The sequence below is a fragment of the Mycobacterium leprae TN genome, assembly GCF_000195855.1.
Classification (GTDB): Bacteria; Actinomycetota; Actinomycetes; order Mycobacteriales; family Mycobacteriaceae; genus Mycobacterium; species Mycobacterium leprae.
Genome location: NC_002677.1, coordinates 1 through 230686, shown reverse-complemented (window position 1 = coordinate 230686; position 230686 = coordinate 1). Strand labels below are relative to the sequence as shown.

The window sequence follows — 230686 nt, the reverse complement described above, 5'->3', positions numbered from 1 at the left end:
CCTTTGAACATCGCCACGTGATCGAACATCTCCGGCACGTAAGGCACCGGAGGAGGTTGAGTTGCCGAACACCAGAGCGATTGTGGTGACTCCTGACGTCTAAAGGCAGGTCAGGCCACGGAACACCTACCCACCGAGGATGCTTCCTTCTGGCGCCCAAATTCAAATTCGGGCACAACATAGATTAGCTTAACAACTGCAAGGCTTGGTTGGCAACCCTGTACCCTGCCTCTACAATCCGTATTCTGCGCGCAACACACCTGCAGGATCAGGGTCGTCTCATCCGCCAGCTAACTCTCCACGAGATTATGTGAAATATCCATTTGCCATGTCGATGCGGCCGGCTATCTCGGCGAGAGTGTTCTTCACCGTTTGTTCGGGACACCAACGGTAGGTCTAACGTCTCCCGGTAGCTGCACCACTGTACGGTCTAATGTCCAGGGATGGCCGCTAACTCGAGTATGCTTACTTGGCACAAGGGGGATAAATTCGAAGACGAATTCCTGTGCGATCTGCTCAACGCCGGTGTTCTCGGCACCTAGTCAGATTATCCGCGCGGCACCCACGTGTTGACGTAGCACAGCTTGGCGGTATCTGAGTACCGTAAGTCCATCTTGCTGCTGACCTCAATGCAGGGCGTTCCCTTCTCTACATACAAGTAGCAAACCCACTCGCCGGCAGGATCTTCTAGTGCGCACTGTAGTGACGACGTAGTAGGCCCGTACCCTAGCGGTGATGTCAGTTTTGGCGCCGTTGACTGAAAGTAGTAATCGCCGATTAGGACCGCGGTGCTGCGTCGGTGTTCGACGTCCGAACTGCAGCTGGGCTAGGTAATGGCTAGCCTGCAGATTAGTTCGCCGGCTCACGTCGGCCGCACGAATGGGTCGATCAGACGTGTATCGCCAGATGCATTCATGTGCGGCACTACGATGCCGCACATGAACCATGAAGCGCGACCGCCGCCTGGTGCGCCTTCACTGTGAAATGTAACTTATGTATGCGATTTGCTGTGGGCAAACCTACGCCGAACAGCCCGGCTGCCCCCCCCCCCCCCCCCCCCCCGCGTGGGGGTGCAAGCCACGTGGCAGATCGCCAGCGCGAGAGCGTGATGCAAGGGTTTGGTTTATGCTTTGCGCATAGAAACCTTTTAACCCGGCCAGTTCGGTAGCTGTCACCGTACTTGGCTAATGCCCAAATGCGATTATTTGTAAGACATCCAATCGTAACTGTGTGCACACCAGGTGGTTGAGAGCAAGCTCCGTTCGCTTCATCTTCAGCCAGCTATTCTCCATAAACATGGAAAACGAAGTATCCACCCAAAAGCAACTGTATCCGGCGCACGCGTAGTAGGTCTCGGACACTTCCACGTCGGCGACTGCTATCCGAATCGTTTACCCGGCGGTAGCTGTTCTCGCCGCTCGCAGCACCGCATTGGTCAACGTGTGGGGATGTGCCACGAATCGATGTCACCAAACTGTCACGGGCTAGTCATGCTGGTGATCTAGCAGGCAGCCCTGGTGTGCCGGTGGTCACGTTAGCCGCGACGAACGGAGAGTTGTGGCATAATATCATTTAACATCGTCTCACCTAGCTAGTGTATAGTCTTGGGGGGGGAAAGCCTCCACTGGCCGTCGAAGCCGCGATCCAGGAACCCCGGATTGACCAGTGCGCATTCCAATTACTTGAGTATCGATCGCATCCTCGGTCGCCGAGCTGACGTGCAGCACGTCTCGATCCACTTTGTCCATGACGGCGCCCGGATAGCTCAGCAACAGCTGTATCCAACTCGGCTATATCGGCTAGCACCTGGGTGCCTTCACCCATGCCGAACGGATTGTTACCAGACAACTCCTGCTACCCGGGTCCAGTCTTCGCCAGGACAGGCGTCCCGCAGATGCGCGTCCAGTCGGTTGAGCTCCTGTATTAGCCGTGGTGATCCAAGTGCGTTCTGCACCAAAGTATCTAATTCGTCACGTTACTCTTCGCTCAGGTTATTGCGGAATCGCTACACGACTGCGACCCGCTTTACCGCGAGTAAAACAACTCTAGACCATTGCGCGTGTGCTCCGGAAAGAACTCGCGTGCTTGTTCATTAACTCTTGAAAATTTTTTCTGGGTGTTTTCACCGCGGGCATGTTTGTCCAGCAGGTTGTTGAGATTGTCAAACATCTCGTTGAAGCGCTTACGGTATTAATCCGTGGCGCCCTGCAATTCCTGCTTCATGGCCTGCTTCATGCCGACTAAGTGTTGGCCGATAATCTAGCGGGCTAGAAGATTCTTTATTTGTTAGTATTTTTCTCGGTCATTACCGCTGTGTCCGGTGCGGTCCAGCAAGCTTTCGCATAACGTTGGCAGGCGATACGAAACCCCTATCATCATAACTCGGCTACAGGCGAAGTTCGCATAGCACATGACCAGTTCATGAGTAAAGCTACTAAAATGGATGATACGAGATTTTTCCCAAGCGTTCTGCAGTCTCCAACACAGTAACAGAATTCTGTCCACGACTTTAAATCAAGAAAAGCGCTATGTTAATAGAGGCGGTGGCCACCGTAGATAACTAAAACACGGTCACCCATAGAAATCCTAAACGCAATTGACAGTGCATTTAGATAGTTTTTGCACGAGGACCTCCTCAAATAAGGCTTCCTGACAGAAAGGACGACAGTGTTGTGTGTTGTTATTTCGGCACCGAAGGAATTTCGGCCTTCAGCTACGGCTGGCTACCCACTGACACCATATCCAAGCCACTGCGGCAACAAGAAACCCCAGCCGGACTGCGATCAACCGTGCCCACCACAGAGCCACACCGAGCTGCCCATTAGCGCCCACCTTGCCGGACAACACCCCAGCGGCCACCCCGACCGCCCCGATGAGCGGGGTGCACTACGTGCCTGGATCGTCGTCGACCCCGCCGAGTCCCGCCGCGCGGTAGTTGGCTAGCGCTATTGGAGCACCGTCAGTAACATATATGCTATACAGTGTACCCTCCGCACCGGGCCTGTTGGTGCTTGTCGCCGCCCAGACGTGCGTAGTTTATGCGCGACCGCGCAATACGGTGGAATAGTCCGACCCAGTGTTCATGCCCAGCAAGCTCGGAGCGGTCGACGACCGGCGACAAACACGGAATTCTCCGGTCCGCCGCCTTGGCAAAGTCGGCTAGCCGTGCAGCCTCGTTGACCGCGTCACCGATCACAGTGTATGTATTCGTACCAGTTTTCGGCACCGATGTTGCCAGCAAAGACTAGACTCGCTGAAACAGCGATACCAAAGTCGGAAGTATGTAGAGACGGTACACTAATAAGCATGCGGCGCACGTGCGGTAGCCAACACCTCCGATCCCGGCGCACTCGTTCGCGCTAAAGCCCCAAAGTATGGTCAGTGCATTAACACGACGAACGTGGTTGTTAGGCCAACTAAGTTGATAGTGCGCATAAATTGCGACCAGCATTCCGATTGGACCATGCTCGATTTTCGTCATCGCTGCAACAACCTCGCTGACCAGATCGGAAATGGATCGAGCAGTCGGGCACCATCATTAGGCAACCCGCATACCGCCGTGCCCAACGTCATGGCCGATACCGGGACCGCCCTGCTCCGGCTTTTGCATGATCTATTCCTGCGAATGCATCATGACCAGAGTGGCAATCACTCCGATCAGAAGCATGTTCCACTATAATCAGATGTTTACAAACGCTCGGTGCCATGGAACGGACCCCAGAACCTGGGGTGGCTACGACCAGGATTTGGACACAGGAAGCGATGTAAACGGAGGAATGGATGTACCAGTAGAGGGCCTGTGGTCAGGGTAGTGGATCTACCGCGTGGTGGCAAATAACACAATGGACCCCAGAAATTCCGCATTGCCAGCACCTGATTACAGTTGTTCGGCATCGCCGAGATTCAGCTAAACTGTCCCTAGTCGCCGCAAAAAGTGCTGACTAGCATCCGGTCATTTTTCATAATGTCCTGCTGCTTTACATCGGGTTTGTGCCGAACGACGAACTACCGCAGGATTGGAAAGCGTAGCGGTTGCCAACACATTACAGCACTAGCAGTGCTTTTAGGTTACTATGTATGAAGTCCGCTTGTGTTACGCCCGATGTGTGGCCGGGCAGCCGGAACAAGATCGTGACTGCATCGAAGAACCCTGAACCAGGAGTTTAGTATTGAGCACTACCGCGTACTGCACCGATGTCCTATAGGCAGTTTTATGTTGATCGGCTCCGGTATCACCGTCACATTGGGAAGTCGTCACGTGTCCGACAGCTACAGCCAGCGGCACATGTTGTCGCTCACGACCGGCGCCCGTTCCATCAAGTGGTACATAAGCAGCAGATTTTAGTGGCATCCGGAAATATATAACCGTGTGAGTGTTTCGTGCATATGTCACAGCACATGGCCGAGTCAAGCGCTATTGCGTACCCCCCACCCCGATACGGGTGCTGCGCCAGCCCCGGGCTTGACTCAAATTTAACGCATGAAGTCTAGTGCACGAAGTGGCGAACTCCGGTGAGATACAAAGTGACCCCGGCTTTGGTCGCGGCTGCGGTAACCTCCGCGTCACGCACGGAGCCCCCGGGGTGCACTATCGCCGTGACTCCGGCCGCGGCCAGCGTCTGAAGTCCGTCAGCAAAGGGAAAGAACGCATCGGAAGCTACCACTGCGCCACGGACCCGGTCGCCGCCACGCTCAACGGCAAGTCGAGCGGCGTCGACTCGGTTAACCTGACCCATGCCAACACCTATGGTGGCGCCGTCGGCGGCGATCACAATCGCGTTCGACTTCACCGCGCGGCAGGCACGCCACGCAAAAACCAAGTCCGTCAACGTCGCCGGGCCGGCCGGTGATCCGGTTGCCAAGGTCCAGTTCGCTGGGTTGTCACCGGCCGTGTCAAGCTGATCGGGTTGCTGGATCAACAGTCCCCCGCTGACCGGCCGTAGCTCGCTACCACCGCGTAGCGGTGCGGAGGCCACCAAGACTCGGACGTTTTTTTTGCAGGACAGCACGTCGACGGCGCCTGGTGCGTAGGAGGGTGCAACGATAACCTCGGTGAAGATGGTGCTCACGTACTCTGCCATCTCAAGGCTGACCTCAGTATTGGCGGCAATAACTCCGCCGTAGGCACTCAACGGGTCGCATTCGTGAGCCTTGCGATGTGCGTCGGCGACCGAAAGCGACGATATTGCAATCCCGCACGGGTTGGCATGTTTGATGATTGCCACGCACGACTGCTCGTGGTCGAAGGCAGCACGCCAGGCTGCGTCTGCGTCAGTGAAGTTGTTGTAGGACATGTTTTTCCCATGCAGCTGCTCGGCCTGGGCCAAGCCAGGACAGGCACTGGGGTCGCTGTACAAGGCCGCCTGCTGGTGCGGGTTCTCCCCGTAGCGCAGAATTGCTGAGCGACGCCAGCTCCGGCCAAACCACTGCGGAAACGCCGTTGGTGGCTGTTCGGGCGCCAGCGTCGACTGCATCCAACTAGCGACGGCGATTTCGTATTCCGCTATGTGCTGAAATGCCATCGAAGCCAGCATTTTACGCTCGGCAAGGGTGAACCCACCGCCCTGCACCGCGGCAAGCACGCCAACGTACCCAAGCGGGTCGGTGACCACCGCCACACTGGGATGGTTCTTTGCGGCCGCTCGCACCATCGAAGATCCGCCAATATCGATCTGTTCGACACATTCGTCGACAGTCGCACCGGACTTGACCGTCTGGCTGAACGGATACAAGTTGACGACAACTAGTTCGAATGCCTCAATTCCGAGTTGTTCAAGCGCCGCGGCGTGTTCAGGTTTACGCAAGTCGGCCAACAGTCCGGCATGAACCCGAGGGTGCAATGTCTTGACTCGGCCGTCAAGTACCTCGGGGAACCCGGTCAGTTCCTCCACAGGTGTCACCGCAATCCCTTGATCGGCAATGGCTTTCGCGGTCGATCCGGTCGAGACGATATCGACACCCGCCGCATTCAGACCCTGGGCAAGGTCAATCAGACCGGTCTTGTCGTATACACTGATCAACGCGCGGCGAATCGGTTTTCTTGCCATGTCTCGCTCGCCGTCACTGCTCATTCTATGGTTGCCTTTCGTCCGATCGTCGCTTTTCTGCCGACCAAGGTCACGCCACCTGTCGCGATCACGGCCACCACGTCAACCAACAGCCGTCGTTCGATGACCTTGATGCGTTCATGCAAAGCCGCGGTGTCGTCACCGTCGAGCACCGGAACGGATTGCTGCGCTAATATCGGCCCAGTGTCAGTGCCGGCATCCACTAGGTGCACCGTAGCGCCTGTGACCTTCACACCGTAGGCCAACGCGTCAGCTACGCCATGCGTACCCGGAAATGCCGGGAGTAGCGCCGGATGGGTATTGACGATGCGACCAAAGAATCGTGCAAGAAACTGCGGCCCAAGGATTCTCATAAATCCTGCCAAGACGACCAGATCGGGCTTGTACGATGCGACGGCTTCGGTGATCTTGGCGTCCCAGGCATCCCGTCCGGGGGGGTCAGCGAGTCGGACGGTAAAGGTCGGCACTGATGCTGCCTTGGCGATCTTTGTCGCCCCGCAGTCACGGTCGACACCGACGGCCACCACCCGGGCCGGGTAATTGCCAACAGAGGCGTCGATCAGTGAACCCAGTAACGAACCAGTGCCCGAGGCCAACACCACCACCCGCGATGGTGCACTGGGGGACACACAGAGCGGTTCCTGCACACTGCGAGCGTAGTCTTGGCGACGATGCGCTAATCCGCTGCCTCGCCGGGCTCAGCCTTGGGTATTTCGTCCTCTCCGGAGAGATCGAAAGGAACGTTGAGATCAACGCCGAAGTACGCTTCGTGGTCTTTCGACGATGCGTCGGCGTGCTCTTCGGAAGACAGGGCCGGTGGTGGTTTGAGGTGTCTGGGAAAACGCTTGATCCCGCAGGCCACCACCACCGTGACCCAACCGACGACCGCGAACCAGAAAAAAACCCCGACCACCAGGGCACCCTGATCCACGTCGATATCGCCGAAATTGCCCAGCCGGCCGCTCCCGGCATACCCAAGCAATGCCATCATCAGTGCCCCGGTCGCCGCCGCAACCAGCAGCTTAGCCAGCGCGGCAAGAAGAGGCAGCGGATGTCTAGTGCATTGTTGCCCGACCGCAACTCCAGATGCCGCGCCAACGATCAGCAGGGCAACCCAAACTGGCGCGAGCGGCGGTGTGGGAGCCGCAGCTAATACTGGCAATGCCGGGATATCGCCGCCAAAAACAGTGAACGAACTAAACGTCGCAAAACCAAGATGGGCACTGGAACCGACCGCGACAGCCGAAGTGCCCACGATCACGTTGGGCGCATACAGCACCGACAGTACTGTCAAGCTGAATTGGCCAAATATCGAATCGGTGATGCCGTAAAATTCTTGCATTGTCGCCCAGTGCACAACCAGCGACCCCGCCGTTACCAGGCCGGAAAGCCCAAGCAACGCCAGCACTCCGGCTGTCGCGGCGTGCACCGAATCACCCACCCAATCCGGCAACCGCGATGCCGTCAGCACCCGTCGACCCACCCGGGAATTCACCCCGATCGCCGCACCGATGGCATGCACCACCAGCACACCAGTGAACGCACGTAAGGCCTTGGGCGTCTGTAGTTCGGTCAGCACCGACGATGCGTCGTGAATAACCGCGAGCGAGATCGCTGCTATCAGCAAGGGGCCACCCAAAGCGGACGCGACGACCCAGCGGATAACGAGCCACGACGAGTACGCAGAAGTGGCCTGCGAAGTGCTATGTGCGGTAGCCCACACCATCAACAAGACCGGTAACAGCGGCATTATGCTCAGTTCGCGGCCGCCGATCGCGATCGGCACCTGATGTACGCCGAGCCACATACTGGCGATGGCTCCCAACGCGCCGGTCATATCGCTGTTGGCGATCAGCAGCTGGAGCAGGGTGATCGCAGCGATTATGGCCAGTGCCACCACCGCCGGACCGAATGCGACCTTTACCAGGTCACGCGCCTGGCGAACACCCGCGGCCCGATTGTCCCCCACCCGTGTGGTTCCTGGCGCATTTGCCCAGCTAGGCACGAAAGCGTCCGTTTAAACCGGCGCTGACCCCGATGATGACGACGTCGACTCACGACCCTGGCCGAAGCCCTGCTTACTGTCGGTGGGATTGGAGTAACTAACCGGAGCCGAACCAGCCTGCGACCCGGCGGCCGCGCCGACCGATGGTGGCGGGCTAAAGCTTGGGAAGCCGGTGGGTGGGGTGGATGGTCCTTGTTGCGCCGAGTGCTGCGCACTGAATCCGCCAGTAGCCGGCATCCCTGCCTGGATCTGAGTCGGGCTTGAAGTATAAGCGCCGTACTGCGCCCCGTACCCGGCGGGTGACTGCTGCGGGCTGTGCGCGTTCAGTCCGACCTGAAGCTGTCTATTCGGCTGCCCGTAATACGATTGAGCCCCGTACTGTCCGTACTGCAGGTAAGGATCGTAACTCAGCCGCGGTGCCGGCGCAGTGATAATGCCAGCTTCCAGTAGAAGCGCGGCGACGGCGGCAATCGCTTGGAGCACGCTGCAAACCAGAATGAACCACATAGCCCAACCGATCGAGAAGCCGGCGGGCATATTGATCATCTCCGAGATTGCCAACAACGCACCCAGAACCGCGATCGCCCCGACTACCCCGGCGCTGCTCTTCGCCTTGGGTAGCAGATCCAACCCGGCAAGCAGGGCGGCCAGCAGCGCAACGACGACCGCAGTGCCGGCATCACCGGCAAATCCACCGGAGCCTGGACCAATGTCGGAGCTCGATGTAAACGTCGGGCCAAAATTTCCGAGATACACTGCCAAACCGAGTACCACCACCGCGATCGTCAAATAGTGGTAAAGCTGGCTCTCACCGACATCGCTTTTGACAAAAGAAGGTGTCGCGCCGGGGTAGGATCCGGCGGGCTGCACGAGTGGATATCCGGGACTACCGGGCAAGTAGGTCATGACTCCTCCTGTTATTTCCAGTGCCGTCACGGCGCCACTGCTGCAGTGCAACGCTGTGCTCCCATGCGCACCGTTGGATAAACGCCCAAATTGGCAGCGCTTACGTTGCGGCGCATTCGATCATCAACGCTAGCGCACGTTAGGGCGACCGCGCCGGCACGACCTGCGTGTCAGCTCGCCTACCACCGATGGACGCCGAAATCGTCGGCACGACCGCTTGGCCGTCGCAGGTGGAACACGCTCTAAATTCTTGGTATGGGCTACGGGATTGCGCTTTTAACCAACGACCGCGGCATCACCCCCGCGGCAGCAGTCAAGCTTGCGGAGAGCCACGGCTTCCGCAAGTTCTATGTGCCCGAACACACCCATATGCCATTGCCACTCAGACCCCACTACCTGGTTACGGATGAGTATCACTGTCCAGTGACGACAGCTATATGCGATGCGTACCTATGACTCATGGGTAAGTTTGGGCGCGACATGCGCGGTTATATCGGCAGGCTACGACTGTTCATGGTGGTGGCGCTGCCCGTCTAACATGACCCAATCACACTTGCGAAAAGTATTGTCAACCTGGATAATTTGTCCGGCGAGTGAGTGAACTTCGGCGTCGGGTTCGGTTGGAAGACCAACGAGCTCACCGATCACGATGTGCCATCCGGGCGGCGCCGCACCATGGTGTACGAATGCCTCGAAGCAATGCAGGCATTATGGACACAAGAATGAAGCCGTTATATGACGGCGAGTTCGTCAGGTTCGGGTCTAGCTGGGTCTGTATCAAGCCGGTGCAGCCTCTAAATTCCTGTGTTAGTGGGCGGAGCGAACACCGAGAAGAATTTCACGTGGATCTCCTGCGACACTGACAGCTGGATCATGACTCCGCGTGACTACGACATCGACGAGCCGGTGCAGCCACTGGAAGACACCTGGGCGGCCGCTTGCTGCGCTCGGCTCTCTACTAGATTGTAGCCCCTTGGACATCAAGCCGATGCCCAAGATGATAGCGCGGTAGGCCGAGCTCGGGGTGACCGAGGTAATGTTCGGCCTACCGGATCGCTCCGAGGATGAGGTCCCCGGTTACATCAAGGGACTATTCGAAAAACTGACCGCTGCAGTGTAGCGGCGGAAGAGGTCTGCGCCAGCCCATTACAGGGTGCACAGAATCTCGCGGACCAACACAGCCGTCTCCGACGGAGTCTTACCGACTTTGACTCCCGCTGCCTCTAAGGCGTCCTTCTTGACAGCCGCAGTGCCCGACGAGCCGGACACGATGGCACCAGCATGGCCCATCGTCTTACCTTCCGGCGCAGTGAATCCCGCGACGTATCCTACAACGGGCTTGGACACGTTAGCTTTGATGTAGTCTGCCGCACGCTCTTCGGCATCCCCCCCGATCTCGCCGATCATGACGATGATTTTGGTGTCGGGATCCTGTTCGAAGGCTTCGATGGCGTCGATGTGCGTGGTACCAATCACCGGGTCACCACCGATACCGATTGCGGTCGAGAAGCCGAAATCGCTGAGCTCGAACATCATCTGGTAGGTCAAGGTGCCCGACTTAGACACCAAACCAATCGGACCTGCTCCGGTGATGGTAGCTGGAGTAATGCCAACCAACGACTGGCCGGGAGTAATGATACCGGGGCAGTTCGGGCCGATTATGCGAGTCTTAGTACCTTTGTTGAGATTGTAGGCCCATGCATATACACTGTCTTGCACCGGAATTCCCTCAGTGATGATGACCAGCAGCGGAATTTCTGCTTCGACGGCCTCGATAATGGCTTCTTTGGCAAACCGCGGCGGCACAAATATGATCGAGACGTCGGCGCCGGTGTTTTCGATGGCTTCGGCCACGGTGCCAAACACTGGCAGTGTGATGATCCGGCCGTGTTTGTCCTCATGCGTTACATTGGTGCCTGCCTTGCGGGCATTGACGCCGCCCACGATTTGGGTTCCCGCCTTGAGCATGCGGGCGGTGTGAACGGCAGCCTCGCTGCCAGTGATACCCTGGACGATGACTGTGTTGTCTTTAGTGAGGAAAATCGCCATATCTTTCAGTCAAGTCCTTTCAAGTGCGGGCCAACTCGGCGGCCTTGTTAGCGGCCTCGTCCATCGTCGGGACCAGCATCACTAGCGGATGGTTGGCCTCGGCCAGGATGCGTCGGCCTTCACCGACGTTATTGCCGTCCAGGCGCACCACTAAAGGCTTGTTGGCCTCATCACCCAAGATTTCCAATGCCTTGACAATTCCGGTAGCGACGGTGTCACATGTGGTAATCCCACCGAATATGTTGACGAACACGCTCTTGACCTGAACGTCGCCCAGAACTACGTCCAGACTGGCAGCCATCACCTCAGCGGAAGCGCCGCCACCGATATCGAGGAAGTTGGCCGGCTTAACCCCCCCGTGCTGTTCCCCTGCATAGGCGACGACGTCGAAGGTCGACATGGTCAGACCCGCGCCGTTACCGATGATCCCCACCTCACCGTCGAGCTTGATGTAGTTGAGGTTGTGCTGCTTGGCCTTCCACTCCAGCGGATCAGTGGCCGCGCGATCTTCGAACTCGGCATGGCCGGGCTGGCGGAAGCGGGCGTTGGCATCAAGAGTGACCTTGCCGTCCAGCGCCAAAATCTTGCCCGAGCTTCCGTACCCGCGGGAGGGAGTGCGCACCAACGGGTTGACCTCCACCAGGGTGGCGTCCTCGGCTACAAAGAGTTCCCACAACTTGGCGATGGTGGCCGCGGCGGCGTCGAGCACCTCAGCCGGCAGATGGCCCTGCTGCGCAATAGAGCGTGCGCAGGCTAAATCTACACCCTTTACCGCGTCCACCGAGACCTTGGCCAGTCGCTCAGGCTTGGTGGCGGCCACCTCTTCGATTTCCATGCCGCCTTCCACCGAGCACATCGCAAGGTATGTTCGGTTGGCACGGTCGAGCAGGAAGGAGAGATAGTATTCCTCGGCGATGTCGCTAGCTTCGACCACCAGCAATTTCTTGACAATATGGCCTTTTATGTCCAGGCCAAGAATGTTCTTGGCCTGTTGGTAGGCTTCTTCTGGGGTGGCAGCATATTTGACGCCACCCGCTTTGCCTCGCCCGCCTGTTTTTACCTGAGCTTTCACCATTACGGGACGACCAATCTCCATGGCGATGGTCTTAGCGCCTTCCGCGCTGTCGGTCACCCGTCCTTGTATGCCAGGGACGCCGTGCTTGGCGAACAATTCCTTAGCTTGATACTCGAAAAGATCCATGGGCTCGCTGTCTTCGCATTGGCCAATAGTGTAGGCGGTTCCAATTTGGCAACTCGCACGATGAAACTGTAGTCACATACCCAAACGGTGGCTGTCACCGCATACCACCGATGTGATATCGGTCACTAATTTGTTTAGCTGTTCGGTACAGTGATACAAATCACAATTTTGGGTGAAATTTGTTCCCGATTTGCCAGCGGTATCCGTTAGCGGATACCGTCTCAGGGTCCAGATAACGTTATGGTCACGATCCGAGGACATTCAGGTTGCCCCAGCACGATCTCGTTCGCTTCTGCATGGCTGCCGAAGCTGTGCGCTCATTCCGCAACCGCTGGTTGAATCATCAACGCAACGACGTCACCGAAATCATTCCCGTCGACGGCTTTGACGACTTCGATGACCTTTATGACCTAGATTTCGCCGAAATTGACGAACTCCAGTTCAGCGACGACGACTACAACTTCTGCAACGAAACGCAAGTGTTGCTGGCTTCAGAGATCGACGATTTACAGGACATCGACAGCTTGGCTTCGGAACCGCTAGCAGCGTCTGCCAACGTTGCCCCGAACTTCACCAGCGCGCCGCGCCGACCCTGCCAGCATCGAAAGCAACCAACCAGCGCGACCAGAGGCCGTTTGCTGATCTCGGCAATGGCCGCCGGAGCAATGGCCACAGCAGCACATACCGTCATTAGTCATGACGATATCCCCAAGACCGAGACAGTGCTGACCGCCAACGCATCGGCGCTGAGCGGCGCAACGGTCAGCGACGCAACCCAGGGTGTTCAGGTCATCACAGTCCATCCCGCGGCTAGTACTGCGGTGCACAACGAGGAGCACGCCAAAGGCACAGCTTTCGCTCACGAGCGTGCTCAACGTGAGGCGCGGCTGTCGCAGCCGCTCTATGTGATGCCAACGAAAGGTATATTCACTTCAAATTTTGGATACCGCTGGGGTGTGCTGCACGCCGGTATCGACCTGGCCAACGCGATCGGAACCCCGATCCTTGCGGTGTCCGACGGTGTAGTCATCGACGTTGGACCGACAGCCGGCTACGGCATGTGGGTCAAGCTGCGCCACGCCGACGGCACAGTCACACTCTATGGTCACGTCAACACCACGCTGGTCAACGTCGGTCAGTACGTGGTGGCGGGTGACCAGATAGCTACCATGGGTACCCGAGGCAACTCCACCGGCCCGCACTTGCATTTCGAAGTGCTGCTCAGCGGCAGTGAACGAATTGACCCCGTGCCGTGGCTAGCCAAGCGGGGAATCTACGTCGGCAATTACACCGGTTAACCTTGTAACCGCATAGGACGATCCACCTTCCTCCCCACAACTACCCGGCCCTACAGTGTCGATCAACGGATTCACGGACCAGGATCATCCGACACGCCTCGGCAGGATCAATTCCCGCAAGTTCGAATTCAGATGCGGATTCTCAGGCCACTAACATGTCCCCCCACTTACCTTGGGTGTCCACCACTCGAGCGAACTTGCTCGAAGGTCCGGAGAAGCACCGACCGGACAGCCAAGCGGCTGTACGGCGACCGCCGACGGTGCGGCCAGCATCGTCAGCCAGCGATCATCGGCTGTTTTACAGTACAGTACGGCAGGGTTTTCCCTGGTGTTTGTCATATCCACCGCGGCCGGCATAATCATGCTGCTCTATTGGGCTCTATCCCCAGCGATAGTCGCCTTGCTGCCCTCCGGGGGAGTAATATTCATCCCAGGCGCTCGGGTGGTGTGGATTGTGCACGCCCTTCCGCTGCTGCCGCCCGGCAGCGTAATGAGGGCGTTACACTCGCGCTAACCAAACGTTGACTTATGGGGTTATGACCCGTGCCGGCTCAAAGCTTGGTGACAGGGGCGTGGTTGTGCATCAGCTTTATTCGCCCCGAACTGCCGAAGTCGATCAGTGATATCGCTGATTCACCGACCCCGGAAACTTCCTCAACCCGACCCAGGCCGTACTTGTCGTGCGTCACTCGATCACCGGGCGCCAGCACCAGCAGCGCACGCTTGCTCGCCCCGGACCGGATCGACGACGGACGCACCCTACCGAACCGGCTTGCGCCACTCGCTGGCGTACTGTATGAATCGGTGAGAATACTACGCCGCCAGTCGATGAGTTCCGGAGGAATTTCCCGCAGGAACCGTGACTCAGGGTTGAGAATGGGCTGTCCCCAAGAAGACCGAGTGATGGCCCTGCTCAAGTAGAGACGTTGACGTGCCCGGGTTATGCCGACATAGGCCAGCCGACGCTCCTCCGAAAGCTCGGTCGGATCACCCAGAGTTCGCATGTGCGGCAACATGCCGTCCTCCCATCCAGTGACGAACACCACGGGAAATTCCAATCCTTTCGCGGCATGCAACGTCATTAGTGTGACGACACCGGAATTGTTCTCGGGGATCTGGTCGGTGTCGGACATCAGTGACACCTTTTCCAGAAACGCCGCCAACGCACCGGTATCCGGCACGTCTTCATCCTCGGGAGTATGCAAGGACTTCGCAAGCGCGGCAGCGTTAGCCTGTTCAGTGCTAAATTCGTGTGCGAAGCTTACTAGTTCATTGAGGTTGTCCAGACGGGCTAACTCCTGCGGGTCCGTGGAGGACTCCAACTCCCTGAGGTATCCGCTGCGTTCCAACACAGATTCGACCAGTTCACCCAGGTCGTCATCGACACGACACCGCAGGTCGTCAAGCAGTGCAACAAACCCCGCGATCGCTTTCACCGAGCGGGTATTTAGCATGGGCACTTTGCCTTCCGCCACAGCCTGTAGTGCATCGGCGAAGCTAGTTCCGGTATTTTCTGCGTACACCGACACACAAGCCTCGGCACGATCGCCGATGCCTCGACGCGGTGTGTTGAGGATGCGCCGCATACTGACGGCATCGCCGGGGTTATCTAGTACTCGCAGGTAAGCGATAAGGTCGCGAATCTCCTTGCTTTCATAAAAACAAAAACCCCCAACAACTTTGTACGGAATCCCGGTGGGGATAAACACTTCCTCCAATGATCGCGATAAGTTGTTAGCTCGATACAAGACAGCCACATCATCGTAGGTAATCTCGCCACCCCCGACCAGAGCATCGATTTCATCGGCGATGAACTTGGCCTCGTCGTGCTCGTTGTCGGAGACGTATCCAACGATCAACTCGCCTTTGCCAGCGTCTGTCCACAAGCGCTTGTCGCGGCGTCCGAAGTTACGAGCGATCACGGAGTTAGCCGCCGACAGAATGTTTTGCGTTGAGCGGTAATTCTGTTCCAGCAGAATCGTTGTGGTGTCCGGGTAGTCACGCTCGAAGTCCTCGATATTGCTAATGGTGGATCCGCGGAACGCATAGATCGACTGGTCGGCATCGCCTACAACGCACAACTCCCCCGGAGGCATGTCGTCAGGTGAATTCCTGGCCCCGTGTCCGACCAATTCCCGCACCAGCACGTACTGTGCGTGGTTAGTGTCTTGGTATTCGTCGACTAGGACGTGCCGGAACCGCCGCCGGTAGTGTTCGGCGATCTGCGGGAAAGCTTGTAGGATCCCAACAGTTTCTCCGATCAGGTCATCGAAGTCCAGCGCGTTAGCTGTCCGCAGTCGCCGCTGGTATTCGCCGTAGACTGTGGCAACGGTGCGAGCCAGGTCATCAGTGTCTGAAGACAGGTTGGCTACCGCACTTTCGGCGTCGATCAATTCGTTCTTCAAGTTGGAGATGGCGTTGGCCATCAGCCGTGGCGAATACCGCTTGATGTCGAGTCCCATGTCTTGTCCGATCATCTGCAGCAGGCTACGCGAATCATCGACGTCATAGATCGAAAAGTTGGAGTTGAGCCCGCCGATCAGCGAAGCCTGGTTACGTAGAATGCGCACGCAGGTCGAATGAAACGTCGACACCCACATAGACGGCCCAGTGTGGTCTCCAACCAGTCGGGCCACGCGCTCGCGCATCTCCGCAGCGGCTTTGTTGGTGAAGGTGATGGCCAGAATCTGACTGACCCCGACACTTCGGGCTGCAATCAGGTAAGCGATCCGTCGAGCCAATACTGTAGTTTTGCCCGAGCCCGCGCCGGCCACAATCAGCAGCGGCGAACCCTCATGTACCACCGCCTGGCGCTGCTGCGGGTTAAGGCCGTCAAGCAGCCGATCTACTTCAGAGTCGGGCTTGGCATCTGTCGTGTGCACACTCATGTACTTTCAAATCTACCGCCGTACGCCTATGGCGGCTGGCCAGGCTACACAGCGAGCATGATCTGACCCGCCGGGGCTCGTGCTAACCGAGCGTGAAGCTGGCCGAGCGCTCAGAGAAGGCACCGGGGCAATCCGCTAGGCACCCGGCCATGGCGTTGTTGCCCTGGTCAGTCGAACGGTTTGCCTGAGCCATATGCTGTTGCTGTACTCCAGTCATGTGCTTCCGCACAATCCCGATGTTGTTATCCAAGTTGAATTTATGGAGCCGCACCTAAACTCATTGGCTAGTCATCTCAGGCAGCTGCCACTCGAAGCGTCGACACAAATCCTGTCAAAAGCCCACCTCAGACCATTTTGGCGGCCCAAGTGAGAACACAGTTTGAGATTTAAGGTCATCTGGCGGTGTGTGTCCAGGGCTGTCCATCAACTGCATTCCGGAGGCTGTCGTATCGCAGCATGCTCGTTGAGCATCGAAATCCAAGCTACTGAAGACCCGTATGCCTTGCGATCAGTCGCCGAACGCTACCGACGTCATGCTAAACTTCTTCACATTCACACCAAAAATTTGAGTCGCGATTTTGCACCAGCCCGGCCGTGAGTGGCACACTTATTTTTGTGTTCAACAAGCAGCGCCCCATGCAGCTCTCAACCCACGAGGTGTACCGCCGATTTTTCTACGGGTACGGGCTAACGGTGCCCGTGGTGTAGCTGCTTTCGCAGAGCCCCGGGGTTCGCTTCCGGCTTCGGGGTTCAACTCTCTTTGTGAGGTCTGATACCGAATGAGACCAGAACCCCCACATCACGAGAACGCGGAGTTAACAGAGATGAACACTGAGGTGGTCGAAGCGCCGCTCCTGACCGACATCGAGGAGTTGCGCGAAGAGATCGACCGGTTAGACGCTCAGATTCTCGCTACGGTAAAGCGGCGTGCCGAAGTATCCCAGGCGATCGGGAAGGTAAGAATGGCGTCTGGCGGCACTCGCCTGGTACATAGCCGCGAGATGAAGGTCATCGAACGCTATAGTGAGCTCGGTCCTGATGGTAAGGATCTGGCAATACTGTTGTTACGATTAGGCAGAGGCCGGCTTGGCCACTAATGCCAGCAAGACCCGTATAGGTGCACCAGCAGCTCGGGTAAAGCATATTGCAGCGTCCAGCGGTCACATCGTGGGCAATATCTCGTATTGATCCACAACAATCCAGCAGTCAATGTCATGCAGCTGGTCGCTAATGACATAGGTGTTGAGTGTATATGCCGGAAACAAGCCAGCTTTAGAGCAGAGACTTGGCTGTTCAACGTATCGGACAACGGCACCCACACCTGGGCATACTGGGGTCGACAATTACAGGCCATGCAGTCAGATTTGCAGCGTGTAAAGCGTGTAATGGGCGCCGGTTAAACGCGCTAAACTTGGTCTAACTGCACCGTAGCGTCAAAGCGAACTAGGGTCAAAACCATGACCTCCATGCAAGCAATCCCCGACATCACTGCCACCCCGGCGTGGGACGCTCTGCGCAGGCATCACGATGAGATCGGGGCAACCCATTTACGCCAGTTCTTCGCCGATAATCCCAATCGCGGCCGCGAGCTCGTGATCACAGTCGGAGATCTTTACATCGACTACAGCAAACATCGCATCACCCACGATACGGTGCAGCTGCTGGTAGATCTGGCCCGAGCTGCCAACCTTGAACAACGCCGCGACCAGATGCTCGCCGGCGTACACGTCAACACCTCGGAGAATCGGTCGGTGCTACACACCGCGCTGCGGCTACCCCGAGACACCGAACTGATCGTCGACGGCCAAAACGTGGTCCAGGACGTACACGCGGTACTGGACGTCATGGGTGACTTCACCGACCGGCTACGCAGCGGCGAATGGACCGGAGCCACCGGGAAACGTATCAACACTGTCGTCAACATCGGCATTGGTGGTTCAGACCTGGGTCCAGTTATGGTTTACCAGGCACTGCGCCACTATGCCGACGCGGGGATCTCGGCGCGTTTCGTGTCCAACATCGATCCCGCCGATCTGACTGCTAAATTGTCAGATTTAGAGCCTGGCACAACGCTTTTCATCGTAGCATCGAAGACGTTCTCTACGCTGGAAACATTGACCAACGCCACCGCTGCGCGGCGCTGGCTGACCGACGCACTTGGCGAAGCCGCCGTTTCCAAGCATTTCGTCGCTGTCTCTACCAACAAACGCCTGGTTAAGGACTTCGGTATCAACACGGCTAATATGTTCGGCTTCTGGGAATGGGTTGGTGGCCGTTATTCGGTCGATTCGGCGATCGGGCTGTCGCTGATGGCGGTCGTCGGGCGAGAGTCTTTCGCTGATTTCCTGTCCGGCTTCCACATCGTTGACCAACATTTCCAGAACGCGCCATTGGAGTCCAACGCTCCTGTGCTGCTCGGCCTGATCGGACTGTGGTACTCTGATTTCTTGGGTGCACAATCACGAGCCGTGCTGCCGTATTCCAACGACTTGGCGCGTTTCGCGGCCTATCTGCAACAGCTAACTATGGAATCCAACGGTAAGTCGACGCGCGCTGACGGCACGCCAGTCACTACCAATACCGGTGAAATCTATTGGGGCGAAACGGGAACCAATGGTCAACACGCTTTTTACCAGTTGCTGCATCAGGGCACCCGGCTGGTTCCGGCCGATTTCATCGGATTCAGCCAACCTATCGACGATTTGCCAACTGTCGATGGCATCGGCAGCATGCACGATCTGTTAATGAGCAATTTCTTCGCTCAGACCCAAGTGCTGGCATTCGGCAAAACTGCGGAAGAAATCGCAGCAGAAGGTACACCCGCCGAAGTTGTTCCACACAAGGTAATGCCTGGAAATCGTCCGACAACATCGATCCTGGCCAACCGACTCACCCCGTCGGTGTTGGGCCAACTGATAGCACTCTACGAGCATCAGGTGTTCACCGAGGGCGTGATTTGGGGCATCGACTCGTTCGACCAGTGGGGTGTGGAGCTGGGCAAGAAACAAGCCGAAGCACTGCTTCCGGTAATTACTGGCAACGCCTCGCCCGCGCAACAGTTGGACAGCTCCACTGATACGCTGGTTCGTCGCTACCGGACAGAACGAGGGCGTACGAGCTGACGTGCTTACGCAGCGAGTGTCCGCAAAATGCTCCCCCAATGCAGCGTGTCGTTGTACAGACCCCTTACGATCTCAGCCAGGAGAAGCGCTGCAGCGATACCAGCGTCGCTCACGGCCACCATAGCACCCTCACCCGACCGGGATCGCGTTCTGTCGCGTCGACAAGCATCTTAACGCCAGTTGCATTGTCTACCACATAAACATTGTGCTAGCTGATTTGGCCGCCATCTCTGTTTATATGTAGCCCTTCTCCACCACCGAGATCTTAATCGAGCCACTTAAGTTATTTGGAGTTATTTGGCGCACAAAAATCCTCCCAGTGAGTGCATTCTGACTTTGCTTGTGGCGGAATATTTTTAAGGTCATCTACCCTTTTTGTCACTGAGTACCGAAAACACGGGCACCAGATGGCTCCCCGAGCCGCTTTTTGTGAACATATCCAGTGTAGTGTCAATCTACACTAGGGAGGTCACCAAGTTGGTGTCAACAGTCGCCTTTATTGGCCTACAGCTTGCCGGAGCCGAGCCGGGCTCCCTTACGAATAGCTGACCAGCGACAACAATGCGGGACATTCCTGCCAGGATCATCACTGAGTTCGCAGAACACCTTACGACATCTGCGTATGGTGGTGAACGTCCAACGCAGCGACCGCAATCTTGAGGGCAATGATAGCACATCTTTGCATCTTCGTCCAACTTATCGACGCGACGGGCACACAGCGACAGGTAACGACTCGTGGAAGCGAGAGAATGTGCCATCCCAGCGCCCAGGACGGAACTGGCACCATTGATGAGGATTTTCTGGAGAGCAACCCAGGGTGGCACATCAACTACATAAGCAGCAGCGACATGTGCCGGTTGGCCAACACCTTGCCACCGGTCTGGCACGTTGGACAGTACTGAAAAGACTTGTCCGAGAACGACACTTCACGCACGGTATCTTCCCACTCCGGGCACGACACCCCGGTACGTGCATGCACCTGTAGCACGGATCGCTTCTCCTTTTTAAGCATGGCTCCTTTTTAAGCATGGCAGCCCCCTGGCTGATGGACCGTCGGACAGCATCGACACCATCGCGTCATGCCGGTACTAAGCTGTTCGTACAAATAACTTCCCGGTTACGGCGAACGGCGAGATCTTGGCAACCTGCAGAATCTCGTCGCTGTAAGCGTTGCCGATACCGGCGATCACCTTTTGATCGGTAATGTGACGGTCTTAATCCGATCGGTATTGCCGACCAGAAGCCCCGCCAGGCGCTCGACAGTGACACCCAGAGCATATGGTCCGAGGACAGCAAGCCCGGGGACCTATTGCGGGGTGGCAACCAACCAGGCAGGTCAGCTAGTTGCTTCTGGGGCCCGGCCTGAGTTAGGTTGAAGCCGGGTACTCTACTGGAAGCTATCTGGATCGATATGCAGCGTGGTCAGACCTTGGTCCGACCCCAGCAGTGTCGCTGGTTAGCTTGTCAGACCACCGTAACCAGCCCACGCGCGGCATGATTGAGTGATCAACACCACTGTGTTCGCCTGCAGTCTAGATACTTTCCCACCGGTCGGCCCCGACTACTGTCTGGCCGCGCAAACGCGTAGATGGGCTTAAGCACGGACAGCGCAGCAACATCGAGGCGGCCGACCGACAAACCGACCGCTTCACGCCGCAAATAGTCGACTAAAGCTTCGATTTCGGGAAGTTCAGGCACACATTCAGTGTGCAGTATCGTGGCGGCAAGTTATTAACGCCTCTATGCTGGCTCGAAAGCTCCCGGTCGGCCAACAAGCGTTCTCGCTCTGCCTACGGTGCCACCGTTGCCAAACAACAATCCGCCATATCCGCCGTTTTGCCCGGCAAAAAGGTGGCCATTAACCTCATTACCGATCAGCGGGCGTCCTAAACAATGCCTGGGTCGGAACCTTGATTACATTGAGTGCTTCTTGCTCTCCCGTTTGTAAAGGCAAAGTGTTGGTAGCCTTTGTGGCGGCATACTGGCCCGCTCCACCACTCATCAATTGCACAAACTGGTCATGGAACAACACCACTTGAGTTCTGAGTGCCTGATACGCCTGGGTGTGTATGACGATCAACGCCGCCACCGCAGCCAACACTGCATCGCCACCTGCCGCAAGTGCACCTGTCGTCGGGGCCAGCACCGCCGTGTTGGCCAAGCTTATCGCCGAACAGATATTCGCCAAATCAGTTGCCACCGAGGCTACGTACTTCGGCGCCACGATCAGAAAGGATATCCATACTTCCCCTGACTGACCGACCTTCGCACTGTCGCACAACGGTGATCGCTCGGCAGGAAAAAGCGTATCGTTAACCACGTCGCGCTGGCGGATCTTGAGTAAATCCTTTAATATCGGGCTACTAAGTTTCGCACCTAGTCACCGAGCTCTGGGCAAATAGACATCCATGATCCAGCCTGTGCTGCGGCCCGCATCACGGCGATGCGCGTCTCGACATCGCCAATCGCGCCCACCAGGGCAACTCGTCGGTGGTCCTTAACTTGGGCAGCACCAAATCTGGCTTCATACTCCCCTATGAGACGCTGGTCGGCACCGGCTTGACTGAGACGTATCCGGCAGGCCTGGGGGACAACATGGAGACCTATCTTGGGGTTGCCGTTTATGGGTTCCCCCAAACTATTTCTTCATAACCGGCCCTGCCATTCGCTTCGCAGTAGAGACTGTGCAGTGTTACCGCAGAGGAAAGGCACCCTCACGAAAGTCGGATGGACTGGAATTCGAACAGCAACCGATGGGCGGAGTACGACAGGATGCATCGGCAACCCTGAATTCCAGGCGTCCAATTCCTTTTCGGCCAAGTTAGTAACGGGGGCGCTCCAGCCGCTGATTAGAAGCCCGCACTCACACAGCAGTGGATTGCTGACTGGCGCGCCGGCTGCGGTGAGCGTGAGTAGTTAAGTTACCGAGCTTGTTGGCCATTGCCGCTCGCACGGAGGCTTGACCCTCGGGGTAGTTGGACATCCGAAACTCCCCTACGCAACTGCATTATGGAGGCCACTCTAAACCAGCTTTCAGTCATCGTCGTCGACGTCACCGGACTCCAAATAGTAGCGGAATCGGGAACAGTGCGATGAAGGCCATAAATCGGCTCGCGCATAGCGCTGTCCAGCGCGCCGATGCCCAGCTTACCGCAAATTTGACCAGTCTTCGCGAGTCACGCCACCTGATTCCACGAATGGATTACTACCTGGTCGTAAACCACGCTCATCCCAGTTGCGTCGGTGGTTGTCAACGTGTTTGTGGAAAACCTGATGGGACATACTAGAAGCGCCCCCTGGTGCAGATCAAAAGTGATGGCACGACAGTCGCTATTGCGGTGTCCGACGGTAGTAGCGTGCCCGCTCGGCGGCTGGCGCCATCCCTGACTGGCATTGATGGGTCTGGTTTGGGATGGGGGCTGCGTTATCATGAGTCTGAGGTAGAAGCCCCACATCATCGGGCAAGACAGTCTGGACGGTGGTTAGTTCCCGCAAACCAACTTTAGAATTTCACCTGATTTGCCCTGTTGCAGAGTAGTCTTAACGTGGATACAAGTAGAATACGCGTGGGGGTAACCACTTTAATTGATGGAGTGACTGACCGAGCCGATGTTCTGCATCCCTCTGGCCGGAGGGGGCCGGCTTGAAGTACCTGGGCCATAGTCGATAACCTCACTTAACTGGTTGAGTCCGACTCCACAGTGACCGTATAACTCTGTCACCAGCCACGAATTCCTGGATAACAGGGAAATCATCGAGCCTTTGTCTTGCCAGCAACATTGGGTACAGTATCGCGTCACACGATAAGGTTCACTTTAGTTCGGCTTCAAGCTGCCCGTTCGGCCGTCCGCCCTGGTGGCTAAACAGATGTCGACGGCCCGGAGTCGGATTAGTTTTTATTTTTTGCCAGCCAGGATAATTCACCGCAGATTACATGGACACGACATTTGCGTCGGAGCCAGCACCCAAGAATTTCGGTGGGATAGCTTGATATTCGGCGTAACAGCGACCCGTGGGGGAAAGATAACCAAAGGATTGGCGACTAAGTTCGAAGACGGGTTGTTCTAGTGGTGGGTGGTTTTGAGGCGTTTAGGTGTGGTTGGTTGAGGTAAGTGGGCGGTGTATGTGGTTGCTGTCTTGGAGTTGCGCGATGGCGACCGGGGTCGGCTGGGGTGGTTGACGAGGGTGTTGTGGGTGCTGGTGGGGCAGGTGACACGGGCGTGGATTGTGTGGTTGGTGTCCGATGGAGTGGCTAGATACTGATATCGCGGTTCGGGTACGCCGGGGACGGGACGTGCTTCGGTGATCGATGAGGTCATGGTGCTCGTAGAGACGTTGGTCGGCGATGTTATGCGAATCGGCCGTTCAGCGTCGGAGCGGCCCGTCACCGGAGCAGTTGATGGCTGTGGGGGATTTCGTTTTCCTTGGCCGCGCGGATCTGGCATAAGTGGGGGCATCCAGTCGCATCGCGTGAAGACCTTCAAGTTCGTTACCGACCCCGACGTGGGAGACCAAACGGCGTGATGTGGTCGGGCTCGACCTGGATCCACGTGCGTCACGAAGTGCTGATGATTGGCATGGCAGTGAAGGTGAGAGATCTTCGCCGCCGGGCCTGTCGCAGCAGGAACGGTGAAGCGGGGGCACCTTGGCCTTGGGTGGCGTCGGGAAGGGGAGGAATCGTCCTAGGTCCTGCTTGGGTGTTGTGTGGCCAACACGATTTATCGGGTTGGGGTCATCGTCGGTCGATCGTGGCCGCAGGTTTGATGACCTGTTCAATCTCGTGTGTGACCCGGCGAACATTGTTGGTGGCGTTTGACTGGGTCACGGGCAACTATGGGGCGAATACTGCTGGTGTGGACGCCCGGACCGGAGCCCATGTTGAGGAAATCGTCGAGGTAGCGGGTTGTTGGACAATCTGCGGATCGAGTCGTTCAGGCTGCGTTGAAGCTGGTGTTGGAGCCTGTCGTCGAGGCCGCTTTCGAGCCGATCTCCCCTGGATTCCGCCCCCAAGCGGCGATCTCAGGGACACGATCGCCGAAATTCACCAATACAGCACTACAAGCTATCGGTGGGTGCTGTATGCAGACATTGAGGTGCGCTGTGACTCTATCTCACATTCTGCTCTGTTGGAGCGGATGCTATTGCCAGTCAAGGATAAACGCGTACTTGGTCCTGGTGAAGGCGTTTTCTAAGGCCGGTGTGCTCACCGAGTCTGGTGAGCACCAGAACACTCACACCGGAACGTCTCAGGGCAATATCTTGTCGCCGGTGCTGACCAACATCGCCTTGCCTGGGCTCGATGAGTATCGGATGCAGCCATGGAAACCGTGCGGCTCGATGTCCACTGCTTACCTGCCTAGTCGGCGCCGCGTCACAGGCCTGCTGAGTACAACGCAGTCGTCCCGCGTAGCGGACGACTGCGTTGTACTCAGCACATGGCGACCAGACACGCCAGAGGCCTGCAAAACGAAATAAACTCGATGCTTACGCCTCTAGGTCTGCAGCTGTCGACTGCAAAGACAAAGACCGCGCACTTCGGTAACTGGTATGGACTTTCGCGGCTTCCACACCGGGTGGACACCCAAGAAGGCAACGACCACGTGGGCATGTCTAGGACTTGTATCGCCGACCGGGCACGACGGTCGGTCAAAGCCAAGATCCGTGCCCTGGCAAACAGGAAATCACAGCGCAATCCGGGGGCCGTGCTGGCACAGATCAACCATCGGTGGTTTCGAGCACTGTATCGCCGGAGATGGAAAGACATTCGCCGGCAGTTCACCACCTCCGAAAAACGGTGAAAACCGATTGACGCAGAAGAGACCACCCTATTGAACCCGACCTCGATACCGGTCACCCGGTACCGCTACCAAATCACCACAATACCCAACCCTTGGACCAGTATTCCCACCGCCTAACGGTAGTGACCATGAAAAGCCCGGTGCGCAAAGACGCGCACACCAGGATCGGCGACCAGTCTGGGAAACGGACCGAAAGTAATACACCCACACCGCGCCCCAGGCCTACTCAACCCGCGGCCGCGATTATGCTCTAGCGTCGACAATGAAGCCCCAGACCCAAGCAGCTGGATCACACCCAAACCGATTCTGCCACTACCTTCAAACTCGCCACCAAAACACACCCACACATACAGGCATGCCCCAATCTGCGACAACTACGCCAACCCACAAACCCCCAGCAGCCGATCCTGGCTACAGGATAACCAGCAAGCCACACTGCACTTCACACCGACAAGCTGCTCATAGCTGACACATAACCAAAATCTTCTTCACCACCATCACCCGCCACAACACGTTCACCGATATCAACAACCTCGAAACCGCGATCCCCACCTACAACGAACACACCACACCGTTCACCTGAACCCAGACCGCAGACACCCCCTCAACAAAATCAAACGTTAAAACAATCACCAACACACAACACTAGTTTCGTGAGCGATGAAACGCTGTTCAGCACAGGTACCTTCGCAATGATTAACTCCGAAGAGCGAAATACCCTGTGCTTACCAGCGTTATCGCTAGCGGGTCGTCGGTGACAACGACCCCGTGTACCCGGTCGCCAACAGATACGGTACGAACAACTCGACAAACAGATTCATCGTCTCAGGCTGGTGAACGAGATCGTGGTCGAAATCGCGGCGCAGCAGCTCCGGCAACACCGCCTGGATCAGGACCGGAACCCCAGTCAGCAGCATCATCCCGTACATGCCGATCTGCAGGAGAACAAGATACGTCGATGTCGGTTCAGGTGGGATCGCGGCAATCAATATGCGAAACTCGGATCCGCCGCGCCACAAATTTGCCGTTGGAAATGAGGCTGTATCGGCTTTCGGTGCTGATCCGAATGCGGTAGGCGACCTTAGCACTGAGGCGATCGAATCGTTGCTCGGTAACCACGACGTAACACTGCTGGAATATCCAGGGATAATCACGTGTATGCCAAAGATGGCGAAATGTCGATTATAAAGTGATTGCAGCGGTCTCGGTGAACCGCCTAGCGCACCACAATCGACAGCGTTCATCACCGGTCACGAGCTTAGATACTCAACAGATACGCGACTTTTCGCTGCGACAAGAGAAACGAGCTGCTGGTTTGCCTTTCACCGAACCGTCGAACGCCGTCAAGGAACCAGACAGATCAAACGTCAGCCGCTGCAATTCTGTCAACATCACCGCTGTGAGTGATGGTTGCCTGGCCCGACAACCGATTGATTACGACCCGGTACTCCAGCTCCAATTCATGACGCGACACTAGTATCCAGTTTTGCCATTTTCGGCGGGTATGGGTCGATAATCACGGAGACAGATTTCTTCGGAACCGGTCTTGATCGACTTGGCGGAAGCTGTCACGCGAGGACGTCCGGCACGCCGTTGGCGGGCACGTTTTTGCCGCTGAATTTCTTACGATGGAGGTTCCACGCCTGGTTTTTTTGCAAAAAAAGATGTGGCCGCATCACACAGCCGCGGTTGACGGTGGAGCCCTTGCCGAGCGTGATCAAGTCCGCCTCAGACGCCAATAAGTTCCCACACCACGCACCGCTCCTGACGTTGGTACCTAGCGCACGTAACCACCACGTAAACAGTAGAGTGATTACCGGCGCGCCGGTGGCCGCGCACGAACCATGGCGCGGAGACGATTTCGACGAACGTCTCGGCGAATTCGTTATGGCATACGAACGACGACCCCAGCGGAAATGCACTGGCTCTGAGCCGGGAGGCCAAAAGCCAATTTAGCAGCAACGGTGACAACGCCGGCGACTACTAGTAGCATCAGCCGGGCGCAGCCAACAGGATGCCTAACGCTCTTGCCGGCTCCTGCAGTGCGCCCAAGCACCGGCTAGCCTGATCGCGACCGTTATGAATACCGGCCAGCAGGAGACACGTTTCCACTACGACGCGCATCACCTTCAACCCCGTCAGCGGGTCATAGATGGTTTTATTATTGTTTCTCGATCAATTGCGGCGGAGCACCGACACAGCCCAAGGCGGAGGACCGCCCAACCACGACGAACCATGCTTGGCTTTAGGAAGCGTCACGGATAGCACCGCAACCAAATCCGTCCTCGGGGACGCAGCGGTCCGGCTGGGTAATAGCCTCGGCCACCGAGAAACGCCCGCCGACCGACCTTGGCCTTCGTATATCTCAGCCACCGGCAAGCTCATAGGACGCCACCAGGGAAAGGCATGACCAAGAACACACCCATACTCGGTCACAATTAACTTGGAGGTCAGCAAAACCGTGAAGATCTCGGTGCTGTGGCCAACCTGAGCATAGAGGCACCGCAATCACAACATCGTCAGCATACAACGGGGAAAAGATAATAATTGCGCGCGGCGTCCACAAGTCGCTCAGTCACCCACAGTCACCACCCGACGCGGCCGCACACCTGGTGATAGCCCTCACGCAAACCGGGTTCGGGTTACGTCCCGACACGCCGGTAACAGCCTCCAATGCACGGACTAATACACCAACCATGGAGCATGGTCCATACCGCTGCGCACTAACGATCGTTACGCGGGTACCAAGCAGGGGCTTGTTGCGCCAGGACAACCACACCTCCTCTCACAATGCGTCTCAAAGTCATTGACAGCCCGGCCAGCACCCGGACTAATCGGATTGTCTTGCAAGAACATCTGCACCTCAGCGTCGGCAACCGCGGCGGCACTGGGATGCGTGGCGGCTACTCCCTCTTCAACGTGCCTGTCGATCCGTACATGAAGATGATCCACACACCGAGGCACGTACCAGAGGCTCCGCGGCCAACCAGTCACGGAACAAGCCGGGGCTTCGTTTACACGCCCATGGACAGGTCAGCGAGTTGATTGGTCTGGTCGTGGTCAGCGGACAACTTGCCCAGTTCTATCGACAGCATCCGGATAGCACGCGACGAAGTCGGTGAGGATAGCGAATGAGCGTGCACGGGCTCGGCGCATCAGGCGACAACAAATACTGCGCTGTACTCGCGCGGAGACAGGAACCTGAAGAGAGCAGCCACCACACGAAATACTCAAACCGCGCGATGGCCGCAGCAACCCACGCAGGCAGCAGACGCATTGGCAAAACTGCTGCCCTCCGTCAGATTAATACCCCCGGACTTGACGCGGCTTCTGCGTCTGCTGCGGAAACTACCACCAGCTCCCGCGGGGTGATGTGTTCCTCGACGCACCAATTCGGCAGCGCAGTGCTTGCAGCAACTGACCCTGGCAACATCGAGATCACATGACTGTAAACCTCTTGGAAAAGGCTTCTCTCCTACGAATTTAGATGAATTCCACGTTCACATTTCATGCGGGTCCTGGACGATAGTAACGTCGGTCAGTATCGAGAGATCGAGCTGATCAACATAGCTGCACGCAGTCATAGTGAGCAGCCCAATGACCCCACCGAATAAGTTTCGCCACCGAACCGGCCACACCGTAGTAAAGGGACAGCAACGGTCGTAATGACCAGGTTGAACATCTTGTTCAAGACTTTGCGGATCGATGCCAACCAAAGAAAAGTTTCCGCGGACACGGGCGAGATATAGACCAACCAGCAGTTGGACTAGCCTTGGTCCTCTGAGCCCCGATGAAGCTGCTTGGCCGCCGTGACGGCCATAACCAGGAAACACCGTATCCGCTTCCTGCGGGTCTTCGATGTACACGAGCAACGCTACGGACAAAATACGAACTAACTCCCAGAAATCCGCTCCTGTGACGAATCGAGGTTAATCCGGGGCAATCGCAAGCAGCGGGAATTTGCCTTGCCGTCGTAGCGCAAGAGCAATACACGCAAGCACACTGGTCGACATAGACAAGATACCGTAATTTATGGTCACTCCGAGATGCTTGCTGGTCTGTTTAACATCGGCCAATGCCAGCCTGGTGGTGGCGAATCGGCGAACCGAGCTAGATACAAAGTTGGTTCATTCAGGTCAGTGACGGAGCCAGAGGCTGACCCGGCACCTCTAAAAGCTTACGTGCGCCGCAACGCACTCGGGCTAAACTTTTCGTGGTGTCGCTGATAGCCGCGGGAACTACTCGGCCTGGCAGATGTGGTCTGCTAAAGCCAAACGCATCAACTGTCGTTGAGCGGGGTGGCGGACCGAGCTACGCAGGAAGGCCGATGGATCATGCCGCAGGTCAATACTAAGGATGGTCGAGTTTAGCAGACCGGATCCCACCAAACGGTGCAAGGTAGATCTTGGAGACCACTGCGAGACAGGGACGGTCACTTCACCGAAGATCGTGTGGATGTGGACCATTAACCGTCTCGCTGTGGACCAGCGAGAGAATCCCTGCCATTGAGCAGCTTATACGTTCCACTTTGGTCATAGATTTTGGCACGACCAAATTGCAAAAAACTGCCATGTGATGTGGGTAGCAAACAGTTGAGGGAACGGAGTTAGTGGGCAGCACCGGCCCTGCTTAATCCGTTGCAGGAACTGCATGCAACGAAAGACATCTGGTAGATTACAGCAAACAAATCACCCCAGCACAGTGGTTCGCTCTCTCCCTGGATTCAAACTGACCCGTTATCGATCCGCAAAACACCTTGCAGTGTTGGACAATCCGCCCATCAGGGTGTCTCCGGTGACACCATAGCGGCCGGTGCTGCCACCCCCTCCTCCTCAGCCAGCGTGTCCGCTAAGTACTGAGCCAAGGCGCGTGCAGTGTTGTTTGTAGCGATGACTTTGGGGGTCAGCCGTATTCCGGTCTCAGATTCAATGTGGGTACGCATCTCGAGCATGCCCAGCGAGTCCAGGCCATATTCAATGAAGGAGCGGTCCGCGTCGATCGTGCGACGCAGAATCACACTAGCCTGCTCGACTAGCAGACGCCGCAACCGTCCGGACCATTCATCTTGCGGTAGCGCAAGCAGCTCCATGCGGAATTTACTTGGACCCCTTGACCCCTGCCCAGCGGATGAGAACATTTCAGCCCACGGGCTGCGTCGGACAAGGTCCGGCAACCATGGCGCCCCCAGGATAGGAATATAACCGCTGTAGGGCCGATCATAGCGCACCAGCATCTCAAAGGCATACGCACCTTCATCGGGGGTGATCATGATTTCCCCCCCTTCGGCCAAGAACGTAGCGCGGCCAACCTCTCCCCACGCACCCCACGCAATCGCACTGACCGGCAGGCCCTGGGCGCGGCGCCAATGGGCGAAGAGATCGACCCAGCTGTTGGCCGCCGCGTAGGCACCCTGACCTGGCGAGCCCAGAAGAGCTGCTCCCGAGGAGAATAAGCAGAACCAGTCCAACGGCTGCCCGATCGTCGCGCAGTGTAAATTCCACGATCCGTAAACTTTGGGCGACCAGTCGCGGTCGATAAGCTCGTCAGTGATGTTGGTCAGCGTGGCGTCCTCGACCACCGCCGCCGAATGCAGGACCCCACGCAGTGGAAGCCCGGTAGCGGTCGCCGCGTTCACCAACCGGTCCGCGGTATAGGGTTCAGCGATGTTACCACACTCCACCACGATGTCGGCGCCGGCGGCACAGAGACGCTCAATGGTCTGCCGGGCTTTGGGGTTGGGCTGCGAACGCGCGGTCAGCACGATCCGGCCGCAGCCGGCCTCGGCCAGCTTGGAGGCGAAGAATAAGCCGAGACCACCCAAACCACCGGTGATAATGTAAGAGCCATCGCGGCGGTAGACAGGCGCCTGTTCCGGTGGCACCGCCACACTTCTACTACCGGTTCGCGGTATGTCGAGCACAAGTTTGCCGGTGTGCTCAGCGTTGCTCATTGCCCGGATGGCATTGGCCGCATCGGTCAGCGGATAATGAGTGCACTCCGGTGCGGTCAGGACACCGTCAGCGGTGAGATTGAATACCGTGGCGAGTAACTCGCGGACCCGGTCGGGCTGGGTGACGGACATCAGCGCGAGGTCCAAGTAGTAAAATGTCAGACCGCGACGAAACGGGAAGAGACCCAGCCGGGTGTTGCCGTAAACATCGGCCTTACCGATTTCGACGAACCGGCCGCCGAAGGTCAATAGCTCCAACCCGGCGCGTTGTGCGGCACCGGTCAATGAGTTCAGCACGATATCCACGCCGTACCCATCGGTGTCGCGCCGGATTTGCTCGGCAAATTCGACACTGCGCGAGTCGTAGACATGCTCGATGCCCAGGTCGTGCAGCATCGCTCGCTTGGTCGGGTTGCCGGCGGTCGCGAAAATTTCCGCACCCTTTGCACGGGCAATAGAAATGGCCGCTTGCCCCACACCGCCGGTCGCGGAGTGAATCAACACCTTGTCACCGACCTTAATCCCGGCCAGGTCATTCAACCCATACCAAGCGGTAGCATGCGCGGTGGCAGCCGTGATCGCCTGCTCATCAGTCAAGCCAGACGGAAGCGTGACGGCAAGGTTGGCGTCACACGTTAGGAACGTCCGCCAACAGCCGCCTTCAGAAAAACCGCCAACACGGTCACCAATCTGATGGCCGGTCACGCCCTCCCCGACCGCAGTCACCACACCCACGAAGTCCATACCCAACTGCGGGTCGCGGTCGTCGATGATAGGGAATCGGCCGAACGCGATGAGAACGTCAGCGAAGTTGATGCTGGACATACTGACCGCGACCTCGAGCTGTCCGGGGCCAGGCGGAACTCGGTCACTGGCAACAAGTTCCAGAGATTGCAAGTCACCCGGCTTGCGAACGTGCACCCGCAACCCGTCGTGCTCGGGGTTCAACACCACTGTTCGCCGATCTTCATGGCTCAACGGACTGGGGTTCAGCCGCGCCACGTACCAGTCGCCATTCCGCCAGGCAGTCTCATCCTCTTCCGACCCACTCAGCAGTTGCTGGGCCACCCGTTCAACGTCGGTGTGCTCATCCACGTCGACCAGAGTGGTGCGCAGCATCGGATGTTCACTGCTGATCACCCGCAGCAGACCACGCAGACCGGCCTGCTCCAAGTTGGCCGCATCCCCCGACTGAACTATCTGAGCTTGCCTGGTCACAACAAACAAACGCGGCAGTTCACCCTCTAATTCAGCCAACTCCCGGATGATTCGAACCAGATGACGTACTTGTTCGCGGGCAGCCAACAGACTTTGCTCATCAGGGGCACCGGCACGCGGCCCACAGAGAATCACCACACCATCGCGGCCACGCAGCTGGCGGCCAAGCCTTTCGCGGCTAACCACGGGATCATCCTGTATCAACCAAGACAGGTTGGTGCATTCGGTGCCTTGGGTACCGTAGGATTTCAGCGCATCCGTCAACGTAGAAGCCCACATGTCGGGGATTGCAGAGGCGTTGAAAGTGTCGATCAACAGCCAAGATCCCGGCTCGACATGGACTGACTCAGGCAGCGTCCGCTGCTGCCATCCGATGGTCAACAGCCGCTCGCTGAGCTGGCGGTCGAGCTCCCCGCGTTCGGTGGTCCCAGTTCCCATGTGTAGCCCACGCACAGCCAGCAAAACCGCCCCGTGCTCGTCCAGCACATCGAGGTCGGCCTCACCGCCTCTGGGTTCGATCTTGGTCAACCGCGTGTAACAATAACGGGCATTGCGGGTAGGCCTGTAGACACGCAGGCTGCGCACACCCAACGGCAACAACAGGCCGGCCCTGCTGCCGACCTTAGTGGCGTCGACGCCGGCGCCGACGGATTGGAAACAAGCGTCTAGCAACGCCGGGTGGATTTGATAGGAGCTCTGCTGGAAGCGAATCGAAGCAGGCAACGCGACTTCTGCCAGCACGGTGCCGGATTCCGCCTCGGCAGTGTGCGCAGTGGCCAAGCCGGCGAATGCAGCACCTAGTTGAACACCACGCTCGGCGAACGATTCCCGCAGGTCGGTCCCATTCACACTATTCGGATGCGCCTCCAACAGGGCAGCGATGTCATATGCCGGTGGTGGACAGTCATCCTCGGCAGCGTGCAGCGTTGCGGTGGCGTTACGCATCTTTTCACCGTCCTGGTTTGCCTGCACCACGAAGTTGATAACACCAGGCGCATCCACCGACGCAATAGCGTCAATCGGGGTCTCGGCGGCAAGCAACAGCATCTGCTCAAAAGCGATAGCACGGACTTCGGCCGCTTCGCCGAAGACCTCCACGGCCGCAGCTAACGCCATTTCACAATAGGCAGCGCCGGGGAGAGCGGCGACGTTATGCACCTGATGGTCGGCAAGCCAGGACAGCGCCGCAGTACCGACGTCGCCCTGCCAAATGTGGCGCTCAGGTTCCTCAAGCAGCCGCACATGCGAACCCAGCAACGGATGCACGGTAACTGTACAGGCACCTTGCGCCCGCTGTTCTTGCCCGTCGGTGTCGATGAACAAACGAGGGTGAGTCCACACCGGCAAAGGCGCATCCAGCAACCGGCCCGCAGGATACAATGCCGCAAAGTCCAACGCGGCGCCCGCGCTGTGCAGATCGGCCAGCAAGCCGCGCAGCCCGTACGGCATCGACTGCTCGCGCCGCATACCGGCCAGGGCGGCAACCGACATATCAAGGTTTCGGGCAGTCTGCTCTACGGCGTGGGTCAGCAGCGGGTGTGGTGACAGCTCAGCAAAGACCCGGTAGCCGTCCTCCATCGCGGCCTGCACCGCGGCGGCGAACTGCACAGTGTTTCGCAGGTTGTCCACCCAGTAAGCGCCGTTGCACACCGGCAGCTCACGCGGGTCGAACAGAGTCGCTGAGTAGTAGGGAACCTTCGGTGTCATCGGGGCTATGTCGGCCAGTGCCGCAGCTAAATCGTCGAGTATCGGATCGACTTGAGACGAGTGCGACGCTACATCGACAGCCACTTCACGCGCCATCACGTCACGCTGCTCCCACTGCGCAATCAGGTCACGCACAGTTTCAGTGGCACCGCCGATCACCGTGGACTGCGGTGAAGCCACCACCGAGATCACGACATCGTCGATGCCGCGGGCCATGAGCTCTGAATTAACTTGCTTAGCAGGCAATTCCACTGACCCCATAGCTCCGCTACCGGCAACGCGATTCATCAGCTTCGAGCGGCGACAGATAACGCGCGCCGCGTCTTCAAGCGACAGCGCCCCGGCAACCACGGCTGCGGCCGACTCCCCCATCGAGTGTCCGATGACCGCACCCGGGCGTACACCATAGGTTTGCTCCATGGTGGTAGCCAATGCGACCTGCACGGCGAACACCGACGGCTGAACCTTGTCGATCCCGGTCACCGTCTCCGGCGCCGTAATCGCCTCGGTCACCGAGAAGCTCGACTCTGCGGCGATCACCGGCTCCAGCTTGGTAATGGTGGCCGCGAATACTGGCTCGTTCGCCAGCAATTGCACTCCCATCGACGCCCACTGCGACCCTTGCCCGGAGAAAACCCAAACCGGTCCCCGATCACCATGTCCCACCACGGCGTCATATAGGGCGTCACCGTCGGCAATCTCGCACAAACCTTCGACAAGCTCGGGCAGGTCCGCAGCAACCACCGCCGTGCGCACTGGCCGGTGCGCACGGCCCCGCGCCAGCGTGTACGCCAAATCCGACAGCACCACGGAGTCCTGGTGTTCTTCCACCCACGTGGCAAGCTGTCGCGCGGTTTCCCGCAGTGCGGCGATGGACGTGGACGACAGCATGAACAGCTGCCGCCCCACCGTAGCATCTCCCGTCCCCGGCGAAGTCTCAGGTACATCGGGCGCGCAAGCTTCCGATGGGGCCTCTTCTACGATAACGTGCACGTTGGTTCCCGACATCCCAAATGAGGACACTGCGACTCGCTTCGGGGTGTTATATCCGCCGACTGGCCATGGAGTAACCTCCTGTGGCACAAAGAGTCCCGTCTCGATCTCGGTAAGATCATCGGACAGTCGATCGAAATGCAACAGCGGAGGCACCAGCCCGTTCCTAAGCGATAGGATAGCCTTGATCAGCCCGACAGTCCCAGCCGATGCTGTGCTGTGCCCCATATTGCTCTTGGCCGAGCCAAGCGCACAGGGAGTGCCCGCACCATAAACCCGCGCCAGGCTGCGGTACTCAATCGGGTCACCGATTGGTGTGCCGGTGCCGTGCGCCTCCACCACACCGATAGTTTCGGGCTCTACACCCGCCACCGCCAATGCCGCCTGGTACACAGCGACCTGAGCATCCTCGGATGGCATCATGAGTGTCTCCGTGCCACCGTCCTGGTTGGTAGCCGTGCCAAGAATCATGGCGAAGATCCGGTTACCATCGCGCAAAGCATCCGGCAGTCGCTTAAGCAACACCATCGCGCAGCCTTCGGAACGCACAAATCCGTCCGCGTCGGCGGCGAATGATTTACACCGACCAGTCGACGAAAGCATGCCTTGAGCGGATGCCGCTACACTTGCGTGCGGTTCCAGCAGCACTGCGCAGCCACCCGCTAAAGCGAGGTCGCTCTCGCCGTCATGCAGGCTGCGGCAGGCCAAGTGAACCGCCATTAGACCCGAAGAACACGCGGTGTCAAACGTCATAGCCGGACCGTGCAGGCCCAGTGTGTGAGAGATCCTCCCAGACGCCACACTGTTGTTAAGGCCGGTTACCACGTACGGGCTAGCCAAACCGCCCGCCGCGGTGGTAAGTACGAGGTAATCCTCGTGGGTCAACCCAGTGAAAACGGCTGTCGAAGAGCCGGCCAACGACGCCGGATCCAGACCGCCCTGCTCGATCGCTTCCCACGAGGTTTCCAACAACAATCGCTGCTGAGGATCGATCGAAGTTGCCTCCCGCTCGCTGATGCCAAAGAACTCGGCATCAAAGCCAGCGACGTCGTCGAGGAACCCACCCCACCTCGACACCGAACGCCCAGGAACCCCGGGCTCAGGATCATAAAAATCATCAACGTCCCAGCGGTCAGGTGGAACCTCGGTGACCAGGTTGTCACCACGCAACAACGACTCCCATAGCTTGTCTGGCGAATTGATACCCCCGGGAAGCCGACATCCCATCCCGATAACCGCAATAGGAGTGACACTTGTTTCCATCGCCTATTAACCTCGTCTCAGCTCAACCGGGGTGACCCGGCGACATCACCGAATTTTTCACGCGGGCAACGCCAGCGACGCCACAGCGCAGAGCTTCACACACCGCGCTGACCCGGATCTCGCCACAGTTGGCAGGTGTAGAACCGCAGCTTAGACGCCTCATGGGGGGAGACTGTGGAACAGTAGCACGATTTCTTACATCTGGCCGAGGTCGCATGCCGAGCCGGGCTAACGACGTCAGTTACCGCCGCTCAGGCCAAGGCCGTCATGACACCGCCACCCAAAAGGTAATCCGTTCGTACCGACGCCGTCCGACCGATGGGGCGCCACCGTAGAATTTGTTTGGTGGGACTGTAATCACTACATGATCTGGCCAAAATGTGATTTCGCCGACACTGTTGAGCCGGCACGTGAAGTTATTCGGCAACTTGCGCCGACGTCAGAATCTAGTCCAGTAACGTTATCGCCATGAGTGTGCGTTCCATCCCCGCCGTGCTGCGCACGTGCGCACGTCTACAACCGAACGACCCGGTCTTCACGTTTATGGATTACGAACAGGACTGGGACGGTGTCAAGATAACCTTGACGTGGTCGCAGCTGTACCGACGAACGCTGAACGTGGCACAAGAATTGAACCGTTGTGGTTCAACGGGTGATCGGGTCGCCATCTCCGCTCCACAAGGACTCGACTACGTTGTCGCTTTTCTCGGCGCATTGCAAGCCGGGCGTATCGCTGTTCCCCTGTCGGTGCCACAGGGCGGCGTCACGGATGAACGTTTCGAGTCAGTGCTCAACGATTCATCGCCTGTGGCCATCCTCACAACATCGCCCGCCGTGGACGATGTTGTGCATCACGTTACGCAGCGTCCTGATGAATCTACGCCATCAATCATTGAAGTTGATTTGCTAGATCTTGACTCGCCGAACGGGTCCGGCGACGGTAACGGCGACCACCTATCCACCGCCTATTTGCAATACACTTCAGGGTCGACTCGCACTCCCGCGGGAGTGATGATATCGCATCACAACCTTCGGGCCAATTTCGAACAGCTGATGTCGACCTACTTGGCGGACACTGACGGGGTCTTCCCGGTGGGTGGGATGAGCGTATCGTGGCTACCGTTCTACCACGACATGGGTCTGATACTGGGAGTTTGCGTACCGATTTTAGGGGGATGTCCGGCAGTACTCACCAGTCCAGTGTCGTTCCTACAGCGCCCAGCCCGGTGGATGCACATGTTAGCCAGTGAGTTTCCAGTCTTTTCGGCGGCACCGAACTTCGCCTTTGAACTGGCGACAAAGAAGATATCGGACGACGATATGATCGGGGTCGACCTAGGTAATATACACATTATCCTGAATGGTAGCGAACGAGTACAACCCGCGACGATTAAGCGCTTCAACAACCGTTTTGCTCGTTTCAATTTGAAGGAAAAAGCGGTTCGGCCTTCATACGGGCTCGCAGAAGCAACAGTGTACGTAGCAACCAGCAGATCGGGCCAGCCCGCGGAACTCGTTGACTTCGATGCTGAGAGTTTGTCCACCGGCCAGGCCAAGACTTGCACAAGTGGCAACGGTACATCGTTGATCAGCTACGTTTTGCCGCCGTCACCGATCGTACGGATTGTCGACTCGGACACCTGCATACAATGTCAAGATGGAACCGTCGGTGAGATTTGGGTACACGGTGACAACGTCGCTGACGGCTATTGGCAAAAACCTGACGAGAGTGAGCGCACGTTCGGCGGAAAGATTGCCGCCCCTTCGAGAGGAACACCCGAAGGTCCTTGGTTGAGAACGGGAGACTCGGGCTTCGTAATCGACGGCAAGATGTTCATCATTGGCCGTATAAAGGATCTGCTAATCGTGTACGGCCGCAACCATTCCCCGGACGATATTGAGGGGACGATCCAGGAAATCACCCGAGGCCGCTGCGCGGCAATATCGGTTCCTGACCGCAACACCGAAAAACTAGTTGCCATAATCGAGCTCAAGAAGCTGGGTGACGCAGACCAGTATGCGATGGACCGACTAGGCGCTATCAAACGTGAAGTCATCTCGGCTTTATCAAATTCACACGGACTAAGCGTCTCAGATGTAGTCCTGGTAGCGCCTGGCTCGATCCCGATTACCACAAGCGGCAAAGTCAGACGATCGACATGTGTCGAACGGTATCGACAGGATCAGTTCGACCGCCTAGATGCTTAGCCAAAGACCCTACTGTGTAGAATTTAGTACATCCATCTGAGATTCACGAGCGTGTCAACCGACGACAGTCATAGGTCGCTCCGGCTAGCCAACCTCCTTGTCATCACCGCCTGGATCACAGCGGTAGTGATAGCCAACTTAATTTTCACGTTGACACAGGCGAAACTTCGTGATAAGAACTCGGTGCTCTTGCCGCAAGACACCATGACAGTCACCACAACCAACCAGATTGCGCAGGCTTTCCCAGGCACCGGCACGAACGCCATTGCCTACCTGGTGGTGGAAGGCAACAGGACACTTGAACCGGAAGACCAGCCTTACTACGACTCTGCCGTCAACGCCCTGCGCGCCGATACTCACGACGTGGGATCTGTCCTCGACTGGTGGTCGGATCCCCTCACCGCCCCGCTGGGGACCAGTCCCGACAGCCGCTCCGCAATAGCCTTGATCTGGTTGCAGGGCGAGGCGGGGACGACCCGAGCTCGGGCATCCCTCGGCGCTATCCGATCAGTGGTGCGCCAGTTACCGCCGAGTGAAGAGCTCCGCGCCCGTATCGTGGTCCCAGCGACCACTAACAACATGCCTATGGAGATGACTGCCTGGCAGGGCATGGCAATCGTGACCGCAGCGGCGGTGATCGCCATCTTATTCCTGCTGCGAGCGCGGCAAGCCATACGGATCGTGGTGATCATGCTGCTGACAGCCGACTTTTCGCTCGCGGCGGCTTGGCCGCTCGCCGCGGTGGTACAGAGACAAACTGGGGGGACCGTTTCGGTATTCTCTTGGAACTTGGCTGCAGTCCTGACGATCGGGACCATCACCGCTTCCACCCTGCTAGCGTCCAGGTCCTACACAGGTGATTCTGCCGCGCCCACTTGCCGCGCCCACTTGCCCGCATTGGCACTGCTCGGGGCGTGTGTCGCATTGCTCACCGGTACATTACTGCTTGCCCGAACACCGGCACTACACAGCGTCGGCACCGTAGCACTGGGTGTCGTTGTGGCACTTGCAGCTTCGTTGACACTGCTGCCTACGCTGATCAAGCTCGCAGGACCAAGTGGGCAAATATCACCACAGGTGAACGGCAATACCTGGACACGTCGGTTGTTAGTACCCAACTTCTCTAGTCCGGCACGCCTCACCGCCGTGGTGCTGGCCACCTGCGCACTACCAGTCATCGGGATGCGGTTGGGTCTGGCCGAGGACCATACCGCGCAAAGTGGCACACAGATCCTCCCGGGCAATCTGCTACCCGACATTCTGCTCATCAAATCCGCCCGGGACCTCAGGGATCCCGCGGCGCTTATCGCCATCGACCAAGTCAGTCACCGTCTGATGGAGATTCCCGGCGTACGCAAGGTGGAGTCGGCGGCATGGCCGGCTGGTGTACCGTGGAACGACGCCTCGCTCAGCTCCGCGGCGGGAAGGCTCGCCGATCAGATGAGTCAGCAGGCCGGGTCGTTCGTGCCGGCAGTGACTGCGATCAAACAAATGAAGACCATGATCGATCAGATGAGCAGCACCGTGGACGAACTGGAAAGCACCGTCAATGTGGCTCTGGCCGGGGCCCACCAAGTGCAACAGTACCTCAACCCGGTGCTCTCCGCCGCACGGAACATTAAAAGCAAAACCGCTGAATTTTCGGGATACCTGGACACAGTCCGCGGCTGGGTCGTAAGCGTTACAAACTGTCCCAACGACGTATTGTGTTCGGCCATGCGCAAGGTCATTGAACCATATGACAAAGTGGCCGCCAGCATGGACCAACTGTCCAATGGTGTCGACCGTATCTCGGCGATATCGGACCAAACAATAAGCTCCTTCAACGAAGCACCGCACATGGTGGCGCAGATGCGGTCGGCGCTGAAGCAAGCACGCTCCTTCATACCCAGGCTGGAATCCACCATCCAGGAACTCATGCCGCAAATAGCGCAAGCATCGGCGATGCTGAAAAATCTCAGTAGAGACTTTGCTGATACCGGTGAAGGCGGCTTCCATCTACCCATGAAGGAGCTGATGAGTTCATCCTACCAGCACGTACGAGAATCGATGTTCTCGTCAGACGGAACAGCGACCCGCCTGGTCGTCTACACTAATGAGCATAACCCGGGTCTTGATACCGCGGCGCGTGCGCAGCAGCTCGAAATCGCCGCAGGCAAGGCGATGAAATACGGAAGCCTCGTTGACAGCCGGATCACGCTAGGTGGGGCCGCACAAGTAGCCGTAGCCGCTCGTGCTGCCCTTACCCACGACGCTGTGCTGTTGGCAGGTATGCTATTTGCAGTAGTGGCCCTGGCCAGCATGTGGGTCAGCGCTGGCAGTGGAGTTGCGGTTGGCTTAGGCGTGCTAGCCGCCTACCTCGGCGGGTTGGGAATCTCGGTTGCGCTGTGGCAACACATCCTGGGTCACGAACTGCAGGCCTCGGTCCCACTGGTATCCTTCGCCATCCTAGCTCCGTGTGGGGTACTGTATCTGGTTACCAGTCTCGAGGCCGCTCGAGTCTCCGCCGAGGCGAAGACTGCGGCGACCGTGTCCGTGCGGCGCGCGGTTGTACCGCTGACTGTGCTCGGCGCTATATTCGGCGCCGGACTGGTGGTGGCGGAAGCTTCCTTCAGTGCGCTCAGCCAAGTCGGTACGGTTCTGGTGATCGCGCTGGGCGCGCTCACCAAGGTGGAACAAGTTTTGATTTCCTACCATGCCGAAGCGGCCATGCCAGCCTGGTCAAAACTGCCGAGCCGATTAAGCGGTGGCCCTAACTAACTAGTTAGTGTTCACCGGCTCGTTCCATTTGGACTGCGTGAGCTGAATAGACCCGGAGCCGAGGTCGATGCTTGCCCGGACGAGATGATGCGAGCCGTCCTGAGCAATCCACACGGTCGCCAGCTTCGAACCCTTAGCCTTAGGATCAAGCATCTTGACCGAACTCGTAGGGACGGTTCCAGTGATTTTGTTGGTCGGGATTCTGTCAACCACCTCGGTGCCTTGCGCCTGTAAGTTGATAACACCCGACAACACCTGCGTAATACCGGTGTTGGGGTCAAGCACATGTGAGGTTGACAGGTCGGAGATGGAGCCGAGATTACTCCAGTCGTCGAACAGTTTCACCGAGATGTTGTCACCCAACACTCGAAACGGGACCCCGGGCTGGTCGTTATAGGTGCAGGTGCCCTTTACCGCAAGTGGATTGGCCTGGACGTCGACGTCGGCATTGCTGATACCGAGCAAGGCGTCGACTTTCCCGGTTGTTTGGACCACTACGTGCACGCTGGACAACGCCTTTGTCGTCTCCAGCGACTGCTTAATCTCAGCGGTGAGCGCGGGGTCAGAGGACGCCGGGCTAGACGAACTACTCTGTTCCTGGGCATCAGGTTTCGTTGAAGAGCATCCGGATAGCCCCAGCGCCAGACAGGCACTCAACGTCACTAGCATAACGGACGACGTCACCCACTTCCGATCATTCATTTGCTAACTACCTCGATCTGTCTAGTGGGCTCGCAACCCGAAGAATGATACTGACACTTGAGTGTGTTAAGCGTGTACGGACACTTCCTCAACCTTCGGTTCGACAGCCTGTGACGTTTCATCACCGGATTCCGCTGGGCGGCTTTTCAGCATTTGCTGAGCGACGTACTCGGCGACCGCGGTGGGAGTGGGGTGATCGAAGATCACGGTTGGCGGCAAAGTCAACCCGGTCGCTGACTTTAGCCTGTTGCGCAATTCGACGGCTGTCAGCGAGTCGAAACCGAGGTCCTGAAACTTGGTGTTGGGGTCGATGTCCTCAGGAGAGGGCCGGCCCAGTACCGCCGCTGCCTGCAAGCACACGACCCCTACCAGCAGCTCGAGTTGCCTGTTCGCAGCCAGTCCTTGTAGGCGCTGGACCAGAGCCAACTTCGACTGGGTGGCATCCCCGGGGTCCTCAATTTGGCGTCGCCGCGAACGTCGCACCAGCCTACTGAATAATGGCGGCAACGCGCCAGCCTGGGCCTGGGCATCAAGTGCGGCCCGGTCCAGAAGGGCAGTCACCATAAAGGGGTGATCGATCACCAACGCAGCGTCAAACAATTCCAGCGCCTGGGCAGGGTTCATCGGAGCCAGCCCGCTACGACTTATACGGGCTAGGTCACGGCTGCTCAAATGAGCGTTCATGCCGCCGGGCTGCTCCCATAACCCCCACGCCAGCGATGTCCCGGCCAACCCGGCGGCCTGCCGATAAGCGGCCAACCCATCGAGGAACGCGTTTGCCGCGGAGTAGTTGCCCTGCCCCGGCGAGCCGACCGTGGCCGCGATCGAGGAGCACAAAACAAACATCAACAAGTCCAGATCGCGGGTGGCCTCGTGTAGGTTCCACGCCGCGTCCACCTTGGCTCGCAACACCGTATCGACCCGATCCGGTGTCAATGAAGTGATCGCCCCGTCATCGAGCACACCGGCGGCATGAATCACGCCGCGCACCGGCGGAAACTCCCGCGACAGCTGAGCGAACAATCCTCGTACAGCATCATTATCGGCCACGTCACAAGCTACCACCTGTATCTTGGCGCCGGCCCCAACCAATTCAGCGGCCAACTCAACCGCTCCCTCAGCACGATCACCCCGCCTACTAGCCAACACCAGATGGCGCACACCGTAGGCGCTGACCATGTGGCGTGCCAATACCCCACCGATCGCCCCGGAAGCGCCAGTGATTAGAACGGTGCCTTCGGCCAATCCATCAGCCAGCGCCGAAGGCATGGTCAAGACAACCTTGCCGATGTGGCGGGCCTGACTCATGAACCGGAAGGCTGCCGGCGCGCAGCGTACATCCCAGCTAGTGACCGGCAACCGATGCAGCACCTGGGTATCGAAGAGCTCACGCACCTCGCATAGCATCTCCTGCATGCGCACCGGGCCGGCCTCCGACAGATCGAACGCCCGATACTGCACACCAGGATAGTTGGCAGCGATCTCCTGCGCATCGCGGATATCGGTCTTGCCCATCTCGAGAAAACGCCCACCACGGACTAACAAGCGCAACGAAGCATCCACGAAATCACCGGCCAGTGAATCGAGCACTACATCAACCCCGCGACCATCAGTCACTGCAAGGAACTTCTCCTCGAACTCCAACGTCCGGGAATCACCGATGTGGTCGTCGTCAAACCCCATGTCGCGTAGCGTGTCCCACTTACCGCGGCTGGCGGTGACGAAAATTTCCACACCCCAGTGGCGAGCAAACTGCACTGCTGCCATGCCCACACCACCGGTTCCGGCATGTATAAGCACCGATTCCCCGGCCCGGATGCCGGCCAAATCCGCCAACCCGAACAAGGCCGTCAAAAACACCACCGGCACGGCGGCGGCCTCAGCCAACGACCAGCCCTGCGGCATCTGGGTAATCAGTTGTTGGTGCACAACTGCCAGCGGACCCGCCCCACCGAGGAAACCCATCACCGCGTCACCGACGGCCACACCGGTAACCTCGGGACCGATTTCGATCACCACCCCGGCGCCTTCTGCACCCAGTGGCGGGGCTTGGCCGGGATACATTCCCAGTGCGGCCACCACGTCGCGGAAGTTGACCCCGACCGCAGCCACCGCCACCCGCATATGCCCCGCCTGCAGCGGTGCTTGCACTTCTGGGCAGGGCTGGATCACCAGATCCTCCAAAGTCCCACCGCCATCGGCAGCCAAACGCCACATTGACTCCCCGACCGGCAGAGCCAGCAGTTGCGGGGCCGGGGACAAACGAGCCGCATGCACGGTGTTGCAGCGCACCAACAGTTGGGATTCGCCAAGGTCTGCCAACACCGCCACGTCCACTGCCGAGTCGGTGTCGATCAACACAATCTTGCCGGAATGTTCGCTCTGCGCCGACCGCACCATGCCCCATACCGCAGCGGCGGCCAGGTCACTGATACCCTCACCGACCAACCCGACAGCACCACGGGTCAACACCACCAGCGTACCGGCTCTATCCTGGCCAAACCAAAACTGCAGCACCTGAAGGGCGGCGTGGGTGGCCGAATATACCGCGGCTACCGAGTCCACAGGTGCTTGGGCACCAGCAGACGCAGACCCGAATTCCCACACCACGACGCCCGTATCATTGCCTCTGCCGGCGCAATAGTCTGCCCAAGACACTACGGAAGGCAGGCCACCGCCGTGACCGTCGCTGCTAAGCGGTATTGGCGACCACACTAGGTCCATCGGCCCCTGTTCGAGCGCACCACCAGCCGCGGTCACGGCGGTGCGCAGCTGTTCAGCAGTCATCGCACGAGTGACCAGCGAACGCACGGTCAAAACCGGCAACCCCGCGGAGTCTGCGATATCCACTGCGATCGCATCCGCCCCTGCCGAGGTGAAGCGAGCACGCACCCGCCCAGCACCACCGGCATGCAGCGACACACCGCGCCAACAAAATGGCAGTCGCATCTCGGTGGTCGCCTGAGTGTTCTCGATAGCCAACCCCAAAGCATGCAGCACTGCGTCTAGTAACGCCGGGTGCATCCCCATCCCGTCGACAACCACACCAGTGGGAGCGACTACCTCGGCGAACAGCTCCGAACCGCGCCGCCAGATTGCCACCAAACCCTGAAACGCCGGGCCGTAGGCGTAACCGCGCTCGGCTAACTGAGGATAGGCGTCCGAGATATCCACGCTCTCGGCACCTTCCGGCGGCCACAATGACAAATCCACCGTGGCCTCCGCGGCATCCACCTCCAACAAGCCCTCGGCGTTTAGCAACCAACCCCCGTGGGATTGATCACCCCGGGAATACACCGACACTGCCCGACGACTCGACTCATCAGCGGCTGCCACGACCACCTGCACCTGCACCCCCGACCCTGGGTGCAGCACCAGCGGTGCCGCCAGCACCAACTCCTCGACACCCGCACAACCGACCTCATCACCGGCGCGGATCACCAACTCGACAAAACCCGCCCCAGGAAACAGCACGACCCCGCCAATCACGTGATCAGCCAACCACGGCTGATTCGCCAGCGATAACCTGCCGGTCAACACCACCCCGCCAGAATCGGGTCGCTCGACCACCGCACCCAACAGCGCATGTTCGGTCGAGCCCAGGCCTAAACCAGACACAGAGGCGGTACCATCAGTTCCCGGAGTTTCCCAAAATCGACGGCGCTGGAACGCATAGGTGGGCAACGTCACCCGCCGCCTACTTGAACCGGCAAACACCGCAGGCCACTCCACTGGCATACCGGTAGCGAATAACTGACCGGCAGCACCGAGCACCGAGGCCAGCTCAGGCCGGTCTTTACCCATCATCGACACCACCACAGCCTCAGCCGGAGCCAAGGACTGCTCAATAGCGCCCATCAAACCACTACTGGGGCCAGACTCAATGAAGTGGGTCGCACCCAAAGTCTGCAAATGACGAGCACTGTCGACAAAACGCACCGCCCGGCTAACGTGCTCCCCCCAGTACTGCGGAGAACCGAAATCAGGGCCAGCCAACTCGCCCGTCACATTTGACACCAGACCAATCTGCGGCTTGCGCACCTCAACCTGAGCCGCAACGCGCACAAACTCCTCGAGCATCGGCTCCATTAACGGCGAATGAAACGCATGCGAGACCGCCAGCTGATGCACCCGCCGGCCCTGCGCAGCGAACTTATCCGCAATGGCGCTCACCGCGGCCTGCGGACCGGAGATCACCACTGATTCAGGCGCGTTGATCGCAGCGATCCCAACACCCTCACCTAACAGCGACACCACCTCGTCTTCCGAAGCAGCAACCGCCCACATCGTGCCGCCTGCCGGCATCGACTGCATCAACCGGCCTCGCGCCACCACCAGCATTGCCGCGTCGGCAGGAGCCAATACTCCAGCCACGTAAGCCGCCGCCAACTCCCCAATGGAGTGCCCCATCACAAAATCCGGTTGCAGGCCCCAGTGCTGCAACACCGCGAACAACGCCACCTCCACCGCGAACAACGCCGGCTGAGCAAACTCAGTGCTGTCGAGCAAACCCGCGTCGGCTCCCCACACAACGTCGCGCAACGGCAATCGCATGTGGCGATCCAACTCACCGGTCACCGCATCGAACTCCTCAGCAAACACTGGCAACTGGCTGCACAACTCGCGGCCCATACCGATACGCTGCGCACCCTGTCCGGGAAACACGACCACCGTCTTGCCCAGCGGCGCTGCTTGACCGATCGCCACGCCAGCGCCCGACTCGCCAACTGCGAGCCCAGCTAGCCCCGCAATTAGTTGCTCACGGCTTTCGCCGACGACCACTGCTCTATGCTCAAACACCGAACGCGCCGCCAGCGCGCACCCCACATCAACTGGATCCACCTCCGGGTCAGCCTGCACATAGAACGCCAACCGACTCGCTTGCGCCATCAACGCCGCTGTCGATCTACCCGAAACCACCCAGGGCACTACCGACAACCGCTGCTGGTCAGCGGTGCTATAACTCGCCTCAACCGGGGTTGGAGCCTCTTCCAAGATCACATGCGCGTTGGTGCCACTGATCCCAAACGACGACACCCCCGCCCGGCGCGGGCGCCCTTCAACCGACCAATCCCGGGCCTCGGTCAACACCGACACCGCGCCGGTGGTCCAATCCACCCGCGGGGAAGGCTCATCCACATGCAGCGTCGCCGGCATCACGTGGTGACGCATAGCTTGCACCATCTTGATCACCCCGGCCACCCCTGCGGCGGCCTGAGTGTGGCCCATATTCGACTTAATTGAGCCCACCCACAACGGCTGGTCTGCCGGACGTCCCTGCCCATACGTGGCCAGCAATGCCTGCGCTTCGATAGGATCACCCAACGTAGTGGCGGTCCCATGTGCCTCAACCACATCCACGTCTGCCGAGGACAGCCCTGCATTAGTTAACGCTGCCTGGATCACCCGCTGCTGGGCAAGCCCGTTGGGTGCAGTCAACCCATTAGATGCGCCATCCTGATTGACCGCACTACCACGCACCACCGCCAACACCGTATGGCCCAATCTTTGTGCGTCCGAGAGCCGCTCGAGCACGACCACTCCGGCACCCTCGCCCCAGCCAGTCCCGTCGGCCGCTCTCGCAAACGCTTTACAACGCCCATCAGCAGCCAACCCCCGCTGCCGACTGAAGCCCACAAAAATCGACGGCAACCCCATCACCGTCACCCCACCGGCCAAAGCCAAATCGCACTCACCTGAGCGCAACGACGACATCGCCCAATGGATCGCTACCAACGACGACGAACACGCCGTGTCCACCGATACCGCCGGGCCCTCCAGCCCCAACACATACGACACGCGCCCCGAGGCCACACTAACCGCGGTGCCGGTCAATCCATAGCCCTGCAGGCCCCCAGTGTCCCTGCTGCCATAACTCGGCGCGAAAATCCCTGTAAACACCCCAGTCGCGGACCCGCGCAACGACAATGGGTCAATCCCCGCGTATTCTAACGCCTCCCATGAAACCTCCAGCATCAATCGCTGCTGAGGGTCCATCGCCAGCACCTCGCTAGGGGCGATGCCAAAGAACCCGGCGTCAAAGCCGGCCGCGTCGTCTAAAAACGCACCCCACCGCGTGTAGGTCTTGCCTTCCGCATCGGGATCAGGATCAAACAGCCCATCGACGTCCCAACCCCGGTCCGTCGGAAACTCCGACACGACATCGCGGCACTCCGAAACAACATCCCACAGCCTGTCTGGACTATCCACGCCGCCTGGGAACCGACACCCGATCCCGACCACCGCGACCGGCTCTGTTGCGCGTTGTTCGTATTCCCGTAACCGAGCACGTGTCTCATCAAGTTCGACAACAACTTTTTTGAGATAACTTATAAGCTTTTCGCTCTTCTGGTCAGCCCCTTCAACGCTCGCAGTCATGGTCAGTTGCCACTCCTCATCATTATTCGCACAACTCGGAATCGATTAGCTGGAAGATTTCGTCAGGAGTCGAGGCAGCCTGGATCCGCTTGCTCAAGCCAGCTTCTCCGTCGACGATGATCCCCAGAAGTGCACGCAAACGATCAGCCACGCGCTGTTTCTCGCTAGCTCCAATCGCCACCACCATCTCTTCGACTTTCTTCAACTCCTCGTCGATTGGCGAGAGGCCCTTCGCGCCGGAATTCGCTGAAAGAGGCGTTTCCGGCCGACTACGCACACCGGACAATTCAGCCTCTAAATACCGGGAGAGGCCCGATATCGAGCCGTAATCCCACCCGACCGTTTCGGGCAGCCGCAGGCCGGTAACTACCGCCAATCGATTACACAGCGTGACTGTCATTTGTGAATCGAAACCCAGATCCGAGAAAGCGAGATCCCGATTGATCAATCCAGGATCCGACTCGCCCAACATCTTAACGGCCTCCGCACAGACGGCCTCCACGACCAGCCGCTCACGTTCTTGCTGCAAAGCAGACAACCGCTGTTTGAGCGTTGCCCCGGCGGCATGTCCCACAGCAGCCTGCGCATGCGCGTTCGATGCCGGCCGACCGTCAAGCTGTGCCTTCGTGGCGGACTGAGACTCGGTCAACGAAAGTTCCCAAATCGGTTTCGTTGGACTCTGGGCACGAAGCACGTTACGTAACAATTTCCCGTTCGTAGATCGCGGGAGCCGCTCGATAATAGCAAATCTATGCGGCACCTTGAAAGCAGTCAGTTGGGTAAGCAATCGCCGGTGGACGTCTCGCATAACCGATTCATCAATGAACGCACCGACCGCCGGAACCAAAAACGCCTGCAGCGTAGACGCGCCGGTGAACTCCCTTACTCCAACAACCGCGGCCTCCGCCACGGCGTCGGCCTCAATAATGAGCCGCTCAACCTCCCGAGGATTAATGTTGACGCCTCCAACGATTTCCGTGTCATCCGCACGGCAACCGTACGTAACCCACCCGTCACCGTCGATACGTACCCTATCCCGCGTGTTCAGCCAATCCCCATTCTCCAGCAGCGAATCGGGACGATTCCAATAGGACTGTGCGATCGATGGTCCGCGGACCCACAGGTTCCCCTCAATCCCAGAACCAGCGGTTGCTCCATCCGGCGCTACAACACGAATCTCGTAGGGAGGAAGAACCTTTCCTAGAGTCCCCACACGCCAGTCGTCAACACTATTCGATACGAATGTCTGGCCAACTTCCGAAGATCCAATTCCGTCCAGAATAGGAATACCGCCAAAGAATTCCACAAGCCGCTCGGCGAGAGCCGGCTCAAGAGCCTCTCCTGCGGTTACCACACAGCGCAACGAACGGAAAGAGTCCGGAGAACATGCACCGACAACTCTTGCAAAGAAACTTGGTACACCGTAAAGCACCGATGGCTCGAATCGAGTACTTAACATGGCAGCAGATTCCGCACTGACCGGCACTGAACTGATAACCGCGGACCCGCCTGTCGCGAGCGGAAACCAGACCGAATTGCCTAGGCCATAAGCAAAATACATGCGGGCGCTACATAAACCGATATCTTGAGGAGTGAGCCGCAACGCTTTACGACACATCGCGTCGACAAACGTGAACGGATCGGCGTGCCGATGGATCGCCGCCTTTGGCTTACCCGTGGTGCCGGATGTGTATGTAGCGAACGCATACGCATCACCACTCACCGGTTCGTAGTCACTCGGCTCAACTCGGGTCGCATCGGACAACAGCTCAGCGGGTTCTACCACGTTCGATGATTGAAACCGATCGCGGAGCGAACCATTTGTGATAACAAGCGCCGCGGCGGTGTCGCGCTCCGGAAACGCGTAGTCATCGCGATGGAGCTCCGGATTCGCCAGGAACGCCATGATCCCGCGAGCCAAACAGGCCAGCAAGAGCTGGACTAGGTCCGGCGAATCAGGGAGACATAGCAGGACTCGATCGCCTGCTGAAAGGCCGCGGTTTCTTAGCACTTCTCCAAGACGCACCGCACCGTCATGGATCTGACCATGAGTCACGACGTCCGGAGCAAAGTAGGCGGGCTTGTCGTACCATCCCGCTTCTGCTGCCTGTCGAGCGAGTAGTGCTGCGAGGTTTTCACTCCGCATTATCGGATAACCACCCTAGCCCGCTCTAAGTTTATAGTCTTTCTGGCTTGTCGAACGAACAAATATCTATTTGGTGACACTACACACAAGGCAATTTCATTCCACAGACTCGAGGACTGCAATCTGACATTGTTAGCACTAGAGATTTTTAAAGACTCGACCATGAAGGACAAAGCGATCTCCACTCCTGGTGTCAATGTCATTTGAATACTGGCAACGATCGAGTTCTTCACGCGGAGTGTCTTGGAATACACTTCGAAGAAAATACTCGGTGGTAATAATAACCGGTTGACCTCCAGCTATGATCCTGTATCGGCGACCAACAGCTCTTTTTGGTAAATCCCAATATCCGTAGTCTGCGAGCCAACACGGTAAATCCCCTATCCAGACCTGAGCGTCCTCCTTATAAGTCTCGATACGGCTCGCTGCCATAATCTCGCCGATAGGATGATGGGTCTTCGTCAAGTACGTGGTAATTGCGGTGGGCAATAAATCAATGACAATCAATGATTCCGCAGCAACAAACAGTATTCCTGATTTCTGGCCCTTAAGCAAGATGTCACGCTGAAGAATCCGACCAATTTTCAAGTTCTCTAATTCAGGTATTTTCGGGGCTACATCGAGAAGTTGTTGATTGATAATATCGACGACGATCTCTTCGTTAGCAACCACGTTGAGAACCCGCGTGAGGGTACCATTCGTTGCGACAAGTATCCGAAGGTCGCGATCGAGCTTTCGGATTTCTTCCCTAGACAGAGTACGATTGGTCATTGCTCATCCCGGGGTAAAGTGGACAACCCACATACGTGGGCATTCATGCCGTAGCGTCTAGACGGTTGAATTCGTGGTTTAGATAACGCTCGACACAGGCTGCACGTCGAACCTTGCCGCTGGTGGTGACAGGAATTGAACCCGGAGCCACGATAACGACGTCCGCAACACGCACCCGGTGCGACTTGGATACCGCGGAGGTGACCTCACGTTTGACCGTGCACAGCTTTTCCATCGCATCACAATCCGCGTAACCCCACTTTGTGAGTTCGATGATGGTGACCAACTGCTCAGTGCAATCATCCGGAACAGCTATCGCCACAACCCGACCACCGGTGATTTCCTGGATCGTCGCCTCGATGTCATCCGGATAGTGGTTGGACCCATCCACGACCAAGAGATCCTTGATACGACCCGTGATGAACAGTTCGCCTTCAAAAATGACGCCGAGGTCTTCGGTGCGCAGCCACGGGCCGTCTGGTGTACCAGGCGAAGGATTGACAAGTTGTCCACCGAACGTCCGCTCAGTGTTTTCGGGGTTGCGCCAATAACCACGAGCAACGTTGTCCCCCTGCACCCAGATTTCCCCGACCGTCCCCTCCGAGGTCTCAATCCTGGTATCGGGGTCAACTATCCGCAGTACCGACGCCCGCGGCGCGCCATAACTGACCAAGTTCACACCATCACCCGCGCCGTTGGCGCTACGCTTAGCCTTACCGGCCGACAAATGCTGGTAGTCGAAACAGATGCTTTTAGGTGGGCGTCCTGGCCCAGCTGTAGCCACGTACACCGTCGCCTCGGCAAGCCCGTATGACGGTCGAATTGCCGTCTCATCTAGGTTGAAGCGGGCAAACCGTTCGGTGAAACGCTGGAGCGTCGCAGCGTTTACGCGTTCGGCCCCAGTGGCAATCGCCCGCACGTGTCCAAGATCAAGTCCAGCCATATCGTCATCCGACGTTCTGCGCACCGCTAATTCGAAACCAAAATTCGGCGCACAAGAAATCTGACCGCGATATTTTCCCAGTAATTGCATCCAGCGAGCCGGTCTCTGCAAAAATGCCATCGGACTCAACAACACCGCAGTGTCTTGATTGACCATCGGTAGAATGACGCCCAGGATCAACCCCATGTCGTGGTAAAACGGCAACCACGAGACAGCAGTTGACGGAACTTTCTCTATATCCCCCAAATAGTCAGACATTAACTGTACACAGTTGGTGATGACGTTCTTGTGCGAAACGATAACACCAGCCGGTGCTCGGGTGGACCCCGATGTGTACTGCAGATATGCCGTATTCAGACGCTCATACCGACTCGGATCGAGCTCTCGTGGAGAGTCCAGGTCCAGCACGTCCACCGCCACGACGACCGGCGCAGAGCCTTGCGCAGAGCGTGCATGTGGCGCATATTTTGTGACCTCAACGATGGCCGCCGAGGTCGTAATAATTACGCTGGGCAAAGAATCCCGCAATGCTGCAGAAATTCGTTCGTCATGAATGCCAAATTGAGGCGCTGGAAGAGGAACAGCAATGAGACCGGCCTGAAGCGCTCCCATAAAGGCAACTATGTATTCAAGCCCCTGCGGGGCCAATATAGCGACCCGATCGCCGTCCGACGCGTAGATCCTGAGCTCATACGCCACGCTCATCGAGCGTCTATAGACCTGCCACCATGTCAGAGTTTCGGTAAATCCCGCTGGATCCACGTCATAGTCGATGAACTTGTACGCCGCACGATTGGGGAACTGGCTGGCTGCTTTCTGCAACAGATCGGTGAGCATCGACTCGCCCATCGCGAATCGCGTTGCAGTCCCGTTGACCAGTTGTCCCGTTTGCTCAGGTGGGCCCTGCGCAGGTTGCGTTGCCACCTCACCCCTAGCGTGAAATGACACATTCGCTTTCATGATGATCCTTCGGCTCTTGACGGCAAGAAGGTAAGACCGTTTCGCTACCGTGTCCTCGAATCCGAGTCGACGCTTCATACTTGGCCCGGCTCCGCGACGCGAAATCTGATGAGGCCCCACGATAGCGGGGTAAAGGACGTGACTTTTTGCCGAAACAACTAAGCTGATTACCCTGCGCAGCATCAGCGCTAGCAGGACCCCGGGTTTGTGTGATACAAGGTTGGGGGCAACTTGGCCCGTCCTATTGATCTAGCCTTCGAAGTTGACCTGTCGATCGCACCGAAGGCCGAGTGGCGTCTGCGTTGACACCCTTCGATCCGGTCTCGGGACTGATTCTGGCGGAACACGCGTCACGAGACAAGTCATGGCGACAGAATCATGATTGGCCAGCCCACGCAGTGCAGCATGTCCTACACTCGCGCGAATCGTAGCAAATCCGTTGCGGCAGAGAACAATGCGCCTTTGCCCGTCGTTCCCATTCGCGCAACGGAAAGTGACCAAGCTCATACTTCGCTGGCCGCAGGAAAACACCTTAATGTACACAAACTACACGCAAGTCGGTAGTCTGACCCAGACTAGATAACGGCATGCTAACGCTGCAATCTTGGCAATCTTGCGATGCCTTTGAAAAACATGCTTGAACTCTAGTCCTGACAAGCCGAAACGACCTACCACTAGCCGTTTTTGGCGCGCTAAACAGCCTAGGTCAGACTACCTAACATCTTCTACCCATGATGGGGTAGATCACAACTTCTTGAGTCGGTCACAGTTTCTTGAGTCCACGCAGTACCCTGGCGTGCGGCAGGAGCGCCGAAACAGTCTTACGCAAACTCGAGTTAACTAGACTGCCGTTGATAACAACTAGATACTTCAGGCCGTGATCGCGCCATTCCGCTACTTGATCGATGACTTCCTCAGGCGTCCCACTAAAAAGGACTTCTTTCATAAGTGCGGCCGGGACTTTAGCCGCATATGACACAACTGTCTCCTCATCTATGGTTTGAGGAATGATGTCCTGCACACCAGCGAAATCGGCTCCCATTGGATGCTCAACACCGTGGCGCGCCCAAGCTTCCCCAGGTACTCCGAGCGCGATCATTCTCACGAGGACAGAGTCCAACGCCTCATCCACGTCATCGCGAGTCCGACCAGTGATGATACCGCGCACAGCAGCAGGGGTAATCGACATTGGGTCACGTCCAGCGTCGGACGCCGCGGTACGCACAACTTCGAGTGCACAACTGTAGTCGGTGGGACGAACCAAAACAATCGGAATCCAGGCGTCGGCATAGCGTCCAGTGGCCTGCAGCATCCGCGGCCCGTGTGCCGCGACCCAGATTTCGGGCCATTTCCCACGATATGGCGGAAGATCGAACAAGGCGTTATGTAGAGGAAAGAATTGAGATTCACGCGAAACCAGTTCCCCGTTTGAATCCCACAACGCGCGAATTGTAGCCAAAGCTTCTTGGAACCGCGCAACGGGCTTTGTCCACTCTACGCCGTAAGGCTCGTTGCCTTCACGCTCCCCAACACCGATACCAAGCATGGCTTTGCCCCGGGTAAGTAGATGCAGAGTAGCAGCGGCTTGCGCCGTGACTGCTGGATTGCGGCGACCAGCGTCAGTGACGCACACACCCAGTCGCAGGCCGTTGAGCCGATTCCCAGCGGCGAGGTTTCCCAGCATCGTCCACGGCTCATAGTTGGCGTCGATCTTGGGTACCACCTTCGCCGCAACTCCGAGGTATTTAGGTGTTGCGACTGAACGCGGCACCAGCGCGTTCAAATGATCGCCGACCCAGTACGAATCAGCGCCCAGTACTGCGCCGGACACGATACTGGCCCGCGCCGGCAGGCTTGGTGGAAATAGCGTATGCACAAGCGCATCAACAAAGCCGAAACGAAATCCAGCCACAGCTCATTGTCCCCGTTCCGTGCTGTCGACTAACGTCATGTCGACGACATTACCGCAGCGGCAGCCGCTTCCTGCGCCCAGGCATTCCAAACAACGCCTCGGCGGCAAACTCACGCCGCGTGCCATGGCAGCCACCCAAAGTTTTTGCCATACTCCTTACCCATGGCCTTCACGCGAATCCATAGCTTTCTCGCCAGCGCAGGCAATACCTCCATGTACAAGAGGGTTTGGAGGTTCTGGTACCCGCTAATGACGCATAAGCTCGGCACCGACGAAATTATGTTCATCAACTGGGCCTATGAAGAGGATCCACCGATGGCCTTGCCACTGGAGGCATCTGACGAGCCCAACCGGGCCCACATCAACCTGTACCACCGCACAGCGACTCAGGTCAATCTGAGCGGCAAACGAATACTGGAAGTTAGTTGCGGTCACGGCGGCGGAGCTTCGTACCTCACCCGTGCCTTGCACCCAGCCTCCTACACGGGGCTGGACTTGAATCCGGCAGGCATCAAGCTGTGCCAAAAGCGACACCAGCTGCCTGGGTTAGAATTTGTGCGAGGGGACGCCGAAAACCTGCCCTTCGACAATGAATCCTTCGACGTGGTAATCAATATCGAAGCCTCGCACTGCTACCCGCACTTTCCACGCTTTCTTGCTGAGGTTGTTCGCGTGCTGCGCCCAGGAGGGCACTTAGCCTACGCCGACCTGCGGCCCAGTAATAAAGTCGGTGAATGGGAAGTTGACTTCGCCAATAGCCGATTGCAACAACTTTCACAGAGAGAAATCAATGCCGAGGTCCTTCGTGGCATTGCGAGCAATTCACAAAAATCTCGAGACCTAGTCGATCGACATCTGCCGGCCTTCCTGCGCTTCGCTGGCCGCGAGTTCATTGGTGTGCAAGGCACGCAGTTGTCCCGTTACCTGGAGGGCGGGGAGCTGTCATATCGGATGTACTCCTTCGCCAAGGACTGAGGCTGCGTCGATTGCAAGCACTCGGGTAGTGTCACCCGGATGAGCCCAGATAAGCGTGAGTTCGACATTGTTTTGTACGGCGCTACAGGCTTCTCTGGCAAGTTGACCGCCGAACATCTCGCACTTAGCGAGTCCACAGCACGGATCGCGCTGGCCGGCCGGTCAAGCGAACGGTTACGGAACGTGCGGGCGCTGTTAGGCCCAAACGCACAGGACTGGCCGCTGATTGTCGCCGACGCGTCACAACCGTCGACGCTCGAGGCGATGGCGGGTCGAGCCCAGGTGGTGCTAACGACTGTTGGGCCGTATACGCGCTACGGACTGCCGCTGGTGGCGGCCTGCGCGAGAACTGGAACGGACTATGCCGACTTGACCGGCGAACTGATGTTTTGCCGAAACAGTATTGATTTGCACCACAAACAAGCAGCCGCCACTGGCGCCCGGATAATCTTGGCGTGCGGATTCGATTCGGTCCCTTCAGATCTAAACGTTTACCAGCTGTACCGCCGGGTGATCGAAGACCGCACCGGTGAACTCTGCGACACCGACCTTGTGCTTCGCTCGTTCTCTCAGCGCTGGGTTTCCGGTGGCTCAGTTGCGGCATATTCGGAGGCAATGCTGACTACATCCAACGATCCCGAGGCCCTTCGGCTCGTCACCGACCCATATACTCTGACCACAGACCGAGACGCCGAACCTGACCTGGGTCCGCAGCCAGACTTTCCCCGGCATCGAGGAAGTGATCTGGCCCCCGAACTTGCCGGATTCTGGACCGGGGGATTTGTTCAAGCCCAATTCAATACTCGAATTGTTCGGCGTAGCAATGCATTACAGAATTGGTCCTATGGCCGGCAATTCCGATACTCAGAGACGATGAGTCTGGGCAAGTCGTGGGCGGCACCAGTTGCTTCTGCAGCTGTCACCAGTGTTGTGGCTGGTGCTGTCGGCTTGGGAAACAAGTATTTCAACCGATTACCCCGGCGGGTAGTGGAACGCGTCACACCCAAATCAGGCACTGGTCCAAGCCGAAAAACTCAAGCGCGGGGCCATTACACGTTCGAGACATACACCACGACAACCACCGGTGCACGCTATATGGCGACTTTCGCGCACAACGTTGACGCGTACAAGTCGACAGCGGGGCTGCTTGCCGCAAGTGGTCTGACACTGGCGCTCGATCGCGATCGGCTCTCCGAGCTGCGGGGTGTGCTTACTCCCGCCGCGGCGATGGGCGAGGCGCTGCTGACGCGGCTCCCCAGCGCAGGCGTGGTCATAGGGACAACCCGGCTGAGCTGACACTCAATCCGGTCACCGCCAAGGCGCACCGGCTGTGGCAAAAGACGAACCTAGAAGCTAGTCGTGGTCAAGCAAAGTGGACCCGGAATCACGACTTTCGGCACTCTGGGGCGAGAAATCCGTTAGGCACGCAACACAGCCTCAGGTTAAGAAGCGCTCGCGCGCGCAAGTGAGGTAGCGCCATTAAGCGCCTCGACCTACGGTCGACGAGTAATTCAAGGGTCACATGATATTCTTAGCTGATAGCTAGGTCGTAGTTTCGTTTTGTCTGGCCAGCGATGTCGGGGGCGGGTTCTGCGATACGGTGTGCAACACATTCTCCATGTGCTGCGGGAGTCCAGCAACGTGTCGCTCCAACACTTCGGCGAGTCGCTGGGCAGCTTGCCGATATTCGGACTGACCAAGCACCCGATTTACCGCGTCCGCCACCCGCCGGACCTTGAGCCGCTCACTTCGCAGCAAGATACCTGCGCCGGCCGCCTCAACGGCTTCCATATTCAGGTGTTGGTCCAGGTTACCGGCGATCCCGACCACCGGCACCCCGGCTACGAAGGCCTGCTGCGTCGTCAAACTACCACCGTTGCATATCACCACAGCAGAGCGTGCTGCGGCAGCCTCGCCTGGCAAGTAATCCGCCACGAAGGCGTTGGCGGGAACATTCTGCAGCTCACTGCGACCAGCGGTGGCAGCGATCACCGTCACCGGCAAGTCAGCTAAGGCATCCAACACCACCTGCAACAGATTCTTACCACCGGAAGTGCCTAACGTTGCATAGACGATCGGCCGGTCGGTTGGCAGCGAATCCCACCATCTCGGCAACTCTCCAGCAGGCGACCAAAGAACAGGTCCGAGATACTGATGGTTGGCCGGCAGATCGTACGTCGGCACCAATTCGGGCACGTCGGCATAAAGCGTGTAATCACCATCGGTGTAAATGCAACCAATATTTGAACCCAGGCTCGGCAACCCGTGCTTGCGGCGGACCCAGTTGAGCGGCAAACAATAGATAGCGAAGATCAATGGGCTGTATAGCCTGAATAAGATGTTCACCAGCCTAACACCCAGGATCCGGGTCCACAGCACGTCCGGCAGCGGCAATCGGCGGCGGGCGTGGGAACTCCAGTAGGCATTGGCGATTGCAATATAGGGAATACTTGCTAGTCGGGCGCTAACGGACAGCGACCAGCGAGCGTCACCGACCACGAGGTCCGGTTCGATCTCGGACAGCAATTTGCTGTCCTCCTCGACGTACTTCCGCAGCGTCCGGGTAGTATAGAAAAGTCGGCCCTGAGCGATCCTGGTGAGAACCCACTCACTGGGGACGGTGTGGATCGGGTGGTGAGGGAAAGGCAACGGACCCAACAGGTTGTTGTACCGTGGATCGCAGGCGAAGTGCACCTCATACCGGCTTGGGTCAAGCAAGCGCGCCACGGCAAACGGCCGCACAACGGTGGACAGGGTAACTGCTTCCGCGATAAAGAGGATCCGCATCCTACGGGACTGGCACTCGGGTACAGTATCCGGTGCCGTGCTCATACCGGCATCCTTTCCCACCTCGCTGGCAACATCTAAAGCGCTTTAGTATCCCCCACCTCGACGCCGGTAGCCTACACGGGCGACGGCCTGATTCGAAATGACGCGTTATCGGCCAGCTTGATCGGCCTGTGGCAACGCTGCCGTTGCCGCCCTGGGCGCGGATGCGAACTTGAAGCTACAAAATTCGTTGGTCGAACGCCCGGGCGGTAATAATCCAATGGTGATTACTGACGTCTAGGCTGCTCGAGATGAGGTCGTCGAGTTGCCTCACACTATATGCTCTTATTTGCGGATCAAGAATCCGTTGGTCGCGAATGTAAATCCGAATTTTTTCTCCCGTGCGACATCGTGCTCGTAATCACCCGGAAATTCACGCTCGTATGCCTCAATGGCTTCATACGGGCCGGCGCCAAACCGCGGAAGAACGGGATGGCCATTGAGATTAGAATCTTCCACGACCAGATAGTCACCAGCGGTGAGTAAAGGTTGTAGTAGTTTCATCTCGGCCAGTACTTGTTTCATCGAGTGATCACTGTCCAAGATGGCGAAGATCTTACCGGGGTATTCATTTTTAAGGCGTCGAATTTGCTCGGCGATCGCCGGCGCGGTAGATGGTGATTCGATGAACAAAATATCTGGTTGGCGCGCTGCTGGGTCGAGATCCTTGTGAGAAATATCCACCGAGAGCACCTTGAACGGTTGGCCGATGTGCATCATGACGTTGGCAAAAAAAAGCGCAGAGCCACCGAAGCGGCTACCGAACTCTATGACCAGGGAGGGTTCCAACTCGATCAGGATTTCCTGGTAGTTCCACATATCGCTGACCGACTTCAAGCATTTAATCCCCATCCAAGTAGTAGTATTCCACACAAAGTTGCCGTAATACCATTTGTGATATTCTTCGGCTATAGAATCGGTAGGCCGGTAAATCATTCCGGACACACAACTGAACATTTGTCGTACTCGTTCCATTCCTCATCTCCTCGTATAGCCCTAGCAATGCGAACACATTGTCCGTAGCAGAATTCCAATATAAATACTGATGTTGCTTCAATTTGACAACATAACCGATACATCAATCACACAATTTACACTCACCAGCAGTAAAAAATTTTGGTCTAGAATTATTCGGAACATTCAGCGTTAGTTGACCCAATGTTCTAGCAATAGTAGCGGAGCAGCACGGACGATAATCTCGGGTGAGAGAGCCAGTTATTCGGGTCGTATTCAAGCAGGGTCGACCCGGGCGGTATTGTAGGAATTTGGTGAGATTGAGCGCTGAAGTGAGAGAAAATCATCTAGATAGGCGGGCGGTCTCAGGTTAAGTAAACACCCGCGGTCGGCGACGAGATCCTCGTAATTGAGCGCCTCGATCTGCGCAGCCGAGTAAGACAATGGCGATTCCGGTGATCCTTTTCGTATGATCCCGACGCCCCAGTCACAGTCCAGCACCGCGATGCGCAAGTCGTGCCGAGTGCTGCGCAGGTGGACAATCGATTTCCAAACATCTCCGCTCCAGGGGCCGTTCCACCAGTGATTATGCGCACGAAAGTCGGCGTAGGACGTCGCCGGGTAGGCGACCGAGGCCTGCTTGGGATTGCAGTCGTGCAGGACAATAATCCCGTCATCGCGCAGATAGCGCAGAGTGTTCTCGACATCACGCACGACCTGTCCATAAGTATGTAACCCATCAATCAGCGCAACGTCGATGCCGCGCTGCTCAAGAAAGGCCGTCTCATCCGCAAAAAAGGCGTCACTGGTCATCTCGAAGTAGTGGGTGGCACGTGCCTTCGCAGCAGCGAGCCGGCGAGAGCGGGCCGAGAGCTTGCAAGCCGGGTCAACGGCGATCTTCACGTCGGCGGCAACACGCCGAAATACAAATCCGTGCGAAACGCCAATCTCAAGATAAACAGGAGCCTCCCACCCATTGAGCGCCTGCTGCACGACCTTAATCCGGTGATGATCCTTCGCGAAGTAGAACTGGGCGTTGTTCCAACTCTCTTCGATGATGCGCCACATGAGCGCCTTCGAAGCTTCGGCTGCTCTCATGGCAGACTCCTTTCGTCGAGACGAACAACCGTATCCCGGAGTCGGCGTCGAGTCGTTGTTTCAACATATGGCCGATACTCGGCCAGTCAGGCCCCGTTCGCCAGGCGATCGCCACTTTCCGATAAGGGTGACTCGTCAAAGTGATCGAAACTCTTAACCCGCACGTATTCTAAGCCAGCATCGAGAGTGCTTGCACCTTGGAATCCAGAAATTGTTGCAAAGGTTAAGGGAAACCACACTACCTATTCCTATTCCAAGATTTGCGATGATACATTTTACAGTGACAGCTGGCGGTGGCGACACGATTCGTTTAAAATCGTCATCTGTCCGCGCTGCCGCAATCCACTAAGCACCATGGGTTTGGTGGAGGTGCTCATAGAGCGCTCGCGTTGTCATTCTAGCTACGTGCCACCCGTACAGAACACGTACCCGTGCGGTCGACCACATCGCGACTGTATATTCTCAACGAGCCAGCGCTATCTACAACGTTATCAGGTTATTGTAACTGTTCATACCCATGCTGGACGCAGCGATGCCACCGCGAATCGCGTTACGCTCCAAGCCAGCAGTTAGACGCACTCACAACACCTAGCCGATGACGGAAACATATCTGCCCTGCCGTAGCCGTCACAGGTAACACACTGCAGAACATGACGATACGTAACAGCAGCTAGCCGAACCGCAGGGGCCTCTTCTGTCTGGCCAGCGATGTCGGGGGCGGGTTCTGCGATACGGTGTGCAACACATTCTCCATGTGCTGCGGGAGTCCAGCAACGTGTCGCTCCAACACTTCGGCGAGTCGCTGGGCAGCTTGCCGATATTCGGACTGACCAAGCACCCGATTTACCGCGTCCGCCACCCGCCGGACCTTGAGCCGCTCACTTCGCAGCAAGATACCTGCGCCGGCCGCCTCAACGGCTTCCATATTCAGGTGTTGGTCCAGGTTACCGGCGATCCCGACCACCGGCACCCCGGCTACGAAGGCCTGCTGCGTCGTCAAACTACCACCGTTGCATATCACCACAGCAGAGCGTGCTGCGGCAGCCTCGCCTGGCAAGTAATCCGCCACGAAGGCGTTGGCGGGAACATTCTGCAGCTCACTGCGACCAGCGGTGGCAGCGATCACCGTCACCGGCAAGTCAGCTAAGGCATCCAACACCACCTGCAACAGATTCTTACCACCGGAAGTGCCTAACGTTGCATAGACGATCGGCCGGTCGGTTGGCAGCGAATCCCACCATCTCGGCAACTCTCCAGCAGGCGACCAAAGAACAGGTCCGAGATACTGATGGTTGGCCGGCAGATCGTACGTCGGCACCAATTCGGGCACGTCGGCATAAAGCGTGTAATCACCATCGGTAAAAATACGGCAAAGATTGAAGCCCAGGCTCGGCAACCCGTGCTTGCGGCGGACCCAGTTGAGCGGCAAACACTGGAAGGCGAAGAATAATGGGCGTTCCAGCCGGTAAAGGAGTTTGACCAACCTGACACCGAGGAGGTGGGTGTAGAGCACGTCCGGCAGCGGAAAACGGCGGCGGGCGTGGGAACTCCAGTAGGCATTGGCGATTGCAATATAGGGAATACTTGCTAGTCGGGCGCTAACGGACAGCGACCAGCGAAGGTCACCGACCACGAGGTCCGGTTCGATCTCGGACAGCAATTTGCTGTCCTCCTCGACGTACTTCCGCAGCGTTCGCGGTCCGTAGAGGAAGAGTCGACCTTGAGCCATGTTGTCGAGAAACCGCTTGCTGGGGACGGTGTGGATCGGGTGGTGAGGGAAAGGCAACGGACCCAACAGGTTGTTGTACCGTGGATCGCAGGCGAAGTGCACCTCATACCGGCTTGGGTCAAGCAAGCGCGCCACGGCAAACGGCCGCACAACGTGGGCTAGCGTAACTGCTTCCGCGATAAAGAGGATCCGCATCCTACGGGACTGGCACTCGGGTACAGTATCCGGTGCCGTGCTCATACCGGCATCCTTTCCCACCTCGCTGGCAACATCTAAAGCGCTTTAGTATCCCCCACCTCGACGCCGGTAGCCTACACGGGCGACGCGCGAACTTGGAAAATACAGCATTGTGAGCACGGGGCGGTAGAGCAACGGCCGGGATCACCGAATCGTAGGCGTTCGTAGCCGGTAGGGATGACCGGACTGCTTGTTCGGTGGGCGCCGGGCACCTGGCTATGCTTCGCAAATGCCAGTTTTAAGCAAAACCGTCGAGATCGATACTGACACTGCAACGATCATGGCCATCGTCACCGATTTCGAGTCGTACCCACAATGGCACGAGTGGATCAAAGGCGTTTGGGTGCTCGCGCACTACGACGACGGACGTCCCAGTCAGTTGCGCATCGACATTAACTTTCAAGGCATGCAAGGTACCTACATCCAAGCTGTGTACTACCCGGGGGTGAACCAGATCCAAACCGTCATGCAGCAAGGCGACCTGTATTCCAAGCAGGAGCAACTGTTCAGTGTGACGCAGGCGGAGGGGGGCAGCGTACTGACCGTAGATCTCGATGTCGAACTCACTATGCCGGTACCCGCACCCATGGTGAAGATGCTCCTTAACACCGCGCTCGATCGGCTCGCTGAAAAGCTAAAGCTATACGCCGAACATCTAGCCCCCAGCTAAAGCTGACGCCAACGAAAGCGCGACACGGATCTCACGCATTGCGTTGACACGCTAGCTGAACTGACTACGCTCAGAGCGTATCATACATGACATGCCTCTGCCGTCAGTTTGCTGGCCGCTGGGCAAACACGAAGCGGGTAAGCGGCATTTTGTCTCCGGCAGATAGCGGAATGCTGCGGCTGTAGCTAGCCATCAGCTCCATGAAGGTTGCCACGGAGACGTCCCAGCCTTGATAGCACAGCCAGTCAGAGACAAGCGTGCGCTCCTCCGGAGACTAGAGGTGTTCGAAGTTTGTTACGTAATACGTAAGCTGTGTACCAGCTTGGCAACCACAATCCACACGCGCTGCATTACCTCCCGCTGTCTTCGCACAAGGTCGAAGTCGAGGAAACCCTAGCCAGCCAGCGTTGAAAGCCAACCAACTGCCGACCACGCTAAACGCATGTATGCGCTCAATAACAGGCCCTGGGCCTGCACCGGCAACAATCTACCGCCGGGATTGGCGATACCGTGGTCAGTCGGCCGCGGGGAGCGTCGACCGGAACAGCATGATCTGGGCGCCTATCGGCCAATACACCGCGCCTCCCAAGGGGCTGACGCATCCCTCAAAGCTCCACCATCCACCCAATAGGTTCAAGCACGTGGGTGACCTGGATCTCAACGTGGACTTGACTGACCGGCGCGAAATGGATGTAACAGCAGGGGCTGGACTAGGGTCCGCTGGACGATATTGCCGGGATCACCGACGCTAAACACAAAACATCATGTTGCCGTTCAACCGGCCGAGACTACACTAATGTTCTGCGGCACAGACCACAGTACCGGCATCCCGACAGCAACAGCTTCGGCCTGGGAGAAATCAAAATCCTTGCCACACTAGCCAACTCCGACTTACTACACACCCACTTGATCGCCAACTGTGTCAACAACGCCGGTGGGCACCGCGCAGACGGTGATCATCCTTCCACCACTACACGTTAACAATCCCGGAACGCGGTTTGTCTCATGATGCATTAACGATGCTAGGTGCCGTCGACCATGTCGAGGGCGTGTATGCCGATTCTGTAAGTTGGTGAAGTTCATGGAAAGCCAAGTGCCGAGCTGGCTTTCGAAGATTAAAGTCCTGGCGACAATACGATAACTACCCGGGACCGCAGATCCCGGGCATCGAGCAGGCAGCATCCCGGTTGGAACAACACCGTACGACATACTAGACGCCATGTGCCTACCAACGCTGCCAACGTAATGTTCTCCCGCAACGAGCCAGACGTGGTTGCCATCGTGGATGAGGAAATGTGTACGGTCGGTGCCCCTTTGCTGAACCTGGGCCGGCTGCTAACCACCTGGCGCCAACCGGATGAGTCCAGTGCGTTCGTCCACGCCCTCGGCCAAACTAGCTAAATTGGCCAGCACCGACAACCTAATCGCAATCGCAACGGTATACTGGCAACACCGTCCACTACTTGTCGCATATTACCTGTTACACCGTACTGGCTTACTTCAAGCCGAGCATCGTGTATAGGTGAGCACCTCGGTTACCCGGGTCAGTTTATATCTGCCAACTATCAGCTCAGCTAATGCCAGCAAGTGTTTCAAATCAGCGGCTGATGGGGGTGGCAAGACAACTTGCACGAGATCGCCAGCTTTAGCCAAATCTAACACGCGCCTATCGACTACGGCATGTAATGGGAGCTGTACACCCATTGCTGGCAGGTGAGACACCACAGAGCGCGCCCGAAGGGATTCGAACCCCTAACCTTCTGATCCGTAGTCAGATGCTCTATCCGTTGAGCTACGGGCGCCTGTCTTTAGTTATATCCGCGGCGGAGGCGAGAGGATTTGAACCTCCGGTCCCCTTCCAAGGGGGACAACTCATTAGCAGTGAGCCCCATTCGGCCGCTCTGGCACGCCTCCTTTGGACCCTCCTGAGGGTACCCGATCCCCTCCTGGAATCCCTGAACCGACGGAGGCATAGCGTACACAGCAGCAACATATACTGTTGAAGTAGATTACCTTCCTGCGGCCCGGGCTGGCCGGGTTGGCGGTTTGTACGCCCGATAAGACGGGACCTGGTCTCATGCATGTGCGGTTCAGTCAGCCTGTCCCAGCAACTGGCCCAGATCACTGCCTCAACCCGCGACGAGGTAGTTTTCGGGGGGCGCAGCTTTGAAGTCTATCCGACCCAAGTCCAGGTAGCCGGCGCAGCCACCGTTAAAGTGCCGTTGGCCGACCACACCTTTGACTTCTATGCGATGCTAGCCGCGATCACCAGCCGCACCGGGCTGTTTTTCGTTTGCAACCCCCAATTAATCCGACGGACACCGCCTTAGATCCAGACGAGCTTGCCCGCTTCGTGGAGATGGTTCCGCCACACAATCCTGATCGACATCGATAAGGCCTACGTCGAATATATCCGTTACAGTCTGCCGCAAGACAGCCCTGAATTGGTCCGGGTGAATTCGGATATCGTTGTGCTGAAAGCCTTTTCAAGTAGTATGGGATTAAGGGTAGGCTATGCGATCAGCTACTCCGACACGATCACTGTGCTGGACAAGGTCTACGTGCCGTTCACTGTATCGAACGTCGCACAAGACGCCACCATTGTCGCACTTAAGGTCAACGAAGAGCTGCTAGCCAGCACGGACTCCCTGGTCAGGTACCATACTCGGGTCAACGTCGCGTTGTGCGACGCTGGGTTCGCGCTCTCGCCGGCACAAACCAACTTCGTCTGGGTGCCTTTAGGCATCACACACTGAATTTCGTTGAGCAGGAAGCGAATGCTCGCATTGTTATCCGCAAGTACGGCACGGTTCGGTGTCCGAATCACTATCGGCTAGCCGGATGACACGAGGCCTTGCTTGCGGTTTGGCGGTGACTAAGATTGCGAGCACCGAGCCGGAGAGTACCCGATGGTTTGGCACATGACACATTCGCCGAGTTCAAAGAACACGCGAGCTTGTCCTGCCACGCTCGGCGAGCAGAAGAGCGATGAATTCCACGCCAGACACAAGATCAACGACCAGTCGGAGAAAGCCAGTTGGTTCGGCAAGACCTTCAAGTCGGCAGCTTGCATACTGTCGCTGGTGTGTGTAGACGCGGGGAACAAGGACAACAACGCCGGAACGCTCGAGGCGCTGATAGGCAGCATGAACGGTAAAGACATTCTGGACTCCTCCTAAACTATAGTAGGAGGTGAGGAGGAGCAGCTCTAGGCTCGCTACCCGGTGTCGCGGGCACGGACCGTACGCAACCAAGCACTCATCCGGTGCCCAATGACGTTTAGGAACAGTCAAAACATCTGATGCGCCGATAGCCTCAGTGATGTGTCCAGATGGTCAGGTACATTGCTTAATACTGGATTGAGTCTGATAAACCACTTGTTACGACGAGCAGCACCGCTCTACCCCGTTTCAGGTCCATGGCCTCGATTTCGAGGAAGTATCGGAAGAAAACGTTGCGAAACAACGGTGACAACACGAAACCTGTTGCATTAACAGCCTATAGCTCATGGCGGCGAAAGCATATGAGGTAGCGGCATGGATAATTCCGATTGTGTCTCGCCCATGTCTCCGGATTCGCCGTTACCCACTTCATGATTTCTGGCACGCGCTGTTAACCGAAGGACACACTAAGCTACAGTAGTATAGCAACTCCTGTTCCGATTGTTACCGCAGTAACCGTACTGTACGGGGTACAGCAACCCGTCCGTTAGCGTAGCTTGCGGAAGCATTTTGCTTCCGCAAGCTACGCACGGTCACGTAAGAATCCCAACCTGTGCTTCCGTGGTTGCGACAGAATTCCCCCGACGGAACCGAGGTCGACATTGCGATGTTGCGCACCGAAGTGCGCCGGTGAACCACCATGGGTGAAGCCAATGCTGACTCAGATTTCGTCATGCCAATCAACCGGTTTGAAGTAACCACGACGCGAGAGCTGTTGCGCAGAAACGCATTGGTTGACAAGTTTACCAACAACGAAATTATAACGTCTTTAGTTAAAGGCATAAGCAAGAATTAATATCGATCGTCAATAATTCAGGAAGGATGAGATCTGTTGCAAGCCATTGGCTATAGCACGAAAAAAGTTCCTTGCGACACATCAGTGTGGCGGTGAATGCAAACGTGGCATACATGGGCAATGTTGGCGAAACTGGCGTGGACCTAACCGCGCTTGGTGACCCGGTCAACTTTGCGGCACAAAGGTAGAACAAGCAGCCTGCGGCGAATTACTAGTCACCCGTCGGCTCGCATACGAGTTGGTGCGCCAGGCGCTGGTACGCGCCCTTTCCCTGCGTGGACACGCCAAGCAGGTGGAGACCTTCGTCCTTACCTCGTTAACCTCGGCAGACCGCTGCCGCGCTATGGTCTTGATATGGGCTCAGACATAAATCGGGCATATGAATCCGTTGCCGTCGAAATCAAAGATCGGGTTGCACAGGTAACACTGATCGGGCCAGGCAAGGGCAACGCGATGGGGCCGGCCTTCTGGTCGGAGATGCCGGAGGTGTTCGCAGAGCTAGATACCAACCGTGAGGTACGGGCCGTCGTCATCACCGGATCAGGAAAAGATTTTAGCTACGGCCTGGACGTGCCCGCGATGGGCGGAAAGTTCGTCCCATTGCTGACCGACGGCGCACTGGCACGCCCCCGCACCGACTTCCACGCCGAAGTGCTGCGGATGCAGAAGGCGATAAACGCCGTCGCTGATTGCCGCACGCCCACGATCGCGGCGGTGCACGGCTGGTGCATTGGTGGCGCTTTAGACCTGATCTCCGCGGTCGATATCCGCTACGCCAGCGCCGACGCCAAGTTCTCAATGCGGGAAGTCAAACTGGCCATAGTCGCCGACATGGGCAGTCTCGCCCGCCTTCCACTGATCTTGAGCGACGGGCATCTGCGTGAACTGGCGTTGACGGGAAAAGACATCGACGCGACCCGCGCCGAGAAAATTGGCCTTGTAAATGATGTCTACGACAATGCCGACAAGACGCTGGCTGCCGCCCATGCCACCGCTGCCGAGATCGCCGCCAACCCGCCACTAGCGGTCTACGGCGTCAAGGATGTCCTTTACCAACAACGCACCTCCGCGATCTCAGAGAGCCTACGCTACGTCGCTGCGTGGAACGCGGCCTTTCTGCCGTCCAAGGATCTGACCGAGGGCATATCGGCCACGTTCGCCAAGCGGGCACCGCAGTTCATCGGGGAGTAGGACACCCACTTTGACTTCAGACGGCAAGATCCGCGTCCCAACCGACCTCGACGCCGTAACGGCAATTGGTGACGAGGACCATTCCGACATCGACAGCGCCGCCGTCGAACGAATCTGGCAGGCTACTCGCCACTGGTACCAGGCCGGCATGCACCCCGCAATCCAGTTATGCATCCGACAACACGGGCGGGTTGTGCTAAACCGCGCGATCGGCCACGGCTGGGGCAACGCACCGACTGATCCGCACGATGCCGAAAAGATTCCCGTCACGACTGACACGCCATTTTGCGCGTACTCAGCAGCCAAGGCCATCACCGCGACCGTGGTCCATATGTTGGTGGAGCGGGGACACTTCTCACTCGACGACCGGGTCTGCGAGTATCTGCCAACCTACACAAGCTACGGCAAACATCGCACCACGATCCGGCATGTGCTGACCCACAGCGCGGGCGTACCCTTCCCCACAGGACCTAGGCCAGACGTCACCCGCGCAGACGACCACGCGTATGCGCAGCAAAAGCTCAGCGAATTGCGACCATTCTACCGACCGGGATTGGTACACATCTACCACGCCCTGACTTGGGGTCCGCTGATGCGCGAGATCATCTGGACGGCCACCGGTAAGGAAATTCGTGACATTCTGGCCGCCGAAATCCTGGATCCGCTGGGCTTCCGTTGGACCAACTTCGGCGTGGCCGAGGAGGACGTCCCATTGGTCGCTCTGAGTCATGCCACCGGACGGCCTTTGCCTCCGATCATTGCCGCGATCTTCCGTAAGGCGATCGGTGGAACCGTGCACGAAGTCATCCCCTACACCAACACTCCGCCTTTTCTCACCACCATCGTGCCATCATCCAACACCGTGTCAACCGCCAACGAGCTGTCCCGGTTCGCCGAAATCTGGCTTCGGGGTGGCGAACTCGATGGCATACGGGTACTGCGCTCAGAAACATTGCTCGGTGCAGTGGCCGAATGCCGACGTTTACGTCCAGACTTCGTGGTGGGGCTGATGCCGGCTCGCTGGGGTACCGGATTCATCTTGGGAACGAACAAGTTCGGGCCATTTGGACGCAACGCTCCGGCGGCGTTCGGACATCTTGGCCTGGTCAACATCGCCATCTGGGCTGACCCTCAGCGCAGCATGGCCGCCGGTTTGATCAGCAGTGGCAAGCCCGGCCAGGACCCAAACGCCGGGCGCTACGGCGCGCTAATGAACACCATCACCGCCGAGATACCGGTGCACTAAACAATCGCTCCGCGAGCTGATGCAAAAAACAGCGTTACCGGCCATACCAACTTACAAACAAGCGTGATACATGATAGCTGTACCACTACAGCACGGCGGTGGCGGAGGGATTTGAACCCCCGGACGATTTTAGCCGTCTCTCGCTTTCAAGACGAGCGCATTAGGCCGCTCTGCCACGCCACCGTTGACAACAATATCAACAATATAAGGAATAAGAGGGTAGTACCGTAACAACATGCACGCCATCGTCGCTGAATCAGCCAACCAAATGGTATGGCGGGAAGTACCCGATGTCACAGCAGGCCCCGGCGAGGTACTGATCGAGGTTGCAGCGTCCGGAGTAAACCGCGCCGACGTGCTGCAGGTAGCCGGAAAATATCCGCACCCGCCAGGGGCCAGTGCGATCATCGGCATGGAGGTAGCCGGTGTCGTCGCAGCAGTCAGCTCAGGGGTCACCGAATGGTCTGTTGGACAAGAAGTTTGCGCTTTGCTTGCCGGCGGCGGCTACGCGGAATATGTCGCCGTTCCCGCCAGCCAAGTGATGCCGATCCCCAAGGGGGTCAACGTGGTCGACTCCGCGGGAATACCGGAAGTGGCCTGCACGGTGTGGTCGAACCTGGTGATGGCCGCTCATCTGAGCGCAGGCCAGCTGCTGCTGTTGCATGGCGGTACCAGTGGCATAGGAAGCCACGGGATCCAGGTGGCACGAGCGTTGGGCGCCAAGGTCGCGGTCACCGCTGGATCGGAAGAAAAGCTGGAATTTTGTCGCGCCCTGGGCGCCCAAATTACCATCAACTACCGCGACGAGGACTTCGTCGCACGGCTGCAGCAGCAGAATGGCGGCGCTGACGTAATCCTCGATATCATGGGCGCGGCGTATCTGGACCGCAATATCGACGCCCTTGCCATCGACGGGCAACTTATCGTCATAGGCTTGCAGGGCGGGGTAAAAGGCGAGCTCAACCTCGGCAAGGTGCTGAGCAAACGGGCCCGGATTATCGGCAGTACACTGCGGGCCCGGCCCGTAAACGGCCCGAACAGTAAAAGCGAAATCGTGGCCGCAGTCACGGCCTCGATCTGGCCGATGATCGCCGACGGTTCTGTGCGGCCCATCATCGGAGCACGCATGGCTGTCCAACAGGCGGCTGACGCGCACCAACTGTTGTTGTCAGGGAAGGTTTCCGGGAAGATCGTGCTGACCGTCGCAGGCTCGGGAACCGAGACTTTACTCTCGCGGCACCACTAGCCAAGCGACGCCAGCGTGCGCACTAACTGGTCGACTTCGACCGTCGTCGAATAATGCGCTAGCCCGACAGTAACCGCGCCGCCGATGTCATTTACGCCGAGTACGTCAAGCACACGTGACCTTGGGTCACATATCGCCAGAATTCCGTTGTCAGCCAGGCGCTGCACCACCATGTCTGCAGGAACCCCTTGGTGCACAAAACTGACGACCGGTATCCGCACCTCCGGACGGCCGATCACCATCACCAACGACAAAGATCGCAACGACATCATCAGGTAGTCGAATATCCGGTTCAGATACAAACCGGCGGATTGCATTGACACCGATAATCGTTCGCGCCTGCTGCCACGAGCCGATTCATCAAGTGCAGCAAGGTATTCTATGCTGTCCACTACACCGGCCAGCAGTCCGAACTGATGCAAACCAACCTCCAGACGCGCCGGGCCCGCGGCGTGGGGGTCTGTCGACGCTAAGGTGAAGGTGTCGATCAACCCGGGGTCGCGAAACACCACAGCCCCGATCGGCGGACCGCCCCATGCATGAGCGTTCACCGCCACCACGTCAACCTCGGTCTCGTTGAGATCTAACAGCCGGTAGGGGGAGGCGGCGGAATGATCAACTACGACAAGCCCGCCAACATCGTGAACCAGCTTAGTCATCGCCCGCAGGTCGGTAACGGTACCCAACGTCCCTGACGCTGACGTAACGGCCACCAGTCGGGTCGATTCGCCGATCAGGCTCTCCCACTGCCACGTCGGCAACTCACCGGTCTCGATATCGACCTCGGCCCATTTCACCTTTGCACCGTGGCGGTGTGCCGCCCGCAGCCACGGAGCTATATTCACCTCGTCGTCGAGGCGGCTGACAATCACCTCGTATCCCAGGCCGGCACACGAGGACGACGCTGCGGCCAACGATGACAATAAGACCGCGCGGTCGGCGGCTAACACGACACCAGCTGGGTCCGCGCCGAACAAATCGGCCACCGAGGCACGCGCCGCGGCCAGCACCGCGGCACTGCGCTGCGCGGACGGGTGAGCACCTGATGTGGTGGAGCTGGATCTGCGGAATGCAGTCGACACTGTGGTCGCGACGGAATCTGGAATCAGCATCCCAGCCGGCGCATCGAAATGCACCCAGCCATCACCCAGGGACGGGTGCAGACCGCGCACCCGGGCGGCGTCATATGCCATGCCAGCCACCTTAGAGTTTCGCCATTCCGCGAATTCGCGACGGTAGCGGATACCACTGAAACGGCCAAGCCGTTCCGACCAGTCGAACGTCGCGAGCAAGGTCACCCAGAAAGTCATACTAGTCGAGTGGGACTGTGCTGCGGAACGCTGATCGCATTGTTCTTGCTGATCGTGCCGGAAACAATCGTCGCGCGTTTCGCTGCGCTAACCTGGCCGATAGCTATTGCGGTTAGTCCAGCGTTGACGTACGGCGTGATTGCGCTGGTGATCATTCCTTTTGGCGCGGTCGGAATACCTTGGAACAGTTGGACAGCACTGGCCGCTCTGGTCGCGGTGAGCATGCTGATGATTGCTTTTCGGCTGCTTCTAGTCCGCTACCGCGACACCGCGGCCGAAACCCGAGGTATCAGCGGATGGCCAGCGGTTACGGTGGCGGTTGGAGTATTGCTGGGCGCCCTACTGATTGGCTGGGCAGCCTACCGTGGCCTGCTGCATTGGCAATCCATCCCCAGCACCTGGGACGCGGTCTGGCACGCCAACACTGTGCGTTTTATCCTTGACACCGGCCAGGCGTCGCCCACCCACATGGGTGAACTTCGCAACGTCGAGACGCACTCGGTGCTGTATTACCCGTCAGTGTTGCATGCCCTGGCAGGAGTCTACTGCCAGCTCACCGGGGCGGCACCCACCACCGGCTACACCGTGAGCTCACTGGCAGTGGCGGTTTGGCTGTTTCCGGTCAGCGCAGCTACCCTCACTTGGCATCTGCTGCGCCCAGTTACGACACAAAAACGCGCCGCTGGGGCGTCGGCCACCGCAGCCGCGCTGTCGGCAGCATTCACCTCGGTCCCCTATGTCGAGTTCGGTGTCGCCGCGATGCCGAACCTGGCGGCTTACGGGGTCGCGGTACCAACGATGGTCTTGATCACCTCGACGTTGCGCCACCGCGATCGCATACCGGTGGCCATTCTGGCACTGGTGGGCACCTTCTCGGTACATCTCACTGGCGGGATCGTCGTCAGCCTTTTCCTGTTGGGTTGGTGGTTAATGAACGCGCTATTGCATCCAGTGCGCAGCCGGGCAGCCGACGCGCGGACCCTGGCCGCCGTAGTGATGCCGACAGCGCTGATACTGGCGCCGCAGTTCATCGCGGTGTTAAACCAGGCCGACATTATCGCCGGGCACTCATTCCCCAGCTTCAAGAGCGTGAAACAAGGCGTGATCGATGCACTTCTTTTGCACACTCGCCACCTCAACGATTTCCCTATACAATACGGCTTGGTGGTGTTAGCCGCCATTGGCATGGCAATCCTTCTGTACCAAAAAATCTGGTGGCCCTCGATAGCCTGGCTGGTGTTGACCGTGGCGACTGTCTACTCGGCGGCACCGTTTCGCGGCCCGATCGGCTCCGCCATAGAAAGTTTCAGCCAGTTCTTCTACAATGACCCGCGACGGCTCTCGGCCGTGGTGACCATGCTGCTGACGCCGATGGCAGGCATCGCGTTGTTCGCCGGGGTACTACTCCTGGTCGTCGGCGCTCGACGAGTCACTGCCCGGTTCACCGCGCTGCCCAGACCCGTATGGACAACGGCCACCGTGGTGCTGCTGGTGGCGGCCACCGTGTTAACCGCCTGGCACTATCTTTTTCGACATCTAGTCCTGTTCGGCGATAAATACGACTCGGTGATGGTCAACCAAAAAGATCTCGACGCCATGTCCTACTTGGCCACCCTTCCGGGTGCACACAACACCATCATTGGCAACTCCAATACCGACGGCAGCTCCTGGATGTACGCGGTGGCCGACCTGCATCCGCTATGGACCCACTACGACTTCCCGCAACAGACGGGACCGGGCTATTTCCGTTACGCCTTCTGGGCTTACGCGCGCACTGGCAATCCGTGGGTAGTCGAAGCGGTCCGAGTGTTCAATATTCGCTACATCCTGACCACCAGCCCGACGGTGCAAGGGTTTGCCATACCCGACGGACTAGTGTCACTAGAGGAATCGAAGTCGTGGACGAAAATTTACGACAACGGTGCTGCCCGGATCTTCGAGTGGAGCGGGAACGCCACAGCGACCCGCGCCTAGAAAGTACGAAAAAGGATGGTGTTTGGATTGAATAACGACAACGACGACAGCATCGAGATCATCGGCGGGGTCGATCCGCGGACCATGGCGACCCGCGGCGAGGATGAAAGCAGGGACTCCGACGAACCTTCCCTAACCGACCTGGTCGAGCAGCCCGCCAAGGTGATGCGAATAGGCACCATGATAAAGCAACTGCTCGAGGAAGTGCGTGCCGCGCCTCTAGACGAAGCCAGCCGCAACCAGCTGCGCGAGATCCACGCCACCAGCATCCGGGAGCTTGAGGACGGCCTGGCGCCCGAACTACGCGAGGAACTCGACCGGCTCACCCTGCCATTCAACGAGAGTACAGCACCGTCGAATGCCGAGTTGCGCATCGCGCAGGCTCAGCTGGTCGGCTGGCTGGAAGGACTGTTCCACGGCATCCAGACCGCACTGTTCGCTCAACAGATGGCCGCACGTGCACAGCTGGAGCAAATGCGCCACAGCGCATTGCCACCGGGCATGGGCAAACCAGGACAAGCCGGCGGTCAAGGTACTGGACAGTACCTGTAAGCCGATTGAAAGTCGTTCATGGTGGAGGGTCCTCATATCGAGACAAACAATGCGTGGGTGGAATTTCCCATTTTCGACGCCAAGGCGCGTTCGTTGAAAAAAGCCGTTCTGGGTAAGGCGGGCGGCACCATTGGGCGCAACAACTCCAACGTCGTCGTCATCGAGGCATTGCGGGACATCACGATGTCGCTAAGCGTAGGTGACCGAGTGGGTTTGGTTGGGCACAACGGTGCCGGGAAATCGACGCTGCTGCGCCTGCTTTCGGGCATCTACGAGCCCACCCGAGGTTGGGCGAAGGTCACCGGCCGAGTAGCACCGGTTTTCGACCTCGGGATTGGCATGGACCCCGAGATCTCCGGCTACGAGAACATCATAATCCGCGGCCTGTTCCTCGGGCAGACCCGAAAGCAGATGCTGGGCAAGGTGGACGAGATCGCTGAGTTCACTGAGCTCGGCGATTACCTGTCGATGCCGCTACGCACGTATTCCACCGGGATGCGAGTCAGACTAGCGATGGGCGTGGTCACTAGCATCGACCCCGAGATCCTGTTACTCGATGAAGGGATCGGCTCGGTGGACACCGACTTCCTGAAGAAAGCACAATCCCGGCTGCAGAGCTTGGTGGAACGCTCTGGAATCTTGGTCTTCGCTAGCCACTCCAACGAGTTCCTGGCCCGATTGTGCAAGACCGCGATGTGGATCGACCACGGAGTCATCGAGCTCAGCGGCGGCATCGAAGACGTAGTGCGTGCCTACGAAGGCGAGGACGCAGCCCGGCATGTGCGCGAGGTGATAGCCGAAACTGCCTCCGCGCAAAACGCTTCCGGAGATGAGTGAATCCGTCTGCGCCGTCGTGGTTACCCACCGGCGTCCCGGCGAGCTAGCCAAGGCGTTGGATGTGCTGAGCACCCAGACCCGGTTACCTGATCACTTGATCGTGGTGGATAACGACGGTGCTGAACACAGCCGGGTGCGCGATCTTGTTGACGGTCAACCAATCCCAACCACTTACTTGGGTTCACGCAAAAACCTAGGAGGGGCAGGAGGTTTCGCGCTAGGAATGTTGCACGCTCTGACGCTGGGCGCTGATTGGGTTTGGCTGGCCGACGACGACGGGATCCCGCAGGACACCCGGATGCTTGCGACCCTCTTGGCATGCGCCGATAAGTACGGCCTAGCTGAGGTGTCACCGATGGTGTGTAGCCTGGACGATCCGGAACTGCTTGCGTTTCCGTTGCGGCGCGGCCTAGGCTGGCATAGGCGAGCAAGCGAATTGCGTACCAAAGAGGGGCAAGATCTGCTGCGGGGTATCGCATCGCTATTCAACGGCGCGCTGTTTCGGGCGTCCACCTTAGACTCGATCGGCGTTCCGGATATGCGACTGTTCATACGAGGCGACGAGGTGGAGTTGCATCGGCGGCTGGCACGTTCCGGCCTGCCATTCGGGACCTGCCTGGAGACAATCTACCTACATCCCTGTGGATCCGACGAGTTCCGGCCGATCCTGGGCGGCCGCATGCACACCCAGTATCCCGACGACCCCATCAAGCGATTCTTCACTTACCGAAACCGCGGCTACCTGATGGCACAACCGGGTCTGCGCAAGCTGGTAGCCCAAGAGTGGTTTCGGTTCAGCTGGTTCTTCCTCGTTATCCGCCGCGACCCCAAGGGGCTACGAGAGTGGATTCGCTTGCATCGCTTGGGACGTCGCGAGAATTTCGGTAAGCCCGACATGAGAGGATCATCATGACGCGCACCGTCGACGATGAAGAGCAAAACAATGAGGAGGAGCAGCGCAAATGACATTTGTCGATGCGGCAGCACAGTCACGCACTCTTGCTCGCGCCCGAAGTGATCTGATCGAGGGCTTACACCGCCACGAACTGTGGTTACACCTGGGCTGGCAGGATATCAAGCAGCGCTACCGCCGCTCGGTGCTAGGACCGTTCTGGATCACCATCGCGACCGGGACCACCTCCATTGCGATGGGCGGGCTGTATTCGAAGTTGTTTCACCTGGACCTATCTGTGCACCTGCCATACGTCACTCTTGGGTTGATCATCTGGAATTTGATCAACGCCGCAATCCTGGAAGGCGCTGAAGTGTTCGTCGCGAATGAGGGCCTGATCAAACAGTTACCCACACCGTTGAGCGTGCATGTCTACCGACTGGTGTGGAGACAGACGATCTTGTTCACGCACAATATCATCATCTATCTCGTCGTTGGGATCCTCTTCCCTAAACCGTGGTCTTGGGCCGATCTGTCGGTCTTTCCGGCGCTGGCGTTGGTAATCCTCAATAGTGTGTGGGTGTCACTGTGTTTCGGCATCCTGGCAACTCGCTACCGTGACATCGGCCCCTTGCTGTTCTCAGTCGTGCAGTTGTTGTTTTTTATAACGCCAATCATCTGGAACGACGACGCGCTGCGGCAACAGGGCGAGGGACGCTGGTCAAGCATAGTCGAACTTAACCCACTGCTGCACTACCTCGATATCGTGCGTGCACCACTGTTGGGTGCTCACCAAGAGCTGCGGCATTGGGCAGTGGTGGTGACGCTAACAGCCGCTGGGTGGCTCTTAGCGGCGTTCGCGATGCGGCAATACCGCGCCCGGGTGCCCTACTGGGTGTAATCCCAGTAGGGCACCCGCCGAAAAGGCTCACCCGACTGGAAATCGGACTGGTTTCACAGAGCGAGCAGCATCTCGCCGGAAAATCCGAACAATGTTGCATGACACACCCTTCCGCGATTAGTAGTATCGCAGACCACACTCAACGTGAGGTCGGTGGCCGAATTACTATGCATTCGGCCAAGCCCAACAACAGAAGATAGAACCGTCAACAGAGTCAGGATCCCGGTAAATGACTGGCTGCAAAATGCTTGTCGCATATTGACGACGACTGCGTCGGGCCGAGGTAACAGCGAAAAGCGACGAATCGAATTCTTGGTACACATGAGTAATCCAGTAACCCAAGACTGGACAAAGCAAGCTGGACGTTCGACGACAAGGGAGGCACCGGAACGCCGCAAAAGGTCGATAATCGTGAACGAAGCAGTCCAATCTATGGTTCTGACAGATGCGGCGCGGAATCACCTTTCCGCTGAGCTAGACCGGCTGTGGCAGCGCAGCGATCCCCTCGAGGTCGAGGTCACGAACGACCTCAGCATAGTCGGCGATCACGGAAACTCGGCCGAAAAAATACCAACGAACTGATGAACGCGTCGATTTGGTTAGGCACCGTCTTCCGGAGCCGATTTGGGCAGACCCTAACCAAGACGCCAACCGGGGCAACACAGTGACCCATTCCAAACTGCAAGGAACAAACCTGGTCCAGTTACTGGCCCCACCTAGACACTACACCGCGCAATCGCCCAGAACCCAGCAGCCCCTATATAGACTCGCCCCCAATGGAACCCCCAGAATCTATGGCCACGTCGCACCAGCATTTGCACCTGCCGAGGCACGTGCTGCGCTTCATCGTCACCGGGAGCTTGGCAACGGCGGTCGACTTCAGCGTCTACGTGACACTCTATCGTGGGGGGGGCTTGCAAGTCGACCTGGCGAAATTCACCAGCGTCGTCATAGGGACTATCACCTCCTACATGATCAACCGCCGATGGACGTTCCAGATGTCACCGAGCACCACCCGGTTCGCAGCGGTCATGGCTCTCTACGGGATCACTTTCGCTGTGCAGATGGGGCTCAATCATCTCTGCCTTTTCCTGTTCCACTACCAAGAGCCATGGGCGATACCCATCGCCTTCGTGATTGCACAGGGTCTGGCCACGGTGATCAATTTCATTGTACAACGGGTCGTAATCTTCCGGATCCGCTAAACTAGCCCGGACTACCGGGAAGAAAAATCCCGCATCGTCGCAGAACCAAGCGGTACTCTCTTTGACGATGTTGAACATGGGAGTTTCCACCACCGCAACCCGGCTGACCGGATGGGGGCGTACTGCACCGTCGGTGGCAAACGTGCTCAGCACCCCTGATGCCGAGCTGATATCCAAGGTAGTGGCCCGGGTCGCCGATGCCGACGGCCGGGGGGTGATAGCCCGCGGGCTAGGCCGGTCCTACGGCGACAATGCGCAAAACGGTGGTGGGTTAGTGATCGACATGACCCCGCTGAACACCATCCACTGCATAAACACCGACACCAAGTTGGCCGACGTCGACGCCGGCGTCAACCTGAACAAGCTGATGAAAGCGGCCCTGCCATTCGGCCTGTGGATACCGGTGTTGCCGGGAACCCGACAGGTAACCATCGGCGGTGCGATCGCGTGCGACATCCACGGCAAAAACCATCACAGCGCGGGCAGCTTCGGCAACTATGTGCGCAGCATGGACTTGCTGACCGCCAGTGGCGAAGTGCGGCGACTCACGCCAACAGGCAAGGATTCCGAACTGTTCTGGGCCACCGTCGGTGGGAACGGCCTAACCGGCATCATCATGCGCGCTACCATCGAAATGATGCCGACCGAGACAGCCTATTTCATCGCTGACGGCGACATCACCGGTAGCCTCGACGAAACCATCGCATTGCATAGCGACGGCAGCGAGGCTGACTACACCTACTCCAGCGCTTGGTTCGACGCCATCAGCGCTTCCCCGAAACTGGGCCGTGCGGCGGTATCACGCGGCTGCTTAGCCAGGCTGGACCAGTTGCCCGCAAAGCTGCGGCGCAATCCACTGAAATTTCATGCACCACAATTACTTACCTTGCCCGATGTTTTTCCGAACGGGTTGGCCAACAAATATACCTTCATGCCGATCGGTGAACTCTGGTACCGCAAGTCTGGCACCTACCGAGGCAAGATCCAGAACCTGACACAATTTTACCACCCGTTGGACATGTTCGGCGAATGGAACCGCGCCTACGGCGCAGCAGGATTCCTACAATACCAGTTCGTGATACCCACCGAAGCGGTCGACAAGGTCAAGAGGATCATCGGTGACATGCAAGGCAGCGGTCACTATTCATTTCTGAACGTGTTTAAGCTGTTCGGCCCCGGAAACCAGGCACCGCTGAGTTTCCCGATCCCAGGCTGGAATATCTGCGTGGACTTCCCGATCAAATCCGGACTCAACGAATTTGTCAACAAGCTGGACCGCCGGGTCATGGAACTCGGAGGGCGACTCTACACCGCCAAGGACTCCCGTACCACCGCTGACACCTTTCACGCCATGTACCCGCGCATCGACGAGTGGATCGCTGTGCGCCGCAAGGTCGACCCCTTGCGGGTTTTCTCCTCCGACATGGCCCGACGTTTGGAGTTGCTCTAAATATGGTGCTCGACGCCGTAGGACATCCGCAGACAGTGCTGCTGCTCGGGGGGACCTCCGAAATAGGACTGGCCATCTGCAAGCGCTACCTGCGCAACGCCCCTGCGCGGATCGTGCTAGCCGCCATGCCCGACGATCCGAACCGTGAAGACGCGGTAGCACAGATGACGGCCGTGGGCGCGAGGTCAGTGGAGCTGATCGACTTCGAGGCGCTAGACACCGACAGTCATCCGAGAATGATCGAGCAGGCATTTACCGGCGGTGACGTCGATGTGGCCATTGTCGCGTTCGGTTTACTCGGCGACGCAGAAGAGCTGTGGCAGAACCAAAGCAAGGCTGTGCAGATCGCTGAAATCAACTACACCGCAGCAGTTTCTGTGGGAGTGCTGCTCGGCGAGAAGATGCGCGCGCAGGGGTTCGGCCAGATTATTGTCATGAGTTCAGCCGCCGGAGAGCGGGTGCGACGGTCCAACTTCGTCTACGGTTCCACCAAGGCTGGCCTGGACGGGTTCTACCTAGGATTGTCAGAGGCTTTACACGAGTACGGAGTTCACGTTCTGGTTATCCGTCCAGGCCAGGTGCGCACCCGAATGAGCGCGCATGTCAAAGAAGCACCGCTGACTGTCAACAAGGAGTACGTAGCCGACCTCGCGGTTACCGCAGCCGCTAAAGGTAAGGAATTGGTTTGGGCACCAGCAACATTCCGTTATGTGATGATGGTGTTACGACACATCCCGCGAAGCATCTTCCGCAAACTACCAATCTGACCATGCGCAATGCACTGGCCAGCTTCGGCCAGATTGTGTTGGCCGCCGTGGTGGCGAGCGGAGTGGCTGCAGTGTCGCTGATTGCCATTGCCCGGGTACATTGGCCAGCTTTTCCATCATCCAACCAGCTGCATGCACTAACTACCGTCGGCCAGGTTGGTTGCCTGACCGGGCTGCTGGCCGTTGGCGGGGTGTGGCAGGCAGGGCGATTCCGGCGCCTCGCGCAACTCGGTGGGCTGGTGTTCGTGTCTGCCTTCACCGTCGTGACGCTAGGCATGCCGCTAGGAGCCACCAAGCTATATCTATTCGGCATCTCCGTCGACCAACAGTTCCGCACCGAATATCTGACCAGGCTCACCGACAGCGCTGCCCTGCAAGACATGACATATCTAGGGCTGCCGCCTTTCTACCCGCCGGGCTGGTTCTGGATCGGCGGCCGCGTCGCAGCGCTGACAGGAACCCCAGCCTGGGAAATATTCAAGCCGTGGGCAATCACGTCCATCACTATCGCGGTCGCCATCACGCTGGTGCTGTGGTGGCAGATGATCCGCTTCGAATACGCCCTGCTAGTCACCATCGCCACCGCGGCAGTAACACTGGTCTACAGCTCGCCGGAACCCTACGCCGCAATGATCACGGTGCTGCTGCCGCCCGCTCTGGTTCTGACGTGGTCGGGTTTGCGTGCCGCGGAGCGTGAGGCTGACCGTACGCTTGGTAATAAACGAGGGTGGGCCACGGTAGTCGGCGCCGGCATTTTCCTCGGCTTCGCCGCCACCTGGTATACGCTGCTGCTGGCCTACACCGCTTTCACGGTGGTGCTGATGACCCTGCTGCTGGCCACGGCGCTCTGCCGCCGTGCAGGTTTCCGGGCGACCTTCGACCCGCTGCGCCGGCTGGCCGGCATCGTCGTCATTGCGGCGGCCATCGGGGCCATCACCTGGCTGCCGTTCTTGGCCCGGGCAGCCCATGACCCGGTCAGCGACACCGGCAGCGCCCAGCACTACCTGCCAGCCGACGGCGCCGAACTCGCCTTCCCGATGCTGCAGTTCTCTCTGCTTGGGATGATCTGCATGCTGGGTACCCTGTGGCTGATAGTACGCACGAGCTCGTCGGTGCGGGCTAGTGCACTAATGATCAGCGTGCTGGCCGTCTACCTGTGGTCACTGCTGTCGATTCTGACCACATTGGCGCGCACCACGCTGCTGTCGTTCCGACTACAACCAACACTGACCGTGCTCCTAGTGACCGCCGGCGTGTTCGGGTTCATCGAAACTGCTCAATCGTTAGCCAAGCACAACCGCGCCGTACTCTCGGTCGCCAGCGCCATCGGACTGGCAGGGGCAATCGCGTTCAGCCAAGACATCCCCAACGTGCTGCGCCCGGATCTCACCATTGCTTACACCGACACCGACGGCCACGGCCAGCGCGGAGATCGGCGGCCACCGGGCTCCGAAAAATACTACTGGGCCATCGACGAGGCCGTCCTGCACATCACCGGTAAACCACGCGATCAGACTGTCGTGCTTACCGCCGACTACAGCTTTCTGGCTTACTATCCTTACTGGGGCTTTCAGGGATTGACATCGCACTACGCCAACCCGCTGGCGCAATTCGACCTGCGAGCAGCACAAATTCAGCAATGGTCCAGGCTGACGACGGCCAGCGAGCTTATCCATGCACTGGACACGCTGCCCTGGCCGCCGCCGACGGTATTCGTCATGCGCCACGGCGCAGGTAACACCTACACCTTGCGATTAGCCAAGAACGTGTACCCCAACCAGCCCAACGTACGCCGCTATACCGTCGACCTGCCGGCGGCACTCTTCGCGGACCAGCGTTTCGCTGTACAAGACATCGGCCCGTTTGTGCTAGCCATCCGCAAGCCGATGGGTAACGCCTGATGGCTATAGACACCGCGTCTGACGCGATCCAACAACTAGCCCAATCGCCTTGTTCTCCCCCACAAATCAAGTAGTAACCCCACCTCGCTCCGCAGCGGGGTGGGGATTGGCACAGAGCTAGCATAAACCTCCGTGAGCGGCGCGGGAGCAAACTACTGGATCGCTCGCCTCCTTGCCGTGATCGCCGGCCTGCTCGGGGCCTTGCTAGCGATGGCAACCCCGTTCCTACCGGTCAACCAGAACACCGCCCAATTGAACTGGCCGCAGAACAGCACGTTCGAGAGCGTCGAGGCACCGCTGATCGGGTATGTAGCCACCGGACTGAACGTCACCGTGCCGTGTGCAGCCGCGGCCGGGCTGACTGGGCCGCAGAGCGCAGGCCAGACCGTGCTGTTGTCGACTGTGCCCAAACAGGCCCCGAAGGCCGTCGATCGGGGGCTACTCATACAGCGCGCCAACGACGACCTGGTGCTCGTGGTCCGCAACGTTCCGGTGGTCAGTGCCCCGATGAGCCAGGTGCTCAGCCCAGCCTGCCAACGCTTGACGTTCGCCGCGTACTTCGACAAGATCACTGCCGAGTTCGTCGGGTTGACGTACGGGCCCAATGCCGAGCATCCCGGTGTGCCATTGCGCGGCGAACGCAGCGGCTATGACTTCCGCCCACAGATCGTCGGGGTGTTCACCGATCTGTCCGGACCGATTCCGACAGGCCTAAACTTCTCCGCGACCATCGACACTCGCTACAGCAGCAGCCCCACACTTTTGAAGACGATCGCGATGATCCTCGGAGTGGTGCTTACTATAGTTGCTTTAGTCGCCCTTCATCTCCTTGACACCGCTGATGGCACTCAGCACCGGCGGTTACTACCGTCCCGATGGTGGTCCATCGGCTGTTTAGATGGCCTGGTCATCACCATACTAGCATGGTGGCATTTCGTTGGCGCCAACACATCCGACGATGGCTACATCTTGACGATGGCCCGAGTATCCGAGCATGCCGGCTACATGGCCAATTATTACCGGTGGTTCGGCACACCCGAGGCACCGTTCGGCTGGTACTACGACCTTCTGGCACTGTGGGCGCACGTGACTACCACCAGCGCCTGGATGCGGGTGCCGACCCTGGCTATGGCACTGACATGCTGGTGGCTAATCAGTCGGGAAGTCATTCCCCGACTGGGGCACGCCGCCAAGGCCAGCCGCGCCGCGGCGTGGACTGCGGCGGGCATGTTCCTCGCGGTGTGGTTGCCACTGGACAACGGCCTGCGACCGGAGCCAATCATCGCCCTGGGAATTCTGTTGACCTGGTGTTCGGTGGAGCGCGCGGTGGCCACCAGCCGGTTGCTGCCGGTGGCGGTCGCCTGCATTGTCGGTGCACTGACCCTATTCTCCGGGCCAACGGGTATCGCCTCAATTGGCGCACTGCTGGTCGCCGTCGGGCCATTGTTGACCATCCTGCAACGCCGCTCCAAGCAGTTTGGAGCGGTGCCGTTGGTGGCGCCCATCCTGGCTGCGTCCACGGTCACCGCGATTCTGATCTTCCGAGACCAGACGTTCGCCGGCGAGAGCCAGGCCAGCTTGCTCAAGCGCGCCGTCGGGCCCAGCCTGAAGTGGTTTGACGAGCACATCCGTTACGAACGACTGTTCATGGCCAGCCCCGACGGTTCGGTCGCCCGCCGCTTCGCCGTGCTGGCGTTGCTCGTAGCACTATCGGTGGCGGTGGCAATGTCGTTGCGCAAGGGTCGAATTCCGGGCCTTGCAGCCGGGCCCAGTCGACGCATCATCGGCATCACCGTCACCTCGTTTCTGGCGATGATGTTCACCCCAACCAAATGGACACACCACTTCGGAGTGTTCGCCGGGCTGGCCGGCTCACTAGGGGCACTAGCTGCGGTCGCAGTAGCCAGTGCGGCACTACGGTCCCGACGCAACCGTACCGTGTTCGCCGCTGTGGTGCTGTTCGTGGTGGCGTTGTCTTTCGCAAGCGTCAACGGCTGGTGGTACGTCTCCAATTTCGGTGTGCCATGGTCAAATTCGTTCCCAAAGCTGCGATGGTCTCTAACCACCGCCCTACTCGAGCTCACGGTGATAGTGCTGCTGTTGGCAGCATGGTTTCACTTCGTTGCTACCACCAACGGTTCTGCCAAAACCAGATTCGGAGTACGAATAGACAGAATCGTTCAGTCCCCAATAGCAATTGCGACCTGGTCACTGGTCATATTCGAGGTAGCATCACTAACCATGGCGATGATCGGCCAGTACCCGGCATGGACGGTGGGAAAGTCCAACCTGCAGGCGTTAACCGGACAAACCTGTGGACTGGCCGAAGAAGTTTTGGTCGAGCAGGATCCCAACGCCGGCATGTTGCTCCCGGTGTCCACCCCGGTAGCCGACGCACTAGGGTCGAGCTTAGCGGAAGCCTTCACAGCCAACGGAATTCCAGCCGACGTGTCAGCCGACCCAGTTATGGAACCCCCGGGCGACCGCAGTTTCGTCAAAGAAAACGGGATGACCACCGGCGGCGAAGCCGGCAACGAGGGTGGCACCAATGCCACACCAGGAATCAACGGCTCCCGCGCCCAGCTGCCCTACAACTTGGATCCGGCTCGCACACCGGTGTTGGGCAGCTGGCAGTCCGGCATTCAAGTGGTCGCCAGACTGCGGTCTGGCTGGTACCGACTACCAGCACGGGACAAGGCCGGTCCGTTGCTGGTCGTGAGTGCAGCAGGGCGCTTCGATCACCACGAAGTCAAACTGCAATGGGCCACCGATAGCGGAGCAGCAAGCGGACAGCCCGGTGGGGCATTCCAATTCTCTGATGTCGGGGCATCGCCGGCCTGGCGTAACCTACGGCTTCCCCTGTCGGCGATCCCGAGTATGGCGACCCAGATCCGCTTAGTCGCCGACGACGAAGATTTGGCGCCACAGCATTGGATTGCACTTACGCCACCACGGATTCCGCAGTTGCGCACCCTGCAGGATGTGGTCGGCTACCAGGACCCAGTATTCCTGGACTGGCTGGTGGGTCTGGCATTCCCCTGCCAACGGCCGTTCGACCATCAATATGGGGTCGACGAAACGCCGAAGTGGCGTATTCTTCCTGACCGATTCGGCGCCGAAGCCAACTCACCGGTTATGGATAATAACGGCGGTGGGCCGCTGGGCGTCACTGAGTTGCTGTTAAAGGCGACCACAGTAGCCAGCTACCTCAAAGACGACTGGTCACGCGACTGGGGTGCATTGCAGCGCTTGACGCCCTACTACCCTAACGCCCAGCCCGCTCGTTTGTCGCTAGGCACAACCACTCGCAGCGGTCTGTGGAACCCTGCACCACTCCGCCATTAGAGCGTCATCCGGGATCACTCCGGAAACGAGGCGCAAAATGCGTGCTCGACATCCGCCACGAGACATTCAGTTGCCTCCGCTCTCTGCCGGATTCCTCCCTAATCAGTCATTGAGCAACCCCTATCCGTACGCCTATCCCTAACCACCTACCGAGATACCAGGACTTGGCTAGCCCTTGGCCGCCGGTACATGACGAGCGCCTTGTGCACGGCCCATTGGCTGTCAGTGAATTAGCCCACGACCTGCAAGTCAGCAGGCTGGCCTATACGCAGCACCGCAAAATGCTCAAATCCACCGGATAGGTCGGGCATCACGAATTGATTTCCTTTGGACACCTACGTTTAGAGCGTCCACCGTTAGCCAAGACCAGATCCAATAGAGACAACTCGCGACACAACCGCGAATTCCCACCGTCCAGCACCAGGTTGTCGCCAACACTCCGAGCTATCGCGCATTCGCTGTCTTCATCGAGCAGTTCGGCGATTTCAAGCCGCGTGAGCACAACCTGCTGGCCGTCCCAATCGCCAAGACAGTATTCAAGCCTCGGGTGGGAGGGGCATTATCCATGACCACGACATTGACAGCAGCGAATGCCGATGGGCGCGCGTATCAGTCTACGAGTCTCCCCACCAGGTAATGCTCAACTAGGGCATCGGTCCGATCTAGCAGTTGGAAACTTATTGGTAAAAAAAACCAGAGAAAATCTTAAGTGCACTTTACCCCGGTGTCTGACCAGAGCACGCGCGGCAACTTCGATTGAATACACGGACGCGGCCCAAAGATCACCGGTCCCGGACGCAGCATTTTTGATGGCGATGTCCGGCCGGCCCGCGGCTATCTCCGAAGCTCGACAGCGCCGGAAAGGCCACCCGGGCCGCACAGCTAGGTCAGTCCAGCTAAGGTCTGCATCGCCCCGCGTCCTCACCGGACATAGCGGCGTCGCTTACGATCGACCCTCGTGCCCCACGACGGTCATGAACCACCGCAGCGGATCATACGGTTGATCGCCGTCGGTGCAGGAATTACGGGGCTGCTATTATGCGCCGTGGTTCCGTTGCTGCCGGTCAAACAAACCACAGCGACGATCCGGTGGCCGCAAAGCGCCACCAGGGATGGCTGGGTAACCCAAATAACTGCGCCACTGGTGTCCGGAACGCCACGCGCGCTAGATATCTCCATTCCTTGCTCGGCCATGGCTACCTTACCCGACAGCGTAGGACTGGTGGTCTCCACGCTGCCCTCCGGTGGTGTGGATACCGGCAAAAGCGGGCTCTTCGTGCGCGCCAACAAAAACGCGGTCGTCGTTGCATTCCGGGATTCGGTAGCCGCGGTAGCACCACGCCCAGCGGTGGCCGCTGGCAACTGTAGCGTCTTGCACATCTGGGCCAACACCCGCGGCGCAGGCGCGAATTTTGTCGGCATACCAGGGGCCGCAGGAATTTTAACAGCTGAGAAAAAACCACAGGTAGGTGGGATCTTCACCGACCTGAAAGTGCCCGTACAACCCGGGCTGTCGGCCCACATAGACATCGACACCCGCTTCATCACGGCGCCTACCGCGATCAAGAAGATCGCGGTAGGCGTGGGTGCGGCGGCGGTCCTGATCGCCATACTCGCGCTGTCGGCCCTGGACCGACGCAACCGGAACGGCCACCGCCTGATCAACTGGCGGGTGTCGATGGCTTGGCTGGCCCAGTGGCGCGTCATCCTGGCGACTCCCCCACGAGCAGGAGGTGCCTCCAGGATCGCGGACGGGGGAGTACTCGCGACGCTACTGTTGTGGCACATCATTGGCGCCACCTCGTCGGACGACGGCTATAATCTGACCGTAGCGCGAGTCTCGTCGGAGGCCGGCTATTTAGCCAACTATTACCGATACTTCGGTGCGACGGAGGCGCCGTTCGATTGGTATTTCACCGTGCTGGCCAAATTAGCGTCGGTAAGTACCGCCGGTGTGTGGATGCGGATACCGGCCACGCTAGCCGGTATCGCATGCTGGCTCATAATCAACCATTGGGTGCTGCGGCGGCTGGGCCCCGGAACGGGTGGTCTGTCGACCAACCGGGTGGCAGTGCTCACCGCGGGTGCGATGTTCCTGGCCGCGTGGCTGCCGTTCAACAACGGGCTGCGTCCTGAGCCGCTGATTGCGCTCGGTGTGCTGTTCACATGGGTGCTGGTGGAACGCGCCATCGCACTGCGGCGACTGGCTTCGGCCGCAACTGCGGCGGTGGTCGCTATCCTGACCGCTACCCTGGCACCACAAGGGTTGATCGCTATCGCGGCACTGCTAACCGGGGCGCGGGCCATCACCCAGACGATACGCCGACGCCGGACGACTGACGGATTGCTGGCACCACTGCTGGTGCTCGCGGCGTCTCTTTCGCTGATCACCCTGGTGGTGTTCCATAGTCAAACGCTGGCCACAGTCGGTGAGTCGGCGCGCATCAAGTACAAAGTCGGTCCGACGATCGCCTGTTACCAAGACTTCCTGCGCTACTACTTCCTCACGGTGGAGTCCAACGCCGACGGCTCAATGACCCGGCGGTTCCCGGTGCTGGTGCTGTTGTTGTGCATGTTCGGGGTGCTGGTGGTGTTACTGCGCCGAAGCCGGGTACCGGGGTTGGCCAGCGGCCCGACCTGGCGGCTTATCGGCACCACCGCGACCAGCCTGCTGCTGTTAACGTTCACGCCCACCAAGTGGGCCATCCAGTTCGGTGCGTTAGCTGGATTGACCGGCACGTTCGGTGCTATTGCCGCGTTCGCCTTCGCCCGGATCAGCCTACACACCCGCCGCAATCTGACGGTGTACATTACCGCGCTGCTGTTCGTACTGGCGTGGGCCACCGCCGGCATCAATGGCTGGTTTGGCGTTAGCAATTACGGGGTTCCTTGGTTCGACATCCAGCCCGTCATCGCCGGCCACCCGGTGACGTCGATATTCCTGACATTGTCAATCCTGACCGGGTTACTGGCCGGAGGGCAGCACTTCCGGCTCGACTACGCGAAACACACCGAAGTCAAAGACACCCGCCGCAACCGCTTTCTGGCGACGACCCCGCTGGTGGTGGTCGCGACAACCATGGTCCTATGCGAAGTCGGCTCGCTGGCCAAGGGAGCCGTGGCCCGCTACCCACTCTACACCACTGCCAAGGCCAACCTGGCCGCACTCCGGTCCGGACTCGCACCCAGCGTCTGCGCGATGGCCGATGATGTACTGACCGAGCCCGACCCCAATGCCGGGATGCTGCAGCCAGTTCCGGGACAAATCTTCGGTCCTACCGGGCCGCTGGGCGGGATGAATCCCATCGGCTTCAAACCCGAAGGCGTGAACGACGATTTGAAATCCGATCCGGTGGTGAGCAAACCCGGACTGGTTAACTCCGACGCTTCCCCCAACAAACCCAACGTCACTTTCAGTGACTCTGCGGGCACCGCCGGCGGCAAAGGCCCGGTGGGGGTTAACGGGTCGCATGTGGCGCTGCCGTTCGGCCTGGATCCGGACCGCACACCGGTGATGGGCAGCTACGGCGAAAACACACTCGCCGCCTCGGCCACCTCAGCCTGGTATCAGCTGCCGCTCCATTGGAAAGAAAGCATCGCGGACCGGCCGCTGGTGGTAGTTTCCGCAGCCGGTGCCATCTGGTCCTATAAAGAGGACGGCAACTTCATCTACGGACAATCGCTCAAACTGCAGTGGGGTGTCACCCGTCCCGACGGCATCATCCAGCCACTCGCGCAGGTGATGCCGATCGATATTGGGCCGCAGCCGGCATGGCGCAATCTGCGGTTCCCGCTGACCTGGGCGCCACCGGAAGCCAATGTGGCACGCGTCGTGGCTTACGATCCGAACCTAAGCCCGGATCAATGGCTGGCATTCACTCCGCCGCGGGTGCCGGTCTTACAAACTCTGCAGCAGTTACTTGGGTCGCAGACCCCGGTGCTGATGGACATCGCTACGGCGGCGAACTTCCCCTGCCAGCGGCCATTCTCCGAACACCTTGGCATCGCCGAACTCCCGCAGTACCGCATACTACCCGACCACAAGCAGACAGCTGCATCGTCGAACCTGTGGCAATCCAGCGAGGCCGGCGGCCCGTTCTTGTTCCTGCAGGCGTTACTGCGAACCTCGACGATTTCAACGTACCTGCGGGACGACTGGTACCGGGACTGGGGATCGGTGGAACAGTATTACCGGCTAGTACCCGCCGACCAGGCACCAGAAGCCGTTGTGAAGCAGGGCATGATCACAGTGCCTGGCTGGATCCGTCGAGGACCGATTAGGGCGCTGCCATGAGTGTGATATACCGCGCACACCGAGTCGCAATCGCAAACCGCACTGCCAGCCGCAATGTGCGGGTGGCGCGTTGGGTTGCTGCCATCGCCGGGCTGATCGGCTTCGTGTCGTCGGTCGTGACACCGCTGCTGCCGGTGGTGCAGACGACCGCGACGCTGAATTGGCCGCAGAACGGCCAATTGAATAGCGTTACGGCGCCCTTGATTTCGTTAACACCGGTCGACATAACCGCCACCGTACCGTGCGCTGTGGTCGCCGCCTTGCCGCCTAGCGGCGGGGTGGTCCTGGGTACCGCGCCCAAGCAGGGGAAAGACGCCAACCTCAACGCGTTGTTCATCGACGTCAACAGTCAGCGGGTGGACGTCACCGACCGCAATGTAGTGATCCTGAGTGTGCCGCGCAATCAGGTGGCCGGGGACGCAGGCGCACCCGGATGTTCCAGCATCGAGGTCACATCGACGCACGCCGGCACCTTCGCCACCTTCGTCGGGGTAACCGATTCAGCCGGAAATCCGCTGCGTGGCGGCTTTCCAGATCCGAACCTACGCCCGCAGATCGTCGGGGTGTTCACCGATCTGACCGGTGGCGCGCCGTCCGGATTGAGGCTCTCGGCGACCATTGACACCCGGTTCTCTAGCACGCCAACGACACTAAAACGGTTTGCTATGATGTTGGCGATCATTACTACCGTCGGCGCCCTGGTCGCACTGTGGCGCCTCGACCAGTTGGATGGCCGGCGAATGCGTCGGCTCATTCCGGCCAGGTGGAGCATGTTCACACTGGTCGACGTCGCGGTGATATTCGGGTTCTTGCTGTGGCATGTGATCGGCGCGAACTCCTCCGATGACGGCTATCAGATGCAGATGGCGCGCACCGCCGACCACTCCGGTTACATGGCGAACTATTTCCGCTGGTTCGGCAGCCCAGAAGACCCCTTCGGGTGGTATTACAACCTGCTAGCGCTTATGATCCATGTCAGCGACGCCAGCATGTGGATCCGCTTGCCCGACTTAATCTGTGGAGTGGCATGCTGGCTACTCTTGTCTCGCGAAGTCCTGCCACGACTAGGTCCCGCGATTGTAGGCTTCAAACCCGCGTTGTGGGCCGCCGGGTTGGTGTTGTTAGCGGCGTGGATGCCCTTCAACAACGGGCTGCGTCCTGAAGGCCAAATCGCCCTGGGCGCGCTAATAACGTATGTGCTCATCGAGCGGGCAATCACCTACGGCCGCATGACACCGGTGGCGCTGGCGACGCTGACTGCGGCGTTCACAATAGGTATCCAGCCTACCGGGCTGATCGCGGTGGCAGCATTGCTGGCTGGCGGCCGGCCGATGCTGTACATTTTGGTGCGCAGGCATCGCGCCGTCGGAGCCTGGCCGCTGGTAGCTCCACTGCTAGCTGCTGGCACCGTTGTTCTCACGGTGGTATTCGCCGAGCAGACGCTGTCAACGGTGTTGGAGGCCACCAAGGTTCGAACCGCAATCGGTCCTGCACAGGCATGGTACACAGAGAACTTGCGCTATTATTACCTCATCCTGCCCACCGTCGACGGTTCACTGTCACGCCGATTCGGCTTCTTGATCACCGCGCTGTGCCTGTTCACTGCGGTGTTAATCACATTGCGGCGCAAACAGATTCCTGGCGTAGCGCGTGGTCCGGCGTGGCGTCTCATCGGCACCATCCTGGGCACCATGTTCTTCTTGACATTCGCCCCAACCAAGTGGGTGCATCACTTCGGACTGTTTGCCGCGTTAGGCGCCGCGGTGGCCGCGTTGACAACTGTGCTGGTGTCACATGAGGTACTGCGGTGGTCTCGTAATCGGATGGCGTTCCTGGCGGCACTGTTATTCGTCATGACGTTGTGCTTCGCAACCACCAACGGCTGGTGGTATGTCTCTAGCTACGGCGTTCCGTTCAACAGTGCCATGCCACGCATTGACGGAATAACTTTCAGCACAATATTTTTCATACTTTTTGCTATTGTCGCGCTCTATGCGTACTATTTGCATTTCACAAACACCGGGCATGGGGAAGGTCGGCTGATCCGGACGTTGACAGTGTCTTTCTGGGCGCCTATCCCGTTCGCAGCCGGGTTAATGACGTTGGTGTTCATAGGATCGATGGTGGCCGGGATCGTGCGACAGTACCCTACCTACTCCAACGGGTGGGCCAATATACGGGCGTTGACCGGCGGCTGCGGCCTGGCCGACGACGTACTCGTCGAGCCGGACAGCAACGCGGGCTACATGACGGCGCTGCCCAGCAACTACGGCCCGCTGGGGCCGCTGGGTGGAGTCAACGCGATCGGCTTCACAGCGAACGGGGTGCCGGAACACACGGTGGCCGAGGCGATTCGAATAACCCCCAATCAGCCTGGCACCGACTACGACTGGGAAGCCCCGACGAAGTTGAAAGCGCCGGGCATCAACGGATCAGTGGTCCCGCTGCCCTACGGCCTTAACCCCAATAAGGTGCCGATTGCAGGCACCTACACCACTGGTGCGCAACAACAGAGCAGACTTACCTCCGCCTGGTACCAACTGCCTAAACCCGACGACAGACATCCTCTGGTGGTGGTAACTGCCGCCGGCAAAATCACCGGTAACAGCGTGTTGCATGGACACACGTATGGGCAGACCGTCGTGCTGGAATACGGCGACCCCGGGCCCAACGGCGGCCTGGTTCCAGCGGGACGATTAGTTCCCGACGATCTGTACGGCGAGCAACCAAAAGCCTGGCGCAACCTGCGCTTCGCACGATCCCAGATGCCCTTCGACGCGGTTGCGGTCCGAGTTGTGGCCGAGAACCTCTCTCTGACACCGGAAGACTGGATCGCGGTGACCCCCCCGCGGGTGCCGGAACTACGCTCACTGCAGGAGTACGTCGGCTCGTCGCAGCCGGTTTTGCTGGACTGGGAGGTAGGGCTGGCGTTCCCGTGTCAGCAGCCGATGCTGCACGCTAACGGCGTCACCGATATTCCGAAATTCCGCATCACACCCGACTACTCAGCTAAAAAAATAGATACCGACACCTGGGAAGACGGCGCCAACGGCGGCCTGTTGGGGATCACCGACCTACTACTGCGGGCCCATGTAATGTCCACGTACCTGGCCCGCGACTGGGGCCGCGACTGGGGCTCACTACGTAAGTTCGACCCCCTTGTGGATACCCATCCCGCGCAACTCGACTTGGACACCGCTACCCGCAGCGGATGGTGGTCACCGGGCAAGATCCGGATTAAACCGTGACTTCTTACACCGGGCCATCCGGGCAGAAACCGCTAGGACGCGCTCTATCGTGCAGGCGTGCCCCGCCGGGTTCCGGCGATACTGATGAATATATCGAAGTTGGAACGCTTTGTCCAGCAACGCATGTCGTGTCGAAACCAGTCTGGGGCATACGTCGCTGGCGATTACGGTCAGAGCAGCCGCCTTAGTGCGCAAACGAGTAGATGTTGAGAACAGCTCGACCGCCGCTACCGTCGGCAGTCCTATACATCTTCCCCAATCAAAACTCGGCGCCGATGAAAGACGCCGTGGCAGAAATGAACAATATGGACATTGATCTCACTAGGGGACAGCATGCCCGGTAGTTTCCTCGGCAACCTGGTGTCTCCGGTGCTCGGCGTCAGCGTGGAAACGTTCTTTGCCACCTATTCGCGCCCAAAGCTGAATTGAGACAACATCGCCGAATTACGAAAACGGACTCGGCCACCGATCCCGCTGAAGGGCATTCAGCATCCCAAAGACGCCCACCGGGCCGGCCGGACTCGGCGTCAAAAGCATCGACGTATCGAACCACCATTGGACAACAAATAGATTCCCTCATAGGGGCAGCCGATGCGCTGGTTGACATCGTCCACCACAGTCGGAGAATTTATTCGACTCGGGCATATCAAAAGCGGTGCGGACATCTTCAAGGCTCTGGAGCTAGACGCAAACGTGGTTACCGCCAGCAGACCCACATAGCGCCGGTCTGCCGTCGTGGGGTAACCGAAGTGCTTCAAAACCTGATTGGGGAATTCGATCCCACCCTGATCCTTACCGTCCTGCTACCGACCACCGAATTGAGCACGACCCATACCTCGAGTGTGAGATGAAATCCCCCGTCAAGAAAGGGACGGTTTAGGATGTTATGGGAAGTGCTGTTGCAGTGCGTATGTGATGATTTTTCCATTGAACTTGCAGAGGTACCGTCGGTTATCGCGCCGAAGAAATCAAGGGCAGCCAGGTGGATCATCAAAGCGATTTCTTCCCCTAGAGTGGTATGAGGACTAATCTGATGCATGCGGCGCCAACAACAGCGTTATGTGCATAAAGCACGGCTAGATTTCAACTGTATAGATATCTTCCCTGCCTCTGATGAGCATATCTTTTTTTGCGATTGACGCTAGTCAGATATCCCTAGGAGCTGATTCGGGCGAAATCCACAACGTACAGCCAACCATCGGTGAACGCATCAGCGGTAGCGACGAGGTTATTCCAGTAGCCGGAGATCGCTTTGCGCCGCCTACCCATAGCTCGCCGCCATGGCTAGGGCCCGAAGACTTTCTAGTGTAAGCGACAACAATCATTTCTCCAGTAGAAAACGCCAAACACAGCTATCGAAGTGGGCGAAATACGCTTGTCCGGTGCGACGTCTTGCCAGGTGTCGGTCATCAAGTGTGCTAGCAATGATGCGGGGGCGTCGCCATAGGAGCCTCGGCGGTATCGTTGACAAATCGAACTGTGCACGGTCGCGATCATGCAAAATATGGTAAACTGGAGAGTATACCACCCTATGCTGGTGCATCGTTAATGCTCAATATGGTTGCCGCCTATGCACAGCCCAACGTGCAGAAGTATATACTGGCCCAATTCCACTCCGGAGAATGTGTGGGCGACGGCGCAGCTACTGGCTGAACGAACCGGCGACTCCGATCTGGAAGACCGGAGAAAAAGCTCGGCGAGTCGCTTAACGCGGCGGGAACACATCGCTGCTAAACGGCTTCAAGTGGTTTACGTCGAATTACGCAGAGGAGGCGGTATCGTACTGGCCAACCCCTAGGACACATCCAACTCTCCCCATGGCGTCGTCACTTTCTCGTGCTGCGCGCCTTCCGCGACGTTTACGCAACAGTGTCCGGGGGCCCCGACTTCAAAGTCAAGGCTCGCCCCATCGGTCGTGACCGATGGGGGAATTCGTCAATGCGGAAGCCAAGCGGTGATGCGAGTCCCGTCTACGGCGATGGACTCGGCTGCACGAAGGGAGAGCTGGCCAACACCGCGTGGAGCGATATCACCTGGGTCGATCTAGGTAAAGCATGCCGAGCCCTGGTAGAGTCACTGTGTCATGCTTTGGAAGCGGCAGACTATTCAATTCATCGTGGCGAATGCGGACAAACAAACCGTTGCCATCGCCCGGATTATCCCGATAACGCCATACCCAATAACATACGGCAACGCATTGCGGTAGCCATCACCGAACTGAAGGTGTGGGCCGTCTTGGGATCATCGCGCAGGTGACAGCCACATCGAGAACTGGTCGGTTCACCGGCTGCTGCGTGATACGCACATGAACACCATCGGGTAGAGCTTCGACAACATTCTGTATCTCGATGGCCGGCATAGTATTACTTATATGCAATAGACAGAATAGACTCACGCACACGAGACGCTGCTGACGTAGCTACGCGCCACTGTGTCGGTCTCCGACGGTGGTGATGATGGGGACACCACGCAGCCTGCGTGGCTATCCTGGTCAAGGCACGGCCGAATCAGCTGGTCTAGTCCATGGAGGACGGTTAACCGGTGCGTTGCTCAACGAGCAGGCTGCCTGGACTAGGCTATCCCGGGGCAACAACCGCAAGGCATTCGTTGCCCGACTGTATGCGCAACGCCATCTAGCCGACCGCGGTCCACTGCGCGGTACTCGCATCGACCATCGACTCCGATGAGACGCTGGAGTGTTTCAACGAATTCATGTACGGCGCGTTGATGCTATAAATAAAAGCTAGCGGGGCAATGTAGAGCATGCCACATACAGACTCCGGATCAACAAATTCAACTAGCTCGATTCAGTGTTCACACTGGTAGTGCAGCGTCCCATTGCGCAGCGTGCACATCGGAATATGGAATAACCAAATTGCCCACGCCGGTGTCAGCAACCAGCGATCGTACTATCTGCATTATGTTGCACATCATTAAATTTTAGAGTCGACGGGTTCTCATCCAAGTTTGGGAGGCACAAATTATCCCAGCCATAACGCAAAGTTCCAGATTAGCTGGCTGCTTCTGCTCCGACTCACGAATCGTAAGCAAAGCCACGAAACATACACCAATGTGCGTTTGAAAAAATAGCGCATACGATAGCACTTTATTGAAAGCCGACAGGCCTTGTGCCCTCCAGCAAAAATCGCCCTATAACGGGATGAGTCCGTGCTTACGTCCCACCCGCCACCACTGCTGCTTGTCGCGCAACAGATGTAATGACTTGCGCAGCAACAGCCTGGTTTGGTGCGGCTCAACCACAGCGTCGATGAACCCGCGCTCGGCAGCAATCCACGGGATCGCCATGTTGAGATTGTAATTGTCAACGAAGGTCTTGCGGATCGCCTGGACGTCCGGCGAACTCGGATCTGGGAAGCGTTTCATTAAGAGCTGCGCGGCACCGTCAGCGCCGATCACGGCGATGCGCGCGGTCGGCCAGGCAAAGTTCAGGTCGGCGGCCAGCTGCTTGGATCCCATCACCGCGTACGCGCCGCCATAAGACTTGCGAATCGTGATCGTCACCTTCGGTACATCGGCCTCCACTACCGCATAAAGGAACCGACCGCCGCGCTTGATAATACCGTTTTTCTCCTGCTCTACCCCCGGCAAGAACCCAGGCGTGTCTACCACGAAAACCAACGGGATATTGAAAGCGTCACAGAACCGGATAAACCGCGCAGCCTTGTCGGAGGCTTCATTGTCAATCGCCCCAGACAGGTGCATAGGCTGGTTAGCCACCACACCCACAGTGCGGCCGTCAACACGGGCATAGCCGGTGATGATGGCCTGTCCGGCTTGTGCGGCGACGTCCAGGAAATGGCCATCATCGAAAATCCGTAGCAGAACCTCACGCATGTCATATGCCGTATTGTCTGAATCCGGCACGATTGAGTCTAACTCGAGGTCATGTGCCATGATCTCAGGCTCCAGGCCAGGGTTCACGATCGGCGCTTTGTCGAAGCAGTTGGGCGGCAGAAATGACAGGAAATCCCGCACGTAACCGAATGCGGCCGCCTCAGACTCCACCACCTGGTGGATGTTGCCGTACTTAGCCTGGGAGTCGACGCCGCCCAGCTCATCTAAGCTCACCTCTTCTCCGGTCACGTCCTTGATGACGTCAGGGCCGGTGACAAACATGTAACCCTGGCCACGCACCGCAACCACCAAGTCAGTCTGGATCGGCGAATACACCGCTCCCCCAGCGCATTTTCCCAAAACAATAGAGATCTGCGGCACAATTCCACTCAGTAGCTCGTGTCGGCGACCCAACTCGGCGTACCATGCCAACGAGGTCACCGCATCTTGGATGCGTGCACCACCAGAGTCGTTAATGCCGACAATCGGGCATCCAGCCATCGCGCACCACTCCATGAGCCGGGCCACTTTGCGGCCGAACATCTCACCGACCGTGCCACCGAACACCGTCTGGTCGTGCGAGAACACCCCGACCTGCCGGCCGTTAATGAGGCCGTGTCCGGTGACAACACCATCGCCGTAGAGCGCGTTGGGATCACCCGGAGTGCGCGTCAGCGCGCCGATCTCAAGAAACGTGCCCGGATCGACCAACGCGTAGATGCGGGCACGGGCACTTGGGATATTCTTCTTGTCGCGCTTGGCGGCGGCCTTTTCACCTCCGGGCTCGTTGGCCAACTCCAGCCGAACGCGAAGCTCAGCCAGCTTCTCGGCTGTACTCTTCATAATCATTTGGGCGCCTTCTGCTCAGCCTCAATCTTGTTCAACGCCTGGCTCATATGTTCGCCCACCTTAGCGATGATCGGTTCGTCGATGGCCTGGATGTGCTCGCCACCGATCGGCACCACTTCGAGATCGGAAACGTACTCTCCCCAGCCGCCGTCCGGTTTACGGACGGCATAGCGCGGCTCGAACATGATCGCGTCGTCGTGGTAGCGATCAGCCATATACAAGGTGACATGCCCGTCGTATGGCTGAATCTGGGCAGTGTCGATCGCCCGGTTATCCAGATACGACGTGCGCTGGTGGTCGATGATTCCAGCCGGAATCTGTACACCACTTTGGCTGACGACGTCCAGCACAAACCGAACCTGACCCTCGTCGTCAAGTTCCTCAAGCTGCTCGTAAGGGATCTCCGGGACGGTAACGTTGAAGGTCCTCTCAGCGAACCGCGCGTAACGGTCCCAGCGCTTTCGGATCTCCTCCTTGGTCTGCGGGATCTCCTCGCCCGCACGTACCGCGTCGATCAACCCCACCCACGCGACCTCTTTACCCGCGCTCCTCAGCCCGATCGCACACGCGTAGGCTAGCACCCCGCCCAACGACCAACCGGCCAGAATGTAGGGGCCGTCGCCTTGCATCTCGATTAGCTTCGGCACGTAGACCGCCACACGCTCTTCGATCGAGCCTTCAACCCGCTCGAAGCCGTACATCGGGGTATCAGCAGGCAGCCGTTTGAGCAACGGCTCGTATACCACGGTCGAGCCTCCTGCGGGGTGGAAAACAAACACCGGCACTCTGGATTCACCTGCGGGGCCCTCTGCACTGTCCTCGGCCCGAGGCCGGATAGCGCGGACGAACCCATCGATCTGTCCAGCCTCCAAATAGTTGCGCACCTTGCCGGCCAGCGCCTCGATGTTCTCCGACGTCAGCACGTCCTCGGCAGTGATCGTCCCTTCAGCGCGCTCGGAAAGCCGCTGCGCCATCTTGGCAGCAGTGTCACCATCCAGTTTGGGCAAAGTATCGAAAATGCCGCCTGGGGACTTTCCAGTGACGATCGCCCAGGCAGCGAAGGTGACCCGCTCGGCGGCATCACGCGGCGGTACGTCGGAGTTGAGCACCTTGGCAACCGCTTCTGAGGTAAGCGCCTCAGCAGCTGCTACCAGATTGGGCTGCACCCCGTTACTGGGCGGGTCAGTGGGGTCCGTGGGTGGCGGCGGAATCGGAGCCTCGGAAGCGGGCAGCGTCACCGGCGACACGCCACTGAGCAGTTCCATCTGCGCCTTGGCGATCGCCGCTGCCGTCTGGGTCTTCTGGTACTCGTGTAACTGCTCGACGTCGTCTCGGTGCTTGATCGCATACTCGATCAACTTCTCGACATTGTAGAGATTAGCGTCGCGTACGGCCTGCAACTGGATCGGCGGCAGGTCGAAATCGTACTCAACACGATTCTTGATCCGCACCGCCATCAACGAGTCCAAACCCAGCTCGACCAGCGGCACCTCCCAAGGCAGGTCTTCAGGTTCGTAACCCATGGCCGCAGCCACAATCGTGCTCAACCGGTGACCAATGGTCTCGCCGGAATCGGGTGACCACTTGCCCATGTCGGACGGTAGATAACGGTTGGTCAGGCTATCTGACAGGATTTCTGCGTCCGACTCCTCGGCGGCTACCGTCACCGCATCAGCCGGCACCGTGATCGAAGCGATCGCTGTTCCCGCACCTACTGCCGTCGGCAGAACCGATTCTTGACCTCCCCGCGCAACCAATGCATCATACACCAGCGTGAAGGATTCATCGATGCGGGCATGCACCTGAACCGAGGCACCGCCTGGATGTCGAGTCAACATCGTCACCAGTCTGGCGCCGGCGCCAGGCATCGCACGCTGCTCGGCAGCCGTCAAGTGTGCGCCCGGAAGTACTTGCGATACAGCGGCTCTCACCAACGCCGCAAGATCCGTTTTATCCCGGGGGGCGAATTCCCAGACGTGTCGACTATCCGGCAATGCAACATGGTTCCCCGGCATGGACACCGAACCGTCTCCGGCGAAATGCACGTCGAGCCAATGTTCCTTGCGCTTGAACCGGGTCGGCGGAATGTCCGCGTAATCCTCGGGTCCAACGGCGCGACTAAACAGAGTCCAGATGTCCAAGTCGTGGCCATACACATAAAGCTGCGCCATGGTGGAGATCATCGACTCCACTTCGTCTTGATTGCGGGAAAGCGTCGGGATCAGCTGTGCGTCATGCAAACCAACCGCTGCCGTAGTCAGACCCACCTGCATCAGCGCCACCGCGTTGGGTGCCAACTCCAAGAACGTGGTGTGGCCGTTGTCGACGGCATTGCGGATGCCTTGGGTGAAATGGACGCTGTGACGCAGCCCCTTCTTCCAATAATCCACGTCGTGAATCGGGTCGGAGCCGGGCTTGATGTAGCTGCCCTCGTGCACCGTCGAGTAGATGCCGGCAGTCGGGCTCATCGGCTTGATGCCCTGCAGTTCCGCAGCGAGTTCGCCGAGCAGGGGATCCATCTGCTGGGTGTGGCTGGCGCCCTTGGTTGCGAATTTGCGGGCGAACTTGCCCTCAGCTTTGGCGCGGGCGATGATCGCGTCCACCTGCTCAGGCGGACCGCCGATGACGATCTGGGTGGGTGCGGCGTAGACGCACACCTCTAAATCGGGGAAATCGGAGAACACCGTCTTGATCTCGTCGGCGGAGTACTCCACCAACGCCATCAGACGGATGTACTCGCCAAACAGCATCGCCTCGCCCTCACCCATCAAATGCGAACGCGAGCAGATCGCCCGAGTCGCGTCGCGCAACGACAACCCACCAACAAAGTAGGCGCATGCAGCCTCGCCTAGCGACTGACCGACCACTGCTGCAGGCTTGGCTCCGTGATGCTTAAGCAGCTCACCGAGTGCGATCTGGATCGCGAAAATGGTTACCTGAGTGGTCTCGATACCGTAATCCTGCGCATCATCTAGAATAAGCTCAAGCACCGAATAGCCTCGCTCATCTTGCACGAGGGCGTCGACCTTCTCAATCCACTCGGCAAAGACCTGGTTTCGTAAATACAGGCTCTTGCCCATCTCGCGGTGCTGCGCACCGAACCCGGCGAACACCCACACCGGGCCGTTGGTCACCGGGCCGTCGACGCTGAACACGTGCGGCCGCTGCTTGCCCTCGGCGATCGCCCGAAAACCTTCGATAGCCTCGTCATGGTAATGGGCCAGCACTACTGCACGGGAGCGACCGTGGTTACGCCGTGACAGCGATCGACCAATCGACTCCAGCGACGACGCACGGCCTTGCGGGCTGTCCATCCAATCCGCCAGCTCAGCAGCGGCGGCTTTCTTGCGTGAGGTTAAAAATGATGACACTACCAACGGAATCAAGGGGGCCGTAACTTGTTTTACTGCAAGCGCTTCCAGTGCAGCTTGCTTGAGCTGCAACGCCTCGTCGGTCATACCCGGCAGCTCGGGCTCAGATTCTCCAAAGTCGGCGACGTCGGTAATGATCTCGCCGCATTCGTCAAACCGCAGTACACGGCCTTCCAGCATGGCTGTCTCGGTTGTGGCCGCCGCTGGCACAGGAGACTCTGGTTGCCGCTCAGGTTCGATGACATCCCTCGGCAACACCTCACGCACCACCAGGTGCGCGTTGGCACCGCCAAAACCGAAGCTCGACACCCCGGCGAGCGCGTAACCGCCGTAGCGCGGCCAGTCGGTCGCCGTGTCGATAACCTTCAGGCGCATCGCATCGAAGTCGATGTACGGGCTGGGTCCGGCGAAATTGATCGACGGCGGCAACTTGTCATGCTGCAGAGCCAGCACCACTTTGACCATGCTAGCGGCACCAGCCGCCGATTCCAGGTGTCCCACATTGGTTTTCACTGCACCTAGCAACGCCGGCCGATCAGCGGGACGCCCCCTACCCACGACGCGACCTAGCGCCTCAGCCTCGATCGGGTCACCCAGGACGGTACCGGTGCCGTGCGCTTCGATATAGTCGACGGTACGCGGGTCGATACCGGCGTCCTTGTAGGCCCGGCGCAGCACGTCGGCCTGAGCGTCTTGGTTGGGTGCAATCAGACCGTTGGACCGACCGTCATGGTTTACCGCGCTGCCGGCGATCACCGCCAGGATCTGGTCCCCGTCACGGCGGGCGTCGTTCACCCGCTTGAGTACCAGCACACCGCCACCCTCAGAGCGGGTGTAGCCATCGGCATCCGACGAGAAGGACTTGATCCGTCCGTCAGGAGCCAGCACCGAACCAATCTCGTCGAAACCAAGAGTCACCATTGGCGTGATCAAGGCATTAACACCGCCGGCCACAACCACATCGGCTTCGCCGTTGCGCAGTGCCTGCACGCCCTGATGAATTGCCACTAGCGAACTCGAACATGCGGTATCGATAGTGACCGACGGCCCGCGGAAATCGTAGAAGTACGATACCCGGTTAGCGATAATAGAACTGCTGGTACCGGTGATCGCATAGGGGTGGGCTATCGTTGGGTCGGAAACCGCTAAGAAGCTGTAGTCGTTGGTGGAGCTGCCGATATACACGCCGACAGCCTCGCCACGCAGACTCGACGCGGGAATGCGGGCATGCTCGAGGGCTTCCCATGTGAGTTCCAGCGCCATCCGCTGCTGCGGGTCGATGTTTTCGGCTTCGGTCTTGGCTACAGCAAAGAAATCTGAGTCAAAACCCTTAATGTCCTTCAAATAGCCGCCACGAGTGCGAGCCTGCGCGATTCGCTGCGCCAGCCGTGGTTCGCCAAGGAATTCCGACCAACGGCCGGCGGGCAGATCAGTGATGGCGTCGCGGCCTTCCAGCAGCGCCCGCCAGGTTTCCTCGGGGGAGTTCATATCTCCCGGCAGCCGCGTCGACAAGCCCACCACCGCGATATCGATGCGCTCTGCGGAGCCTGTACGCGACCAGTCGAAAGCGTCGGTGTCGTCGTCGATCGTTTCCGATTCGCCCTCGATAATGCGGTTCGCTAAAGATTCGATGGTCGGATACTGGAATGCCACCGCAACCGACAGGGTAACTCCGGTCAGATCTTCGATGTCGGCGGCCATCGCCACAGCATCCCGCGACGCCAATCCGAGCTCCACCATAGGCGCCGACTCGTCGATGTCGTCGGGAGATTTCCCGACGACTTTACCTACCCAATTGCGCAACCATTGCCGCATCTCGGGCACAGTTGTTATGCGTGTTATACGCCGCACTTCCTCATCGCTTCGCTCTGCATCGTCGCCGAAGCGCATCTTGGTCTTCTCAGCGGGGAGGTTCGCTTGAGGGTCCTGGTTCAATTGGGGAGGGTCCTGGTTCAATTGGGGTGCGTCTACGTCAGCCATGTGTGCCTTGCTCAGAATTCAGCAGCGAAAACCGTCGGAGAGCTGGCGCCGCTGCGCAGACTACCGTCAATGTAGGCGGCGCGGCAGGCGCGCCGGCCGATCTTGCCGCTGGAAGTGCGGGGAATCGTTCCGGCCGGCACCAGCAGCACATCACGCACCGCCACCCCATGCCTCACAGCGATAGCCGCGCGGATGTCGTCAACGATGGGCTGGTAGTCAAGCTTGTGCGTGCCAGCAGCGCGCTCCCCGACGATCACCAACTGCTCGGAGGTGTCCTCGGCATCGAACTTTAGGCCGACGTGCGGGTCCTCGAGCACCACCTGGGCCAATTGGTTGGCGGGGACGGAGAAGGCGGCTACGTAGCCAACGCGCAACGCCTTAGTCGATTCCTGTGCCGTGTATTCCAGGTCCTGCGGGTAATGGTTGCGGCCATCGATGATGACGAGGTCCTTGATCCGGCCGGCTATATAGAGATGGTCCTTGAAGTAGGTGCCGTAGTCTCCGGTACGCACCCACGACGCGTCGTCGGAGGCTCCTTCGGCACGCGACTCACTGATCCGAGATTTGAGGATGTTGTTGAAGGTCTGGGCGGACTCTTCTTCCTTGCCCCAATAACCGGTACCGAGGTTGTTGCCGTGCAGCCAGATCTCACCGATCTGCCCGTCTGGTAACTCACTGGCAGTGTCGGCATCGACGATGATCGCCCATTCGCTCACCCCGACCTTGCCCGCGGAAACCTGGGCTACCGCGTTCGGTGCATCAGCGGGCACCTCCACGAATCGCTGATTGTTCAGCTCGTAGCGGTCCACGTGGATCACCGTGGGCGACTCGTCCATCGGGGTGGTCGAGACAAACAGTGTAGCTTCGGCTAGCCCGTAGGACGGCTTGACGGCGGTCTGCTTCAAACCGTACGGCGCAAACGCTTCGAAAAACTTGCGCATCGACGCCGGTGACACCGGCTCGCTGCCGTTGAGGATGCCTTTGACGTTACTCAGATCCAGTGGCAACTCGTCATCTCGAGGCAGTCCACGCATCGCGGCGTGTTCAAACGCGAAGTTCGGCGCCGCCGAGAAGGTGCCGCCGGTGTCTTCGGGCTTACGCGCAAGTTCGCGAATCCAGCGACCGGGCCGACGCACGAACGCCGCGGGCGTCATAAAGGTAAAGCTGTGACCAAGAACCGACGGGAGCAGCACCGTAATAAGACCCATGTCGTGGAAGAACGGAAGCCAGCTGACCCCACGGTCGCCTTCCTGTCCTTGCAGGGAATTCAGCACCTGCAATACATTGGTGGGTAGGTTCAGGTGGGTGATCTGCACGCCGCTCGGAATGCGGGTGGAGCCCGACGTGTACTGCAGATAGGCCACGGTTTCCTCGTTTGCCTCAGGCTGCTGCCAGGTGGCGGCAACCTCGTTGGGCACTGCGTCAACCGCGATAACGCGAGTTCGCTCCTTAGCAAACCGACCCCGGATGAACTTGCGGACACCTTCGGCGGAGTCGGTGGTAGTTAGGATAGTCGAGGGAGTGCAATCGTCGAGCACTGCGTGTAACCGGCCGACATGCCCCGGCTCGGCCGGGTCGAACAACGGCACCGCGATCCGGCCGGAATACAGGGCACCGAAGAAGGAGATCAGGTAGTCCAGGTTCTGCGGACATAGGATGGCGATGCGGTCACCCGGCTGGGTGACTTGTTGTAAGCGGGCGCCCACCGCTCGGTTGCGGGCGCTGAATTCGGACCACAAAATGTCGCGCGCGACACCATCGCGGCCGGTGGAGAAGTCCAGGAATCGATAAGCCAACTTGTCGCCGCGAACCTTTGCCCACTTTTCGACGTGACGGACCAGGTTGGTATTAGGCGGGAACCTGATCTTTCCATTCACAATGAACGGGTTGTGGTACGCCATGCGACCCTCTCCTGTCACGACACATCTCTCGGTCGGCTTCGCCGACAGTTCCAACCTGCACCCGGGCCAACCTTCGAACGACGCACATTTAGGCGTGCGCTGGCCACTGCTAGCTTCGACCCGAACGGGTCAACCACATGATCTTAAATTTCTCTTAATGTTAAGTGGTCTCGCGCGACAGACCAAATCACAAGGTTACGGTGATCGTGCACACTAGAGGCCTATTCTAGGCCATCTCATCCATGTTTAGGATGCGGCGCACCTTCGATAAGCCGATGTACCCAATTCAATGTCCAAACGGTCGCGGGCGCTCCGTCAAGATCCCAGAACTGGGCAGTAGCATACATCGCGTGGATAGGCTGACCGGCGCCGCTGGCCAGGGTGTTCAGTGTGGCAGGCAGATTAGCGACACTGAATGCCTCCGCTGGGGCAGCGCAAATGAGGTCGCCGGGAGCGCAAATCTCATTGGTCCTACTGTGCAGCACGCCAAACCCACCAGGCCGCGCGCCCGTCATGGTCATACCGAGCCCCGACAGAACTGGCACCTCATGCAAGGTAACCTCGGCACCCTCACCCGGAGGGTTGGGCCCGATGTCGTTACCAACTCCCTGTTGCCGACGGCCATCGGCAATCAGTGTCACACCGAGCACCAGATCGTCATCGACGGGTCCGTGGCCGTTCCCGATATCGCTGGTAATGTCGCCGGCGATCACCGCGCCCTGCGAAAAACCCACCAGTACGTAACTAGTCAACGGGCACTTGTTATTCACATTGATCATCTCTTGAACCATTGCGCGGGTACCTTCCGCACGGCTGTCGTTATAGGTCATCTGCTTGTCGCCACTTAGCGGATTGTGGAACTGCGCGGTGTACGGAATCGTGTACGTCTGCACTCGGGAGGTGGGAAACTGCTGGCCGATCGTCATAGTCGAGTTGCGCAGCAACGCATCGGGAAATTGCACCGGATCAAGTGGATTGTCCTGCAAAGACGACTCCCAAGTGCCAGGAACAACGAGCAACTGCACATCGGGGCAGGACACGTCTTGAAAAGCGGGTCGGGGTTTCCGGGGGTGAGGTGCGGTAGACGGAATGGGCAGCACACCGGGAGGCAGTGAACTGCGCGGGGATTCGGCGCTGCGCAACAGGATCACCACAGCCACAATGGCCAGCGCCACGACGGCCGCCATCGACAAGGCAGCCGTCCAGGCGAGGACTCGGTGGCGCTTACGTGGCACTTTCTCGACCATTCGGGATCTCCTGCTAACAGAATCGGCAGGTCCCTCGGAAGGTTCCGGTGCACATACGGTGTGCGGTGGCGATGCTCACCGCTAACCATCCGAGCACGCCCCATACACGATACCGGCTCGTCACCACAACACCTCCCGTGCCACTGGTTCCTCCCTAGCGAATGGCGCCGACGATATCGCCCGACATAGCAGCCAACTGCGGCGCCCACGCCCCCCAGCCGTTGTCACCACCACCCGAGAAGTCAAAGTGACCGTTGTGCCCACCGACGCTGCGGTACTGTTGGTAAAACTCCCGGGAGCTGCCCATCGATGCGACTGCCTGACCAATCATTGCGTCGATGTCGCCACCCATAGTCATCGGACTGTAGACCCACACGCGGGTGTTGTTCTGCGCCAAAAGCGAAGCATGCACGTAGGGGTCATGCCACTTCCACCGGCCCAGCTGCGGGGCGCCCCACATCCCGTTGCCGTCGATACCGCCAAACTGCTGCAGGCCAGCAAGAATGGCACCATTGTAGTTTGTGCTCGAGGGGTACACAAACCCGGACAACGAACCAGCGAAGCCGAAACGGTCGGGGTGGAAAGCCGCCAGCGCCAGCGCAGCATACCCACCCTGCGAGGCGCCGACGGCCGCGTGGCCGTCGGGCGCCAAACCCCGTTTGGTGGCCAGCCAGTCGGGAAGCTCGCTGGACAGGAAGGTATCCCACTGCTTGCTGCCGTCATTCTCCCAGTTTGTGTACATGCTGTAGGCGCCGCCGGCGGGAGCCACCACCGAGATACCCCTGCCTCCCAACGTGGTCATCGCATTGCCCGCAGTAACCCAGTTACTGACATCCAAGGCGGCGTTGAAGGCATCAAGCAGGTACACCGCGTGCGGCCCCCCGGCCATGAAAGCGACCGGAATATCCCGGCCCATTGCGTTCGACGGCACCATCAAGGATTCGTAACCCGCAGCCTTGGCGTTGCCAGCGGTTCCCGCCAGTAGTACGGCCGCAGCGAACACCCCTACTGCCAGGGCGGCGACGCAGAGCACCCGCACAACTGCTGACAGACCCCGCACGCCTAACCTCCATCGCCGATGCTGCGTGAACAGTATTCGATGATTCGATGCAAGGCGAACCCACCTCCGTGGGGTAGTGAATAACACCACACGGGTTGAAGCTACCCGGAAATAGCTAACGGCGGCGACCTCCACAGGTCGCCGCCGTTAGCGGTATAGGCTAAGCACCCGGGGTAGCCCCTAAATACTGCTGAAGGTCAGGCTTCATGTCGTTCAGCTGTTCGCCCCAGTACTCCCAGCTGTGTGTCCCGCTGTCCGGGAAGTTGAAGACGGCGTTGTGACCGCCGCCTGCGTTGTAACCGTCCTGGAATTTGATGTTGCTGGTACGCACTAAGCCCTCGAGCAACTTGGCGGGCAAGTTGTTGCCGCCCAATTCCGTAGGCTTGCCATTACCACAGTACATCCAGATGCGAGTGTTGTTGGCAATCAGGGTGCCAACGTTCACCGTCGGGTCGTTGCGCTTCCATGCCGGGTCCGTGGACGGGCCCCACATATCCGCGGCCTTGTAGCCGCCGGCGTCACCCATCGCCAGACCGATTAGCGAGGGACCCATTGCGTTGGAGGGGTCTAGCAAGCCCGACATCGAGCCAACATAGATGAACTGGTCCGGGTGGTAGATCGCCAGCGTCAGGGCCGACAAACCGGCCATCGAAAGACCGACCGCCGCGCTGCCGGTGGGCTTTATCTGCTTGTTGCTCTGCAGGTACTGCGGCAGCTCGCTAGTCAGGAAGGTCTCCCATTTGTAGGTCTGGCAACCGGCCTTGCCGCAGGCCGGGCTGTACCAGTCGCTGTAGAAGCTGGACTGTCCTCCGACCGGCATGACTACCGAAATACCGGACTGATAGTACCACTCGAAAGCGGTGGTATTGATGTCCCAACCGCTGAAATCGTCCTGCGCGCGCAACCCGTCTAACAGGTACAGTGCGGGGGAGTTGGCGCCGCCGTTTTGGAACTGGACCTTGATGTCACGTCCCATCGACGGTGATGGCACCTGAAGGTACTCCACCGGCAATCCCGGCCGGGAGAACGCTTCCGCGGGGGCCGAGCCGACGACACCGATCAGAGCCGACAGCAAGGCCACACCCATGGCCTCAACGACGAGTCGGCGCAGCATACCCGCCACGGCACCTCGAAACCTATCAACAAACTTCATTCTTGCTTCCTCATCCTTTACGCGCATTGTTACGTGTCGGCGCATCCTTAAATCAGGTAGAACTCTTAAATCAGGTAGAACTGCATGCGCTAAACGCTGCAGTGCCCGTGTAGTCAACCACAACTTAGGGCGTCCACCAGCATCGAGCGAGTCACTCAAACCACCATGCGGTGTCGGTTTTCGGTGATTTTCACGCCACAAGCGGCCCCGAAAACAACATTTCCGCACATGTCTGGCTGGCGGCATCGCGCAGGTGAGGATTTGATATGCTGTTTCGCTGTCAGTATTTCGCGGCATCAGCCGATGCCTGTCTAAAATTCCTGCCGGTCAGGTCGACACAACGACCGAAAATGCCAACTTCACGCATTTGCGAATCGTCGCCGAGTGCTCATTCGGGCGGGGTAGCAGGAAGCACGTCAGGCACCGGCAGCCCACACCTAACGAGCTCGTAGAGCGGAACACGGTCGAACCGGTACCGGGTGAACTCAAACGAATTCAACAGGTTGGAGATGAACCGATGCAAGGCCATCGGGGCGCGCACCGAGCTCAGCACCGCCTGGGTCCCGGAGCACTGCAGGGCCGCTACCGCTTGCGCAATCCATGCCTGATCAAGATAGCCAGGAATACCTGGGTACCATTTCACCCAGGGACCGTCGGCGATCACCCAGTCCGGGAAGAGGTTTTTGTCATGCCCGATCCGGCCGTGCTGCAGCCGTTCGGTGTGCTGCGCCAGAGGATTTGCCAACCCGATCTGGTCGATCACCCTGACATCGAGCCCGACGTTCATGCCAAGCATACCGAGGTTGGTGAAAAATACCGTGTGCTGGGGTTTTTGGGACACTAGGCTGTCCGGGGGACTTCCTGGTGAAGATGGCGACAGCTGGATCATCGGCACAAGATCCCACTTAATGTAGTTGCCAGATGGTAGCAACAACGCGCCGTCAGGGGTGTTGTTGAGTGCTACCAGGACCGCAGCCATCCGTGGATAACCCAGGTAATCGGCCGCAGTCAACGGATGGGCGTGACCGGTTGCCTGCGCGTAGAAGCGTCGCTCGTCGACGATCCCCGAGTAGCTGACGTTGGTGGCGTCATCACCCATCCCCGGCGAGTTAGCTGCCCACAGCGACCAACCCGCAACCCCCAGCCACAGCAGGCTGGTCACACCTGCCAGCCAATTACCAGTCTGCCGCGAAAAGTCCGCACCTTCGGAAATCACCACCGGAATGACCACGACCGGAGCCAGCAAACAAAATAGCGGCGCCAACAACACCCGGCCGTGCATAAAGTCGCCGCCTTGCCGGATCCAATAAAACGCCTGCAGGAGTCCGCTGAAGACGACAAAGACCACGACAGCCGGCGGGCTTTGTACCGCCCGGGCCACACGCCCGGAGTCGGGGGTCTCCAGAGGGTGCATAAATGATGGCCAACGATGAATCAACATCAGCAACAATCCCAACAGCACCAAGAGCACCAACGGCACCCAAAGTACGTAGGGCTGGTTGAAGTTCGACAGATAAATTATGCCTTGTGACCACTTGTCGCCCGCTGCGTCCTTGGCCAAGGCGGTACCCGGCACCAGTAAACCATAGTAGCCCATCCGGAAAAGCTGGTAGGCAACTGGCAGGGATCCGCCAGCCACCACGATCAGCGCCCGAAGCCAACAGGTCCGAGCCGCGATCATCAGCATGATCAGCGCAGACCCGCCCATCAGCGCCAACTCGGGGCGGACCAGAACACTGCACCCCGCTACGAAGGCCAGTGCACCGATGAATCGTCGGCTTTGCGACCGATTCCGCAGTGGCTGCGCCCAACAAACCATCATCCACCACAACAGCCCCAGATAGGTCAATACCAAGCCGCTCTCCAAACCGGATGTGGCGAAGTCCCGCGCCGGCGGCAGCGCAACGTAAACCAGCGCACCGGCGGGCAGCATGATCGCCTGACGACCCTGCAAGCTAGGTGCATACAACCGGCCTGTACCCAGCATCAGCAACACCATGCCAAGTACAGAAAGAACAAGAGCCGCGGCCAACGCCACATACTCGAAGCGCATCGGCCCGCCGACCCAGCTGCCCGCATAAAGTAGGTAGGTCCATACCGTGGAAGTGTTGGCCTCCACCCGCTCACCTTGGTTGAACACCGGCCCGTTGCCAGCCAGCAGGTTGCGCACAGTGCGCAAGACGATCAACCCGTCGTCAGCGATCCAACGTCGTTGCCAGGCCCCCCAACCAAACAACGCAGCCACCAGCAACACACTGGCCCATAGACTGACCCGGACCACAATGTGGTACGGAAACAGCGGCCAACCGACCTGCCTGCTCACCATTCGGCGCCGCATCGCCGGACCCCTTGGGCCCGTGAGACCAGTCAGATCGGGACTAGCCGAAGACAACAGCAGCACCAATTGTTCCGGCCCACGTTAGTGCCAGTAGCTGAAGCACCCGGTCACGTAGCGCGATGCCTTCGGGCTCTCCGGCCAACCCGCCGTCGACATCCACCGCGTAACGCAGGATAGCGATAGTGAACGGGACCATCGACACCGCAAACCAGGACCCCGAGTGGCGGTCGCGCTCGAACGCCCACAGCCCATAACACATCACCACCGCGGTGGCAGACAACGTCCAAACGAATCGCAAATAGGTACTAGTGTAGCTTTCCAGCGACTTGCGGATCGCCGCTCCAGTGCGTTCGGTCAATTGCAGCTCGGCATATCGCTTGCCGGCCACCATGAATAGCGATCCGAACGCCGCTGTCAGCAAAAACCACTGTGACAATGGGATGTTGGTGGCCACACCGCCGGCAATTGCCCGGATCAAATATGCCGACGACACGATGCAGATGTCGACCACTGCTTGGTGTTTGAGGCCGAAGCAGTAGCCCAGCTGCATGCCAATGTAGATCACCATTACTAGTGCCAAATTTGGCGTCATTAGCCAGGCAACGACCAGGGAGGCCACCCCCAGCACCACTGCGAGAGTGTAGGCCAGCCACTCGGTCACCACGCCGGCTGCGATCGGGCGGAACCTCTTGGTCGGGTGCTCCTGGTCAGCCTCGATGTCGCGCACGTCGTTGATCAAGTACACCGACGAGGCCGCCAGACTAAATACCACGAAAGCTAGCGACACTTCGGTCAGTAGTTCAGCATATCTGTAGTGCATGCCGCCGCCCAAACCGGCTAACGGCGCAGCCAACACCAGCACGTTCTTCACCCACTGCCGCGGGCGAATCGCCTTAACCACCCCGATGACCAGGTTCCCCGAAGAACCGATCATCACGTCTTCGCTCATTTGACCGCACTTCCCGAGCTGAGGCCGTGTTGGACAGTCCATCTGCGTGATAACCGGCTATCGAAACGGGCGGTAGTACCTGCGACCGCGGCACCGAGCACGACACCGAAGGCCACATCACTGGGATAGTGCACCCCCAGCACTATCCGCGACAGCGCCATCGGAGCCACTAGCACCGCGGCAACTATTCCTTTTGGCAGTCTGCTAGCTCGACCGATCAATATGGCCGCGGCTGCGGTCGAGGTGGCATGTGCCGACGGAAAGCTGAGCGGACTGGGTGTACCGACATTCACTGTGACGGCCGGATGGTTCGGCCGGATACGCCGGACCATCCGTTTGATCAGCACGGCAGCCACATGTGCAGCAAACACGCCGGCCCCCGCCACCAGCCAGTACCGACGGCGGCACGGCACCAGGATCGCGCCAAGTAATGATATCGCCAGCCAGCCGATGCTGTGTTCTCCGAAGTGCGACATTCCTCGTGCCGTGGGCAGCACACCGGGTCGGTCAACCAACACCGACTGAACAGCCGCGATAGCGGCCAACTCGCCAGTAGGCGCCTTATCTTCAGGCATGCTCGGGCTCTTGTTCGGCGGGGAAGCGTGTAGGAGAGTCTGGGAGCGGCAACAACGCCATCTCCCACTTCTGCTTGCTAGACAACACGGGCAATGCATCGCGGTAGATCTTGCGCAGCTCGTCGAACCTACGCGCCAGCTGAAGCTGACGGTGCAGTGAGGAAAACAGCAGTAAAAACATCTTGGCCCGGTCACGCTGTCGGTAGACCACGCCGCATCCGTCGGCGGTGGTGACGGTGACACCGTCAACCGTGCATAGCCGGAACCAGCGCGCGTCCTGAGTGGGTATGTTGAATTCCGGGCGTTTGTGGCATTCGGGGTCTGCCGCAGTAAGGTTGTGGAATATACCGCGCAACAGTCGATAGACTATAGAGAGCGGATTCTCCGGTGGCTTCATCACCTTGTTTTTGTGCACAGGAGGCGGCAATTCAGTGGCTGCTGGCAAGACAACCGCGTCGGGGTATTCCTTGCGCATACGGTGCACTTCAGGGAGCGCTGATTCCAGAATCGAGAAGATGTGGTCCGGGCCGGCCAAGAAGTCGTCGATAGCCTTGTTCTGGATTGCCACTGTTGAATATTCAAGACAGGCAAGGTGTTTCAGTGTCGCCTTCAGATGACTGCGGACCAGGCCGGTGACGTCGCCATCCCAGTGCATAGCCGCGACCACCAACCGGTTGCGCAAATGAAAGTAGGCCTGCCAGTCGATGGCGTCATCTTTATCGCTCCAGGCCATGTGCCAGATCGCCGCGCCGGGCAGTGTGACCGTTGGATAGCCGTGCTCGGCGGCCCGCAGACCGTAGTCGGCGTCATCCCACTTGATGAACAGCGGCAGCGGCTGTCCCAATTCTTCGGCGACTTGCCGCGGGATCATGCACGTCCACCAGCCATTATAGTCTACGTCGATACGCCGGTGGAGCAGCTTGCTTTTGTCTTCTTTGTCGTTCAACGGGTATTCGACGAAATCGTGGTCGTACTCGGCGTGCGGCGCGGCAGTCCAAATAAAGTTCGATCGGTTCACCACCTCGCCCATGATGTGCAGGTGCGACGGCTCCTGCAGACTAAGCATCTGGCCGCCCACCAGCATTGGACTCTTGGCGAAGCGGTGCATCGCCAAAACCCGCAGAATCGAGTCCGGCTCAATGCGAATGTCGTCGTCCATGAACAAAATCTGTTGACAGTCAGTGTTTTTCAGCGCTTCATACATCACTCGGCTATAGCCGCCGGAACCGCCTAGGTTGGGCTGGTCGTGAATGGAAAGCCGATCGCCCAGCCGGGCAGCCGCCTCCGGGAAGTCCGGATGATCCCGCACTTTCCGGACACCCTGATCGGGCACGATCACCGCCCCAATCACTTCGTCCACCAACGGGTCAGCGGTGAGTTCGGCCAGCGCGTTGGTACAGTCTGCGGGCCGATTGAACGTCGGTATGCCTACCGCGATATTGGCCCTGCCCGGAGCCGGGGAAGTAGCGTACCAGCCACCGCTGCACAAGGTTACCCTGGTTTCGGCGGTGATGTCGAACCAAATCCAGCCGCCGTCCTCGAACGGCTGCAGCCCAACTTCGAGTTCCACGACCTGAGCCTTACTGGCGTCATCCTCAACACCGGCGAACTCGCGGCCTTCGACGAAAATGCGGGCACCGTTGGCCTTGGTGCGGTAGACGTCGACGCGACCAGCTCCGGTCACCTCAACCCGTAGCACCACCGACTTGCAGATAGTCCAGCGGCGCCAGTAACTGGCCGGGAACGCATTGAAGTACGTGGCGAACGATACCTCGGACTCCGCACCGATCTGCAACGTGGTGGGGCTCAAAGCATGCGCACGCCGAGCGTTGGTGATCGACTCCACTAAATACAACTTGCGGACATCGAGAGGATCACCCGGACGCGGCAAAATGACTCGGGCAAGCAGACTCACGGCAGTCATTACGCGCCGCCTTCCCGTCCGATAGCTGGCGCTGCGTGCTGTGCAGCAGCTACCGCTGGTTCCTCCATCAGGGGAGAACCGTCACGCAGGTGCGGTGCAAGGATGTTATCGTACATGTTCAACGCGGCGGCAATGGCCATATGCATATCCAAATATTGGTAGGTACCCAGCCGCCCGCCGAACAGTACCTTCGACGACGCCGTCTCAGACTTAGCCTTGGCCCGATAGGCTGCCAACATGGCGCGGTCGGCCTCAGTGTTGATAGGATAGTAGGGTTCATCGTCATACCCCGCGAAGCGGGAGTACTCCCGCATTATCACCGTCTTGTCAATCGGGTAATGGCGCTCGCGGTGGAAGTGACGAAACTCGTGTATGCGCGTGAAAGGCACATCGAGATCACTGTAGTTCATCACCGGCGTCCCCTGAAAGTCACCGATAGGTAGCACTTCCACCTCGAAGTCCAGGGTCCGCCAGCCGAGGCGGCCTGCAGCGTAGTCAAAGTAGCGGTCCAGCGGGCCGGTGTAAACAACCGGGGCTCCGAGGCTGTCGGCACGCAGTTGATCGGCAACATCGAACCAGTCGGTGCCAAACCTTACTTCGATGCGGTCGTCGTCGGCCATCTTCGTGCACCATGCCGTGTAACCGTCGACCGGCAGGCCCTCGTAGATGTCGCTGAAGTATCGGTTGTCAAAGGTGTAGCGCACCGGCAGCCGACTAATCACGGCAGCCGGAAGCTCGGCGGGGTCGGTCTGCCATTGCTTTGCCGTGTATCCCTTGACAAACGCCTCATAGAGCGGCCGGCCAATCAGTGATATAGCTTTCTCTTCAAGGGTCTTTGCATCCGCCGTATCAATTTCAGAGGCCTGCTCGGCAATCAGCTGTCGCGCTTCGTCAGGAGTGAAGTACCTGCCGAAGAATTGCGACACCAGACCCAGTCCCATCGGAAACTGGTATACCTGCCCGTTGTGCACCGCGAAAACCCGGTGCCGGTAGTCGGTGAACTCAGTGAACTGCCGCACGTAGTCCCACACTCTCTTACTAGAGGTATGGAACAGGTGGGCACCGTACTTGTGAACTTCGATGCCGGTCTGCGGCTCGGCTTCGGAATAGGCGTTACCACCGATATGCGGACGCTTCTCGACAATAAGCACACGCTTGCCTAGCTGGGTCGCCACACGCTCGGCAATTGTCAGGCCGAAAAACCCCGAGCCAACAACGAAGAGATCAAAACTAACGGTCATCGGTTGCCTAGAGTATCTGACCTTTTCGGGCATAACCCTTATGTGACGGCTCGGGTTGGTCGTGATTCGACCGGGCAGGAACGGCTAACAACGGCAGTAATCGAGTGGCGAACTCAAGGTCGCAATTACCTCACGATTCAATATAACCACTCTGGTCACACTAACCATACTCGTACCATCAACCGTGTGGGGCTAATCCTGCGCACTCGAGACGTCGAGGGCAAGCAAGCCCGACAACACAAATAGTCCAGATTGAGGAGACTTCCGTGCCGAACCGACGCCGATGCAAGCTTTCGACAGCCATAAGCACGGTCGCCACCCTAGCAATCGCCAGTCCATGCGCATATTTCCTTGTTTACGAACCGACCGCGAGCGCCAAACCCGCGGCCAAACACTATGAATTCAAACAAGCAGCATCGATAGCCGACCTGCCCGGAGAAGTGCTGGACGCGATCTCGCAGGGACTGTCGCAGTTCGGCATCAACCTACCGCCGGTGCCTTCGCTAACTGGCACCGATGATCCAGGTAATGGCCTGAGAACTCCCGGTTTGACCAGCCCCGATCTGACAAATCAGGAGCTAGGGACACCTGTGCTCACCGCGCCGGGCACGGGACTGACACCACCTGTGACAGGCAGCCCGATATGTACCGCACCGGACCTGAACCTGGGTGGCACCTGCCCCAGCGAGGTACCGATCACCACACCAATTTCATTGGACCCGGGCACCGACGGCACCTATCCGATCCTCGGCGATCCCTCCACGTTGGGCGGTACATCACCGATCAGTACCAGCAGCGGTGAGCTTGTAAATGACCTGCTAAAAGTTGCGAACCAGTTGGGCGCCAGCCAGGTCATGGACCTAATCAAGGGTGTGGTGATGCCAGCGGTCATGCAGGGCGTCCAGAACGGCAACGTAGCCGGTGACTTGTCGGGCTCAGTAACGCCGGCCGCGATATCACTGATTCCTGTCACGTAGCAGTCGAAGAACCTGTCACCTGACGGCACCGCAGGGTCGGACTTGGCCCAACGACCAAAAAACCGCCCAGGAACTAACCTTACTATGGGGCTACGGGGCCAACAACAAGCAGGCTTTGAGCGAGATTCCGTACGCATACACCGTATAGTCTCATAAATAATAATTATGAAGGACACGTAATATCGGGACTAGTGTCACCCCACAGCCTAACGATGTTGCTCACCGCTATCGTGGAAACGTGGTCACCGTATAGTGGTGCGCGGATCCGGCACGCGAAGGGGCTCTCGGTCCAACCAGTTCGAAACACCGCCCCGGCGTGCGCCCAAAACGCCCTGGTGGTTCTTGGGAGGCCCTGGTGCCAAGCCGAATATGAGATCAGATCACGGCCGTCTACCCCAGCACCAGGTGCAAAGTCCGGTCGACAGAAACAAAAGACCGCGCAGCACAGATCCAGTGTTCATCGGAGTACCACCAGAACTATGCAAATCGCAGTCACCGGTCCCACCTATGCGGTCCAGTGACCCGGACACTCAGCGCTGCGCCGAAAAACCAGATAAGCCCGATAAACACCGCTTGAGCTACAAGCCGACCACAAAGGAATTGACTTCGGACTTCGGACCCAACCACCCAGGAAACAGTCACCTGGAAGCTGGCCAGACGCGCAGAATGGGGCAGCCGACAAGTTGCTGCGATGCGGTACTCGCAGCACGACTACGGGGTTGGTGCCGCGGTCTTGCACCAAACCCCGGCTAGCCATGACATTCGGTGGTGGAAATGACCCGGGATCGGCAAGGCGATCTACACTTACCACAGCAAAACGCTGGGATGGTGCAACATCGCTCATAACGCGCTAGTCGACAAATAACGGCCAAGTGTTCGAGGACATAGCCGGGTAAGCTCACTAAGCAGGCAAAGAACTTCCACACTGGCGGGTGCAATCACAGCACCTGCGGGGTCGCCATGATCGGCGACTTTGACGACATGGCGCCAACGCCGATCCAAATCCGAACCGTAGGCCGACTGCCCAGCTGGAGCCTAAGCCTGGGACGGATCGATCCAATGGCACGGTCGCACTGGAATCAACGGGGAACCGCTACACCACCTTTCCGGCTGACGCCACCGCGACCTTGCTCTCCATCTTCACCCATCGCGACGCCGGCAACATCGATTAACCGGACAATACAGACCACGCACTTATAGATGAAATCCAGGACAGAATTCAACGACCCGCCGGATAATAAGCTGATCAAAGGGCTAGATAGCGATGCGATCTACAATTCCTGGGCCTCGCCGAGTTACGAACATGGCCAGGTCGAGTTGCCGACTAGCGCGAAAATACAAGAGCCGCTGGAGATCACAGCAAAACTTACAGCACGGAACGTCAAACTTCGACCCGCCACCGGACACAAGTCCACAGGATCTCGACGCCGGCAACACAAACCCCCAGAGGACCGACAGTACCGCCCGAACATTTCTCGCTGACAGCCCATCCAGCGGCTTGCCGATGGTGGTGTTAGCTTTTTCCGACCGAGGTTGGAGTGAGCGGACGTATTTAGTAAGCTCACGCAAGTCGTCAATAGCTTTCCTGCAAATCACCAGCAGGCCGGTAGGATCCCTTGAACGCATTAGGTTAGGCAGTGGAGTCAGGCTGCAACAACATCAAATACCTTAAACGCGCCAAAACCCGCCACCCCGACACCGGAGCCATCAGCACCCCATTGCGACGGCGCCGCTTGGCTTCCGCATCGAGCCGCACCTGCTCGGCCTGCCGCTGCGGTTCTGCGAACTCTTCCCCAGCATTCATCTGCCGCCAACCCGGCCAATGCTAATGGTGGTTTTTAGCCTTGACCCGCTTGCCCGGCAGGTCTTGTTCTGATCCCACTGGCGGTCCACCGGGACGTTAAGGCAGCATGCCAGAACACAGACAGTCTCCCACAACCGAGGCTGCGTATGACTTCTAGATCCACTGGCAAGTGGGTTAGCTCCACCAGCGTTCCAACACCCGGGCAACACCGTCATCGGTATTGGGGGCGGTGATCTCGTCAGCGGCGGCCAGCACGGCGGGATGCGCATTACCCATCGCCACGCCGTGACCCGCCCGTAGCAGCATCGGAACGTCGTTGGGCATGTCGCCGAAAGCCGCCGCGTTGCCATCCGCGATCCCTAGCGGCCGTCCAACCTCTTCGACGCCGGTGGCCTTGCTGATTCCCAGCGGCAGGATCTCCACTAGACCGTTGTTGGTGGAGTAGGTTATGTCGCCCGCAATCCCGACATGCTTGGCTAGTTCGGCAGCCATATCCGCACTGCGGGCACCGGACTTGCGGATCAGGAGCTTGATAGCCGGAACGCTAAGCAGATCTTCGATCGACACCTCAGTGTTGTCCGGGTGGAGCCACGCATGCTCGTAACCCACCGAGCTGACGAACTGTGGGGTAGCGCTGTCATGGGCGCGATCACCGACACGCTCGACAGCCAGACCCGCGCCAGGGATGACGCGCGTTGCGATCTCGACCAACTCGCCTAGGATGTCAACGGCCAGCGTGCGCGCCGATACCACCCGATCGGTCGCAGGATCGTATATCACGGCACCGTTGGCACACACCGCCATCGGCGGGAAACCAAGTGCGTCGACGACCGGCCGCACCCAACGCGGCGGGCGGCCCGTGGCCAAGACGAAATACGCTCCGCCGGCCACGGCGGAGCGTACAGCGGCGCGGGTACGCGCGGTTACAGTCTCGTTCTCATCGAGCAACGTGCCGTCAACGTCACAGGCTATAAGCGTTGGCTGGGTCGGCGTTGGAGCCGGCCTAGTCGTATCGGTCACTGAGACAAACCGCCCCGCAGCCAGTTAGGGGTGATCAGCGTGAGCCACTTTGGCTATGGCCCAGTGGCGTCACACCGTCGGTCCCGGCTTTGGGAGCCTCCACTATCATCCGGGCCACTCCGGTTTTGAATTCCCTGAGTTCTAAACTGCCGGTGATGGTGGTCTCCGGAGAGACGCCGACCAGCTCCCTCGCGCATAGCCGCTGCACGGCCACGGCAAAGGCACCCGCCCCGGCATCCCGGTCCAGGGGGATGGTGCCGGCGAACTTGATCAAGAAATTAACCACCTTCACCCGTCGCATCTCGGCCTTGATCATGAATCGAAACCGCCAACGCGAAATCGCTAGCGCGGCTGGCAGCCAGTCGACATAGCTGGTGTGGTTCACGGCACCACCGTGGTCGGGGATATTCTCCTCGCTCACGCAGGTGGTCTGGCTTCCGCTGGCCAGGACAACCAGCTGAGCCAGGAACTCTGACGTGTCGTAAAGCCGGTATCGCCATCGATAACTACTCCGCTACTTTGGCACGCTGGGCGCGCCGCGCCGCCCTCTCGGTTGCCTCCTCAGCGTCGAGGCGAGCCGCCTTGATTAGCGAAGGGGCACCCCCGCCCAGCCGATGCGGCACCCAAAACTCCCCAGCCGGGTGCGGTCCGTACAGCTCTTGTGCTCGTTCCAGCAGATGTTGCATCCGAAAGTGCAACAAGGCCTTTAATTGTGCTACACCCAACGTTGGTTCAATCGGTTCGCCGACGAGCACCAAAATCGGCACCTTCGGGCGAAGGAGCTTCTTGGGGCAGTCCTTGGTCCAGATCCGCTGTGAACCCCAGACGATGTGCGGAATTATCGGCACCCTAGCCTCCGCCGACATCCGCGCTGCGCCCCCTTTGCATTCCTTTATCTCAAAGCTTCGGCTGATCGTCGCCTCGGGGTAGACGCCGACGAGTTCACCATCTTTGAGATTCCTAACGGCGGCTTCGTAAGACGCGGCACCCTCTTGCCGGTCCACCGGTATGTGTCGCAGGCGGCGCATAATCGGTCCGGTAATTTTGCCATCGAATACCTCTTGCTTGGCCATGAACCGCACCTTGCGCCCTAGGCCCTGCTGGTAAGCGGGTAAACCCGCAAAAGTGAAGTCGAGGTAGCTGGTGTGGTTGATGGCGATGACGGCCCCGCCGCTGGCCGGCAAGTTTTCTATACCCCGAACACTGACCTTCAGACCCTGAATCAGCCAGAGCAGGCGAGCAAACTGAATTACAGTCCCGTATAGTGGTTCCACAGCCAATTAGCTTAGTGCTCCTGACGGCGCTTCGTCGAAACGGTCAACAAAGAGAGTAATGCTATACATTACCCGATGCCTCCACCACAGTTACCTGCCGTTATTAGCCAATTTGTCGCCGACAGAGCAATGCATGCAGCCTAGATCAACGAGCTAAGCGTGTCACCTTTCGGGTAGACTTGAACAAGTTCTGGCAACAAGTTTATCGAGATGGTGAAGGCAAGACGGTTGTGCTCAAGCCCAAGGTGTCGCGACGGGACGGCGTACTTCATTTATGATTTGTGGTACCCGCGGGTGGCTGGGTGTGGGTCTAGAGACACGATTCCAGGCGGCCAATTGAGAATGGTTTCGTGTGCTCTCGCGCTGCCTAGCCGGTCGGCGGTACACCCAAGCTGGGTCGCGGACCCGGATGTGGGGGTACGAGCGATTTGGCACGAGGCTGGAGTAGATTGCACGACCAGCTAGCCGGTGTGATCATGCCCGTTTGACTGGTCAGTAACTGTCCGGCTGGCCACGCTAACGCTGGCACAACAAACACGTCTGGCCAAACCACATCTGGTGGAGCAGCTGGTGGTCTATTATGGCTATGCTTGCGCAGCCAACACCGTAATCGACGATGACCGTTGCTGAGGATACATCGATTCGGCGGTCTCGGTGTGTCCGACCGAGCGGTAGCGACGCTGTCGTTGGGCACAAATTACCCCGGTCGGGTGTGGTACGCAGAGCTTTCCGCTGCCTACGGCATCGAGCCAGACTCGTCGCGCATTGATTACTACCGGCATTCTGCGGCGGCCGAAGTTTGACACTTCGGTCTAAGCTCAAGGTGGCACGTACCCGCCAATCGCAGCGGCGAAACGGGCATAAAGAAGGCAACCGGAAGGTAGTTGTGTAGAGCACAGACGCAAGCCGCGCCAATTTTTTGATCGAGACCTACGCGAGCAGTATTCTGTATGATAATTAGTTCAATCCGGCCTACTTCGCCTCCTGGTCCCCTTTCCCGACAATAAAATAATTAGGGCTCTAGATTAGGACACCACTAAGATGACTTGCGATGTATTTGTACGTCTGGCATTTACACAAGGATCACTTCAACGCCAAGCACCTGCACGACCATGTTAATAAGGTTACGTCGGAGCTATGTACACTAACCCTTGCAGCACAACATCCCAGATCGTGGTGAACAATCTGCGGAATGAACTGCAGAATTTAGGATTTCACCGATTTTCCGAGGCCACCAACTCGGTCAAGCACCGCCTGACCGAAACCAAAGGCAAGCTCAACGTCACGAGCATAGCCTGCGGACCCCAACGTCAGCCCGATCAGCTACTCGACGGCAGCAGTTTCTGACTACACAGCAAAGGTTTTCAACATAAACTACGCTCGCCCTGTCAACTTGAAATCATTGACATCTTAGTTCTTCCACGTTTGTATACATCTACTGCAATACTTTCGGAGCGACATGGTATCTAATTTCTACGACATGCCTGCGGGTGCCAAGGGTATATTAGCTACCCAGAAACGCCAACGTCATATGGACAGTGCGCATCTATACATCACTCAGATGAGGACCACCTGTATAGTGCCGCAGTCATTTTCGTACCACGATTTGCTGCGCTACCTCAACATGGTGTTCCTGGATCAGATACACAGGAACGGGCGCTGACGTGACTTGCTGATTTTATCGAGTCGATCCTCTGGTGCGATGGCAGGATACTGAATTCACTGAACCATTTACTCCAGGTCGAGAAAATTGTGGCTATCTTCAACACCAAACAGTCCGCCTACATCACCGACTATGCCGAACAGATGGCTTCCGTACTTAATGCGAAGCAGGCAAATTGGGAGATCGCAGAAAGTGATCTTCTGCTAGAGAGGTGGCGCGTGTTGTTCGAACCGATCATGTTGCAAAGCAACGTTATCAGCGACAGAACCGGATATCTTGTCGAATTGATTATCGTGCTTGAAACTGTAGTTTTGGACTTTCCGAAACATGCTCAAGCGCTAGCAGATTTCTAATTATGAAACTATTCTACGGATTCGTAGATAGTGCCGGAGTTGTTACTTACCAGTAGTGCTTAATCACGAACCGGACTGGATCAACACCATCTTCTTGTCCACGTGCCTTAAGGCTTGGCGGACCGGTGGCTACAACGAATATCTGTACACGTTCTTCAACATGTCTGACTGGACGAGAACATTGCTTAAGACGATAGCTGGTTAGCCTAGACAACATTAGGATTGCGCATCGATCACTCTGTACTGCAAGGAGATTCAGCGGATCTTCCCCCATGTCAAAACCGATCTATTGAAGTTCGGCGGCAGACCGCACGGTAAACATACCGACCTGTAATCTGTATAGGTAACAATGGCGATTGGATGACGGCCGTTTTCTCACCTCACGGTGCCACCAGTTGCGGAGTTTCTGAAAATTACTTCAATTCTGCAGGAATCTTAGGACTAAGGCTTTGTCCAGCTGGATCACGTGGTAATCACGTTGCACCGCTATCACTTTCCTTCTGGCACGTCGAAGGTAATTGCGCTGAAAGCGATGCTGGTATGAAAGCCGAAGCGTTAATCCTATTCTTTCAGTGGTTACGCATTTGGGGAACCCTCGATTTCCACCGCTAGCTAAAACTTGACTCATACCTGCTATTCAGGTCGATCTTGATTACCTTGGACGGGCCCAAGCTCCGGCTGAGCCCGGCGTTTACTCCACGAACTAGGTCCGACGAGTTCCTCGCACTGGAAGATGAACTGCTGAGTCAACACGGTTAACTGCACAGGCCCTCCAGCTCTGCACAACCGGAATTGTAACCGGGAATGCATGTGATCCCTAGTCCACCATGGCATGGCCACACTACCCATGATCTCGCTTCTTGTCCACACAGTCCGTAACCTATCCGCTATCGGCTAGATAACCACGTCAAAACCACAGTTTTATACCAAACTTACTGGAAAGCCGTCTTTTTCTCCACAAAGTGCGGGCACTTCATAGTTGGTATAGCGGCTACCATACTAAGATGATATTTCAATACACGCTGTGTGCACGATGGGGCCGGGCAGGGTAACCTGGTCCAGGGACCGGAAAGCTATCCGCATTTCCTGCGGATGCAGATCACCAACCCAACCGCTGTTTCGGGCAACTGTGACTACTTCGTTACGAATATGATTCTGCTGCCAGTGTTTATAGCTACCGGAGCGGGATGCGGTGTCCGTGGCTGTTTTTTGCTTCTAGCTTTTCTTTCCCGCTTGCCTACTACTTCGCCACGATCGGACGACAGCGCCGGAATGCACAATCCGCCACGGCGCTTACAACCGTGGGCGGCCAGACTTAGCCCAGCTGAATGCGAGATAACAGGAATGATACCATAGTTTTCTGCATGTTGCACTAACGCAGACATGGAGTTGGTCTTTGGAGAAACTGCCGTTGCAGTGGATGAGCTGGCCGTTAACCTACTGCCAGTAGTCGGACAGCAGAAAGCGCACACCAAGTTGGAAGTCTTTTAGGGTTTCCTAAACATCCGGGCGGTTGCATAGAGGTTAATCGCGTCTGGAGGTCGGGGTGTCATCCAGCCAATGTCGCCCGGGCCCGAATTGATCACGTTGGCGAGCACGGCTTGAACACCCTAGTGCGTAGGCAGCAGCAAGCACAATTCGATCTATTACGGCTTTCGTAGCCCCGTAGGGTAGGTTATTCATTGTGTGATCACTGGTGAGCGCCACCACGCTTCTACCTGTTGCCGGCCAACGCTTAGCAAGCACTTTGATCAACAGCCAAGTAGCTCGCATATTCACCGTATAGTGGCGATCCAAACTTTTGACGGTAACGGTTAGGCCTGAGTGGAGGTCAACGTTTTCGTGGCGTGCGAATACCGACACACCGATAGTACCGGACCTTCGCTATGGCCTGTATATCTGCGCAAAGCAATCGTTCCGATTCGTTCTGATCCGAGGAAATCTACCGGTCACAGTTCGATCCGAACCCTACTCTCCGGCCGTTCGTCGGCAAAACGCTGCAGATCATCAGCAAAACCCACAAGCCCGACGCGATCAACATACTGGCCGGCCAACACAACCAATTCTTCCCGGCGCCGACACCCAATACCCGTGATTACGGCCATTTCGGCATAAACCATATTTTTGCCGGAGTGTCAAGATCGAAAGACAACGACCACAAGCCACAATGACACGAGACCTCCGATGAAACATCACTTCCCCACTACTTGGTCGCGATGTCTCAAATTTTGTCACATATCGTGCGTCTCAAATCCTCGCTGTCGATGGACAGTAAGACAATGACCGCTACAGCAGCAATACGCGACTACACCCGCGCTAGCGACGTGTTGATACACACTGGGACCGGTCGGCTCGGTGCGTCGATCATTGAAGTCACCCGCACTATCGCCTTAATCCTGTTGCTTTCCTTACGGTAAGGCATAAACACAGGCACACCAACCGATCGCGGTATACCGGCTTCTGTGGTTGGAATTTGGTGACGCAACAGCGTATCGCTACCTATCCGCAGAAAAACATGCCAACTGAAGTGCCCATAGCGTTGGTGACGACAGAACCCATAACCGGTTACAGCAAGCGATGACTGCCCTGGTAATAGCGATACCGGAACTTGCCTATCAGACCGTGCGGTCCGCGTTTCACCCCCCGATGAAATGGGGGCCTCGGTGTACGGGTGCTCCGCTCGCTCATGACGTCGGGCTTATTAGCGTTAATCTATACCTAATCGCTCTCTGGAGTCTACGCGGACCAACGCAATTAGGTCTACGCAGTCGTACCTTAGCCACCCCCGATGCACGCCCTACTGCTATTCACACTGGTTGTTCCTTCTCACCACCGCAGCCGGTGTTGACGTGCATCGCGGGTACCGAACTGTACACCGAAGTGGTTAGGCCCAGCTCCCTCGGATCTACAACCCAATTCCTACTGCCTGGTACTTCGCGGGGAACCACGTCAGACCCGAATACGTCCGCACTTCCCACCAAGGACGGCAGCCGGGTCAGTGGAGATGGTGGTTAAATTCATTATAAACCAATCTTTCCGCAACCGAGGTATGTTCGTCGAGGTGGTGGGGCGGCTAAGCGCAGAAGGTGAATTCGTGTAAAAAATTCAAGCAAGAACTGGCTTATGGATTTAAGTGCAACGACGCCACAATCATTGAGCTCCTCCAACCAGAGCCCATAGTAACGACCAGGCAGCGGATACTGGAGAAGCAACATGAAGGAGACGAAAACACAGTGAGCGAATCGCGCAGTACCACACCACAAACTGACGTCTGGATCCCGCGACGGTGGTTACCACCCAGGCAGGAACACGGCGAGTAATCGGCCGCAGCGCACGTCGGATCCAGGCCCTACCTCCGTCAGGTCGAGCCAGCGTAACCAAAGCAACAGGACACAATGCCAACCACAGAAACTACTGAGGTTTCCTGCGGCGCACTCGGAAGGAGGAGCGGACAGTCACCTTCTCCGCATCGACTCTCACCGACCCCGGATAGGGCGTTACCAAGAATGGTGATTAAGCGAGAGCGCCTATATATGACTATAATGATTTGTGCCGGCGACAAGCTGAGTAATCACTGAGACATCAACAACACCCCGTGGGATTTCACCGCACGTAACGCTCGCATGTTTCTTGAAGACAGGCAGCCCTTCGTTCATCACACCTTCAGCGGGGCGACTCTAGCAACTCTGTGCCGACGAAAGGTACCAAAGCCGGCGGCACCCGCACGCTGCCGTCGGGCCGCTGGTGGTTTTCCAAGATCGCGACCAGCCACCGGGTGGTACCCAGCGTGCCGTTTAGTGTGGCAACGATCTGTGGCTTGCCACTGGCATCTCGGTAGCGGGTAGCTAGCCGGCGCGCCTGGAAGGTGGTGCAGTTTGACGTCGAGGTCAGCTCGCAGTAGCTGCCCTGGGTCGGTACCCACGCCTCGCAATCGAACTTGCGGGCCGCCGACGAACCGAGATCGCCCGCAGCCACGTCGATTACCCGATATGGCACCTCTATGCGCGCCAACATCTCGCGCTGCCAACCCAGCAGCCGTTGGTGTTCAACCTCGGCGTCGGTGGGTGCACAGTAGACAAACCCCTCCACCTTGTCGAACTGGTGCACCCGGATGATGCCACGAGTGTCCTTGCCGTGGCTGCCGGCCTCGCGCCTGAAACACGACGACCAACCCGCGTACCGTAGCGGGCCAACGGATAGATCGAGGATTTCGTCGGAGTGATAGCCGGCCATTGGCACTTCAGAGGTGCCCACCAGATACAGATCGTCTACCCTATACACCTCCTCGGCATGAGCGCCCAAAAATCCGGTACCAGACATCACCTCCGGGCGCACCAGCACGGGCGGGATCATTGGGATAAAGTCGTTCTCGACAGCAAGCCGCAACGCAAGCTGCAACAGGCCTAGTTGTAACAGCGCACCCCGACCGGTGAGGAAGTAGAACCGCGAGCCGGACACTTTGGCACCACGCTGCATGTCGATCAAGCCCAGTGCTTCGCCGAGTTCCAGGTGGTCCTTTGGATTGCTCAAAGGCGGTGGATCGCCAACAATATCCAGTACCGCGTAGTCGTCCTTTCCGCCGGTCGGCACTCCATCCAGAACGACGTTGGAAATTGCCATGTACGCTGCAGCGAATGCCGCCGCAGTCTCAGCCTGGGTGGTTTCAGCGGCTTTCACCTGCTCGGCGAGGTCCTTTGCGCGCTCCAATAACGCCGGACGGTCCTCGGCAGATGCCGCGCCCAAGCTTTTGCTGGTGGCCTTCTGTTCAGCACGCAGCGAGTCTGCAGCCGAAATTGCGGCCCGACGAGCAGTGTCGGCTGTCAGTAGGGCATCCACCAAGGCCGGGTCTTCGCCACGGCTAAGTTGGGAACGGCGGACCACGTCGGGGTCTTCCCGGAGCAATTGCAGGTCAATCACGGCTTGAAGACTACTTTTGACGCTACGCACACGTGCCGAAGCACCCGCACGAACAGGTCGACGGTGGCACATCTGCAACGTTTGTCACAAGAACTTTGTTGAGCCTGTCAGGATGGATGAGATGTTGGACGCGCCCGAAGAGGAACCCGCACTCGCCGATGACTTGACCGGCGAGGACGAACAACCACCTGTCGAGTTCCAATGGCCGAGTACTTTGCAGGCCAGAGCGACCCGACGAGGGCTGCTACTCACAGCCCTTGGCGGCCTACTAATCGGTGGACTGGTCACCGCGATTCCCACCGTTGGGACCGGATCTGGACTGCTAGCCACCTATATCGACAGCAATCCGGTGCCCAGCACCGGCGCCAAGAGTAACGTCGCGTTCAACCGCGCCACCAACGGCGATTGCCTGATGTGGCCGGATAGCACACCGCACACCGCGGTGATCGTCAACTGCGCTGACGATCACCGGTTTGAAGTCGCCGAATCCATCGACATGCGGACTTTCCCTGGTTCAGAGTACGGGCCCAACGCCGCTCCACCGTCGCCGGCTCGCATTCAACAGATCAGTGAGGAACAGTGCGAGACAGCCGTTCGTCGCTACCTCGGCACCAAGTTCGATCCCAACAGCAAATACACCATAAGCATGCTGTGGTCCGGTGACCGAGCATGGCGCCAGAGCGGTGAGCGCCGCATGCTGTGCGGCCTGCAGCTACCCGGCGTGAACAACCAGCAAGTCGCCTTCAAGGGCAAAGTTGCCAATATCGACCAATCCAAGGTCTGGCCTGCCGGCACCTGCTTAAGCATCGACCTCACGACCAACCAACCGATCGATATCCCCGTTGACTGCGTGGCGCCGCACGCAATGGAGGTCACCGGTACGGTCAATCTGGCCGATAAGTTCCCGAATGCCCTTCCGGCTGCATCCGAACAGGATACCTTCATCAAGGATGCGTGCACCCGGCTAACCGATATCTATCTGGCGGCGATCGAGCTGCGCACCACCACCCTGACGCTGATCTACCCCACCCTGTCTCTGTCCAGTTGGGCAGCAGGCAGCCGTAAAGTCGCGTGTAGCATAGGCGCTACGATGGGTAACGGTGGCTGGGCCACGCTGGTGAACAGCGCTAAGGGTCCCCTGCTGATAAACAATCAGCCGCCGACACCGCCGCCCGACATCCCTGAAGAGAGACTCGGCATGCCACCGATACCCCTTCACCACCTTCAGGTGCCAAACAGCCAGTCTAACGTCCCAGTAAACCCGATCCCGCCTGGCAATCAGCAGCACCGCAAGCAACAGCCGATTGTGACGGTTCCGCAGTCACCTGCGTCGACGGCTCCCGCAGCCTCAGTGTCGCCTGCGAAGCACCTGCCGAAAGCCCGCCACACCCGGCAGATGTCGAAGCGCCGAGGGCGTCCGATCAGCCCCCATCCCTGGGCAGGCCGAGCCAGCCCCGGGGGGTTAGCCGAGTGACTGTGCGGATGGACCCGCAGCGGTTTGACGAGCTGGTCTCCGAATTCATTGGACCTGTTTCCGACCAAGTTGATAGTCGCGATGACCAACGTTGCTGTGCTAGTTGCCAAATCACCATCCGCAGGACGCCGACCTGCTCGGACTGTAAGAAGGAGTGGTATTGACCGAGCGGGACTCCGACGAAGAAATCGTCGACCAGGTAACGATCACAATGACCCACGAAATCGCACACCACTTCGGCATCGATGATGATCAACTATACCAACTGGGCTGGGCCTGATCACGCTCCTTCGCATGAGCGCGGCGTCCCTTAGTTGTTTCAGCCTGGTGCTATGAACTGCTTATGATCGACGACTGCCGCGACTGCCAAGTAAGCTTGAATACAATGCCGGGGCACCATCATGAGTCACTCAATCGGCGGGTGGCTGAGCCAGACCAGCATACACTGAGGCGGACCGCGTCAGCCCTGAGAGGTTCCCCCACACAGCTTCGTCGTCGACAGCTATGCGGTCTGGCTGTGGGTGCGCTGAATTGGTCGCACTCGCGGTGTGAGCAGATCCGATTAGCCCAGTGAGTCCCTGCCCGACATCACAACGTCGGTAACCAAGGTGGAATCAGGTCGGTGCAGATGAGGGTAGAAGGGAGGCGTCAAGGCTCCCCACCTCACGCAGCTCCATCGACCGTCGGTGACGGGTACCAGCACCACCGACTCAGCATTATTCACACGGTTTTCCAGCGCAAATCTGCCGTCCACCTCGGCTAGCACCGCAGAGACAAGCCGGATCGCTGCGCCATGGCTTACGACGACAACGTCTCCGGTCCAGTCACCGTCGTCGAGGTAGCGCATGCGTAGGTCGACAAGTACCGGAAGATAGCGATCCAATACGTCGTTGGCGGTCTCGCCGCCAGGCAATGGCACATCGAGCTCACCATGATGCCAACGGTCGTAAATGGCATTAAATTCGGCAATCGCGTCGTCATCGTTACGGTTTTCGAGCTCACCGACCTGGACTTCGTGAATGCCAGCAATCTCGCGGATTGGCACATCAAATTCGGCACCGAGCACTGCGGCCGTCTCCAAAGCCCGGATGGCCACCGAATGCACGAGCAGTACCGGCCGCCCAGCTGCCTGGGCGAACACCCGGGCTTGATCACGACCGAACGGCGTCAGCGACGCTCCCGGTGGCCGAGTGTCTAACCTGCCCTCGACATTGCCGTATGACTGGCCATGCCGCAGCAGCACCAAACGACTGCTCATAGCTTGCCGCCCCCTGGTTCAGAGGCCTGATCGGGTTTGCCTGCCCGCAGCCTGGCCAACCAGCGCGAAGCTTCGTCCGGCGGCGGCGGTGACACCGTTGGACCAGTAGCCAGGCCCGCCGGCCAGGAACCGAGATAACACACGTCCGCACAACGACGATGTAACGCCTTCAGTGCCTCGGCGACAACACCATCATCGATGTGTCCTACGCAGTCCACGAAGAACAAGTAGGTGCCAAGTTCGGTGCGGGTCGGCCGGGATTCAATTCGGGTGAGGTCAATGCCGCGGATGCCGAATTCAGCCAGCGCGGCCACCAACATGCCAGGCGCGTTGTCGATGCGAAGCACCGCCGAAGTACGATCGGTTCCGGTGCGGGCCGGAGGCGGCCCCGGCATCCCAACCAGAACGAAACGAGTCCGGGCGTTGGGTTCGTCGACGATGCCGGCGGCGAGCGCTATCAACCCCCAGCGGGTGGCGGCCAGCGGCGACGTAACTGCTGCATCCACCTGTCCGTAGGCAACCTGCCGAGCCGCGTCGGCGTTGGAATACGCCGGCCGCAGTTCAGCGCCAGCCAGATGGGCAGCAAGCCATTGCCGCACCTGCGCCGCCGCCACTGGGAAGGCCGCCAACGTGCGTATGTCGGCGGCGGTGATGCCGGGTTTGACAACGATGTTGAACTCCACATCTAGCGTTGTCTCAGCGAACACTTGCAGGGGCGAACCGATGGCTAAGTTGTCCAACGTGGGAGCCACCGACCCGTCGATGGAGTTCTCGATAGGCACGCACGCATAATCCGCAGCACCGCCACGAACAGCGTCGAGCGCGGCGGGCGTGCTCTCGGTCGGCCACCGCCGTAAGCCGTCCGGCCCGGTATCGGGAACCAGTCCGGCGGCCGTCATCCTGAGCAGCGCTGCCTCGGTGAAGGTTCCTTCAGGACCAAGGTAAGCGATGCGGGCCACACTCACAACCCTAGTGGCACCGAATCGACCAGCTACTCTCACTTAATACGCGCGACGGCAAGATGTAGATGCGTTCGCTGAGCACACCAGCATGTCCCGTCTACCGCCTTGAACAGGATATTCGACTTGATCACCGCCAAGAATGCGAATCCAGCGTTACTGCAAGTTGACACTCCGATATCCGATCGTGACGATGGGTAGGACGCTCGATACACGCTGATGCAGCTAGAGATCGCGGCCATGGTGGTCACCAACGCCACCGACGCCAAGCCCGTTAGTGTCGAGGCCCTCCTGCCTGCATGAGCGCGACCGATCCGTTTTGCGAAATCGAATCATCCTTACTCTGGCACCTGGCAACCGCTCACAACGACGTGGCCGCACGACTGATAGACCAAGCTTATGGCCTTGCTGCGACGCAGCCAGCTGTGCCCACTGGTCCCTGGGCCGTTACGGCATGCGATTCCGCGTATAAGGTAACGACGGTGGGCCACGAGATCCGGCTGCCTTTCCATAAGCCAGTCGACGACATGACGGGGCTGAACCAGGCCATCCGGGTGCTACTGGGTTGCCCGTCTCATAACGGGCTACAGAGCCAACAGTAACCTGGCGCTCGACCAAATTTGTAAGCCGCTTGGCCGAATGGTAAGTCCAAAACCACGTAAATTATCCAGATGAACGGCAACCGATCACCAGATCTTCGACGGCATCGAAGACCGATCCCGTCGCCGGAAGCCTGACCGGAGCCCTCACAGTTAAATCGCCGCGAAACCGGTTCACCGGCGGGACCAAGCCGCTGCGCCAGCCCCGCCAACCGTCGAGTCGATCAGAGCTGGCGACACACCCGGCCACGGCTGTCCTCCCCGAAAACATGCCGCATACGCCGCTGGGGCCGGCTCCTCACGCTCATGCCGCTGATCGGTCCGTTGTTCGTCTCGGGCGGCGTTGTCGCCGGAGCTCTTGGGTTTGATACGTCACTGCACCGTGAGCCGACACTGGCAGATTACCCCAACCAGGCAGTCGCCGGCCGCAGAACCAACTAGCTGCTCGTCGGTTCGGATAGCCGCCAAGGCCTGACCGCCGAGCAACAGCAAGATCTGACCACCGACGGCGACATTGGCAGCGACCGCACCTACACGATTCTGTTAGTACACGTGCGGGGGCTAAGCTCGAGCAAGCGAGTGACGATGGTGTCGATACCGCGCGACTCGTATGTGTCGATCCCAGGTCACGGTTACGACAAAATCAACGCCGCATTTGCGCTAGGCGGCGGACTTCTCCTCACTCAAACGCTGGAGCAGGCCATCGGTCTCGACCTGCCAGCTGGCTGCCAGCAGTTGGACGGCCGTCATGCGCTAGGCTTCGTAAGAACTCGGCCTACACCGCGGGCAGACCTGGCCCGGATGGTCAACCAACAAGTTCATGTCAGCGCTGCTGTACCGTGCCACCAGACCGGTGGTGTGGCTCAACCCGTGGCACTGGTACTCAGTGCCACAAGTTGCTGCCAACGCGCTCACCTTGGACCAGAGCGATCACATGTGGGATCTGGCCCAACTCTGCTGGGCACTGCGCGGATCCTCTACCAGGCTGAGCGTGCCTATTGGTTGAGTTAACCACCAACGAGGCCAGCTCGGTGGTGGTGTGGAACCATGACGCGGCCCGTGAATTGTTCGACGTGCTGGCTTCTGATGCCCCAGTACCAGAGCACGCCATCTACAGGCCCCAGTAGCGGCCGACTACCCACCCCGATTCCGGTCACCACATCAATACCCGGCCCAATAAATTCGCATATTTAAACGTAATATGGGTTTACTTAGAACAAACTTTAATTGGAAACATTGGAGAGAGGTTAATCATGGTTAGGAAAAAATTTCCCAAGTAAGTGACATCTTCTTTGTATGCTATACAATACACGCTTTATCATTTCGTTATAATATACTATTATAGGCAATTTATTAAAATTTATGTGGATTACTTCAAGAACATATTTGTAAAAATTTACCTGAATTTAGCGATATCTGGAGATCGGAGTTCATTTCTATGGCGCCGCATTTCGGCAATTAACGAAACACTTTTACAGCTAAGCGGTCTGGTAACGCAATCACGCGATGACACTGGTGCAGCACCTGCTCAACAGTGTCGTCCACGTCAAGATCCCCGGGGTGGACACGGTGCCACAATCGATTCGACAAACCGTGCGATGTGTTAGCTCAGGCACTAGAGCAAAAACGCGCTGTCACCGAGTAGGTGATCCGGCTCGCTGCCATGGCGCGCGACGAGGCCGACTACCCGAGCAAGCAGTTTATGCAGCGGTTCCTTCAAGAGCAGATCGATAGAGCCCCCCTAATAGACCACCCTGGTACGGATCGCCGATCGCTCTGGGGCCAAATCTGATTCGACTACGAGAACTTCGTTGCCCGCGATGCGGGCTCGGCGCCAGCCGGCTTAGGCGCAACTAACGCCACCGGTGCCCACCCGTCGCCGAACTACTCGGTGCGCCCATTATTCTGCAACCACGCCTTTGTGCGACCTGGGTGGCGGGTGGCAATCCAGGCGACACCGATATCGCGACAGAAATCGATGTCGTCGTAATCATCGACATTCCAACAATACACCGCCCGGCCTTGGGCGCCAGCGCGGTCCACGAGTTTCGGATACTCCTTCAACGCCGGCAGCGAGGGCCCGACGGCAGTAGCCCCGACGGCAGTAGCCGCGCTGCTGGTCAGGTAACGGCCGGCTCTGCCGAGCAGAACCGTAGGTAGCAGTGGTGCGGCTCGCCGAACCCGCCAGACCGCAGCCGCCGAAAACGACATCACGACAGCCCGAGATCGGTCAGCGGATGCAGGCGCGGCGATACCGAAGCGGTGCAGGAGTGCAAGCAACTTGCTTTCCACCAGCGCGCCATAACGGACTGGGTGCTTGGTTTCGACAAAGATCTTCACCGGTCGGTGCCAGTCCAGAACCAATGAAACAAGGGCATCTAGGGTCAGAAGACCGGTATCACCGTGCGTACCATCCGGACGCCAGCTGTTGTGCCACGCACCGTACTCCAGCGCGCGCAACTGGGCTAGCGTCATCGTGCTGACCAAACCGACACCCGTCGAGGTTCGGTCCAGGCGGCGGTCATGCACACAAACCATATGGCCGTCACGAGTCAGCCGCACATCGCACTCTACACCATCGGCGCCCTCTTTGAGCGCGAGCTCATAGGCAGCCAGGGTATGTTCCGGGAGAACAGCCGACGCACCGCGGTGAGCAACTACAAATGGATGCCCGGCGAACACCTCATCGGCCAACATCATGACCACTATGCTGCCGGTTCCTGCCCTTCCAACTCAACTGAGCCTGGGGATGGGTGCACAACAGAGCCACCTAAGTGTACCACCACCCAGCGATGTACGGGACGCTTGATTGATTTGCACTCGAACCCCTCAAAGACCCGGGCAACGGCGGCCACCGCAGCTGCAGCAAACAGATACGCAAACACCATCGCAACTGTGTTATTGGCGATGCCCTGAGCATCTTTAGCCCAGCTTGTAACAACAGCAACGACCGAAATCACGTAGCTGAAAACCCAAACGATCCACCACATGAAGATAGGCTTCTGCAGCTGGGTGTAGTGATTTTCCATCAGTGCCAGTTCGATGACGTACACCGGAGCCCACAGCAGATTGACCAGCGGCAGCAGACACCCCGCCCTCAACTCCCAGCTAGAACGCTGCTCTGGTACGGCATGGTGTGCGTATGCGGCAGCCCGTCGCGCGATCAGCCAACGGCTCAATGCCATAACACACGCCAGCGTCGCGGCGATCGCGGCCAAACTGGCGATCACCCCAAGCCAATCAGCGATGGCCGCCACCCCAAAGTTCAGCAACGTATTCCGGTTGATAACCAGCAGCACATACCGCACGACGTACACCAATGCTGCAAGAGTAAATACCAGCACAGCCACAAACAGGGTGGTGCGCACCTTCGCTGACGACGGCCCCGGTTTCAGGGGTGCTTGTATCCACGTGGAGTCCTGGTCGACGCGGTCCGCAAGGCCCCAACGCGGCATCACGGCGTAACGCGGGGTCGGGACATGGTGCCGCTGCCGACGTCGGTTCGGCGGTGCCGCACCGGGGCGCACCGCTATCCACCGAAAGCCCGGCGGAGTGCGCTGCCACCCGAGAGCCTCCGGCACAATACCCGCCGGGAGACCAACATGCGAACTCCACTGCTTTACAGCCGTAGGCATCTCCGCCTGGGGCGCAATCAGGGCCCCGCGACACCGGAGACACCATTCGCGTCGCCGTTCGCGAACGTTCCATCGAGTGCCGCATTGGGAACACACCTGAATCACCGGACCAGTCTACTGGAAATCGACGCGGGTCAAGCTCGTTAAGTTAAAGAGCAAAAAGATCCAGCCCAGCCCGCGCCGAGTAGGCATAACCGTGACGGCATTGAAATGTGCTTCCGGTAATGCAGCAACACAGCACAGTTGGCCACGGCTAGCCAGATTTTCCGCAGATTATCCACAATAGAAACCGCGCTGGACAGCAGACTAACCGGCATGGGACGTGCACTGCTCGTCCTCGGGCCACGCCAATTAACAGCCCAACCGGTACGCGAGCAAAAGGGCTTGCCGCACTAGCCGCCCACCGACACGGCATCGATTACCCGATGAGGCGCACGCCACATAACTGCCGACCGCGCCTAGGTCCACCGAAAATCCGCGGATCCATTATCTCACAGTGCATCGGTGTCTGGGCTGATTTTTCAAGCCGTGCCCAAGGCATTATGATCGCGATCATCACAGTTAGTTGTGACCCATCTCACTGTGCAGTGGTGAGTGTGCTAACGAAGGGCGTCTGATGGCCATATCCTCTTTCGGTCCGGGTTCGACGGCCCCGTCGAATTCTTATTCTGGCTCGCCTGCGTGGAACCACTCCTACAGCGTCGCTGCACTACGAGCAGGGCTCATTGCCCTGGCACTGCTGGCAGTTCTCGCCCTCATCGTTTTGTCTTGAATTTGCCCCACCAGATATTCGAAGTATCTACCCTCAGCAGTAGTTCTTGCGGTGCGCGCGATCATGGCGCAGCGTTGATTATGCTAGTCGCTGCGCGGATCAACCGTGCGAGTGAGCGTCAGACGATCACCAATCAATCAAAGGAAGGAACGTCGTGGCTGAATACACCCTGCCCGATTTGGACTGGGACTACGCAGCGCTGGAACCACATATCTCTGGTGAGATCAACGAGATCCACCACACCAAGCACCACGCCGCATATGTCAAAGGTGTCAATGACGCGCTTGCCAAACTTGACGAGGCACGCGCCAAAGACGACCACTCCGCGATTTTTCTGAACGAGAAGAACCTGGCCTTTCATTTGGGCGGCCACGTCAACCACTCCATCTGGTGGAAGAACCTCTCTCCGAACGGTGGCGATAAGCCGACCGGCGGGCTAGCCACTGACATTGATGAAACGTTTGGGTCGTTCGACAAATTCCGCGCTCAATTCAGCGCGGCCGCCAATGGCCTGCAAGGGTCAGGTTGGGCAGTACTCGGCTACGACACGCTCGGCAACAAGCTGCTTACATTCCAGCTGTATGACCAACAGGCCAACGTCTCACTCGGCATCATTCCCTTGTTGCAGGTCGACATGTGGGAACATGCTTTTTACCTGCAATACAAAAACGTCAAGGCGGATTACGTCAAAGCGTTTTGGAATGTCGTAAACTGGGCGGATGTGCAGTCACGTTACATGGCTGCAACATCTAAGACGCAGGGACTGATATTCGACTGATTCCATCTTAGTCAGGTTTGGGCGTCGCGCGATTCGCGCGACGCCCTTGCTTTTAGCGGCCCTTTAATTCGGGTACTTGGTAAACGCGGGCACAGGTGGTCGTGTCGAGTTGCACGCCTCTGGGACCGAAGGCATGCTGAATTATTCGAGCCAGTGTGGTTACTCGGACGGAGGATTGAGAAGGTCCAGCGGAGGGCGAGATGGAAACTGGGTCAGGTCTGCCTATCGGAGTTGTCCCTTTCCATGCTCGTGGTGCCTTGAAAGGGTTTGTGATATCGGGGCGATGGCCTGATTCGACGAAAGAGTGGGCCCAGTTATTGATGGTTGCAGTGCGGATCGCTTCACTACCGGGACTACTGTCCACCACAACCGTCTTCGGCGCACGCGAGGAGTTGCCTGACGAACCCGAACCGGGCACCGTCGGCCTGGTGCTGGCCGAAGGCACAGTCTTCGGTGAATCAGCTATCCAGCCAGGATATTTCGCAGATCACCAGCCACCCGCATTGCTGATGCTGCATCCGCCCTCAGAAACAATGCCATCATTGCCGGAATGCACAGGGGCAGCGTCGGGATGTGTGCTGCTGCCGGGCTTGCCGTATTTGGGATTGGAGCACCGAGCGGCTTGGGTGGAGGCAGAAGCTGACGGCACCATCACCTCTATGGTGAGCCGCGTCGGTGTCGATCCAATCAGCCATCCCGATACCGCAATTCTGGCAATGTTGCTTGCCGCATAAAGACATTTAGACGAAATGGTTCGGGCACTGAATCGCGGGGGCCCGAACTCCACCGCCTTCCTAGCGCCCACCGGATTTGCCCACTAGCCTCGGGGTGTTAGCGAAGAAAAGAGTAGCCCAATCGTCGAGTCGACATACCGACAAACAGCCCTTCCGGTGAACCGGTAAATCCGATGCACGAGACCTTCAAACGATGTTCGATGATTAACATGGTTGTTTAAGACGTGCCGAAAAGCCGTGTTTCATGCTCGCCGGAACGCTGTTAAGGCTCGGGGGTAGTTTTCCTCGTCGAATTCAGTGACAGGTCTAAGCTAATCACCATGATTTGCGCGATGCGCTACTAATGGTGGGTGATGCTGACCGGGGTGACGAACCTGCTAGTTCCTAGCGTACGGCTTGTGGCTGCTGGACAGCACGCTGTGGGTGGCGGCCCGGTGGTGATCGGCGTTAACGCGGCTTTAGCGCTGGCAACAGGCAAATGTAGGTATGTCGCACACTCTGCGCTGGCGACAAACAAGAGCAACAATCGCTGGGAGACCACCGGGCGCCGTCTGGATATACCGTCCAGCACGCGAGCCGATCACCAGGCTGTGCCTAACAGTCCCCACAGGGAGTAACGCAGCGGCGGCAAAGTCCCACTAAGCCCAGCCTCCGGGCCGTTCAAAGCCGACTGACAGAGTCTGGGCAGAAAAGGTAATTATAGCAAACTCCCGTTGTCTACTAGTTACCCGGTGTCAGGCATATTCACCCCCACGATCTGCCCAGAGCCCACATCGAGCAAGAAGAAAAGTAAATGTCACTCAAGTTCTCGAGGTAGTTTCTGCAGATAACCTGTGAATTTTGTTCACCTTGCAGACATCTCAACGTCTCAGTTGCTTGCTCTGCAGGGATTGTGTCACTGCCCACTTGAAACACCATTACAGAATCTATTTGGGTTTGCACTTATACTTATTGACAACCGGTCGTTCTTTCAGCTCGTTGGAGGTCATATCGATGAGCACGACATTCGCTGCCCGCCTAAACCGCCTGTTCGACACGGTGTATCCACCCGGGCGCGGGCCGCACACCTCTGCCGAGGTAATCGCAGCGCTCAAGGCGGAGGGCATCACCATGTCGGCTCCTTACCTGTCACAGCTCCGCTCCGGTAATCGCACGAACCCTTCGTCAGCCACGATATCCGCCCTTGCCAACTTCTTCCGCATCAAACCGGCCTATTTCACCAACGACGAGTATTACGAAAAACTCGATCAAGAATTGGCATGGCTGGCCACCATGCGTGATGAAGGCGTGCGCCGGATCGCGATGCGGACCATCGGGTTGTCTGCCCAAGCTCAGCAGGACATCGTGGATCGAGTCGACGAACTACGGCGTGCGGAGCATCTTGACGTGTAGGTCACCTTGGCAGACGGCGCAGCACTCGCCTCCGGTAGCTCACCTAACGGCCTGTTCTTACTTGCTGTCCTTCGTTCCAGCGCGACAGGGCAGCCTGACACCGACTCATTCCGATTAGAATTGGCTACCGATCGCGCACACGCACAGCGATAGTTCACAAGTATACCGGAGAGGCGATGCGGGAATGGGACTGTTCCACAAGCGAAGGAGCCGTGCGATGCGTCGCGCCGAAGCCCGTGCAATTAAGGCCCGCGCCAAACTTGAGGCCCGACTGGCCGCCAAAAACGAAGCTCGCCGTCTGAACAGCGCTCAGCGCGCCACCAACAAGGCCCTCAAAGCCCAATTAAAAGCTAAACGAAACAGCGACCGCGTAGCGCTAAAAGTCGCCGAGACAGAGCTCAAGGCAGCCAAGGAAGGCAAGTTGCTATCGCCAACTAGGATCCGCCGGGTGCTGACGGTGTCTCGGCTGCTGGCTCCAATCGTGGTGCCGTTGATATATCGCGCAGCCATAGCCACCCGCGCGCTAATCGACCAGCGTCGGGCGGATCAGCTCGGCATTCCACTAGCTCAGATCGGCCAGTTCTCCGGACCCAGCGCGCGGCTGTCGGCGCGCATAGCCAGATCCGAGCAATCGGTGCTGCTCGTGCAAGAGAAAAAGCCGAAAGACGCCGAGACCAAGCAGTTCGTCTCCACGATCACCGAACGGCTAATCGATCTTTCAGCTGCTGTCGCCGCCGTGGAGAATATGCCGGCCACGCGTCGCCGGGCAGTGCATTCCACGATCTCATCGCAACTCGACGGCATCGAAGCAGACCTTATGGCACGGCTTGGGGTTGACCTGACCACGTCCATGGCTGACAACCGGTCCGTAGCGGACTCGACACGGAAGGCAGCGACCTAACATGTCCCCCTTGGTACGTATCAACGACGTGGGTCGACCCGTTGCTGCTCACCATGGCGTTCACCACGTCTCTGACTGCACACAAGTAGCGTCCGTGCACACTTGCGAGTCTGATGACAGCGTGTGGTCTATCGTCGACGCAACCAGTGTGAGGCGCGGTTGCCAACGTCAGTGTGCAACAGTGTGGGCCGCCGAACAACAGCTCCCCGGCGCACTACGGGGTGACGTCCTCCGATGGCCAAGTGGTTTCCAAGTAGTGGTCGTTTCGACAGACGGCACCCACCGACACAGCCGCGCCAAAAGCCGCTGCCCTAGACGCAGGCACGGATATCTTGGACTTTACGTTTGGTGTGGTCATCGTAGCGTTCAGCGCTGCGAGGGCACTGTAGGCAGTACGGCGCAGGTCGCGATGGGCCTGATAAAAGATACGCCCAAGCATTTGCTGGCAAGATTGGGTACGTCGAACATTCTGTGACCTGATATGTAACGAAAAAGCTGCAGAGGAGCGGTCGCATGGCAGACCAGCAAAATCCACCTAACAGTGAACCCGACGGAACGTCGACACTGCCGGCTAAGAAAGTACCCGCCAAAGCCGCTAAAGCACCGGCCAAAAAAGCTCCACCTAAAAGCCCTAGTTTCGCATCACCGCAGGCAGCCAACCAATCGCTCGGTCTGCAGCAGCGAATCGAAACTAACGGCCAACTTGATGTTGCTAAAGACGTTGCGGAACAAGCGCAGTCAGCCGTAGAGGGGGCTAGCAATCCGGTCCCCAACGGTGCTGAGGCGCTGGAAGCGAGCAATTCACCGGTAGCACTGGTGATCGCGTTGGCAATCGGTCTACTGGCCCTGCTGCTTATCCACCAACTGCGACGTCGCTGACCGCCTACCGACAGACCAGCAGTGATCGTGTCATTTCGGCCAACCGCCGACCTCGTCGACAGCATCGGGGTCGACGTACGCAGCTGCGATCTTCAGTTTCGCCAGTTCGGCGGCTGCTCGGAGTTCGCCGGCCCGATCAGTACCGTCCGTTGTTTCCAGGACAATGCGCTACTCAAATCGGTACTCTCCCAGACGAGTGCGGGTGGAGTGCTGGTGGTCGACGGCGCCGGTTCCCTGCACACCGCCTTGGTCGGTGACGTGATCGCCGAATTGGCCCACTCCAACGGCTGGGCCGGCCTAATCGTCAATGGTGCAGTGCGAGACGCAGCCGCACTGCGCGGTATCGACATTGGCATCAAGGCGCTAGGCACCAATCCACGCAAAAGTACTAAGATCGGCACCGGGGAACGCCACGTCGAGGTCAACCTGGGTGGTGTGACATTCGTTCCGGGAGAAGTCGTCTACAGTGACGACGACGGCATTGTCGTCGTCTAATTGTAGTGACCCCCGGCTCAGCTACTACGGCTGAATGCTGGCAGCCCGCTTAACCCGCTCCCACCGTACTCGCTATCGCCCTAAACCGTAACGGGAGTAGTCTTTTTGGCAAAAAGGAGACCTTCATCAGCGACCTTGCCGCGGCGGATCAACCGGATGTCGCGCAGGTAGTTCTGGTTTAATCGCCATGGCGTGCGGGAACCCTGCTTGGGTAACGCGTCGAGTGAGCGCAGCACATAACCGGGGGTGAAATCCATGAACGGCCGCTCTTCGACGTCGGAACCCGGATACTCCACTGCCACAGTATCAAAATCGTTGGCGTTCATATAATTTAGCAACCGACAGAAGAATTCTGATACCAGGTCTGCCTTCAATGTCCACGACGCATTAGTGTATCCTACAGTATATATCATATTGGGTAGGCCAGACAGCATCATGCCCTTGTACGACATCGTCTGAGCGAGATCCACCGGCTGTCCATCAACAGTTGCGACAGCACCACCAAACAGTTGCAGGTTCAATCCGGTGGCAGTGACGATAATGTCGGCTCGCAACTCATTCCCCGACTTGAGCCGGATGCCGGTCGAGGTAAACCGGTCAATGGCATCCGTGACCATATCCACTGTACCCTTGCGAATAGCTCGGAACAAGTCACCGTCCGGTACCAGACACAGCCGTTGCTCCCACGGGTTATAATGCGGACCGAAGTGTTTTTGCACATCATAGCCCTTGGGAAGTCGGCGTGCCACGTGGCCCAACAGAATGTTTCGCATCCGCTGCGGCCACTTCTGACAGGCTCCGTACAGAGCCGATTGCCGCAGGATATTCTTCCAGCGGACAGCGGTGTACGCATACTTGTCGGGTAGCCACCGATTGAGCCTGGCGGCAATTTTGTCCTTGGCCGGCTGAGAAACAATGTAGGTGGGGGAGCGCTGCAACATCGTGACGTGCTTGGCACCCGAATTCGCAAGCGCCGGAACCAAAGTGACTGCAGTGGCGCCACTACCTATCACGACGATGTTCTTAGCGGCGTAATCGAGATCCTCTGGCCAGTGCTGCGGATGAATAATCGGACCGGTGAAATCCTCCGAGCCAAGGAAGGTCGGCGCATAGCCCTGCTCATAGTTATAGTAGCCGCTGCACAAAAACAAAAATGAGCAAGAGATCATGCGGGGTGTGCCGTTGTTTTCAACCTGCACGGTCCAGCGATTTTCTATACTCGACCAGTCGGCGCCGGTGACTTTGTGGTTAAGCCGGATGTACTTGTCGATGCCATGCATGACGGCGGTGCTCTTAATGTATTCGAGGATGGGCTTACCATCGGCAATTGCTTGACACTTGGTCCATGGACGAAATCGAAAACCCAGCGTGTACATATCGGAGTCCGAACGAATGCCAGGGTACCGAAACAAATCCCAGGTGCCACCCATGCCGGCCCGCTTTTCCAGGATAACATAGCTCTTGTTCGGACAACGATCCTGCAGGTGCCAGGCTGCGCTCACGCCGGAGATACCGGCGCCCACGATGACAACATCCAGGTACTCGGTCTCAGCCATAACAACCATAATATCAACGCTGTGTCGAAGTCGTCAACGTTGCGTTGAAATTCTCGACGTGGGGTAAGCTACCTATCGTGATAAATTCCACTGCCGGACAAACTTCGCAAAGCCGGAGTCGACGCAGCACACGCCCGTCCGGCGACGACCGTGAACTGGCAATCCTGGCCACCGCTGAGCAACTTCTTGAGGACCGACCGCTTACCGAGATCTCGGTAGATTACTTGGCCAAAAGTGCCGGGATTTCGCGGCCAACTTTCTACTTCTATTTCGCTTCCAAGGAAGCTGTGCTATTGACACTGCTGGACCGCGTGTTCAACAAGGCGAACGCTGCCCTCGAAACCCTCATTAAGAATCGAGATAACAAACGCGGCAATAAGTGGCGCACCGGGATCAACGTATTCTTCGAAACCTTTGGATCCCATAAAGCAGTGACCTGTGCGGGGCAAGTCACCAGAGACAATACCGAGGTTCGGAAATTGTGGTCGACCTTCATGCAGAAGTGGATCTCCTACACCGCCGCTGTGATCGATGCCGAACGCAAACGCGGTGTGGCACCAGACACCCTGCCCGCCACAGAATTGGCCACCGCGCTCAACCTGATGAACGAGCGGGCGCTGTTTGCCTCATTCACCGCCGAACAGCCTCACGTCCCGGAGTCCCGGGTGCTCGACACCCTGGTGCACATCTGGGTGAGCAGTATATACAACGAAATTCGCTAATCCCCCCTCACACCCCATGTGAACACATGTTTCGTGCGGTGTGAAGCATGCATCCTGCATGCGAACCTGGACTTAAATTCCACACGTCCTTCGAACAGCATTGGGTCGGTAACCGAATATCGCCCGCAGAGATCGACGCGGTGGTAGTCACCCCGATAATCGAATCACGGGCAAGATCCTCGCCGCAGGTCACACGGGGCCGGACAGGTGTTGACGATCCGGCCAAAGAGAACGCCCGTGGTCCACAACGCGCAGGGCGACATAACCGAGGAAGTCCAACCATCCGAGCGTGTATGCATCAGTACCAATGCTGAACACACATTCGATGTCCAGCACCAACCGGGGCAGCAGCAGCGTGGTCGTTAAGGCGATCAGGACAGGAGTTGATTTCCACCACGGTTGCCGTGGTCACAGCAGGTTGACGTAGTCGTTGCAAACGGTGAGCACCATGCGGCGGGTCATCAAGACCGGATCCATCGACAGCTTCGAATGGCACGCTGTCAACAACGACATCGAGGCGTTCCAGCAACTCGGGGTCCGAGTCTAATTGTCGTCATCGAGGATGTCGACCTCAATGCCGGCAAGCATCTGCAGCGGCGCGCATTTGTCACGCAGGCCGTCGATTACGTCGAGCTGTTTGCGCAACCACTCCGCCAACAACCCGTTGGCAACGGTGAGTTTGGTTTCGCTTCTCAGCCGCGATATCTTCGATCGGTACCAACTGACTCGACTAGTTCGAATGCAGATACGCATCCCCGCGGCACCCACGGCCAAGATCGTCCATTATAGAACGGAATTCGATCAAAAGGTCGGGTTCACGGGCGACTTATGCTTGGACAATAACCTTTGCGGTTTTGAGTCCAATGCCCAAGCAGCGTCTGCCAGCTGTTTGCCTAAACCGTAACGCTCGCGTGCAGCGTCGTCTAGGTAATTCAAACGATGACGGCGAGGTTACACGCTACGCCATCACACGTCTGGGGTCGTGGCGCATTCAAGCCTAGCCGCCGAGCGGTCACCAGATCCACAACACACAGTGTGTCGCGTCCAGTACGCGATGTCAACAACTACCGGCGGACACATGCGCTTCGCCTTTAAGACCGCGCCGGAACACACCACATGGGCTTTACAGATGCTAGCCTTCTAACAAGCAACTGACGAGATTGAAGCATTGGAGTCCGGGTAGGAACCTTCTACCACTTCTGTCCGATCCTCACCGACAGCGATGAGTCCTGCCTTGACAGCTGAACCACGCTGACCGCGCTTACGCAGGACCACTACCCTGCTGCAACTGGGGTACACTGATGATTGGAATTCACTACCGTCACCGCATGGTGTTAGCCCATATCGCTTGCCGCATTAAACTTAATCTCCAAGCGTACGATTCGGGCTGGAAATCGGCGCCAGCAGGAATGAACAGGAGTCTGACGGATACGGCATCGAGTTTAGGCGGAATAACGGAAACTTCAACCGGTTCAAGAAAGCTTGCCAGGTGCTAACCAACTCCGACAGCAAATACTACCAGTTTGGCGTACACTCGCAACAAGCCCAAAGACTCGTAGTGACCACACTCCCTAATCTGCATCGGCAGCAGCGGAGAGAAACGCACCTTGTGGATCATCGTACGCTATACCCAACACTGGAACTTCGCCGGTGGCCCCACTCGAGGTGTTGGTGCACAAGCGCGACATGCTGGCCGGCCACTTTGTAAACATTGAACGTGATCCACACTAGATCACGCTGTCGACTCACCTTCGACTGGAACCGGAACACAACTACGGGCAAGTCGTCACGCTGCACGGTGACGCCATCTTGGAACCCCTGGCAGAGGCGTTTCGGGACTCGAGTCTGCTCACCTCGATAACAACTTATAAAGTTAAGCAAAAGTCTAGTATACTTGGAGGCCAAACAGCCCTGCGGTGTCAAACCCCGAGTAGCTGCAGCTCTTCGGCGGTGACTAAACGCTCGTGTTTGGCGGGAAACCCGCGGCTCTTGACCGGGTGACGAAGCCATGACCAGGCGATTCTAACCACCCGTGACCAAGGTACTGGTTTGATATGCACAGTTATTACTCCTGCGATCGGCCCATTCAGACGAACTCCACCGGGACCGATTATGTGACGAAGCCTGCAACAGAATGATTAGACACCCGTTATCTGACAAACAACGAAAGACCCGCCGAAGCGATTATATGCCTGTTTCTAGCGTGACTGGTGCGACTACTGAAGTGGTAAAGACGACGGCTTGACGGGTGCCGGCAACGCGGTTGCGCCCATCAAAAATCGATCCACAGCCGCCGCGGCAGCCCGACCCTCAGCAATCGCCCAAACGATCAACGACTGGCCACGTCCCATGTCGCCCGCAACGAAAACACCAGGAACCGAAGTATCAAAGTCGGCGCCACGTGCGACGTTGCCGCGGTCGGTGAACTTCACACCCAGGTCGGTGAGCAGGCCCGGCTTTTCCGGACCAACGAATCCCATCGCCAGCAACACTAGATCGGCCTCGAGCTCGAAAACGGAGTTCTCAACCTTGACAAACCGGCCGTCTTGCATCGTCACTTCATGAGCCTTGAGCGCGTGCACCCGCCCGTTCTTGCCGACGAACTCCTCGGTGTTAACTGAGAACACCCGCTCGCCACCTTCTTCGTGGGCCGGCGATACCCGATACATCAGTGGGTAAGTTGGCCACGGCGTGGATGCAGCGCGGGCATCCGGCGGACGCGGCATTATCTCGAGCTGGTGCACGTGGATCGCACCTTGCCGGTGCACCGCGCCCAAGCAGTCTGCCCCGGTGTCGCCACCACCGATGATGACCACCTTTTTGTCCTTAGCAGTGATAGGCGGCTGCCCGTCGTCTCCGAGGACGTCATCTCCCTCCTGGACACGGTTGACCCAGGGCAGGAACTCCATCGCCTGGTGAACGCCATCTAACTCACGTCCCGGAATGGGCAGTTCGCGCCAAGTGGCCGCGCCGCCGGCCAGCACGACCGCATCAAAATCAGCGCACAGCTGATCGGCAGTGATGTCAACTCCGACGTTGACGCCAGACCGGAATTCGGTGCCTTCAGCCCGCAACTGGTCTAGCCTCCGCTCCAGGAAGCGCTTTTCCATCTTGAATTCCGGGATGCCATACCGCAGCAACCCGCCGATGCGATCGTCGCGTTCGAAGACCGTCACGCGATGACCCGCACGGGTGAGTTGTTGGGCAGCAGCAAGTCCAGCTGGCCCCGAACCCACCACGGCAACCGTCTTACCGGTCAACTGCTGCGGCGGCAGTGGTTGCACCCAACCTTCGTCGAAGGCCTTGTCGATGATCTCTAGCTCGATCTGCTTGATCGTCACCGGATCCTGGTTAATGCCGAGCACACACGCCGACTCGCATGGCGCCGGACATAGCCGGCCAGTGACATCGGGAAAATTGTTTGTGGCGTGCAGACGTTCAACCGCATCGTGCCAACGGCCGCGACGCACCAAGTCATTCCATTCCGGGATCAAATTTCCCAAAGGACACCCATTGTGACAGAAAGGAATACCGCAGTCCATGCAACGGGACGCCTGATTCCGCAAAGTCTCTTTATCGAATTCCTCGTATAATTCCTTCCAGTCACGCAGCCGTAGCGGGACAGGCCGTCGCCTCGGTAATTCTCGCTGTGTGTATTTCAAAAAGCCAGCCGGATCAGCCATGTGCCGGCTCCATTATCACCTTGTTGACATCCACACCGTTGCGTTCAGCTAACGCGATAGCCTGCAACACCCGCTTGTAGTCCTTCGGCATCACCTTGACGAAGTATCGTTGCTGCTCGGACCAGCCAGCCAGTATCCGCTGGCCAACAGCGGAATCAGTAGCGTCGACATGCGCCTGTATCGTAGCATACAGCCAGGCTGCGTCATCGAAGTCAAGGGGCTCGAGTTCAACCATTTCGAAGTTCAGGTTGGCCGGAAGTTCGCCGTCGGAATCGTAAACATAAGCCTCACCGCCGGACATGCCAGCCGCAAAGTTACGGCCGGTGCGGCCAAGGATGACCACCTTACCGCCAGTCATGTACTCGCAACCATGATCACCAACGCCCTCGACTACCGCATGGGCCCCGGAGTTGCGAACCGCGAACCGCTCGCCTACAACCCCGCGCAAATAAACCTCCCCGCTGGTGGCGCCGAACAGAATCACGTTGCCGCCAATAATGTTATCCTCGGCAACGTAGTTCAGCGGCACACTATCGGACGGCCGCACCACAATTCTACCACCAGACAGGCCCTTGCCAACATAGTCGTTGGCATCTCCATAGACACGCAGCGTGATCCCCTTGGGTACAAAGGCGCCAAAGCTGTTGCCCGCGGATCCTTCGAACGTGATATCTATGGTTCCATCCGGAAGTCCTTGGGCACCATAGGCTTTCGTTAGCTCATGGCCGAGCATGGTGCCTACCGTGCGATTGACGTTACCGATGGTAGTGGAGAACCTAACCGGCTTACCGAAATCCAGCGCATCCCTGCTGACAGCTATTAACTGCTGATCGAGCACTTTGTCCAGACCATGATCCTGGCGCGAACTGCAGTACAAATCCTGGTTCATGAATGCTGACTCCGGCTCGTGTAACACGGGTGTCAGATCGATACTATGCGCCTTCCAATGCTCCCGAACCGGAGTCGTGTCCAGCGCACCCACCTGGCCTACCGCCTCATTAAACGTTCGAAAACCCAACTGTGCCATATATTCCCGAACTTCTTCAGCTATAAACATGAAGAAATTCTCGACGAATTCAGGCTTGCCATTGAACCGCTTGCGTAGCAAAGGATTCTGAGTTGCGACGCCAACCGGGCAGGTGTCTAGATGACATACTCGCATCATGATACAGCCAGCGACTACCAGTGGGGCCGTGGCGAAGCCGAATTCCTCAGCGCCTAGCAACGCAGCGATCATCACATCACGACCCGTCTTGAGTTGACCGTCTACCTGGACCACGATTCGGTCGCGTAATCCGTTGAGCAATAATGTCTGCTGGGTCTCGGCCAGCCCCAGCTCCCATGGCGCACCCGAGTGCTTCATCGATGTCAGCGGGGTCGCGCCGGTACCACCGTCGTGCCCCGAGACCAGGACCACGTCGGCATGTGCCTTGGATACCCCCGCAGCCACCGTGCCTACCCCGTTTTCCGAGACAAGCTTGACATGCACCCTCGCCGATGGGTTCGCATTTTTCAGATCGTGGATCAGCTGCGCCAGATCTTCAATAGAGTAAATGTCATGGTGCGGTGGGGGGGAGATCAAGCCAACACCGGGGGTGGAGTTCCGTACCTGAGCAATCCATGGGTACACTTTCCGCCCCGGAAGTTGGCCCCCTTCACCGGGTTTCGCACCCTGTGCCATCTTGATCTGGATGTCAGTACAGTTCGTTAAGTAGTGCGAGGTAACCCCGAACCGCGCAGAAGCGACCTGCTTGATAGCACTGCGTCGCCAATCCCCATTGGGATCGGGCTCAAAGCGGTTGACGTCCTCGCCACCTTCACCACTGTTTGATCGACCACCCAGGCGGTTCATCGCAATGGCAAGGGTCTCGTGCGCCTCAGCGGAAATCGAGCCGTAGCTCATCGCTCCCGTCGAAAAGCGCTTAACGATTTCACTCGCGGGCTCGACTTCATCCAGAGGAACCGGGGTACGCACACCTGAACGGAATTTGAGTAATCCACGCAACGAAGCCATCCGCTCACTCTGGTCATCGACGAGGCGAGTGTACTCCTTGAAGATCTTGTACTGTCCGCTACGCGTAGCGTGCTGCAACTTAAAGACAGTCTCCGGGTTGAACAGATGGTATTCGCCTTCCCTGCGCCACTGGTATTCCCCGCCGACTTCGAGTTCGCGATGGGCACGTTCATCCGGTCGGTCTAAGTAAGCCACCCGATGGCGGACTGCGACTTCAGCAGCAATGTCGTCGAGGGTGATTCCTCCTGTTGGGCAACTCAACCCGCTGAAGTATTCATCCAGCACGTCTTCAGAGATGCCGACTGCCTGGAACAGTTGCGCACCGACGTAAGAGGCTAGTGTCGAAATGCCCATCTTGGACATTATTTTAAGTACACCTTGGCCAGTAGCCTTGATATAGTTATTCAATGCTGTCTTGCGGTCTATCCCATCGATGACACCTCTGTCGAGCATTTCCTCGATCGACTCGAACACCAGGTAGGGGTTGACCGCCGCCGCACCGAAACCGATCAACGCTGCCATGTGGTGGACCTCTCGGGCGTCACCGGATTCCACCACAAGACCCACATGGGTGCGGGTGCGGTCACGCACCAAATGGTGGTGTACCGCCGCAACGGAAAGCAACGACGGAATCGGAGCCATCTGTTCGTCGGAATTGCGGTCGGACAAGATGATTACTCGCGCGCCGCCGACGATAGCCGCCGATGCCTGCGCGCGCACCTCAGTCAGCGCAGCAGCCAACCCGGCGCCGGCGTCGGCAACTGGATACAGACAGCTAACCACTGTAGACCGCATGCCATGCGGGCGTCCATTGACCTCGTCGGCAGGGTCGAGGTTGACCAGCTTGGCCAGCTCGTAATTGCGCAGAATCGGCTGTGGCAACCAAATCTGGTGACAGGAATTCTCGTCTGGGCTGAGCAAGTCGTACTCACCCCCGGTGGTGCCCTGCAAGCTAGTCACCACTTCCTCGCGAATGGCGTCCAGCGGCGGGTTGGTCACCTGAGCGAATAGCTGGTGGAAGTAATCGTAAAGCATCCTGGGCCGCCGGGACAGCACCGCAATCGGGGTATCGGCGCCCATCGACCCAATCGGTTCAGAGCCGGCACGGACCATGGGTGCTACCAGCAGATTGAGTTCCTCGTAAGTGTAGCCGAAGGCCAACTGCCGCATGACAAGTCGATGATGCGGCATCCGCACGTACTTGCCCGCCGGCAACTCATCAATTGGAACCAGACCTTTGTCAAGCCACTCCTGGTAAGGGTGCTCAGCCGCTAGTTTCGCTTTGATCTCTTCGTCAGAGACGATGCGCCCCTGTGCGGTGTCCACTAGGAACATCCGGCCCGGTTGCAGTCGCATCCGGCGGACCACAATCGACGGGTCGAGATCCAACACGCCGGCCTCGGAAGCCATCACCACCAATCCGGCGTCGGTGATCCAGATACGCGACGGGCGCAAGCCATTGCGGTCGAGCACAGCACCCACCACAACACCGTCGGTGAATGTCATCGACGCCGGACCGTCCCACGGCTCCATCAAAGAGGCGTGGTACTGGTAAAAAGCTCGGCGCGCAGGATCCATCGATTCGTGGCGTTCCCAGGCTTCAGGAATCATCATCAGCACCGCGTGGACCAGGCTGCGGCCGCCCAGGTGCAGCAGTTCCAGTGCCTCGTCAAAGCGCGCGGTGTCGGAGGCACCCGGGGTGCAGATCGGGAACAGCTTCTCCATGTCAGCTTTCGACCCAAAGATGTCAGTCTTCATCAACGCCTCACGGGCCCGCATCCAGTTCTCGTTGCCAGTGACGGTATTGATCTCGCCGTTGTGAGCAATGCGCCGGAAAGGATGCGCGAGCGGCCAGGACGGGAAGGTATTGGTGGAGAACCGGGAATGCACGATGCCTAACGCGCTAGTCAGCCGTTCATCTTGCAAGTCCCGGTAGAATGCCTTGAGTTGCGGGGTGGTGAGCATGCCCTTGTAGACGAACGTCTGGCTCGACAGACTTGGGAAGTAGATGGTTTCGCGCCCCGGACCGTCCTGACCGGGGCCTTTGGTGCCGAGTTCATGCTCGGCACGTTTACGGATCACGTAGGCGCGGCGTTCTAACGTCAGACCAGTGGCTCCCGCCATGAACACCTGCCGGAAGGTGGGCATCGCATCACGGGATAACGCACCTAACGACGAAGCGTCGGTGGGCACGTTTCTCCAACCCAGTACATGCAGCCCCTCGGCCACCGCGATTTTCTCCACCGCGGCGCAGGCAGCCGCGGCATCTTTGGACGACTGCGGCAAAAACGCAATGCCGGTAGCGTAGCTACTTGCGGCGGGGAGCTCAAAATCCACGACTGCCCGCAAGAATGCATCTGGGACCTGAATAAGGATGCCTGCGCCGTCACCACTGCGCGGCTCCGCACCCTGCGCACCACGATGCTCGAGGTTAAGCAGCGCGGTGATCGCCTTGTCCACAATGTCGCGGGTACGCCGACCGTACATGTCGACAACCATGGCTACTCCACACGAATCGTGCTCGAACGCGGGGTTATACAGCCCGACGCGCTTGGCCGTCATTCCCTAACCTAACCCTTCACCAGAACATTCTGCGTGGCCTTCTTCAGCGGCTCCGGCGAAGCCCTGCCCCGGAAGTGGCGGACTCGACTCCTTCCGCCTTATCGCTAGCCTGCCTGTAAGGCGGAGATAATTCGATTGGCTATCCGTCCGTGCAACGCTGAACGGTCACCCTGTAACCGGTACCGACAAATCGTAAAATGATTATGACCAAACCCGCTTGACATGCCAACTTTACCTAATACTAGCCTGCCGCCGTACGCCAGTGTAAATTCATCAACTTGCCGATCACCACTGTTGCGGCATGCCGCAACAGTGGTTGGCGATCTGTCCGCGGCTGCCCGAATCACATCTGGTCGATGGGCTACAATACAATCCTTTAAGCAAGTTTGCCACTACACCGATTGAACGCCCACTACCACGATCGCTCGAGCCACAGAACCGGATGAACCGGGCAGCCTTGTCTGGATAAAGACTAGCAGAAATATCACCAGAATCACCCACACCTGCGCTCAGGACATGGCGAATAAGTCGCGGCGATACACTAGGGCATCGGCGCCGATTTTGCACAATACTAAATAAAAATCCAAAATGGCTGCTAAGGCAGTGTCAGCGGCACTACGTCGATCAATGAACCGCCCTGTGACCGATAATGGACAGACACTGGTTGCGCGTCCGGCATCGCTAACTGGGAGCGGAGTTCATCGGTCAGGAGCAGCGCCACAGCCGGTCGGTGGCGCGGGATCGACAGCCTGGTCCGCCTCAGAGAACCATGACACTAGCACGACGAAATTCTTGCGGGATCGTTGGTGGCCCGGCGGGCGCGGCATCCTGATCGCACGACCATCCAGTCCGTAGTCCAGGAGTCCGCAGACTGAATGGCCCCGGTATTTCCGCCGAGACCTTCTGCAAGGACCGCCCCGCCGCGCCACCGGACTGCTCCCCACGCCCGCCTGGTTCGCCGGCAACGCAGCCACCAAGCGCACCGGTGCTTCGTCGGCGAACCAGGCACCAGTCCACGCCGGGTGCTCAACCCTGCCATCGGCCGGGCAACTGCGTGACGACTGAACCGGTATTTCACAATCTCGGTCGTCGACTGCGGTTCAACCATGGACTTCACTGTCACCCCGGGAAATCCTAAGCGATCTGGATACGCTGATCGTGATGACCTAACCGTGAAAGGATGGGGTCTCGACTGCGGGAAGAACGTTGAAGTGGTCTGTTCGATCACGGCCTAAAGAATTTTCTGCAACGCAGGTATAGTGGTTCTCAAAAAAACAAATTGAACACGACAATAGCAGTAACCGGTGCGACTAAAATATAGTAATTAATCCCCTCGTCGCCGAACGTGAACGATGACGTCAAACTGCACCGTACGCGCTATCACCCGAGCACCAAATACCGCCGAGTTTACCGATGGCGTGGAGACGTTGGCCTCAGCTAACGACGCGTTACCGGGAGCGGTGGCTTTCCTCAATTACCATGCTAAGCGAAGACCTGCCCAAACATAGTGACCCAACCAGTACGCGACGAGGTCACCAAGCTGATTACGCTGTCGATTACCAACGCCGCCGATGATTTCTCGCTGCAGCCGTCTCGATTTCGCGGGGACCGCAACAAGGCAGTCGAACATTTGGCCGTCGACTTGAGCCTAGCATTAGTAAGTTTTTGCCACCCACAGTTTTTGCCGCCACCTTCGCCGGCATGCGGACCACGCAGATACGTAGCAATGATGTGGTGGCCGGGCCATCCTGCCCGAGTGCCCAGCGCACCCATCTTTGACAGCGACATATCAGCGATCGCGACACGCTGTTATCTGATGAACTCGTAAGTAAGCAGATCCCGCCGACTGGTCCGCATGCGTTCACTAAAGCGGAATTGCTGAAAGCCTAGAGCAGGATGCCGACATCGTAATCTTGCTACACCGACCGGATGCTTTGATCGCGACACGGAGAAAATACTTGGACGGCCAATCCACACCATCCACACAGTGGATGTCCCGGCACCGCGGCCTGTGCACAAAATAGACCAAGATAGAGAGACGTGGTGACATGTCCAATCCACGTCCACTGCGCTACTTCAAAACCATGAACAAGGTGATTATTGCGGTGCAAAATTCAGGATAGCCACTGGCCCCGCAATGGTGCTGACGGTGCCCGACCATAAGTCGGGCCGGCCTCGCTGAACCCCAATGACCCCATTCGAATTTGCGGGTAGACTTTACGTAGTGGCCGGTTATCCAGGCCCGCCTGAGCGACAAATACCATAGTTGTGGACTACAGGGCATTGGCCAGCGGGTGTCGATTCCCTGGCAGGTCAAGATAGGCTAATTCAGCTCCGAGAAAGCGGACCCAAGGCTCTCGAGAGTTTCCGACCACAGTCCCAGTTGGGGGTTGGATTTGCTAAACATTCAAGAATGGCTCTTGATGGGACCGCCGATAAATTCGAGTCCCCAGCGGGACAGGTCGCCGTATTCCGGTCCGAACCGAATTAAGAGCTACTCCGCCATCGAAGAAAATTACTAACATAAAACAGTGTGAGAAATCAATTGATTTCTCACACTGTTTTATGTTCAAGTGGGCGGGTCCGATTCCGGGTGAACGCACATACGAAGCCTCGTACTGGTTTCCCACCACTACCCCACCGCTGCTTCCCTTGAACTGCAGGTTGTTGACGTGTTTTGCTGTGTTGCGGGGTTTTTGTTGGTGGGTGGCTGACTGCCTGCTTTCGATGAGGCTTCGTGTGCTTTGCCGCAGTGGACACGATTAGCGCGGCGCACGTAAGCATGTCGGTGGTGGATGCTGCTTGGTCTACATGTTGATGATGCCAGGGGCTGGGCACCTGGGCTGTGCTGAAGGCGATATCGATGCAGGCGTGAGTGTGAGGATAGTTGTTAGCGCCGCGGGGTAGGGGCGTTTTAGTGTGCATGTCATGGCCTTGAGGTGTCGGCGTGGTCAATGTGGCCGCACCTGAACAGGCACGTCCCCGTGCACGGTATAACTATTCGCACCTGATGTTATCCCTTGCACCATTTCTGCCGCTGGTATCGGTGTCGGCGGCTTGTTGACCGGCCCTCAGCCAGCAAGCAGGCATGCCGCCGGGTGCAGCAGTATCGTGTTAGTGAACAGTGCATCGATGATCCGGCCGTCGGCGGCACATACGGCAACCTTCTAGCGCAGATCAACCACCCACACCCCACCAGCCCACCACAACACCACCACCACGGAAAATTTCTTCACCTATGACGGATCGGAGACCCTACTTCCGAGTAAGGCGCTGACGTGTAAACTGGTCAAGCTGCCCACACACGATGACCTGCCCACGGAGGGATCGAACAACACTAGCAACTCAGCGGCAAACGAACAGGATCCGGGTTCAGCTCAGGCCAGAGCGGACGGCGCTGCACACCGTAGTGAACTTGACCCGAGCCAGCGCAGCCTTACAGCGGATGGCGTCATAAACGCGGGCACACCCACCACGTTCGAAAGATGCCCGTAGTTAACCTCGCCAAACAAATCGGGGCCACACTTGAAAGAGGTCTCCTTCAGTTGCCCTCCAGGATGATCGGCGTGGATCCACCAGGATGGGCAAAGCCGGCCATCCGCGCAACCTGCGTCGGTCAGATTACCCCGGAATTGATTCAAGGTTCTGGGCGCGGTCCACCCCGTCACCTCGACGAACTGATGCGGCGCAGAGCGATCACGCTAGACGCCACTGACGCAGCGTCTATATGCTACCCCGGCAACGCGACCAATTTTTCGGCCTAACGATACTGCACAAGCAGCCGAGTTCACAGAAGATCTAACCATCCACGCGGAAGCAAAAAATTGTGCTCGCCAACGCCGCCGATACCATCGAAGCGCTGCTTAGCCAGATCAATTGAGACAGACTCCGGGGGCAACATAGGACAGTCAGGGGCTACAGGACTCAGCCGATTGCCGCTCATGCCGACGTCGTCGCGGTGCAAAGGTGCACATGAAAAAGACAGTGCACAGAATCAGCGGGTATGAGGAAAGGCTCAAATGTCTAGAACCGGAATTTACGATTCGACAATTGGTGTTATTTCCCACTTGTTGCTAATTCTTGGAGAGGGCATTCTCGCCCCTAGCGATGTCTTCCACTCCTCTTCATCCATGTTCACATCAATCGACACAGAGATCGGCAAGACTGTTTCCGACTTAGATGGGTTGATGAGTCCGCTGATGCCTATTCCGCTCAAAACCTCGCCAACCAGCTTCACTCGTAAACAATGAGTCAGCTTGACAAATCAACCAACAATTTTGTCTGGAATCAGGCCAAGGATATCTCTACCACGTGCCACGTTCTGAAACCACCTTGAAGTGTATGGTTGAGTGAGCGTAGTGGGCTTGCACCTGGCTGGAAAACCGTCTTTGGCTTATCGGCGATGCAGCTTCCTACGGCGATAACCAGCCCCGCCTACAGCCATTGTGAATGGAGGGAATCGGTGGAGCCATGTTCTATTTTACTATCATGACACTAACCAAGATTACCAATTTGCAAGGAGTGCTCAGCTATTTACCAAAAATGATCGCTAACTTGCCGAATGACTTGATCAACTTGATTCCTGGCTTGATCAACTTGATTCCTGGCTTGATCAACTTGATTCCTGGCTTGATCGACTGGACTGGTGGCTTGATATCCAAAATCCCCGGCATATGGCCGCCAAATTTCAACATTTCCGAAAGGTCAGATTCGATCTCCGAGCTACTCGAATTCATCTGGCACCACTTCCCGAGCTTCCCAGTCTTCCTTAAGTTCGAATTCCCAGGCTCTCTCATTACAGTTTACTTGACTTGCCGAACTTGTCCGAATTATTCAGCAACATGGGAAAGTTGTCTTTGTGGAGAGTGACTTCGCCTAATTCCCCGACATCTTAAGTGGCATATTCGGTATGCCGCCTTTGGGTTTTAGCAACCTGATCCCCCTTAAGCAGGTTCCAGCGATGAGCCATCTAACGACAACCCTGATCAGGTGCCTCAACTCACCGAAAGTAGTGCTGGCGGGCGGCTCAACAGGCAGGCCTCATAAGGGGACAACATGAGGGTACCCGTATCAGCGATAACAAGAATGGCGGCGAAGAATGAGGAAGCCGGCGCGGGCACAGCCGGTGAAGAGCGCATTCCGATACAGGCAACCGGTGGAGACTCAACCGGAGAGACGGGTGCGCGCATCCTTTGACACCATCGGCAACTGCTCGACTAATAGGCCAAAACCCTAGCGAGCCAAGACCATAGATAGTAGGTAGAAAACGTACTTAGAGGAGGAGATAACTCATGACAGGAATTCTGGGCGTCATCTCGTCGTGGCTGCAAACGCAGGGCGGGATAAGTGACCCCCACCTCAGGCGAAGTCAAAACCTCGACCAGAAAAGGCACAGGGCTCCGCCAACAGGTCTTACAGACGAACGGGTCACAACCTTCACAATATGATTATGCTGAACACAACTAAAGACCACCCGCAATCAAAGACTTAAAGACCACCCGCAATCAAGCAAGCACAAACATCGCAGGGGTTTGTAGCTCGCTTGGTTTACGACTCTACTGCATGCTGCCGGCGGCCGCGGACCTAAACACCGATATATTCAGCGGCCAGACGCTAAATAAAACGGTTCATTGGTGACGTGACTATGTCCGGTCCGCTGGCTTCCGGTCGCGCTGGCCTCGTCAACGATGTGGTCGGCGTCGAAGTGACTACCGACGGTATGTTGACGGTATGTTATATGTTGGTAGTCACGGACCGATTGCACCTTGTAGCTTTCCCTACGGCACTCGGGATACGAATCAATGATTCCTCAGACAGGAACTACCAGCCGTGGTCTGGAAACGGGTGCAATGTGACCTTGCCTCCCAGGGAATTCAGGGACGCTAACGGCCAACCTTACCCGAAGTTGGCAGCGATGGCAGATACGTCTAACCGGCCGGACCGGGAGTGGAGACTCGGTAGTGGCGTCGCAATGTTGGCAACAACAACCGGACCGGGAGTGGAGACTCGGTAGTGGCGTCGCAATGTTGGCAACAACAAATGGTGCACCTTCGTTGTGTGCCGCAGGGGCGACCGCCATGTCGTCATCGCGGCGCGCGATAGGACGACATGCTGATACTACAGTTAATGGCTCTACAGATCAGCCAGGCCAGCATGGTGACCACCATGCTGGACCCTGCAGAGTCTGCAAATGTCCAACCGCTGACCGGCATAGCCAAAAAACTAGCCGAGTACAGAACCGCAGCCCAGTTGGTCGGACAAGGTGTCCAACCGAGCTCAGCCTGCATCTATGGCAAGTTCCTCAGGAACCCGTCCAACTGGTTGGCGATCATCGTTACTCAACGCCCGCCGGGAGGCACGACAACATACACGGACACAGCTGTAAGGGGTTCTCGACTCCGCGCAGGGCAGGTTGGTGTCGCGCTGCCCCGTCGGGTTGGTAACGAACTGTACGGGAGCTTCCTGTCGGGCATTCAGCAAAACCTACAGGTCGCCTTCAACAACCTGATGGAGCTGCTACCAGCGGGCTCCTGGTTAGATCACGTTTACGACACTCCTTCCAGAGGTAACTTCCTTCTTACTCTTCGTGCTGCGATTTTAGAAAGGGACTCCACAGTGAACCTGCTCGGGAATGACGACGATAATCACTTGGCAAGCCTAGATTTCTACAGCGCCAACCGCTACTACGAGGAGTCGTTGTTTTTCGACGAGCTCGATGGTTATGCGCCGACAACGCCAGTGGGCATCGAAGCCAACGATCTAGACGTCTTCCAATCTCTGACTGAACCGGAGGAGGAGCTTGAGGTCGAGCTACTCGCGGTGACGAACCCCGCCAAGTCGGTGTCGGCACTCATGAACGGCAGAGTCCACCAGGTTGAGCTGACCGACCAAGTGACTCGGATTGGCGAAAAGAAGCCCGCAACAGAGGCCTTTGTCCTTGCTAGCTTGGCTCGGCAGAAGGCGCGAACCTCCCAGGGCACTTGCATACTCGACAGCCTCCAAGGCGGCGGAGAAAACACAACCGCCAGATGTGAACTAGTAGGGCTGACCCTAAATTTGCCCACGTCGGAACAGGCTGCTGCAGAAGCAGAAATGTTCTCCAACAATATACTTCGGCAAAAATGATTGATCGCCTGGGCAGCCTATTCGAAAGCGCCGCCAGCATGTTGCCCATGTCGGAGGCGCGATCGTTTGAGCTGTTCACCGAAATCACGAATTACGACGAGACTGCCTGCGACGCATGGATCGGCCGGATCCGCTGCGGCGACACCGACCGAGTGACACTGTTTCGTGCCTGGTATTCGCGAAGGAACTTCGGGCAGTTGTCGGGATCTGTCCAGATCCCGATGACCACCCTCAACGCCAGAGTTCCCATCGGAGGGCTATACGGCGACATCACTTACCCGGTCACTTCTCCGCTAGCTATCACTATGGGTTTCGCCGCGTGCGAAGCGGCTCAAGGTAACTTCGCCGACGCTATGGAAGCGATTGATGCCACTTCGATCACCGGCTCCGAACATCTAGTGGCCTGGCTCAAGGCGGTGGTCTACGGCGCAGCCGAACGATGGACCGACGTGATCGACGAAGTCAAGGGTGCCGGGAAATGGCCGGACAAGTTCCTAGCTGGCGCCGCTGGCGTCGCACATGGAGTAGCAGCTGCCAACCTCGGTTTGTTCACCGAGGCCGAACGTCGACTTACCGAGGCGAATGACTCCCCGGCCGGCGAAGCGTGTGCACGCTCCATCGCTTGGTATCTAGCAATGGCACGGCGCAGCCAGGGCAATGAAGACGCTGCGGTGGCGCTGCTGGAATGGTTGCAGACCACCCACCCGGAAAGTAAAGTGTCTGCGGCGCTAAAGGATCCGTCCTATCGCCTGACGACAACGACTGCCGAACAGATCGCCGCCCGCGCGGACCCGTGGGATCCGAGCAGTGTGGTTACCGACAACTCCGATCGAGACAGACTGCTCACCCAGGCGCAGGCCGAGCTGGACAGGCAGATTGGGCTCACCAGGGTTAAAACCCAGATAGAGAGGTACCGGGCCGCAACGATGATGGCGAAGGTTCGCGCTGCCAAAGGCATGAAAGTGGCGCAGCCAAGCAAACACATGATTTTCACTGGGCCACCCGGTACCGGCAAGACTACTATCGCGCGGGTGGTGGCCAATATTCTGGCCGGATTGGGTGTCATCTCGGAACCAAAGCTGGTCGAAACGTCACGCAAAGATTTCGTCGCCGAATACGAAGGACAGTCAGCAGTCAAAGCCGCCAAGACAATCGATCTTGCCCTCGGCGGCGTGTTATTCATCGACGAAGCCTACGCACTGGTGCAGGAACGGGACGGGCGCACCGATCCGTTCGGACAAGAGGCGCTGGACACCCTGCTGGCGCGGATGGAAAACGACCGCGATCGACTGGTGGTGATCATCGCCGGCTACAGCTCCGATATCGATCGGCTTCTGGAAACCAACGAAGGTCTGCGATCGCGCTTCGCGACTCGAATCGAATTCGATACCTATTCCCCTGATGAGCTTCTCGAAATCGCGAAAGTCATTGCAACTGATGCCGATTCATCGTTGAGTGCAGAAGCGAGCAAGAATCTGCTGGAAGCGGCTAAGCAGTTAGCCCAGCGGACTTTGCGCGGCAGACCCGCCCTCGACGTTGCCGGCAACGGTCGCTACGCGCGACAATTGGTGGAAGCCGCTGAACAGTGTCGTGACATGCGGCTGGCTCGGGGTGTCGACATCGAGCAACTGGATGTGGACCGACTGCAGGAGATCAACGGCTCAGACATGGCCGAGGCGATCGCCACGGTGCACGCACACCTCAACATAAGAGAGTGAACCATGGGGCTTCGCCTGACCACCAAGGTTCAGGTCAGCGGCTGGCGCTTCCTGCTTCGCAGGGTTGAGCATGCCATCGTGCGGCGCGACACTCGGATGTTCGACGACCCGCTGCAGTTCTACAGTCGCTCGATCGCCCTTGGCATCGTTGTTGCGGTTGCGCTCCTGATAGGCGCCGTCCTGCTGGCGTACTTCAAACCACAGGGCAAGCTAGGTGCCAGCACCCTTCTGACCGATCGGGCAACCAATCAGCTCTACGTGCTCTTGTCCGGGCATCTGTATCCAGTGTACAACTTGACCTCGGCGCGACTGGCGCTGGGCAAACCGGCTAACCCAGCTGCCGTGAAGTCCAGCGAATTGACCAAGCTGCCTATAGGTCAGACCATCGGAATCCCTGGTGCACCCTACGCCACGCCTGTTTCAGGGGATTCCTCGTCAACCTGGACCTTGTGCGACACCGTCGCCAAGATCGAGAGCGAATCGCCGGCGGTGCAGACTTCGGTTATAGCTCGATCACTACAGATCGACCCTGCGATAAATCCATTGCAACCGAACGAAGCGCTACTGGCGTCATACCGGGACAAAACGTGGCTAGTTAACTCAAAAGGGCGGCACTCCATCGATCTGGCCGACCGGGCCCTAACCTCGGCCATAGGAATATCGGTAAACGTTAAGCCAACCCCACTCTCTGAGGGCCTGTTCAACGCACTACCCGACGTCGGCAGGTGGGAGCTGCCGACGATTCCTGACACTGGAGCACCTAATTCGCTGGGGTTATCCCCAGACCTCGTAATTGGGTCGGTGTTCCAAATCCAAATGGAAAAGAGCCCACAGTACTACGTGGTACTCTCCGACGGCATCGCCCAGGTGAATGCCACCACCGCTGATGCGTTGCGCGCTACCCAGTCGCATGGACTGGTAGCGCCTCCATCACTGGTACCAAACGTGGTCGTCCAGATTCCCGAACGGGTCTACGACTCGCCACTGCCCGATGAACCACTCAAGATGGTGGCCCGGGACGACTACCCAACGCTGTGTTGGGCATGGGAACGCAAAGCCAGTGATCAGGCGCCGAAGAGAACCATGTTGATTGGTCAGCATCTGCCACTACAGCCGTCAGCCATGAGCACAGGTATAAAACAGATCCGTGGGACAGCAACCGTCTATATTGATGGTGGCAGATACGTGGCGCTACAGTCTCCAGACCCCCGGTACAGTGAATCCCTGTACTACGTTGATCCGGAGGGAGTACGTTACGGCCTGGCGAACTCGGAGGCGGTGAAGGCGCTGGGCCTCGCTTCACCGCAGACAGCGCCCTGGGTGATCGTTCGTCTTCTGGTGGAGGGGCCTGTGCTCTCCAGAGACGCAGCTCTGTTAGAGCACGATACGCTGATCGCGGACCCAAGCCCACGGAAAGTACCAGCCGGCTACTCTGGAGTGAGGCCATGACGACGAAAAAGTTCACCCCGACTATCACCCGCGGACCGCGATTGACACCGGGCGAGATCAACATCACGCCGCCCGATGACCTCGGTCTTGAGATCCCACCATCGGGTATACAGAAGATTCTTCCCTATGTGATGGTCGGTTGCATAGTCGGCATGATCGCGATCATGGTGCTTGGCGGCACCAAGCAACTCTCGCCGTACATGCTGATGATGCCAATCATGATGGTCATGATGATGGCCGGCGGCAGTGGTGGGGGGGGTGGTGGTAAAAAGGTTCCTGAGATCAACGCCGACCGTAAGGAATACTTGCGCTATCTGGCCGGACTACGCGCTCGGGTGACATCCTCGGCCGCTTCGCAGGTGGCGTTCTTCAGTTATCACGCGCCCCACCCCCAAGATCTGCTGTCGATCGTAGGCACACAGCGGCAGTGGTCCCGGCCAGCGAACGCCGACTTCTACGCAGCTACCCGCATCGGTGTCGGCGACCAACCCGCTGTGGATCGATTGCTGAAACCAGCCGTCGGCGGGGAACTGACAGCGAGCGGTGCAGCGCCTCAGCCGTTCCTGGAACCGGTCAGCCACATGTGGGTAGTCAAATTTTTGCGGACCCACGGGCTGGTGCACGACTGCCCGAAACTGCTGCAAATGCGTACATTTCCGACAATCGCTGTCGGCGGAGACACGGCTGGGGCGGGCGGATTACTGACCGCGATGATCTGTCACCTGGCCGTGTTCCATCCGCCGGACCTGCTGCAAATTCGGGTTCTCACCGAGAAACCCGACGATCCCAACTGGTCCTGGCTGAAATGGCTGCCGCACATTCAGCACCCGACGGAAACCGACGCCGCCGGGGCGGCCCGAATGATCTTCACCCGCAGTGACAGTCTGGCCGATCTGATGTCGCGCGGTCCGCATGCACCCGATTCGCTGCCCGGTGGCCCCTACGTCATCCTCGTGGATCTGACCGGTGGCAAGGCGGGTTTCCCGCCCGACGGCAGAGCTGGTGTCACAGTGATCACGCTCGGCAATCACCGCAGCTCGACCTACCGCATTAGAGTCAACAAGAACGGGACCGCCGACGACCGATTGCCTGGCCAAAGTTTCCGTCAAGTGACTTCGACCGTCGACCACCTCTCTAAGGCAGAAGCCACCCGTATCGCTCGGAAGTTAGCCGGATGGTCGATCACCGGCACCATCCTCGATAAAACGTCGCGCGTACAGAAGAAAGTGGCGACCGAATGGCACCAGCTAGTTGGTGCCAACACTGTCGAAGAGGTGCTACCGAGCCGCTGGCGGATGTATACCGACAATGACCGGGACCGCCTCAAGATCCCTTTTGGGCACGAATTCAAGACCGGCAATATCATGTACCTGGATATCAAGGAAGGCGCCGAGTTCGGCGGCGGACCGCACGGCATGCTGATCGGGACCACGGGATCAGGAAAATCTGAATTCCTTCGTACCCTGATCTTGTCATTGGTCGCAATGACACACCCGAACCAGGTGAACCTCTTGCTTACCGACTTCAAAGGCGGTTCTACATTCCTGGGAATGGAGAAGCTTCCACACACCGCTGCTGTCGTCACAAACATGGCCGAGGAAGCCGAACTGGTAAGCCGAATGGGTGAAGTGTTGACCGGCGAACTTGACCGACGCCAGAACATCCTTCGACAAGCCGGCACCCTAGTCGGCGCGGCTGGCGCGCTCTCCGGGGTGGCCGAATACGAGAAGTACCGGGAGCGAGGCGCCAACCTAGCACCGCTACCAACACTTTTCGTCGTCGTAGACGAGTTCGCCGAGTTGCTGCAAAGTCACCCCGACTTCATCGGACTGTTCGACCGGATTTGCCGCGTCGGGAGGTCACTACGCGTGCATCTGTTGCTGGCCACCCAGTCGCTGCAAACTGGCGGGGTGCGCATCGACAAACTAGAACCCAACCTGACCTACCGCATCGCGCTGCGCACCACCAGCTCGGCAGAGTCCAAGGCGGTGATCGGAACCCCAGAAGCGCAGTACATCACCAACAAGGAAAGCGGCGTCGGATTTCTCCGGATTGGCATGGAGGACCCCGTCAAGTTCAGTTCCCTGTACACCGGTATCCCCTTCGTTCCGGCGATCGCAACGGAAACCAACGGTGACAGTAGTCCGTCCAGTCCGTGGGCTAGCCGGAAAAAGGTGCATATCTACGAATTCACCGCCGCTCCAATCCTCGAATCGACGACAACGTCATGATCCACGCTAGCTACGATGCAGTGGGGCACCACCTGTTTGCGGTAGGCGAAGCGATGGGGGAGTAACGGCGCCAATGACTGCCGAACCGGAAGTACGCGCGCTTCGCGAGGTAGTACTCGAGCAACTCGGCACCGGTGAATCCCTTGCATACAAGATGTGGTTGCCACCGCTGCTCGATCCGTTACCACTGAATGAACTCATAGAGCGTGACAGCAACAGACATCCGCTGCACTTTGCGTTGGGCATCATGGATGAGCCGCGGCGGCACCGCCAGGACATCTGGGGCGTTGATCTTTCCGGGGCGGGCGGCAACATTGGCATCGGGGGCGCGCCGCAAACCGGGAAGACAACCCTTCTGCAGACCATGGTGATGTCAGCGGCTGCCACGCACTCACCGCGGGACGTCCAGTTCTACTGCATCGATCTCGGTGGTGGCGGGCTGATCTACCTGGAAAACCTGCCGCACGTCGGCGGGGTAGCGAACCGATCAGAGCCCGACCGAATTAACCGAGTGATCGCCGAGGCGCAAGCCGTTATGCGTCAACGAGAAATCACCTTCAAAGAAAACCGGGTCGGCTCGATGGCAGCGTATCGGCAACTGCGCACGAACCGCAGCCATCCCGTCGCGGCCGACCCGTTCGGCGATGTATTTCTAATCATCGACGGTTGGTCAGCATTTACCAGTGAGTTTCCCGACCTCGAAGCGGCGGTCCAGGATCTAGCCGCACAGGGGCTTTCGTTCGGCGTCCACACGGTGATCACCACACCACGCTGGACAGAACTGCGGTCGCGCGTTCGTGACTACTTGGGCACCAAGATCGAATTCCGACTCGGCGACGTCAACGACACTCAGATCGACCGCATTGCTCGGGATATCCCGGCAAATCGTCCGGGCCGAGCCATTTCGGTTGAGAAGCACCACCTGATGATGGGGGTGCCTAGGTTCGACGGCGCGCACAGCGCCGACGACCTGGTGGACGCGATGACAGCCGGGGTGGCGCAAATCGCAGCTAAAACCACTGAACAAGCACCCAGGGTTCGGGTTCTGCCGTCGCAAGTATACCTGCAAGAGATCGACCCGAACCCGCCCGGACCGGATTCCGACTACCGCACCCGCTGGACGATTCCTGTCGGAGTACGCGAAACCGATCTGTCGGTGGCCTACGCTCACATGAGTTCGAATCCGCACTTACTGATCTTCGGGAACTCCAAATCGGGTAAGACACGCATCGTGCATGCGATCGCGCGAGCCATCTGTGCTCGGAACAGTCCGAAACAAGTGCGGTTCATGCTCGCCGACTACAGGTCGAGTTTGCTGGACGCAGTACCGGACAGCCACCTACTCGACGCGGGTGCGATCAACCGCAACAGTGCAAGCTTGGACGAGGCCATCCGAGCCCTGACGACTAACCTGAAGAAAAGGTTGCCACCGGCTGACCTGACAACCGCACAGGTGCGGTCGCGATCGTGGTGGAGCGGATTTGATGTGGTGCTGCTAGTCGACGATTGGCACATGATCGTCAGCGCGGCCGGCAGTGCACCGCCCATGGGCCCACTCGCCCCGTTATTGCCAGCGGCTCCGGATATCGGGTTGCATATTCTTGTCACCTGTTTGATGAGCCAGGCATACAAAGCAACTATGGACAAGTTCGTCGGCAGTGCATTCGGGGCGGGAGCTCCGACCATCTTCCTTTCTGGTGACAAGCAGGAATTCCCCTCCTCCGAGATCAAGGTCAAGCGACGGCCTCCTGGCCAGGCATTTATGGTCTCACCGGAGGCCAAAGAGGTTATCCAGGCGGTCTACGTCGATCCTCCAGAAGTCGATCCTCCAAAAGAAGTGTTCGCAGTACCACCAGCAAGCAGTTAAGATAATTTCATTACCCAACGGAGGAAACTGGCCACCGACAACCACACCAAAACGGGGACACGGCGAACTATTGGACTGTTTTTTCGGGGAGATACATTCCATGTCGCTCATGTCTATTCGCGAGTCAACAGTCGCGCTGACATGGTTGCGGTGTCGCAGTTTGACCCGACAAAACATCAATACATTGCAGACAGTAGGGAGCTGACAACATGACTTGGCCGATGTTGTGGCCCGCATCAGTCCCGAGCGAGTGTCCGCCGAATTATTGGCACACCCCAGCTCCCTCAGCGAAGTGTGAACCAGAGCAAGCAGCGGTGGCGCCGATTGCGGCTGCCAAGCCCATGATTACCTGGCTGCAATCCGCTGCAGAGCAGACAACCACGCAGGCCGAAGCGCACAGGCAAGCAATGGCAAGCACGCCGGGAATGGCCGTGATTACCGAAAACCACATCACCCAGGCAATCCTTGCCACCATCAACTTCTTTGGCATCAATATGGCGCCAATCGCCTTTACGGAAGCGGGCGATTTCATTTGCATGCGAACCCAGACCGCCTTAGCAATGAACTCCTACCAGGCGGAAACCCTGCTGAACACGGCTTTCCAAAAGCTTGAGCCAATGGCCGCGATCCTTAATCCGTCGAGCTACTCCCCGCCATCAGCCCTAACGTCCCAGGTGAACCAATTCACGCAGATGATATCCGGATTTTCCGCTGCCCTGCCTTCAACCCAGGTGCTGCAGCAAACGGTTGGGCAGGTCGCGGAGCTTGCTCGCCCGATGCAGCAGGTGAAGTCACTCTTCACCTCTATAGATAGCACTGGCGTTTACACGAGTGCCCAACGCGGCGACACGGAAAGCGCCCATCGCATTGGTCTTTTTGGTGCCAGTACACTATCCAGCCATCCTTTGGTCGGTATAACGGGCACAACCACCGACACAAGACTGCTGTGCGCGGAGTCGCTGCCCAGTGCGAGCGGGTCGTTGGCGTGGACACCGCTGATGACCCAGTTCCAGTTGATCGATAAGTCGATTGCGCCGGAGCCTCGGCAACGGGTGATGCTGCCCCCGTGGGCGGCAGGCTCTCCGGGGCACAACGCCCAAGACGGTGGAACGACCTGAACAGCTCTGGTAAGCCACCAGCACAACAGTTCGGGATGCCCAACGAGAACGATTGAGAGGACTGGGATGACGACCAGCACAACTGGTGAACACCCAAAATCACAAACTTCCCGGCGCCCGGGCCGGAAAGACTTGCCAGCATCTGGCGAGTAACAGCAAGAAAGAGAGTAGAACCAACATGGCAGAAATGATCACCGAGGCCGCGATCCTCACCCAGCAGGCAGCACAGTTCGATCAAATTGCGTCCGGCCTCAGCCAAGAACGGAACTTTGTTGACAGCATCGGACAGAGCTTTCAGAACACCTGGGAGGGCCAGGCCGCCTCGGCAGCCCTTGGTGCGTTGGGGCGCTTCGACGAAGCCATGCAAGACCAGATCAGACAGCTGGAAAGCATCGTCGATAAGCTGAACCGGTCCGGCGGCAACTACACCAAGACCGACGATGAAGCAAACCAATTGTTGTCCTCGAAGATGAACTTCTGATCCAATCACCAAGAACGGAGCATGAGATGATACAGGCGTGGCACTTTCCTGCCCTACAGGGTGCCGTCAACGAACTGCAAGGAAGCCAGAGCAGAATCGATGCGTTGCTCGAGCAATGCCAAGAATCGCTCACAAAGCTGCAGAGCTCGTGGCATGGTTCCGGTAACGAGTCCTATTCGTCAGTCCAACGACGTTTCAACCAGAACACCGAGGGAATAAACCATGCACTGGGCGACCTGGTGCAAGCAATCAATCACTCGGCTGAAACGATGCAACAGACCGAGGCAGGCGTCATGAGTATGTTCACCGGGTAGAATACCCACGCACGAGATCGGGGCGGGCTCTACTTCAAGGGATCTCGCCCTTTTCTCGTGTGTACTGGACCACACATCTGAAAGGCTCTCATGGCGGCCGATTATGACAAACTCTTTCGGCTTGACGATGGTGCCTACGCATCGCCAGATCAGGCAGCGGAGCAGTTATTCGACGATGCTCCACTATATCCGCCACCCATCATACCAACCTGTACTACGACGCCCAATGGTGAAGTTGCGTCCCCAATGCCGGATTGGTCAGAGCAGCTGCCGCCGAACCCCCCGGCTGCATCCAAATCTCCTCTGCCCCCGATGCCCATCGGCAGCTCGGTGCAACCCCCGCCGGCCTCATCCGAATCTCCGCGGGCCCCTATGCCAGTTAGCGCCCCTCCCCGTTCGCCAGCAGCATCGTTAATGCCAATCAGCGAACCTCCGCAATGGCCACCCGCGGAGGCACCCGAACATCAATTTGCTAAAGCCGAGCCCCCATCGGTCCCGATACCGATCAACGAGCCTTCCCCGGCCAAACCTGCAACGCCAATGCCGATGACGCCAATCGACGGATCCCAGCGAACGCCGGTCACCTCGCCTGAACCTTCTCTTGCTGAATTCGAAGCACAGCCTCCGGCTACACCCAAACCATCTTTGCTTCCGAGGCCAATGAGCAGTCCGCCTGAAGCGCCGCGTCCATCTGCGAACCAACATTCACGACACGCTCGCCGGGGTCACCACCATCGCGACGAAACCCAACAGGCCAACCCGGCATCAGCAACTGAGCCTATGATCGCGCCGCGCGCGAGGACAGCTGAACTGCGGCAGGCGCCCCACGCCGCAGCAGAGCCGGCTCCGACACAACATCTTACCAGACCTGATGGCCTGGTAAGTCACCGTACCGCACTGCACGATTCGACTGCGACATCCGCAATCGGCGTGCAGACAGGACGGAGCACCGGGGCCAAAAAGCCGAGCAAGGTGGTGGCTAAACGAGGGTGGCGGCATTGGGTCCATACCGTGACGCGGATAAACCTGGGCCTGTCACCAGACGAGCGCTACGAGCTGGATTTGCGCACGCGGGTACGTCGACCGCCCCGCGGTTCGTATCAGATCGGGATCTTGGGCCTCAAAGGCGGGGCCGGTAAGACGACCGTGACGGTTACTTTGGGCTCGATGTTCGCTCGGGTGCGTAACGACCGGATTCTGGTAGTTGACGCAGATACCAGCTGCGGAAACCTCGCCGACCGAGCGGGACGTTTTTCGGAAGCAAACATCGCTGATCTGCTGGCAGACAAAGATGTGAAGTCCTACAACGATATCCGCACGCACACCAGCGTAAATGCAGTCAATCTTGAAGTTCTCCCCGCAGCGGAATACAGCACAGCCCAACACGCCCTGAGCGGAGAGGACTGGAATTTCGCTGCCGCGACAGTATCAAAGTACTACAATGTAATGTTGGCCGACTGCGGGGTCGGTTTGTTCGACCCGGTCACCCGCGGTGTGCTCTCGACAGCGTCCGGGGTGGTGATCGTTACCAGCACGTCGGTCGACGCCGCCCGGCAAGCTGCGATTGCCTTGGACTGGCTACGCCATAACGGTTATCAAGACTTATTGAGTCGTGCATGTGTGGTGATTAACCACGTCATGCCGAAAGAGCCCAACATCGCTAGCAAAGATTTAGTGCAACAATTCGAACAACAAATTCAACCCGGCCGGGTTGTGGTACTGCCTTGGGACAAGCACATCGCAGCCGGAACCGAAATTCGACTCGACCGGCTCGACCCCCTCTACCGGCGCCGGATCCTCGAACTGGCCGCAGCACTGTCCGACGATTTTGAGAGAGCTGGACGTCATTGAGCGCGCCTGCTGTAACTGCTGGCCCGGCCACTGCCGGGATCACTCCTGCGCGACCTTCCGCGACCCGGGTGACGATTCTTACTGGCAAACGTATGACCGACCTGGTGCTGCCCTCGACGGTGTCGATCGAGGCCTACATTGATGAAACCGTAGCGGTGCTATCCGACCTGCTCGAAGACGCACCGGCGGATGTCCTGGCGGGCTTCGACTTTTCCGCCCAGGGTGTGTGGACATTTGCCCGGCCCGGATCGCCACCCATGAAACTCGACCAGTCGCTCGATGATGCCGGGGTTGTCGACGGGTCGCTGTTGACCCTGGTGTCAACGAGTCGCACAGAACGGTATCGGCCGCTGGTCGAAGACGTCATCGACGCGATCGCAGTGCTCAACGAATCGCCAGAGTTCAATCGCAAGGCGGTGGACCGTTTTATCGGGGTGGCAATCCCCGTCTTGAGCCTGCCGATCACTGCCGTCGCGGTGTGGGCCTGGTGGGTAACCGGGCGCAGCCCATTCTGGTCGCTGGCGATCGGCATCCTGAGCATCGTTGCGCTGACCGGCAGCATCGTCGCCGAAAAATTCTACAAAAATCTGGATCTTTCTGAGAGCCTGCTGCTCACTTCGTACCCGCTGATCGCCAGTGCCGCGGCGTTGGTCACCCCGCTACCAAATGGGGTCGACTCGTTGGGGCCGCCGCAGGTTGCTGCTGCTGCGGCGGCTGTCCTGTTTTTAACCCTGCTGACCCGGGGAGGCGCCCGACGGCATTCTGGCTACGCCTCGTTCACCGCGATCACCACGATCGCGATCGTGGTGATCGCCATTGCGTACGGCTTTGGCTACCAGCACTGGGTGCCGACCGGGGCAGTTGCCTTCGGGCTGTTCATCGTGACGAACGCAGCCAAGCTGACCGTTGCCGTCGCCCGGATCGCTCTACCACCGATACCCGTTCCCGGCGAGACCGTAGACAACGAAGAATTGCTTGATCCCGTTGTCACTCCGCACGAGGCTACTCATGAAGAGACGCCAACCTGGCAGGCCATCATCGCTTCCGTGCCTGACTCCGCGGTGCGGCTTACCGAACGCAGCTCCTTGGCCAAACGGTTGCTGATCGGTTACGTCATATCCGGCACCCTAATTTTGTGTTCCGGTGCTATCGCGGTGATCGTGCGCGGACACTTCTTCGCACATAGCTTAGTGGTGGCGTTTCTGCTAACGGTGGTGTGCACGTTTCGGTCGCGACTCTACGCCGAGCGTTGGTGCGCATGGGCGCTACTGGCAGCCGCCGTTGTGATTCCGACCGGGTTGACCGTCAAGCTATGTATCTGGTACACGCAGATTGCCTGGCTATTGCTGACCAGCTACCTGGTGGCAGCCATTATTGCACTGATGGTATTTGGAGCAACGGTCAGGGTTCGTCGTGTTTCACCGGTGACGAAGCGGATTATGGAATTGATCGACGGCGCGGTGGTCGCATCCATCATTCCGCTGCTGTTGTGGATCGCCGGCGTTTACGATATGGTCCGCAACCTAAGCTTTTAGCGGTGACCGTAGTATTGCGATATTGGCGAGAGTGCGGCAATTCAGTGGTGCCAAGTCCGGTAAATTTCCTCAAGTGCAACCCAGAGCATGCCCGGCGATGTCTGCACCATTGGCTATCGCTCCTTCCGGCCTGGATGCAGCAAGGGCCAAACCAGGCAACCTGGTGTTCCCGGTGCCTCCGTCGCCGATCATAGCGACCGGAACCGATTCGACTGGCGTCCGCGATCAACACCACGATGCCCAGGATTGGGATTGAATCACTGGTGGTCGACGACGACTTGCCTACGGTTAACAGCTGCTCCCCTTACCAAGATAGTGTCCAACATATCCGCTGCAGCGGATGTATATACGAAAGCAAATCAGGCGCTGGGCGACGAGTTGAAGTAATTTCTCTTCGGATCGGCTGGCGCCGCGGTTGGAGCCAGTACGGCATTAGACCCAACAAGTCAGTCCGGCAGAGGAGGTATGGGGGGCGATAGTTTTGTCGCTATTATCAGAATTCTCGCCAGAGTTAGATCAGATGGCTGACCTCTTTATGAGAGGTCAGCTTCAACACAACTTGTCCGAACTGGCCCCGACGAACTCTTTGCCACCACACCGCAACTAAACTTAGATTGCCCCGCAGACCAATCAAATGGTTCAACAGATATCGCCATAATTATGCAAAACCGAGTTCCATTCGAGTTGCACAGCAAGGTGGCTTTCAGTGCACCACTCAAGGCGGAGCAACGCCGGAGCAAATGATAGGCAAAACGAGAAGGACGGCGAGGATAACACTGCTACATCGGGTCCCTACCGGTCGGTTGCTGTTGCCACCGGTAGGGACCCCGAAGAGCGGCTCCGCTGGAAGAGTAACTGAGTGCGCCGCAGTGAGCCGATATAGGCCACGCTGGATAGCATCGTGACTAAGCGTCTGGTAAGCCAGGCCGGCGCCGGAAAAACTGGGAACCAGCGGGCTGAGCCCGCCGCAGCTGCCAACTCCAACATTAGCTCCGACGACCCCATAAGTTTGATCTTCGAGCGGATAGGCTACTCCAGCCGGTGGTCATGACGTCACCGTACAGACGGCAACGCCGCCCCTATCGGCTAGTAGGAGGTTCCAATATGCCTCTGCCACAAGAATTCTCACGATTACGGCGGCCAAGGCAACCGGATTCATCGTCTCGGCTGTTGCCGGCTTTGGCCTGGGACGTGTCAGACATGGCGCTGCCAAACAACCCGACGACGTATTGCCAGTACAGCCAGTTGCGTATACAGGCCAGCCCGTAACTGTAGGCCACCACGGTTTTCTTTCGGTCAGTGGTACCCAGGTCGTTATCCGAAAAATCCAAAGTCACCCAGACCAGGGCGATAAGGCGCGTTTAGCGCAGTCACTACGCGTCGCGCCAACGCCACCAGATCAGACTTAGCAGTGCGGAGGGTGGCTGCGCCAGTCACGGCGTCCCGCACGACCCGCACCGTCAAAACCGTAACCGATACGGCCGAGCGCCAAATCAGGTGACTCGCTGTCAGGCGTGTCGTGCGCGACGCCACATTACGAGCGATAAGCGTTGATGTGTGCTTGGCGGTTTGGTGTGCAAGTGCCGACCGCACGGCGGGTACACCTACGCCACTGGCTTAGGTGGGCACCACATCAATTGATGTGTCCTCTGCTCGCGCCCCAAGTTGGGGTTTATGATCGACTTACCCTATCGGAAGCTAGCGTATAGTCCGTCTTCGCCGGTCTCATATGGGAAAGTCGTGTCCCGGGGATGTCAAACATCGACCCCGGAGGATTCCTGGAGTGACCAGGATACTGGTCACTCCAGGAATCAACATTGTGATGAAATGCCGGAGTTGGTCTCGGGAGGTTCGGTGTGGTGACCGGGTTCTCGACTGCCAGCGTTGGGATGTCTGGGGTAGTGATTTCTGCTCGGGCAGATTTTTCAAAGCATGGTTAGACGGCTTCCAGTTCTTCGATACCCACCATGACCCACTCGGTGGCGTCGGAGACAACGCTGACATTGGCCACGTGGTCAAGTTACCCCATTCATTAATTGCAACGGCACGCTCGTCGAAGTCCGTCTCAACGTCATTCTCTGGAAGATGATTCCCCAGGATCCTGTCGACATTGTTATCAATATCCGAATTAGTTTGCGCAATTAATCCAGTCTATCCTACTACCAGGGGAAGCACCGTTGCGAGATAATCCTGCAACATCATCAATTTCTTGACATTCGCTCCGTTAGCGGAGTCTGCAAGCGTTAAAGATTCCTCCAAGGACGCCATTGTCTAAGACTAGAACTTTAGCTGTACTGGACAGTCTCCAAAACATCGGTAATCTTCCAACACAACTTAATTGAATTCTTGTGTTCGGTCATTGAAAAGTATTTTTATTGGCTTCTGACACCCACCTGAATCGGGCATCTGCCCAACATAATCACCCGTTGTCCTCGAAATGCCAGTCTTCTATCCACCTCCCAGTACCTTCCTGGCCACATCGATCAATGCCCTGTAGACGAGCCCCACGCCACAGCGTCAGGCCGCCGAGCACCAGAATGTCCGGCATTAATCCGTGCGCTGCATTGGCTCGTGTACTGCGCAGTTTGAACCAGCGATCAAGGCCATCATTTCCCGAATACACTGTCGGCCACTCGTCGATTCTGATACCGCAAGATCATTCTTATCAAGCGTAACTGACATTAAGGAGAGCTAGCTGCAGCAATTTAACGATCAAAACGCCTGCTGTCCCACAACGGGACTTTACCCTTGGGCACCAAGTGATTACTGTGCAGGACCACCGGCTGCGTAGTACCCGGCTGGCTGGGCTGATCATCAATTCATGCTAAGCGACAAGAATGGTCGGCTGACCACACAGACACCGCGCCACATTACGTTGCCACGGCTACTAACTAGCCGTCAGTCCACCAATAACCAGCAACGTCGGTGAAATGGGTACTAGAACACCAAGTCCTTCGGGTTTATGCCGCAACAATATACGCTAAGTCGGCGGCGGTTCGCCGATTGAGCAAGAAAGGGCGGACAACCTTGCGGCGAGCTGCTCACCCGAGACTTCGTTGTAAGCGGTTGCCACGCCCTGCGCGTTCTGCAAGGCTTCGTTGATCCTATCGGCGACTACTGCGTGGCCAAACTCCCGCAAAGCGCCACTTTCGATACGGATACCGGTGAGCCACTGATAGCCGTTGATCGTTACTTCGACGGTCTTTTCTTGATCCGAAGCCTTGAACACTCCGTCAGTCATTCGGTTACACTGCTCGTCCAGAGCAGACTGAAATTGCCCCAGCAGAGCCATTGTCTGAGCTTGCGTTGGATCCAAATCCATTACTTTGACTCCTTGTTGTCTTGGCAGCGATTACCGATAATGTTTCAGTCCACGCCCGGTCCACGGAGTAAAGAAAGCGCTTGGTCGTCTTGCTAAGTGCCCTTAGTTGTAAAATTTCCGTGTCCCCACCACCATCATAAAGCATTCCTATGCCACCACTTCCCATCACGGAGTCAATGGAAGGCACAGCCACGACCCACTCCTGCGATGTCGGACTTCTCAAGATCAAGAAGCAAGAAGGGGGCGGACAGATTCGGCTTCGATCGTGGCACACCTACGAATCCACCGCCACTGAACGGCATCGGCTTCATCCCGACACCCGATGCCACCGGCAAATCCGACGCACCATACCCGGCACTTGTCCAGCTCCACGCCTGTGGAGAAGCTGGCCATGTCATCACTAGGACCCCCGGGGAGGACATCATGGGCGGCGTGAGGCCCCGGCCGGCACCGTCCCTTGAAACTGTTCATTACCTCAATATATATATTATATGGTTGAGAATCAGATCCTTTGATTAGTGTCCGGCAGCGGGTAGATTTTGGCCGCGGCAGCCAGTTTGGATGATTGCACTGTCTCGAGAATGCACTTGCTGTTGTACGAAAACAAAACCGATGGTTCGGTAGTCGGATTGTATGTTGTATTTCGCTTCGGGCCCCATGTCCATCAGGAAGCTTGGAGTAGTTCATACATGCCGTGAGATGCGACTTCACCACGAAACCACCCTTCCTTAACCATCGCGACACTCGTTTGCATCATGCGGCCCAAAACGACTCGCTTTGTGGCTCCATTGAAGCCGTGACCGGTGCCGTATCCTCGGGCCCCGGCGGAATGGTCCGACACAGAACCTTGACTGCCGTTGTTCATGACCGACACTGACTCCTCATCAACCTCATAGGCCTTGGCCGCATTCCGCAGAGACTGCGCCAGCTTCTGCCGCTCCTGATAGCCCGCCACAAGATAGGTCTGCATATTGTCGGATTCAAATTGAGTTATAGGACCATGTTGACTGCGATACAAAGAGGCACATACGTCGGCAATGCATTAATTTTGGTGCTATCGTCAGCGCTGACTACACCTCGGCGGCTCTGGCCAGAGCTCAGTCTACTCCGCCGTCATCGTCTGCGGTTGTGTCATGTCTCATCAGCCTCCTTAGTACTACAGACATTTAGCGTCGCTCATGTCCGTGGTTGCCGCACTTAAAGAATTTCTTTTGGGACCCTGTCATAATCTCATGCAGGCAATAACCTATCGGTAGCGTAATCGACACCCAAATCGTGCTACACTGCAAGAACGGACGCTATCACAGTTCGTAGCTACTCTTTGGTAGCACCATCTGGTAATGGCCTTCCTCAGGGGGGGAAATCCTGCGGATCGGCAACTTGCGATGCCGCGGAGTGCCAATGATATCATGCTTAAGTATCACCCGCTCGCTGCCGGGGTAGGGGTCGAGATAGGTCGTCGCATTAGGCCACGCCACCTTCGCCACCGACCCGATCTGCCCACCGATCATCCTAGCGAATTTCTCGAATTGCTGTCCGAGTGTGACGATGCCACCTGCAGCCGCCGCACGTACCACGAACTGCGTGAACGTCTGGACGTCACCCAAGCTGACGCTCACGTCGACATCGTCGAACGGCATGTAAACCGAACACCGGTTCACTGTCTCGCCAACGAGTACACCCGCTGATCCTATCGGCATCTGGCAATGCTGGTAGGCAACGAAGCTTCGGCCCAGCAATGCCGGCTGCTGGGCACCGTGCAGACGGTAAAACCCACATGGCGTTTTGGGTTTCCCGAGCGTCGTCAGCACCACCGTGGCCTGCGGCGTCTTCCCAGGAGCCACCCAGACCCGGGTGATCGTGTGATCGGCCCGCGCCGACCACCACGCATCCGGACCAGCGGGCGCAGTGTAAGCTACGCTGTACGCGTTTTGCCCCCGCATCATCGACCACTTCTCCTGCATGAAGCCGACATCGGTAGCGTGGTCGACGCTCTCGAAGCTGTGTCCACAGACCGCGTCCACACCATGGCTAGCCAACTGATCTGCGATACGCGTCGTAGACGCGATCAGATACCGGGCCAATCCCGCTACGCCGGCGTCACGCCGCTGTGCGGACTTGCGGGTGCGCACAGGGTCAGCACGCAGCATGATCCAGGTTCGACGATGCGCGGGCGCCGGGTCGGCACCGATCACCTGCTGGTACAGGTTGACGACGTCTAGTGACGCAACGTGGCCGACACGATAACCTGCGGACACAACAACCGCTTCCAAGTCCGGACAGTGCACCGACAACAGGTGCTCCAACAGCTGAGTCTCCAGCAAGTCGTCGGTCTGCGCTTCTCCATCGACAATGACTGTCGGTGTAAATGGTCTGGGAATCAGTTCGACGACCGAGACCAGGAACCCATCTTGCCAGCGCATAATAACTTGATCTGCAGGTTTCACGGTGGCACCGATCACCGGTTCCGACGGAGTGTCCAACGGCTTACTACTACGCCGGAAGAATGAATAGAGTGCCATCAACCAGCCGCTTAGCCACCGCCCGGAAAATTCGACCAGGGTCAGGATCACGACCAACACCACCAACGCAATGCCGGCCCACCAGTATTGGGTGTGAAAAAACAATATGATGCATGGCGGAACCAACGCTGTGACGAGCAGTGCACGTCCCATGCTGAAACGTAGCCATACTGGATTCCTCATTGGCGTTGTAGCGCCCGCCTAACCAGTACACCCAGTCCCAGCGCTATCGACAAGCCCAAGATCCCTTGAGCCACAATCATGATCGTGTTGCGATCAGGGCCCGGCGTAATGACCGGCGGCGGAACGCTTCTGACATTGAACAGTTCCGACGCGGACCCCGGTGTAATATCCCAGGTAAGAGCTGCCACAGCATCGATGACACCCGCGCCGACTATGTCGTCAACGCCGCCTCCGGGATGGCGCGCGGTGGCGATGATCCGGTTGATAATCTGAGCTGGCGTCAGGTCTGGAAATCTTTGTCGCAGCAGGGCGGCCAAACCTGAGACATATGCGGTGGCAAACGAAGTGCCAGCGAGTGCAACCGGACCCTCCTCGCCTGGCAACGCGTTCACCGGTTCACCGTTATAGCCTAGCGTGGTGATGTTTTCCGTCGGCGCCGCGACGCTTACCCACGGTCCGTGCACTGAGAATTGGCTCGGCATCCCGTTCTGTGCAATACCACCGACGGTGAGCACCAAAGGTGCATACCACGCTGGTGTAGCGATTGTCTGCACCTTGCTCCAGCCGCGTGGGTCGTTGGGCATTGATACGTCAGGCATCGGATTCTGCGTGCAATCCCCGCCGGTGTTGCCGGCCGCCACTATGATCACCACACCCTTGACGTTGACCGCGTAGTTGATCGCTGCGCCCAATGTCGATTCATCGAGCGGCTTATTTGCTTTGTAGCAGGCTGTTTCGCTGATATTGATCACGCTCGCACCAAGATTAGCGGCGTGCACCACCGCGCGGGCCAGACTGCGGATCGACCCAGCCGCCGGTATCGCGTTGGGATCATTGGCGTTAGGTTGCACGCCGACCGGCTGAAAGGCCTCTGAGGTTTGTCGTAACGAGAGCAGACGCACATCTGGCGCTACGCCGATGAATCCGTCTGTGGGCGCAGGCCGACCGCCTATGATAGACGCGGTAAGCGTTCCATGCGCGTCGCAATCGGATAGCCCGTTGCCAGCTTGATCGACAAAGTCGCCACCGGGTTCCGCCGGGACACGCGGCGAGGCCTCGACGCCAGTGTCGATCACGGCTACTGTCACCCCAGCCCCGGTAGCGAACTTGTGCGCCTCACTGACGCCTATGTAGATGTTACTCCAGGGCGGATCGTGGAAACTGGAATCCGGCAGCGTTGTGGGCGCTGAGCACATCACCTTCTGTTCGGTGGGCTGGTCAGGCCCCGTCACATCGGGCGGAACCGCGCCCGGGTCAATCGAGGGTGGGTTGATCGCCAGAGCAGGAGGCGCGTACAGCAACGCCAACGCCACCATCATCAGCAAGATACGGTGCACCCAGACTACTCCATTCCATTCATGTTTTTAAGCTGCTGCACTGGTGTGGTGGCTCGTCACGCGTGGTTGCTCGAGAACGATCTGCTCGGACATTGGGCCTGCGTGACGCACTGGTGTGCATTTTAGACTTAAACAATTAAGTAATCCGCGGTGGTCTTAGCCAAGTTTTGTTGTTCTTGTGGGACGCCTCGTCGGTGTGAAGATGAGGTCGAGTTGCTCGCCACCGACCTGGTTATGGTCCAGTGAGTCTGTAGCCAAACTTGACGCCGGGATCTGACCTGGAAGGGTCACGTATTGCTGCTTAGAGCATGACAGTCAGAATTTGCTTCTCTTGAATGAGGACTTCGGACGATCTACCACTGACGCAGTGGTATGGATTCAATTGGACGACAAGCCAAATAGCAGCACAACGCGGGTACAAGCGGAAGTTTGCGGTGGTGTCGGGGCCGGGGGAGATTCCTGACGCCGAACATGAGTTTTAGTGATCGACCAAATGGGAACGATGGTTCAGCCGGGTGTGAGACGTGCCCAACATGCACCAAGACCATAGGCGGAGCTGGCCTAGCAGCTAATCGAGGCCGGTATCGAAAAAGTGACCGTAGAGTCCACCACGGACTACTGGTGGATCTGGTACTACCTGCTGAAGGTAGCGTGACTGTAGGTGCAGCTGGTCACCACCCGGAATGTGGAGAATGTGCTTGCCCAGAGCAAGACCGACAAGCTAGATGCGGTGTGGTTGGCCAATCTCACCGAGAAGGGCTTGCTGTGATCAACTTTCGTGCCATCGGCCAAGTTCTATCCACCGCTGCGCGACTACACTCGGCTGTGGGTGGATCTGACCCGCAACCACACCCGCTATTGGCGGCGGGCTAGAAAAGTTAGTCTAGAACGTGCTGATCAAATCTGGTTGGTGGCCTTACCCCTGATCACGCTGTCAACGCAGGACATGATCGAAGTCCTGATCGACCGCACCGGCGCCGACGCGCCCGGCACCAATCCTGGTACCGACATCGCTCCCGATCCCAACACCGGCGGCACCAATCCGATTCTGGTCGATCCCGCCATCGTTGCCGAATGTGTTATCAACACCGTTGAGTGCTCTCACTGAGAGTTTCGAGTATCAGCGTCAGCAACCAGCAGAACATCCTGACTGAGGTCGAAACCGACATGAGTCGCTTAACCACCCACGAACACCTAGTCTCATAAGCCAAGCCATGCCCTCGTACCATTTCGTTCGGGCCGGTTAGCAGTGCCGGCAAGACCAGCAAGGGCAACCCGTATCTAAAGGTGCACTCAGCGAGGCCGCAGCCGCCAAACTCGCGATTCCCACTCCCACCGCTACCAGCGCCTAGTCAAACGCCTCCATAGGCTAACCGGATCACTATCAAACTCACTTTCTTCCCCTATTAGCACTATTAAAATGACACCCGGTTCCACTGGGTCGCTGTCGCTTACCCACTAACCCTAGTCATTTTCCGGTCAACCGGGACAGGTTCGCACTGGGGGGCTTAGCATGCGTCAACGTGCACCGGCGGCAACCAGCTGGGTAGTGCCGGTGACGTAACGGGCCTCGTTGAAAGCGAGGCAAAGCTGGTGACCGTCAATGAGCTGCTACTAGCTTTGAAAAAGTGTGAGTACTGCTTTGTGGCATGCGGATTGCAGACGCCATGACGCCCCAGATCGGTGGCTCAACCAACGAGGATGGATGGGTGAAAATTTCGCACAGTGCTATCCCAGGAACTGAATTTTTCGCCTGCTATACGCAGGTATCAGTTGACAGCTAGTCAATAATGCCATAAAAGTAATGCGCAGATGTCGAAGGCTGCGGTGGGTGATCCAGGCCAATTCCTTGTAGGCCAATGCGATCGAGTGGCAGAAATGTTGAGCGGCCAGATCGTTCTCGTCGGCACGGACCACCTTGGCGGATATTGTAATTCTGCAACGCTACACCGGATCACATTCAAATCACTACCGGCACATACTTTTCCGGGCACGTATCAATGGCCGTAGCGTTAAATCCTGGGTGCGCAGCGCTTGTCGTTCTTCTGCTGTCACCTGGAACTTCTCGCTGCGGTGCTGAGCGGCGGCCCGCGAATGTAGCAGCCGCGCGAAGCGCTCCACCACATTGCGCGCAAATCTCTAGTCCTGCATGACGTCTTTACGTGCATGTCAGCCAGGCGTACGGTAGGCACGCAATGTCGCACACGCCGTGTTCAAAGCTTCACCGGAGACCAGCTCGAATATCGTTACACGCGGCTTCCTGTAGCATATAATGACTTCAACCAGGTCATAGAGTGTGTATGATTACGAACCGCAATCAATTACGGTTAAACTTACCCACCAGAGAGGTTTTCCCGATGAGAAATTCATCGACTTCCTCTAGTAATCCGCGGCAATTCAGAAAAAGTTTAATAGGTGCACCTCGAGAGCCGCTAAAAATTAGTTTAGGGATTTCCATGCCAATCATTTTTGGACGATAGTCTGGTTACTTTTCACCAACGAAGAGAAACTCATCCATGAACAGAACGTGGCCCGGTAAGCGGTCGATTAGTTCGTTTAACTTAGTGCCCGAGGCACCGATGTATTTAGCCACAAAGGTCAGCCTATTTGACTTCGATAATCTTGGAACGACTCACGATGCCCAGACCAGCGTATATCTTTCTCAGCGCCTCGGTGGTGGCGGTCTTGCTGCTACAAGGCGGTCCTATCGGCAGCATATGGTTAGTCTGATTGGCTACCGGAAGCTCGGCTGCTAGCCGCAGCGCCCAGACCTGGATCTGATCCTCCAGCTTGGACACCGTACGTCTGCCTTCGGCCAACCCGACTTGATTGTCAAGCAACACCCGGCCTTCCTCCAGGAGTTCGCTGCACCGCTCTTCGTACTATTCCTGGCTCCGCTGTTACACGGATCACTAGGTGACCATGTCCCACTCGTTGGTGCGGGTTTTGATGTCGTCTTCGTTGGTGACCACGAACTGTAGCGCTGGGTCGACCAACGCCTGCTTGGCAGGACCCCATACCAACACACCACTTCGACAACCAAATCTAGGCCGAATCTTAGTCGTCTAGGTCGTCTAGCTGGTGATGTTCCATACCGAGCACTCAGCTCAGATCAACTTCGACCAAAGGAAATTCGACTTAATCGATTGCTATGATGGCGGTATGTAATGTTGGTCATACAATTTGATCGGATCGATATGTACTGCGCGTAACTTAACGCAGTCGAGGATAACATACACCTGCCCCAGAAGAGCAACGGCATGGACAGTCAGGGGTTCGTTGCTGCGTTAATCGGACCACTCAACATAATTATCAATTGCGATGGAAAGATCACCGCTGTAACCGAGATGACGTCTGGCCAGTGTTGGGTGGCAGACATTAAATAGACCTCGAGTGTTTCTATCATTGGTGATTCTCCCAAGCATCCATAACTCCAGCAACGCTTCGGTTTTGTCGGATTGACGATCATCAATTAATGTACTGGAAAACACTAATCCCGTATGCTATTTTTCGGTCATCGAAAACAGATATGGGTCCTGGCTTTGATCGACGCCTACAAGGAGCACGCCGAGCTGTTTAACCGCACGTGTAGAGGTACCATAACAGCAACAATGCATAGTTACTTGCAGCAGTCCAGGCTAGCATGCAGATCCGATGGATCGATCTTTGTAGCCTCCTGTAAATGCACGCGGAACTGCACTACTGCTATCGAATACGCCATCGCTTGATGTAACTGCTTGTGTGCTGCCACCGCGGTGGTGCTACTGGCCTTGTTGGTCATTGGGATCCATCTACCGGCTAGAGCTCAACGCTTTGCAAAATTCCCTGCTCAGCAGTTACGTAGCGGATCTCGGCTCGTAATAACTCGCCCCCGACCATATACATATACACCGGACCAGTAACAGGTACTTCCACCGTAGCCAGACCTGTCTGTGTGATCAGTACATCGACGCTCGCCCTGTACGATTCGCCTAATTTCCCACTAAAATAACTGTGTCCGGAGGCAGTGTAAGCGTAAGAATTCTGTTCACAAAACTGACCGCTAGTGCCCTAGACTAGCTTCAGATGATCGCTAAAAACTATGTCGAACATTCGAATACTATTCCACCAGTGTGTTTTTCGTGTGTGAACTGCAATTCACTCCCTTTCTCAGGATATTCGGATCACAAACCGCGTGGCCAACGAGTACCCGGAGGCGATGTACACACCATTGCAGTCCTCCGCGTCGTCCAGCGGCAACATAATACGATTTCCACCACCGACCTTGCCCAGCAGTACGCCCGACGTCCGAAGTAGGATAACGGATGTCCTGGCAGCAGTCCACGACGGATGCTGTACAGAGACAGCATAGGATCACACAGATTAACCGTGACAGGCCTGTGCCTGTTCACCTCGGCAACGTACATAACATCATGTCCAGAGGGGTAGTCGGCAGTTGTGCGGTTCAGGCTGCCATGGTGGTGATGCCAGTAGCCGGGTCAATGCCGAAAAGCATGGTGTTTTAGATGATCCCGCCGGTACGCATCGACCAAGATTGAGCTAGTTTTTCCGCGGTGACGTCCGTAGGGGGAGTACCAATTTAGGTGTTCAACCAGCCGCAATCACCGTGCACCGAATGTTAGCCTTCGATTCAGCACCTCTACCGTTGATTGGCCTAACTATCGTCTAAAATTTCGAAAATGTCGTTGTAGGCAACAACTTTCGCACTAATACCTTGGTTAGGGCATAGCCGCTGTGCAGCTGCACAGCGGCTATGCCCTAACCAAGGTAAGCAAGCTTGAAGGCCTCAACATTGTAGAGGGTTGAAATTGGCACAATTTAACTAGGCGTCCCCGCTGCCTGGTATAAATCTAGTATTCCAGTCAGCATGTCGCATACCCTATGGGTAGTCGCCGATGCTGCCGTAGTCGGCACCCTACACTTAAATCATATTTTCTAATCTACCATCAGAACAAAAATTTTACGCAAAAAGTGAAGTCAAATTCTTACTTTATAGTAATTTTCGATATAGTTTCAAACTATCCTGTTAAACAGAATGGATTTATAAGAATTCCCAATTAGTTGCACTTCTTCCACCACCATTCCGTCCTTATATTAAAATTCACCAACAGCGTGATAATTGACCATTATACATGGTTCTTTCCACTTAATTTTCGGTTATTGCAGGCGCCACAAAAATATTCCTGACCATAATGACTGACACCACCCTCACAAGATACCGATGACAATTCCAATTACCAAAATTATTGCGGCACCAAGGTATCTATTTACCATCTATTCTAGCAGAATAGAACTCTGGTTTTGATCGCGCCCATCCTTGCTCTCGCCGAACCCGAGCAATTAGCGAAGCCACTACGACGGCTGCCCCAATCAGACTACCGAATATCTAGAGAATATTGCGGGCGCAGCAGTCGAAAGTTAGCTACGGCGCAGCTGACTGGAGTACGCGAACCGAAGCCACGAATGAAATTTTCTCCCACAGAAACATAAAAGTTATCTCGGCCGACCATTGTACGGCACCATAGACCGACTTGAGTGGCTACCCAGCGTGGCGGATTGTGTGCCGTCTGCAAAACTCGATTGATCACCTGGCGAGCATCCAACCTCGGATATACTTAGCCCACACTAACACTGCGACTCCATTGCCGTAAACCGCTGAAAAGCTGGTGCCCCAGATCGGCACGTTCACCCAGCCCAGGTGAATAAATTAGGTAGGAATTTACTGACCCCTCTCCCTATTTCGGGCGACAATCCTATAATCCCGACTCCGGGTTCCGCTGCCGCTACCCAAGGCCCGGTCAGGTTTAGTGCTCGTCGATGCGCCCGTGTTGTTCCACGCCGGCCAGCGATAGCACGTAATCAAAGAACCAGTACAACTGGTGACACGATTTTAACTTTATGCAAGTTACGAAGATCGAACATGCTTAACGGGTCGAACGAAGAGCTTTGGCACAACCATCTTTGCTGTCATTTCCTGACTCTGAAACGATCACCGCATCCTTAACGGCGGCGTACACGACGGCAACGCCGAGGGCCCGCAGTTGACCAGTTCGTATGCGCGCGAGGACTGCCGAATGGGCATGATCACCACATGTGATGCGACGCCAACAATTCCGTCGGGCGAACCCGTCTACGGGAGCGGTCACCTCGGGATAATCGGTCGGCTCAGTGAGGGGGTCCCCTAGCCCGTTGGACAGTGCATCTGGAGGCGGAGCCGTACGGCTTGGGTAGACCGTCACCGGAATGTACGGCGGTGATGGCCCTGAGTCGATGTTGGTCCGTTTGGTGGAGGAAAGGCGGGAGTACTGGGCGACAAAGTGACGTGGCGGGCATCAGAGTGCCTTACGGAGTCACACCGATTACGTACGCCACGATGTGCCGTGTGCATCACAGTTCGCTAACCCGCCACCACCTCATGATGCAGTCGCCTCCGGTCACCATGGGGAACCACTGACTCAGATTGATGCCGGCATCGATCACGGCTGCCAGCACCCTGTTATCGGTCTAATATTTTCAAGCCGTGTTGATGTTTAGCATCCTGAACCCAGGCGTGGGGAGCGCCACATTAGAATCGACAACTTAATCGTTCAGGTGCAGGCGATACTCTGCCACAGCAATGTTAAGCGGCCTTAGCCACGCTCCCCCAGTGGCCCTACTACAAACAGTTATGTTGGCCGACTCAGCCTCGGTGATCACATACAGGCAGCGGTCACAAACTCAGCGAGACACACATGTCACGATTATCGCCGCTACCATCAGATGGCGCCGCATTGCCGTGGCGGTTCCATACGTCAGGGCTGCGCCAGTCAATGCCAAGATAATTTAAGTGCGCGGATACTAGTTTTCCGGGGCACGTACAGTCCGGGCTTGCTGAAAGCAATGGCACCGCAAGTCAACCAAGTGCGTCGATCATGTCGGCACGATGCGGCAACCAACGCCACACCGTGCCCCGTACCCCCGGCCACTAACAGACCAGCGGCACCGGTCACGGTGCTAGGCACTAAAGAGCAAGAGTCAGTGGCGGTGCGTTGGCGCACGGACACTACCAGCAGCACCACCGAAACCTCGCAAGGAAGACAAGTGCCGTGTGCGAGTCCGTTTGAACAGCGATCGGTTCGAACAACCTGCATTGCTGATACAGGTTAATCCGGTGGACAACGAGTCGTACTGCACTCGTACTGCAAATTGAACGACTCGCTTTTCACCGCAGGAACCAGTGGGAGCGTGGCACCGTCATCGACGCCTAGTTCATCGAACGTAATGGTGATATCCGGCCGCACGCCGTGGGTCTTGTGCAGTTCGTGTCCGATACCGGGGTCGAGTTCGCTGATCGGGCAGCGTTTGAGTTCAACATCACGCAACTTGCTTATGTTATCGATGAAAACTTCGAGCGGTACAGATACTGAATACACCTAAGAAACGTGGCTGTTATCTACATAGAACCGCACAACGAGCCGGAAATGAGACCTTACCCATTAACTGTGTTACGAACATCGCTTTCCCTCTCGCTGCTTCACGGCTGGGAGGTACCCCCATTGCTTCGCTGTTTATCGTCACCGATGCTGGAAACTAACTCGTTCTCCCAGCATCCGGAATGTCACTGTCGGCCGGCGCTGCCGTTATCTCGAATAGCCGAAGTCGGGTCTTTATTCTTCCACCCGTAGTGTGTGTCACTTATCCCGCCATTTGCAAGATACGAATCGCAAGGCATGAATTCAACCATAGTCCCGACTACCCAAAACGCCAGTTGAGGTATGTCCGATAACCGGTTTTATACTTATTACAACTATCGTTCAGTATACTTCGGAACACCAAGTTGTGATAACCTAATAGAGCTCAGCAAGTCGATAGTTACACATAACCGATAGCAATATGTTAACTTAGACCTGAAACAAATACCAGAGTGTCGCGCAAGTCAAGCACCGCCTTCAAGCACGTATTCGAAGTTGTCGGAGGAGGCAACTACGATGACGGTGTGAGTGCAGCGCAGCCGTAACAGAACGCCAGTATACCTCGAAGGAAAAGGAACCTAATTGCTGCGGCTGATCCGATACTCGGTTTCTTGCTAATGCATCGAAACCAATGCTGTTCTTTCTAATGATGTTCTCGAATGTCCACATAAACTTGGACGTCGGTGTCGTGGAGAACAACAGCGTAATCGCCCGGTGGAAATTCGTCGATCCTCCTGTTAGGGCGTTCTAAAGCGGGGCGCTGTATCGATGGCCACCAGATTCTGAGGCCGGCATTACTGGAAATCTACACCGATACATGCGATCATAGCGGTCTTTCCGAAGCTAGCTTTCCTGAGACCCCCAATAACATACTACTTACGAATGTGACGTCGTATCCGCTTTTGCAATTTTCGGTAATTTCATACAGCTGGCAATTCACCAAAATTAATGATATAAAATGACACGCTATATATAAATTTCTGCAGCACCTACATGATGGTTATTGTGCGAGAGTATGGTCATATCGTAAATGTGTAATGTTCCTGATATCGAATACTAGTATCGACGGTAGATTTACCATATTTTTTATTAAATTAAAACGCCCTGCTCTGACGAATCAGACAAGAATCTCCACTGTTCAATCAGGATGTCAATTTTTAATATTTTTATTCACCTAAACTACACAACATTATCGATAAATTACATTCTTTATCGTGCAGGTGTGTGCCCTAACATATGGTTGATCTCAATAAATATCTATCTTAAGAATTTGGTATGATTGTCAGCCCTTTATTACCTGCGGAACAGATTTTCTCAGCAACTATACGGCCGTCCGACGTATCGACGCTAGTCACTGCGCTGGGCTCGTTAGTAGGTCCATGTGGGCCGGCCGGTTTCTACGCCCGGATTGAATTGCAACTATCCAAGCTTACGCTGACCGGCCGAGATAGACGGCCATGCGAGCATCTGTGTTTAGCCCGCATCCAACCCCCCTTACTGCTACTGCCCAAAGAACGTGCGCGTAAGATCTCCTGCTTAAACCGTCCACAACGCGCAGGGCATCAGCGCCCAGTGTGACTGGACATAACTCTCCGGGGGTATTTAGTGCCGCACAATCGCTCGATCTGTGCCTCGAGCGCCACCCTGGCAGTTTGGTTCCGACCGCTGGCGGTTCCCCGCTCCACCGGCTGATAAGGACGCGACATCAACCGTTCTTTCTTTCATAACCCACCACTGCGCAAACCTGCGCTAGCAACACCTGGGCTGGCTCTCTGCCACCCGGTATGCAAAACGGCAGAAGTAGTTACAATGTCGCGGGCAAACGAACAACAGCTCCAACACAGTGCTATTCACACCGTCAGAGTCGTCGATAAAGCCGACGGCACAATTCAACACATCCTCGATGTATTTCAACGCCAGCCGCTTAGAGCTTCACCTGGATCCACGTACGTCACAACCTCGATTCCTGTGAGCACCTGCAGAACCCGTAATCCGTACACAGCGCTAATTAACACATCACCCCAAATATGACTGCGGGGACACACTCCATCGTGTGCGCCCCGCTTTAGTTGGCATTGCAGGTGATTATACCATAAAGTCCTGTGCGATATCAGCATCGGCAATTTGCATACTATCTATCGTGTTGTTCACACGACCTGGCTATGCTGAATTAATCGTCTCGATAAGGCTTTCGAATCCGTGCACTATCTGCCACTGTGCATAAAAGAAGGTCAATGAACCCTTGCACTAAAACATAAACCACGGCTTAGGTCTGCTGCAGAATTTCTTGATGGATTTCCATCATATTGAGCTACCCGCTACCGATATCAGAAAAGAAAGCGCCGACGGTGACGTAGTTATAAGTGATCTGATCGGTCATGTCCGTAATTCTTTACGTGAAAATTTATCTACAACGTTGAGGATGTTTGTAATGACCTATGCTAGATCTCTTGAGTTTCCGAGTCAAAGAGACTAATGATACCGCACGCCACTTCACCTTCATACTGTTCCATGAACAACACTGTCTGGCCAAGGTCGTAAACTAACCTTTGAACTCCGGAGAGATTTGCTGAAGACTGTGTTCAATTTGACCCGCTGCTACAAGACAAATTGTCCCTACTTTACCGCTCAACGATACGACGTCAACTGGTGTTTTCGTAGCTACTCAGGTATTCATTTTCGATTGCGGTAGTGATTTGCAGAACAGAGTCGATGTATTGCTGAGAAGGCAGTATAAACTCCGATTACACTGCCATGTGTACCACCGTCTGACATAAATTTCTCGATTTTCATCAGCCCTCAGGATTAGATGTTAGGTAAATCTAAAACAATAGTGGTTAGCTATCACTTCACCGCTTCCGCGGGATGCACCGGATCCGAACAGGTTGTCTAGTCGCCACCGGAATTAACGTCCTGTCGACCAGTTGAACAATATCCCGTAATCTTGCCAGCTACATATTATATTATATATCGCTGGTGCTGTCGACGACGCTGTCGCCGCCGGTGTACCCGTTTATGCCATTTTCCCATCACAAACCAGCACAAACAACCCGGTCCGCCACACCATTACCGTCGGTACCGAGCAACCAGGTATTGACATAGCCTTGAACGTCAAAACCGTCGAAAGTCGACCAACAAATCACCGGTGTGCGGTGATACCATCGAATCCGAACCAGCGCACCTTCCACCCCGGTCCACGGCTACCGCACATACCTGCGATCCGTCATAGGTGAAGAAATTTTCCGTGGTGGTGGTGTTGTGGTGGGCTGGTGGGGTGTGGGTGGTTGATCTGCGCTAGAAGGTTGCCGTATGTGCCGCCGACGGCCGGATCATCGATGCACTGTTCACTAACACGATACTGCTGCACCCGGCGGCATGCCTGCTTGCTGGCTGAGGGCCGGTCAACAAGCCGCCGACACCGATACCAGCGGCAGAAATGGTGCAAGGGATAACATCAGGTGCGAATAGTTATACCGTGCACGGGGACGTGCCTGTTCAGGTGCGGCCACATTGACCACGCCGACACCTCAAGGCCATGACATGCACACTAAAACGCCCCTACCCCGCGGCGCTAACAACTACCCTCACACCCACGCCTGCATCGATATCGCCTTCAGCACAGCCCAGGTGCCCAGCCCCTGGCATCATCAACATGTAGACCAAGCAGCACCCACCACCGACATGCTTACGTGCGCCGCGCTAATCGTGTCCACTGCGGCAAAGCACACGAAGCCTCATCGAAAGCAGGCAGTCAGCCACCCACCAACAAAAACCCCGCAACACAGCAAAACACGTCAACAGGATTCCGGGCTGCCCCCCACGACTACCGAACATATCGGCCAGTCATAAAACGCAAAAACAGCCATTTCACCCACCACCTATGAAACCAACCGAACAACTCACCGCCACAGACACAAACACGACAGCAACCTGCAGGAGGGTGTGTTGCGGCCCGGACACCAACTTTAAATGACTAAACTGATCAGCCGGCCCGCGACCACAATCACTTTGCGCGGTGTAGCACCGGCCAAAAACTGCTGTACTTTATCGTCAGCCAACGCAACAGTTTTCAGGGTGTCGTAGTCCGCGTCGGCGGCAACCACTATCCGACCCCGAATCTTGCCGTTCACCTGCACCGGGTATTCAACGGTATCGTCAACAAGGTAGGCGGGATCGGCCTGGGGAAAAGGGCCGTTCGCCAAAGAGGTGGTGTGGCCCAGCCGCAGCCACAGCTCTTCTGCCAGATGTGGGGCTAGCGGCGCCAACATCAACACAAGAGGCTCGACAGCGACCCGGGGCACCGAGCCACGGTGTTCTTTGGTGAGATGGTTGGTGTACTCGATCAGCTTCGCCGTTGCGGTGTTATTGCGCAGTGCAGCATAGTCTTGGGACACTCCTGCGATGGTGCGGTGCAATGTTCGCAACGTGTAAGTATCTAACTCCCCTGCTGTGTCCACCACCCGGGTTTCACCAGTGCGTTCATCTACCACCAGTCGCCACACCCGCTGAAGGAAACGATATGCGCCAACGACGTCCTTCGTGGCCCACGGTCGGGACGCCTCCAACGGCCCCATTGACATTTCATACACACGCAACGTGTCTGCACCGTATTCATCGCAGATTTCGTCAGGTGATACCGAATTCTTCAAGCTTTTACCGATTTTCCCAAACTCTTGGAAGACTTCGATCTCGCCGTCGGGTCCCGGACAGAAGAACCCGTCGCCGCGTTGGAATACCTGGTTCGCCGGCACATATGAACCGTGAGCATCAGTGTAAGCGAAAGCCTGGATGTAGCCCTGGTTGATCAGCCTACGGTAGGGTTCTCGAGAGCTGACGTGGCCCAGATCGTATAGAACTTTGTGCCAAAACCTCGCATACAACAGATGTAGCACCGCATGTTCGGCTCCGCCGACGTACAAATCAACGCCGCCGGGATCGTCGATGCCGTGTTCAGTCGGCCGTGGACCCATCCAATAGGCCTCGTTTTCCTTGGCACAGAGCCGCTCTGAGTTGTGTGGATCGGTGTAACGCAGTTCGTACCAAGAGCTGCCCGCCCACTGTGGCATGACATTGGTGTCGCGGCTGTAAGGCTTCAAACCGTCGCCCAGATCCAACTCTACGTGCACCCACTCGGTCGCCTTGGCCAGCGGAGGTGATGGCTCGCTGTCAGCATCATCAGGATCGAATAACACCGGAGAGTAGTACGGTACGTCGGGAAGCTCAACCGGCAGTGCGGCCTCGTCTAGCGCATGCGGTCGTCCGTCACTATCATAGATTATTGGGAACGGCTCACCCCAATACCGCTGCCGAGCGAAAAGCCAGTCTCTTAGCTTGAATTCGATGCGAGCATGTCCTCGACCTTCGGACTCCAAGCGGGCGGTAATGGCCTCTTGGGCTGTTGCCACGTCCATACCGTCGAGGTAACCGGAGTTCACCAACACACCATCGCCCACATAGGCGGCCTCTGAAATATCGCTTCCAGCAATAACTTCGACGATCGGCAAATGGAACTTATGGGCGAAGTCCCAGTCACGCGGGTCATGGCCGGGAACCGCCATGACCGCACCGGTACCATAGCCGACCAGTACATAGTCGGCAACGAAAATCGGCACCGGTTTTCCGGTGGCTGGGTTGGTGGCGTACCTACCCAAGAAGACGCCGGTCTTCTCCTTGCTCTCTTGGCGATCGAGGTCCGACTTGGCAACGATTGCACGGCGGTAGGCTGCGACAGCTGCACCTGGCGTGGCGGCACCATACGTCCACCGGGGGTCCGTCCTGTCCGGCCAGACGGTGGCAACCAGTTCGTCGACCAGGTTGTGCTCGGGTGCCAGCACCAGATAGGTGACGCCAAACATGGTGTCCGGCCGGGTGGTGAACACCTCGACGTCGACTTCGGTTGTCGCGGCATCGCTGCGGCTTAGGATCGCTGAGAACAGCACGGTCGCTCCGCTGGAACGGCCGATCCAGTTGCGCTGCATAGTTTTGACTTGCTCCGGCCAGTCCAGCAGGTCAAGGTCGTCCAGCAACCGGTCAGCGTAGGCGGTGATCCGCATCATCCATTGCCTCAAACGTTTCCGGAATACCGGGAAGTTGCCGCGGTCGCTGCGACCGTCGGCGGTGACCTCTTCGTTGGCCAGTACCGTGCCCAGACCCGGACACCAGTTGACCATCGAGTCCGCCCGGTAGACCAGTCGACAGTTGTCGATCACGTCGGCCCGCTCCCCGGCCGACAACGTGGCCCAGTCACGGCCGTCAACAAGGCGGCGCTCACCGGAATCGAATTCGGCAATCAATTCTGCGATCGGGCGCGCCTTGTTAGCTGCTACGTCGAACCAAGCGTTGTAGATCTGCAGGAAAATCCACTGGGTCCACTTGTAGAACTCGACATCGGTGGTCGAGAAGGTGCGTCGGCTGTCGTGGCCAAGACCCAACCGGCCCAGCTGGTGCCGAAAGTTGACAACGTTAGCCTCAGTTAGAATGCGTGGGTGGGTTCCGGTTTGCATCGCGTACTGTTCGGCGGGCAGCCCGAAAGCATCGAACCCCATCGCGTGCAGCACGTTATGACCGGTCATACGGAAGTATCGAGCGTAGACGTCGGTGGCGATGTAACCTAGTGGATGTCCAACATGCAATCCGTCACCCGATGGATAGGGAAACATGTCCTGTACGAACAACTTGTCGGCGGGAACTACCGATCCGTCCGGCGGGGCTAGCGACCCAACCGGGTTGGGCACGTTGAAGGTCTGCAGCCGCGCCCAGTTGTCTTGCCAGGTGCTTTCGATACGGCCTGCTAGCTCCGCGGTATAGCGGTATCGCATCGCATCGGAGTCCGTCTGGGCAACAGCCGAGTTGTACCCAGGGACAGTGGTCGGCAGTTCAGTCACGTGAACAGGGTATAAGGGCTCCACTTTACGGGCCTGAGTGGCCACAGGTTGGTATCAGTTCCGTTGCGCACCGATCAGGGCTTCATCCCAGCTCTATTTCTAGCCTGTTCACGTTGCCTGACCACTAGTTACTGTCAGCCACGAACAGCAGGCAGGTGGTACCCGTGTGGTGCGGTGATGGGGAAGGACCAACGCAAATGATTCAGTCCACACAAACGTGGCGTGTGCTCGCAGGAGGTCTGGCTGCCACCGCAATGGGTGTCACTGTCTTCGCTGGCGGCACCGCCGCAGCTGATCCTTCGCCGCCAGCACCCCCACCGGCTATTCCCGGTGTTCTCCCGCCGGCATCACTGCCACCCATACAGAGCGTCACAGCCGTTCCCGGGGGGATCACCACCAACAACAGGTTCGTCGCGACCCCGCAGGCGCCCGGACCGGCCGCCCTGGGGCAGCCACCGCTAGCGGTGGCTGCCCCAGTCTCTGAATCGCTGCACGACTACTTCAAGGCAAAAAACATCAAGTTGGTGGCGCAAAAGCCGCATGGCTTCAAGGCGCTCGACATCACTTTGCCAGTGCCCACCCGCTGGACTCAGGTTCCGGACCCGAACGTGCCCGACGCATTCGCGGTAATCGCCGACCGGCTGGGCAATAGCCTCTACACCTCAAACGCACAGTTAGTGGTGTACAACTTGGTTGGCAACTTCGATCCCAAGGAGGCCATCACGCACGGCTTCGTCGACACTCAGCAACTGTCGGCGTGGCAGACCACCAACGCTTCCAAAGCGGATTTCGACGGTTTTCCATCATCAATCATCGAAGGTACATACCGTGAAAACGGTATGACGCTAAATACCTCACGGCGCCACGTCATCGCCAGCTCTGGGCCTGACAAATATTTAGTTTCGCTGTCTGTGACCACTGCTCTGTCGCAAGCGGTCGCCGATGCACCGGCCACCAACGCCATCGTTAACGGCTTCCGGGTGTCCTCACCCACGGTGTCCGCCCCAGTACCTCCCCAGCTTGGCACCCGTTAGGCTGGTGCCCTTGCCTTGGAATGCAGCCAGGCCAACCCACATACACCCAGCCTGCTGTCATTGGTACCCGGACTGTCGCCGCTACCGAACCTAGTACCAACCCTGTCGCACTGAGTTGGCGACCACACCGACTCCGGGTAGCCGACTGGGAGGCTAGGTAAGGCGAACTCACTGGCGGACTCGTATTGTTGACACATGTTGATCGCGGGCACACTGTGCGTGTGTGCGGCGGTGATATCCGCCGTGTTCGGAACCTGGGCACTCATCCACAACCAGACCGTCGACCCCACGCAGCTAGCGATGCGTGCCATGGCGCCGCCGCAGTTGGCCGCCGCGATAATGCTAGCCGCCGGTGGTGTGGTGGCCCTGGTCGCGGTTGCACACACCGCCCTGATAGTGGTGGCCGTTTGTGTCACAGGTGCCGTCGGCACCCTGGCTGCCGGCTCGTGGCAAAGCGCGCGATATACATTACGCCGGCGGGCAACAGCGACCAGTTGCGGCAAGAACTGCGCCGGCTGCATTCTATCCTGCCGTTAAACTGCCTGCTGTGACCGTCGTGTTAAAGCAGTTAAGGGTGGTCCAGGTCGACACCATTTTTACTGACAGTGGGCGCAACCGCAGCACTTACTGATCTGTTGCCGACCCGCGGTGAGGCAGCCGGCACCATGCCTTTCGTCACGAAAGCGGCCATCGTCATACTTTATTCTTCTACGGCACCCGAGTGTCGCCGCAGCAGAACTGGCACAGTGGCCGCCAGTGCTGGCTGGCCTGGTTGGTGCTGACGCGACGTTCGTAGTTTTCCTGGCTCTTGGGTTGGCCATTCAATTCTTGATGTCCTCGGTGTTGACCATTGACCTGTACAACGAGGTGCTGTTTTTGTTCCTGGTCCCGTCAACGGTACGGTCTTCGATTGCGTTTACTTCGATCGCACGAGGCCACGTCTCAGCCTCCATCATGAACGCATCGTTGTCCAACATCTTAGGCGTGGTAGTGACCCCACTGCTGGTGGTACTGCTGATGAATACCAGCGGCGTACCGCGCCTGGATGGTGCTTCGATCCGCTATGTTGTGCTGCAGCTGTTGCTGCCGTTCGAAGCCTGCCAGCTGATGCGGCCTGGATCGCTGCGACCGTTGTTCACTATGAGCCCCTGTTCAAGGTGGTCGACTGCGACTCCATCCTGCTGGTGGTGTACACGGCTTTCTCGATGGGCGTGGTTAAAAGAATCTGGGTCAGCATCAATCCGTAGCGGTTAATCTTGGTTATCGCTGTCGACACCATGTTGCTTGCGGTGATGCTAGTCTGCACCGGGGTCATCGGCCAACTTGCTCAACTCGACCGACGCGACGTGATTGTCCTGCTGTTCAGTAATTCAAACCAAGAGTTTGGGCACCCCGTCTTTCGATGGCGCTGGTGCTTTTCCTAGATGCCGCAATCAGCTTGACCATGTTGCCTGCCCATCACTTTTCATCAGGTTCACCTGGTGGCCTGCGTGTCGATCGCCAGCAGATTGGAACGAAACCCAGTCGACGAAACCAATACGAGGTAGTCGTGCGATGCCGTCCGCATCGGAGGAGAAGCTTTTAGTTCCGACTGACGTCGATCGGGTGAGTCGCAAGCAGCGACAGCAACAGCGGTTGGCGGCGAAGAACCTGTGCCCACAGATCAGCCCGCTTCCCAACCAAGACGTCAGAGGGCAACGCCGACAGCACAATCCAGTCGTCACGCTCAATTTCTCCTTTGAGCTGACCAATGGTCCAGCCCGAGTACCCCACGAAGATCCGTAAACCATCCACCAGCGGTGCGATCAAATCCGGTTCGGCATCCAGATCGACCATCACCAGCCGGCCCGCCACATGCCGTAAACCCGCGACACCGTCCGGATCAGCGCCGATCCGCAACACCGCTAGACACAGGGCTGCGTCACGCTTCACCGGACCCCCAATGAACATCGTTTTCGGTTTGGCCGCCAGTTTTGCCCATTGCGGTAACACGTTATAGACCGCGGTCTCGCTTGGCCGGTTGAGCACCACGCCCAAGGTGCCGCCCTCGTTATGCTCTACTATGTAGATCACGCTACGCCGAAACGTCGGTTCAAGAAGATCAGTGTTGGCTAACAGCAACGTACCTGCACGCACCCTCTGCGCGGCGGGTGCAACATAATCTTCGGGGTCTTCAGGCCGGATCACCACACCATCATCGCACCATCCGCAACATTACCTAGTGCAAACGAGGACGGCCGACGAATATTTGTTTTGTAGTGTTGTGGAATCAGCGCAGATCGAGGCTAGCCTCGATCATAAAAAGTGGATTTAGTGATGCAAACTCGGATGCGCGCACCTATCGACGTGTGACAGTCGATGGGCACTTGCCAGACTTCCGGCAACTGCTGCAAATGCTCGTGGCAAGTCAATTGAGTGATAACGGAATAATGAAGGCGGGGCTGGCCAGAGCGTTGCTGTTCAACCCAGACAGAGCAGCGAGCGCTCTCTTCATGGTATTACTTATTCCCTAACTCACCGCCGGAGCCGTTTGCCGGGGTATTGATGAACCGTTGGGATCGCCGGCCGGTGCTCGTTGGCGCCAACATCAGACGGCTGGCGCTCATCGACAGGATCGGAATCCTTCTTCTGAAAGTCAGGGCCAGTGAGATGCCACTGCTGTGGTCAGCGCTGCCCGCTAACGGCCCGGCTCGGTTCGTCCAATCCAGCTTGTCGGCAGGCCGTACCCCACGCGGTGCCATGTGAACAAATAGTGCCATGCTGGCTACACGGCGCGGACCATGACGAGTAGCCGAGCTGTCGCTGCAATCAAATCTGTCTTGGCCGCACACTGGATGGTGGTGAGCATCAATTCACTGCTGATATTGTTACTGATCAACCACATGAAGACCCCGCAGTCGGCGGGTTAAGCGGCGGGCTGCTGTTCTTCGCTGCAACGAGTATCAGATCCTTTCTGGAATGGCGCTAATCCCTGCCCACGATCTGCCGCCGAGGACACTTAAGCCATGGTAAGGGATATTAGCGGCGGGCATGGTCGTCCCAATCGCCGGCTCTGGGCTAACTACTATTGATCATGGTAGCTTCTGGCTTCGTCCATCCGGTGTGGCCAATCAAACGGTCAAGCCGTGCGCCAACTAGGCGGTGCAGATAGTCACCCACGTTATCGAGCAACATCCAGAGTTTGCCGACATCACCGACTCAGTCACCGCAGAAAGCCAAGAACGAGTGCGACTTCAGCCGTAGCGAATGAATTTCCTTAGTAGTTCCGGCACAGCGCTACCGGAAATGACTGGGCACCCATATAGTCAGGATCGTTGCGATAGCCAGCTCAGGTTACCAAAACACATCGTCGCTCTTTCCAGCAACTCGTCAGCATGAGCGCTGACCGATATCAGTACACCTGCAAAAGCCCAGTTCTTCTTACACAAGTCCTTTGGTGAGCGTCACCGTCTGAGTCTAAACCTGGATTAACATGCGCTCTAGGGACAGCTGGATTTTTGGCCGTCGACTCAGCCACCAGTGTCACTAACAAAATTTCAGCGCGCAGAATCGCGGTTCCGACGTTAGTGTTGTCCCGTTTGCCTTCACCCACGCCGCCAGCGGATAGACTGCCCGGCTCACCGATGAGAGGCTGGGCGATGGATTTCACCTCACTACCGCCGGATATCCACTCCGCCGGGATGTATGCCATCTCTGGAACGAGACCAATATTGGCCGATGGCCTGGGAAGAGCTGGCCGCTGAACCGCAATAGACCGCGCGCTCGTATCAGGCGGGCAAATTGGCGGACTGACCATTGGACCCCTGGCTGGGCCCGACAGCAGCGGCAATAGCTGTCGCACTCACACCGTATAGTGGCGTGGCTGAGAATGACCGCTGCACTGACCGAACAGACAGCCAACCAGGCCATCCCAACGGCCTCTGCTTACAGGTAACGTTCTCGAAAATAGTGCTGCCACCGATGGTGGCAGCCGACAGCAGCCTGCTGATGGTGCTTGGTAGCGACGAACTTCTTTAGCCAGAAAGCCCTGTTGATAGCGGCAACCAAGATTTGAAACCACAACACAGACGCCATGTCCAGCTATGCAACCGCGTCGCCGTCGATTGCATCGCTGACGTCCAGTACCAACCCAGGCGGGCGAAACCACCACGGTCACCCAAGCCCTCGGGCACCTCCGCCGGCAACGCGCAGAACATCGTGGCAAGTATTCCATAAGCGTCGGCCGCGGTGCCCAACGCGCTTCAGGAGCTGGTAAAACAAGTACTACCCGCTGGTAACACCGCCGGACGTGCTGGAGCTGATGGGGAACCTAGTCATAATCCTTTTTGAGGCACCAATGAATGGACAGCTCAAAGGTAGCAGCTTTTGCCTACAACCTTCGCGGTTATGACATTCCAGCCCACACCTAATAGACATCGCTAGTGGCTAGGCAAGGCTACAGAACTGCCCGGGCACAGCACTCTAGCCCCCAACGCTGTTCCCGGTAACCACGAACCCTGGCTCATTGACTACCGCGGCCATGGGCGAAAGCGGGCTCAACCACTCCATCAGGGGAACTGTCCGTGCCGACCAGTTAGGTTACGACAGCCTCCCGGAGGCACGTTCGTTCGCGGTAGCCACTGCCGACCACCAGCCTGGACGTAGCCACAGAAACCTCTGCAGGCGGTGTCAAAACCTATTCAGTTAGATGACCCTGGCAGTCAATGACCGACACCACTGGCACTGCCGATGCCAGTGGCCCGGACAACCTGGACGAATCCGAGAGCGGATCGGGGGACGAAGCTGGAGCCGGCAGAACCACCTTAGACTGCGCCAGGCCGTCCGATAACAGGTATCGCCGAGAGCTACGTGAACTGGCCTTCCTACGCTATGTGGGAATCCGTACCGAGAAGGAATTCGCCGAGCGGAGCATCTGCTTCCTCTGTGAGCTCTCATGCCGTCTGACTGGTCGGGCACAGCTAGCCACGCCAACACGTTGTGGTTGGATCGTCTAATGGCTGAAACGTTAGTCCGCCAAAAATAAAATTGTCCCGGCCGTTACATTTTCGATCCCCATCGAGATTCTCTCCAGGACTTTGTTTACTTCGCATTGTGTTCAATCGAATGTGAAAGGAAATATCCACGGTATGAGCATTTAAAATGGATCGCTAGCGTTGTAGCCATTACAGTGGCCCCATGAACGTTGATCCGGTTGCTTTATGGCAATCATAGGTTAGGAGAGGGGAATTCCCACGACGTAGAGTCATTTTATTCAGCATTTTCATGAAGACTTGGTGTTCACGTAACCTGTAGCCTCCAAAAACTTTTTCCGGAAACGGCCACAATCATCTCCTGCACCCCGAATTGCGGCACGACTGGACCCTATGTGTTGCAGTGTATTCCCAAGCTCCGGTTTGTCGTCGAAAGCATCTGCCAGGGAATCGACACCATCGTGATCGTGCACCGCAGTCAAGACAACATGCTGTCCAGCAAAGTATTGTGGTTCAGCGGCGACGTGGTAATCGAAAGGCACGGTATATACTTCGTTCCGATACCCGTCTGCATAATTTATATTTAAAGACCCTCAAGGACGAGACTTAACAACAGTGCACTGCAGGATATCTTCTAGTACCTGATAGGGCCTCCGGAAAACGCATCTGACGATATGGCGACAACTACACAGAGATGGGTAAGGATGCGAAAAATAACCTCAGTACGGACGGAAAAGCGATAACCGTATGAACGAACAGCCGCGGCGAATAGAGGAATCTGCTACCAAAATCCTTGACGTCACACCCAGGTGCTGCCCGGACGCTAATCTTCGAAGAACTCAGGCATCGTAACCCCGCTCTCTTAGTGGATCTTTAGTGCTGTTTGGCGCTCAAGACCACAATTCACGCTTACTTTAGAGTCGTGGTCACATATATTCGGTAACCGGTGAGTAGCTACCAAGGCTAGCGGAATGTCGAGCAGATCACGGAAACGGCGATTGATGCGCTGCAAAAGCTCACTCCGGCTGACTCACATCCCAATAGGCCTACCTTGCCGACCCAACCCCATTTCCGCATCCAACACGACACCGTCAACCAATTCAGCAAAAGGACCCTGTGCCACGGCAGCCTTCTACACCACCTCGGCATCGGTCGCACTCACACCCACACCCCCGTACTAATGCCGGTCACAACCAACATCGTCACCATCATCAGCAAAACGGGCCATCACCTCATCGCCAGCCAGTGTATCAACTTCGACCACAACTACTGGCCCAACCAAACAAAATTCCCCGGCCGATGGCCGGGGAATTTTGTAACCCATGACTCGACTCATCACGAGAGTGGGCGAAGGGGGACTTGAACCCCCACGTCCCGAGGGACACTGGCACCTGAAGCCAGCGCGTCTGCCATTCCGCCACTCGCCCGAAAGACAACCGGTGGACCATATCATCGTAGTAGCCGCGCACCCAACTAGTCTTCGTGCATCTGCCAAGAACTTCCCCATCATGGCCTCTGTCGACCAGGCGCTTCTGAACTGCCTAATACAATTCTCAAAATTACCACGGTGCCCCAACGTTGCAGTGTACCGATACCATGCTTGGGTGATACGACATGCAAACAAGGCGTTTGCCTTGTGGGCGATATTCCAGAACAAATGCAGGCGAACGCTAAACAATGGATAACCAAAAAGAATTAATACAGCGCATCGAGCGCAAACTCGAGTCGAGCATAGACGATGCGTTTGCCCGGATGTTCGGGGGATCGATAGTTCCGCAAGAGGTTGAAGCCCTATTGCGGCGTGAAGCCTCCGACGGCGTCCGATCGCTGCAGGGAAATCGCCTTCTGGCGCCCAACGAATACATCATTACCCTCGGTGTGCACGACCTTGAGAAGATGAAAGCCGACCCAGACCTCACGTCAAGCGCTTTCGCTAGCGACTTGGCTGACTATATCCATGAACAGGGGTGGCAAACGTATGGTGATGTAGTCGTCCGATTCGACCAGTCATCGAGTCTGCATACCGGGCAGATCCGCGCCCGCAGTGTTGTCAACCCCGATGTCGAGCCCCGCCCGACGGTTAACGATCCCGTCCGGACACAATCTAATCAAGCGTTCAGCGCAGAACCAGGAGTACCACCGATGACTGATAACTCGAGCTACCGCGGAGGTCAAGGGCAGGGCCGCCCTAGCGATGACTACTACGGTCGACCGCAAGACGATCCACGCGGCGCGGACCCCCAAGGCGGACAGGACCCCCGAGGCTGCTATCCACCGAAACCAGGAAGCTACCCACAACAGGCCGGACATCCGCCACTCCACCGCCCGGATCAGGGTGGCTACCCGGGCCAAGGCGGGTACGAAGACCAACGCGCCTACCACGACCAGGGGCAAGGTGGCTACCCGTCGCCCTATGAACAGCGTCCGGCAACTCCTGGTGGTTACGGCAGCCAAGGTCACGACCAAGGCTATCGTCCAGGCAGCTACGGCCCTCCCAGCGGTGGCCAGCCAGGCTACGGCGGGTACGGGGATTATGGCCGCGGGCCAGCTCGCCCGGATGAGGGTAGCTATACTCCATCGGGTTTTCCCGCTCCGCCTGAACAACGTGTGGCCTACCCCGACCAAGGAGGCGGCTACGACCAGGGGTATCAGCACAGTGGACTCGGATACGGCAGGGAGGACTACGGACGACAGGAATACACCCAATACGCCGAAAACCTGCCGGGCGGAGTGTATGCGCCTTCCAGCGGTGGGTACGCCGAGCCAGCCGGCCGCGACTACGACTACGGTCAGCCAGGAGCCGCTAATGACTATAGCCAACCGGTGATCGGTGGATACGGAGGCTACGGAGCACTGGGAAGCGCGGTCATCCTGCAGCTCGACGACGGCAGCGGCCGGACCTACCAGCTGCGTGAAGGCTCCAACATCGTGGGCCGGGGACAGGACGCCCAGTTCCGGTTGCCCGACACCGGTGTGTCTCGCCGACACCTGGAAATCCGCTGGGATGGACAGGTAGCACTGCTCTCCGACCTCAACTCGACGAACGGCACCACCGTCAACAATGCTCCGGTACAAGAATGGCAATTGGCCGATGGGGACGTGATCCGTTTAGGCCACTCAGAGATCATCGTTCGCATTCACTGAGCCCACTGGGCTGCAATATTGCCGTGCTTTACCACACGTCGACCACCGTCCAAGTATCGTGACGTTGCTGTGTGTTCGGCTCACAGGGGCGCGTACAGCAACAGGACAGAAAGGACGCCAGATGCAGGGACTAGTACTGCAACTGGCGCGTGCCGGATTTTTGATGTTGCTATGGGTATTTATCTGGTCTGTCCTGCAGATCTTGAAGACTGATATCTACGCGCCGACCGGGGCAGTCATGGTCCGGCGGAGCTTAACGTTGCGCAACACGCTTCTGCTATCGCGCCAACGCCGGCACGCTGCACGCTACCTGATGGTGACTGAAGGGTCGCTGACCGGCGCCCGCATTACCCTCAGCGGGCAGCCGGTGTTGATCGGCCGCGCTGACGACTCCACCTTGGTACTTACCGACGACTATGCGTCAAATCGGCACGCTCGGCTGTCTCAACGCGGTTCGGAATGGTATGTGGAGGATCTAGGATCGACCAACGGTACATATCTTGACAGGGCGAAGGTGACAACTGCGGTACGAGTTCCATTAGGAACACCGGTTCGAATCGGCAAAACGGCAATCGAGTTGCGCCCGTGACCCTGGTCCTCCGATATGCGGCCCGCAGCGATCGCGGCCTGGTGCGCGCCAATAATGAAGACTCGGTTTACGCCGGTGCACGCCTACTCGCCCTCGCCGACGGCATGGGTGGTCACGCCGCTGGCGAAGTGGCGTCCCAATTGGTGATCGCCGCACTGGCCCATCTCGATGACGACGAACCCGGGGGCGACCTGCTTGGCAAGCTCGAGACGGCGGTGCGTGCCGGAAACTTGGCAATCGCCGCACAAGTCGAGATGGAACCCGATTTCGAGGGCATGGGAACCACGCTCACCGCAATCCTGTTCGCAGGCAACCGTCTCGGCCTGGTGCACATCGGTGACTCACGCGGCTACCTACTGCGAGACGGCGAGCTGACCCAGATCACCAAAGACGACACCTTTGTCCAAACCCTGGTCGACGAAGGTCGGATCACCGCGGAAGAAGCACACAGCCACCCACAGCGCTCATTGATCATGCGAGCATTGACCGGCCACGAAGTGGATCCCACTCTCACCATGAGAGAAGCCCGCGCTGGTGATCGTTATCTGCTGTGTTCGGACGGATTATCCGATCCGGTGAGTGACGAGACCATCCTCGAGGCCCTGCAGATCCCCGACGTCGCCGAGAGTGCCTATCGGCTTATTGAATTAGCGCTGCGCGGTGGCGGACCCGACAATGTAACGGTTGTAGTCGCTGACGTCATCGACTACGACTACGGCCAGACCCAACCGATTCTCGCCGGCGCGGTGTCGGGCGAAGAAAGCCAGCAGATGGCCCTGCCCAACACCGCCGCTAGCCGCGCCTCAGCTATTGTCCCACGCAAAGAGATAGCCAAAAGTATGGCGCCACAAGTCGATAAAGTACATCAACAGCGGTGGTCGCAACGCCAAACAGGCATCACACTCACACTGTTAGTGCTACTTGTCCTCGCCGGAGTGGCCATTGGGCGATGGGTCATCCGGGACAACTACTACATTGCCGAATACAGTGGCAAGGTGTCCATCGTGCGAGGCATTCAAGGCTCGCTGCTCGGAATGCCTTTGCACGAACCCTATTTGGTGGGCTGTCTGAACACCCGCAACGAGCTATCCCTGATTAGTTACGGACAATCCGGAGGTCACCTCAATTGCCAGGTAATGACTCTGCGGGACTTACGTCCCTCTGGAGGGGCGCAAGTCCAGGCTGGACTGCCCGGAGGTAACCTAGATCAGGCCGAATCGCAGCTACGAAAATTGTTGGCCGACTCCCTACTACCAACCTGTCCGCCACCCCGCGCGACATCGCCGCCGGGGCCCTTTACCATGCCCACAGACAGCGGGACACCCCAACCAACTAATACAGCGTCGCCAACGTCCACCACACCACCCACGATCACCTCTTCCAGCGGCACCGCACCCACCAACATAAGTCCCACTAGCAGCCCCGCAAGTACCGCGCCGACAACGCCGGTGGGCACCTCGCAGACGGTCACCATCCTTCCACCACCCCCACCCCAACCGGGCATCGACTGCCGGGCGGTGGCATGACAACGCAACTTCAGCCGGTGGTCACAGTGACACCTCCGTTGCCCACGCGACGTAACGCTGAGCTGCTGCTACTTGGCTTCGCCGCCGTGATCACCGTCGCCGCACTGGCCATCGTGGAAGCCAACCAAGAGAGAAACTTTCGTTGGTACCTGGCCGGCTACGGGCTGATCTTCTGGTCATTGTTCGCATCCGCCCATCTAGCTATAAGACGTTTCGCTCCCTACACCGACCCGCTACTACTACCAATAGTGGCCTTGCTCAACGGACTGGGCCTGGTGATGATCCACCGACTCGACCTTGTTGATAACGACGTCACCGGTCACCATCACACCAGTGCGGCCCAACAGATGCTGTGGACCCTGGTCGGGGTGGCCGCATTTGTGCTGGTGATGACCGTGTTAAAAGACCATCGCCAGCTCGCACGCTATGGCTACATATCCGGATTGACGGGTCTGGTTTTCTTGGCAATTCCCGCACCGCTGCCCGAACAAAACGGTGCTAAGATTTGGATCCGCTTTCCGGGTTTTTCGATTCAGCCCGCCGAATTTTCGAAGATTCTGTTGCTGATCTTCTTCGCAGCAGTGCTAGTCGCTAAACGCAGCCTGTTCACCAGCGCCGGTAAGCATTTAATAGGTATGACCCTGCCCCGGCCGCGAGACCTCGCGCCGTTACTGGCTGCCTGGGTGATCTCGGTAAGTGTGATGGTCTTCGAAAAGGACCTCGGCACTTCGCTGCTGCTCTACGCATCGTTTCTGGTGGTGGTTTACCTCGCCACTCAGCGTCTCAGTTGGGTCATCATCGGCCTGGTGTTGTTCACTGCGGGAAGCACTATAGCATACTTCACTTTCGAACACATCCGGGTTCGCATGCAAGTGTGGTGGGATCCCTTCACCAATCTCGATGTCGGTGGCTATCAGATTGTGCAATCGCTTTTTAGCTTCGCTACCGGAGGTATTTTCGGCACCGGCCTGGGTAACGGTCAACCCGATGCCATACCTGCGGCCTCAACTGATTTCATTATCGCCGTATTCGGCGAAGAGCTTGGATTGGTGGGCCTAGCTGCCCTTCTCATGCTCTACACGATTGTCATCGTCCGCGGCCTGCGCACGGCTATCGCCACACGCGACAGTTTCGGTAAACTGTTGGCCGCAGGTCTGGCATCGACGCTGGCCATCCAACTGTTCATCGTCAGCGGTGGCGTTACCACGCTCATTCCGCTGACCGGCTTGACCACACCGTGGATGTCTTACGGTGGATCGTCATTGCTGGCGAACTATGTGCTGCTGGCCATCCTGGCACGCATCTCGCATAGCGCTCGACATCCGTTACGCAGCCGCCCACACAACACGTCCCCGATCGCGGTGGCAAGTACCGAAGTGATCGAAAGGGTATGAACACCTCTCTCCGCCGAATCTCGGTGACCGTGATGGCGTTGATCGTGCTGCTGCTGCTCAACGCCACGGTAACGCAGGTGTTCACCGCCGACGGACTGCGTGCCGACCCCCGGAACCAGCGGGTCTTACTCGATGAATATTCACGTCAACGTGGCCAGATCACCGCAAGTGGCCAGCTACTAGCCTATTCGGTGGCCACTGACAACCGCTTCCGTTTCCTCCGGGTATACCCCAACCCTGCGGTGTACGCGCCGATTACTGGCTTCTATTCACTGCGATATTCCAGCACAGGCCTTGAGCAAGCCGAGGACGCGCTGTTGAATGGATCCGACGAGCGGCTGTTCGGGCGCCGGTTGGCCGACTTCTTCACCGGCCGCGATCCACGCGGCGGCAATGTCGATACCACGATCAACCCACGCGTCCAGCAGACTGGATGGGACGCGATGCAGCAGGGTTGCGGAGGATCGCCGTGTAAGGGAGCTGTAGTCGCCCTAGAACCGTCCACCGGCAAGATCCTGGCTATGGTCTCGACACCATCGTATGACCCCAACCTGCTGGCGTCTCACAATCCGGAAGAACAAGCACAGGCCTGGCGGCGCTTGCACGACGACCCTAACTCGCCCCTAATCAACCGTGCCATTTCCGAAACCTATCCTCCTGGTTCCACATTTAAGGTGATCACCACCACTGCGGCGCTGCAGGCCGGCGCCACTACGAGTGACCAGTTGACCGCAGAGCCCACAATCCCACTACCCGGCAGCACGGCCACGTTAGAGAACTACGGCGGCGTTTCCTGCGGCCCCGGTCCGACGGTATCATTGAGCCAGGCATTCGCCATGTCGTGTAACACCGCGTTCGTCCAGCTGGGCCTGCTCATTGGCGCCGACGCGTTGCGGAGCATGGCACATTCCTTCGGCCTGGACAGTAACCCCAACGTAATTCCGCTGCAGGTCGCCGAATCGACTGTTGGGGTAATCCCAGACGCCGCCGCGCTGGGGATGTCAAGTATCGGCCAGAGGGATGTTGCGCTGACTCCTCTGCAAAACGCTCAAATCGCCGCGACCATCGCCAATGCCGGGGTGACGATGCAGCCCTACCTGATCGACAACCTCAAAGGGCCAGATCTGGCCAACATCCGCACCACTACCTCATATCAGCAGCACCGCGCAGTATCACCACAGATCGCCGCTACGCTAACAGAGCTGATGGTCGGCGCCGAAAAGGTCACACAACAGAAAGGGGCCATTCCCGGCGTGCAGATTGCTTCCAAGACTGGTACCGCAGAGCATGGCACCGACCCGCGTCATACACCGCCGCACGCGTGGTACATCGCCTTCGCACCCGTACAAGCCCCGAAGGTTGCCGTAGCGGTGCTGGTAGAGAAGGGCGCCGACAGCCTGTTTGCTACGGGAGGTGCGTTAGCCGCACCGATCGGACGGGCCGTGATCGAGGCAGCGCTGCAGGGGGGGGCATGAGTCCGCGAATTGGTGTGATGCTGTCTGGTAGATACCGCCTGCATCGGCTCATCGCCACCGGTGGCATGGGCCAAGTATGGGAAGCGGTGGACAGTCGGCTGGGTCGCCGCGTTGCGGTCAAGGTGCTCAAGGGAGAGTTCTCCTCGGACCCGGAGTTCATTGAGCGGTTCCGCGCTGAGGCACGAACCACCGCGATGCTCAACCACCCCGGAATCGCCAGCGTCCATGACTACGGCGAAAGCCATATGGACGGGGAGGGCCGCACAGCCTACTTGGTGATGGAACTGGTCAACGGCGAACCACTGAATTCGGTGCTTAAACGCACCGGCCGGCTGTCGTTGCGGCATGCGCTGGACATGCTGGAGCAGACTGGCCGTGCCCTGCAAATTGCTCATGCCGCTGGCCTGGTACACCGCGACGTCAAACCGGGAAACATCTTAATCACCCCCACCGGCCAGGTGAAAATCACTGACTTCGGTATCGCCAAGGCAGTCGACGCTGCACCAGTGACCCAAACCGGCATGGTTATGGGCACCGCGCAATACATCGCGCCCGAACAGGCCTTAGGTCACGACGCGACTCCTGCTAGCGATGTCTACTCGTTGGGAGTTATTGGGTATGAAGTGGTTTCGGGTAAGCGGCCGTTCACCGGTGACGGCGCCCTAACGGTAGCGATGAAGCACATCAAGGAACCCCCGCCGCCGTTGCCCGCGGACTTACCGCCTAATGTACGAGAACTCATCGAGATCACATTGGTGAAAAACCCGGGCATGCGCTATCCTAGTGGAGGATTGTTCGCCGAAGCCGTCGCCGCGGTACGGGCCGGCCATCGGCCCCCGCGGCCCAACCAAACACCATCTTCCGGCCGGGCCTCTCCAACGACCATCCCGTCAAGCACACAGGCCCGAGCAGCTGTTGCTTGCGGCACCAAGACTCCGGCACCTCGCCGATCCCGACCGTCAACAAGCGGAAATCGCCCGCCGCCGGCGCGAAACACGTTCTCGTCTGGACAACGCGCGTTGCTCTGGGCCGCCGGGATGCTCGGAGCGCTGGCGATCATCATCGCGGTGCTGATCGTGATCAACTCCTACGCTGGAAACGAACAGCATCAACCGCCTACTCCAACCGTTACTGACACCGGTACGCCACCAGCTACCAAAACCCTCAGCGGTTTTCCGGCTGCATATTGCGAATACCGAGTCAACTGGACGAATCACAAAGAAATAAGTAATTCTGGACTTCCAAAGCAGGCCGCTCGAGCTCAACTGGCCGGTGCCACTGACATCTCGCCCGTCGCCGGCCAAACATGAGACACCACAATGACCACCCCACCACATTTGTCTGATCGCTACGAGCTGGGCGACATCCTCGGTTTTGGAGGCATGTCCGAAGTTCACCTGGCCCGCGACATTCGCTTGCACCGCGACGTCGCAGTCAAGGTGCTGCGTGCTGATCTGGCCCGCGACCCTAGTTTCTACCTGCGCTTCCGACGGGAGGCCCAAAATGCCGCGGCGCTAAACCACCCGTCCATTGTGGCGGTCTACGACACCGGCGAGGCAGAAACGTCCGCTGGTCCGCTGCCCTACATCGTCATGGAGTACGTCGACGGCGCAACGTTACGCGATATCGTGCACACGGATGGCCCGATGCCACCCCAACAAGCAATCGAGATTGTCGCCGATGCGTGCCAAGCACTGAACTTCAGCCACCAGAACGGCATCATTCATCGCGACGTCAAACCAGCCAACATCATGATCAGCGCCACCAATGCGGTAAAGGTGATGGACTTCGGTATCGCACGCGCGATTGCCGACAGTACCAGCGTCACCCAGACCGCAGCCGTGATCGGCACCGCCCAATATCTGTCTCCCGAACAGGCCCGTGGCGATTCCGTCGACGCTCGGTCAGATGTCTATTCGTTAGGTTGTGTGCTTTACGAAATCCTCACTGGTGAACCACCTTTCATCGGTGACTCGCCGGTCTCGGTGGCCTACCAGCATGTTCGCGAGGACCCAATTCCACCGTCGCAGCGGCATGAGGGCATCTCCGTCGACCTCGATGCCGTCGTTCTTAAAGCGCTGGCCAAGAATCCGGAAAACCGCTATCAGACAGCGGCGGAGATGCGCGCCGATTTGATCCGGGTGCACAGTGGTCAACCACCTGAGGCGCCCAAGGTGCTCACTGACGCCGATCGAAGCTGTCTGCTGTCGTCCGGGGCTGGCAACTTTGGCGTTCCGCGTACCGACGCGCTATCTCGCCAGTCTCTAGATGAAACCGAGAGCGATGGTTCGATTGGACGCTGGGTTGCCGTAGTCGCCGTGTTGGCAGTCCTGACGATCGCCATCGTCGCTGCTTTCAATACATTCGGTGGCAATACCCGCGACGTCCAGGTGCCTGACGTACGCGGCCAAGTATCCGCCGATGCTATCTCCGCACTGCAAAACCGGGGCTTCAAAACCCGCACCCTGCAAAAACCGGACTCGACGATCCCGCCTGACCATGTCATCAGTACCGAACCCGGGGCCAACGCCTCGGTGGGTGCGGGCGACGAAATCACGATTAACGTCTCTACCGGACCTGAGCAACGCGAAGTGCCAGACGTCTCCTCGCTCAATTACACCGACGCGGTTAAGAAGCTGACTTCCTCCGGATTCAAAAGCTTTAAGCAGGCAAACTCACCGTCGACGCCGGAATTATTGGGCAAGGTTATCGGTACGAACCCATCAGCCAACCAGACCTCGGCGATCACCAACGTCATCACCATCATCGTCGGCTCCGGACCAGAGACTAAGCAAATCCCTGACGTCACTGGTCAGATCGTCGAAATTGCGCAGAAAAATCTGAACGTCTACGGCTTCACTAAGTTCAGCCAAGCGTCGGTGGATAGTCCCCGCCCAACCGGTGAGGTGATTGGTACCAATCCGCCCAAGGACGCGACGGTTCCAGTGGACTCGGTCATTGAATTGCAGGTGTCCAAGGGCAACCAATTCGTGATGCCTGACTTGTCCGGTATGTTCTGGGCCGACGCCGAGCCGCGGTTACGCGCATTAGGCTGGACCGGGGTGCTGGATAAAGGCCCCGATGTGGATGCTGGTGGCTCCCAGCACAACCGGGTGGCATATCAAAACCCGCCAGCAGGTGCCGGAGTAAACCGGGACGGAATCATCACGCTAAAGTTCGGGCAATAGCAGCAGCGGTGCGCTCCGCGGCCACCGGTAGACGCGGATGGACCGCAGCATCGACCTCATTCTCAAGTCGGCGGATCAGTGCGTCGTCACACAACCATCCGCAATAGGTCAGCCAATTAGCCAACAGTCTATGCCCACCCTCGGTCAAGATCGACTCCGGGTGGAACTGGACACCGTGGATCGGCAACTCGGTGTGACGCACCGCCATGATCACACCGCTACGTGTGCGCGCGACGACCTCCAATACCGGCGGAAGTGACTCCGGCAAGATAGTTAATGAATGATATCGGGTAGCCGTGAATGGATTTGGAAGTCCTTGTAGCACACCGTTATTCGTATGAAATACACTGCTGGTCTTGCCGTGTAACAACTCGGGAGCGCGGTCCACGGTGGCGCCGAACGATACGCCAATAGCCTGGTGGCCCAGGCAGACTCCTAGCAATGGGGTGTGCGCCGCGGCGCACACCCGGACCAGATTGATCGACGCCCCCGCACGTTCCGGAGTGCCAGGACCTGGACTAAGCAGGATACCGTCGAACTGTGCAGCGATAGTGGATTCGTCGGATAATCGGGTATCGTCGTTGCGCCACACCTCAGCGTCTACTCCGAGCTGCCCGAGATACTGTACCAGGTTGAACACAAAGCTGTCATAGTTGTCAATGACCAAGATCCGCATTGTGTCAGGCTACCGTCCGACTCAGTTTGGGATCCGGCTCAGTGCCCAAGTGGTGCTATGAGTTGTGCAAAGTGCGTCCCGGCCGGATCGGAATAGCCGCTGATCTGCACGTTCGGCTCGATCTCCTCGCGATAGTCGAGTCCGAATCGGACAACATACTGTTCGTAGAGGGTCACTAGGGTAACAGCGGCTAGGGCCGCTTGTATCGCTGCGGTATTATCGATCGCGGTGACCATATAGGGCGGGCTGTGAGTACGCCAGTTGATCAGCAAGGTGTTTCCGACGGAACCTTACCACCGAGGTCGCGATGAGGCGCTGGTCTGCTATCTAGATCGCTTCCGCTCCTGTACTCCACATAGCGTTCAGTACGATCCGGACATCCTGCTAATACACCACCAATACACCACCAAAGTCATCAGGAGAAGCATCCGCGTGGTAAGCGGTCGTTGGCGTCAACGTTACGCGTCCTCGAGGGTGACCACCAGACCCGGCCTGTGCGCCCGGATCTATACTCGCCTCCCCGGCCAGCTCACTCGACCGTCGTAGCATCGCCGCTAAATGCAGCATCGGAAGTCCCGATTGTGCACCCCGTCGATCTTGCTAGCCAACGCATCCCGTTCGCTGCTCAGGCGGCTCACTGACGACTGCGCTGCACGGACCAAGATCCATACCCAGACGCGGGGCATCGCTGTGGCGGATATCGGCGCCCCCAAAACTCTGTGCGTCGCGGCTAGCAGCAATCTGGCCAGCACGCAGACCAATGGAACACCGAAACGCCACGGTAAGCGATGCTTATCAAGCATCTACTCTCCGTTGCTTGGTCATAGCAACAAGTGAGTTAGGCTCGTAGCAAACTACGCGTCAAAGCTGCCATCGTTGTCGTTGCACCCCGTTAACCCCGAGGTAAAGATGCCTAAGTCCAAGGTCCGCAAGAAGAACGATTTCACCATCACCTCGGTGAGCCGCACACCGGTCAAGGTGAAGGTCGGACCGTCCAGTGTGTGGTTCGTTACATTGTTCGTCGGCCTGATGCTGATCGGCCTCGTCTGGCTAATGGTGTTTCAGTTGGCAGCGCTGGGCACCCAGGCCCCGACAGCGTTACACTGGATGGCCCAACTCGGCCCATGGAACTATGCGATCGCGTTCGCGTTCATGATCACCGGTTTGCTGCTCACGATGCGTTGGCATTAGCAAACCCTGCCAGACGTGATGAATTTATGTTGCCGTCAACCTTTGATTAAGTCAACAACTTTGCGATTACTCAATCACACTCGTGTGATTTATCCCCACTGTTGATAAAGTTTGTGGATAACTGCATCGGCAGTGGTGAGGGGCTGAATACCGTATGCAGCAAACAGCATGGGGACCGCGCACAGCGAGAATCGCTGGTTGTGGTGGTGCCGGCATTGTGATAGCTATTGCATGTTCGACGTTAGACATAGATACGCCAGGGTTCATGCTGACCGGGATTGCTGCACTGGGTCTGATCTTGTTTGCGGGATTGTCGTGGCGTGCACGCCCAAAGTTGGCAATTAACCCCGACGGTCTAGCAGTCCAGGGCTGGTTTCGAACACGGTTATTCGGACCCGCTGACATCAAGATCATTCGGATCACTGAATTCCGCCGGTTTGGCCGCAAAGTCCGATTACTCGAGATCGAAGCCATCAACGGAGACTTAGTGATCTTGTCCCGTTGGGACCTCGGAACCGGGCCACTGGAGGTGCTCGACGCGCTCATCACCGCCGGCTACGCTGGCTGAAAAACGTTAAGCGACACGCAGCACCTAAGAAATTGTGATCGAGTCAATCACAACCGGTTCGGTAGGCCGGTCGTTGCCATCGGTAGCTGTCGTCGAAATCGCATCGACGACCTTCTGCGAGTCAGGGTCGGTCACTTCGCCAAAGATCGTGTGTCGCCGATTCAGGTGTGGAGTCTCGCCTACGGTGATGAAGAACTGAGAACCGTTAGTACCCGGGCCCGCATTGGCCATCGCTAGCAGGTAGGGTTTGTCGAACTGAAGCTCAGGGTGGAATTCATCGGCGAACTTATAGCCTGGGCCGCCACGACCTGTCCCGGTTGGATCCCCACCCTGAATCATGAAGCCTTGAATCACCCGATGAAAAACCGCCCCATCGTAGAACGGGCCGGAAGGACCACCTGACGCGTTTTGCGTCGAGTACTCCTTGGTGCCTTGCGCCAGCCCAACGAAGTTGGCGACAGTCTTGGGCACGTGGTTTCCGAACAGGGCGACTTTGATGTCGCCGCGGTTGGTGTGTAACGTGGCAGTGGCATTCTGAATAAGGCTGTTGGTCACAAAATCACAGTGTGCCATTAACTCACCAGTACGTTCACATCCGGTGTCACATGAAACCTAGCTATTGTCGCAGCGCTATACGACCAGTGTGCATGTAATAGAACTATGGGCGTTTTTAGGTGATGGCAGGCTGGGAGAGGTATCGATTCGTAAGAGGCAAAGAAAAGCGGTGGATAAACGTGTAGACGGAAACGCGGCTAACCTCTCGAGAACTACTGACCCAAGGCCTGACCTACTCGGCCACTGGGACTGGTAGATGTCACACAAGGCACTGTTGGACTTTAAGTCTCATTACCTTGCGGTCGACCGCCTCAAGCTCAAGGAAGGCGGACTAGCTTCCAAACTTTGCTTCCATACTTTGCTTCCATCCAGGAAACAGTCACCTAGGAGCTGGCAGCCGCGCAGGCAGTAGTCGCAAACCTGCCGCAGGTGTTGCGACAAGAACACCGACCGCAACACCAAGCTACCCTTGTATGATCGGTACGATCAGCATAGTCAGTCCTGGCCGGTGTTGAAATGGTTTTTAGCACTATCTGGTGCTCATTGCGTTCGGAGCTGTCACCTCGCCCAGCCAGCTTCGACGTATAGCTATGGCTGTAAGTGAACATTCGTTCTTGTCAAGCGTCCGTAGCAGGTTTCAAGATTTTGTAGAACCTAAGGAAATCGCATCTTTGACACCTGTCTTGCAAAGGTTAATTATACTATAAAGTGAAAAATTATATCTAGGATCAAATGTGAAAAACAACTGTGGTTAACAAATTTTTAACTGTGTACGGAAAGTGGCTACTTTCGCACTTGTCTGGTCATAACCTTCAGAAATGTGATTCTTGTGTATATCGATGAGACCTAAAAAACTGGTGATCCAGCTTTTGTTAAATCATCCAACTGTTGTGGTTTAGGATGCTTTTTGTTGAAAATGATAAATGACCAGATCCCTTCGCTATGATTTTAGATCTACAGTGAAAAATCCGGGTAAAATACGGCATCGATGTCTGGAAATAAATTAAGATTAGCCTTCTTATATGTGTAATTTCACCTCCGAACACTGAATTTTTTCAAACCGAACTATCAACATATTAGTTACTGGATTTTCTTTCGATTCCTGCACAGATGAGAACCATATTGGAGTACGGGACTTTCGAATTATAATCAACCAACAAAAACCCACGTGGAGGTCTTCCCAGGACACCTTCGACATGGCTTAAATCACAATATTTCAACATTTATTCCAGGCTTCCATTAAGCAGCCAGATGAAATCATAATTATATATGAATAAAGTGGTAATAAACAATGCATGCTAGCCTTAATGAAGGCTTGGAAAAGTCTATTCTCAGGTCTCCATTAGAAGACCGGCAGCGTTGTTAACACAATAAAGTACTTCGTCGAAAACACGGTTACGAGACTGTTCAACGAATTCGTACTTCACTCAGATGGGGGATCTGGTCGCTATACGCCGCGTGAAGCTCTCACCAGCATTCCATTTCAGGTGCCGCAGGAATTTTATCCGCACAAGACCTGGAAATTACCCAACCAAGCTATCCACTGACCCATTTACAAACATGAAACTCATCCACACTAGAAGAGCATTTTTAGGTGATAGACGTGTGTAAAAAAGAATTTTATACCAGAAATACCGATCAGGTTCAGAAATTAACCTCAGCTTACTTCATGTTGTAAAAAATCAATCAACACGCATACTCAACTGTCTATCTGCGCCAGATGACCCGTACTTTATCGGCTCTAAATTACAAGTTCGAAGATTTACATCTATATATATATATATGTATGTATGTATATATTCTCCTAGTCTAGCTCAAAAGATGCATATCCGGAATTACGAATTAATCTGCTAGCACATACCAAATAACCTGATCGAAATCTTGCAATTAATCCCAAAGAAAATTAGGAAATACTGGTATAGATGAGTAAGCAACCGGAAGCCATAGATCGATAGGGTCGGACAAGAGTTGATCTGTGACGACAAACCCGTGACGGAGGATTAATGACTATTGTCGGTAAGACAAATCACGAGGTGGTGTCCCGTTAGGACAAATAAATAATTACGAAGCGTCCGCATTTCGTGGCAAAAACATGCTTAAGTGGGTAATAAAAACTGCCAAGCAAGTCGCATATCGCCGTCGTAACGGCAGACGTAACAATAATGACCAACATTACCACCAACATATAATGGTCGCCACCAGCGTCTACGGTACCGGTGAACACACATAATCTCATGAGAAGCTCTCCAGCAGATTAAAATAGATCTATCTACGGCAAAAGTTCATCCAGAACGAAAATTTGCACAAAGAATATATTTCCCTGCTAAAAAATTCTCCTTGTCCAGTCAAGTAGGGTGACTAAACACCACTAGTAGTACAACCGTGCTTGTAGCATATTATTAACTATAAACAACCTACTAAACCTAAATAAGTTGTTCGCCAATACATTTTTTGATTTTGTACGGCATTCAGCCCTACAGTAACGAAGCGTAAACAGCACGTATATCCATTAACATTTTCCCAACAGGCCAAACATCAAGGACCACTGCCACAGCACCGAGGTCAGCCGCACTTATTAACTAGTATATCTTAACAACAATCTTTCGTAAATCAAGCAGTGATATTAGCCTCAGATCATGGCAGAAAGGTCAAGAAGGTAAGGCGACCGAGCTATCCGAACTGCAGAAAACAGTTCGTCAGGGATAAGTTACAGGACGAAACACTTTTGCCTAGAGTATCGGTCAAGACCATCCAGTTGAGATCAGTCCGACAAAACACTTATGGCAACAATTAGAACGGTAAGAAACCTCAAGTTATGCAATCCAATATCAGACCACAGTACAAGACTCCTGACGGTCGTCGTCAAACAACGAAGCAAGGCTTTCCGACCAAGCGTTCTTATCAGAACGTGGGCGAATCAGCTTGAGGTAAACAGCGCCGCGTTGGCCTATAACGCCGGCCACCAGTCCAGTAAAGCTGAAGGAGTAAACACAGATATAGCTCGACTCCAAGCACAAACTGATGAAGAAGTCTATTCGCGCCCAATATCAGATAATACTGAATACGGTGTTGGGCTATCTCGGTCAGCGATTTGTTCGCGAGTAAGTTACGGGTCTGAATGTAGATCGGGCAACTGTCTTCGATACACAAAATAGTTGGTACTATTAGGCAGTTGCTCGCAATAGCAGTCACCGACAATCGGCAGGTGTGGATGCCGAGGTCGACTGACACTGGTAGACGACGTGTTTGTGGTGAGGTCACTGAAGAGCAGCAAGGCGAACACGATCAGCTCGCCAACGTTTGTCGACGAGCTCCTGGTGCCGGGCGGTCCGAGCGTAGCAGCTTTCCCTGGATCCTGCTGAGCTGATGTTGAATCAACTTATAACTTCTATACGGACGGAATATCGAGGCGGTCTAGATGGCCATCAATGCGCTGTTAACTCGCGATTGTGGTTAAAATGTAATCACGCCTGACCCCTCAAAACCTCGGAAATTCCGAAGTTGCAGACCACTGTCTAGCTGTGGTTGTGTTTGTGGAGCCTAGGGGAATCGAACCCCTGACATCTGCCTTGCAAAGGCAGTGCTCTACCGACTGAGCTAAGGCCCCCCGTCATTATCGAGTATGCCAAATGCCGCCACGTTCCAAACTCCAACGCCGTGTCGTGACTGCACTACTACCACCACAGCGACCGAGACCAGCAAGAACGCAAATTTCACACAACATCTTGACGTACACATAGTTGTGGGCCTAGGAGGACTCGAACCTCCGACCTCTTCGTTATCAGCGAAGTGCTCTAACCGCCTGAGCTATAGGCCCTTACTTGCGTATAACCGAGCAACGAGATTACCGCAGTTATTAGAACCTCACCCCAAAAAACGAACCCTCAAACAACATCGCCACAACCTAATCTAAATCTGCGAGAGTGACTTCAACACCGCCGACCAAATCGGAGGACAAATTGTAGACAAACGCAGCGATAGCGGCCATCGTAGTCATCAACACAATGTTGACTAAGCCGACCAAGACGGCACAACCGAAGATGGTGCTGTTGGAGACAAGTTCTCCGCTATTTCCGCCGGTGTTGTTTAGAAGATCACCAACGTTACTGTTGAGCTTTGCCCACACCCCCATACCGCCGAGCAATAAGTATAGGAACGCCACCGCGATCATCCAGACAAAGAACAACGCAACCGAGAGCAACAGGGACACCTTCAACATGCTCCATGGATCAATCCGCCGGATCTGCATGCTAGCCCGAACCGGTCCATGGCTTCGGCGCGATATTTGGGACCGGATTTCACCGGTTCCTCGCACTTTGGTAATCTCTAGACGTCCCATCCGCGGTGTGCTGGAACCACGATCGGGCGAGGGCTTGCACGGTACGGTCCTCTGGACTGGTCCGGACAAATCTGGTAACTCGCTAGCGTACGATTCAGTGAATGGAACCTCGTTAGACATCAGAACAGGTTCCAATGCCTGTGTTGAGTTATTCTTCTTGGGCAGCTGTCCGCTCAGCGCCGGTGCAGTCATGCCGGAGATAAAGCGGTTCGACCGGACGTTTGCACCTGGTGCTGGATTCGACTGCCGTGTAGTGGTGAGCGGATCTGACGGGCGATAACCGGACTGGGAAGCTCGGGCGGACCCACGCTGCCAGGGCGGTGAATCGTTGGGTTCCGGGCTGTGGCCCCTTTGGAGACCCTCCGATGACTCTCCCGGTACAGACGTTGCGCGATGTAGACCGGCACGCTCGACCGAACCATCCCCAATCAGGTCGTCGGCCGCGTTGAAGGCCCTCGATTCGTTCGGTGACGTCACCCCGACTCCTTAAAACATGTGTATCAATCTGCCCGAGTATGTAGCCAGTCACAATCATGTCCGGTCGGGCGAAGTATTGCTATCGGAACCAAAAAAGCTAAGTACACGACTCCTTGAGATCATCACTTTAACCGACACCGCCGTCGGCGCTTTCTTCGGCATTACGTGCGATGGCTAACAGCGTGTCGCCCTCACCTAAGTTCATCAACCGAACACCCTTGGTCTGGCGTCCTGCCTGGCGAACCTGGCGTGCCGTTGTACGAATTACCCCACCCCCTGAGGTGATCGCGTACAACTCGCTGTCTTCATCAACCACGATGGCCCCAACCAAGCTACCGCGCCGACGATCGTACATGACCGTTAGAACACCCTTTCCGCCACGGCCCTGCATCGGGTACTCCTCAATCGAGGTGCGTTTAGCGTAACCCCCAGACGTTGCGACAAGCAGGTAAGTATCTTCGCGAACCACATTCAACGACAACAGTCGATCATCGGCGTTAAACCGCATGCCCTGCACACCAGAGGTAGCCCGCCCCATCGGACGCAAGGCCTCGTCAGTCGCTGAGAACCGGATAGACTGGCCGTTAGCCGATACCAGAAGCAAGTCGCCGTCGGCCGCGCACAACACTGCACCGACCAACTCATCGTTGTCACGTAAATTAATTGCCACGATCCCACCCGAACGATTAGAGTCAAAATCGGTCAACTTTGACTTCTTAACCAGACCGGCGCGCGTGGCAAGGACCAAGTATGGAGCGTCTTCATAGCTACGGATCTGAATTACCTGAGCGATGCGCTCTTCAGGCTGGAATGCAAGCAAATTGGCCACGTGTTGCCCGCGTGCCGTTCGAGAAGCCTCTGGCAATTCATAGGCCTTGGCCCGGTATACGCGGCCTTGGGTGGTGAAAAACAGGATCCAATCGTGAGTTGAACACACGAAGAAATGCCGGACGATGTCGTCCTGCTTCAAACCGGCGCCTTGAACACCTTTCCCGCCGCGTTTCTGGCTGCGATACAGGTCAGTTTTAGTACGTTTAGCATATCCAGTTTCAGTTATCGTGACAACGACCTCTTCACGAGCAATCAAATCCTCGTCGTTGACATCACCATCAACCGCTATTATCCGAGTACGACGGTCATCACCGTACTTCTCTGCGATCTCAGTCAGTTCATTACGAATGATACCACGCCGACGCTCCGGCTTAGCCAGAATATCTCCCAGATCAGCGATCTCGACCTCAATCTTAGCGAGATCATCAATAATGCGTTGACGCTCCAAAGCCGCCAAACGCCGCAGCTGCATGTCCAGGATAGCTTGAGCCTGAATGTCGTCGATATCGAGTAACTCGACCACCCCAACACGAGCAATATCCACGGTCTGCGATGCCCGAATCAACGTAATAACCTCATCTAACGCATCGAGCGCTTTGACCAATCCACGCAAAATATGAGCCCGCTCGTTGGCTTTACGCAATCGGTAGGTAGTGCGCCGGACAATGACGTCCAGTTGATGTTCGACATAATAACAAATCATCTGATCCAACCGCAAAGTGCGCGGCACGCCGTCAACGATTGACAACATGTTGGCTCCGAAACTAGTTTGCAGCTGAGTATGCTTGTACAGGTTATTGAGCACCACTTTGGCCACCGCGTCACGCTTGATCTCGATGACGATACGTACACCAACCCGGTCGCTGCCTTGGTCTTCTACATTGGAGATGCCGGCTAGCCGGCCAGTGCGGACTTGCTCAGCGATAGAAGTGATGAAGTTGTCGTGGTTGACCTGATACGGTAGCTCAGTGATGACCAATGACGTCCTTCCGCGTGAATCTTCTTCAACCTCAACAACTCCGCGTATCCGAATGGAACCACGGCCAGTCTTGTAAGCATCGGCAATGCCTTGCGAACCGACAATCAACCCGGCGGTAGGGAAATCAGGACCTTTGACCCGTTCCATAACAGCGACCAGCATCGTCTCTTCGTCAGCGTCATGGTTCTCTAGGCACCAAAACACAGCGTCGGCGAGCTCATACAGGTTGTGCGGCGGGATATTGGTAGCCATGCCGACCGCGATACCGCCAGAACCATTAGCCAACAGGTTGGGAAAACGGCTAGGCAACACCATCGGTTCCTGCACCCGGCCATCGTAGTTAGATATGAAATCAACTGTCTCCTCGTCGATCTCGCGCAACATTTCCATCGCCAATGGAGTAAGCCGAGCCTCGGTGTTATGGCTGATGAATCCATTAGTCAAAAACGAATGATCCTCGGTGTCCACATGTAGACTGAACACAGGTTGAATACCGGTATCAGTCACGGACGCGACGCGCGCGTAGTAGAACCGGCCATCAGTAAGGTCAGTCACGATGGCACGAATATCGGGATCGGCGATGTGGCCGACGATTTCCGCGCTATGATGGTGCCAATGTTGGACGCAATCAACATTATGCTGATTAAATGAGTCTTCCTCGACCCAGCGGTTATCACAATGCTTACGAATGAAAGTGGCCAAACCTGGTACGCAGTTGATATCCATGCCAACGCATGGAGACATAGATACCACGTCCCGGATAAGCTTAGCTTGTTTAGTAACACCGAAACCGACTTGGGTGAAAAACATTTCTACTTGAGCGCGGTTAGCTATGACAACCTTGTACTCATTGACAGTATGGCAATAGCGCTCAGACACGACTCCGAATTCAAGCAGCATCTGCTGGACGTCGGCGGCCAGTCGCTCACTAAGTGTCGAGTAGGAAATCTCAATTATATTTCGCGACAATATCGAAGAAAATCCTTCACCTTCAAACAATGCCTGAAGGAATGCTCGTTTGACGGTGGAAGGTGAGTGCCACAACCAGTCAGGTACCAACTTGTCCGCAGACCGTTGCCCGCATAAACCGCTAAGTCTTGTCTTCTTAAACTCGATGAGGTTATAAACATCAAGTTCGAGTAGCGTCGACCCCGATACGGTGATTCGAGAAGATATGCAACGCAGGCCACCCACAACCGTATCATAAGCATTAACAACCATGGTGAAATAGTCACGGTCAAGGCTGTTAAATCCAGCATGGTCCTGAAAAACGAAGCCCCCACTAATAAAGGCTCCGAATAACAATGCTTCCATCGTAGAATACCAGTCCGCCGGACCAAATTCCACTGGTGGGATCCGCTGTAAAACAACGTAGTCTCCTGATCGAATTTCTCCAATCAGCTTCCACAACAAGGTGGGTATACCGCCGACATTCACTAAACACAACAAGGGATGGTTCGACGTCCCGGTGATCTCATAGCCTTCAGTGGTGCGCACTGTATAGGTTTGGTGCTCTCCTGAATGGAATAAATAATCGGCTACAACCGGATTACCATGCCGATCAAGAACCTTCAAGTCGATCGGATTGTCCGAATTGAACTGAGCTCCAGTAACGATATCACCGATTCGTATTGATTTCCCAAATAGCAACCTCACCAAGGAATTTCCTGACACACAATAACGCATCGCTGCCGGTGGGTCATTACCCGGCGAACCGAAATTGCCTTGCCCATCAACCAAGGGATACCGCAGCGACCACGGCTGCGCCATGCGCACTAACGTGTCATAAATCGATGCGTCGCCGTGCGGATGGTAATTGCCCATCGTCTCAGCGACTGACCGTGCTGACTTAGCGTGGCTACGGTCCGGGCGGAAACCGGAGTCTAACATCGCGTACAAGACCCGACGATGTACCGGTTTGAGACCATCGCGGACTTCAGGCAACGCCCGGCCCACAATCACACTCATCGCGTAATCAATATAGCTGCGCTGCATTTCCTGCTGAATGTCGACCGGCTCAACCCGCTGTATAGAACCGTCACCTGGTGGCAGCGTGATATCAGTCATTTATTCCTCATTTGCATCATTTGCATCGCACGTCGAAAAATGTTTTATTTAACTAGACATCCAGGAAACGAACATCCTTGGCATTACGGGTGATAAAGCTACGGCGTGCATCGACGTCCTCACCCATCAGAATAGAGAATAACTCGTCAGCAGCCGCCGCGTCATCCAGTGTTACTTGACGCAAAACTCGCACCGACGGGTCCATGGTGGTTTCCCACAACTCCTTGGCATCCATTTCACCTAAACCTTTATAACGTTGGATACCATCCTCTTTGTTGATTTTCTTGCCAAGCTTAAGCCCGGTCTCTAATAAGCCGTCGCGCTCGCTATCGGAGTAAGCAAATTCCGGATCCATACGTTGCCACTTCAATTTGTAAAGTGGCGGCTGCGCTAAAAACACGTACCCATGCTCGATGAGTGGTCGCATGAACCGAAATAACAAAGTCAACAACAGCGTCGAGATATGTTGGCCGTCAACGTCAGCGTCGGCCATCAAAACAATTTTGTGATAACGCAGCCTGGAGATATCGAATTCATCATGGATTCCAGTACCCAATGCCGTAATAATTGCTTGAACTTCGGTGTTCTTTAGCACTCGGTCAATACGTGCCTTTTCAACATTTATGATCTTGCCACGTAACGGAAGGATTGCCTGAAACATCGAATCACGGCCACTCTTTGCTGAACCACCAGCCGAATCACCTTCCACTACATACAGTTCAGAACTTCGAGGATCAGTAGAGCGGCAATCGGCAAGTTTTCCAGGAAGTCCACCAAGATCGGTGGCACTTTTTCGACGCACTAACTCTCGTGCTTTACGTGCAGCTATTCGGGCTTGTGCCGACGATATCGCCTTATTCACAACCGCTTTCGCATCTACTGGATTGGCTTCAAACCAGTGAATAAGTTGCTCATTACAGACCCTCTGCACGAATGACTTAACTTCGGTGTTCCCCAGCTTTGTTTTGGTCTGACCCTCAAACTGTGGTTCACTGACCTTAACCGAGATAACCGCCGCCAGACCTTCACGGATATCGTCGCCAGTTAGGTTGGGATCCTTGTCTTTGAGTAGTTTTTTATCCTTAGCGTACTTGTTCACCACTGATGTCAAAGCGCTACGGAAACCTTCTTCGTGGGTGCCGCCTTCATGGGTGTTAATCGTGTTCGCAAAGGTATGCACTGATTCCGAATAGCCGCCGTTCCACTGCATCGCAACTTCAACCTCGTGACCGGCACCTTTGCCATCAAAATCGATAATGCTCTGTTGAATAGGAGTCTTAGTCCGGTTGATGTGCTTGACGAAGTCCACCAGGCCTCCGGGGTAGTGGAACGTACGGTGTCTAACCTTGTGCGGCGCACTCGACTCCGTTGACTTTTCTTCAACGGTCATAGCCACAGGAGCCTCGGCTGTATCGCTGACGACATCGTCGACAACTTCGTCCTGCTTCACCCGTTCGTCAACAAGATTGATCGTCAAACCCTTGTTCAAGAAAGCCACTTCTTGAATTCGGCGCGCCACCGTCCCAAAGTCATACTTTGTGGTTTCGAAAATGTCAGGATCTGCCCAAAATCTAATCGTCGTTCCCGTCGCCTCAGTAGCTTCGCCTTGCTTAAGAATGCCCGGCACAGCCTTGTCGTAAAACTGTGACCATTCATAGCCGTCACGTTTGATGTCGACCTCGACCCTGGTGGACAATGCGTTAACCACCGACACACCTACCCCATGCAAACCACCACTGACGTTATAACCGCTATCTTTACCACCGAATTTACCGCCGGCATGTAATTGGGTCATAACTACGTCAACAGTCGGTACCCCCGTAGCATGCACTGCCACCGGAATACCACGACCGTTATCGGCGACCTCGACACTACCGTCGTCGAATAACCGCACATCAACTTGCGTAGCATAACCGGCCATCGCCTCATCTACTGAGTTGTCCACCACTTCCCATATCAGATGGTGGAGACCACGCTCACCAGTTGACCCGACGTACATACCGGGACGTTTGCGAACGGCCTCCAGCCCTTCAAGAATAGTGATGGACGCAGCGCCATATTCGTCTTGGGCCTTCCTCTGGGCAGCCACGGTCTGAATGCTCTCCTTGAGGTTACATGTGAGCGGTCCAGTTACCGCAGCAGTCACACCACTCCATTTTAGCGTGACCGATCGTCGACACCGATTTTATAAGGCTGTTTCTACTTACCTGATCACGTCATAAAGGCGATATTTCTATTTACGGAGCATCCCCTTCTCCTCGTATTAACGATACAAGTCCATTTCATCTTGACAACTCTGAACCGGCGTGTCGGCTAGCCGTAGGTGTCGCGTGGCCCTCTGCCAGCAATGTGCCACGGCCCCTTTCGCCATGATGGCGCGGTCGGGCCTGTAATTTTCAGTGAAGTCACCACACCATTACCAACGGCCGCAGCAATCTTGGCCAGCAACTGTGCCTGCATTATACGCAGCTGGGTAGCCCAAGCAGTCGATTCGGCAGTCACGCTGAGTACACCATTGTTGAGTCCAACAGGGAATGCATGGTCGGCAATTTGTCCGCCCACCATCGACGCCCATTGACCAAACACCCTACCCTCGGCAACTTGCGCCGACCAACCGCGCTTTTTCGCCAGATCATGTGCCACCTTGCCGAGAGGTTGCGGATCACGGACATCAGGCCCTGGACCCGACCAGTTACGACGTCGATCCGTAACACGAAACGGAACTGGGGGTACCACATGTCCACGACCAGCATCTTTTCCCTGCGCACAGGCTGCAGCACGGGCTTCTTCAAGAGCGCGCCTAACCAAATCGAAGCCCGATAACGTGCCTAGTGGTTCGATGGTATCGCCACCGTAGCTATATGACTCATTGGATTCAATCACGGATACACCACCGATACCCGTCCCGAATCACTGTCACGCAAATCGACAGTCACCCACTTAGCATCCCAACCCACCGGAATATCCTCCTGCGCCGCAGAGGTTACCAATACCTGCTCTGCTGATTCCGCCACTGTCGCCAATGCTCTACAACGGGCAGCATCGAGTTCGGCAAATACGTCGTCAAGCAACAATACTGGTTCGTTACCGTCGGCACGCAACAACTCATAGGCAGCCAACCGCAACGCTATCGCCAGCGACCATGATTCCCCATGGCTGGCAAAGCCTTTCGCAGGTTGGTCGCCAAGTCGCAACTCGAGTTCATCGCGATGCGGACCGACTAAGCATATGCCGCGTTCCAACTCAACGTTCCGACGCGTCGACAATCCAGCTAACAGATCGGCTTGCAGTAAGGCACGGTCACTGCTCCCAACACCTGCGATGCCTCCAATATCTAAACTGGCACGATAGCTGATCGACGCAGTGCGCGATCCCGGTGCCAACAACTGATACGCCTTTTCCACTTCTGGCGCCAACTGATTTACCAAATCGATACGCGCAGCCATCAATTCGGCGCCATGTTCAGCCAATCGAGTATCCCATACATCAAGTGTGTCCAGTACACCTTGGTCACTTCGATACCGCGCAGCTGCTAAAGACTTCAGTAATGCAGTGCGTTGCCGCAGCACCTTGTCGTAGTCTGCGCGCACGGCAGCAATCACCGGCTGACGCACAGTCGCCAAATCATCCAAGTAACGACGCCGATTGGCAGGATCTCCGCAAACTAACGCTAAATCTTCGGGGGCAAACAGCACCGCTCGCAATACCCCAACTACCTCACGCATACCGCGCACAAGTGAACGATTCAATCGCGCCCTGTTTGCCCGCCCCGCAGCAATCTCCAAATCAATCGCACATTCCCTACCTTCATTGACCACGATCGTTGAAACTATAGCTCGGATTGTTCCCGCTCTGATTAACGGTATATCGGTCCCCACCCGATGCGAACTTAAAGTGGTGGAATACCATAGTGCCTCAATCAGATTTGTTTTACCGTTACCATTGGGACCGAAAAACACTGTCCGTCCTGGATTTAACTCAAGGTCAACGTGGTCCCAGGACCGAAAGTCACGCAGTCCAAAATGCCGGACGTACACTTATCCAGGCAACCGAACTGGCATCAGTAAATACACATAGTCAGTTGGCAGTGCGGGAAAGGGGCCATCATGCGTCGGATGGACATCATCATTAGACGTTGGACGCAGCAATGCTGGCTTACTCGGTGTCGTGAAACCAAATGACACCCGCTCTGAATGCACCGATGCAAGTCCATCAGTCAGATAATTCGGGTTAAACGCTATAGTCAACGGTTCACCAGTAAAAGCAACAGCAAGATCTTCTTCGGCTCGGCCCACATCATCGGCGCCGGCGGAAAGCCGTAATATACCGTCACCGAATTCCATGCGCACTTGCGCGCCACGGTCAGCTACCAACGCCACCAGTTTGATCGCCTCGGTCAACTCAGCCACGTCGATGGTGGCCACTGCGGTGTGCTCAGCCGGCAATAACTGCCTGAATTTCGGAAACTCAGCGTCAAGAAGTCGAGTAGTACTGCGCTTCCCGCCACCGCTAATGCCGAAAAGCCCATCTTTTCCAACGCCGACTCCAGCGCCCAATGACAGACAAACACCAGAGCCGTCGGTACCGGCTTTAGCAACTTCCACCAAAGTTTTGGCCGGCACCAGCACCGATGCCTCGAAATCCGATGACAACACCGACCATTTTAACTCGCGGACCGCCAAACGGAACCTATCGGTGGCGGCCAAGACTACCGTGTCACCCGAGATCTCGATCCGGATCCCGGTAAGCATGGGCAAGGTATAGTCACGACCGGCCGCAATAGCAACCTGACCTATCGCCTCAGCGAACACATCCGATGGCAACGTGCCAGTTTCATCCGGCAAAGTAGGCAGTGTAGGGTAGTCTTCAACCGCCATCGTCGGCAACGAGAACCTCGCACTTCCGCAAGTCAATGCAACCCGATTACCGTCCACATAAAAGTGAACAGGTTTGTTCGGAAGCGCCCGAGTAATATCTGACAACAACCTCCCAGATACCAAAACGCTTCCAGAAGAAGCTATCTCGGCAGCAACCTGCACCTCTGCGGAAACTTCGTAATCGAATCCGGAGATCGTTAGGCCGCTATCTGAACCGGTCAGCAGCACGCCGGATAGCACCGGTACCGTTGGTCTAGTGGGGAGATACTTCGCTACCCATGACACCGCGCTGGCGAACGACTCACGTGCTAAACAAAATTTTAAATCGCTGCAACCAACATTGGTTTTGGCCAGGTCCATGGCGCCCCTTCACCTAAAAATCGTTGAAATCCAACGGCTAGCCTCCGCCCCCGCTAGCGTGAGCCCACTGTAACGAACGTCGGTGACACATAGTGCACCACGACGTCCCTAACAGTAGTCGAAGAGCAAACGTAGATCTTCGAGTGCCACCTTGAAAGTAGCGTCAACGGTGACGGCTGAGGTTGCCGTCACATCGTGGCATGCTGTATCCCCAGCATCATTTTTTAAATAAGAACACGAAGAAATCTTAGTATCAGTATTAAAGGGTGTGGATCTTGTGGATAACCGGATTTTGTTGAGCTAGATGAGCTGTTGAGGTGTGGATGTCAGTGTTGATAATAAAGAATCTGCGATTCGCCGTTGTGGATCGACTATGGGTGTGCATGAAATCAAGGATTGTTGCATGTCAGTATACTTAGTTTGTCCACAGAAATATACACACTTTGGAAATGTGACTGATGTGACTTAAGTGCAAGAAGTTTTTCTGGAGAAAGTATGTGTTGCGCATCGAAAGTCAGCGCTTAGACCGTTGCCGGATGCGAGTGGTGAGTTCCTTGACGTGGTCGAACACTTCGCGACGTTCAGCCATCTCGGACAAGATTTTTCGTTGTGCGTACATAACCGTGGTGTGGTCACGGCCGAATGCTTGGCCGATCTTGGGTAGCGAGAGGTCGGTGAGTTCACGACACAAATACATCGCGATCTGGCGTGACTGGGCCAGTGCTCGGGTTTTGCCTGGCCCACGGAGTTCTTCGATGGTGGTATCGAAGTATTCGGCGGTGGCTGTCATTATGGTTGCCGCACTGATTTGCATCGTGCTGGCGTCTGCGATCAGGTCACGCAGTACGATTTCCGCTAATGCTTTGTCGATTGCAGTCTTGTTGAGCGAAGCAAACGCGGTGACTCTGATGAGAGCTCCCTCGAGTTCACGGATGTTACGTTCGATACTGCTGGCGATGAGTTCGAGGACATCGCCAGGCACCGCTAGGCGTTCCATCTGGGCTTTCTTACGCAAGATGGCGATGCGGGTTTCTAGTTCAGGGGGTTGTACGTCGGTAATAAGCCCCCACTCGAACCGGGTCCTTAGTCGGTCTTCGAGGGTGGCGAGTTGTTTCGGTGGGCGGTCAGAAGAGATGACGATTTGCTTGTTGGCGTTATGTAAGGTATTAAAGGTATGGAAGAACTCTTCTTGTATACCTTCTTTTCCTTCGATGAATTGGATGTCATCGACCAGTAGCACATCGACGTCGCGGTAGCTGCGTTTGAACGCTACTTTGCGGTCGTCACGGAGCGAGTTGATGAAGTCGTTGGTGAATTCTTCTGTGGAGACATATTTGACCCGCATGCCGGGAAACAGTCGTTGTGCGTAGTTCCCGGCGGCGTGCAATAGGTGGGTTTTGCCAAGACCTGACTCGCCCCAAATGAAAAGGGGGTTGTAGGCTCGGGCCGGTGCTTCGGCTATCGCTAGCGCGGCAGCATGCGCGAACCGATTCGACGCGCCAATAACGAACGTTTCGAAGGTGTAACGGCGATTAAGGCTGGTACCTCCCGTGACGGTTGATTCGGTATGGTGCGGACGTTCGGTGAAGTAGGTTGGCAAACCCTGGTACTCGCCTGTAAGAGGCTCCCCGTAATTTTCGTCTGTATCTGTGCCGCAATCGTCGGTTAGAAGGACGTCGGCTGACGAGGAATTGTCGTCAATATGGTCGGTAGAGGGCGGTGCGATACGGACTCCGAGCTGTATCTGTTGTCCGAGTCGACGGCTGAGTGCATCGGTGATTGGCGTTCGTAGATGACGTTCAATTTCATTTTGGACAAAGCTGCTGGGCACCGATAAAAGAGCAAATCCCTCGATGATGGTGAGTGGTTGAACCAGATTTAGCCATGCTCTTTGCTGAGGAGTTAGCGGAGTGACTAGGGTGCTGTCGTTGGTGGCTTCGTCGTCTGTGTTGGATTCGCCGTTGAGTTCGGAGACGACTGCGTTCCAAACCGTGGTGAAACCTAGACTAAGGTCATCGGCCAACGACGTATCTCTCTGGTTCTCGTAAATTTCGGGCTTTTTGGCGTGCGGTACAAACAT

General features: G+C 57.3%; 132 protein-coding genes, 6 tRNA genes and 19 pseudogenes (1 of these 157 cut by a window edge). 74 read left to right on the top strand and 83 right to left on the bottom strand.

What is annotated here, in order from left to right:
• The 7 genes and pseudogenes from ML_RS00825 to ML_RS00795 form a co-directional block, all read right to left on the bottom strand.
• Positions 1-96, bottom strand: a pseudogene (locus ML_RS00825) (carboxyl transferase domain-containing protein) (its annotated part extends 956 nt beyond the left edge of the window); the annotation flags it as partial.
• Between the two features lie 2613 nt (positions 97-2709).
• Positions 2710-2859 carry a hypothetical protein gene (locus ML_RS00820; protein WP_156511908.1) on the bottom strand — a complete coding sequence of 50 codons (150 nt, stop codon included), beginning with the start codon at positions 2857-2859 and terminating at the stop codon, positions 2710-2712.
• Between the two features lie 177 nt (positions 2860-3036).
• Positions 3037-3275, bottom strand: a pseudogene (locus tag ML_RS14640) (adenylate/guanylate cyclase domain-containing protein); the annotation flags it as partial.
• Positions 3276-4487: 1212 nt separating this feature from the next.
• Positions 4488-6071 (bottom strand): bifunctional phosphoribosylaminoimidazolecarboxamide formyltransferase/IMP cyclohydrolase, encoded by a 1584-nt coding sequence (gene purH, locus ML_RS00810; protein WP_010907571.1) that lies wholly within the window; start codon positions 6069-6071, stop codon positions 4488-4490.
• Positions 6068-6715 (bottom strand): phosphoribosylglycinamide formyltransferase, encoded by a 648-nt coding sequence (gene purN, locus ML_RS00805; protein ID WP_010907570.1) that lies wholly within the window; start codon positions 6713-6715, stop codon positions 6068-6070. The genes purH and purN overlap by 4 nt, the downstream gene beginning before the upstream one ends.
• A gap of 29 nt (positions 6716-6744) precedes the next feature.
• Complete coding sequence (locus ML_RS00800; RefSeq protein WP_010907569.1) at positions 6745-8037, bottom strand: cell division protein PerM; 1293 nt, start codon at positions 8035-8037, stop codon at positions 6745-6747.
• Between the two features lie 48 nt (positions 8038-8085).
• Entirely contained in the window at positions 8086-8979 is an 894-nt protein-coding gene (locus ML_RS00795) for a DUF5336 domain-containing protein (protein ID WP_041322304.1), read from the bottom strand.
• 255 nt (positions 8980-9234) lie between these two features.
• On the opposite strand from ML_RS00795, the pseudogene ML_RS00790 reads away from it, so the two are divergent.
• Positions 9235-10099 (top strand): annotated as a pseudogene (locus tag ML_RS00790) (LLM class flavin-dependent oxidoreductase).
• Positions 10100-10125: 26 nt separating this feature from the next.
• Here ML_RS00790 and sucD read toward each other — a convergent pair.
• Together sucD and sucC are read right to left on the bottom strand one after the other, a co-directional pair.
• Positions 10126-11028, bottom strand: coding sequence for a succinate--CoA ligase subunit alpha (sucD, locus tag ML_RS00785; protein ID WP_010907567.1), 903 nt, complete (start codon positions 11026-11028; stop codon positions 10126-10128).
• 19 nt (positions 11029-11047) lie between these two features.
• Positions 11048-12229 (bottom strand): ADP-forming succinate--CoA ligase subunit beta, encoded by a 1182-nt coding sequence (sucC, locus tag ML_RS00780; RefSeq protein ID WP_010907566.1) that lies wholly within the window; start codon positions 12227-12229, stop codon positions 11048-11050.
• A 296-nt stretch (positions 12230-12525) separates the two neighbouring features.
• Between sucC and ML_RS00775 the strand changes: the two genes are divergently transcribed.
• Together ML_RS00775 and ML_RS00770 are read left to right on the top strand one after the other, a co-directional pair.
• Positions 12526-13527, top strand: a complete 1002-nt coding sequence (locus ML_RS00775) for a M23 family metallopeptidase (protein WP_010907565.1) — start codon at positions 12526-12528, stop codon at positions 13525-13527.
• A 328-nt stretch (positions 13528-13855) separates the two neighbouring features.
• On the top strand, positions 13856-14041 hold the full coding sequence (locus ML_RS00770; protein ID WP_111480941.1) for a hypothetical protein: 186 nt from the start codon (positions 13856-13858) through the stop codon (positions 14039-14041).
• Between the two features lie 37 nt (positions 14042-14078).
• Here the strand turns inward: ML_RS00770 and ML_RS00765 are convergent, their stop codons facing one another.
• Positions 14079-16415 carry a UvrD-helicase domain-containing protein gene (locus ML_RS00765; RefSeq protein ID WP_010907564.1) on the bottom strand — a complete coding sequence of 779 codons (2337 nt, stop codon included), beginning with the start codon at positions 16413-16415 and terminating at the stop codon, positions 14079-14081.
• Positions 16416-17194: 779 nt separating this feature from the next.
• Between ML_RS00765 and ML_RS00755 the strand changes: the two genes are divergently transcribed.
• Positions 17195-17512, top strand: a complete 318-nt coding sequence (locus tag ML_RS00755) for a chorismate mutase (RefSeq protein ID WP_010907562.1) — start codon at positions 17195-17197, stop codon at positions 17510-17512.
• A 360-nt stretch (positions 17513-17872) separates the two neighbouring features.
• Positions 17873-19537, top strand: coding sequence for a glucose-6-phosphate isomerase (pgi, locus tag ML_RS00750; RefSeq protein WP_010907561.1), 1665 nt, complete (start codon positions 17873-17875; stop codon positions 19535-19537).
• Positions 19538-20366: 829 nt separating this feature from the next.
• Here pgi and ML_RS14635 read toward each other — a convergent pair.
• The 3 genes and pseudogenes from ML_RS14635 to ML_RS00735 all read right to left on the bottom strand — a co-directional run bounded on the left by ML_RS14635 (position 20367) and on the right by ML_RS00735 (position 22174).
• Positions 20367-21235: pseudogene (locus tag ML_RS14635) on the bottom strand (DNA-formamidopyrimidine glycosylase family protein).
• Between the two features lie 169 nt (positions 21236-21404).
• Positions 21405-21818, bottom strand: a complete 414-nt coding sequence (locus ML_RS00740) for a PE family protein (RefSeq protein WP_162618216.1) — start codon at positions 21816-21818, stop codon at positions 21405-21407.
• Positions 21819-21913: 95 nt separating this feature from the next.
• Positions 21914-22174, bottom strand: a complete 261-nt coding sequence (locus tag ML_RS00735) for a hypothetical protein (RefSeq protein WP_145985159.1) — start codon at positions 22172-22174, stop codon at positions 21914-21916.
• A gap of 1482 nt (positions 22175-23656) precedes the next feature.
• Here ML_RS00735 and ML_RS00730 point away from each other — a divergent pair.
• The 3 genes and pseudogenes from ML_RS00730 (at position 23657) to ML_RS14625 (ending at position 25012) form a co-directional block, all read left to right on the top strand.
• Positions 23657-23800: a hypothetical protein gene (locus ML_RS00730; RefSeq protein WP_156511828.1), complete on the top strand. Its 144-nt coding sequence runs from the start codon at positions 23657-23659 to the stop codon at positions 23798-23800.
• 654 nt (positions 23801-24454) lie between these two features.
• Positions 24455-24705, top strand: a pseudogene (locus tag ML_RS14630) (RNA-dependent RNA polymerase family protein); the annotation flags it as partial.
• Positions 24706-24712: 7 nt separating this feature from the next.
• Positions 24713-25012, top strand: coding sequence for an RNA-dependent RNA polymerase family protein (locus tag ML_RS14625; protein ID WP_049769633.1), 300 nt, complete (start codon positions 24713-24715; stop codon positions 25010-25012).
• 1063 nt (positions 25013-26075) lie between these two features.
• Here the strand turns inward: ML_RS14625 and ML_RS00715 are convergent.
• The 6 genes and pseudogenes from ML_RS00715 to pks2 form a co-directional block, all read right to left on the bottom strand.
• Entirely contained in the window at positions 26076-26324 is a 249-nt protein-coding gene (locus ML_RS00715) for a hypothetical protein (RefSeq protein WP_010907560.1), read from the bottom strand.
• Positions 26325-26903: 579 nt separating this feature from the next.
• The gene (locus tag ML_RS00710) at positions 26904-27056 is read right to left on the bottom strand and encodes a hypothetical protein (RefSeq protein WP_156511961.1); all 153 of its coding nucleotides are present in this window, start codon (positions 27054-27056) and stop codon (positions 26904-26906) included.
• Positions 27057-27327: 271 nt separating this feature from the next.
• Complete coding sequence (locus ML_RS17155) at positions 27328-27462, bottom strand: hypothetical protein (RefSeq protein WP_269147048.1); 135 nt, start codon at positions 27460-27462, stop codon at positions 27328-27330.
• Between the two features lie 609 nt (positions 27463-28071).
• A pseudogene (locus ML_RS18320) lies at positions 28072-28286 on the bottom strand (hypothetical protein); the annotation flags it as partial.
• A 978-nt stretch (positions 28287-29264) separates the two neighbouring features.
• A pseudogene (locus ML_RS18315) lies at positions 29265-29438 on the bottom strand (wax ester/triacylglycerol synthase family O-acyltransferase); the annotation flags it as partial.
• 677 nt (positions 29439-30115) lie between these two features.
• Positions 30116-36466 carry a sulfolipid-1 biosynthesis phthioceranic/hydroxyphthioceranic acid synthase gene (gene pks2 / locus ML_RS00695; RefSeq protein WP_010907558.1) on the bottom strand — a complete coding sequence of 2117 codons (6351 nt, stop codon included), beginning with the start codon at positions 36464-36466 and terminating at the stop codon, positions 30116-30118.
• Positions 36467-36934: 468 nt separating this feature from the next.
• Between pks2 and fadD28 the strand changes: the two genes are divergently transcribed.
• Together fadD28 and ML_RS00685 are read left to right on the top strand one after the other, a co-directional pair.
• Positions 36935-38674 (top strand): fatty-acid--AMP ligase FAAL28/FadD28, encoded by a 1740-nt coding sequence (fadD28, locus tag ML_RS00690; protein WP_010907557.1) that lies wholly within the window; start codon positions 36935-36937, stop codon positions 38672-38674.
• A 51-nt stretch (positions 38675-38725) separates the two neighbouring features.
• Positions 38726-41434 (top strand): MMPL family transporter, encoded by a 2709-nt coding sequence (locus tag ML_RS00685; protein ID WP_010907556.1) that lies wholly within the window; start codon positions 38726-38728, stop codon positions 41432-41434.
• On the opposite strand, the gene ML_RS00680 is transcribed toward ML_RS00685, so the two are convergent.
• The 6 genes from ML_RS00680 to ML_RS00655 all read right to left on the bottom strand — a co-directional run bounded on the left by ML_RS00680 (position 41435) and on the right by ML_RS00655 (position 55246).
• A complete protein-coding gene (locus tag ML_RS00680; RefSeq protein WP_010907555.1) occupies positions 41435-42136 on the bottom strand; it encodes an LppX_LprAFG lipoprotein in 702 nt (233 codons plus the stop codon).
• Between the two features lie 66 nt (positions 42137-42202).
• A complete protein-coding gene (locus tag ML_RS00675) occupies positions 42203-48514 on the bottom strand; it encodes a type I polyketide synthase (RefSeq protein WP_010907554.1) in 6312 nt (2103 codons plus the stop codon).
• 22 nt (positions 48515-48536) lie between these two features.
• A complete protein-coding gene (locus tag ML_RS00670) occupies positions 48537-50660 on the bottom strand; it encodes a p-hydroxybenzoic acid--AMP ligase FadD22 (RefSeq protein ID WP_010907553.1) in 2124 nt (707 codons plus the stop codon).
• Positions 50661-50798: 138 nt separating this feature from the next.
• Complete coding sequence (locus ML_RS00665; RefSeq protein WP_010907552.1) at positions 50799-51431, bottom strand: chorismate--pyruvate lyase family protein; 633 nt, start codon at positions 51429-51431, stop codon at positions 50799-50801.
• 43 nt (positions 51432-51474) lie between these two features.
• Positions 51475-53223, bottom strand: coding sequence for an AMP-binding protein (locus ML_RS00660; RefSeq protein WP_010907551.1), 1749 nt, complete (start codon positions 53221-53223; stop codon positions 51475-51477).
• Between the two features lie 874 nt (positions 53224-54097).
• Positions 54098-55246 carry an LLM class flavin-dependent oxidoreductase gene (locus ML_RS00655; RefSeq protein WP_010907550.1) on the bottom strand — a complete coding sequence of 383 codons (1149 nt, stop codon included), beginning with the start codon at positions 55244-55246 and terminating at the stop codon, positions 54098-54100.
• Positions 55247-55408: 162 nt separating this feature from the next.
• On the opposite strand from ML_RS00655, the gene ML_RS00650 reads away from it, so the two are divergent.
• Complete coding sequence (locus ML_RS00650; RefSeq protein WP_010907549.1) at positions 55409-56221, top strand: phthiotriol/phenolphthiotriol dimycocerosates methyltransferase; 813 nt, start codon at positions 55409-55411, stop codon at positions 56219-56221.
• A gap of 39 nt (positions 56222-56260) precedes the next feature.
• Positions 56261-57517 carry a saccharopine dehydrogenase family protein gene (locus ML_RS00645; RefSeq protein ID WP_010907548.1) on the top strand — a complete coding sequence of 419 codons (1257 nt, stop codon included), beginning with the start codon at positions 56261-56263 and terminating at the stop codon, positions 57515-57517.
• A 246-nt stretch (positions 57518-57763) separates the two neighbouring features.
• Here the strand turns inward: ML_RS00645 and ML_RS00640 are convergent, their stop codons facing one another.
• From ML_RS00640 to ML_RS00625, 4 genes are all read right to left on the bottom strand, one after another.
• Positions 57764-59053, bottom strand: a complete 1290-nt coding sequence (locus ML_RS00640) for a nucleotide disphospho-sugar-binding domain-containing protein (protein WP_049769612.1) — start codon at positions 59051-59053, stop codon at positions 57764-57766.
• A 282-nt stretch (positions 59054-59335) separates the two neighbouring features.
• Positions 59336-60025 carry a rhamnosyl O-methyltransferase gene (locus ML_RS00635; protein ID WP_010907546.1) on the bottom strand — a complete coding sequence of 230 codons (690 nt, stop codon included), beginning with the start codon at positions 60023-60025 and terminating at the stop codon, positions 59336-59338.
• Positions 60026-60280: 255 nt separating this feature from the next.
• Entirely contained in the window at positions 60281-61102 is an 822-nt protein-coding gene (locus tag ML_RS00630; protein ID WP_010907545.1) for a class I SAM-dependent methyltransferase, read from the bottom strand.
• A 670-nt stretch (positions 61103-61772) separates the two neighbouring features.
• Positions 61773-63071: a glycosyltransferase gene (locus tag ML_RS00625; protein WP_041322289.1), complete on the bottom strand. Its 1299-nt coding sequence runs from the start codon at positions 63069-63071 to the stop codon at positions 61773-61775.
• Positions 63072-63297: 226 nt separating this feature from the next.
• On the opposite strand from ML_RS00625, the gene ML_RS00620 reads away from it, so the two are divergent.
• Both ML_RS00620 and ML_RS00615 read left to right on the top strand, forming a co-directional pair.
• Positions 63298-63738 carry an SRPBCC family protein gene (locus tag ML_RS00620; RefSeq protein WP_010907543.1) on the top strand — a complete coding sequence of 147 codons (441 nt, stop codon included), beginning with the start codon at positions 63298-63300 and terminating at the stop codon, positions 63736-63738.
• A gap of 1221 nt (positions 63739-64959) precedes the next feature.
• Positions 64960-65139, top strand: coding sequence for a phosphotransferase family protein (locus tag ML_RS00615; protein ID WP_049769611.1), 180 nt, complete (start codon positions 64960-64962; stop codon positions 65137-65139).
• A gap of 328 nt (positions 65140-65467) precedes the next feature.
• Here the strand turns inward: ML_RS00615 and ML_RS00610 are convergent.
• A tRNA-Arg gene (locus ML_RS00610) sits at positions 65468-65540 on the bottom strand.
• Positions 65541-65562: 22 nt separating this feature from the next.
• Positions 65563-65652, bottom strand: a tRNA-Ser gene (locus ML_RS00605).
• Between the two features lie 167 nt (positions 65653-65819).
• Between ML_RS00605 and ML_RS17670 the strand changes: the two are divergent.
• The 4 genes and pseudogenes from ML_RS17670 (at position 65820) to lipE (ending at position 70192) form a co-directional block, all read left to right on the top strand.
• A pseudogene (locus ML_RS17670) lies at positions 65820-66494 on the top strand (aminotransferase class I/II-fold pyridoxal phosphate-dependent enzyme).
• Between the two features lie 165 nt (positions 66495-66659).
• Complete coding sequence (locus tag ML_RS00595) at positions 66660-66917, top strand: GXWXG domain-containing protein (protein WP_231846669.1); 258 nt, start codon at positions 66660-66662, stop codon at positions 66915-66917.
• A gap of 1204 nt (positions 66918-68121) precedes the next feature.
• Complete coding sequence (locus ML_RS00590; RefSeq protein WP_162618302.1) at positions 68122-68946, top strand: crotonase/enoyl-CoA hydratase family protein; 825 nt, start codon at positions 68122-68124, stop codon at positions 68944-68946.
• 10 nt (positions 68947-68956) lie between these two features.
• Entirely contained in the window at positions 68957-70192 is a 1236-nt protein-coding gene (lipE, locus tag ML_RS00585; RefSeq protein ID WP_010907540.1) for a lipase LipE, read from the top strand.
• Positions 70193-70288: 96 nt separating this feature from the next.
• On the opposite strand, the gene ML_RS00580 is transcribed toward lipE, so the two are convergent.
• Positions 70289-70375: transfer RNA gene (locus tag ML_RS00580), tRNA-Ser, on the bottom strand.
• A 52-nt stretch (positions 70376-70427) separates the two neighbouring features.
• Here ML_RS00580 and ML_RS00575 point away from each other — a divergent pair.
• The gene (locus tag ML_RS00575; RefSeq protein WP_010907539.1) at positions 70428-71438 is read left to right on the top strand and encodes an NAD(P)H-quinone oxidoreductase; all 1011 of its coding nucleotides are present in this window, start codon (positions 70428-70430) and stop codon (positions 71436-71438) included.
• Here ML_RS00575 and ML_RS00570 read toward each other — a convergent pair.
• Entirely contained in the window at positions 71435-72631 is a 1197-nt protein-coding gene (locus ML_RS00570; protein WP_010907538.1) for a cysteine desulfurase-like protein, read from the bottom strand. The genes ML_RS00575 and ML_RS00570 overlap by 4 nt on opposite strands.
• 126 nt (positions 72632-72757) lie before the next feature.
• On the opposite strand from ML_RS00570, the gene ML_RS00565 reads away from it, so the two are divergent.
• The 13 genes from ML_RS00565 (at position 72758) to ML_RS00505 (ending at position 96801) form a co-directional block, all read left to right on the top strand.
• Positions 72758-74722, top strand: coding sequence for a DUF6541 family protein (locus ML_RS00565; RefSeq protein WP_010907537.1), 1965 nt, complete (start codon positions 72758-72760; stop codon positions 74720-74722).
• Positions 74723-74737: 15 nt separating this feature from the next.
• A complete protein-coding gene (locus ML_RS00560) occupies positions 74738-75274 on the top strand; it encodes a bacterial proteasome activator family protein (protein ID WP_041322286.1) in 537 nt (178 codons plus the stop codon).
• Positions 75275-75292: 18 nt separating this feature from the next.
• A complete protein-coding gene (wzt, locus tag ML_RS00555) occupies positions 75293-76111 on the top strand; it encodes a galactan export ABC transporter ATP-binding subunit Wzt/RfbE (RefSeq protein WP_010907535.1) in 819 nt (272 codons plus the stop codon).
• A complete protein-coding gene (gene glfT1 / locus ML_RS00550; RefSeq protein ID WP_041322284.1) occupies positions 76104-77024 on the top strand; it encodes a galactofuranosyltransferase GlfT1 in 921 nt (306 codons plus the stop codon). The genes wzt and glfT1 overlap by 8 nt, the downstream gene beginning before the upstream one ends.
• Before the next feature lie 49 nt (positions 77025-77073).
• Positions 77074-77904, top strand: coding sequence for a galactan export ABC transporter permease subunit Wzm/RfbD (gene wzm / locus ML_RS00545; protein WP_010907533.1), 831 nt, complete (start codon positions 77074-77076; stop codon positions 77902-77904).
• A gap of 776 nt (positions 77905-78680) precedes the next feature.
• On the top strand, positions 78681-79109 hold the full coding sequence (locus tag ML_RS00540) for a GtrA family protein (RefSeq protein ID WP_049769610.1): 429 nt from the start codon (positions 78681-78683) through the stop codon (positions 79107-79109).
• Positions 79110-79176: 67 nt separating this feature from the next.
• Positions 79177-80559 (top strand): FAD-binding oxidoreductase, encoded by a 1383-nt coding sequence (locus ML_RS00535; protein WP_010907531.1) that lies wholly within the window; start codon positions 79177-79179, stop codon positions 80557-80559.
• Between the two features lie 2 nt (positions 80560-80561).
• The gene (locus ML_RS00530) at positions 80562-81326 is read left to right on the top strand and encodes a decaprenylphospho-beta-D-erythro-pentofuranosid-2-ulose 2-reductase (RefSeq protein ID WP_010907530.1); all 765 of its coding nucleotides are present in this window, start codon (positions 80562-80564) and stop codon (positions 81324-81326) included.
• A gap of 2 nt (positions 81327-81328) precedes the next feature.
• Entirely contained in the window at positions 81329-83227 is a 1899-nt protein-coding gene (locus tag ML_RS00525; protein ID WP_010907529.1) for a galactan 5-O-arabinofuranosyltransferase, read from the top strand.
• A 132-nt stretch (positions 83228-83359) separates the two neighbouring features.
• Positions 83360-86572: an arabinosyltransferase domain-containing protein gene (locus ML_RS00520; protein WP_010907528.1), complete on the top strand. Its 3213-nt coding sequence runs from the start codon at positions 83360-83362 to the stop codon at positions 86570-86572.
• Positions 86573-87530: 958 nt separating this feature from the next.
• Positions 87531-90866, top strand: coding sequence for an arabinosyltransferase domain-containing protein (locus ML_RS00515; protein ID WP_010907527.1), 3336 nt, complete (start codon positions 87531-87533; stop codon positions 90864-90866).
• Complete coding sequence (locus ML_RS00510) at positions 90863-94114, top strand: arabinosyltransferase domain-containing protein (protein ID WP_010907526.1); 3252 nt, start codon at positions 90863-90865, stop codon at positions 94112-94114. The genes ML_RS00515 and ML_RS00510 overlap by 4 nt, the downstream gene beginning before the upstream one ends.
• A gap of 2456 nt (positions 94115-96570) precedes the next feature.
• Positions 96571-96801: a hypothetical protein gene (locus ML_RS00505; protein ID WP_156517095.1), complete on the top strand. Its 231-nt coding sequence runs from the start codon at positions 96571-96573 to the stop codon at positions 96799-96801.
• A gap of 463 nt (positions 96802-97264) precedes the next feature.
• Here ML_RS00505 and ML_RS00500 read toward each other — a convergent pair whose 3' ends face one another.
• The 11 genes from ML_RS00500 to glf all read right to left on the bottom strand — a co-directional run bounded on the left by ML_RS00500 (position 97265) and on the right by glf (position 116590).
• Positions 97265-98818, bottom strand: a complete 1554-nt coding sequence (locus tag ML_RS00500; RefSeq protein WP_010907525.1) for an acyl-CoA carboxylase subunit beta — start codon at positions 98816-98818, stop codon at positions 97265-97267.
• Complete coding sequence (pks13, locus tag ML_RS00495) at positions 98815-104079, bottom strand: polyketide synthase Pks13 (protein ID WP_414085578.1); 5265 nt, start codon at positions 104077-104079, stop codon at positions 98815-98817. Before pks13 ends, ML_RS00500 begins: the two co-directional genes overlap by 4 nt.
• A 101-nt stretch (positions 104080-104180) precedes the next feature.
• Complete coding sequence (gene fadD32, locus ML_RS00490; protein WP_041322279.1) at positions 104181-106070, bottom strand: long-chain-fatty-acid--AMP ligase FadD32; 1890 nt, start codon at positions 106068-106070, stop codon at positions 104181-104183.
• A gap of 236 nt (positions 106071-106306) precedes the next feature.
• Entirely contained in the window at positions 106307-107317 is a 1011-nt protein-coding gene (gene culp6, locus ML_RS00485; RefSeq protein WP_010907522.1) for a carboxylesterase Culp6, read from the bottom strand.
• Positions 107318-107471: 154 nt separating this feature from the next.
• Entirely contained in the window at positions 107472-108377 is a 906-nt protein-coding gene (locus ML_RS00480) for an esterase family protein (RefSeq protein WP_010907521.1), read from the bottom strand.
• 160 nt (positions 108378-108537) lie between these two features.
• Positions 108538-109530 (bottom strand): diacylglycerol acyltransferase/mycolyltransferase Ag85A, encoded by a 993-nt coding sequence (gene ag85A, locus ML_RS00475; protein ID WP_010907520.1) that lies wholly within the window; start codon positions 109528-109530, stop codon positions 108538-108540.
• A gap of 388 nt (positions 109531-109918) precedes the next feature.
• A complete protein-coding gene (gene aftB, locus ML_RS00470) occupies positions 109919-111922 on the bottom strand; it encodes a terminal beta-(1->2)-arabinofuranosyltransferase (protein WP_414085577.1) in 2004 nt (667 codons plus the stop codon).
• Positions 111909-112817 (bottom strand): decaprenyl-phosphate phosphoribosyltransferase, encoded by a 909-nt coding sequence (locus tag ML_RS00465; RefSeq protein WP_010907518.1) that lies wholly within the window; start codon positions 112815-112817, stop codon positions 111909-111911. Before ML_RS00465 ends, aftB begins: the two co-directional genes overlap by 14 nt.
• Positions 112814-113392 carry a phosphatase PAP2 family protein gene (locus ML_RS00460; RefSeq protein WP_010907517.1) on the bottom strand — a complete coding sequence of 193 codons (579 nt, stop codon included), beginning with the start codon at positions 113390-113392 and terminating at the stop codon, positions 112814-112816. The genes ML_RS00465 and ML_RS00460 overlap by 4 nt, the downstream gene beginning before the upstream one ends.
• Complete coding sequence (locus ML_RS00455; protein ID WP_010907516.1) at positions 113385-115316, bottom strand: glycosyltransferase; 1932 nt, start codon at positions 115314-115316, stop codon at positions 113385-113387. The genes ML_RS00460 and ML_RS00455 overlap by 8 nt, the downstream gene beginning before the upstream one ends.
• Positions 115316-116590, bottom strand: a complete 1275-nt coding sequence (glf, locus tag ML_RS00450; RefSeq protein WP_231846668.1) for a UDP-galactopyranose mutase — start codon at positions 116588-116590, stop codon at positions 115316-115318. Before glf ends, ML_RS00455 begins: the two co-directional genes overlap by 1 nt.
• A 233-nt stretch (positions 116591-116823) precedes the next feature.
• On the opposite strand from glf, the gene ML_RS00445 reads away from it, so the two are divergent.
• On the top strand, positions 116824-117534 hold the full coding sequence (locus tag ML_RS00445) for a hypothetical protein (protein ID WP_010907514.1): 711 nt from the start codon (positions 116824-116826) through the stop codon (positions 117532-117534).
• Between the two features lie 1630 nt (positions 117535-119164).
• Here ML_RS00445 and ML_RS00435 read toward each other — a convergent pair.
• The 4 genes and pseudogenes from ML_RS00435 to ML_RS00420 all read right to left on the bottom strand — a co-directional run bounded on the left by ML_RS00435 (position 119165) and on the right by ML_RS00420 (position 121632).
• Positions 119165-119338, bottom strand: a complete 174-nt coding sequence (locus ML_RS00435; protein ID WP_156511854.1) for a hypothetical protein — start codon at positions 119336-119338, stop codon at positions 119165-119167.
• 174 nt (positions 119339-119512) lie between these two features.
• Complete coding sequence (locus tag ML_RS00430; RefSeq protein WP_010907513.1) at positions 119513-120358, bottom strand: Cof-type HAD-IIB family hydrolase; 846 nt, start codon at positions 120356-120358, stop codon at positions 119513-119515.
• Positions 120359-120452: 94 nt separating this feature from the next.
• Positions 120453-120824: pseudogene (locus ML_RS00425) on the bottom strand (lysophospholipid acyltransferase family protein); the annotation flags it as partial.
• A gap of 40 nt (positions 120825-120864) precedes the next feature.
• Positions 120865-121632, bottom strand: a complete 768-nt coding sequence (locus tag ML_RS00420) for a lysophospholipid acyltransferase family protein (RefSeq protein WP_162618215.1) — start codon at positions 121630-121632, stop codon at positions 120865-120867.
• Between the two features lie 623 nt (positions 121633-122255).
• On the opposite strand from ML_RS00420, the gene ML_RS00415 reads away from it, so the two are divergent.
• The 3 genes and pseudogenes from ML_RS00415 (at position 122256) to ML_RS14615 (ending at position 124407) form a co-directional block, all read left to right on the top strand.
• Positions 122256-122435 (top strand): hypothetical protein, encoded by a 180-nt coding sequence (locus ML_RS00415; protein WP_145985157.1) that lies wholly within the window; start codon positions 122256-122258, stop codon positions 122433-122435.
• Positions 122436-122551: 116 nt separating this feature from the next.
• A pseudogene (locus ML_RS18310) lies at positions 122552-123992 on the top strand ((2Fe-2S)-binding protein); the annotation flags it as partial.
• Between the two features lie 113 nt (positions 123993-124105).
• Positions 124106-124407 (top strand): annotated as a pseudogene (locus ML_RS14615) (hypothetical protein).
• A 1190-nt stretch (positions 124408-125597) separates the two neighbouring features.
• Here ML_RS14615 and ML_RS00400 read toward each other — a convergent pair.
• Positions 125598-125753 (bottom strand): hypothetical protein, encoded by a 156-nt coding sequence (locus tag ML_RS00400; protein ID WP_156511856.1) that lies wholly within the window; start codon positions 125751-125753, stop codon positions 125598-125600.
• 159 nt (positions 125754-125912) lie between these two features.
• Here ML_RS00400 and ML_RS00395 point away from each other — a divergent pair, with 159 nt between their 5' ends.
• Positions 125913-126065: a hypothetical protein gene (locus ML_RS00395; RefSeq protein ID WP_156517085.1), complete on the top strand. Its 153-nt coding sequence runs from the start codon at positions 125913-125915 to the stop codon at positions 126063-126065.
• Positions 126066-127311: 1246 nt separating this feature from the next.
• Here ML_RS00395 and serS read toward each other — a convergent pair.
• A complete protein-coding gene (serS, locus tag ML_RS00390; RefSeq protein WP_010907511.1) occupies positions 127312-128565 on the bottom strand; it encodes a serine--tRNA ligase in 1254 nt (417 codons plus the stop codon).
• 121 nt (positions 128566-128686) lie between these two features.
• Between serS and ML_RS00385 the strand changes: the two genes are divergently transcribed.
• Both ML_RS00385 and ML_RS00380 read left to right on the top strand, forming a co-directional pair.
• The gene (locus ML_RS00385) at positions 128687-130039 is read left to right on the top strand and encodes a septum formation family protein (protein WP_010907510.1); all 1353 of its coding nucleotides are present in this window, start codon (positions 128687-128689) and stop codon (positions 130037-130039) included.
• Positions 130036-130319 (top strand): annotated as a pseudogene (locus tag ML_RS00380) (metallopeptidase family protein). Before ML_RS00385 ends, ML_RS00380 begins: the two are co-directional and overlap by 4 nt.
• A gap of 282 nt (positions 130320-130601) precedes the next feature.
• On the opposite strand, the gene ML_RS00375 reads toward ML_RS00380, so the two are convergent.
• A complete protein-coding gene (locus ML_RS00375) occupies positions 130602-131297 on the bottom strand; it encodes a histidine phosphatase family protein (RefSeq protein WP_010907509.1) in 696 nt (231 codons plus the stop codon).
• The gene (gene pheA, locus ML_RS00370) at positions 131294-132256 is read right to left on the bottom strand and encodes a prephenate dehydratase (RefSeq protein ID WP_049769934.1); all 963 of its coding nucleotides are present in this window, start codon (positions 132254-132256) and stop codon (positions 131294-131296) included. Before pheA ends, ML_RS00375 begins: the two co-directional genes overlap by 4 nt.
• 905 nt (positions 132257-133161) lie before the next feature.
• Between pheA and ML_RS17140 the strand changes: the two are divergent.
• A pseudogene (locus ML_RS17140) lies at positions 133162-133982 on the top strand (LCP family protein).
• Positions 133983-134739: 757 nt separating this feature from the next.
• Here ML_RS17140 and ML_RS00360 read toward each other — a convergent pair.
• Both ML_RS00360 and ML_RS00355 read right to left on the bottom strand, forming a co-directional pair.
• Positions 134740-135555, bottom strand: coding sequence for a glycerophosphodiester phosphodiesterase (locus ML_RS00360; protein WP_010907507.1), 816 nt, complete (start codon positions 135553-135555; stop codon positions 134740-134742).
• Positions 135556-135560: 5 nt separating this feature from the next.
• Complete coding sequence (locus tag ML_RS00355) at positions 135561-136595, bottom strand: DUF4328 domain-containing protein (protein ID WP_010907506.1); 1035 nt, start codon at positions 136593-136595, stop codon at positions 135561-135563.
• A gap of 821 nt (positions 136596-137416) precedes the next feature.
• Between ML_RS00355 and ML_RS00350 the strand changes: the two genes are divergently transcribed.
• The 6 genes from ML_RS00350 (at position 137417) to rraA (ending at position 142441) form a co-directional block, all read left to right on the top strand.
• Entirely contained in the window at positions 137417-138040 is a 624-nt protein-coding gene (locus ML_RS00350) for a superoxide dismutase (protein WP_010907505.1), read from the top strand.
• A 200-nt stretch (positions 138041-138240) separates the two neighbouring features.
• A complete protein-coding gene (locus tag ML_RS00345) occupies positions 138241-138774 on the top strand; it encodes a hypothetical protein (protein WP_010907504.1) in 534 nt (177 codons plus the stop codon).
• Between the two features lie 993 nt (positions 138775-139767).
• On the top strand, positions 139768-140166 hold the full coding sequence (locus ML_RS00330) for a helix-turn-helix domain-containing protein (protein ID WP_010907502.1): 399 nt from the start codon (positions 139768-139770) through the stop codon (positions 140164-140166).
• A gap of 184 nt (positions 140167-140350) precedes the next feature.
• Positions 140351-141067, top strand: coding sequence for a DUF6474 family protein (locus ML_RS00325; RefSeq protein WP_010907501.1), 717 nt, complete (start codon positions 140351-140353; stop codon positions 141065-141067).
• 513 nt (positions 141068-141580) lie between these two features.
• Entirely contained in the window at positions 141581-141946 is a 366-nt protein-coding gene (locus ML_RS00320) for an Rv3852 family protein (protein WP_010907500.1), read from the top strand.
• Positions 141947-141967: 21 nt separating this feature from the next.
• Positions 141968-142441 (top strand): ribonuclease E activity regulator RraA, encoded by a 474-nt coding sequence (gene rraA, locus ML_RS00315; protein ID WP_010907499.1) that lies wholly within the window; start codon positions 141968-141970, stop codon positions 142439-142441.
• A gap of 80 nt (positions 142442-142521) precedes the next feature.
• On the opposite strand, the gene ML_RS00310 is transcribed toward rraA, so the two are convergent.
• Positions 142522-143997: a flavin-containing monooxygenase gene (locus ML_RS00310; RefSeq protein ID WP_172591897.1), complete on the bottom strand. Its 1476-nt coding sequence runs from the start codon at positions 143995-143997 to the stop codon at positions 142522-142524.
• Positions 143998-144074: 77 nt separating this feature from the next.
• On the opposite strand from ML_RS00310, the gene ML_RS00305 reads away from it, so the two are divergent.
• The gene (locus ML_RS00305) at positions 144075-144719 is read left to right on the top strand and encodes a TetR/AcrR family transcriptional regulator (protein ID WP_010907497.1); all 645 of its coding nucleotides are present in this window, start codon (positions 144075-144077) and stop codon (positions 144717-144719) included.
• A gap of 164 nt (positions 144720-144883) precedes the next feature.
• Here the strand turns inward: ML_RS00305 and ML_RS17665 are convergent.
• The 5 genes and pseudogenes from ML_RS17665 to ML_RS00280 all read right to left on the bottom strand — a co-directional run bounded on the left by ML_RS17665 (position 144884) and on the right by ML_RS00280 (position 154766).
• A pseudogene (locus ML_RS17665) lies at positions 144884-145710 on the bottom strand (PHP domain-containing protein).
• Between the two features lie 1225 nt (positions 145711-146935).
• A complete protein-coding gene (locus tag ML_RS00295; protein WP_010907496.1) occupies positions 146936-148402 on the bottom strand; it encodes a glutamate synthase subunit beta in 1467 nt (488 codons plus the stop codon).
• A complete protein-coding gene (gene gltB / locus ML_RS00290) occupies positions 148395-152978 on the bottom strand; it encodes a glutamate synthase large subunit (protein ID WP_010907495.1) in 4584 nt (1527 codons plus the stop codon). Before gltB ends, ML_RS00295 begins: the two co-directional genes overlap by 8 nt.
• 1324 nt (positions 152979-154302) lie before the next feature.
• Positions 154303-154452, bottom strand: coding sequence for a hypothetical protein (locus tag ML_RS00285; RefSeq protein WP_156511857.1), 150 nt, complete (start codon positions 154450-154452; stop codon positions 154303-154305).
• Between the two features lie 8 nt (positions 154453-154460).
• On the bottom strand, positions 154461-154766 hold the full coding sequence (locus ML_RS00280) for a hypothetical protein (protein ID WP_041322268.1): 306 nt from the start codon (positions 154764-154766) through the stop codon (positions 154461-154463).
• A 260-nt stretch (positions 154767-155026) separates the two neighbouring features.
• Between ML_RS00280 and ML_RS14590 the strand changes: the two are divergent.
• Positions 155027-155469, top strand: a pseudogene (locus ML_RS14590) (deazaflavin-dependent nitroreductase).
• Between the two features lie 2038 nt (positions 155470-157507).
• Here ML_RS14590 and ML_RS00270 read toward each other — a convergent pair.
• Positions 157508-157714: a hypothetical protein gene (locus ML_RS00270; protein WP_119607858.1), complete on the bottom strand. Its 207-nt coding sequence runs from the start codon at positions 157712-157714 to the stop codon at positions 157508-157510.
• 908 nt (positions 157715-158622) lie between these two features.
• On the opposite strand from ML_RS00270, the pseudogene ML_RS00265 reads away from it, so the two are divergent.
• From ML_RS00265 to ML_RS00205, 12 genes and pseudogenes are all read left to right on the top strand, one after another.
• Positions 158623-159545 (top strand): annotated as a pseudogene (locus tag ML_RS00265) (ESX secretion-associated protein EspG); the annotation flags it as partial.
• Positions 159546-160099: 554 nt separating this feature from the next.
• Positions 160100-161821 (top strand): type VII secretion AAA-ATPase EccA, encoded by a 1722-nt coding sequence (gene eccA / locus ML_RS00255; protein ID WP_010907493.1) that lies wholly within the window; start codon positions 160100-160102, stop codon positions 161819-161821.
• Positions 161822-161824: 3 nt separating this feature from the next.
• Entirely contained in the window at positions 161825-163270 is a 1446-nt protein-coding gene (eccB, locus tag ML_RS00250) for a type VII secretion protein EccB (protein ID WP_010907492.1), read from the top strand.
• Positions 163267-165501, top strand: coding sequence for a type VII secretion protein EccCa (gene eccCa, locus ML_RS00245; RefSeq protein ID WP_010907491.1), 2235 nt, complete (start codon positions 163267-163269; stop codon positions 165499-165501). Before eccB ends, eccCa begins: the two co-directional genes overlap by 4 nt.
• A 73-nt stretch (positions 165502-165574) precedes the next feature.
• Complete coding sequence (gene eccCb, locus ML_RS00240; RefSeq protein WP_010907490.1) at positions 165575-167368, top strand: type VII secretion protein EccCb; 1794 nt, start codon at positions 165575-165577, stop codon at positions 167366-167368.
• Between the two features lie 314 nt (positions 167369-167682).
• Positions 167683-168486, top strand: coding sequence for a PPE domain-containing protein (locus tag ML_RS00235; RefSeq protein ID WP_197533039.1), 804 nt, complete (start codon positions 167683-167685; stop codon positions 168484-168486).
• A 178-nt stretch (positions 168487-168664) separates the two neighbouring features.
• Positions 168665-168967, top strand: a complete 303-nt coding sequence (locus ML_RS00230; RefSeq protein ID WP_010907488.1) for a WXG100 family type VII secretion target — start codon at positions 168665-168667, stop codon at positions 168965-168967.
• Positions 168968-168993: 26 nt separating this feature from the next.
• Positions 168994-169281 (top strand): WXG100 family type VII secretion target, encoded by a 288-nt coding sequence (locus ML_RS00225; RefSeq protein WP_010907487.1) that lies wholly within the window; start codon positions 168994-168996, stop codon positions 169279-169281.
• 90 nt (positions 169282-169371) lie between these two features.
• On the top strand, positions 169372-171132 hold the full coding sequence (locus ML_RS00220) for a MinD/ParA family ATP-binding protein (protein ID WP_010907486.1): 1761 nt from the start codon (positions 169372-169374) through the stop codon (positions 171130-171132).
• Positions 171129-172667: a type VII secretion integral membrane protein EccD gene (gene eccD, locus ML_RS00215; RefSeq protein WP_010907485.1), complete on the top strand. Its 1539-nt coding sequence runs from the start codon at positions 171129-171131 to the stop codon at positions 172665-172667. Before ML_RS00220 ends, eccD begins: the two co-directional genes overlap by 4 nt.
• A 97-nt stretch (positions 172668-172764) precedes the next feature.
• Positions 172765-172923 carry a hypothetical protein gene (locus tag ML_RS00210; RefSeq protein WP_156511936.1) on the top strand — a complete coding sequence of 53 codons (159 nt, stop codon included), beginning with the start codon at positions 172765-172767 and terminating at the stop codon, positions 172921-172923.
• 645 nt (positions 172924-173568) lie between these two features.
• Positions 173569-173718 (top strand): hypothetical protein, encoded by a 150-nt coding sequence (locus ML_RS00205; protein ID WP_156511937.1) that lies wholly within the window; start codon positions 173569-173571, stop codon positions 173716-173718.
• 263 nt (positions 173719-173981) lie between these two features.
• Here the strand turns inward: ML_RS00205 and ML_RS17135 are convergent, their stop codons facing one another.
• The 5 genes from ML_RS17135 to mycP form a co-directional block, all read right to left on the bottom strand.
• A complete protein-coding gene (locus ML_RS17135) occupies positions 173982-174116 on the bottom strand; it encodes a hypothetical protein (RefSeq protein ID WP_269147045.1) in 135 nt (44 codons plus the stop codon).
• 1531 nt (positions 174117-175647) lie between these two features.
• Complete coding sequence (locus ML_RS00200; RefSeq protein ID WP_010907484.1) at positions 175648-175989, bottom strand: YbaB/EbfC family nucleoid-associated protein; 342 nt, start codon at positions 175987-175989, stop codon at positions 175648-175650.
• A gap of 664 nt (positions 175990-176653) precedes the next feature.
• Positions 176654-176959, bottom strand: a complete 306-nt coding sequence (locus ML_RS00195) for a hypothetical protein (RefSeq protein WP_041322256.1) — start codon at positions 176957-176959, stop codon at positions 176654-176656.
• Between the two features lie 331 nt (positions 176960-177290).
• Positions 177291-178694, bottom strand: a complete 1404-nt coding sequence (eccE, locus tag ML_RS00190; protein ID WP_010907483.1) for a type VII secretion protein EccE — start codon at positions 178692-178694, stop codon at positions 177291-177293.
• Positions 178691-180031 carry a type VII secretion-associated serine protease mycosin gene (gene mycP, locus ML_RS00185; RefSeq protein WP_010907482.1) on the bottom strand — a complete coding sequence of 447 codons (1341 nt, stop codon included), beginning with the start codon at positions 180029-180031 and terminating at the stop codon, positions 178691-178693. Before mycP ends, eccE begins: the two co-directional genes overlap by 4 nt.
• Before the next feature lie 778 nt (positions 180032-180809).
• Between mycP and ML_RS00180 the strand changes: the two genes are divergently transcribed.
• Positions 180810-181139 carry a hypothetical protein gene (locus ML_RS00180; RefSeq protein ID WP_041322253.1) on the top strand — a complete coding sequence of 110 codons (330 nt, stop codon included), beginning with the start codon at positions 180810-180812 and terminating at the stop codon, positions 181137-181139.
• A 1495-nt stretch (positions 181140-182634) separates the two neighbouring features.
• Here the strand turns inward: ML_RS00180 and ML_RS00175 are convergent.
• From ML_RS00175 to leuS, 3 genes are all read right to left on the bottom strand, one after another.
• On the bottom strand, positions 182635-182874 hold the full coding sequence (locus ML_RS00175; protein WP_049769605.1) for a hypothetical protein: 240 nt from the start codon (positions 182872-182874) through the stop codon (positions 182635-182637).
• 4299 nt (positions 182875-187173) lie between these two features.
• Positions 187174-187443, bottom strand: coding sequence for a hypothetical protein (locus ML_RS00170; protein ID WP_041322250.1), 270 nt, complete (start codon positions 187441-187443; stop codon positions 187174-187176).
• A 4004-nt stretch (positions 187444-191447) separates the two neighbouring features.
• The gene (gene leuS / locus ML_RS00160) at positions 191448-194366 is read right to left on the bottom strand and encodes a leucine--tRNA ligase (RefSeq protein ID WP_010907481.1); all 2919 of its coding nucleotides are present in this window, start codon (positions 194364-194366) and stop codon (positions 191448-191450) included.
• A gap of 197 nt (positions 194367-194563) precedes the next feature.
• On the opposite strand from leuS, the gene ML_RS00155 reads away from it, so the two are divergent.
• The 3 genes from ML_RS00155 (at position 194564) to ML_RS00145 (ending at position 196654) form a co-directional block, all read left to right on the top strand.
• Positions 194564-195400: an LpqN/LpqT family lipoprotein gene (locus ML_RS00155; protein WP_010907480.1), complete on the top strand. Its 837-nt coding sequence runs from the start codon at positions 194564-194566 to the stop codon at positions 195398-195400.
• Positions 195401-195595: 195 nt separating this feature from the next.
• Positions 195596-195937: a hypothetical protein gene (locus ML_RS00150; protein ID WP_010907479.1), complete on the top strand. Its 342-nt coding sequence runs from the start codon at positions 195596-195598 to the stop codon at positions 195935-195937.
• A 219-nt stretch (positions 195938-196156) separates the two neighbouring features.
• A complete protein-coding gene (locus tag ML_RS00145; RefSeq protein WP_231846665.1) occupies positions 196157-196654 on the top strand; it encodes a bile acid:sodium symporter in 498 nt (165 codons plus the stop codon).
• A gap of 327 nt (positions 196655-196981) precedes the next feature.
• On the opposite strand, the gene ML_RS00140 is transcribed toward ML_RS00145, so the two are convergent.
• Complete coding sequence (locus tag ML_RS00140) at positions 196982-197590, bottom strand: YqgE/AlgH family protein (protein WP_111480934.1); 609 nt, start codon at positions 197588-197590, stop codon at positions 196982-196984.
• 126 nt (positions 197591-197716) lie between these two features.
• Between ML_RS00140 and ML_RS18305 the strand changes: the two are divergent.
• A pseudogene (locus ML_RS18305) lies at positions 197717-198356 on the top strand (hypothetical protein); the annotation flags it as partial.
• A 3358-nt stretch (positions 198357-201714) separates the two neighbouring features.
• On the opposite strand, the gene ML_RS00120 reads toward ML_RS18305, so the two are convergent.
• Positions 201715-201797, bottom strand: a tRNA-Leu gene (locus ML_RS00120).
• A gap of 250 nt (positions 201798-202047) precedes the next feature.
• On the opposite strand from ML_RS00120, the gene ML_RS00115 reads away from it, so the two are divergent.
• The 7 genes and pseudogenes from ML_RS00115 to pknB all read left to right on the top strand — a co-directional run bounded on the left by ML_RS00115 (position 202048) and on the right by pknB (position 211686).
• On the top strand, positions 202048-203514 hold the full coding sequence (locus ML_RS00115; protein ID WP_010907473.1) for a DUF3662 and FHA domain-containing protein: 1467 nt from the start codon (positions 202048-202050) through the stop codon (positions 203512-203514).
• 121 nt (positions 203515-203635) lie between these two features.
• Positions 203636-204103: an FHA domain-containing protein FhaB/FipA gene (locus tag ML_RS00110; protein ID WP_010907472.1), complete on the top strand. Its 468-nt coding sequence runs from the start codon at positions 203636-203638 to the stop codon at positions 204101-204103.
• Positions 204100-205629 carry a PP2C family protein-serine/threonine phosphatase gene (locus tag ML_RS00105; protein WP_010907471.1) on the top strand — a complete coding sequence of 510 codons (1530 nt, stop codon included), beginning with the start codon at positions 204100-204102 and terminating at the stop codon, positions 205627-205629. The genes ML_RS00110 and ML_RS00105 overlap by 4 nt, the downstream gene beginning before the upstream one ends.
• On the top strand, positions 205626-207023 hold the full coding sequence (locus tag ML_RS00100) for an FtsW/RodA/SpoVE family cell cycle protein (RefSeq protein WP_010907470.1): 1398 nt from the start codon (positions 205626-205628) through the stop codon (positions 207021-207023). Before ML_RS00105 ends, ML_RS00100 begins: the two co-directional genes overlap by 4 nt.
• A complete protein-coding gene (gene pbpA, locus ML_RS00095; RefSeq protein WP_010907469.1) occupies positions 207020-208498 on the top strand; it encodes a D,D-transpeptidase PbpA in 1479 nt (492 codons plus the stop codon). The genes ML_RS00100 and pbpA overlap by 4 nt, the downstream gene beginning before the upstream one ends.
• Positions 208495-209821, top strand: a pseudogene (locus tag ML_RS00090) (serine/threonine-protein kinase). The gene pbpA and the pseudogene ML_RS00090 overlap by 4 nt, the downstream one beginning before the upstream one ends.
• The gene (gene pknB, locus ML_RS00085) at positions 209818-211686 is read left to right on the top strand and encodes a Stk1 family PASTA domain-containing Ser/Thr kinase (RefSeq protein ID WP_010907467.1); all 1869 of its coding nucleotides are present in this window, start codon (positions 209818-209820) and stop codon (positions 211684-211686) included. Before ML_RS00090 ends, pknB begins: the two are co-directional and overlap by 4 nt.
• Here pknB and ML_RS00080 read toward each other — a convergent pair.
• Positions 211664-212362, bottom strand: coding sequence for an aminodeoxychorismate/anthranilate synthase component II (locus ML_RS00080; RefSeq protein ID WP_010907466.1), 699 nt, complete (start codon positions 212360-212362; stop codon positions 211664-211666). The two genes, pknB and ML_RS00080, sit on opposite strands and share 23 nt — an antisense overlap.
• 38 nt (positions 212363-212400) lie before the next feature.
• Positions 212401-213165: pseudogene (locus ML_RS18300) on the bottom strand (DUF881 domain-containing protein).
• A gap of 106 nt (positions 213166-213271) precedes the next feature.
• On the opposite strand from ML_RS18300, the gene crgA reads away from it, so the two are divergent.
• Positions 213272-213553, top strand: a complete 282-nt coding sequence (crgA, locus tag ML_RS00070; protein WP_010907465.1) for a cell division protein CrgA — start codon at positions 213272-213274, stop codon at positions 213551-213553.
• Between the two features lie 154 nt (positions 213554-213707).
• The gene (locus ML_RS00065; RefSeq protein ID WP_010907464.1) at positions 213708-214121 is read left to right on the top strand and encodes a PH domain-containing protein; all 414 of its coding nucleotides are present in this window, start codon (positions 213708-213710) and stop codon (positions 214119-214121) included.
• Between the two features lie 24 nt (positions 214122-214145).
• Here ML_RS00065 and ML_RS00060 read toward each other — a convergent pair whose 3' ends face one another.
• From ML_RS00060 to dnaA, 10 genes are all read right to left on the bottom strand, one after another.
• Positions 214146-214694: a peptidylprolyl isomerase gene (locus ML_RS00060; protein ID WP_010907463.1), complete on the bottom strand. Its 549-nt coding sequence runs from the start codon at positions 214692-214694 to the stop codon at positions 214146-214148.
• 3516 nt (positions 214695-218210) lie between these two features.
• Positions 218211-218283, bottom strand: a tRNA-Ala gene (locus ML_RS00045).
• Positions 218284-218419: 136 nt separating this feature from the next.
• Positions 218420-218493 (bottom strand) — tRNA-Ile (locus tag ML_RS00040).
• Between the two features lie 87 nt (positions 218494-218580).
• Positions 218581-219492 carry a DUF3566 domain-containing protein gene (locus ML_RS00035; RefSeq protein WP_010907460.1) on the bottom strand — a complete coding sequence of 304 codons (912 nt, stop codon included), beginning with the start codon at positions 219490-219492 and terminating at the stop codon, positions 218581-218583.
• A gap of 127 nt (positions 219493-219619) precedes the next feature.
• Positions 219620-223369: an intein-containing DNA gyrase subunit A gene (gene gyrA / locus ML_RS00030; protein ID WP_010907459.1), complete on the bottom strand. Its 3750-nt coding sequence runs from the start codon at positions 223367-223369 to the stop codon at positions 219620-219622.
• 52 nt (positions 223370-223421) lie between these two features.
• A complete protein-coding gene (gyrB, locus tag ML_RS00025; RefSeq protein ID WP_010907458.1) occupies positions 223422-225458 on the bottom strand; it encodes a DNA topoisomerase (ATP-hydrolyzing) subunit B in 2037 nt (678 codons plus the stop codon).
• Between the two features lie 224 nt (positions 225459-225682).
• A complete protein-coding gene (locus ML_RS00020) occupies positions 225683-226252 on the bottom strand; it encodes a DUF721 family protein (protein ID WP_010907457.1) in 570 nt (189 codons plus the stop codon).
• Positions 226249-227406, bottom strand: a complete 1158-nt coding sequence (recF, locus tag ML_RS00015; protein ID WP_010907456.1) for a DNA replication/repair protein RecF — start codon at positions 227404-227406, stop codon at positions 226249-226251. The genes ML_RS00020 and recF overlap by 4 nt, the downstream gene beginning before the upstream one ends.
• Positions 227407-228606: a DNA polymerase III subunit beta gene (gene dnaN / locus ML_RS00010; protein ID WP_010907455.1), complete on the bottom strand. Its 1200-nt coding sequence runs from the start codon at positions 228604-228606 to the stop codon at positions 227407-227409. It abuts the gene before it with no gap.
• Between the two features lie 514 nt (positions 228607-229120).
• Complete coding sequence (dnaA, locus tag ML_RS00005) at positions 229121-230629, bottom strand: chromosomal replication initiator protein DnaA (protein ID WP_231846662.1); 1509 nt, start codon at positions 230627-230629, stop codon at positions 229121-229123.
• Positions 230630-230686 lie beyond the last annotated feature (57 nt).

Bases quoted from the DNA above. Each gene is read 5' to 3' on its own strand.
- ML_RS00765 (WP_010907564.1), bottom strand. From the start codon at position 16,415: ATGAGTGTGCACACGACAGATGCCAAGCCCGACTCTGAAGTAGATCGG.
- glfT1 (WP_041322284.1), top strand. From the start codon at position 76,104: ATGAGTGAATCCGTCTGCGCCGTCGTGGTTACCCACCGGCGTCCCGGC.
- purH (WP_010907571.1), bottom strand. From the start codon at position 6,071: ATGAGCAGTGACGGCGAGCGAGACATGGCAAGAAAACCGATTCGCCGC.
- pknB (WP_010907467.1), top strand. From the start codon at position 209,818: ATGACCACCCCACCACATTTGTCTGATCGCTACGAGCTGGGCGACATC.
- ML_RS00755 (WP_010907562.1), top strand. From the start codon at position 17,195: ATGAGACCAGAACCCCCACATCACGAGAACGCGGAGTTAACAGAGATG.
- ML_RS00625 (WP_041322289.1), bottom strand. From the start codon at position 63,071: ATGAGCACGGCACCGGATACTGTACCCGAGTGCCAGTCCCGTAGGATG.
- ML_RS00060 (WP_010907463.1), bottom strand. From the start codon at position 214,694: ATGGCACACTGTGATTTTGTGACCAACAGCCTTATTCAGAATGCCACT.
- crgA (WP_010907465.1), top strand. From the start codon at position 213,272: ATGCCTAAGTCCAAGGTCCGCAAGAAGAACGATTTCACCATCACCTCG.
- ML_RS00455 (WP_010907516.1), bottom strand. From the start codon at position 115,316: ATGACTGCCGTGAGTCTGCTTGCCCGAGTCATTTTGCCGCGTCCGGGT.
- ML_RS00530 (WP_010907530.1), top strand. From the start codon at position 80,562: ATGGTGCTCGACGCCGTAGGACATCCGCAGACAGTGCTGCTGCTCGGG.
- eccCa (WP_010907491.1), top strand. From the start codon at position 163,267: ATGACGACGAAAAAGTTCACCCCGACTATCACCCGCGGACCGCGATTG.
- ML_RS00680 (WP_010907555.1), bottom strand. From the start codon at position 42,136: ATGAATGATCGGAAGTGGGTGACGTCGTCCGTTATGCTAGTGACGTTG.
- ML_RS00100 (WP_010907470.1), top strand. From the start codon at position 205,626: ATGACAACGCAACTTCAGCCGGTGGTCACAGTGACACCTCCGTTGCCC.
- eccE (WP_010907483.1), bottom strand. From the start codon at position 178,694: ATGAGGAATCCAGTATGGCTACGTTTCAGCATGGGACGTGCACTGCTC.
- sucD (WP_010907567.1), bottom strand. From the start codon at position 11,028: ATGGCGATTTTCCTCACTAAAGACAACACAGTCATCGTCCAGGGTATC.
- ML_RS00645 (WP_010907548.1), top strand. From the start codon at position 56,261: ATGAGCCCAGATAAGCGTGAGTTCGACATTGTTTTGTACGGCGCTACA.
- ML_RS00795 (WP_041322304.1), bottom strand. From the start codon at position 8,979: ATGACCTACTTGCCCGGTAGTCCCGGATATCCACTCGTGCAGCCCGCC.
- fadD28 (WP_010907557.1), top strand. From the start codon at position 36,935: ATGAGTGTGCGTTCCATCCCCGCCGTGCTGCGCACGTGCGCACGTCTA.
- ML_RS00535 (WP_010907531.1), top strand. From the start codon at position 79,177: ATGTTGAACATGGGAGTTTCCACCACCGCAACCCGGCTGACCGGATGG.
- ML_RS00385 (WP_010907510.1), top strand. From the start codon at position 128,687: ATGTTGGACGCGCCCGAAGAGGAACCCGCACTCGCCGATGACTTGACC.
- ML_RS00110 (WP_010907472.1), top strand. From the start codon at position 203,636: ATGCAGGGACTAGTACTGCAACTGGCGCGTGCCGGATTTTTGATGTTG.
- ML_RS00230 (WP_010907488.1), top strand. From the start codon at position 168,665: ATGGCAGAAATGATCACCGAGGCCGCGATCCTCACCCAGCAGGCAGCA.
- ML_RS00510 (WP_010907526.1), top strand. From the start codon at position 90,863: ATGAGTGTGATATACCGCGCACACCGAGTCGCAATCGCAAACCGCACT.
- fadD32 (WP_041322279.1), bottom strand. From the start codon at position 106,070: ATGGCGTACCACAACCCGTTCATTGTGAATGGAAAGATCAGGTTCCCG.
- ag85A (WP_010907520.1), bottom strand. From the start codon at position 109,530: ATGAAGTTTGTTGATAGGTTTCGAGGTGCCGTGGCGGGTATGCTGCGC.
- ML_RS00310 (WP_172591897.1), bottom strand. From the start codon at position 143,997: ATGGCTGAGACCGAGTACCTGGATGTTGTCATCGTGGGCGCCGGTATC.
- ML_RS00465 (WP_010907518.1), bottom strand. From the start codon at position 112,817: ATGAGCGAAGACGTGATGATCGGTTCTTCGGGGAACCTGGTCATCGGG.
- ML_RS00670 (WP_010907553.1), bottom strand. From the start codon at position 50,660: ATGCGGAGTGAAAACCTCGCAGCACTACTCGCTCGACAGGCAGCAGAA.
- ML_RS00330 (WP_010907502.1), top strand. From the start codon at position 139,768: ATGAGCACGACATTCGCTGCCCGCCTAAACCGCCTGTTCGACACGGTG.
- ML_RS00660 (WP_010907551.1), bottom strand. From the start codon at position 53,223: ATGGGCGAGTCGATGCTCACCGATCTGTTGCAGAAAGCAGCCAGCCAG.
- ML_RS00675 (WP_010907554.1), bottom strand. From the start codon at position 48,514: ATGACTGCGAGCGTTGAAGGGGCTGACCAGAAGAGCGAAAAGCTTATA.
- dnaN (WP_010907455.1), bottom strand. From the start codon at position 228,606: ATGGACCTGGCCAAAACCAATGTTGGTTGCAGCGATTTAAAATTTTGT.
- ML_RS00460 (WP_010907517.1), bottom strand. From the start codon at position 113,392: ATGCCTGAAGATAAGGCGCCTACTGGCGAGTTGGCCGCTATCGCGGCT.
- ML_RS00595 (WP_231846669.1), top strand. From the start codon at position 66,660: ATGACACATTCGCCGAGTTCAAAGAACACGCGAGCTTGTCCTGCCACG.
- ML_RS00270 (WP_119607858.1), bottom strand. From the start codon at position 157,714: ATGAATTCGAGTAGCTCGGAGATCGAATCTGACCTTTCGGAAATGTTG.
- ML_RS00570 (WP_010907538.1), bottom strand. From the start codon at position 72,631: ATGGCATATGACGCCGCCCGGGTGCGCGGTCTGCACCCGTCCCTGGGT.
- eccA (WP_010907493.1), top strand. From the start codon at position 160,100: ATGATTGATCGCCTGGGCAGCCTATTCGAAAGCGCCGCCAGCATGTTG.
- ML_RS00395 (WP_156517085.1), top strand. From the start codon at position 125,913: ATGGACAGTAAGACAATGACCGCTACAGCAGCAATACGCGACTACACC.
- gyrA (WP_010907459.1), bottom strand. From the start codon at position 223,369: ATGACTGATATCACGCTGCCACCAGGTGACGGTTCTATACAGCGGGTT.
- ML_RS00435 (WP_156511854.1), bottom strand. From the start codon at position 119,338: ATGAATGCTGGGGAAGAGTTCGCAGAACCGCAGCGGCAGGCCGAGCAG.
- ML_RS00065 (WP_010907464.1), top strand. From the start codon at position 213,708: ATGCAGCAAACAGCATGGGGACCGCGCACAGCGAGAATCGCTGGTTGT.
- ML_RS00650 (WP_010907549.1), top strand. From the start codon at position 55,409: ATGGCCTTCACGCGAATCCATAGCTTTCTCGCCAGCGCAGGCAATACC.
- ML_RS00225 (WP_010907487.1), top strand. From the start codon at position 168,994: ATGATACAGGCGTGGCACTTTCCTGCCCTACAGGGTGCCGTCAACGAA.
- eccCb (WP_010907490.1), top strand. From the start codon at position 165,575: ATGACTGCCGAACCGGAAGTACGCGCGCTTCGCGAGGTAGTACTCGAG.
- gltB (WP_010907495.1), bottom strand. From the start codon at position 152,978: ATGACGGCCAAGCGCGTCGGGCTGTATAACCCCGCGTTCGAGCACGAT.
- ML_RS00155 (WP_010907480.1), top strand. From the start codon at position 194,564: ATGATTCAGTCCACACAAACGTGGCGTGTGCTCGCAGGAGGTCTGGCT.
- ML_RS00195 (WP_041322256.1), bottom strand. From the start codon at position 176,959: ATGCAGACCTATCTTGTGGCGGGCTATCAGGAGCGGCAGAAGCTGGCG.
- ML_RS00400 (WP_156511856.1), bottom strand. From the start codon at position 125,753: ATGGCCGTAATCACGGGTATTGGGTGTCGGCGCCGGGAAGAATTGGTT.
- ML_RS00575 (WP_010907539.1), top strand. From the start codon at position 70,428: ATGCACGCCATCGTCGCTGAATCAGCCAACCAAATGGTATGGCGGGAA.
- ML_RS00500 (WP_010907525.1), bottom strand. From the start codon at position 98,818: ATGATTATGAAGAGTACAGCCGAGAAGCTGGCTGAGCTTCGCGTTCGG.
- wzm (WP_010907533.1), top strand. From the start codon at position 77,074: ATGACATTTGTCGATGCGGCAGCACAGTCACGCACTCTTGCTCGCGCC.
- ML_RS00560 (WP_041322286.1), top strand. From the start codon at position 74,738: ATGGTGTTTGGATTGAATAACGACAACGACGACAGCATCGAGATCATC.
- ML_RS00540 (WP_049769610.1), top strand. From the start codon at position 78,681: ATGGAACCCCCAGAATCTATGGCCACGTCGCACCAGCATTTGCACCTG.
- wzt (WP_010907535.1), top strand. From the start codon at position 75,293: ATGGTGGAGGGTCCTCATATCGAGACAAACAATGCGTGGGTGGAATTT.
- ML_RS00210 (WP_156511936.1), top strand. From the start codon at position 172,765: ATGTCTGCACCATTGGCTATCGCTCCTTCCGGCCTGGATGCAGCAAGG.
- eccB (WP_010907492.1), top strand. From the start codon at position 161,825: ATGGGGCTTCGCCTGACCACCAAGGTTCAGGTCAGCGGCTGGCGCTTC.
- ML_RS00505 (WP_156517095.1), top strand. From the start codon at position 96,571: ATGGGGACACCACGCAGCCTGCGTGGCTATCCTGGTCAAGGCACGGCC.
- ML_RS00115 (WP_010907473.1), top strand. From the start codon at position 202,048: ATGGATAACCAAAAAGAATTAATACAGCGCATCGAGCGCAAACTCGAG.
- sucC (WP_010907566.1), bottom strand. From the start codon at position 12,229: ATGGATCTTTTCGAGTATCAAGCTAAGGAATTGTTCGCCAAGCACGGC.
- ML_RS00775 (WP_010907565.1), top strand. From the start codon at position 12,526: ATGGCTGCCGAAGCTGTGCGCTCATTCCGCAACCGCTGGTTGAATCAT.
- ML_RS00345 (WP_010907504.1), top strand. From the start codon at position 138,241: ATGGAAACTGGGTCAGGTCTGCCTATCGGAGTTGTCCCTTTCCATGCT.
- ML_RS00150 (WP_010907479.1), top strand. From the start codon at position 195,596: ATGTTGATCGCGGGCACACTGTGCGTGTGTGCGGCGGTGATATCCGCC.
- ML_RS00295 (WP_010907496.1), bottom strand. From the start codon at position 148,402: ATGGCTGATCCGGCTGGCTTTTTGAAATACACACAGCGAGAATTACCG.
- glf (WP_231846668.1), bottom strand. From the start codon at position 116,590: ATGCCCGAAAAGGTCAGATACTCTAGGCAACCGATGACCGTTAGTTTT.
- ML_RS00325 (WP_010907501.1), top strand. From the start codon at position 140,351: ATGGGACTGTTCCACAAGCGAAGGAGCCGTGCGATGCGTCGCGCCGAA.
- ML_RS00635 (WP_010907546.1), bottom strand. From the start codon at position 60,025: ATGGAACGAGTACGACAAATGTTCAGTTGTGTGTCCGGAATGATTTAC.
- ML_RS00620 (WP_010907543.1), top strand. From the start codon at position 63,298: ATGCCAGTTTTAAGCAAAACCGTCGAGATCGATACTGACACTGCAACG.
- culp6 (WP_010907522.1), bottom strand. From the start codon at position 107,317: ATGGTCGAGAAAGTGCCACGTAAGCGCCACCGAGTCCTCGCCTGGACG.
- ML_RS00375 (WP_010907509.1), bottom strand. From the start codon at position 131,297: ATGAGCAGTCGTTTGGTGCTGCTGCGGCATGGCCAGTCATACGGCAAT.
- ML_RS00200 (WP_010907484.1), bottom strand. From the start codon at position 175,989: ATGGATTTGGATCCAACGCAAGCTCAGACAATGGCTCTGCTGGGGCAA.
- pgi (WP_010907561.1), top strand. From the start codon at position 17,873: ATGACCTCCATGCAAGCAATCCCCGACATCACTGCCACCCCGGCGTGG.
- ML_RS00320 (WP_010907500.1), top strand. From the start codon at position 141,581: ATGGCAGACCAGCAAAATCCACCTAACAGTGAACCCGACGGAACGTCG.
- pks2 (WP_010907558.1), bottom strand. From the start codon at position 36,466: ATGGAAACAAGTGTCACTCCTATTGCGGTTATCGGGATGGGATGTCGG.
- ML_RS00630 (WP_010907545.1), bottom strand. From the start codon at position 61,102: ATGAGAGCAGCCGAAGCTTCGAAGGCGCTCATGTGGCGCATCATCGAA.
- ML_RS00080 (WP_010907466.1), bottom strand. From the start codon at position 212,362: ATGCGGATCTTGGTCATTGACAACTATGACAGCTTTGTGTTCAACCTG.
- pbpA (WP_010907469.1), top strand. From the start codon at position 207,020: ATGAACACCTCTCTCCGCCGAATCTCGGTGACCGTGATGGCGTTGATC.
- ML_RS00640 (WP_049769612.1), bottom strand. From the start codon at position 59,053: ATGAGCACGGCACCGGATACTGTACCCGAGTGCCAGTCCCGTAGGATG.
- ML_RS00525 (WP_010907529.1), top strand. From the start codon at position 81,329: ATGCGCAATGCACTGGCCAGCTTCGGCCAGATTGTGTTGGCCGCCGTG.
- ML_RS00220 (WP_010907486.1), top strand. From the start codon at position 169,372: ATGGCGGCCGATTATGACAAACTCTTTCGGCTTGACGATGGTGCCTAC.
- ML_RS00360 (WP_010907507.1), bottom strand. From the start codon at position 135,555: ATGATGTTGGCCGATGAGGTGTTCGCCGGGCATCCATTTGTAGTTGCT.
- pks13 (WP_414085578.1), bottom strand. From the start codon at position 104,079: ATGCGCTTCGGCGACGATGCAGAGCGAAGCGATGAGGAAGTGCGGCGT.
- ML_RS00665 (WP_010907552.1), bottom strand. From the start codon at position 51,431: ATGACCAATCGTACTCTGTCTAGGGAAGAAATCCGAAAGCTCGATCGC.
- ML_RS00280 (WP_041322268.1), bottom strand. From the start codon at position 154,766: ATGTCGCTGTCAAAGATGGGTGCGCTGGGCACTCGGGCAGGATGGCCC.